This window comes from Stenotrophomonas sp. 10L48, assembly GCF_056395105.1.
On record NZ_JBFTIX010000006.1, the window covers coordinates 115,344 to 323,740 of the forward strand.

The following is a 208,397-nucleotide window of genomic DNA, read 5'->3' on the forward strand; positions in this document are numbered from 1 at the left end:
TCGTAACGCACGCTCAGGCTGTCCTTGCCGATCACGTCGATGTCGCACTGGTAGAACTCGCGGAAGCGGCCGCGCTGGGCGCGCTCGCCGCGGTACACGCGCTGCATCTGGTAACGGCGGAACGGGAAGGTCAGTTCGTGTTCGTGCTCGGCCACGTAACGCGCCAGCGGCACGGTCAGGTCGAAGCGCAGCGCCATCTCCGGCAGCGAACGATCGCCGGATTCAGCAGCGTTGGCCAGCGCGCCGGTGGACTGCACGAAATACACCTGGCGCTCGGTTTCGCCGCCGGACTTGGTCAGCAGCACATCGGACAGCTCGAACACCGGCGTCTCCACCGGCAGGAACCCGAAGCGCTCGTAGTTGCGGCGGATGACGTCCAGCATGCGCTGGAACGCAATCTGCTCGCGCGGCAGCAGTTCAAGGGTGCCGGGCGGGGTACGGGGCTTGATCACGGGCGGAGCTCCTGCAGAATCGGGGACGTGGGAGGGGGCGACATTCTAGCGCCCCGCATCGCTCAGCCGCAGATAAGGGGTCCAACGGCCGCTTGAAGTATCATAAAGCCCTCCCCCGCCCGCGATACGCCCACGCAACATGTCCCGGCCTTCCGGCGCTCCGCCCGCCACCAACGACCCCGCCGCGCCGTCCTGCGCCACGCTGGACTGCCTGCACTGCTCGGTACGCCACCTGGCGGTGTGCTCTGCGCTGTCGCCCGATGAGGTGCAGGCGCTGGAACAGGTGACCGTGTCGCAGCAGCTGGCGATGGGCAGCACCCTCGCCCGCAGCGGCGAAGAGCGCCAGCATGTCTATACATTGACCGGTGGCGCGCTGCGGCTGGTGCGCACGCTTGCCGATGGCCGTCGCCAGATCAATGGCTTCGTGCTGCCTGGCGATTACCTGGGCCTGAGCGGCAGCGACCACCATCGCTACGACATCGAGGCCATCGCCGACAGCCGCGTGTGCCGCGTTGCCCTGCCGCAGATGAAGGGCCTGCGCGCCCGCTATCCGCACCTGGAGCGCAAGCTGCTGCAGCGCGCCTGCCAGGAGCTGGACGCCGCACAGGATGCCGCGCTGGCGCTGGCACGCCTGCAGCCGGCGGAAAAACTCGCTGATTTCCTGCTTCGCCTGGCCGCGCGCGAGGCCAAGCTGGGCGGAGATGGCCTGCGCGTCTCCCTGCCGATGGGCCGCGGCGACATCGCCGATCATCTGGGCCTGACGATGGAGACGGTCAGCCGCACCTTCACCAAGCTGCGCCAGCAGGGGTTGATCGCCCTGCCCCATCTGAACGTGGTTGAGATCCTCGACGAGGATGGCCTGCGCACGCTGGCCGGTGACGTGCAGGGCTGAGCGCCCGATCAGTATCGGCTTGCCGGCCAGCGGCCGGCACTACCCGTGATGCGCGCTTCTGGTAGTGCCGGCCGCTGGCCGGCAACCACGCAGGCGCCTCCATCAACGCAACAACACCTCACGCAATGCCGCGTAGTGCGCCGCCAATGGTTCGGCATGTGCCGGACGCTGCAGCAATGCATCCAAGGCCGGCGGCACCGCCACTGCTTCACCGATCAACGGTTCCACCACCGCCTCGAACTTGGCCGGGTGCGCGGTAGCAACCACCGCCCAGTCACCCTTGGCGCCACCGGCGCGCAGATCCTGCAGCACCTTCACCGCCGTGGCCGTATGCGGGCAGAACAGTTCACCGTCGCTGGCATGCGCGCTGGCGATGGTCGCGCGGATGGTCACGTCATCCACCGCGAAGGCGCGGAACGCCGCCCGCAGCTCGGCATCGTCGCCCTGGTACAGCCAGCGCAGCCGCTCGAAGTTGCTGGGCGCGCCGACATCCATGGCGTTGGCCACGGTCACAATGCTGGCCGCGGGCTGGTACGGATCGCCACTGAAATAGCGCGGCAGCACCGCGTTGGCGTTGGTGGCCAGCACGATCTGCCCGATCGGCACGCCCAGCGCGCGCGCCAGCACTGCCGCCATCGCATTGCCGAGGTTGCCGGTCGGCACCACCAGGTTCAAGCGCCGCTGATGCTGCGCATGATGGCTCAGCGCCGCGTGCGCGTAATAGCTCATCTGCGGCAGCAGCCGGCCCAGGCTGATGCTGTTGGCGGAGCTCAGCGGCACCTGTGCCTGCAGATCGCGGTCGGCCAGCGCCTGCTTCACCATCGCCTGGCAATCATCGAACGAACCGGCCACCCGCAGCGCCTGGATGTTGTCGCCAAAGCAGCCGAGCTGGTGCGCCTGTCGCGGCGACACCCGCCCATCGGGATACAGCACCACCACGCGTACACCGGGCTGCCGATGGAAGGCCGCCGCTACGGCTGCACCGGTGTCACCGGAGGTGGCCACGACGATGGTCAGATCGCGGCCCTTGCCGGTCTGCAGCCGCGACAGCACACCGGCGAGGAAGCGCGCGCCGATATCCTTGAACGCCGCCGTCGGCCCATGGAACAGCTCCAGCACATGGTCACCGCTGTTGCGCAGCGCGCGCAATGGCACGGGGAAATCGAAGGCCTCACCGCAGATCGATGGCAAGGCCTCGGCCAGCACATCGCCCGAGAAGAACGGCGCCAGCAGGTCAGCGGCGGTATCGGCCAGGCTCGTACCGGCCTGCAGCGCGCGCGGCGCCGGCAGCACCTCCGGTACGTACAGGCCACCATCGGGGGCGAGACCGGCAGCGATGGCCGCACTGAGTCCAACGGCCGGCGACTGGCCGCGGGTCGAAACGAATTGCATGAGGTCGATATCCGGTAGGGAGGAAGGATTCAGCACAAGCAGGCTCCGGGTGCATCCAGCGGCGAGATCCAGGCATCACTGTCGAAGCCGGCAGCGGCAAACGCCGCACGCACCGGCTGCGCTGCCGCGCGCGCCCGGTCGGCATCTTCAAACCAGGCAAAGACGCTGGGCCCAGCGCCGGAAATGCCCGCGCCCATCGCGCCGGCGGCCAGTGCAGCATCGCGTGCCGCGTCGAAGCCCACGATCAGGCCCGCCCGCCGCGGTTCCACCAGCACATCGCGCAGGCCGGCGCGCACCAGCGAGGCATCGCTGCGATGGCAACCGCTCAACACCAGCGCCAGGTGGGCACTCTGCGCGACGAATTCGCCCAGCGCATAGCTGCCCTGCAGCGCCTGTCGTGCCCGCCGGGTCTCCAGCACCGCATGCGGATGCACCAGCAGGCTGTGCCAGCTGGCCGGTACCGGAATCGGCACCAAGCGATCAGCCGTGCACAGCGCCACGCCGCCCAGCAGCAGCGGGCCGACGTTGTCACCATGGCGGCCACCGCTGGCCACGGCTTCGCCATCCAGTGCGAACGGATACAGCGCCTCGCGCGGCAGCGGCATGTCCAGCACTGCATTGGCTGCCACCAGCGCGGCCACGCAGGAGGCCGCCGATCCGCCCATGCCGGAGCCGAACGGAATGCCCTTGTCGATCTCGATGGCGAAACCGAAGCCCAGCCCCAGCGCTGCACGCAGTGCGATCAGCGCGGCCCCTGCTGTATTGCCTGGTGCATCCAGCGGCAGTTCGACCGCACTGCCACGGATCGCATCGATGCGCACCAATGGTTCGTCGATGCGGCGCACGCTCACCGTATCGCCGATACCGGCGATGGCGTGGCCGAGGATGTCGAAGCCGACCGCCACGTTGGCCACCGATGCGGGTGCGAAAGCGCGTGCGATCACAGCCGCGCTCCTTCGCCGGCCGCCACCCGCAGCAGATCGGCGAACACGCCGGCAGCGGTGACTTCCGGGCCCGCGCCCGGGCCCTGCACCACCAGCGGGTTGTCGCAGTAGCGGCGGGTACGGAACTGCACCACGTTGTCGGTCAGCCGCAGGTTGGCGAACGCGTGGTCGGCCGGCAGCTCCTGCAGCCCGACCGACGCGCCATCCGGCCCCAGCCGCGCGACATAGCGCAGCACCGCACCGCGCTGGCGGGCATCGTGCAGCCGGGCCAGCAGCGCCTCATCGGAGGCACCCAGGCGGGCCATGAAATCGCCCACGCTTCCTTCGCGCAGCAACGCCGGCACCAGGCTCTCCACCTGCACCTGCTCCAGGCTGAGCGCGTGACCGGCCTCGCGGGCCAGGATCACCAGCTTGCGCGCAACATCCACGCCGGACAGGTCGTCGCGCGGATCCGGCTCGGTGTAGCCCATCGAGCGCGCCTGCGCGACCAGTGCCGAGAACGGCTGGCTGCCGTCAAAACGATTGAACAGCCAGGCCAGCGTGCCGGAGAAGATGCCTTCGATCGCCAGCACTTCGTCTCCGGTATCCACCAAGTCACGCAGCGTGGTGATCACCGGCAGGCCGGCACCCACCGTGGCCTCGTAGCGGAAGCGCGCACCACTGGCCGCCGCCGCCGCGCGGATGCGCTGGTAGCGTGCCAGCGGACCGGCGCCAGCCTGCTTGTTCGGGGTCACCACATGGATGCCGGCGGCCAGCCAGCCTTCATAGCGCTCGGCAACCTCTGCACTGCCACTGCAGTCGATCACCACCGCATGCGGCAGATGCGCGGCCAGCAGGTGCTCGGTGAAGTGGTCCAGATCGCTGGCCTGGCCGGCGTCCTGCAGCGCCTGGCGCCAGTCTTCATGCAGGCCATCGGCCTCCAGGCGCATGCGCGAGCGTGACGCAAGCGCGCGCAGGCGCAGATCGACATTGGCCTTGGCCAGCAACTGCGGGCGCGCCGCCAGCAGCTGGTCCAGCAGCGCAGCGCCAACATTGCCCGGACCGATCACCCCCACCGCGAACGTCTGCGGCGACAGCCAGAACCCGGCATGCGCGGCACGCAGCGCGCGGGTCGCGTCGGCGCTTGCCACCGCCACCGAGATGTTGCGTTCGGAGGACCCCTGCGCGATCGCCAGGATGTTCACCTGCGCCCGGCCCAGCGATTCGAACAGCCGTGCAGCCACACCCGGCTGGCCTGCCATGCCATCGCCCACGGCGGCCAGCACGCTGACGCCCTCGCTGACCTGCACGCGCTGCACCTGGCCGGCGGCCAGCTCGTGCGAGAACGCCTGCACCACGGCATCGCGACCACGCGCCGCTTCGCCTGCGCGGACAACACAGCAGATCGAATGTTCGGAAGAGCCCTGCGAGATCATCACCACCGAGACCTGTGCCTGGCGCAGCGCGGCGAACACCCGTTCGGCGGTACCCGGCACGCCGATCAGGCCGGTGCCTTCCAGGTTCAGCAGGGCCAGATCCGTGCTCAGCGTCAGCCCTTTCACCGGGCCACGTGGCGAGCGCTCGGCGCTGATCCGCGTACCCGGATGGCTGGGCTGGAAGGTATTGCGGATGAAGATCGGCAGGCCCAGCCGGATCGCCGGTGACATCGTCTGCGGATGCACCACTTTCGCCCCGAAATAGGCCAGCTCGCAGGCCTCGTCGTAGCTCAGCGCGTGCAGCTGCACGGCCTCCGGCACCAGCCGCGGGTCGGCCGACAGCACGCCGTCGACGTCGGTCCAGATATGCAGTTCATCGGCGGCGAACAGTGCGGCGAAGATCGCGCCGGAGTAGTCACTGCCGTTGCGGCCCAGCGTGGTGACGCGGTCCTGGCGGTCGCGGGCGACGAAACCGGTGGCGACCACGCGCGACTGCGGGTGCCGCAGCCGCCACGCGGCAAGGCGGCCGGCACTGGCATCCCAGTCGACATCCACGCCCAGTTCGCCGTGGCCGACCACCAGCACATCGCGTGCATCCAGCACCGCGCAGTCCTCGCCCAGCGCGCGCAGGTGGGTACCAAGCAACTGTGCGGAGAACACTTCGCCCAGGCCCTGCACGCGGTCGAGCACCTCGCGTGGCAGTTCGCCGATCACCGCCAGCGCGGCCAGCACCTCGGCCAACTGGTCGAAGCGTGCATCGATCCAGTCCACGGTATCGCCCACCTGCTCACCCAGCAGCGCTACCGCGGCACCCCGATGCCGCGCGCGCAGCGCATGCCACGCCTCCTGCCAGCCGGCATCGCCCTGGGCTGCCAGGTGCGCCAGTTCAATCAGCGCATCGGTAACCCCCTTCATGGCCGAGACCACGCTGACCTGCAACGACTCGGGGCGGGCCAGCAGCAGGCCGGCGACATGGCGATAGCGCTCGGCGTCGGCCACCGAGGTGCCGCCGAACTTGTGCACGACAGTGGACGGCGCGGCCAATGCGGACGCGGCAGGCGAATGGGCGGGAGCGATGGAAGACATGCAGACCTCGGTTGGAGGCCCCGTCGCATGCAGGTGGTCGAGTTTCCCCGTCACCTGGATGGTGCGGGGCCGTTGTTTTCGGGAGTTACACGAAGACGACGGGCCGCACCAGGGCAGTGGTGGCGGTGGTGGTGGTAATGGTGGTGGTGATGGCGACCGGCGCAGTCGAACGGCCCGCGGTAGCGGGGGCGATCAGGCGGGCGTTGGCGGCATCAAGGACCATGGCCTACAGAAAACACCGCCGCGATGGCCGCTGTCAAGTGTTGCGGCGCAATATTTCCATGCAGCGATCATCGGCCAACGTGCCGGCATTTGGTTGCAACTGAGACCAACAGGTGATCGTCGCCCTCAATGCGTCGATTCAGCCGACATGTTCGGTGATTGCGCGCGGCGTGCGATGCGCATGCGCGCACAACAGCACCCCGCCCACCAGCAGCACGATCGCCAGCAGTTCCAGCAGGCTGGGCCAGCGCCGCTGCCAGGCGAAGGCGTACAGCAGCGCGAACAGGGTCTCGAACACGATCATCTGCCCGGTCAGGGTCAGCGGCAGCAGGCGACTGGCCCGGTTCCAGAACGCATTGCCGAGGATCGAGGCGACCACCGCCACGCTGGCGCTGATGGCCCAGAACCCACCCCATTGCGCAGCCGTATGCGCCTGGTTGTGTCCACTGAACGCCATCGGCACCAGCAGCAGCGACAACCCGCCGGTGGGGACGCCGGTCAGCAGTGACCAGTCGTGGCTGGAAAGGTCGGGCCGCCGCGACAGCCAGCGGCTGTTGCCGATGGAATACAGCGCCCACGAGAACAACGCACCGAACGCGCACAGCAGGCCGATCAGGCGTTGCCGCCAAGGCGTGCCCAGATGCTCGGACATCAGCGCCTCCCAGCCGACCATCGCTACGCCGAGCACGCACAGCGCCAGCGCCGGCAGCAGCTGCTTCAACGGCACCGCACCCTGCTCGCGCACGCCCACCAGGGTGACCACGACCGGAATCAGGCCGACAATCAACGAAGCAGCGGCGCCACCGGCCCACTGCACCGCCGTGGCCAACAGCAGGAAGTACACCAGGTTGCCGGCCAGGCTGAGCCACAACAGGCCGATCCACTCGGCGCGACCGAGCTTCGGCGCCAGCCGCTTCCAGCGCGGCAGCAGCAGGACCACGGCGATCAGGCCATAAACCAGATAGCGGCCGGCGGAAAGCTGCAGGGCATTGAACGTGCTCAACACGGCGGGCGCGAGGAAGACCACGCCCCACAGCGCACCGGCGGCGATGCCATTGGCGATGCCCAGGGCAATCGGGTTGTTGCGCATTGCAGGTTCACAGCAAGAACGGGCCGCGCAGTGTAAGCGGCCCCTTGCCGACCGGTCTTGACCGAGGCTACTGCCGGTTCGCTTCCGCAGTGTTGGGTGTGGCTCGCCGCCATGCCGCCGGCGTCTGCCCGCATTCGCGGCGCAGCGCACGGGTCAGTGCACTCTGCTCGGAATACCCTGCGGCCAGTGCGATATCGCTGATCGATGCCGGGCTGACCCGCAACTGGTGCTTGGCCCAGCGCAGGCGGCTGGCACTGAGCCACGCCTGCGGGCTGAGCCCGAACTCACTCCGGAACACCGCATGCAGGCGGCTTTCGCTGATGCCGACAAAGGCAGCCATGCGCGCTACCGACCATGCCTGCCCCGGTATCGCCTCGACCGCAGCGCACAGGCCCTGCAGGCGCGCACCACTACCGGCAGGCGCGAAGACCCGCAGCAGTTCCGGCAGCAGCGCTGGCACAGGCCGGCCCGTCTGCACCTGGGCAAGCCGCTGCCGCAGCGACAGCGGGAGATGCAGCCAGCGCTGCCGGCACAGGTGCTCCTGGGTCGCGTCATCGAGCACGCCCGGCCCGCAGTCGACAATCACGAAACCATTGGGGCCGTCGGCCATCTGGTCGTGCGCCTCGCCGGCCGCCACGAATGCGCCCTGCAGCAGGTCAAGACGGCCGCCCCTGCCCTCCATCTCGAACTGCAGCTCACCCTGCAGCGGCAGCACCCACTGCGCATAGCCGTGGCGATCCAGGCCGGTGGCCTGACCGTAGTGCCGTAGATGGAAGATGGCGCCCATCCGAGCAGTCTGCGCGTGTAACACTTGCCGTGCAAACCGCTGCTATAGTCGGCCCGTCATCCAACGCAGGGAGTGCAGGACATGACTTACAGGCACGCATCCATGGTACTGGCCGCCAGCCTCGCGCTGGTGCTCACCGCCACGGCTTCGGCACAGGAACGCATGCCACCGGCCCCGCACTGCATGGACGCTGTCGGCGTCCAGGAAGTGGAGCAGGCATCACCGCGCTCGATCGCGCTGCGTGCCGCCTCCGGCCAAGCCTATCGCATCGACTTCGCCGAGGATTGCCCCGGCGTCCGCGCAGCCACCACGTTGAAGCTGGAAGCACCCGCCGGCTGGGCCTGCGGTCGTCCCAGCGAGCGCGTTGTGGTCGATGGCCACAGCTGTGCCGTCAGTGCAGTCACCCCGGTCCAGGCCCGCGACTATGCCAGCGTGGCCCGCGACAGCGACAGCCTGCGCACGGCCACCCTGCCCGCCCTGACGATCCGCCAACGCAAGGACGTCCGTCGCGGCTTCGGCGGCTCGGCCTCGTACTGCTTCGCCACCCGCAATGTGCGCGGCTGGTCGTCCGACACGCAGGGCATGCTGGTGGAAACCAACCCGCTGCGTAGCGGCGGCCATCGCTTTTACCGTGTTGAACTGGGCAGCCACTGCCTCCAGCTGGACCGCTCGCCGGAATTGAGCTTCCAATCCGGCATGCAGAACGGCCTGATCTGCGGCAACCCCGGCGACCGCGTGGTTACGGCCGATTTCGCCAGCTTCGACGAGCGCAGCGACGCGGTGGCGCCGCTGCCCCGCTTCACCCGCCGCGGCGCCTGCACGATCCAGGCGGTCTACCCGGCCTCCAGCCAGGCGTCGAACTAGCCGTCGACGCCGAGGAAGGTGAACGGTGCGCTGGGTACGAAATGGCCCAGTGCATCGCCGGCGAAGGTATTGCGCTGGTCACGGCCGAGATCGAGCTTGAGCACCTTTCCGCCGAAATCGACCTTGGTCAGGTCGACCCAGAAGGTGTTGGGCGTCAGTGCCGACTCGAAGAAATACAGGCGCCGCTTGTGGTCGGCGACCGTACGCCAGCGGGTGGACGAGATGTTGGGCTCGCCCGGCGTGGTGATGCCGAACGGTACCGACACGTTGCGGATCACGCTGAACACACTGGCCAGCGCCTCCACCGGATCTTCCGCTTTCGGAATCGCGTTGATGTAGAAGGAGGCCCGCGCGAAGCGGTCGGCCGAACGGTTGGTGCCCGGCAGCATCACCGTGCCACCGATCTGCTGCCAGTAGCTGTTCAATGCCAGCTGCTGGTCGAAGACCGGCGAATTGGTCATCACCTGATAGCGCCGATCATGGTGGATCACCTGGCGCCCGCCGATGTATTCGACGATCGCGCTGTCACCCGTGGCGTCGGACAGCGACAGATGCAGCGTCGCCTGGCGGTCCTCGCCCGGCACCTTGTCGGTGACGATCGAGTACGGTTCGCGCTGCAGCGCAGTCACCGCCTCTTCCACCGTCGCGAAATTATCCAGCACGTACTGCGCCCACAACGAGATGGACAGGCCGGGCTTGCCGCTGCGCTGGGCCGGGTACTCCGACTCGACCAGCCACAGCAGGTTGGCGACCAGGCCCTTCTCGTTCATGCCATCGGTGGTGGAAATGTCATAGCCGGTGGCCACCACGCTGCCGTAGCGTGCAGTCCAGGCGATCGACCCAGGCCCCGCCTTTCCGGTGCGCGCAATGCCACGCGGCAACACGTAGAGATTGGTGGCCACGTCCACTTTCCAGTCCATCGAGCGGGCGGTGATGACATCGCCGTTGTCGCCCAGATACACCGCGCGCGTGCAGGCCATCGCCGGCATTGCCGCCGTCGCCAGTGCCGCCGCCAGCAACGCGCCGCCTTTCCATTTCATCCGTGCCATGTCGTCCTCCGTTCCCCGGGAAAGGTGATCTGAACCCCGCAACGGTGAGACGAACGTGAAGCCTCAGCGCAGCCAGCGATCATGCAGCCAGAAACCGGCAGCCATCGCTGGCACGAACCACAGGGCTTCGCGCGCGCCCACCGCCAACGCGGCCAGCGCGGGCCCCGGGCAATAGCCGACCCAGCCCCAGCCGATACCGAACAGCGCCGCACCCAGCAGCAACCGCGTGTCGACAGCCTGCGCCGCCGGCAGCTCGAAACGTTCGGCGCACCATGGCCGCTGCCGCCGCCGCAGCCAGAATTGACCCAGTGCGCTGACCAGCAGCGCCGACGCCAGCACCCAGGCCAGCGTGGGATCGAAGTCGCCAGCCACATCAAGGAACCCCAGCACGCGACGCGGATCGGTCATGCCGGCCAGCGCGAGGCCGGCACCGAACAGGCCGCCGGCCACACCTGCCGCCCACAACCTGCGGCTCATGCCAGGCCTCCGCCGTGACGTAGCAGGAACGTGGTGAGCATCGCGCAGGCCATGAACACCAGCACCGCCACCAGCGATCGCCGCGATCCACGGGCGAGGCCACAGACACCGTGGCCGCTGGTGCAGCCGTTGCCCAGCCGCGTACCCAGGCCCACCAGGACACCGGCAGCGATCAATTGCCAGGCCGGCAGCGCGTCGCGCAGCAAGGCGCGTGGTGGTTGTCCTGCACCCGCCTGCCAGCTCAACACCGCTGCCGCCGCCGACATCAGTCCGAGCAGGAAAGCCCAGCGCCAACCACGATCACCGCGCGGCGCGGCAGCGGCGCCGGCAGCGATACCGCTGATGCCCGCCACCCGACCGAGCGTGGCCAGCAGCAGCACCGCCGACGCACCGATCAGGCCGCCGCCTGCAATTGCCGCCCATGGCAGGTTCATGCCCTGCCCCTCTGCATCGCGCGCATCGGCTTGCCCTTCAATTTAGATTTCTCTAAATTAGATTTTCCTGAACTACCGAGTCAAGCCGTGCCCAGCATCACCACCGACAGTGCCGCGATGGCTACGCATGCCGCACAAGCGGCTGCCCTGCTGAAATCGCTGGCACACCCGGCGCGACTGCGCGTGTTGTGTCGCCTGGTGGAAGGCGAAGCACCGGTGCCGGAACTGCAGGCCCTGACTGGCCTGAGCGCATCGGCGCTGTCACAGCATCTGGCCGTGCTGCGCAATCTGGAGGTGGTGGCAACGCGGCGGCAGGCACAGGCACTGCACTATCGGCTGCTGGAGGGTCCGGCGCTGGGGGTGCTGCAGGCATTGCACGCGGCGTACTGCGCCCCGCAGCGTTAGCGGTCAGCCCGCGCTGAGTACCGGCCGCACGACCTCGGCCAACAGATCCACCGCCGTAAGCATGACGCTGTCACCGTTCACTGAGCGGGCGAATCCCGACCAGTCGCCTGCGGAAAGCTGGCGCAGCAGCGCGGCGTCGACCGGCAGCCCGCGCATTGCCCAGTACGGAAACTGGCGCTGGCCCAGCCGGCCACGCGCCAGCTCGACGATGTCGACATGGCTGCCGGCCTGCAGGATGCGCTCATAGACCGAATCGATGCCATCAGGCGGGCCTTCGATGTACTGCAGGAAGCGTTCGCCGTCATGCAGCAGCACACCCGTCACCCCTGCCATCTTGTTGAAGCGCGAGGCATCCTCGACCAGCGTCTGCAGACGTGCGGCAGACAGATCCGGCTTGGCCTGGCTGACATAGGCGATGGCACGCAGTGGCATGGAGCTTCCTTTGCAAGAGTGGTGCCACGGTAGCAGTTGCGGACGAGCCCGTCTCAGTTCGCTCACGCGCCAGCTGAAGAATTCAGGAAACCGCCGGACTGCGCAAATCGGATCGACGAGGCAGCAGCGCCTCGAACACCACGTGCCCTGCCTCGTTGCGCGCGCTCAACTGGCCACCATGCGCACGCACGAACTGGTCAACGATGTACAGCCCCAGCCCGAGCCCGTTGCTCTGGTGGAAGCTGGCCTTGAAGGGTTCGAACAGGCGCGGCAGCAACGCCTCATCGACATGGCCGGTGTTGCGTACGCGCAGCGCAACCACCCGTGCATCGCCACCATCGACCTGCACCTGCACCGTCGCGTCGGCGCCATGGGTGAGTGCGTTGCCGACCAGGTTGGCGACGATCTGCCCAAGGCGATCCATGTCGCCCTGCAGCGTCGAATCGCCACGGACGTCCAGCGCGATCCGATCGCTTCGATGGCCGGCACCGGCCTCGACCAGCACCGCACGCGTCACCTCGGCCAGGTCACAGACGCTGCTCTGCAGGCGCAGGCCACCGCTGCGGATCCGCGAGAAGTCCAGCAACTGCTCGACCATGCGTGCCATCCGCAGCGTGCTGGCCTCCAGGTAGCTCAGTGTCTGCTGCGCACCGGCATTGTCGTCCGGCAGTTCCAGCGACAGCTTGTCGGCACACAGCAGGATGGCCGACAGCGGCGTGCGCAGGTCGTGGGTGAGCACCGCCGCCATGGTCTCGTTGAGCTTCAACGCGCGCTCCAGCGCTTCGTTGCGCGCCTTCAGCAACTGCCGCTGCTGGTAGAGCTCGATGAACACATTGACCTTGCTGAGGATTACCTGCGGTGCCACCGGCTTGTGCAGGAAATCCACCGCGCCGGTCTCGTAGCCCTTGAACACCCGCAACGGATCATCCGGCGAGGCGGTCAGGAAGATGATCGGCACATCCCGACTGCGCTGCGAGCCACGCATCAGCTCGGCGAGCATGAAACCGTCGATCTCCGGCATGTGCACGTCCAGCAGCGCCAGCGCTACCTCATGCTCCAGCAGCAGCTCCAGCGCCTGCGCGCCAGAGTCCGCCAGCAACAGGTTGACGCCCTCGCGGCGCAGCAGCGCCTGCATGGCCACCAGGTTCTGCGGCACGTCGTCGACGATCAGCAGGTTGACCGGCGCCTGCGACTGGGCAGGGTCCGGCGGCAGCAGGTTCATGCAAACAACTCCTTCAGGCGGCGGCACATCAGTTCAAGGGGCAGCACGGCGTCGGCGCCGGCATGCTGCAGGGCAGAGGCCGGCATCATCGATGCCTCGGCCTCCTCGGGGCATTGCAACCAGGCCTGGCCGCCAGCGGCGCGCACGGCGGCCACGCCATCGCTGCCATCGCTGCTGGCACCGGTCAGCAGTATCGCCAGCACACCCGTGCCGAACGCGGCCGCGGCCGATTCGAACAGCGGATCGATGGCCGGCCGCGAGAACAGCACCGGTTCGTCCATCGACAAAGCGATGGCCTGCGTGTCCTCCACCAGCAGGTGGTAGTCCGGCGGCGCGAACGTCACCGTTCCGGCCTGCAGGGGCTGCTTGTCCTCCGCTTCGCGCAGGACCAACGTGCAGTACGGCGCCAGCACCTCGGCGATGCGGCTGGAACGGTCGCGCGGCAGGTGCAGCACCACCAGCACCGGCACCGGCAGGGTGGCCGGCAACGCACCCAGCACGATCTGCAGGGCGGCCACGCCACCGGCCGATGCGCCGATCACCACCACGTCAGGGTGGGACATTGCCGCCATCAGGCCACCTTCCGGTACAGGCGGTGCTCCCGCGAACAGGCTTCGAAGGCATCGTGATGGCGACCGAACTGCAGCGACTCCTTGCTGCCCAGGCCGAGGAAGCCGCGATGCACCAGGGCTTCGCGGAACAGGCCCACCGCCCGATCCTGCAGGTCGCGGTTGAAATAGATCAGCACGTTGCGGCAAGACACCAGGTGCACTTCCGAAAACACCGTGTCGGTGGCCAGGCTGTGGTCGGCAAACACCACGTTGCGGCGCAGCTGGCGGTCGAAGACCGCGCCGTCGTAAGCGGTGCTGTAATAGTCCGACAGTGAAGCGGTGCCGCCGGCGGCGAGGTAGTTCCGGCTGAACTGGGCCAGGCGGTCGATGCCGTAGGCGCCGGCCTCAGCCGTGGCCAGTGCCGCGGGGTTGATGTCGGTGGCGTAGACGATGCTGCGCTCAAGCAGGCCTTCCTCGTGCAGCAGGATCGCCAGCGACCACACTTCCTCGCCGGTACTGCAGCCGGCCACCCACAGCTTCACCGAGGGATAGGTGCGCAGCACCGGTACCACCTGTTCGCGCATCTGCCGGAAATACTCCGGGTCACGGAACATCTCCGAAACCTGCACGGTGAAGAACTGCATCGCCTGGGCGAACAGCTCCGGCTCGTGCAGCAGCCGATGCTGCAGATCCGACAGGCGCTCGCACTCGTAGCGCTGCATGGCCTGGCTGACGCGACGGCGCAGCGAGGACACCGCATAGCTGCGGAAGTCGTAGTGGTAGCGCTGGTACAGCGCTTCCAGCAGTACCTTCAGCTCCAGGTCGAACAGCGCCTGCTCGTTCATTGCCGCGAGCACCAGACCCGGCACAGCGACACCAGTTTGTCCACGTCGATGGGCTTGGCGATGTAGTCGTTGGCACCGGCCTGCAGGCAGCGTTCACGGTCATCGGGCATGGCCTTGGCGGTCAGCGCGATGATCGGCAGGTCCTGCAGGTGGCGCTGCGCGCGGATCTCGCGCATCGCCTGCAGGCCATCCTTCTCCGGCATCATGATGTCCATCAGCACCAGGTCCACCTCGCGCTGGGCCAGGCGGTCGACGGCCTCCTGGCCATTGCGGGCGATCTCCAGCGTCACCCCCAGCGGCTCCAGCACGCTGGACAGCGCGAAGATGTTGCGCACGTCGTCCTCGGCCAGCAGCACGGTGCGTCCATCGAGCACGGTGTCGCGGCGGCGCGCTTCGCGCAGCAGGCGCTGCTGGTCGCTGGGCAGGTTGGCCTCCACGCTGTGCAGGAACAGCGTCACCTCGTCGAGCAGGCGCTCGGGCGAGCGTGCACCCTTGATGATGATGCTCTTGGAGTAGCGGCGCAGGCGCTGCTCTTCTTCGCGGCTGAGGGCACGGCCGGTATAGACGATGACCGGCGGGAAGCCGACATCATCGTTGCCTGCCATGTGCTCGAGCAGGTCGTAGCCACTGCCGTCGGGCAGCGACAGGTCCATCACCATGCAGTCGAAGGTGACCGTGCTCAGCTGCTCCACCGCTGCGGCAAGCGTACCGACAGCAGCGATCTGCAGCTGATCGCGGCCCAGCAGCAGTTCCAGGTTGCGGCGCAGATCGTTGTCGTCCTCCACGATCAGCAGGCGCCGCACGTCGCGCTGGCTGGTCTGTTCAAGCTGTTCGATGGCAGCCACCAGGCGCTCGCGCGTGGTCGGCTTGATCGCAAAGCCGATCGCGCCCAGTTCGCGCGCCACCTGGCCGCGGTCCATGCCCGAGACCACATGCACCGGAATGTGCCGGGTGTCGGGGTTGCGCTTGAGCCGTTCAAGCACGGTCAGGCCCGAGACGTCGGGCAGGCCGATGTCCAGCAGGATGCCGTTGGGACGCAGGTCCGCCGCCAGCGCCAGCGCCTCTTCGGCCGTGGTGGCCACCACGCAGTCGAAATCAAGCTCGTGCGCCAGCGTCACCAGGGCTTCGGCGAAGACCGCATCGTCCTCCACTGCCAGGATCAAGCGTCCCGCATGGTGGCGGCGCCCACGGTCATCGGCCACCGCTGCCACCGGCGCGGCACTGGACCGCTGGGCAAGTGGGGCTGCTGCCACGGGGGTGGCGGGTACCGGCTGCACGGGCACCGGCGCTGCGGCGCCTGCGGCATTCTCGGCCATCGGCGCGCCCTGCAGCGGTAGTTCGAGAATGAAGCAGCTGCCGCGGCCCGGCTCGCTGTCCACTTGGATGTCACCGCCCATGCGCACCGCAAGATCACGCGAGATCGACAGGCCCAGGCCAGTGCCGCCGTAACGGCGGCGGGTGCTGCCATCGGCCTGGCGGAACGCTTCGAAGATCAGCTGCAGCTGGTCGCGTGCAATGCCGATGCCGCTGTCGGCCACTTCGAATCGGATCCGGCCATTGCCGCCGCTGCGAACGTGCAGGCTCACCTTGCCGTGCTCGGTGAACTTGACCGCATTGGCCAGCAGGTTCTTCAGGATCTGCTGCAGGCGCTGGTTGTCGGCCACCAGCTGGCTGGGGGCCAGGCCATCGGACTCGATCTGCAGCGTCAGGCCCTTCTGCCGCGCCATCGGCTCGAAGGTTTCGCGCAGTCGCTGCAGCACGCTGTCGACCACCACCACTTCGTCGGCCAGTTCGACGTGCCCCGCTTCGATGCGCGACAGGTCCAGGATGTCGTTGATCAGCGCCAGCAGGTCGTTGTTCGACGACAGGATGGCGCGGGCGTACTTGACCTGCTCGTCGCTGAGCGAGCCGTCCTTGTTGTCGGCCAGCAGCTTGGCCAGGATCAACGAACTGTTGAGCGGGGTGCGCAGCTCGTGCGACATGTTGGCCAGGAACTCGGACTTGTAGCGCGAGGTGGCGGCCAGTTCATTGCTGTTGCGCACCAGCTGCCCCTGCGCGACCAGCAGCGCCTGCTTCTGCGCCTCCAGCTCGTGGGTGCGCTCTTCCAGCTGCACGTTGCTCTGCTCCAGCTCGGCCTGCTGCTGTTCCAGATGCGTCTGCGACTGCATCAGGCTGCGGCTCTGCTCTTCCAGCTCCTCGTTGGCCACCCGCAGCTCTTCCTGCTGTGCCTGCAGTTCTTCGCCCTGGCGCTGCGACTCTTCCAGCAGCACCACCAGCTGTGCGCGCAGCATCGAGGTGCGCAGGGCCATGCCGATGGTCTCGGCGCAGCGCAGCAGCAGCTCGTCATCCAGCGCCCGCTGTTCGCCAACCGCCGCCCGGCCCAGCTCGAGCACGCCCACGATCGCGCCGTCGCTGCTGACCGGGGCAAGGATCCGTTCACGCACAGGCACGCGCCCCAGGCTGGTCTGCAGCTCCAGCGGCGCCGCTTCATCCCCCTGCAGATGCCGCGCCCGCTGGTCGCGGGCCACCTGCCCTGCCACCCCTTCCTGCAGGCCCAACGTGGCCGGGATGCCGTTCGGCAACGCCAACCCACCGGTCAGCTGCAGGCGTCCGCCTTCCAGCCGGTAGAGCGCACCGACATCGGCACCCAGCTGGGTTGCCAGCGTCGACACCGCCGCTTCGGCGATCTGTTCCGGCCCGAGCTCACCGCGCAGGCTGAGCGCCACCGCGTTCTCCGCCTCCTGCAGCCACAGCGCACGCATCGCCTCGCGTCGCGCCTGGATGGCGCGCGAGGCGATGAGTGCGATCATCAGGAAAGCCGCGCCACCGATCGACCGGTTGACGAACGAGAAGGATGAGTTGTTGCTGGCCGGCGCCACGTTGTAGCCCACCGCCAGCAGTACGCAGGCGCTGACAGCCACCACGAACGGCACCCGGGCGCTGCGCTGGAACACAGTGACGCCGATGGCCATGAAATAGGCCAGCCACACGGCATAGCCCAGGGGTACCACCAGTTCCAGCGCGGCCGTAGCCGCCACCAGTACCGCCGACGTCATCCAGATCCAGCGGTCACGCGTAGTCGCACCAGGACGCATGCAGGTCGGTTCCAGTTTGGAAAAGGGGACTGATGTTACTCCTTGTCGCATTCAGCCGCATACGACCAATGGCACGGGCGTCGCATGCACGTCCTCTTCACACTCCACTGCCTACGTTCTCGTGCCTGACAGAGGTAATACGCATTTCATCGTGGTCGCTGCCGCTTCGACGCCGTCCGTGTTGACGGACCCTTCCCGACAGCTGCGATTGCTGATCGACAGCGTGCGCGACCATGCGCTGTACCTGCTCGATCCCGATGGCATCGTCTGCAGCTGGAACCCCGGCGCCGAACGCATCAAGGGCTACCGATCGGAAGAAGTCATCGGCACCCACTTCGGCCGCTTCTACCTGCCCGCTGATCGCGATACGGGAGAGCCACAGCGCCTGCTGCGGCTGGCGGCGGAATGCGGACACCATGCCGCTGAGGGTTGGCGGGTGCGCCGAGATGGGTCTCCCTTCCGTGCCAGCGTGGTCATCGAGTCGGTGGTCGAGAACGGTGAGCTCGTGGGCTTCGTCAAGATCACCCGCGACATCACCGAACAGTGGCAGGCGCAACGGCTGCTGCGCGATGCGCAGCGGGCGCTGCGCCAGACCCAGCAGTTCGAGACGGTCGGCCAGCTCAGCCGCGGCCTTGCCCATGAGTTCAACAACCTGCTGACCACCATCGTCAATGCACTGGACCTGCTGTCGGCACGCATGGGCGATGACGAGCGTGCCAACACCCTGTTGACCACCGCGCAGGCGGCCAGCGATCGTGGCGCACTGCTGACCCGGCAGCTGCTGGCCTTCAGCACCGGGCAGACCCTGATCCGCGAAACGCTGGACATCAATGCGCGGATCCGCGACTGGTTGCCCGCCCTGCAGGCCACCTGCCCTGCCGGCGTCACCCTGGAAACCGCGCTGGCTGCGGGCCTGCCTGCCATACTCAGTGATACCGTGCAGCTGCAGACCGCGCTCGCCAACCTGGTCGGCAACGCTGCGGACGCTACGGTAGGTGGCGGCCGGGTATTGATCGCCACCGCGCTGGAGCACCGCATGGACCCCGACGCCGACACATCCCGGCAACGGACCTATGTGACGTTGAGCGTCTGCGATGAGGGACACGGCATGGCCCCGGACATCGCCGAACGCGCGACCGAGCCTTTCTTCACCACCAAGGACATCGGCAAGGGCAGCGGCCTGGGCCTGAGCCAGGTGTTCGGATTCACCACCCAGAGCGGCGGCTTCGTAGACGTGTCCACCACGCCCGGTGTTGGCACCACGGTCAGCCTGCTGCTACCCGCCACAGAGGAACCCAACCCATGACCGATGATCCGATCCGCGTACTGATGGTGGAGGACCAGACCGATCTGCGTGAGATGATCGGCCTGGCCCTGCGCGACTTCGGCATCGACGTGGCTACCACGGCCGATGCGCAGGAAGCGGTCGCGCTGCTGCAGGGCGATACGCGTTTCGACGTGGTGTTCAGTGACATCAGCATGCCCAACGGCATGTCGGGCATCGAGCTGAGCGAGCATGTTGCGCGCGACCAGCCGCAGGCGCGGATGATCCTTTCCTCCGGCTACGCACGCTCGCAGTTGCCGCCGCTGCCCGAGCAGGTGGAATTCCTGCCCAAGCCTTACCGCCTGCGGCAGCTGGTGGAGCTGCTCAGGCAGGCCTGAGCCGTTGCCGCCCTGCCAGGCATGGCCTGGCACTACTGGGTAGCGACCGCCGCGCCCCTGCCAGGCATGGCCTGGCACTACTGGGTGGCGACCGCCGCGGCCCCGCCAGGCATGGCCTGGCGTTGCCCAGTCCTCAATAGCGACCCACCAGGTTCAGGTACCAGCCGCGGTGGGTGTAGTCGAACTTCGTCAGGTCGTCACTGAAGTCGGTGAAGTTGTAGCCCACGCCAACCCGGAAGTTGCGGCCGACGTCGCGGTCCACGCCGGCCAGCCAACCCTGCCGGCGACCGCCATCACGCACGTCCAGCAGGCGGTACTCCAGCAGGCCGTGCCATTGGTAGTACAAGTCATAGCGCAGCTGTGCTGCACCGAAGTTCGTGGCTGAATCGAACCACGGACCGGTGCCCCGGCCATAGCGGACCTCGCCTTCGCGTCGGGCCAGCTTGGCCGCCACTTCCCAGCGCTGGTCGATGCGGTACACGCCTTCCAGCGACAACACCTGGGTACGCTGGTCGTAGTCCACGCCGTTGACCTGGCCCATCGTCGACAGGTCGTACAGATAGCTGTAGCGGCCGAACAGCGCCCAGCGGTCATTGTCCCAGGGGCGGTAGGCGAAGCCGAGATTGCCCTCGATGAAGCGGGCGCCGGCCACCGGGTTGATCGCATCGTCGGTGTCGGCGTAGTTGAACCGCGCAGCGATCCGCCAGCTGTCATTGAGACGGTGGCTGAGGCGGTTGGTGCTGACCCATTGCGTGCGGCGCTCGGCACCGGTGTCGCGACGCCACTCCAGCTTGCTCTGCCACTCGGTACCCGGCGACGTGCGGCCGCCGGACAGGCTGACGGCCTTGCGGTCGACCTGGCCACTGCTCGCATCCAGCTTGCCGTCGCTGAGGGTGAAGCCCGCGTTCCAGCCCACCGCCGGATAGAAATCCATGCCGAAGGTGTTGGCCAGGCCGGATTCCTGGCCGGATTTGAGGAACTGGCTCTCGTTGAACACGTTGACCTGGTCGGATAGGCGCCAGCGCTGGCCCAGCGTCCAGCCATCCTGCGCATTCGGGCTGAACAGCGGGTCGTATTCACTGCGATCGGTGGACTGGGTGAACGCACCATAGAAGCTGTGCTGCGGGGTCAGCTTGTACTCGGCATTGACCTGCGCGGCACTGCCCCGATCACCATCGCTCACCTCCGCGCCGATCGTGGACAGGTTGGCGAAGGTGTAGGTACCACCGGCGACCACCGCATCATTGTCCGCGTAGCGGCCATGATCGTCATCGACGGTCAGCTGGCCGCCACCATAGATGTCCAGCGCGGTGCCGATGCGATGGGTGTAGCGCGCTGCCGCCAGCACACCAGCATTGCTGCCGATGCCGCGGTCTTCCTGCACCCGGCGCAGCTCGGCCGACACGCGGTCGTTGTCACCGATCCGCCATTCGGCGGTGGCCTGGGCCTGGATCAACGATTCATTGCCACGCCGTGCTTCGCTGTAACGCGCATACAGGCTGAAATCGTCGGTCACGTAGCCCAGCAGTTCGGCGCCCTGTTCGCGCACGCGCTGGCCGGTGTCGAAGCGACCCACCGAATAGCCTCCCTCGACCTGCCGCCACCAGGCGCCGGCACTCCAGTCGCGCTGGGTCCAGCCCAGCTCGCGCAGGTTCACCCGTGCCTCCACCGCGGTCGCCTCGCCTTCGCGCGGCCCCTCGGGGTTGAGGCGGGTGAAGCTCAGACCACCATTGTCGGAGAAGAACACCGGCGCACTGGTCGCCTCGCTGCGGCTGTGCTCGACCTTCAGGTAGGTACCACGCCCGGCCTGCAGGGTCAGGTCCGCACCGCGCAGCGAATAGTCCTGCCCAGCGCGCTGTTCGTCCACATAGGTGGCCCCCACCGCCACGTGATCACCGAACCAGTGCTTGCCACGCACACCAGCGGTGATGTCGTCATTGTCGAAGCCGGTCGGCACCCATTCGTAGTCGACAATCAGGCGCTGCTCGTAGCCGTCCAGCGGCACGTCGCGGCTGATCCGGCGCAGGTTCTCGCGGCTGACCTGGGCCAGCGGCCGGGTCAGCAGGATGCGCCCCTGCAACGCATCGATCTCGTAGTCGGCACCGCGCACCAGCGACACCCGCTGTTCGACACGGCCGGTGGTGCGGTCACGGATCTCCAGCACCACCTGGTCCGAGCCGCGCAGGATGCTGGCGTGGCGCAGGTAATACAGGCTGCCGCCGGTGCCGATGAACTCGCTGTGGCCCGGCGCGGTCTCGGCCTGCGATCCGAACAGACGCAGTTCGGTCTGCGCATCGCCCCACGCATTGGCGCCGCGTGAGCGCCACGACAGCGCCGCACCGTACAGCGAACGCACGTACTGGGCGTACTCGGTGCCGCTCAGCCCCGTGTTGTAGTTGCCCCACAGCGCCTGGTTCTTGTCCCAGTCCATGCGCAGGTAGAAGCGGCCCATGCTGTCGACGTCGCGCTGGGTCAGCGAATCGTCGCCATAGGTGGGGTAATACAGGTCCGGGTCCAGGCTGCGGAACAGGTCCTGCGGATCGGCCGTGGTGAAACCGGTGAACAGCTCGTCCAGCGGCCGGTTCTGGGTATCGGCCTGCGCCGTCAACAGATAGCGGCCACGGGTCTTGGCCTTCAAATAGAACGCCAGGCGCCCGTCGCTGAGCACATCGTCACCGCGCTCGCCACGGGCGACATCGCGGCCCGCACCACTGGCCTTGTTCTGGTACACCGTGACATCGGCCAGGCCCACACCGAACAGATAGCTGCCGCTGACATCCACCTCCAGCGTGCGTGCGATCGCCGGCGCGTCGGGCCGCTCGACCCGCACGTCGAACACGTGGTGACCGATCGGCATCAGGTATTCAGCGGCGAATTTGCGGTCCTGGTCCAGCGGATAGCTTTCGCCATTGATCTTCAGTGCCGCGCCAAGCGGCAGGTCACGGCCCCGCAGGCGCACGCGCGAGCCGTACACCGGGATGTTCTGCTGGCGAAGACCGTTGCTGTCGAACACCTGCTCCAGCAGCGACAACGAAGCGGCCTGGTTGGCATCGACGGCCGTGCCGCGCCGATCTTCCAGCGCGTCACGCAGCTGCTGGTTGCCACGCTCCACTTCGGCCAGCGTCACCAGCTGCATGGACTGCGCCGAGGTCTCATCGACATTGCCCTCGGCATCGTACGCGCGCAGCACATAGACCAGGCGGTCGCCACGACGCAGCGGCGTGGACGCCGGCAGCGCACCGTCCCAACTGCCCTGCCCGACCGCAGCCACAGGCAGTTCAAAGGTCGCCAGGGGCGCGACCCGGTCACTGTCGCTGCCGCGGTAGAGGCTGACCTCCAGACGTTTGATGAACGCGGTGTAGTTGCCACGCACGAAGAATTCGACCGGACGCACGATGCGGCCCTGGTCGAACGCCACCATGCCCGGCGCCGAGATCGACAGCTCGGGCTGGCCCATGGCCGGGTCTTCGGTGGCCCAGATCGCGCCACCTTCCGGCAGGCGGATCATGAATTCACCGCGGACGGTCGCCTTGCCCGGCTCGTCCAGCGCCACGCTTACGCGCCGGTCCGGCTGCAGCACCTGCGATGACGAGCGCGTCGACGTGCCTTCGGTCACCGGCTCATCGAAGCTGCGCGAGCGCAGGGTGAACAGCAGGTCGCCCTCGGCGCTGCACTGGTTGCCCTCGCAGTGGATGGGCGCGCCATCGATGGACGCGTCGTTGGCCGGCGGCGGCGCGGCCTGCGCCGTTGCTGCCAGACCCAGCAGCAGTGACTGGTACAACGCAGCGCGGTGCAGGCGGGCGGGACGCCGGACGACAGAGTGATGGGCGCTCATCGGCGGGCCTCCTGTTGGTGGGCCGCCGCGCGGGTGGCGGCGGTCTCCTCGTTGCGCACGCGCAGGCGTTGCTGCACGGCAGGGCTGAGCTGCACGCGCAGCGCTTCGAACACGGCATTGGCACGGCGCAGGCCCAACGCCTGGTTGTAGGCGTGGCTGCCACGCACATCGGTATGGCCGACCAGGCTGACCTGGCCGCCCCCCATCTGCTCCAGGCGCGCGGCGATGGCAGCCAGCAGCGGCTTGAACTCCTCGCGGATCACCGCCTTGTCGGTGTCAAACAGCACGTTGCCGAGCAGCGCGCCGCCGGCATCAACGCCAGCGACCAGCGAGTGCGGATCGCGCACGTCGGTACGCAGCTGCACCGTCAGGCCAGCGCGCGAACCTTCAGCCACTTCGGCCTGCAGCGCATCACGCACGGCCACCGCACGGGCGAAGGCCAATGCCTGGCTTTCGCCGTTGGCGGCAATCACCACGTCACCGCCCTGGTAGCGATTGACCACCTCGGCCATCTTCGCCAGCACCGGACGATAGCTGGCACGCAGCTCGCTGCTGCCCGGGGCGAACAACACTTCGCCCAACGCCAGTTCGGCGCGCTCGGCGGCGGCCTGCGGCGACGGCGGCAGGCGCACGCCGAAGCTGAAGCGGGTCGGCACGCCCTGGGTAACCCGACGCAGCAACGGATTCTCGGTGGTCAGTCCGGAACCCGCCGGTACCGTTGCCGGGTCCAGCTTGACGATGAAGTTGCGGCCCAACCGCGCATCGCCACCGTGCACATCGGCCAGGTGGTAACGACCGAACGGATCGGTTTCGATCAGCAGGCCCTCCACGGTGGCCAGGCGCACGCCGGGAATGCCCTGCTCCTGGATGCCGCTGTTGCGGATCACGTAGGCCACTTCATAGCCCTCGGCCACCCGCGCGATCTCGCGATGCACGGCCGGCTCGGCTGCGGTCAGGCCCTTGGCCGCCTCGCCACTGTGCTGCACGGTTGCCACACCCTGCGCATCCAGCTGCAGGCGATGGCCCTGGGCGCTTTCCAGCACGAAATCATCGGTGAAGGACAGTTCGCGCAGGCGCTGGCGGATCACCACCTGATGGCTATCGACCGTGTCCGACGTAGACGCCAGGCCGTGTACCACGCCCACCTGCACGCCATGCAGCAGGGGCGCGCTGGCATCGGCCAACGGCTGCGGTCCATCGCCACGATCCAGCGTTGTCGAACCCGGCACGTACGCGGCAGGCGCGAAACCGCCCTGTACGCGAACACCGGTGAGTTCCGCACTGTCCTGCCATCCGTCGCCGTCGCGGTCATCGAACACGGTGCCGAACACCAAGCTGTCTTCCAGCAGCGGGTCGGCATCCATGCGTACTTCAGCGGTCGCCACATTCGACAGCGGCGTGCCATCGTCAGCGGTGGCCACGGCCTGGTTGATGTGGTTGCCGGCACGCACGCCCGCGCCCACCCGCAACAGGTAGGTGATGGTGGCACTGCGGCCCACGGCGATGTCGACCGCGCCGATGCGCAGCGGGGTCTGGCTACCGCCCAGCGAGAACGCACCGTCGTCGTCGGCCACGCGCATCGAGCCATCCACATAGCTGAAGCCCGGCGGCGGCGTATCGACCACCACGCCGTCGCGCCAATGGCTGCTGCCGACGTTCTCGACCACCAGCTGGTAGCGCACCAGGTCGCCCACCTTTACCAACCGCGGGTTGGCGGTCTTGGTGATGCGCAGCGCGAAATCCGAGATCACCTTGTGCCGCGTTTCGCAGGTGGTGCACTCCGGCGGTGGCGATCCATCCGGATACTGGCCGCGCAGGCGGTTGAGCACCTCCGTGCGCGCCTCCTGGTTGACGATGGCCTGGTAGACGAATTCATGCTGCCCCACCGGCGTACCGGCCGGCAGGGTGCAGACGATGTCGGTACCCTGCTGCACGCAGCCTGCCGGCAGCGTGTCCACGCTCAGGCCCGTATCGGGCGTATCCAGCAGCTGCAACGGCTGGCGCAGCGAGGCGCGCTCGACCGTGGCCCGCAGGGTGTAGCGCAACCGGTCACCCGGACGCACTTCACTGCCACTTGCAGGGCCGGACAGTTTTTCCAGCACCACGCGCGGCTCAGCCAGCACGTGCTCGGTGCTGCAGGTTCCCGTGCAGGTGGGGGTATCGCCGCCACTGCCCAGCACCGCGTTGCGGACGCTGCCACTGGCCTGCGCGTTGACCTGCGCGCGGTAGCCCAGCGTGTAGGTGCCGGGTGCGGTACCTGCCGGCAGCGTGCATACCAGCGGATTGCTGGCATTGCAGGTGAAGGCGCCCGGCTGGGTCACCGACTGCAGGTCCAGGCCTGCGCCCAGGGTATCGGTCAGGGTGAACACATCGGTGGTCTGCGAGTTGGCGACCACCACCTCGACGCTGTAGTCCACCGCATCGCCGATATTGACCGGCGATGCCGTGCTGGAGGACTTGCGGTAGGTGACCGTCGCCGCCAGCACCGGGGTGGTGGTGGTGCAGTCGGTGGCACAGGTGTTGGTACCGGTGCCGCTGCCAAGCACGGCGTTGCTGACGCTGCCCTTGGCCTGCGCGTTCACCGTCGCGGTGTAGTTCACCGTGTAGGTGCCAGGTGCGGTGGCGGCCGGCAACGTGCACACCAGCGGGTTGGCGGCATTGCAGGTGAAGCCCGTGGTGGCGGTGACTGAACCGAAGTCCAGGCCCTGCCCCAGGGTGTCGGTCAGGGTGAATACAGCGGTCGTGCGCGAGCGGCTGACCACAGCGGTCAGGGTGTAGGCGATGCTGTCACCCACCTTGACCGAGCCGACCGCGGCCGAGGTCTTGCGATAGTCGATCTGGCTGCCAGCCACCGGGGTGGTGGTATCGCAGTTGACGGTGCAGCTCGGGTTGTCGCCACCGCTGCCGAGCACCGCGTTGGTCACCTGGCCGGTGGCCTGGGCATTGACCACTGCGGTGTACGACAGGCTGTAGCTGCCTGGCGCAGTGCCGGCCGGCAACGTGCAAACCAGCGGGTTGGCCGCGTTGCAGGTGTAGGCGCCGGCACTGGTCACGCTGCCGAAATCCAGGCCGCTGCCCAGCGTATCGGTCAGCGTCACCACGTCGGTGGTGCGCGAGTTGGTCACCACCGTGGTCAAGGTGTAGGCCAGGCTGTCACCCACCGACACGGGGCCGGCACTGTTCACCGACTTGGCATAGCTCACGCCCGGCGTCGCCACCGGCGTGGTGGTATCGCAGTTGGTCGTGCACGAGGGCGTGTCGGTGCCGGTGCCGAGCACGGCATTGCGTACCGTGCCACTGGCCTGCGCATTGACCGTAGCGGTATAGCTCAGGCTGTAGGTGCCCGGCACCGTCCCTGCAGGCAGCGTGCACACCAGCGGGTTGGCCGCATTGCAGGTGAAGATGCCCGCGCTGGTAACGCTGCTGAAGTCCAGGCCGCTGCCCAGCGTATCGGTCAGGGTGACCACATCGGTGGTGCGAGAACGCGCAACGGTCACGCTCAGCGTATAGCCGATGCTGTCGCCCACCCGCACCGGTCCACCGGTGGAGGCCAGCTTGGCGTAGCTCACCTGCGGGCTGGCCAGTGGCGTGGTGGTATCACAGCTGCCGACGCACGACGGATTGTCCGGGCCGCTCGGCACTACGGCATTGCGCACCTGGCCAACCGCCTGTGCGTTGACGATGCCGGTATAGGAGAACGCGTAGCTGCCGGGCACGGTGCCGGCGGGCAGCGTGCACACCAGCGGATTGCCGGGCACGCAGATGAAGCCGCCGGCATTGGTCATGCTGCCGAAGTCCAGGCCAGTGCCCAGGGTATCGGTCAATGTGACGGCAGCGGTGGTGCGCGCATCGGCCACGACCACGCTCACCGTGTAGGCAACGCTGTCGCCCACCGCGACCGGGCCGGCCGTGGCGCTGGCCTTGGACACCGAGATGCGCGGCGCCGCCACCGGCGTGGTGGTGGTGCAGTTGCTGCTGCAGGTGGGAGTGTCGGTGCCGGTGCCCACCACCGTGTTGATCACCTGGCCGCTGGCCTGCGCGTTGACGGTGGCCGCATAGGTCAGGCTGTAGGTGCTCGGCACGGTGCCCGCTGGCAGCGTGCACACCAGCGGATTGGCGGCATTGCAGGTAAAGGCGCCGGCATTGGTCACGCTGGCGAAATCCAGACCGGTGCCGAGGGTATCGGTCAGGGTCAGCACGTCGCGGCTGTTGCCGTCGGCAATGGTGACATCCACGGTGTAGCTCACCGTCGCCCCCACCGCCACCGGACCGGTGGTGTTGGAGCGTTTCGCGTAGCTCACCCGTGTAACCGGAACGGTCACATCGCTGCGGGTGCAATGGTTGGCATCGGTACAGGCCTCGCCCGGTGCGGGCGGATTGCCACCATTGAACGGATCGTAGCCACCGCCGACGCTGGCGTGGTTGCGCAACAGGCCGCTTGCCGATGCGGACACGGTCACCGGCAGGGTGAAGCTGCTGCTGTCACCGGCGGTGCCGGCTGCCGACAGTACCTGGCTGCTGGTGCAGCTCACCGCCTGGCCGCTCGCCGTACAGCTCCAGCTGCCACTGCTGAGGGTACCGGTCCAGTTCGGCACGATCCCTGCCGGCAACTGGTCGCGCACGGTGATGACACCCGCCGGCACGTTCGGCGGATTGCCGGTCGGCACGTTGGTGGTGTTGCTGATCGTCAGCGTGTACTGGGTGCCGGCCTGGCCGTAGTTCCAGATGCCGCCGGTGGCATTGTTGCTCTTCACCACCTTCAGCGCGGGTGCGGTGATGGTGATCAGGTGGTCTTCCACTTCGCCGTCGTCGGCCACGCCGGTCGGCTGCTGGATCTGCGCCGCATTGGTCGCATAGCGCAGGCGCACGTAACTGCTGCCTGCGCTTACCTGCGCGGGCACGGTCCAGCTCAGGTTGGCCCCGCCACCACTGCATGCAGCGATGTTGCTGCGCTCGCCCGGGTCGAATGTGCCGTTGCGATTGAAATCGATCCAGCCGGCCACGCTGCCGCTGCCCACGCACGCCACCGGTTGGCTGATCTGGGTACCGGCCTGCATCACCGTCAGCACATAGCTCGCCGGCCAGGCGTTCTCTTCGTTGGGATTGCCCGAAGGGAAGTTGTCGTCACCCTTCGCATCGGCGCTGTAGCTGCTCTTCTGCTCGGTATCCGGACCCATCGTGCCGAGGAAATCGGTCAGCGGCGGTGCCAGGCCACCCGGCGTATAGCCTGCGGTGTTGATGTTGGTGGGGGTGGCGTTGACCGGCAGGCCATCCGGGCGGAACTGCAGATCGTCCACCACATGCATGGCGTCGCCATAGCTCTGCGGCGCATCACCGAAGTCGGCGTACGGCACCAGCAGGCCGATGGCGATGGCGGTGGTGCCGCCACCGCGCATCGAGAAGCCCATGTTCACCGCGAGGTTGCCCGGCGCGTGCGCGGCGTTGTCGAAATTGAGGAAGGTGACCGCAGCGGTGTTGTTGTCGTTGCCCGGCCCGAAGCGGATCACGCTGTTGCCGCCGCTGCTGGACTTGGTCACGTTGTAGGCACCTGCGCTGAGGTTCTTGCGCATCTCCACCACGTTCCAGGTACCCAGTGCACTGGCTTCGACGAATTCGCCACTGTTGTTGATCGACTCGGCGTCGGCCATCACCACGCCGCGCAGGCGATACGGCGCGCCGCCCAGGGTCGAGACGCAGTTGATTTCGAACGAGGAGGTGCCCGTGCTGCGCGAGATGCCCGCGATCAGCTGATTCGCGCCGCCAGTGCCACCGACGTTGTACAGGTCGTCCAGGCTGTCGCCGCTGAAGTTGCCCGGGCGATAGCTCTGCAGGAGTCCGCCGCCACTGATGTTGGCCAGACTGCAGCTGACACTGAGGTTGATGCCCGCGGCCACCGGCATCGAGATCGACGAGGTATCACCATTGTTGAGCGTGACCCCGGCAGTGCCCAGGTCCGTGCCGCCACCCCAGGTCAGCCACAGCACCGTGTTGCGGTACGGGCTGGTGCCGCCGGTCGCGTAGGCCGCAGCCCAGGCCGACGATGGCAGCACCACCGACAGCAGCAGCAACAGCAGGCCGGCGGCCAGCCATCGCCCGGTCCGGCCGGGATGTGCACTTTTTTCAGGATGAACGGATTCACCGCCCGCGCTGATGCGCGACGTCGTCGACTGCCACATGTTGGTTTTTCCCCGTCATCAGCCCCACAGGGGAGCCGCTGTTCAGTGGGTACCGGGGAGGGTTCTGCCGGACCCGGAGACGCGTACGAATGCGTGTCTGCCGGTTCCGTGGCGACTACAACCGTCCCTGGACCCTGTTGGTCAGGTTCGCAAAACTGTGACGAAGATAACACAATACAAACAATTGTGTGATGTGCGTCACGTTTATGTTTGCCAAATCTGGCGCCGGCCCCACGAACACAGTTGTAGCAACCGACCCCCGGGGCCTCGTGCACGGATCCGGCAGCCGCACCGCCCTTTCCGGCAATTCGTCACGCATTTTCGGAGCCGGAGCGACGCGTCCGGCGTGGGGCGCACACAGAAAAACCGCCGGGCCATGGGCTACCGGCGGGAGCTGAAGTGGAAGGGGGATCGCGCCGCGCTTGGCGGCAGCCAGGCTTCTACCAGGGGACGAAGAGCAGGATCAGCACGATCACCAGCAACACGGCGGCGACGGTCAGCAGCACGTTGCGCTGGCGCCAGGAAGGCTTGGGGGTGCCGGGGGTATTCATGGGGGCGCTCCTAGGCAACCGATGGGGACGGCACCAGACTGCCGAGTCCGCTTGCAGCAGCGCGTGCACAGGATGTGCAGCGGGAGTGCAGAGCCCTGCCCTTTCCCGCTCAGGTTGTACGGCAGGCCATGAACAGCAGCTCCGGCGTGGAGGCGTCTTCGCTGGCGACGAAGCCGAGGTCGCGGTACAGCGCCACGGCCGCCTGATTGTCCCTATAGACCTTCAACGTCAGCTGCATCGCAGCGGTGCGGCGAACGGCTTCGGCGCACAGCGCCGTCATCAACACCCGGCCAAGACCACGGCCGCGTGCCTGCGGCGACACGATGATGCGCCCGAGGTGCGTGCTGCCAAGTGTTGTCTGCCAATACTGGCCGAAGCCCAGGCAGGTGCCGTCGGCATCCTGCAGTGTCCAGCCTGGACGCGAAGGCAACGCCAATGCAGCGGCGAAGGCTTCGGCAGGCAAGGGGAAGGGAACGCCGGGACCTGCCCAGCGCAGGGTCGCCTCAGGTGAGTCGAGCCAGCCGGCAACAACGGCAAACTGCGAAGGCTGGACAGGCTGCAGGACGTAATCCATGGCGCCGGCGCTGTTGCGGGCGCGCGTCGATGCGCCCGACGTGGATGGTGACCCCGGCCCGATTCGAACGGGCGACCTTCCCCTTAGGAGGGGGATTTCATCGCTAGTTCAATCAAAGGCTTACGAAGTGGATGGGACCAGCTTGGGGCCATTTTACTATCAGACCCCGCGCCGTAGGTCCCGCAGTGCTGCCCTTACTCGCGTCTTCTGTGGGTCCTTCGCCCTGGGCTTCGTCGCCGGCGGACGGATTGGCGCCAGCGCTTCCTTGACCCGCTCGAGATCGTTCGTCACGGCCTCGGCGAGTCGCCGGGCCTGTTGCTGTTGCTCTCGGGTCGGCGGCAGGCCGGGCAGCGGTTCAAGCGGTTCTGCTGGCGTGGCATCCAGCATCCGGGCCACGGCCGCGCGAAGGCGCATCTCCGGGTAGAGCCTTGCCGCGCACCACCGTTCGGCATAGCGCTTTCCCTGAGCGATGCTGGCGGCCGGGGCTTCCTTGATCTGCCACATCTTCCTGGCATCCAGACGCACGCGCACAGCACCATCCTTGCCGCATCTGACGTTGGCGATCTGTCGACCGCCCCACCACAACACCCAGCTCTCCCCCATCTGGACCCAGCCTGACGGGATCGGGGCGGTGCGGAAACCTTGGTAGCCGTGCGAGGGAAGCATGCCCGGAAGGATACGGCCGGCGGTCGCAAAGGCTGCGACAAGGGATCGTTCACCGACTGAACTGTTCGGGATCACGCGCCGGGCACGGCCGTCCGGGCTACGCTCCGGCCATGTGCGGCCGATTCGTCCAGCTCCCCGTTGTCGACTTTGGCCAGCCGGGCCTGGCTGACCTTGCCCCCGGCCTGGCGGAGATCCAGCCCAGCTTCAACCTCGCGCCCACGCAGCGAGCGTCGGTGATTCTGGACCGCGGCGAAGGCCGGCAGGTCACCCGCCTGGCGTGGGGCCTGCTGCCGTTCTGGGCGAAGGCCAAGGGCCTGCAGGGCTCGACCATCAACGCCCGGATCGAGACGGTGGCCACCAAACCGGCCTTCCGATCGGCGTTCAAGAAGCGCCGGTGTGTGATCCCCATGGCCGGCTACTACGAGTGGTCGGTGAGCCCAGAGGACGGGAAGAAAGATCCATGGTTCATCCACGCTACCGGGCCGCTGCTGGCCGCCGGCCTGTGGGAGGACACCAGCCCGCTCCTGCCCGACGGCAACCTCGGCACCTTCACCATCATCACCGGCGACAGCAGCGGCGTATCGGCCGACATCCACGACCGCATGCCGGTGTGGCTGCAGGCCAGCCAGATCGATGAGTGGATGGCCGCCAGCCCGGACGATGCCATGGCCATGCTGCTGGCCAGCGAGACCCCGGCCATGGAGGCCTACCGCGTCAGCCGCGCGGTGAACACGCCGCGGAACAACCGCGAGGATCTGCTGCAGGCCGTGGCCTGAGACTCAGGTCGCTACAGGAACGCCAGCACTTCATCCGGTCGCACCAAGCCGACCGCGCCCTCTGTGTGCAGCCCTTCAACGAAAATCAGTTCGGTCATCGCAGCCACAGCGGAAAACTCGGACGCTAGGCTCGGCGGAGCGGCGGTGTCCTCCCTGGCAGCCCAAAGCTGGATTTTCAGCGTATTGAACGCGCCCGCTTTTGCCAGCTTGATCGGGTTGCGCCCCAATCCGTTGCCCGCGGGATTGTAGGCGCCACCGTAGGCCGAATTGATGTGGGGGGCGAAGGCCGGGAGGGTATATGTGAAATCGAGATCCACGACCGGCAAGACCCCGACCACAGCGCTCACCTTGCCCAGGTTGTTGCTCGCCCACACGAGCCCGACCACCGCTCCCATTGACTGGGCCAGAAGCGCCACCTTCGTGACGCCTGGAAACAGCCCAGTGGCGTAGGCATAGGCGCTGTTCATTCGTGCTTGGGACACCGAATTGCCCCAGGTATTTGCGCCCCCGAGCTGCGGCGCGATGACCGTCAGCCCGCTGTTCACCAGCGCCTCCAGCAGCGCAGCGCGTTGCGGAATGGCGAGCAGCTCTGTACCAGTCGCGTCGTTTGCAGCGTGGCAATAGATCAGAACCTGGCCATAGCGAGCCCCCCTTGGGTTCCCCGCAAGCACCACGTCGTACTCGGAAGCCGCGTATCTGCCAAGCCCACAGTTGGAGATCATGAGCTGCGCACCGTCATATATGGGCGATCAGCAGGAAGCGAATAGAGTGTCGAAGTGCCCGATCCGATGCTCTGAAACTCGATTGCGACCGAGTGGGTACTGCCCGGGGTCAGCCCGGAAACAGGCACACAGCGCGAGCCCGTGGTGAAGCCGCCAACCGAGGCGCAGATGATCTGCCCAACCACTGCACCGTCCAGCTTGATCATGAAGTAGGGGTAGTTCGAAGTTGACGCAGCGCTGTTGTCGAAGGTGCCGCCGAACTCGATAGAGACGACGCTTTCCCCGGCGGTGAACGTCGCAGATAGGCCTGGAATATCCCCGGTTGCACCTGGTGCGCGCACCACGTTTGACGAGATCGTGGCGAGCGCAAGCACCTTCCCGCCTGGCATCAGCACCCACGCCGATGCACTCGAGCGGTACAGCTCGCCAGTATCCGTCGACTCGTAGATGGTGCCGGCCGGCACAGCGCTGTATGCCGGCCGCGAAAGGTAGCCGCCAGAAAGGACGGGGGGCGCCGCGTGCAGGTACTGATTTGCGATCTGGTCGCCGGTTTCGAACTCGGCTAGCGCGGTCGCTGCGCCGGAGGCAATCACGGCTTTGACAGGGATGCGGTCGGTCATGGGGTCACCGGGATGTTGGATGCCGCCCCGCTCGCAAGGAAGAACGGCAGCTCATTGGCTCCGGTCAGCGGGATGTAGCTTGCGCCGGTCTGGAGAATGAAAGGGAATTTCGGGGCGCCACTCGAGGCCGAAATGATCGGGCGCCGCGGATCGGTGTTGTCCACCGTGACGTTTGTGCCCGGGCGGACCTCCTGCACGGCGGTGTCGGCCTTCCCGAGCGAAGTCAGGACCTCAGCGGCAAGCGACAGCGTCGGCAGGCCAGCTGCCGCCGTCCCGTTGGCCACATTGATCTGCGTGGCGGTGCCGGTGATTGTCGCCGGCCGGCTGCCGGTCTTCCGGCCCTTCGCATCGAAGGTCGTCGCCAACAGGACGCCGGAGCCGCTGTCGGGCACGTCGGCCAGGCCGATGGCTGGGTCGCCGGCTTCACCAGCGGGATTACTGATCGTGATCCCCGCGCCCTGCTGGAGCGTGCGGGTCGACCATTCGCCGTCGCTGCGGCGCACCGCGAAGCCAGAAGTGGCCAACGCTGCCAGCTTCTGGATGTTCAGCGGCACTTCGCGGATCAGGCGCCAGATCGTGGATGCAATGCTGTTTGGGCCACTTGGGTTCGTACCAGCCAAGCCTTCACGGGTGAGCAGCCGACCCTGCTCATCAAGCAGGTTGACGCCGAGCTGCGCGCCCTTCGTCGCCTCCGGGTCGACCTCAACGAAGCCGCGGGGATTCTGGTGGAGCGGGACGCGGCGCTTGGCCATTACCGCCCCAGTGCGCGGATCTCGCCCATGCGCGTGTTGCAGTCCTGCAGGGCGAGCAGGTTGGCGTTGTAGGCGCTGACCACCGCCTCGACGGTGCGCGAGTTGGCACGCGTGGCCGTACACGGCTGGGTGAGCCGATCATCGACCGGAACCAGCTTCTCCACGGTCACATAGACCTTCTCCGGCATGGCCGGCTTCTCGGGTTTGTGCGCGCAGGCGGCCAGCAGCAGCGAGGCGATCAGAGCAAGGGAATGGCATCGCACAATGGCTGCTCCAGTTGCGCCCGGCATCCGGGCTGGGTCTTGGCGGCCTGCAGCGCCTTCTCGGCGGCACTGGCCCGGCGCTGACTCTCGGCCGCTGCTGCTTGGGCGCGATCTGCAGCGGCAGCGGCGGCCGCCTTCTGACGAGCCGCCTCATCAATCGATGCCTGGGTCTGGCGGTTCACGTCCTGCAGCAGCTGGCCGCAGGCATTGGCCGCGCGTAGGTTCTCGGCAGCCTCAGCGCGGGCCGCGTCCGTCTGCTTGGCTGCGCCGGCCAGCTCGGACTGATTCTTTTCCGCCTGCCGATCCTTGCCATGGTTGCAGCCTGCGACGAACAGGCCTCCGGCAAGCGCCACCCACAGGCCAGCGCGGATCAGGCCCACGTAGGGGCGGATCGGGTCAGGGATCAGCACAGCGGCTTCCTCCGCGACAACACGCGGGCGATGACGCCCAGCGCGCCGAGTGCACGGATGCTCCACTTCGCCGGGTCGGGCAGCTCATCCATCCAGCCCATGGCCGCGATCGCGTCGTAGATGTCCGGGAACAGGGTGATCAGTCCGAACACCCACACCGATGCCAGTTTCCAGGCCTTGCGCCAGTTGTCGATCAGCTGCAGCTTCACTTCAGCCCCCTGAGCTGCTTCAGCTCGCGGATGTCCTGCTTGTTCTGCTCGACCTGCACGGCCTGCTTGGCCAGTTCGAGCTTCAGCGCCGGCACGTCCGCCAGCTGCGTGTTGAAGGTCTGCAGCTGCTGCTGCACGGTGGCCATCTGCTGGTTTGTGACCTGCTGCTGGGTCAGTACCGCCTGCATCGAACTGATCAGCCAGTAGCCGCCGGCGACCATGAAGCTGGCGAAGGCGCCCACGATCCATTTTTCGACCGGGCCAAGCGAAATACGGGTGCGGCCGTCCTGGCTCGGCTGGGCTTCCATGGTCATGCGGCCCCGCCTACCTTGCCGCCAGCCTTCTGGAACACCGAGCGGAGCTTTTCCAGGCTCTGCTCGTGCTGGCCATAGCCGGCGCCAGGCAGGCTGGCCCACTCCTTCGAGCAGAGCGCCACAGCGCGATCAAACTGGCCAGCCTTGACCGCGTCCAGCGCGCGCCGCCCCCGGATCAGTTCAATGCACGCCTTGTCCTGGCTCAGCGGGCCGAAGTTGGGCAGGCCCAGCTGCTTCTGCAGCACACCCCACGTCCGCGACAGGAACTGGTACCGGCCTGCCGCGGTGGACGCCAGCTTCGGGTTCAGCCGGACCAGCTTGGCCGGGTGCTTGCTGAGGTCGGTGAACAGGCCGCCGCCAACCAGCACGTCATAGCCGTGGTTCTTCGTGGGCTGGCGCCCGTTATCGGTCCCCTCGGACCAGGCCAGCATGTCCAAGAACGCCACGACGTTCCGGCCGCCGGCCTCCTGTGCTGTGATTTGCGCCATACCGCCGCCCCCGTGTGTGTTGGGGCCATGCTGCCGGGCTGGGCCGGGGCTTCAACGGACGGGTGCAACTACATGTTGTGGCAGCGACTGCCGGCCATAACTACCGAGAGTGCCCTGCCCATTCACTATAGCCCCGGGCAAAATCGGCGGTGTTCCTGTCCCTTCTGAAGCGGCAGATGCTCCGATATGATGGCGTCATGGACAGGAAGCCGCTCCGCCTCATAGTTGAAGACGAAATCGACGGAAAGCCGATTTCTCTTGATTGCGTTCCATTGAGCCTCTTGCGAGAGTTCGCCAAGGAAGCCGAGCAGTTTTTGCGCGGCTCCGAAGCCGAATCTGCCGATGATGAGATTGTGGTCAAGGTGGAAACGGGATCACTCGCCGTTGAGGAGATCCACCCCAGCCAAGACAGCGCATATCGCGATGTTGTTTTGCTGGAGGCGTCGAACGACGTCGCAAACATCGATCAGGTGCGTGCAAGCATCGTGCTCAAATGGCAGCGCAAGGCTCAGGCCAAGAGTACTCGCAGATACGGGATAACCGACGGGGTGAGTGTCGTGTGGGTGAATCACAACACATCTTATTTCGCCAGTGACCACAGCATGTGGCTGCCCGTTACCAGAAAGATAGTTGGCGAAATTCAGGATATGGGGGGCGCCAGAAAGGCGAACATTCATATCGCGACCAGGAACGGGATTCTTGTCGTTGCTGCCGATCAAAAGATCCTCGCCGAGGAAAAGGACAACCGTCTCTACAAGAAGGTCCTGATCTCAATCGCAGCCGAGGAGAACACCGCTACCGGTGAGCTGAGACACCCGCGCCTCATCAGATTCGAGAGCTATGCACCAAGCAGCCAGTCTGAGTCGATGGAGAGAATGAAGAGTGTGGGTTCAGACGTTTGGAAGGACGTTGACGCAGTTGACTGGGTTAGGAGGAATCGCGAAGGATGAGTACTCGCAAAGGACTGCTGATTGACACTTCCGCACTGATCGCTTTCGTACAGCCGCTAGACGTGCATCACGACCAAGCTACGGCCTACATCGAAGCAGCCATCAGGGATGACGTGCCCCTGTACATATCGTCGCTCACTTTGGCGGAATTCTGTGGCCGCCAAGATCTTTCAAACATTGACACTGACACTTTCATTCCAGTTGGGTTTGAGGCTCCGGAAGGAGTCCTTTCCGCAAAATTCGATAGCCAGCTCAAACGCGACACTGGCGACGATCGTGTGGCGTTGAAGGTCGATGTGATGCTAATTGCTCATGCTGAGCGACTTGGCGTAAGCGGGATTCTGACCTGCGACTCCGCGTCGTTAGCGAAGTACTGCACCCGGCTCAATGCAGCGGGACTGTGCCAAGTGCTTCCGATCGTGACGAGTGAACCTTTCGTTCCCGCTAAAGTTCACGACCCTTCAATTCGAAGCCTCTTCCATTCAAGCGGCTCTAGCCATTAGGAACAGCCATGACCGACTGGAAGAACACCGAATACGGCATCCCGAAGACCTGGAAGGAAATCGAGGAGGAGCGTATCGACGCTGAGCTGGCGAAGAAGAGTGCAAGCCCGGCCGGCATTCTCTCCCTAATCGCGTTGATGACAGTCCTCCTAGCCGGATGCGTCATCGGCCTTCTGTGGATGATCCTGCGCTGATATCAGCAGCTACCTGATCTGCCAGCTCGGCCACTTCCGGGTCACGACTCCGTTCCGCAATACCGCGCAGCACCTGAAGCTGCGAGATCAGCTCGCCAGTAGGCTTTTCTGAGGTTCGCGCCAGCCAATTTACGTACTTCGGTGAGGTCATGAACCTTGCGGTGGCGTTGGCGATCCCCGATCCAAGCAATGAACCGCTCAGAGTTAGGAAAGCCGCTCCTGCGTTCCCCATCGCCAGTGCCGTACCAGCGCCGGCGCCGGTGGTCGCAATCTGACCGATCAGCGCCTCACGCCCAGCCGTTCCAGATGGATTGGCGAACACCTTCGAACCCTCCCGGATACGAGAAGTGGCCTTGGCGATCGTCTCCATGTTCCTGGTGAACTCCGGGCCATAGCTGCCGAACAGCACCTTGCGCGCCTCCGGGCTGGTGTTCGCCCAGTTCGTCAGGAAGGTGTTCATCGAGAACACGCTGTTCTCGCTGTCCTGCTGACCGGGAACGGCGCGACCCATGCGCCGGATGAAGGCCGAGGTGACCATCTTCTTTTCGTTCTCGGGCAGCGTCTGCATGATCGACCGGATGCGCGTCGGGCCATCTTTCGCGCCGCTGACGGCAGCCAAGTACGCCGCCTCTCCATCCTTCTTGCCGATGATGTTGTCGATGTTCTCCAGCTGGTCAACGTAGCGCGAGTGGTACTGGTTGGCGCTCGTCAGTGCCTCCGCCGCCTTCGGGTTGCCGGTGGCTTTCACGGCCTCCTCCATGTCCCTGCTCAGCGCCGCATACACCGGGCGCCACATGCTGCGTGGCACGTCGCTGCCGAAGTTGGCGTTGTCGATCTCGCGACCGACCAGCGACCGCAGCTTCTGCAGCGCTTCATACGGGAGCCGGTTGTCGGTCATGTTGCCCAAGGTGGTCATGACGTTCTGCTCGATCTGGTCCGCCGTCGGAACCGGCTCCATCACCGTCATTCCGAGCGACTTGCGGCGGGCATTCTCCATCTCGACCGATCGCGCCTGCGCCTGCAGATAGTTGCGGTAGGCATCGGCCTGCTCTTGCATGCCGGGCTGGGTAAGCAGTGCCTGCACGCCCTGCGTGTCATCGATCAGCCCACCCTCAATGCTGCCAAGGCGCGCATTCTGGAACAGGCGCGAGGTAGATGGCGCGCCAGGGATAGCCTGATTCAGCTCCCTCAGAGCCGCCTGCACATTGGAAATATCCACGCGCGAGTCCTGCGGGATCAGCTCATCCAGAGCCTGATAGAGCGCATTGCTTTCGGCACGTGATGCTTCCTTGAACCCACCCGGCCCTGCGATTCCCTGCCGAATCGCGAGGCCTGCCATTTCAGGGTCCACGGCCTGACCACCCGGAGCCAGCGAGGATGCGATCTCATCGATGCGGTTGCCGAACTGGCCAGCTTGCCGCTGCGCGAATCGATCGATCACACCAGCAGAGCCGGGAATGCTACCCAGCAGCGTTTCGGTTGCCTGCAGGACGCGATTGCCCGTGGCCTGGCCCATGCTCGGTTGCACGCCCGCCTCAGCAAATTCGCCGAGCGTCTGCCGGACCTGTTCGGGGTCACTGCCACGCAGGGCACGGCGCGTCAGGTTTTGGGCACCGGCGGACAGCGCGCCGCTTGTCGGCAGCCTCGGGATTGCGCCTGGAGCGAGACCGCCGGCCAGGCTGGCAAGGATCTGCGCGCCAGCACCACCACCGGCCTCGCGCGTGCCGCTGGCTGCAGCAGAGCCGCCGAGGGTGCTGGCGACCTGCAGCGCAGGCTGTGCGGTGAGGAAAGCCCCTGCCCTCTCTCCCAGTGTGGGAGCGAGAGACGCCACGGGCCGGCCGGCGGTCAGCGCCGCACCACCGCCCAGCGTGAGGCCGGTACCGGTCAGAGCTTCGCCAACGTCGCCGAGCACGCGATCGCCAGCAGTCTGCGCCTTGGGCAGCCCGAGCGTGTCGCCAAGCGCTGCAGCGTTGTCGCGGAAGCTGTCCACGGGCCGGCCGGTGACCTTGGTCTCCAGCGCGCCGAGGGCGTCGCCGCCGACAGCGCCAAGCAGGCTGCCGATGCCTTGCAGCACCGAGCGCGCACCGAACGCCAGATCGCGAGGAATGCCGGCCCTCCAGCCGTCGGCCTGCCGGCCATCTGCCGTGCTGTCGACGGTGGCCTCCACCCCGGAGAAATCCGGAGGCAACGCCTGGACCGTGCCAAGCGTAGGGACGTCCTGGTACTCCGTCCAAGGCCCCACCTCCTCCGCAGGCTGCGGAACGCGCGGACTGGGCTTGGCCTGCAGCTGCTGATACTCCTCCCAGGGCAAAGGGCCAGCCATCAGATCTTCTCCCACGCATTACGATCGGCGGGGTTCCCGCCGCGGAAGCGGTAGCCATTGCGCACGGCGCCAGGTGCTGGGCCGCCAGTTGCTGGAAGGCCCGGACCGCGCGGAGCTGCCGGCGGAGGTGCATCACCCAACGTGCCAGATGCATCGGCACTCATCCCCTGCAACTCCTGCACAAAGTCCTTCAGCTGCTTCAGCGTCCGCGCATTGACCCCCGGCGCATTGGACAGCGACGGGTACTGCAGCGCAGCGATCCTCGCCTCCAAATCCGACTGCGAGCCGACGCCGGGAACCCGGGTCATGGCGAGCATCGAGTTCTGGATCGCGCCAACCGCCGCGTCCAGCTCTTGGCCGGCCTCGGTATTTCGAACCAGGTACTGATCAACCGGCCCGGTGTCCACGAACGCGCCGCCCAGGTTGCCGAGGGCTGACTCGATTCGGGCGAGACCACGATTGACGTTACCAAGCTGTGCAGTCTTGGTCGCATTGGCCTGCTGCGCCTTCATTTCCGCAGCGCTGGGAGGCTTGGCAGATCCACGCGGCGGATCACCGAGCGTTCCGCCATTACGCTGATCAGCGTACTTGGCCGCATCCAACCCCATGGCCTGCCGGGTACGCGCTGCGGTCGCATAGCTGGACGCGGCAGATGCATTGCGCTGACCGATCGACGCCTCACCAAGCGGCGTGACATTGAGGTTCTGGTTCGGCTGGGCGTAGGGGTTGAACGCAACATCGCCGGAGATCTTTGTCATCTCCAGCGGCTTCGTGGTGAGGCCAAGTGAGGCAGCGCCCGCCCCCCCAAGATCGCCGCTGGTGGCGCGATCGTAGACGGCTTGGCGCATGATCGCGTCTTGACCATCACCGAGCGTTTTCAGGCTCACTTCTGGGTTAGACAGCAACGCTGCGGTGAGAAACTCGTTCCGCGCGCCGAGATCGCCACCCAGCACTCGGCCAAGCAAATCTGGGTCATCGATGACCTGCCGCTTAGCCACGTTCTGCTCGCCGAGCACCGCCTTCGAGCGCGCCTGCCGGGCCTCCTGCAGCGCCTGCTCGACCTGGTACTGCCGGCCAAGCTGGTTGGTGTAGGTGTCCTGGGTGCTACCGAACAGCGCGCTGCCGAGCGCCTGCCCGGCCTGGTATGGATTGGCCATCAGGCAGTCCCCATGGTGAGCGGGTCGTAGGTCCCGTAGTAGTTGGCGCCGAGGCGCGGCGCAGCAGCGGCGAACCCGCCACCACCGCCGGCGGCCATTGCGCCACCCGCAGAAGTGGCCAGGCCGGCAAGCAGATCAACCTCCGGCCGGCGACGGATGCCGCGCAGGCGCAACTGGTCGATCAGCTGCTGCCCGCGGCTCTCACGTGCGGCCATGTCGATGTCGGTCGCCAGCTTGCCGTAGCCGAAGGCCTCGCCCTGGCGCTGCAGCTGCGGTGCATCGATACGCGACAGCAGCCCGGCAGTGGTCGCCGCCGCGTTGTCGGCACCGGTGCGCGCTGCGCCCGCATCGGCTTGGAAGGTGGCACTGCCGATCGGCGACTCCAGGCCCGCCACCGCCTGCTTGCGGCCTCGCTGCAGCGTCTGCATGTACTGGCCGAGCCGTTCATTGCGCGCAGCGTCTGCCGTGCTGGTTTCCAGCTGCGCGATCTCGTCATTCACCCGGCGATCGGTGTCCTGCTGCCGGCGCGACTGATTCAGCAGGCCTTGGGCCGTGGCCTCGTCCTGCTTCTTGATGACCCGATCGTTCTCCGACTGCTGCGCCAACGTGCCGGCGGCCATCAGTGCAATGGGGATGATTGCCTGTCCCATGATTTATCCGCCGTATGCGGCACCGCCGCCGTAGAGGTTGAAGTTCGCATCCCGGTTCGCCTGACGTCGTGCCGCTTCCTCACGGCGAGACTTCACGAAGCCGCCGATGGTGGCGAACTGGTCGCCCAGCTGGTCCGCCGATGCCTGAGACCGGGCGTTCTCGAAGTTGGAGCGCAGCCCTGCCGCTGCCTGCGATGCCGCAGTGGTCGAGTCGAGCCCGGAGGTTGCGAGCTGGATCAGGCGCGCACGCGCGTCCTGGTCCGCCGCCTCCAGCTGTGCGCCAGCGCCCTGCGCTCGGCCCTCGACGTTGAGCAGACCCCGGTTGTACTCGTCGCCAAGGCGCCGGTTCTGGTCCACGTTGACGCTGCCGCCGGACAGGCCGCCGCGTGCCAGCGCGAACTTCAGCTCGCGGGTCGCATCAGTGTTCTGCCGATTCAAGTCGTCCGTAAGGCGCGACCGCGTAGCCGACACGAAGTCGGCGATATCGCGGGTACGGCGCGGGTTGTCGAATACCTGATTGATCCGGCCCTGCGACTCGCGGATCCGCTCCTGGCGTTCCATCTCCATGCGCGCGGCGATATCCGCCGCCGACTCGCCCTGCTTCGCCGTCTTGGTCAGGCCCAGCGGGTCGAGGAACTTCCCCGCGCCCGACTTCTGGACCAGGCCCGTCGGGTCTGCCCAGTTGCCCTTGCCGATATTGCCGCCGCCGGCCATCAGCCCGCCTCCTTGGTGCGTGCGAACAGGACCGCATCGGCGCCATTGGCGCAGTAGCGGCTCAGGGTTGCCTCACGGCGGTAGCCGAGCGAGCGCTCGTACCATTCGAAGGTCTTGTCGCGGCCGGCCAGGCCGTAGAGCTGCAGGCGGTGCACCTCGGGGCGCGCCAGCATCCGGTCGTTGAGCTTCCGCGTGACGCGGGTGATGTGCCACCAGTGTTTATCCCAGCCGTCCATGGTCCCGAGCTGCCAACCCTCCCATACGCCAGGGCGGACCTGCCAGAATCCACCGGCCACCACCGGCGTGTAGTCGGCCAGGATGACGAACTTCGGGCCATGCACAGCAGCCATTTTCAGAATGGCCTGCTCCGGGTCGTACTCGGTCAGCCCCGTCATGGCCAGATCCTGCTCGATCTCGTCCGGGCGCATGTTCCGCGCCAAGTAGACCAGCTCCTCGATCATCACCTGGTTGTGGACAGTGATGGTCATGGCCCATTCCCGAAATCGAAGAAGCTCAGGGACGCCTGCGTCAGCGCCCACTTCTGCCCCGGCGCGAAGTCGACGCGCAGGCTGAAGGTTGGCGCCGACAGCGGGAACGGGATCACGCCGCCGGGCAGTGTGTCCGCATCGACCGTGTACGGCTCGGTGAACGCAGCGACATTGCGCTGGTCGTAGCCGATGCTGATGCTGGGCGTGCCCTGGCTCACGATGTCGAAACCCTCCATCATCTTGGTGACGCTCGGCGTCCCGAAGTCCAGCCACGGCCACCAGACCGTGCCACCGAACGGGATCGACTCGCCGCCAACGTCGTCGCCCAAGGCAAAATCGCTGACTGCGCTGATTTCATCCCCGTGCCGGATATAGAGATCATTCCCCAGTTGCGCGAAGGCATCCACGGAGAATGGGAACAGGTAGCGGCTCCAGGCGCCCTGCTTGCCCGAGCGCATCGTGTAGACGAACACCGTCGACTGCATCACGCACCTCCGAAGCCGAACTGGAGCCGGCCACCCGTAGACATGCAGAGCGTGGCCAGGCCGCCGCAGGGGGGATTGGCACTCAGCAGGTACTCGGTCTGGTATCGGTCACGCTGCTGGCGGTAGTAGAGCGCCCCAGCGCGCAGGTAGCCGAGAATCACGTCGGAATTGCTGGTCTGGGTCGGCCGCTTGTCGTCCAGCGTCAGGCGCGGGTTGATCATCCCCGCAAAGGACGTGAACACCATCCCAGGCACCGAACTGTCATACCACCACAGCCACGCCAGGCCCGACTGCACGAACGCGATGGCCGGCTGCATGTTCTGGTCGAAGGCCAGCGCCACCGATGTGATGCCCGGCCGGATGAACGCCGGTTGCTCGTTCCCGCCGTCCGGCCCCAGGTACACCACGTCGCCGTCCACGCGAACACGCCACAGCTTCACCCGCAGGCCCTGCGACGCATCGTTCAGCGCCACGCCGCCCATCTCGAAGTCGATCAGCGGCTGTAGCGTCGAGTTGACCCGCTCGACGTTCGGCGCGGGTACCGGGGTGGTGGAGAGGCCGCCAGCGGGGATCATGGGGTGTAGCGCCCCCAGCTCATGCGTACGGTGAAAGTTGCGACCGTCTGGCTGTTCTTGGGCAGCTTCGGAGTCAGCCCCCATGCCCATACACCGAACATCCTCTGAGCGCCGGATGGGTCACCCGTAGCAAAGAAGCACCCGACTCCACCCACAACGTTCGCGTCATTCAATCCGCAGTCGAAACGGAAGGAGCGCGAGTAGCTGCCCGTGACATAGGTGAGCGCGGCAAGCGCGCCAGCCGGAACGGGATTTGTGATCGACGAGTTCTGGGCAGGAAGCGTGTCCGCAACGTTTGGGCTCGTACTGCTTTCACCAGTCGTACGTGGGCCAATTTCATAGCCCACATTACGGTACCAGCAGTCGTCATAGGCAGCAGCCGTCAGGGGGCGCGCAATCCAGCTATAGCTGACGGAGGCAATCGTGATGGTGCCAGTCGCGTCGGCCAGCGTGGGGTAGAGCCGGAGCTCGTAGGTAACATCTAGCACCTCATCCGAAAGAATGGTGATAGTCGTAGGGCTACCGCCGCCGTCCAGAATGAGCGCCCTGCTGAACAACGAGCCCGTCCCCGCCGGGGCCACGCCGACCTCGGCGAGCGTTCCCGCAGCAGCCCCTGCGGCGAATCGAACGGTTCGGCGACGCCACCCGTAGAAGGTGCCGGTTCGATTGACGCCCTCGGCTACGTCCTGCTGGGTGTTGCTCGCCGCCACCTGGGCCACCAATGCGGTATCGGTGAAGGCCGGGGCCGTGTTCCCCGAGCCAACACGACAGAACGTGTAGACATAGGTGGAGCCAGTGGTACCGAAGAAGTCCAGCCCCGCATTCGTGATCAGGTTCGGGAACCAGTCGGCGGCAACGCGACGGGTGCCTGGGATCTCATCGCCATTTGCATCAACGCGATGGGCCTCGATCTTGAACCAGCCGGCATACCCTGAGTGGGCCGTCAGTACGTTTTCGCTCATGTCAGAGTGCCTCCTACGACACTGGAAGACAGCCCGACCGCCTCGGGCGCCATATTGGTGGTTATCAGTGTTTGCTTCAGCGTGCCGGCTTCAACGGCGGACAACAGCTGGACACCTTCTGGGCCCATGGCATAGGTCCGGAGAATGTCGCGCAGCGTGCCGGATTCCACGGCGCTGGCCAGCGCCAGACTCTCCGTGGTGCTGAAGGTCTGCAGCAGGCTGCGAAGGGTTCCGCTCTCCACCGCCGACGCCAACGCAACCGCCTCAGTCGGGACCTCGTAAGCATGGAAAATGTTCCGCAGCGTCGCGTCCACTACATCGGACGCAAGGCCTACGGCATCGATACCGCCGTCGACGGGATAGAGGCGGGTCGTCAGGTACTTGAAGAATCCATCGCTGCCGGTGCGGTCCTCAGTCAGCTCGGCCGTGTCACCGAGCGCGTCCGTGGCACGCACCGTCCAGAGGGCATCGCCACCGTTGGCGATCTCCCCCGTGACCAAACCGCTGCCATCCATCGACAGGCCGGCGGGCAACTCGCCATCCACGATCTCGATCTGATACGGGGGCAACCCCCCGGCGATGACGTAGGCGTAGTTGATCGTGTCGCCACAGCCGCTTGCGGGCAGCCGGCCGTACACGCCAAGCACCGGCGGCGGGTAATTCGGGAAGGCCAGCATGTACTGGCCGGCGCCAGGGTAGTAGGTCGCCAGCGGCGGCGTGTTGTTGCGGTCGGCGTACAGCATCGCCTGCTGTATCAACACATCGATGGGGGCGCCGATGTCGCCGGCGGCCAGGTTCTCGGCTGCGTTGGCGATGCCAACCGAGCGAACGCCCTGTTGCGAGAGGTAGACCAGATCGTTGGCCACCGGTGCAGCGGCCTTCTGCCAGATCGAGCCGATGCCATCCATCTGGTCCAGGATCGCCATCGATGCCGGATCCGGGTCCACCTGCCAGTTCTGGAAGCTGCTCGCATTGAGCGCGACCAGATTGGCGCGGTACTGCTGCAGCACCGCCATGTTGTTCGCGTTGGCCTGCTGCAAGCCGGTAGGCAGGTAGCCGGCATCATCGACCGTCGACCAGTCCAGAGGGTTGGCCGTGGCGCTGAAGCGCACGATGTCCTTGTCAGCAGCGAACACCTTGCTGGCGACGATGGCCACCACCTTGCTGTTCGGGCACTTTTCGTCCTCTACCCGGCGCGAGATCGCCTTCCAGTTGATCGTGCCGTCTTGGACCATCGCGCCGATTTCGGTCGGCCAGACGGGCTCAGTCGCCCCGCTCACGTAGCGAGGCGCAGCGGTCCAGGTCACGCGGCTGGTTGTGACCGCCTCCCAGATCACCTCGTTGTCGACCACCTGCTGGCCGAGGATGCCCGGCCACGCCGGCTCGCTGCTGCCCGAAGTCCCAGATTCGGTCTGGACGGCCTTGTAGACCAGGCCTTCTGGCAGTCCTGCAACCGCACCGGTGATGACCAGGTTGTCGCCGAAGATCTCGTGATCGTGGTCGGCTACCGAGGTCAGGTGAATCGCCGCCTTTGCGTAGGCCGCCGAAGCCGGCGCTGTGCTGGTAACCGTGGACGCATGCCAAGCGCCGCGCGATCCGCTATCGACCACGTTGCCCTTGTCGGTCTGCAGCAGGGTGTTCAGCGCGTCATACCAGCGGATTTCGGTCCAGCCGGCGGTTGCGCCTGCTACCGATGCGCCCTGGTCGATCATGGACGTTGCGGTCAGCGTTCCGCCAGGCGGTGCAACCAGCATCGTGTTGTTGAGCGCTACGCCATCGGGCTTGTCGCCCGGCAGCTGCACGCACTTGGGGCTTCCATAGCCGTGCGTGGTCGAAAGCGAGGCGTCGCCGGAGAACGTCCAGCCCACAGCCCCTTCTTCGAAGTAGCCGTTGGCGACCTGCGGATTGTTCGGCGCCGGCTGCGTGATCGGCTGCACTAGATCCCCGGGCAGGTAGAGCTTGCCGGCCTGCCAGAACGGTGCGGCCATTACTCAATCTCCCTGTTGAGGTTGCGCCATGGGCTGCTGCCACCGCCAACGCTTCCATAGCGCTCGGTCACGTCAGGCGGGAGCTGATTGCCCGACTGCTCGCCTGGAACCGGCGTGGGATTGGCCACATCGCTGTCTTCGAACACGGTTGCGCCCGGCGAAGTTGGCCAGGTCGGCTCGATCGCACCGGACCGCGGCGCAGGGCCGAACACGTCGGTGACCGTGTAGTAGTAGCCGTTGTCGACCGTGGGCACGACCTTGTCCCCGACAGCGCGCGCGATGTTGCGCACCCATACGGCGAACTGCTCGGTGCCGCTGTCCAGCTGGTAGGCGATGCCGTTCGGGTCAGTCGGAGTGACCAGCGCGCCGGGCAGATAGACCTTGCCCGGCTCCCACGTCGTGCCGCGCTGCAGCCAGTAGTGGAACACGTCGCCATTGACGAATTCGGGGACCACGTACAGGTAGCCGAGGTATGGCCCGGCGAAGTGGATTTCTTTGATCGGCAGATCGGCCGTGCTCGGGTGTTTCAGCACCTCGCACTCCACGCTGGGCGTGCTGGCCGGGATGGTCTGCGGCTCGTGACTGAAGACGATCAGCTTGCCGTCGTATGCGCACATTCCCTTGGTGGCGCCAGTCGGCAAGGTGGCCTTGTTCTTGGTGCCGGGGCGCGACCGCGAGACACCGGCCTGATCTACATAGCCGTTCACTAGATCGTAGAGCGTGCTCGGGTCCGCCCCGCCCTTCACCCGCAGACGGTTGATACCGCCCTTGGCCGCGTTGAGGGTGACGATACGGCCGGTCACGGGAACGGCACCTCAGGGCGCGGCGGGACATACACGCCCTGCCCCGTCGGCGGACCTGGGATGTACCGCGCCGTGGCATGCGTGCCGGCCACCAGGTTGGAGATCATCACCTCCAGCTGCTGGATGTAGGTCTGCGCGTCCGGCTGCCGATAGTGTTGCTTGCCGTTGGCCAGCGCCAGCAGGAACACGATCTCGCTGTCGATCGTGGTTTTGTCCGCGTCCTCGGTGAACCGGTTGAGGTCGAACTTGCCCTTGATGACCAGATTGCCCAGCGTCTCGTCGGGCGCCGGCCAGATCTCAATGCAGTTGCGGAATTCGTAGCGCTGCGGAAGGCCCGTCAGCTCGCTGGTGGTGTAGCTGCGCGGGTTGATGCCCTGGTGCATCTCGGCCCAGACGCCGTCGCGCTCGCGGCCTACCCATGTCACCTGCCGCGGGTCGAGCGTCGCCGGGCAGTTCTGCGGCCCGTTCTTCTCGTCGTTGTCGGGGTAGTCGTACAGGCGCTGGCCAGCCGTCAGCGGCCAGGAAAACCAGCGCTCGTTGCGGAACTCACCAGTGGGCCGGCGAAACAGCGCCTTCTGCGCGCTCTGCAGAAGATCGTTCAGCAGCTCCTTCATGCCCGGCGGCGGATTGTTCGCCTGCGCGGCGAAGCCCAGCCGGATCATCAGCCGCTTGCGCAGCTCTGCCAGCGTGGCATTGCCGTCGGTGCTGGAACAGGCGCACTGGATGCCGTCGGTGATGCTCATGGGAGCCCTCTTGTGGAGACGGGCCGGGTTTCCCCAGCCCGTCGGGTTACCGCGTGGTGCTGTCGATCAGCCGCCCAGGGTGCCGGCGCCAGCCTGCGCGGCGTCGTACAGCGCCTGCAGTTCGGCCTTCGGCGCGTTGCCCTTGTGCTCGATGCCCAGGCGGGTCAGCTCCTCGCGCAGCTCGGCATGCGTCAGCTCGGGCTGGTCGTCGTCGGCATCGTCCTCGTGCGCCGGACGGCTCAGGCTGGTGGCGGCAGTCGGGCGCGGCGGCAGACGGCTCTCAATCACAGCCTCGGACTGCTTGACGAAGGTGTCCTTGCCCAGATCCATCTTCAGCTCCGACGCCACGTCACGGGCACCGCGCGGGAAGACTTGGTCCACCACCGAGCGATACTTGTCGCTGTACTTCGTGTACAGGCGCTGCAGCTCTTGGGTGGCGTTGTTGGGCAGTTCGAACGCGAAGTAGTCGTCATCGACCACGACCACGTTGTCCTCGCCGTGGATCAGCTCCAGGATCGGCAGCTCGTGCTTCGGGAACGAGTCGGAGATCGTGACGTACTCGCTGCGCTGGATCGTCGCCTGGACTACCGGGACGATGATGGTGTCCTTGCTCATGTTCCCTCCTCGGGAATAGGTGAGCGGCCCCATGAAGAGGCCGCAAAAGGTCAGCCAGCCGCCATGTAGACGGTGCCTGCAGCGGACAACTTGATCCACTGCGGAAGGTTCTGGACCTCGGTCTGCCCGTTGGCAGCCAGAGTGGCCAGCGTGGTGTAGGTGCCGGTCTCGGTATCGGAGCCCTGCAACGTTGCCGCGGTGTCGGCGAAGTTCGAGAAGGTGGCGCTGCCGCCGCGCAGGAACGGGCTGTTGCCGGTCTTGAAGGCGGTGTTGGTGATCGGGGTGGACTTCATGGGGTTGGCTCCTGTAGCCGGATGGATTTCCCATGAGCGCCCGGCCGAAGCCGGGACACTCGGATCAGGCCAGGCCCGATCAGGCGATGGACAGCACGGCGTGCACGTTGCGCTTCTTCGCGGTCATGCCGTACTTGTTGGTCTGGGCGTAGTAGGTCACGTAGCGGTCCGGCAGCTTTTCCGGCTTGCGCTTCTTCATCCAGTGGCCCTTCAGCGGGCGGAACTTGATGAAGTTGCGGTTGAGCAGGTAGCAGCGCTTGGTCCACGGGTAGGTGATCGCGCCCAGGCGAGCGTCCAGCAGTTCGAAGGTCGGGTCCCAGATCAGCTCGATGCCCTTGTAGAACACGCGGGTGATCGAGGGGTCCATGCCGGTGCCGCCCTGCTGGTTGACGATGATCTGACGGTCAACCTTCGTGGTGGTCTCGTCCTTGTAGGCGTTGAGGAAGGCCTGGCCGCAGCGGATGTCGGTCGGCATGGCACCGCCGTAGCGGATACAGGCATCCCACATGGCATCCAGCGCGGCCACGATGCCACCAGAGGCGATGGCCATGCTGGCGTTGTTGCGCCAGTAGGTGCTGGTGCTGGCGTTGATGCCGCCGACGATGTCGCCGGTGCCCGGAGTGGTCGAAACGATGTGGTCCAGGCCAGGCACAGCCTTGGCCGACTGGGAGCCGTTCTGCAGGGTTTCCAGCGCCAGGCCTTCCTGCAGGCCATTTTTCATGGCGGTCCAGCTCGACTGCAGCAGGTTGACCAGCTGCTCCTTCTCGGAAGAGGAGGGGACGGCCACGCCGGCGTCATCGATGTTGATGCCGGCCGCGATCAGGCGGTCTTCATCGAACCAGAAGCCCTCGTGGTTGCTGTAGTACTGGAACTTGGCGAAGCGGTTCGGGTCGCGCTCGTTGTAGGTGACCTGGTCGGCACCGCTGTAGTTCTGGTAGTTGCTGTCGTTCGAGATGACCAGCTTCTCGTTGAAGATGCCGTTCCCGAAGTAGGACACCTCCTTGCTGCTGACGAACAGGTCCAGGGTGGTGTGAGCGATGTTGATCTGGTCGATCGGGTCGTTGGTCGCGTAGGACTCGAGCGAGTAGTTCGCGCCCTGCGCGATCTGCGCGGTGGTGAACGGCATGAGGGTGTCCTCGAAGGGGAATGGGGTTGTTGCGTTCCATCCACGTTCGAGGGGGGCGAGGCCTCTTACTGCCCTACCGGGCGCGACTCCGGCGTACTGCATGCGTGGCGCGGTTGTCAGCCGCAGGGCCAGATTGCCCGTGTTGCGGGATGCGTCAACGGATACAAGAAACCCCGCCGGAGCGGGGTCTTGTTGCAGCCGATCTGCAGCCGTGTCAGCCCTGGTTGGCCTGTTCGATGCCGTACTCCAGCGCGTCCAGCGGGCTCTTGAAGGCCGTCGGATCCATCGCCGGGCGCGGGCCGCTCGGGCGCATCGGGCCGGGGCGCGGGGTAGCTGGCTGGGCCGGTGCTGCCGGGGGCGCTGCTACTGCCACCGGTGCCTGGATGCGGGCATAGGCCAGCGCAGTCCGCTGCGCCCACTCGCTCGGGTGGAACTGCTCGCGGATCTGGCGAACAGCCTCACTCAGCTGCGGGCGCTTGGCCGCATAGCTGGGGTCCTCCTGCGCCATCTCGGCGTCGAATCGCTTCAGCCAATCGATCCCCCGCTGCTCGGCCTGCTCGGCGGCTTGCTGCGTTTCCTGCTGGTGGCGCTGGACGGTGCCCGTGTACTCGGCACGATCACGCTGGCCGGCGATTTCGATGGCGCGGGCGCGCGGCAGGTCGCCGGCTTCAACCTCGGCGGCAAGGTCCTTGTGATTCGCCAGCGGGTCATGCATGCCCGGAACCTCGCGGCCGAGCATCTTGGCAAGCGGCGCGATCTCCTTGGTGATCATGTCGAAGGCATCGGATGCAGCTTTCAGGTCCCCGCTGGCAGCCCTGGCGATCAGGCCGCCGTAATCCAGGAGCATCCCGTACTGGTCGGAGTTCATCCCCGTTTCCACGACCATCTGGACCATGTCCTCACCGACCTTGGACCGCTGGACGAGCTCGGGCAGCTTGCCCACGTCATCGATGCCGGCCGCCTTCAGCGCGTCGCGGATCGGGGCCAGTTCCTTGACCTCGCTGGCCAGCGTGCGGAAGCGCTCGGCGGTCTTGTCCTTCAGGCCCAGCGAGGCGATCTCCGCCTCGGTCTCTGCGTCCGGCTGGGGCTGCGCATCGGCAGCTGCAGGCGGCTGGCCATCGGCGGGCGGCGCGCCTTCCTGCGGCTGGGCCGGGGGCTGACCGTCAGCGGGCGGCGCAGCGTTCGGGTCGTCTGCCGGCGGCGTGCCAGCATCGGCCGGCGGCATCGTATCGGCCGGGGTCGGCTCGACGGCTGGTGCCTCCTCAGCATCAGCAGCGGCGATGCCTGCGTCCAGCGCAGACAGTGCATCGGTCGTCAGGTCGGTCGGGGTGGTGTCCGGCTCGGTCGCCGGGGTGTCTGCGTCGACGTTCATCAGTTACTCCAGGTTGCGAATACCCGCCAGATGGCGAGCGAGAGGGGGTGGTGGCGCATCAGAAGCTATCCGGCTTGGCCACGGCGCGGGTCAGCGCCATCAGGCCCTGCTGCAAATGGTTCTTGCCGATGGCGATCCAGCGATAGGGCTCTGCATCGCCAGTGCCATGCTCAGCGGTGATACGGACCTGGTTGTCTCCCAGCTTCTTGATCAGTTCGCCAAGTTCGACGCCCTTGGCCTTGATCTCGTTCATCAGGTCAATCTCGACCTGGTCCAGTTCGCGATAACCGGTGATCTTGCGGTGCTGGTTTTCCATGTGTTGCTCCTATCAGGCTTGGATGGGATCGGCGGCAGGCTCGCCGCCAGGAGGTGCTGCGGGAACGGGCGGCTGCTGGCCACCCTGCGGAGGCGGCGCACTGCCGGGCACGGCCTGAGCCGGGGCGGCCTGCTGGCTGCCGTCGTTCTGGGGAATGAGCTGGTCGATGTCGAAGCGCTCGCCGCTGCGCTCTGCGGTCAGACGCATCAGCTGCTCCAGCGAGTCGGCGATGCTGTCGGGCGAGGCGCCGCGCAGCTGGCCAATCTGGGTGATGCCGGTCTGCAGCAGCGGTAGCAGGTTGGCCCAAGACTGCCGCTCCAGCGCGGTGTTCGGCTTGCCCGACGAACCGGCGCGGATCTCGATGCGCACGAACTCGGCCAGGTCGTCCGGCCCCATGTACGGCGGCCAGAACGCGGTCGGCCCGGCGATGAAGCGCACGTCCTCGTCGCTCAGGTACACGCGGGCGATCTGGCAGGTGTATTCGGCCAGCTCGCTGAGCACCGATTCCATGTTGTCGCGCCGGCTGCTGCTGCGCGCCTGGAAGCCCTGCTGCTGGATGTCCGCCTCGGTGGCGGTCTTGGCCGTGTTGATCGAGCCAGTCAGCGCTTCCTGCACGCCCCAGATGCGCTCCAGTTCGGCGAGGATGCGCGTGCGGTCGTACAGCGATGGATCCATCTGCGCATAGGTGATCGGCACCAGCAGGGTGCGCAGGTCGGCGTTCGGCTGGGTCGCCTTGATGGCCACCATCTCGCCGGTATCGGCCTTCGCCAGCTTCTTGGCCTCCTCCTCATCCATCGCACCAGCGTGGAACGCTGTCTTCGGCTTGATGCGCCGGCGGTGCTCCGTCTCGGCCGAGCCGATGCGGTTGTACTCGTCCATCAACTTGGTCGAGCGGCTGACCAGGCTCTGCGGGTGGCGCTGGCCGTCCACCTCCGACGTGCAGATCACGAAATACGGGTAGAACCGGGTCGTGGCCGGCGGGTTGAACGCAGGCTTGACCCAGAACGGAACACCGGTGATCGCGGTCAGAACGGTGTTGCTCTCCGCATCCCAGATCTCGATGCGGCGCACAAAGCACCCGTTGGCGCCGCCGTCGGCATTGGCGGTGTAGGCGTCGGCCTCCTCAGCCGTGGCCGAGTCGCCGGTGAGGCCCACGCTCTCGTTCTTGCCCATGCAGGGCTTGCGCGGCGCATAGCGGGCTGCCTTGCGCAGGATGTTCTCGGCGTTGCCGTCCTTGTCGAACTGCGCGAGGTACGGGCCGTGCTCAGCCAGCGCATCCTCGTAGGATGGGTAGGAAATCTCGGCGTTCCAGGGCGCATCGACGTGATTGGCGATGGTGAAGCCCGGCGCCACCTGGAAGTTCTCTCCCGCCACGTTGTCGATCGCGTAGCCACGGGCCACGACGCGCTCGGCCCCATTCTGGATGGCGGCTAGCTGTCGCTCCAGATCGGCGACCTTGGCCTCCTCGTTGTTGCCGAATACGCCCTTGACCGTATCCCATGCCTGGGCGCCGAAGCCGGCTGTGCCGTCTTCCAGCTCCTGCTGCAGCGCCTTGGCCCGCGCGATGTTCTGCTGCAGGTCGTTGATCGCCGTCTGCGTCTCGGGCGAGATCTCGGTGCGCTCCTGCCACGTCGCCTTCAGCACGCCCGGGCCGATGGTCAGCGAGGACCGGACCCACGGACGGCCGCGGCGCTTCAGCTGCGCGTCCTTCCACATCTGAGTTCCCACAGCCTCCAGCGTCTCGGCGAACTGCTTCATCTCCCGCGAGCGCTTGGCGTACTGCTTGCGCAGCTTCAGCACTTCGTCGCCGACCAGCTTCTCCACCGCACCGGTGGCCAGATAGCTCTCCTGCGCCTGCTGGCCCTGCTGGAACGCCTCTTCCGGGGTGATCCCCTGCGCGGTCATCTGCACGGCGATCTGCCGACCCACCTCAATGGCGTCCTGCTCGGCCTGCTGCTGGATGCCAGCCATGACCTGCTCGTCGGACTCGATGATGTCCCGCAGCTGCTCGGGCGTCGGCATGCGATGCGCCGGGCCGGGCGACACGTCGAAGTCCGGATTGCGGGCGTAAAGGAACGCCTCCTGGATATCGATGTAGGTACCGATCAGGTTCGCGTCGACCAGGAACCCGGAATCCCCTCGCGCCTGGCGCCGGTCCTTTACGTACTGCTGCCGGGCGTCCTTGTCGAACTCGCGGGCCTGCTCGAAGCGCTCCATCCAGCGCCTTACGTCAGCCTGCATGCGGCTGATCTGCTTGGCGCGCGCCGGATCGGGATCAGCGGCGGCCGCGATCCCGGTTTCGAGTGCTGCGATGGGTTGGTCTGCCATGGTCGGGCCGGTGTGCGAACTGCCCCCAAGGTGCCCGGTCTGCCAGAGGCATCAACGGTAGTAGCGTTCCCGCTTTTCCTCGTCGCCGCGGTCTTCCCGCTCCCTCGCTGCGTACCAGGGATCGGTGAACGGCTTGGGCGGCTTGCGCTTGGCCACGGCCGGTTTGGACGCTGGCACCATGTCGGCGATACCACGGCCCAGCAGGCCGCACACGTCCACGCCATCATCGAACCGTGCGCGCGGGAAGTTGACCAGCAGGTCTATCAGCCGCTTCACCAGTGGATTGCCACGCGGGAAGCGCACCCTGCCCTCCTTCACCAGCGCCCGGAACGCCTGGACCTTGGCCACCTTGTCGCCAATGTGCGGCAGGTACTCGTAGTTGGCGAACATGCTGTCCTCCTTCTGCAGGAGGCGCCGCACTGGCTTGACCGCGTTTTCCTGGCCACCGACCTCGCCGAACCACCACAGCGGCTTGTGCTGCCTGATCAAGGACAGCTGGGCCGCGACGCTCTTGTCCAGTTCGACCTGCTGCGCCCACCAGTCCACGATCCACAGCACGCTCAGGCCGTCGGGCCGGGAGCTGCCATCATCCAGCCCCACCACACCATGCTCGGTGTAGTCCGGTTCGGACTTCTTCTCCAGGTCCCGCTCTGTGACCGCGAAGTCGCTCGCGCCGTACTTCTTCAGCCGCGCCGGCAGCTCCTCCGGGTCATACCAGAGGTCATCGAAGTCACTCAGGTTGAACTGGTTGCCCGACTCGGCCTTGGGCCGGCCCTGATACAGACTGGCCCAGGTGCGGGCCTTGGCCTTGTACTGCGCCCAGTGCTCGGGCGAGAACCACTCGGGCCACAGGTACTCGCCGATCTTGCGGCCGAGCGGGTCGTCGGCGCGGTCAGCCTGCGCGGGGATGCACAGAACCTCCCACACTTGGCCATCGCGGCACTGGATCGGGCCGGACTCGCCGTCCCAGTCCTCAGGCAGGATCGAACCGGCCAGGTCTTCGGGGTGCCATCGGGTCTGGATGAGAATGATCGACGCGCCAGGCTTCAAGCGGGTCAGCAGGTCGTCGTCGTAGGCAGCGCGGGTGCTCGCCTGAATCGTCGGACTGTCAGCCTCAGCACGGCCGGCTACCGGGTCATCGATGATGAGGGCATCGGCACGGGCAGAGGTCACGCCGCCCAGGATGCCGGCGGCCAGCAGCCCCGAGTCGTTGGTCAGCTCCCACTCGTCCACCGCGGCGCTGCCATCGCGCAGCATGGTTGGCCGCTCCCAGATCGAGGCGTACTCGGGACTGGAACAAATGGCGCGACACCGCTTGGACGATCGATAGGCCGGCTTGGCCGCGTAGCTCGTGCTGATCACCTTGAAGCCCGGCCACTTGCCCATGGCCCAAGGTGGCGCAACGACACCTGCATAGGTGGACTTGGCCGAGCCTGGCGGCATGAACACCATCAGCCGCCCCATGGGCTTGCGCAGGCATTCCTCCACCTTGTCCAGCAGCAGCTCGTGGTGCTGGGCCAGCGGCAGGCGCTCGGCATCGCCGCACACCCAGCTGCTGGGGTCATCATCCACCGGGGCGCCAGGGATCGGGATCGACAGCGCGAAGGCTTTCAGAGATTCGCGGGAGCGGCGGCGGCGCAGTAGCTCAGCAGCAGCTGCAGCAGGGCTGAGCTTGGCGCGGCCATCAGCCACCGGCGGCGCCCTTGCCTGCCGCAATGGCCAGCAGCTCGGCCTCCGTCATCTCGGTGGCCTTGCGCAGGTCCACGCCGCCTGAGTGCTCGATCTCGCGCCGGTTCGTGTATGCCCCGCCGGTCTCCTTCGCCGCCTGCTCCAGCAGCTGAGCCGCCAGCGCCATGTTCTTCATGCTCTCGGCCTTGGTGGCCATGCGATCGAGGGCTCGCAGCCGGAAAGCTCGATTGGCGATAGGAATGTTGACCGTCTCCTCCTTGAACCTGGCCCGGGACTCGTGGAACAGGGTCACCCACTTGGCGCCAAGGTCGCGCCCGGCGAACTTCGTGGGGTCGTGGCTCTCGGCCTGTTGGCGACTGATCTCCGTGTTGAACTGCGTTCTGACGGCCTCAACCACCTGAGAAGGCGTGTCGAAGCAGGCCAGAGACTGGACGATGAAGGCTTTGATGTCGGAACTCAGCGCTGCCATTGCGGCTCACCTGTCATAAGGGGTCGCAGATCAGGAGGCGCGCTGGAGGCACGTCCCACAGGCGTGAGCCACGTCCGCAACGGCCACTTCGGGCTTGCTGCTGGCGGCTTCCACCATCTGCTGTACTTGGGCACTTGGGCCATACCGACGGACGACGCCCACGAACTCCTCAACGTCGTGGCCGCGCATCTCCAGCGCTGGCAGGCCGTCCTTGCCGAACTTGGGCGCCCCGTACGAATCCTTGGCCTGGGCGATGTGGTACAGCTCGTGTTCGATCAGGGCGCAGAACTCGGCGTCGCTGCACTGGCTGCAGTAGTCGGCCGCCAAGGTGATGACGAACGACGGCACCCGGCCGAACCAGTCGACCATCTGCCGTTCCATCCGGCCACGCTTCCAGCCTCCGGCCATGAACATGACCTGCTCGGCCTGGCCGATGACCGCCTTGCCCTGCTTGGTGAAGGCCGTTTCGGCCCACAGCACGCCTATGTCGGCGTCCTGCAGGTGGTAGTGATCCGGGTTGGTCAGCGCGCCATCCTCGGACAGGATCTGCTCGCATACCCACGCCCATACCGCCTCGGACGGGACGAACCGCGCCCACGGGTGTTCGAAGTCCACCGACAGCAACTCCCCTGGCGGCATTGGCCTGTTGACCGTGCTGGCCTTGGGCTGCTTACCCGCCATTGGCAGCCTCTGCGACCCTCAGCCGCTCCAACACCTTGGGCAGGCGCTGGATCAGATCCTCGACCACGGCAATGTCATCTGCAAGGAATGCGTCGCGGGCGGCCTTCTCTGCCGCTTCCCGCTCCATCTGCTCTCCGACAGTCTTGGCGATGTACCGCACTCCAGCGATGATCTGCCGATCACGTGCAGGGCTGAAACCAGTCCAGCGACGGATTACCTCGTCCACATCTCCACCAGCGCGAACACAATCGGCAGCGTCCTTGGTCAGGCGCTCTTTCTCGGCATTGGTGAGCAGGTCATCCACGATCCACCTCCGCCTGCAACCGCACCTGCCCCTGCCGGGTGATGCCGAAGCGCTCGCCCTGCTCCTGCGCGTAGCCGTGGCTCACCAGCGAGTCCAGCAGCGAGTCGCCGCCGCGGTGGTGGTCGCGCCACTCCTGGCGGGTCAGGCTGAACTGGGCGGCCAGGTGCTGCAGGCCCTGCGTGATCGGGTCCAGAGTCACGGCAGGGCCTCCTCGGTCCCACGGGCGATGAGTGGCACGGATCGGGGTTGCAGCCCCTCTCCGCCGCCGCAACGCGGCAACCCGTTCCCTCGGTGCTGGCTGTTGCCCACCTGCCAGCTGGGGCTACCGATTTCTCCCTCGGTAGACGGGCGCATGTAAGCGGTCACGCGGCACGCTCGGGCAGGCCGAACAGGTCCAGCTGCACAGGCATGGCGCGTTTCGGCGCCGGCGCGGTGGCGATGCCCAAGTGCTCGAAGATGTCCTCCAGCACGTTCGCTGCGGCCTCGGCCGTCACGCGCGGGAACCGGTACATGCCCACCAACCACGGCCAGTACGGAGAGCGCTCGCCCTTGCGGGCCATCTCCACGGCCACCGGCTTGTCCTCTTGCAAGACGAACGCCTGCGAGGTCTCCGGGTTGATGAGCAGGTAGCTGGCTACCGTGCATGCGCGTTGGTTCTCTGCGATTCGTGGAAGGATCAGTTCAAGGGCGCTCGCCGGGTTGATCGGGTCGACCACGCAAACCGCGCGTGGCTTCCAGACCTGCCGGAACGGAACACCCTCAGTTGTACCGGTGCGGCGCGGAGCATCAACGGACGCGGCCATCTTTCGACCTCCGGTGCGGGGTTGGGTTACCTGGCTCATTGGCTTGCCTTCCTGCGGTTGATCTCGCGGCGCATCAGCTGCGCCTCGGTCTTGAACGCGCGGGCCTCGTGTAGCACCTCGCGCATGTCGTAGCCCTTCCGGTGCAGGCTGAAGATCTCGGCGGCCAGAGCGTGGTCGAGGCGTGCAACCACCTCCAGCTCCGGCGTGGTGTACTGGCTGAAGGTCGGGCTCACGCTGCCCTCCTCGACTCGGGCGTTATGCCCGCCACGGTGACGGCCACACCCAGCGCAGCCCACGCGTGCGACTTGACGCCATAGGTTGCCCCCGGGGCCTTCTTGGTTCCTTGCGGGCCAAGCAGGTCCAGCAGCGCCTGACGGATGTTGGCGTCCTTGGCCTTGGTGCTGCCGCACAAGTGCAGCTTGACGTCTCGGCGATAGACCAGCCTCACGGCGTCCGGGTGCCGCCACACCTGCTGGAAGCGCCCGACCCACACGCAAGTCTCGAATACCTCCCGGCCTACGGCCATGCCGTAGCTGGCGATCATCTCAATTGCCAGCTGGTCCTCGCTGTAGCGGTTCCAGCCGGYCACTATGGCCAGCAGCTCATGGTTCGGAATCACACCAGATTCCAGAACACTGCCGCCCTGTAGCAGGCACCACCCGCTTTCCTCGGTGCCGGGATCGATGGCCATGATCCTCATGCCGCACTCCTCTGACCCAGCCGCTGCAGAGTCACGTTCAGGGCGGCCAGCTCGTCCATCTTCATGATGGTCCACATGCGTTTCTGCCCGTGGATCCCATTGAAGCTGCCCTGGTGGCAGTCCTTGCAGAGCGCCACGGTGGTGTAGTGCTGGCCCTGGTTGATGTGGTGGGCGTCGGACGGTGCCGGCGCATCGCACACACTGCAGGGCAGATGCTTCACGGCCTCCAGGTGCGCGCGCTCGGCCGCGGTGAAGGCCTTGGCGTTCTTGGTCCTCATCGACGACGCTCCCCGTGCCGTTTCGTGGCCGCGCATCGGTCGAGAGCAACGATTACGCCCAACCTGATCCGGGCAACGTCTTTCGAACGGCAAAGGAAGCAGAGCTGCGCCAGAACGTAGTCCAGTGAGCTGCCCATCACGCAACCCTCCTGCTTGGCGGCGCGAACTGCGCCAGTTTTTCCACTGAGCTGTCCGACCAGCGCACCCGGTCCGAGAACTCGGCGTGGATGAAGGTCAGGAAGTCGCCCATCTTTCGGCGGCTGTACTTGCTGGTCTGGGCGCCGAGCATCACCACGCCGCCGCGCAGGCCGGGGGCCCATTCGGTCTCCTCCTCGAACGCAGCGGTCAGCACGTCCTTCCAGTCGTAGGGCGTGGCCTGCCTGGTGCTGCCGTCGCGGCGGGTGATCACCAGCGGCACCTGCTTGGCGATGTCGCTCAGCGCCGGCCACATCGCCGCGTTCTGGTCGAGCGTCCGCTTCGGCTCGTCCAGGGTGATCTGTACCGGGCCGCCCTTGATCCAGTCGTTGATGCCGCTCACGACGTTGGACAGCACCTGCGGCCAGTTCCGGTTCCCCTGCGGGTCGATCAGGAAGGTGCGCTTCATGCCTTCTTCCTCCAGCGCATGCAGCGGTTGCAGTAGACGTTGCCGCCACCGCAGTGACTGCACTTCGGCTCCTCAAAGTGGAACTCGGTGCAGTCGCCGCAGAAGTCGGTCCAGCACCACACCAGCCAGTACCAAGTCCCCTCGACGCAGCGGGGGAACCAGAGGAACTGGCGCTTGTACTCAGGCCGAGGCGATCCCCACTTCATCCCTCCACCTCCGGCGGAGCGGGCAGCGGCTGCCAGTGGGTGGGCGCTTCGGTAATCGAAGTACCGCCGCCGACAGTTCTCCACTCGCCCTCGTAGCGGCTATCCCAGAAAACCATGTACTGGTTCTGGCGTTCCGGGCACCACACCAAGATCGAGCGCGTCGTCTTCGGCGCCGACTCAATCGGCTGCCACTGCGGGGCGCGGGTTGCGTGGCCATAGCCCGTGTCGAACCCGAAGCGAATCAGCTGCCCGATAACCCGCAGCTCAAACTCGTAGCTCTCCAAGTCTTCGCCGTCGCGGACGTTACCGGCCTCCTGATGGTGGCCCCACTCATTGAGGCAGCTGGCCAGCAGTTCGCGGGCCTTCAATTCGATCTCGCTCATTCGTCACCTCCTTGGCGCCCACGGCGGCTACCGAGTCGCGGCGCAAGCTGGCGCGTCGGCTTCCTCGGTTCGGGCGGGGCTTCGTTGAACTCGTAGGCGGGGCCGTCCCAATCGACGGCGCGCTGGTACTGGTACTGGTTGCGCAGGGCAACGACGGTGCCGGTCTGGATGTTTCGGCCCTTGCCAACGATCACCTCGACCAGGCCCGGCCGGTCGTTCGGGTTGTAGACGTCGGGGCGGTGCACGAACAGGATCACGTCCGCCACTTCCTCGATGCCGCCGGAGCCGCGGATGTGCTTCACCTCGGGGCGCTTTGCCTCGGCGCCGGCGCGGTTGAGCTGCGCAAGCACCACCACCGGGCACTTCAGGAACTTGGCCAAGCCCTTCAGGTCGCGCAGTGCCTGCCCACGCTCCAGTGCCTCGTCCTGCTTCCCAGGTAGCGTCATCTCGTGCAGGTGATCCAGCACCACCAAACGCAGCGGCTTGCGAGCGTGCGCGCGTTTGGCGCGGGCCACGATCTGCGGTGCGCTCAGCTGCGGGTCGTCGTCCAGCAGAATTGAGGCGCCCATCATGTCGCTGATGGCGGCAGTGGCGCGGGACCAGTACAGGTCGGCGTCCTCGTTCCCGTCCGAGCCCTCCTGCCCGATGATCCACTGCAGCGGGATCTCGCCCAGCGCGGCGACGTCGCGGGCGGCCACGTCGGTGTCGTTCATCTCCATGGAGAACACCGCCACCGCATCGCCGCGCAGGCCGGTGAACCTGGCCAGCTGGAACCCGAGCAGCGACTTGCCCATGTTGGAGCGCGCCGCCAGCACGATGACCTGGCCGTCCTGCAGACCGCCGATTGCCTTGTTCACGTCGGCCCACGGCGTGGGCATGCCGATGGGCTTGCCGTCGCGGTGCCGGGCCAGCAGCTCGTCGGAGAACCGCTTCATCACCTCCCGGTAGGGCCGCAGTCCCGTGGAGCGCACCGGCGCGATGCTGTTGAGGCGAGAAGCCATGTGCGCGGCCAGTTCCTCGGCCGAATGCCCCCGACGGTTGTAGGCCGCCTGCAGCGCCTTCTGGCAGATGTCGATGAACTGCCGCTTGTGCGAGTGCTCAACGATCACCTCGCCGTAGCTGACGACGTTGGCCGAGGTGTAGGCGCTGCCGGCCAGCTCCAGCGCCAGCGTCACCAAGTCGTCGGCACCGGCCTCCACGTTGGCGTAGATCCACTCGCCGACGGTCACGGCATCGGCGGGCTTGTTGGCCCCGCACAGGGCCACGATCGCCGCATAGATGGCCTGGTGCTGGTGGGAGTAGAAATCCTGCTCGCTCAGCCAGTCCTGCACGTTCGCCAGCTCGGCGTTGTGCAGCATCAGGCCGGCCAGCACTGCTGCCTCAGCGTCGAGGTTGTGGGGCGCGCTGTCGCCCATGGGATCCATGACGGCGTTCATCGGCGCAGCTCCAGGTAGTTCCCTTCGATGACCTTGGCGAAGTTCTTTGGCCTGACCAGCCACTCCAGCGTGCAGGCGAAGGCCCGGCCATCGCGGTCAGTGCGTTCGCCCATCAGGAACGGCATCTCGCGCACCGAAGCGAAGAACTCCCGCCACCAGTCCAGGTTCTGCCGTTCCGGCGCCCCCTTCCAACGGGCGCGCAGCAGCTCCTTCCGGTCCTCTTCCCACACCCGGACCTGCGCCAGCTCCGGGAGCACCTCGTGGTACAGGTCGATGATTTCCATGTGCGGGCAGTTCGGCACTGCCGGCTTCTTCGGGCGGTTACCGAGCAGGTCCTGCCCTTCTTCGGCATCGTTGTCGGCGTGGTCGTCAGTCGCGGCATCGCCGCCGGCTGTCGACAAATCCACGCCAGTGGATTCCTTTCCCTGTTCCCTTCCTTTCCCTTCCTTTCCCTTCCTTTCAGGTGATGAGTCCTCACTGAGCGTTCCGTGAGCGCTCAAACCATCACCCCAAACGATGTGTATCACCTTGATTTTGCTGGCTGTCGGACGGTTTACCCGCTGGTGCTCGTCAAACTTCACCACTCGGCCGTAGCGCTTTCCGTCAGCACCCGCGCCAAGCTCGATATAGCCAACGTTTGAGAGCTGATTGAGCATTTCCTGCGTGCTCAGTGAGTACTCACGGAGCGGCAAGCACTCGGCTTTGACCAAAGCAGGATTGGCGTTGAAGTACCCCTCGTCATCGGCGTGGTTGAGCAGCGCCGCCGCGAGCATGTGCGTGATCTCCGGAAGCGCACTGAGGTCCTCGTGCTTCCAGAATTCAGGCTTGATTGTTCGGATGCGGGCCACTACGCAGCTCCCAAGAGGTCAGGCTGCGGCGTAGCCGTGCGCCGGGCTTCCGCCCTGGCCTGCTCGGCCGCGCATCGGGACAGGTGCGCGACGATCTGCTCGCGCGTCATGGGCGGGCTGGACTCGGCCAGCAGCACGCACTCTTCAAGCCGCTTCAGGTACTCATCACGATTCATGGAGACCTCCTGCTGGATGAGCTGGTCACGCCGCTCTACTGCCGCACCTACCGTCGGGAAGACCCCGGCATAGACGCGCCCGCCATCGGCGCACGGGATTCGCACAACGAACCCCCGTGGATGCAGGTGGACACAACGCTCGCCAGTGGCACCTCTCATCCTCTGGTGGCGGTTGCGGGAGTTCTGAGCGCTGGTAACGCAGCGAAGGTTGGAGCGCTGGTTGTTGAGGGTGTCGCCGTCGATGTGATCGACACACATGCCCTGCTCCGCTCCAGCGATCAGCCGGTGCAGGTAGATCCGCCGCCCGGCTTCAGTTCGGTACGCGTAGACGTGCCGGCCGCGATGCGTGCTGGCGCTCCACTTCTTCCCACCATGCTTGGCGTGGTCCACGTCATCGAGAACGCATACCAGGTCGCGCGAAAGCTGCAGGCGCTTCATGGCCAGCGGACCCCCAGCTTGTTGAGCGTGCTGGTCAGGCCGGCCAGCTGCTGCTGCAGCTCGGCCAGTGCCTCGGCCGTGGCTGCCTCGGGGGAGATCAGGTAGCGCTCGATCAGGTAATGAACCGGCGACACGTCGCGCGTCTCGGCGATATAGCGCTCCAGGTCATCGATCGACAGGCCGCGCGGTTTGCCGCCGCTGTCGCAGCCGGCGAGCTTCTCGCTGAGCTTGGACGGGGCCATATCGAGCCGGCCGGCGATGGTGGTAACGCCGGCTCCGCTGTAGACCTGGGAGGCGATATGCTCCCGCAGCGTCTTGCTGCGAGTCAGGCCGTCTTCGAAGGTGATTTGCAGACTTTTCATGCACTTATCCGGTTGGTGGGAATGCAGGGGTCAACGTGTTCCCCTGCGTTCCCCTGACTGGTCCTGAAAATGGCCGCTCCCCAAAACTAGAGCGGCCAGTGGTGAATTCAGAGGTGAAGCGGTCGAGCGGTGTCGTGGAGCTGGTGCCAGTTGCAGGCCGGCTGTTCGTGCTGAGGCGCTACGGCGATCGGGTGAAAGTCACCCAGGTGGAGCGGAAGACCCCGCCCGCTCCCGGCAGCGGCACCGTGGTGCCCTTCCCTGCCCGGGGTCGGTGAGGTGGTCATGTCAGGGACGACGCCGGCGAGCGGCCTTGCGCTCGGTGGTCACGGCGAGATCAACGAGTGCCTTGCCAACCTCATAGGTCGGCTGCATCAGGCCGCGGCGAATCCGGTTGATGGTGGACTGCCGGGCACCCACAGCAGAGCCAATGCTCTGCTCGGTCAGCCCAGCGGCGCGGAGACGTTCGATGGCGAGTGAGGGGTTCATGGCCAAGGAAAATATCCCATTCGGGATACGCATGGAATCCCCAAATGCATTTTGTCCGACGAACGGTATGCGGGATCATTCCTGTATGCATGACGACGACCTGCCCCGCCGCAATATTCAGTTCCTGATTGACCGCCACCAGGCAAACGCCACTGAAGTTGGCGTCAAGTCTGGGGCGGGCCAGTCATGGGTCAGTCGATACCTGAACAACAAGATCGACAAGGCAAATCCCGAGAAAATTGGCTTAGTCGCTAAGTTCTTCAACGTCTCAGCAAGTGACGTCATGTGGACTGACCTGTCCGCTTCGGCCGACGCTTCGCCGTCTCAGCCCGTGGGATCGGAGCGCGAGATAGTTGCAGCCGCAGTGAAGTTGGTGAGCGAAATGGAGGCCATGGCGCCTGAGCCGCTCCCCAAGGAGACCTATGCGGATCGCCTGTACGTGGCCATGAAGGTGGTCCAAGAGGAAGGTGCCGCTGGGATCATGGACGACAGCAACGTGATCGTTGCCCTACGTCGCTTCGCTGCCGAGCTTCGTAAAACAGGGTGAGGACAGCATGGCGATCAGCGACGAGCGACTGAAGGAACTAGCAGGAGAGATGGCTGAGGCCATGGGGATGAAGCCGCGTAAGCCTTCTGCCCCAACCATCGTGAGGCGCGGCCAAGTCGTCCCATTTCAGAGATCGGGCATGGATGGAGCTACCCGCGACATCGTCTATGCGCGGATTAGGGATTTGGCCCGCATGTACTGGCTGGCTTGGTTGATCCGCCAGGAAACTGCACACGTCCGCGGGGTCATCGAGTGTTTGACCGACGACGAGCTGCTGGACTTGAAAGACAAAATGGAGCGAGCCAGGGAGTGCCGCGTTGAGGGCATCGGGTTCGATGAAGCAGGACTGGTCAGGGAGCAAAGACTATGATCGCGGTACTTCTAACACTCGCACTTTCCACCTCAGCAATCTCCGATCGGTGGGTTGAAGTGGGCGCCACTGTCGTTGGCGGGAGCGTCTATGTGGACAAGTCGACCGTTGTGAAGTCTGAGGACGGAACCACCGTGTGGGTGAAGTTCGTCGGAGGCGGCGAGCGGGTTTTGGGGTCTCCACTGGCAGCTGAAGCCATGGCCCGCGTGTCATTCTCTTGCTCTCAAATGACCTACTCGGTCCATGACGTTATACGTCGCGATGGTGCTGGCCGGCCGCTTCCTTCGCAGGCTGCGGACAAGGTCGGTGATCGTACGGTCGTACCAGATACGATCTACGAAGCCCTCTGGAACGCCACCTGCCGTTGAGTAGGTAGATGTTCTACCTACCGTTCGTCGGCTAATGCATAAAAATATCCCGTTCGGGATTGCGCAAGTATCCCGTTTTGCATATCGTTCTCCCAACGCCGCAGCACACCCACTCCCGGGAGCGGCTTGGAGACGAAGATGGGTCTGCACACTGCAACCGACATCGCCCGGAACGCCCAGCGGAGCTTTGATGGCCTGCTGCCGGCGGACACCGAGGTAGACAGCACTGCGCTGGAATCGCTCCGCGCTCTGCCGGCCATGCTCGAGGACGTGCTGGGCTACCAGGGCCCGACCTTCTGGGCCAAGGCCGCTCGCCTTCTGGACAGCCACAAGGATGCCGAGCTGGCCGAACTGTTCCGCAGCACGCGGGACCGGATCGTCAACGAGAAGGTTGAGGACACCGCTGGCGACGAGTCGATTTCCGCGAACGGCGCGATCGACCTGCTGCTGAAGAGGTACGCGGCATGACCGCCGCCCACCGCTACGCGCTGCGCCACACGGTCGCCTATGCGCTCGCTTTTTGCTTCGGCGTGACTGCCTGCTTGCTGGCGCAGGCGGTGCTGTCGTGAGCCGGGCCGATGCCGAGGTGGTCTTGGACACACTGATCTCGTTCGCAGCGCGTGATCTGGCAGCAGATGACCCGCGCCGCGACTTGATCACGGCCGGGCACGAAGTGGCCGCCATGTTCAACGAACTGCGCGCCGCGGCCTACGCCTCCCTGGTTGCGCGCGACTTGGCCGACCAGATGGCCGCAGACGAACGGCTGGACCGCGCTCTGGCCGCGTGCGAACCGGAGGGTCCGCATGAACCCGTTTGACCGACTGGATGCAGCCTTCGCCGCGCAGTTTGGCGCGCTGCCGCCCATCACCCCGCCGGTGTCGCTGGCCGATGCCGAAGCCCAACACGAGGCCGTGAACGGCCTATTTGCTGAGGAATCGAACGATGAGCAGTAAGCACACGCCTGGGCCGTGGGCCTATCAAGAGGACAGCGATGCCTACACGCACATCGTCCGCGGACCCAACAACCGGTTCATCTGTCAGCTCAATCAATCCACTTCCGCCGAAATCGAGGCCAACGCCCGCCTGATCGCCGCTGCGCCGGAGCTGCTGGAGGCATGCCAGACGTTCGCCGAATGGCTGCGTCGCGAGGAAGGTGTTGGCGACCTTGAAGCGCCTTGGCGCGGCAAGCGCGATACGCCGGAAGGTGAGGCGGCTTGGCGTGAGTGGTACTACGAAAACCTTCGCCTGTGCGGCTTGGCCCAAGAGCAGGCCCGCGCCGCCATCGCCAAGGCCACGGGCGCAATCGGTGCGCAGCAGCGAACGCAACCGTCCAACCATCCGCCATGCCCCGGTTGCTTCGACACCGAGTGCAACGGCGAGTGCATGGAGAACTTGTGATGCGCCTCCTGACCCTCCTCGGCTGCCGCAACCGCACCGACCTCGCCGCCTGCCTCGCCAGCTACGGCCTGCTGGGCTACCTCGCCTGGCTGATGGTCTGGCCCGCCTGAATTCCCCCGCCCTTACGGGCCCCGCGCCGGCCCGGATTCCACGACGCCGGCATTTTTCCCCGAGACCAAGGAATTGCCATGTCAGCACCCACTTTCCAGATTCCACAGGACGTCATCCAGCCGATCATCCAGGCCAACATCACGGCGGCCATTGCGCAGGCGTTGGGCGGTAGTGCGAATGTCCTGGAGAAGGCCATCAGCACGATTCTCTCCACACAGGTGGACGGCGAAGGAAAGCCGAGCAGCTACAGCCACCACTCCCATAGGAGCTGGCTTGACTGGGCCGTTGGTGACGCCATCCGCAAAGCCGCGCGCGCAGCTATCGAGGAGCAGATCGGCACGCTGCAGGCGGCGCTCAAGGAGCAGATGGTTGCCCAGCTCACGAAGAAGAACTCGCCTCTGATCAAGCAGATCGCGGAGGGCCTGGCAGCAGGCGCATTCAGCCCCGAGGCAATCAAGTGGCGTCTGACGATCAGTCCCGAAAGTCGCGACTGATCCACACCAGGCACCCGCCCGGCGGCGGCTCCGAGAGCCGGGCACCTATTCCACCTACCAGCAGAGCAGCCATGAGCAACCTCGTTCTCTCGCAAACCAAGAGCCTCGCCACGTCCCTGAACATGGGCGCCGCCGACGCGCAGGAGCTTGTCGCCGTACTGAAGGCCACCGCCTTCAAGGGCCAGGTCTCCGACGCGCAGATGACGGCCCTGCTGGTGGTGGCGAACCAGTACGGACTGAACCCGTGGACCAAGGAAATCTACGCGTTCCCGGACAAGAACAACGGCATCGTGCCGGTGGTCGGCGTCGACGGCTGGTCGCGCATCATCAACTCGCACGCTCAGTTCGACGGCATGGACTTCGAGCAGGACGAGCAGAGCTGCACGTGCTCGATCTACCGCAAGGACCGTAGCCGCCCGGTGCGCGTGACCGAGTACATGGCCGAGTGCCGCCGCTCCAACGCTGGCCCGTGGCAGTCCCATCCGCGCCGCATGTTGCGCCACAAGGCGATGATCCAGTGCGCGCGCTTGGCGTTTGGCTTCGTGGGCATCTACGAGCAGGACGAGGCTGAGCGCATCATCGAAGGCGAGGTTGTACGCGCCGAGCGCGCGCCGGCCAGCCGCACCCGTCAGCTGCCCGCCGAGCCGGAGGACACGCCCGAGCGCCAGGCGCTGTACGCGGGCCTGCAGGAGATTGCGAAGGCCGGTCTGGACGCCTATGCCGACGCGTGGGGCAAGCTGAGCCCCGAGCAGCGCAAGATGATCGGCCAGTCGGGCCACGAGACGCTGAAGGCTGAGGCGGAGCGCGCCGAGGCTGAGGAGGTCGCCCCGTGAAGCTGATCCACTGCGACCAGGGCAGCGACGCATGGCACAACGCCCGCGCCGGCGTCATCACCGCCAGCATGTTCTCCACCGCGCGCTCGCGTGTTGGCGAGCTGACCGACCAGCAGCGCACCTACGTGGATTCGGTGCTGGCCGGCATGGCGCCCAAGGCGGCTGCTGAGGCCTCCGGCTACAAGGCCGTGCCGAAGTCGGCGGTGATCGAGAAGGCGCTGGCCGGCGAGCCCATCGGCGATTTCAGCGAAGCGTCGAAGAACTACGCCTTCCGTCTGGCCGTCGAGCGCATCAGCGGTCAGCCGCTGGACGAAGGTTTCGAGACCTACGCCATGCGCCGCGGACACGAACTGGAGCCGTTTGCCCGCGCCGAGCATGAGGTGCAGTCCGGCCTGCTGGTGAAGCGCGCCGGGTTCGTCCTGAGCGACTGCGGCAACTACGGCTGCTCGGCGGACGGTTTCATCGGCGATGCCGGCGGCAGCGAATACAAGTGCTTCATCAACCCGGAGAAGCTGCGCGCCTTCCACATCGATGACGATGCGAGCGAGGTGTTCGAGCAGGCGCAGGGTTGCATGTGGCTGACGGACCGCGAGTGGTGGCACATCGGCCTGTACTGCCCCGCCCTGGTCTCGGCGAACCGCCAGCTGTGGTGGCGCCGCTTCGACCGCGACGAGGCGTTCATCGCCAAGATGCGCGCCGACCTGGATCAGTTCCGGCAGATGGTCGACGGGTTCGAGCAGTCCCTGCGCGCTGGTGATCGCCACCAGGAGGCAGCGTAATGGACGTGACGATCTACCCCAGCCACGCCAAATGCCTGCGCCGTGCCGGCCTCGCGCGCGCCCAGTTGTACGCACACGTGATCGAGGGCAAGCGCTACACCACCGCGCAGGTGGCGGAGATCCTGGGCATCTCCAACGACGCCGCCTACGAGCGGATCAAGCGCCGGGCCCACCCGCTCACGTGGGCAAGTCTGATGAAGGTTGGCCGGCCATGAAGACCTGCACGAAATGCGCCGCCCGGCTGCCGCTGCGGTTCTTCCCGCTGGTGAACGGCAAGGCCACGGCCGACTGCGCGCCGTGCCGGAACACCGACCGCCGCCTGCGCGATCCGCTGAAACCCCTGCGCGCCGATCCGCTGCAGGTCGAACTGAACCACCTCACCCACAGCTGGCAGCGCCGCACTCGTTGGCCGCTTCTGGCGCATCAGGAGACGCAACGATGAAGAACGGAGATATGCCTACAGCCCCGATGCTCAATGAGCATGGCTGCCCCCAGCATTACTCATCGATTCTGGTCCAACAGGGGCAGGTCACTGGCCTGACCAAGCGCGAACTGATCGCGGCAATGGCTATGCAGCGGTTCTTGGCAAACAAGGCCCATGCAACTCACTTCATGCCTGAGCACGACGCACGCTACTGCATCCAGATTGCCGACGCGCTTCTGGCCGAACTGGAGCAGAGCGCATGACCAGCATCCACGTACGGCCGACCTTCGACCTGGCCACGCAGGCCGAGAAGAACCGCCAGCGGCAGGAGATCGCCGACGACGTGGCGCAGTTCCTGCGCTCCGGCGGCAAGGTCCAGAAGCTAGGCAACAGCCCCATCGACCGATCCACCACCACCCGCCGCGAGGTGGTCGAGGGTGGCCACCGCAGCCGCACGAAGCAGGGAGCACGCGCATGACCACCGACAAGTCCCTTTCGGGCGGTGCACTGGACACTCTCATCGCCCTTGTGGAGAACGGACCTCTCTGGGATGGCGACCTGCCAAGCAAGTCCGGTCGGTACGAGCTGCTGGAGTTGGGCATGGCAGTGCGGATCGTGGTCAACGGCGAGGACGGCTATCAGGCAGCGACCATAGAAGGCGCACGCGCTTATTGCCTCCACTTTGGCGAAGAGCGAATCAGCGATGCCAAAGCCGCTCGAATCGCAAGGCGCTCTGTCATCAACGCCATTCATCGGAGCAAGAAGCCATGACCACCGACAAGACCCCCGCCACCCTGGCTGTTGATGTGCTGGCGGTGCTTCGTAGCCAGCTTTCATGGATTGGTCCGTGCCGTCCAGACGGCGACGAAATTGACTGCGAGCGCTGGGACCGAATCGAAGCTGCCATCGCCGCAGTCGCCAAGCTTATCGAGGCTGCGGACCGACTGGAGCGCAAAGCGATTGAACAGGCGCGCGTCACCTCATCTGTCTTCAATTCCGATCTTGCAAGCCTGCGCGTTGGCCTCGCCCGCGTCAAAGGAGAATCAGCATGAGCAACGACAAGACCCTGGCAACCGTGAAGCACGGCGGATGCGTGCAGTTGCCCTCCTCGGAGCGTGCGCGGTTTGAGGCGTGGGCCGAAGGAAACAACTACGAAATGGAGTGGACCGGCCTTCGCTACGTCGAAGAGGCTACCCACGACGCGTGGCTGGCATGGCAAGCCGCACTTTCCGCCCAGCCCAAGTACTTCACTGACGCCTACGAGCTGGGGCTGCGAGACGGGAAATCCCTCTCCGCCCAGCCCGCCCCGGGTGGTCAGGGGGACGAAATCAAGGTCAGCCGTAGCCTGCTGGATCGAGTCCACGAATCGCTCGGCAACTTCACTATGGATCATGGCTGGTCCCAAAGCGACATGGACGTAGCAGATGATCTTGCCGCAGCACTCGCCGCCCGCCAGCCGGTTCGAATCTACGGCGGCTGCGCCCAGCCTGAGGGTGAGCTGGTTACTGACGCTATGGTCGATGCCGCGTGCAAGGTTATGCATCACGGGTACGAGCACGAAAGCCGTAAAGCGTACCGCGAAGCATGCCAGAAGGATGCGCGCCAGGCACTGCAAGCCGCCCTCGCCGCCCGCCAGCCGGTGGGGGAGCCGGTGGCATGGATGACGCACCACGACGAACCGATGCTGTATCCGACGTTCGCGGAAGCCGCCGCGTACTGCGATGACGACGAACCTCCGATTCCGCTCTACGCCGCCCCGTTCGCGCAGGCCGTGGACCTTGGTCTGCAGCTGGATCGCTACGACGCCGGGCTGCTGGGTGACGGCGGCGGCGGCGATGTTGGCTGGTGGCAGGACTACATCCGCACCGAGCTGGATCGCGCCCATGAGTTCTACCAGGACCAGGCAGACAGCCAGGCGGTGGGCAAATGAGCCGCCAGCTCGAAACCCAGCTGCGTCTGATCGCCGCTCAGGCGCAGTCGCTGGCGGACAAGGCCAGCACGGGAAGCTACTGGAGCGGCGAAATGACGGATGGCCTCCGCGTGATCCGTGAGGCACTGGACAGCGCCGGCCGGGAAGTCAGTGCACAACGTTCGGGAGATCGGTGATGGCTGACCAGCTGCTCACCGCTGCAATGGTCCACGTGTTCGCCATGGCCGGGTTCCTGGCAGGACTGGCCACCCTGTGGGCGATCAGCCGCGCATACCGCACCGCGCGCGCAGGGCTGCGCTGGTGCTGGCGGAGGTGCGCTCATGGCTGAACCTACCGACCACCGCGAGATCGGGCGGCAGCTGGCCAGCATGTCCGGGGTGGATCTGTCTGAGGCTCGGCCGGCAACCGTGCGCACATGGGAGGCCCGTGGGCTGGCCCTGCAGGCGCTGGCGCGCGGCGACATGGCCGAGGCGCAGCGGGTGATGGCACACGCCACCGGGGGCGCCCGATGAACTACTACAGCGAATGGGATCCCTACGCCGCGCAGTGGATCCGCAACCTCATCGATGCCGGGCTGATCCCGCCAGGCCATGTCGACACCAGGAGCATCACCGATGTTCAACCCTCAGACCTCGCCGGATACCGGCAGTGCCACTTCTTCGCCGGCATCGCCGGTTGGTCCCTTGCAGCTCGACTTGCTGGGTGGCCCGACGACCGCGAGCTGTGGACCGGCAGCGCCCCGTGCCAGCCGTTCTCTGTCGCGGGTAAGGGAAAAGCCCAGGATGACGATCGGCACCTGTGGCCCCACTTCCTTCGCCTCATCCGTGCCCGACGGCCCGCTGTCGTCATGGGAGAGCAGGTTGCGGCGGCGGTTGGCAAGAACTGGCTCGACGGAGTGTCTGCTGACCTGGAAGGAATCGACTACGCCTGCAGGGCGGTGGTTGTCCCGGCTTGTGCCGTCGACGCGCCCCACCGACGGGACCGCCTCTGGTTTGTGGCCCACGCCGGCGGCCAGGGACTGGCGCAGCGAATCGGCGACACCCGAGTTCCATGCAAAGTGGGCGGCAAATCCGAAGGGAAAGACGCTTCCAATGATGATCGCGCTGATGCACGCGCTCTGGCCCACGCCGACTGCATCGCTGGCGGACAAGGGCGTTCGGTCGACGGAGGGTGCGATCAGGGAAGCGGCGAGAAGCCATGGACCGGACCTGGCCGCGGTGAGTGCAGCGGCGGTAATGTGGCCGACAGCAACGGCAACGGATGCGAACCGCGGGATCCTTCCTCCGCGCCCACACGACACTGGAGTGCCGCTGAATCAGTCGGTAGCCCTGGCGCTTGGGATCAAGCCGGATGGATCATCGGACACGACGGGAAAGCCCGGCGGTTTGAACCCAGCATTCGTCTGCTGGCTCATGGGGTTCCCGGCCGCGTGGGACGCCTGCGCGCCTACGGCAACGCCATCGTCCCGCAAGTCGCGGCCGAAGTGATCGGCGCCTACATGGACTGCTATCCGGATCCAGACGAGCAGCTGCGCGCTGCGCTGGCCGCGAACTGAAGGAGGACCCGATGGGAGCTGCTGAAAAGCTGGACATCGTCGGAAAGGACTGGCTGACCGTGGACGAGGCCGCGCACTACTGCGGGGTGTCCCGAAGCCAGTTCGATTCGAACATCGCCGACTACGGCATCGAACCCCGAAATTTCATGGGCAGAAAGCTCTACGAGAAAGCTGCCCTCTACTCTGCAATCTACGGCTCCAGACAATGGTCAAGGTCACAATCTTCTGGCGGGACGGCGCCGCGTACCTCAACTGGCGGGAAGGCGGCAAGCGAAGCCGTGTCGCCATTGGTCGCGTCGGCCCACGCGAAGCTGAGGGCGTACGAGCAGCGAAAGAAGCGGAACTGACCCATGGCGTGCGTATCCTTCCCCGGCTACCCACTGTCAGGGACTTCCTGGAGGCGTACCTGGATTGGTACAAGGCCGAGCACCCGACCACGCACGGCAAGGCCAAGAGCGAGGTTCGGTTGTTCATTGCCCGGTTCGGCCATCGCCCCATCGATACCCTGCGGCCGATGGAAATGGAGTCCTACAAGACGGACCGCCTGACCAAAGATAAGGTGGCCCCGGAGACCGTAGGCAAGGAAGTGCGCAGGCTGCAGGCGGCATTTCGTCGTGGCGTGAAGTGGAAGGAACTGGATTTCAACCCGCTGGAGGAAACCCAGGCACCGCGCGGCGTCCGTAGCGTCGCCGTGCGGTTCTACGACCGGGGGGCGATGCGCAAGCTCTACCGAGCAAACCCAAGCCGGGCGCCCCTGTGGCTGTTCATGGCCCACACGGGGCTGCGCCGTGGCGAGCTGGTTGGGCTGGGCAAGGATTCAGTGACCGGGCGGAAGCTCAGGGTCGAGAGCGATCCAGACGAAGATGGCGAGGGACGCACCAAGTCGGGCAAGTGGCGCGAGGTGCCGCTGAACCGGTATGCGCGCTGGGCGCTGCGCCACCTACCCGATCCGCTGGTCGCCGTGCACAAGGACACGGTATCCGACTGGTTCGCCTCGGATGCCAAGCGTGCGGGAATCGGCGGCAGCCTGCACCGGCTACGGCACACCTTCTGCGCCCATATGGTCATCGCTGGGGTGCCGTTGCGAAGGGTGCAGATCTTGGCGGGCCACGCCGATTACGCCACGACCGAGAAGTTCTACGCCCATCTGACGCCTGAAGGCGACGATGGCGCTGTGGCGAAGCTCAGGTACTGAGCGGGACCGCTGGGACCACTGGGACCAAATCCTGTGGATATGCGGGAAACAGTGGGAATTGCACGCCACTGTGCTGACCTAAGTCATTGATTATGGTGACCCCGGCCCGATTCGAACGGGCGACCTTCCCCTTAGGAGGGGGACGCTCTATCCAGCTGAGCTACGGGGCCATGCAGCCGCCAAGTTTACAGGCAAGCCGCCCTGCCCTCCAAGCTTTCATCTGCCACACCATTGCCACTGGCGCGGCGCACCATGGCCAGTCCGGGCGCTCTGCTACCATCGGCGGCTCAGTTCGTCGCGCCCCCACCTGCCCGCGACGGCACCAAACACAACGTAACGAAACACAGGAGTCTGCATGTCTTCCGAGCTGCTCAAGTCCCTTGGTCTGGACGCGATCAACGCTGGCACCTACCTGGGCAACGGGGAGTGGTCGAGCGCTACCGGCGGTGAACTGATCACCCCGATCAATCCGACCACGGGCGAGCCGATCGCGCAGGTCCGCGCCACCACCGAAGCCGAGTACGAAACCGTCATCGCGCGCGCCCAGGAAGCCTTCAAGGTCTGGCGCACCACGCCGGCCCCGCGTCGCGGTGAAGCAGTGCGCCTGTGCGGCGAAGCGCTGCGCAAGCACAAGGATGCGCTGGGTTCGCTGGTCGCGCTGGAAATGGGCAAGAGCAAGCCTGAAGGCGACGGTGAAGTGCAGGAGATGATCGACATCGCCGACTTCGCCGTGGGCCAGAGCCGCATGCTGTACGGCTACACCATGCATTCCGAACGCCCCGGCCACCGCATGTACGAGCAGTACCAGCCGCTCGGCCTGGTCGGCATCATCAGCGCGTTCAATTTCCCGGTGGCGGTGTGGGCATGGAACTCGTTCCTGGCCACGATCTGCGGCGACATCTGCCTGTGGAAGCCGTCCAACAAGACGCCGCTGACCGCCATCGCCTCGATGCGCATCTGCAATGAAGCGCTGCGCGATGCCGGTTTCCCGGACCTGTTCTTCCTGATCAACGACGCCGGCACCGCGCTGTCGGAAAAGATGGTGGCCGACAAGCGCGTGCCGCTGATCAGCTTCACCGGCTCGACCCAGGTCGGCCGCACGGTCGCCGAGAAGGTCGCCCACCGCCTTGGCCGCTGCCTGCTGGAACTGGGCGGCAACAACGCGATCATCCTCGACGAAACCGCCGACCTGAAGCTGGCGATTCCCGGCATCGTGTTCGGTGCGGTCGGCACCGCCGGCCAGCGCTGCACCACCACCCGCCGCCTGATCGTGCACGAATCCATCCATGACGACGTGCTGGCCACGCTGGTCAAGGCGTACAAGCAGGTGGAAGGCAAGATCGGCGATCCGACCGACCCGGCCAACCTGATGGGCCCGCTCAACAGCGACGGCGCCGTGCAGCAGTTCCTGGCGTCCATCGAAAAGGCCAAGGCCAGCGGCGGCACCATCGAAACCGGCGGCACGCGCATCGACCGCGCAGGCAACTTCGTGCTGCCGGCCATCGTCACCGGCCTGAAGAACAGCGATGAAGTGGTGCAGCACGAGACCTTCGCGCCGATCCTGTACGTGATGAAGTACAGCACGCTGGACGAAGCCATCGACATGCAGAACGGCGTGCCGCAGGGCCTGTCCTCGTCGATCTTCACCACCAACCTGAAGACCGCCGAGCGCTTCCTGTCGGCGGCCGGTTCGGACTGCGGCATCGCCAACGTCAACATCGGCACCTCGGGCGCGGAAATCGGTGGCGCCTTCGGTGGCGAGAAGGACACCGGCGGTGGTCGCGAGTCCGGTTCGGATGCATGGAAGGTCTACATGCGCCGCCAGACCAACACCATCAACTATTCGGATTCGCTGCCGCTGGCCCAGGGCATCAAGTTCGACCTGTGATGGCGGAGAGCGCCTCCCCGCGCGACGGCCGGCCGGTGATCGATTTCACCGGCCGCCGGGTGCTGATCGCCGGTGGCAGCAAGGGCATCGGCCGCGAACTGGCGCTGGCCTTCGCCCGCGCCGGTGCGCAGGTCTCGGCCTGCGCCCGCGGCCAGGCCGGACTTGACGCCCTGCAGGCCGATGCGCAGGCCCAGAGCACGCAGCTGCACACCTTCGCCACCGATCTGGGCGACCTCGGCCGCATCGGCGCCTGGCTGCAGGCCGCTGCCGACGCGCTCGGCGGCATCGATGTGCTGGTCAACAACGCCACCGGCTACGGCATGGCCGATGACGAAGACGGCTGGGCCGCCAGCCTGCAGATCGATCTGATGGCGGCGGTCCGCGCCTCGCGCCTTGCGCTGCCGTGGCTGCGCGCCTCGTCCGACGCCTGCATCCTCAACCTGTCCTCGATCGCCGCGCAGCAACCGCGTCCCGGCGGCGCACCGTATGCGGCGGCCAAGGCCGCGCTGTCGCACTACACGACGTCGCAGGCCCTGGCGCTGGCGCCGGACCGGATCCGGGTCAACGCCATCGCACCGGGCTCGATCGAATTTGCCGATGGCCTCTGGGATCGACGTCGTGTCGAAGATCCCGCCCTGTACCACGGCACCCTGGCGAAGATTCCGTTCGGCCGCTTCGGGCAGCCGCGCGAGATCGCCGATGCCGCGCTGTTCCTGTGCTCGCCGCTGGCGCGCTGGATCACCGGCCACGTGCTCAATGTCGATGGCGGCCAGGTGCTGATGGGCTAGCCGATCCCTCGGTAGCTACCAACCTTGGTTGGCGCCGCATTCGTCGACCAAGGTCGGCGCCTGCCAAAGCCACCCCGCGCTCGGCTCCGATGGTTGCCAACCTTGCCTGGCAGCCTTGCATTGGCCGGACCATGGGATTGCCGGGGCAGACGCACTATCATGTCGGCACTGCCACGGAGGACTCGATGAGCGTGCCACCCCGACAGAGCAACGCCCTGGCCGTGGTCAGCCTGATCGCGGGCATCTGCAGTTGGACCGTGCTGCCGGGTGTCGCTGCCCTTGTTGCCATCATCACCGGGCACCTGGCCCGCGCCGAGATCCGCCGCCGCGCCGGCGAACAGGACGGCGATGGCATGGCCCTGGCCGGGTTGATCATGGGTTGGCTCAACATCCTCGCTGCGGTGGGCCTGGTGGCCATCCTGATCTTCGCGATGGTGGCCGCCGGCGCCGACGCCAAACCTGGACTGCGCTGGTGAAAGCACGATGACCTCCGCCGACAGCACTGAACGCTTCAGCAGCCGCGTCGCGGACTATGTCCGCTACCGCCCGGACTATCCGCCTGCCCTGATGGACTGGCTGCATGGCCCCATGGCCGTGGCAACCAGCGCGCGTGTCGCTGACATCGGCGCCGGCACCGGCATCTCCAGCCGGCAGTTCCTGGCCGCCGGCCATCCACTGGTCGCCGTCGAACCCAACGCGGCGATGCGCGCCGCCGCCGAGCACTGGCTGGCGCCGCAGTATCCGCAGTTCTCCGCCGTCGATGGCCGCGCCGAGGCCACCGGGCTGGCCGATGCCAGCGTTGATCTGGTCGGCGCCGCGCAGGCCTTCCACTGGTTCGACACCGTGGCCGTGCGCGCCGAGTGGCAGCGCATCCTGCGCCCGGGCGGCCTGGCGCTGATCTACTGGAATTCGCGCCTGCTCGATGCCAGCCCGTTCCTGGTCGGCTACGAACAACTGCTGCTGGACTACGGCACCGACTACACCGCCGTGGCCGAACGCTACCAGGACGATGCCACCATGCAGGCCTGGTTCGGCTCCGGCCTGCGCGGCATGGTGCAGCTGCCGAACGTGCAGCACCTGGACCTGGACGCCCTGCGCGGGCGCCTGCTGTCTTCTTCCTACGCGCCGCAGCCCGGCCATCCGCGCCACGCGCCGATGCTGGCTGCGCTGCAGGACCTGTTCGCCGCCCACGCGGTCGACGGCCAGGTCGCTTTTGAATATCGAACCCGAGCCTTCCTCGGCACGCTGGACTGAAACCAACGCATGTATTCGCTTGCCCGCCCCTTCCTGTTCTCGCTCGACGCCGAACGCGCCCACGGTCTCGGCCTGTCCGCTCTGGACCTGGCCTATCGCACCGGCACCACGCCGCTGGTGGCCGCACGCATCGCGCCGATGCCCAGCACGGTGTTCGGGCTGACGTTCCCCAATCCGGTCGGCCTTGCTGCCGGCCTGGACAAGAATGGCGAGCACATCGATGCACTGTTCGCGCTGGGCTTCGGCTTCGTGGAGATCGGCACGATCACGCCGCGACCGCAGGCCGGCAACCCCAAGCCACGCCTGTTCCGGCTGCCGGCGCACAACGCGATCATCAACCGCATGGGCTTCAACAACGCCGGCGTGGATGCGCTGGTGCGCAACGTCGAACGCGCGCGCAACCGGCGCGGCCTGCTCGGCATCAACATCGGCAAGAACAAGGACACCCCCAACGAACAGGCGGCCGATGACTACATCGCCTGCATGGACAAGGTGTACCCGCTGGCCGACTACATCACCGTCAACATTTCCTCGCCCAACACGGCCGGCCTGCGCGAGCTGCAGGAAGAGACCGCGCTGCGGCAGCTGGTCAGCCAGCTGCGTGAGCGCCAGGAATCGCTGGCCGCGCAGCATGGCCGACGCGTGCCAATGCTGGTGAAGGTGGCCCCGGACCTCAGCGAGCGCGACATCGACGCGGCCGCGCGCGTACTTGGCGAACTGCAGGTGGACGGCGTGATCGCCACCAACACCACCATCGACCACAGCCGGGTTGCCGGCGATCCGCTGGCCAATGAAGCCGGCGGGCTGTCCGGCGCACCGGTGCTGGAACAGTCCACCCTGGTACTGCGCCGCCTGCGTGCACGCCTGCCCGAATCAGTGCCGCTGGTCGGTGTCGGCGGCATCCTGTCCGGTGCCGACGCCGTGGCCAAGATGGCCGCCGGTGCGGCGCTGGTGCAGTGCTACAGCGGCCTGATCTTCAAGGGCCCGGCATTGGTCGCCGACTGCGTGGAGGCGATCCGTCGCCGACGCGAGGCGCCCAGCCGCGGCGCGGTGGCACCCCTGTGAGCACGCCCATGGACGACACCAACAACGCTGCAGCACCGCTGCGCTGGACCCTCACCCACAACGCGCCACTGCAGGCCCTGAACACGTTCCACGTGCAGGCCAGCGCAGCGCAGTTGCTAGAACTGCACGACGCCGCGCTGCTGCCGGAGGTTCTGGCGTTGCCGGAAGTGGCCAATGGCCCGCTGCTGGTGCTCGGCAGCGGCAGCAATGTGCTGATCGCAGAGGACCTGCCCGGCACCGTGCTGGTGTTCGGCAACCGCGAAATCAGCTTCCTCGAACACCGTGCTGACCACGCCGTGATCCGCGCTGGAGCCGGCGTGTCCTGGCACGGGCTGGTGATGTGGTCGCTGCAGGAAGGCCTGTCCGGCCTGGAAAACCTGGCCCTGATTCCCGGCACCGCCGGCGCATCGCCGATCCAGAACATCGGCGCCTATGGCGCGCAGGTCGGCGAGTTCATCCAGACCGTAGAGGCCTGGGACTGCCAGGAAAAAACCTGGGTACGGCTGGACAACGAACAGTGTGGCTTCGCCTACCGCGACAGCGTGTTCAAGCAGCAGCCGGACCGCTACCTGATCACCGCCATTGAACTGAAACTGCCGCTGCTGCACGACCTGCGCATGGGCTACGCCGGCATCCGCGAAGAACTGCAGGCGCAGGGCGTGGAACTGCCGAGCGCGGTGGACGTGGCCAATGCGGTGATCGCGATCCGTCGCCGCAAGCTGCCCGACCCCGACGTACTGGGCAACGCAGGCAGCTTCTTCAAGAACCCGGTGCTGCCGCTGGAACAGGTGGAGGTGCTGCTGCAGCACTTCCCCGAGCTGCCGGTGTTCCCGGCGGACCGTGATGACCGCCGCAAGGTCTCGGCGGCCTGGATGATCGAATCCTGTGGCTGGAAGGGCTTCCGCGAAGGTGATGCCGGCGTTGCGCCCAGCCACGCGCTGGTGCTGGTCAACCACGGCAACGCCACCGGCACTGAACTGCTGGCGCTGGCACGGCGGATCTCCGCCTCGGTACTGGAGAAGTTCGGCGTGCCGATCGAACCGGAGCCCCGCCTGCTCGGCGCACAGTGGTGAGCACACCCGCCCTACCCGCCAGCGCCACCCCATTGCGGGCGGCGCTGCTGATGCTCGGCAGCACCATGGCGTTTGGACTGATGGCGGTGGCGATCCGCTACGCCACCCGCTACGTGCCGACCCAGGAAGTGGCGTTCTTCCGCAATGCCTTCGGCCTGCTCGCCCTGCTGCCGATGCTGCTGCGCCCAGGCCATGCCCCGTTGAAGACCCAGCAGCTGCCGCGCTATTTCCTGCGCAGCGCGATCGGCCTGGGCTCGATGCTGTGCGCGTTCTGGGCGTTGGGCCACCTGCCCCTGGCACAGGCCGTTTCGCTGTCCTACTCCACCCCGTTGTTCGTCACCATCGCGGCGGTGCTGTGGCTGGGCGAAACGGTACGCGTACGGCGCTGGGCAGCGGTGGTGGTCGGCTTCATCGGCGTGCTGGTGATCGTGCGGCCGGGCACGGCCGGCTTCACGTCCGGCAGCCTGATCGCCGTGGCCGCCGCCGTGCTCAGCTCGCTGGTGGCGATCCAGATCAAGCAGCTCACCCGTATCGACAGCGCCGACACCGTGGTGCTCTACACCTACGTGTTCTGGGTACCGCTGTCGCTGATACCGGCCTTGTTCGTATGGGTGTGGCCCACCGGCATCGCCTGGGTCTGGTTGCTGGCCACCGGCGTGCTGGGCACCATCGGCCAGTTGCTGTGGACACGCGCACTGCGCCTGGGCGAAGTCTCCGCGCTGACCCCGATCAGCTTCCTGCAACTGCCGCTGGTGACCTTGTGTGGCTGGCTGTTGTTCGCAGAGACGGTGGATCGCTGGACCATCATCGGCGCGGGCATCATCCTCGCCGCCAACGCCTACATCGCCCATCGCGAAGCAGTGCTTTCACGGCGTGCAGCGAGCGTCGCCGCGAGCGCAGCGGCCAAGCCGGCAGAGTAAGGGTTCCGGCCGGGCTGCGCCCGGCACCCGCGGTAGTGCCGGCCGCTGGCCGGCAACCTCAACAGCAACAGCAACAGCAACAGCGGGCATTCCGTGGGATGGCGGGGTGGGTCCGGTTGCGGGGGACGCCGTAAATCCGTCCATGGAGGCTCGGTCGCGCCATCCATGGCGCTCACGCCCCCGCAACCGGACCCACCCCGCCTTCGACAGTTTTCCGCGATCTGTCGTAGATCCACGCCATGCGTGGATGAATCTCCATCGAAATCGAATATTTCGACAATTGATCAAATGATCGAAGAGCATCCACGCATGGCGTGGATCTACGCGTCGACCAAGGTCGACACCCACCAACAGCAGCGGGGAATTGTCGAAGGCGGGGCGGTGTCGGATTGCGGGGTGTCCGCGGCATGGATGCCGCGGCCAAGCCCCCATGGATGGGTTTACGGCGTCCCCGCAATCCGACACCGCCCCGCCAAACCCACAGATAGTGCAGAGCCGGCTGTTGCTGTTGCTTCGGCTGTTGCTGTTGAGGTTGCCGGCCAGCGGCCGGCACTACCGCGGGTGCCGGGCGCAGCCCGGCCGGACCCCCTACAGCACCTGGTACGCGCGCTCGGCCGCATCGAACACATTGCCCGGCGCGAACTGCTCGCCCAGGTAATGCAGCGCTTGCCGGTGCTGCTGCAACGAGCGCTGCGCCGCGCCGGGGCCCAGCAGCATCTGCTCGAATTCGATCAGATCCTGCAGGATGCGCCAGTGCCGATACCACGCAATCCAGCGCGGATCGCCCAGGTCGCTGCCATAGCCTTCGGCGAAGCCGAGTGGATGCTCGCGCCCCCAGCGACCACCCACTGCGGCGCCGACAAACATCAGGTCGCGCTCGCGCGGGGCCAGTGCCAGTCCGTCCCAGTCAATCAGGTGCAGTACATCATCCTGCCCCATCAGCAGGTTGCCCGCGTGCAGGTCGGTGTGGCACAGGCGCAGCGCCGGTGCCTCACCCTGCAATTGGCGATGCAGCGCTTCGGCACGCTGGTGAAGTTCGGCGATGCGCGGCCGCTGCTGCTGCCACAGCGCCAGGAACGCACTGCCGGATCGATCCTGCGCCTGCGCCAGCGTCGAGGGATCGCGCAACCATGTCCCCACCGTGTCGACCGCTGCGGTTTCAAGCCGCAACGTCGGCAGGGCCTGGCGCAACGCTGGCGGAATCTCGGCCTCATGCAGGCGACGCAGCACTTCGCCCAGCTGGCGCCATTGCGCACGGCTCAGCGGTGCCTCGAAGCCCGACTGCCCTTCGATGTAGGGGAACAGCGTGAACTGCAGGCCCCAGCGCTGCACCGATGCGCCACCGGTCAATGCCGGCCACGGCGCAACAATCTCTTCGATGCCCAAGGTGCCACGCAGCCAATGCAGGCTGTCCCACACCGCGGGTGCCACCTGGAAGTTGCGGCACTTCAACCACCAATGGTCGTGGCGGGCATCGATGCGGAACACGCACGCATTGGCGTCGGCGCCCACCGGACGCGGCACCACCGCCGTCGCGTTGATGTCGTAGGACTGCTGCAGGACTTCAACGATCTGCTGCGCCGAAGCGAATGACATGGATGCAGGCGTGCTTTGGTGACGACACCTACTATCGCAGATGGCCTTGCATCCGCACAGGCAAACTGGTCACAACATCGCTCTCCTGCGACAAAAGAACTAGCCGGCGATGCGTCGCATGACCGCTTCCAACGGACCGCGCGCGAACTGCCACGACCACAACCAGGCCGCCGCGGTCGCCAGCATCACGAACAACAACGCGGCCATCAGCACCCACGACAGGCTGGCACTGCCATCAAGCAGTCCAAGCGATTCCAGCACACCCATGCCGATCAGGATGTGCGCCACGTACAGGCTCAGCGTCATCCGTCCGGCCGCAGTGAACGGTTCCAGCCAATCGCCAGGATGCAGCCGCACCAGCCACAGGCATGCCGCGATCAGTGCACACGCCGCGCCTGCGCCGGTCAGCAGATAGGCCGGACCGGGCGGCATCGGCTGCGTCGCCAGCCACACCTGCCACGGCGTGCCGTGGCCCCACTGCTGCAACACCTGGCCGGCCCCCATCAGCAGCAGGCCAAGCAGCAGCAAGGCACGCTGCACCCGGGGTTGCGACAGCGGCAGCCGCGCCAGCAGTATGCCCAGCAGGAAAAAGCACAGCCACGGCAACACCGGATGGAAGCCATTGAACAGCAGGTTGCGCATCGCACCCGGCCCTTGCCACAGCCCCTCGTAAGCCAGCGTCTGCCAGTTCCAGCCCTGGCTGTAGTCCCAGCGCAGCAGGGCCCAGAACGCGACCATCGCCAGAGCCACCATGCTGCCCAGCAGAACACGGGGCGACGCGCGCAGCCACAGCACCGCCAGCGCGAAGTACACCGCGTAGTAATGCAGGATATCGGCAGGAAACACGGTCAGGTTGAGCAGGCCGAGCACGGCCAGGAACACGGCCCGCCGCCAGGTCTGCACGCTTGCCTGCCACCACGCCAGTCGCTGCGTGGCCAGCATCAGGCCCACCCCGGCCAGCGTCACGAAGGTCGCCGAAGCCTTGCCTTCCAGCAGGTGGAAGAATCCAGCAAGCCAGCCGCCGCCGTCGGTCTCGACGGCCATCGCCAGGCGGAAGTTGACCAGCACCATGCCGGCCAGAGCGAGGTAGCGCGCCAGGTCCAGCCCATGCAGCCGCCGATCGTCAGTGCTCACGCACGCGCCCCGAGCAGTGCTGCCAGCAGAGCGGGATCAAGCACGTCGATATCGGCATCGCTCGCCTCACCCAATCCCTGCCGCAGCGCAGCGCTCTCGATCGCATCCAGCAGCACCTGCGCCTGCAGCGCGGGCGCCAGCACGGGCCGGCGGCGCTCACGACGTGCGACCTCCTGCAAAGCCTCGGCAAGACCGCGCTGCAACTGCGCGCGGTTGCCAGCGAATGCCGCCGCCACCGCCGGATTGCGCGCGCTCTCGGCCAGCACTTCCACGCTCAACAGCGCCCATTCCGGCTGCCGGCACAGGGTGTGGAAGTCCCGCAGGAACCCCTGCACCTGCGCACGTTCGCCATTGCATCCCGCCAACCGCTGCAGCAACGGCTGCAGTTCGTCCTGTTCGGCCTCGGCCGTCGCCAGGATCAGCGCCTCCTTGCCGGGAAAGTGGTTGTAGAGATTGCCCAGGCTCACCCCGGCCGCCTGAGCGATGTCGCGCATGCTGGTCTGGTGGAAGCCCTTGGACAGAAAGCACTGCAGGGCCGCCTGCAGGATCTGCGAAGCGCGTTGCTCATTGCGGTCGGTGCGGTTCATGCGGCAAACAATGAACGAACGTTCGTCCATTTGAAAGCCGAATCCAAGCCGTCGGCCAGTCACCATTCAGGCCGTCGCGCTTGACCTCAACCGCTGTTGAGGACCGATCCTGCCCCGCCCTGCTGCAACTGCGGACCCTGCATGCACCTAGAAGAACTCGTCCAGCAGGCGGTAGAACGCGAGTCGGCGTTCATCGGCACCGATGCCATAGCGGGCCAGCAAGGGCGCAACCCAGCGGGTGTCGTCATAGTTGTGGACCAGGCTGCGTGCGGCCAACGCCAGGTCCTGGCAACGATCAGCCACACCCAGCCGGCCGCAATCGATGAAACCGCTGAAGCGGCCGTCGACCGCCATCAGATTCGGCAGGCATGCATCGCCGTGCGCTACCACCAGATCCTCATCCGCCGGACACGTTGCGATCAGCTCGGCATGCACCTGCTCGGCGCTCTGGCCCAGGCGCTCATCGTCGAAATCATCCGCATCGATCAACCCTGCGGCAACGCGCGCAGCGACCTCCGGCAGGCGCGATGCAAGACGATGATCGAACGGACAACCGGCAACCGGCAGCGCATGCAGGGCGCGCAGCGCGTCAGCCAGCAGCACGACCACCTGGGCGGGCGCCAGCGTCGGCGACGATGCCAGGTCATGGCCGGGCAACGCGCTCATCAGCAGCCAACGCCGGCCGCCCTCCTCCGCTGTGTCCAACACCGTAGGCACAGGCTGTCCCTGTGCCCGCAGCCAACGCAGACGCAGGATTTCGCCCTCCAGTTCGCTGAAGGCATCGATCACTTCCGATTTCAGGAACGCATCCGGCAACCCTTGACGTCGCACCCGCGCCACATCGGCGCGCGACACGCCGATGCCCTGCATCTCGATATCTGCATCGCGCAGCACGCTGCGCCATTGCGACGGCAAGGGCATTACATCGCCATCGCTCGATCCTGCTTCCATCCCCACCGCTCCGGCCCCGGTCACAGCCTGGATTCTCACCGAAGCGGACACCTGACAGCAAAGGACACTGCATGAAACTCATGGTCATCGGCGCCAGCAAAGGTCTTGGCCGCGCCTTCGTGGAAGGCCTCTGCCGGCCCGGCGATACCGTCATCGGCGTATCGCGCACACGCCCCACGCAGCTGGACTGCAGCGAGGGCGTCGACCTGCACTGGATAGAAGCAGACCTGAGCCAGCCAGCACGGGCCGCCGCCAGCATCGCGGCGCAGGCGCCGCCGGATCTCGATGTGCTCATCCATAACCTTGGCATCTGGGAGGAGACCGCATTCAGTGACGACTACGATTTCCTCAACGAAAGTGACAGCGCGCTGGCGCAGCTGGTGGACGTCAACATCACCGCCACCCTGCTGCTGCTCAAGCAGCTGCTGCCGCGCGTGCTCGGCGGGCGCCGCCCGCAACTTGTGTTGACCGGCTCGACCTCGGCACTGCCACGCAGTGGCCGCCCCGAGGTGGCCTTCGGCGCGTCCAAGTTCGCGCTCAACGGCATTGCCGATGCCCTGCGCGAAGGCTTCCGCCAGCAGCGGCTGGCCGTGACGACGCTGCAGCTGGGCTACCTCAATACCGAAGATGCACTGTCGGTGCCGCTGCAGCAGGCGGCCGCACGCGGCAATGGCGAGTACGTGCCGGTGCACGACGTGGTGTCGATGGTGCGCGCCCTGCTGCAGCTGTCACCGTCCAGCTTCGTGCGCGAGCTGGTGCTGCCCGCGATCGCCGATCCGCGTTACTAGACCAGCGCTCAGCACACACTGGCAGCCCCGGTTTGGCCGTACACGCGGCCGTGGTTTACTCTGCGTCTACTGGCAGTTGGCCGCACACAGGACCGGCTATGGCTATCGATGCGCTATCGAGGCTCTCGACCCGGGTTCTGGACAGCGCCCTGCCCAGCCTGCCGCTGTACCTGCTGCAGGCCACTGCGGTGATCGGCATGATCGGCGTGTTCCTGATCGCCACCCGCCGCGGCGGCCATGCCATGGAAGGACGCCGCGTCTACATCGGCGCGATCCTCGGCCTGATCTACCTGTTCAATTCATGGTTCGTGGCCGGCTACGCGCAGGGCGTGGTCAAACTCAACCTCGGCATCGACATCCTGCTGATCAGCGGTCTGCTGGGCGGCTGGCGCGGCGGCGTGACCTGCCTGCTGGCCAGCCTGCTGGCGCGCTACCAGTTCTCCGGCACGCAGTATTTCCTGCCCGCCAGCCTGGAAGCGGCGCTGCAGGTGCTGGCAGGCATCTGGCTGCGCGGGCGGATATACCCGCGCATGCTCACCCACTTCTCGCTGCGGTTGATCCTGCAGGCCTGGGCGGTGCGCATCGCAGTGACCTTGATCGGGCTGGTGTTGGGCGTGGCGATCATCGGCAGCGCGCAGCTGCCCCTGCTGGAACTGGCCACCCAGCGCGTGCTGGCCCTGCCGGTGTCACTGCTGGTGCTGGTGGCCGTATTCGCGCTGGTCTACAACGATGCGCAGATCGATGCCCAGCGCCAACGCGAACATGCGTGGATGCGCATCGACCCGGTGAGCGGCCTGCCCAACCTGCGCGCCCTCGACGAGCGTCTGCAGCGTCATTGGCGCAGCAGCGACGACCGCGGCAACGCGTGCCTGATCGTGACCGAGATGGGCAACCTGCAGGACCTGCTGCTGCGCTATGGCCCGCTCAATGACAGTGGCCTGTGGAACCCGCACAACGCCGAGGCCGTGCGCCGCACCCTGCTGCATGCGCGACCGACCGATGCGATGGAGATCTATCAGTTCGGTGACAGCGCGCTGGCGATCCTGCTGCTGGATGCTAGCCTTGCCGATCTCCGCGCGGATACCGAACTGCCTGCGTTGGCCGACCGCCTGTCCACGGTGATCGGCGATGACTGGCCGGGCTTCCGCCCGGTGTTCCGCTGCGCGGTGGTCGAGCTGCAGCAGCCCACGCAGGACGACAGCTCCATCCCGTTCCGCGCGGTCACCCTGGCCTTGAACGCGATCGAGTCCGGTGTGGTGTTCTTCGATGATCCGATCCAGCGCGACAGCGAAGTGGATGCCCTGATCGAGACCGCGCTGGACCACTGGCTGCAGCACGCCGATGCACCACTGTACTACCAGCCCAAGTTCCGCCTGCAGGACCGCCACCTGGTCGGCGCCGAGGCGCTGCTGCGGATGCGCGATGGCGATGGCCACCTGATTGCACCGATGCGGGTGGTTTCGCTGCTGCGCCGTCGCGGACGCCTGGCCGAACTGGAATGGGCCACGCTGCAGGCAGCCACCGCCTTCCTTGGCCACTGCAGGGATGATGGGCATACGCTGACGATCGCAGTGAACGTGTCCGCCGAATCGCTGCGCCAACCCGGTTTCGGCGCACGCCTGTGCACCTTGCTGGAGCAGCAGCGCATACCCGGCGCGATGCTGCGGCTGGAGATCGTCGAATGGACCGAAATCGTCGAGCGCGACGTCGTCGATGCCAACGTCGTCGTTCTGCTGGCCGCTGGCATGAGCCTGTCACTGGACGACTTCGGCGCCGGCTATTCGACCCTGATCCTGCTGTCGCAGCTGTCGGTGGCCGAGGTCAAGATCGAGCGGGCATTGATCGCCACGCTCTCCGATGCCAAGTCGCAGTCCATCGTCCGCTTCATCGTGGAAGTAGCCCACCGCTGCGGTGCCATCGTCGTTGCCGAAGGCACCGAGACCCCGGCGCAGGAGCAGCTGCTGCGTGCGCTGGGGGTGGATGTGGGCCAGGGCTATCTGTATGCACGGGCCCTGCCACCGGAGCAGTTCCGGCAGCTGGCCTGAGCGGCCTTCAGGCCAGCCGCATCGACAGCTCCACATCGTCGGCGAAGGGCACGGACAGATAGCCTGCATTGCCCGAGCGCATGCGCTGCTGGTAGCGCGGGCTGTCGTCGGCGTTGTCGGCGATCACCACTGCGCCCGGGCGCAGCCGCTCGTGCAGCAGCTCCAGCACATCGTCGTACAGCACCTTGGCACCATCGAGCAGCACCAGATCGATCGTATCGGGCAGGTCCACCGCCAGGGTCTCCAGTGCGTCGCCCACGCGGATCTCGACCAGATCGTCCAGGCCTGCTTCACGCAGGTGGCCGGCGGCACGGCGCGCCTTCTCCGGTTCGAACTCGGTGGTGATCAGGCGGCCGCCGCCGTTGTCACGCAACGCCGCAGCCAGATGGATGCTGGAGATGCCGAACGACGTACCGAACTCAACGATGCTGCGCGCGCCACTGCTGCGCGCCAGCAGGTACAGCAGGCGGCCGGTTTCCGGCGACACCGGCAGCCACAGGTCCTTCAGCAGCTCGCCATACAGGCGCCGGTATTCGGTGCGGCTGCCCAGCAGGCGCTGCCGTTCTTCGGGGGAGACGGAGGTCAAGGCCGGGCTGAGCGCGCTGTCGGCTTCGGTAAACAGGCGTGCCAGCAGGGGCGCGACCGGGGTTGAGATCAGGGTGGACATGGCGGGTGTTCCTTTCGATGACGGCGTTAGAATGCGAATGATTCGTCGCAATCAAGAATACGGACGATCCCCGGTTCCGCCTATTCGCATTGGAAAAGCCTCATGTCCGAACGTCGTCCGCCGCAGATTTCCTCGAGAAAACAGCCTCGCCAGTCACGATCGAACGACCTGGTCGCGGCCATTCTCGAAGCCGCTGCTCAGGTTCTGAAGCACGAAGGCGCCCCCCGGTTCACCACCGCGCGGGTGGCCGAACGCGCTGGCGTCAGCGTCGGCTCGCTGTACCAGTACTTTCCCAACAAGGCGGCGATCCTGTTCCGCCTGCAGCGCGACGAGTGGCAGCAGACCGGCGCGATGCTGCGCGACATCCTGCAGGACACACGACAACCGCACCTGCAGCGCCTGCGCACGTTGGTGCATGCCTTCATCGTGTCGGAATGCGAAGAAGCGCAGACCCGTGGCGCGTTGAACGATGCCGCGCCGCTGTACCGCGATGCGCCGGAAGCGCAGGAAGCACGCAGCGAGACCGACGAAGCGATGCTCGTGTTCATGGCCGAGCTGCTGCCGCAGGCCTCGGCGGGCACGCGCCAGCTGGCGGTGGATCTGATCGATACCACGCTGGGTGCCACCGGTCGCGAATTTTCCAGTGAACCGCGCACTGCCGCCGAGATGCGCGTCTATGCCGATGCGGTCGCGGATATGTTCTGCGCCTATCTCAGGCAGCTGGGCGCGCACTGACGTGCAGCCGCCGGCTTACACCGCGTAGAAGCCCAGGAACATCGCCACCGCCGACTCGGCCACGCGCGTGCGTTCGGCCTGTCCCAGCGGCGCCTGGCCCATCGTCACCTGCGGCCAGAACGCGAAGCTCTTCACCAGGCCCTGCAGCTGATGGCCGGCGAATTCCGGATCGACCTGGCGCAGCCGCCCATCGGCAATCGCCGCACGGATCCACGCGCTGACGCCGCTCTCCTTCTCGCCCATGCGGCAGACGATCGCCTGCGCACGCTCGGGCGAATGGATGATCTCGGCCATGGCCACCCGTGCCAGGTCGATGAAGTTGGCATCACCCAGCAGGTCCAGCTTCTGCCGCAGCAGCTGCAGCAGTTGCACATCCAGCGGCTGGTCGGCGCGGTACGGCAGCTCGACGCTGGCCACGCTGCTCTGCCACAGCTCTTCCAGGATCAGCGCGAACAGTTCTTCCTTGCTCGGGAAGTGGTTGTAGACGGTGCGCTTGGAGACACCAGCCACCGCCGCGATGCGGTCCATGCTGGTCGCCTCGTAGCCGGCCGAACGGAACTCTTCCACCGCCGCGCGGACGATGGCCTCGCGCTTGCGGTCGGTAAGGCGTTGCGGGGTACGGGGCATGGCGGAACCAGACAGCTGAACGGATGCCACCATTTTACACCCAGCAGTGTACTTTCTGAAATCCGGAAACTACACTGTGCAGTGTACCCTGCGGACGTCACCCATGAAGCGCCTGCTCCTTGTCCTCCTGCTCGGAATCCTCGCCGTGACCGCTTATACCTTCTGCAAATCCTGGTCCCTCCCCGACTTCCCCGAATCGCCGCAGTACCGCGAAGGCAAGTTCCGCAATGCCCTGCCGAAACCGGCAATGGGCCTGCGTGATGGCCTGGAGATCTGGTGGACCTTCCTGTTCAACAAGCCCAAGGGCACCGTGCCCGACCACCCCATCCCGGTGCAGGCGCTGGACCGCGGCACCCTGGACGCGGCGCCCGACCGCAGCCTGTTCCGGCTGGGGCATTCGACGATCCTGCTGAAGCTGCGCGGCCAGTACTGGCTGACCGATCCGGTGTTCTCCGAACGCGCCTCACCGGTGCAATGGATGGGCCCGGCGCGCTTCCATGCGCCGCCGATCAGCATCGACGAACTGCCGCCGATCGCCGGTGTCATCCTCTCGCACAACCACTACGACCACCTCGACTACGCGGCAGTAATGAAGCTGGCCGGCAAGACCGCGCGCTTCATCGCACCGCTGGGTGTGGGCGACCAGCTGATTGCCTGGGGCGTGGATGCAGCCAAGGTCGAGCAACTGGACTGGTGGCAGTCCACCGAAGCCTCTGGCCTGCGCCTGACCGCAACCCCCGGCCAGCATTTCTCCGGCCGCGGCCTGGGTGACAGCGATCGCAGCCTGTGGGCGTCGTGGGTGATCCAGGACGGCAACTTCCGTATCTTCTTCAGCGGCGACACCGGCTACTTCGACGGCTTCAAGGCCATCGGCGAGAAGTACGGTCCGTTCGACCTGACGATGATCGAAACCGGTGCCTACGATCAACGGTGGGCATTCGTGCACATGCAGCCCGAACAGACCCTGCAGGCGCACCTGGACCTGCGTGGCAAGTGGCTGCTGCCGATCCACAACGGCACCTTCGACCTGGCCCTGCACGAGTGGCAGCAACCGTTCGAACGCATCTGCGCATTGGCTGCCGCAAAGAACGTGCCGGTGGCCACGCCGATGATGGGCGAGGCACTGGACATGCAATCACCGACCGCTGGTACGCGCTGGTGGGAGCGTGTGCAACTGTAACGGCCTGTCGCGCAGCGACCCTCAGCCGGGATGCTGAACCAGCCGTTCCTGTTCCTTCGCCACATTGATCTGCAGCGCCGCAGCAGCGAGCTCCGCCAGCTCGCTGCTGACCTTCTGGCTGCCGCGCGCCTGCATCCACGAAAGAATATCGGCCAGATGCCAGATCGACGCGCTGCCTTCGTGCACCGGTGCCGGAAACGTCTGCGGGTGCGCGAGCAGCAACTTGCGCATGTTCTGTCGTGACATGCCCAGCAGATCAGCGACATCCGTCAGCCCAACCAGATCGGGACTGACTTCGATCAGCTCTGCATCGGGTACGGCTTGTCGTACATCTGCAAGCGCGGAAAGTACGGCCTCCCGGGCGCTGGCCGCCTGACGGCAGAATTCAAGCGCCAACCTGCCCGGCCTGCCAATGCCCAGCAGCGCATCATCACAGCCGGCATCGGCAAGGCGTTGCTCAAGCGAGCCAGCATCGGTACCTGTATCCGGCAGACGGTATTTGAGAATGAAGGTGAATTCCATCATCGATGTGTCCTTGGGAGGATGGCGACTGCGTCATCGCTCACGGCTGCAGTTCTCGACAACGCGACACAAGGCCCGCGCATGGTTCAAGGCATTCCGGGGCGTGCTCCATACGCTCACCACGCAGAATTCCCCGCATCGGCAGTCCTTGTCGTTGTAGGGACAGTACATTCGTCCCCAGGCATGACTGCCGCCGATCCGCAGCCACCATCCACGCGACTCGGCGAAACGGAGGGCAGCTTCAATGTCTTTGTCCGGATGGCGCGAACGGGGCATTCCTTTCCCTCGGAGTCTGGATGCGATCGCAAGGGTTGTCAAGTGACAACCCTTGGTGGTGCGATCAGTCGCTTCGACCCTACAGCCTCTCCGCCATGGGTCCAGAGCCATCCGCGTCAGTGATCCGGCTGCACCTGTTCCTGCAGGTGAACTCCCAACCCTGCCTCACCCTCGGCCAACTCAGGCCGCAGGCTCAGTGCAGGGATCAGATAATCACCACCGTTCTGCCGCCGGTAGGCAATCACCGGATCGCCTGCCAACCCATCCAGCCGCGCGCCCAGCCCCTCCAGCACGCCAGGCAAGGACGCCTCATCGATACGGCTGCTGCGGTAGATCACATGCGCGGGCAGCACGTCAAAGCCGGGATAGAACAGGATGCCGTGCTGGATCGGGAACAGCACATCGTCGATCGGCCCATTGATGCCGCGCGGACCGTAATGCGACTCCCAACCACCGGTGGTGACCACCAGCATCGCGCGCTTGCCGGACATCGCGCCCTCGCCATAGCGGTCGCCCCAATGCCGGTCGGAATGTTCGCCCACGCCATAGGCAAAACCATAGGCATACACGCGATCCACCCAACCCTTCAGGATGGCCGGCATCGAGAACCACCACAGCGGGAACTGCAGGATCACCGCGTCGGCCCAGCGCAGTTTTTCCTGCTCGGCGGCGATGTCGGCGCTCTGCCGGCCCGTCCTGAAGGCGTCGCGCGAATCCAGTGACGCGTGGAACGGCACCGAAGGATCCCGCCCGGGATGATCGTCGGCATCGATCTGCGCCTTCCATTGCATGGCATGCAGGTCGGACACCTGCACGGTGTGGCCGCCGCGTTGCAGGTGCTCGACGGTGAAGGCCTTCAGGGTGCCATTGAGCGAGGTGGGTTCGGGGTGGGCGTAGACAAGCAGAACGTTCATGGTGGTACCAGGGAGGGAATGCCGGCCATGTTGGGCGCCGCCACGCTATAGTTGAAATGAATTCCTACAATCCCCGGCATTGCCATGGACAATACCCTGCGTCGCATCGACCTCAACCTGCTGGTAACCCTGCAGGCCTTGCTGGAAGAGCAGAACGTCACCCGCGCGGCCGAACGCCTGCATCTGGCCCAGCCCACGGTCAGCGTGCAGCTGGCGCGCCTGCGCCACCTGTTCGATGATCCGCTGCTGCTGCCGGGGCCACGCGGCATGCGTGCCACCGCACGTGCCGATGCGCTGCGCGAACCATTGGCCGACGCACTGGCTGCACTGCAGCGTGCAGTCGCACCGGTGCAGGCGTTCGATCCGGCCCAGGCCACGCAGACCTGGCGGATCATGGCGTCGGACTTCGGCGAAACCACGATCGTCCTGCCGGCATTGGCCGACCTGCGCGTGCGCGCACCCGGCACGCGCCTGGCCGTGGTCAGCCTGGCGCCGGCGCAGATGGTGGCGCAGAGCGAACGCGGCGAGATCGATCTCGCCCTCCACATCACCTCCGACGCGCCTGCCTCCCTGCACCATCGTCCGCTGTTCCAGGAACGCTACGTACTGGCCGGGCGTCGCGACCATCCAAGACTGAAGCGGCGGCCGACGCTCAAGCAGTTCTGCGCGCTGGACCACGTGATCGTGTCACCGGATGGCGGCGGTTTCCATGGCGGCACCGACAGTGCGTTGGCGCATGTAGGCGCGCGTCGCAACGTGGTGCTGTCGGTGCCGCACTTCCTGTTCCTGCGCAGCGTGCTGCTGCGCACGGACCTGGTGGCGATGATGCCCTCGCGCCTGGTCGCGCAGGACCCGGCCTTGAAGGCGGTTGCCGCGCCCATTGATGTGCCTGGGTTCGAGATGGTGATGCTCTGGCACGAACGCGTGCATCGCGATCCGGCACATCGCTGGCTGCGCGAGCGTATCTGCGCGCATTCATGAAACCTCGTGCCAGGACCCGCCCGGGAAATATTGCGACGCGTCATGTAACCGGTTACATCCCTTGCTAGCGTAGGCCCGCCCGTTCCCGGGCCCTGCCGATGTGAGGCCTTCGCAATGACGTTGTGCGCTGACCGCTGGACCGCTCCCCGCCTGCCGAACCGGCGCCTTGCCGCGGCCCTGCTGCTCGGCCTGTCACTGGCCGCCACCGCCACCGCACAGAACCTGCCACCGCGCGCGCAATGGCAGGCCAGCGCGTCGTCGCAGCAGGTTCCGGCGATGGCGATCAGCCACCTGATCGACAACGATCCGAAGACGGTGACCGGCGGTGCGTTCAGCCCCGGCCACTGGTTCCAGGTCGATCTCGGCAAGCCTGCGATGCTGGCCGGTGCACGCCTCACCTGGGATGTCTCCAACCCCGAGGGCTATTCGCTGCAGACCTCGCTCGACGGCAAGCAGTGGCAGAGCGCCTACGTCATGGGCGATTCGCTGGGTGGCATCGAGACCCTGTACTTCGCGCCGCGACAGGCCCGCTACCTGCGCCTGGCCAGCCCGCAGCGCACTTCCGACTGGGGCGTATCCATCTTCGAAATGGAACCGCTCGACACCACGCTCAGCGCACGGGTGACCGGGCTGGACGCCACCCAGTCTGCTGCGCTGTGGCAGGGCGGCGGCACGGTTGCCATCCCCGCAGGCAAAGGCGGCATCCACACGCTCGACATCACCCTGCCCCGTGCGCAGCCCAGCACCGGGCTGGCGGTGGACTGGGCCAACGTGCACGGCGCTGCACGCCTGCAGGCGCAGGACACACAGGGCCGCTGGCACGAACTGGCGCGCGACGCGCAGGCGGCGACCCGGCAGCAGAGCTGGCTGGCGGCCGACGCGCCACTGGACATCCAGGCACTGCGGCTGACCGTGGAAGGCGATGCACCCCAGGTCAAACGCATCCGCCTGCTCGGCCCGAAGGCGGTGATGACGCCGATGAAGCGGTACCAGATCGCCGCCAGTGGCGCGCAGCGCGCGTTGTTCCCTGCCTCGCTGCACATGCAGCAGACCTACTGGACCGCAGTCGGCGTGCATGCGGGCCGGCAGAAATCGATCTTCGACGAATACGGCAACATCGAAGCCTACAAGGGCGCACCGCTGGTGCAGCCGATCTGGCGCAGTGCCGATGGCCGCGCGACCGGTGCCGCCGAACAACCGGTGCAGCACGCACTGCGCGATGGCTGGAAGCCGATGCCGTCTGCCACGTGGTCACCGCAGCCCGGGCTGGAACTGCGCAGCGAAGCCTTTGCCATCGAGCGCGACGGGCAACCGGTCACCTTCGTGCGCCATCGCCTGCGCAACACCGGCAGTGCGGCCATCGAAGGCACGCTGACCCTCGCAGTGCGACCGATGCAGATGAATCCGCCGTGGCAGAACGGCGGCCTGTCGCCGATCCGCCAGGTGGCCGTCGAAGGCAACAGCGTGCGCGTCAATGGCCGCACGCTGCTGCAGTCACTCAGCGCAGTGGATGCCGCTGGCACCGCCCCCTTCGGCAACGAAGGTGACACCGAGATCACCACGGCCATCGCCAGCGGAAAACTGCCTGCCGCACAGCAGTCCAGCGATGCCGCAGGCCTGGCAGCGGCGGCGTTGAGCTACCGCGTCACCCTGGCCCCCGGTGCCAGCGACGCGGTGGTGGTGGCCTTCCCGCTCGGTACCGCCACCGCCGATGCCAATGGCGTGCTGCCGGAAGCACCGGCCCTCAACCTCGCCTCGCTGCCGCGCGACGGCGACAAGGCGTTCGACACGCTGGCCAGCCGCGCCTCCGCTGATTGGCAGGCGCGGCTGGGCCAGGTCGGCCTGCGCCTGCCCGACCCTTCGCTGGTGGACATGCTGCGCGCGCAGGCCGCCTACATGCTGATCAACCAGACCGGCCCGGCCATGCAGCCCGGTCCGCGCAACTACAACCGCTCCTTCATCCGCGATGGCATGGCCACCTCGGCCGTGCTGCTGCGCATGGGCGAAGCCAAGGTGGCACGCGACTACCTGGCCTGGTACAGCGAACACGGCGTGCACGGCAATGGCCTGGTGTCGCCCATCCTCAACGACGATGGCAGCGTCAATACCGGCTTCGGCTCGGACATCGAGTACGACAGCCAGGGCCAGTACATCACCCTCGTTGCCGACGTCGCCCGGCTCGATGGCGGGCCGGAAAGCGTACGTGCCTACCTGCCCAAGGTGAAGGCCGCGCTGCGCTTCCTGCAGGAACTGCGCGAACGCACGCTGGTGCCGGGCTACATGGCCGACCAGCCATCGCCGGAGCGCTTCGCCGGCATCCTTGCGCCGTCGATCAGCCACGAAGGCTACCCCTCACCCACCCACAGCTACTGGGACGACTACTGGGGCCTGAAGGGCTGGCATGACGGCGCGTGGTTGGCTGAATCGCTGGGCGACCACGAAACCGCCACGTGGGCGCGCGAACAGTACAAGGCGCTGTATGACGCACTGCACGCCTCGATCCGCGCGACGATGGCGTGGAAGGGCATCGACTTCATTCCGTCATCGGCCGACCTCGGCGATGGCGACCCGACCGGTGTATCGATCGCGCTGGATCCCACCGGTGCGCAGAGCGTGCTGCCGGCCGAGGCCCTGCGCACCACCTTCTCCCGCTACCTGGACGATGTGCGCAAGCGCAACCAGCCTGGTGCGCTGTATGCCTACACGCCGTATGAAATCCGCAACGTGCTGAGCTACGTGCACCTGGGCCAGCCCGAAGCGGCCGACGAGCTGCTGCAGGGCCTGCTGCACGATCGCAGGCCGCTGGAATGGCAGGTGCTGGCCGAGGTCGTGCACTCGCGGTTGCGCTTCCCGCGCTATCTGGGCGACATGCCGCACACCTGGATCGGCGCCGAATACGGCCGCACCCTGTTCGGGATGCTGATGCGCGAGGATGACGACGCGTTGTCGCTGCTGCCGGGCACGCCCCCTTCCTGGGTCGCTGGCGAGGGCCTGGCCGTGGACCACCTGCCCACTGCCTATGGAACCCTGCAGATGCAGGCGCGGCAGCGCAACGGCAACCTGACCGTGTCGCTCGGCAAGGGGCTGCGCAAGGGCACGCCGGTGCGCGTATGGTGGCCCAGCCGTACCCTGCCCAAGGACGTGCGCGTGGATGGGCGATCGGTACGGAACTTCGACAAGGATGGCGTGCTGCTCGATGGCCCGTTCCGCATCCTGGAGGCACGTTGGCAGTAATGCCGATGCAGGAACCGAAGTGATCGAACTTCTACTCGATGGCAGCCCTGTCGCCGCCGCTACCGACGATCAGCTGGCCAGCGCACTGGCGCTGGCCGCATCCATGCCCCAGTTCGAACTATGGGCATCGGTGCCCGACGGTCCATCGCTGTGCATGCTGCGCAATGCCGAGCATGCATGGCTGATGTACCTGCGCGAGCCCGGCGACGGCGGCTTCCACTCCTGCGGAAAGGAACACCGCGCCGGCAACGCTTATTTCCGGCTCGACAATGGCCAGGTGGATGGCTATCCCCTGGCGTGGTGCATCGGCATCGAGGCGTGCTTCGCCGCGATCAGTTTCTTTCACGGCAATGGAGGCGCCCGCCTGGAACACATCGATTGGCAGCCCTGACCCCGGTAGAGGCCGACCTTGGTCGGCATGCCCCGCCTCGCATTCCGGTGGGTGCCAACCGTTGGTTGGCACGCCCTCTGGTAGATGCCGACCTTGGTCGGCACGCCTTCCGTCGAGCAAGCTCGACGCCTACCAAGCGGCATCGCTAGAACCCTGGCAACCCCGGCGGATTGGTCTGCGACTGCGGCACCGCTTCTTCGGCCACATTCCAGCGTGCCAGCACCTTCGCGTAGGTACCGCTGCTGATCTGGGTGTTCAATGCCTGGGTCACCGCATCGGCCAGGCCACTGCCCTTGCGGGTGGTCACCGAAATCGCCGCTGCGTCCGGCCAGCCACCCGGGAACAGGCCGACCCGGCGCACCTTGCCATCGCGCGCCGAATAGGCGCCGGTGGCATTCGGCTCGAACGACACGTCGGCGCGGCCGGTGATCACTGCCAACCGCCCGATCACCGCATCATCGAAGTACTGGTACTCCACCGGTTTCAGGCCTGCGGCGATGTTCTGCTTGTCCCATTGGCGCAGGATCTGGTCCTGGTTGGTGCTGGCCCCCACCACCACTTTCAGCCCCGCAATGTCGGCCGGTGCGGCGATCTTCTGGATCGGGCCATCGGTGCGGGTGTAGATGCCCAGCAGGTCGAAACGATAGCTGGAGAAATCGAACTTCTTCTTGCGTTCTTCAGTGACCGTCACGTTCGACAGCACCGCATCGTACTTGCCCGATTCCAGCCCCAGTGGCCAGTCGGCCCAGGCCACCGGCACCACCACCAGCTTCAGGCCCAGGCCATCGGCGATCAACCGCGCGATGTCCGGCTCCACGCCCACCACTTCCTTGCTGTCGGCACCGTAGTCGGCCAACGGCAACTGGCCGGGATGGGTGGCGATGGTGAATGCGCCCGGGGTGACGAAGCGATAGCCGGCCGGAATCAGCGCCTGCGCCTTCGGATCGGGCGTGCCCTTCAGTATCTGCGCGTTGCTGGCCGCCAGCGAGGTCGCCGCAACGGGCACGCCGTCGGGGCCCTGGCGCACGCGCGAATAGACGATGCCGGCAATGCCGATGACCAGTACACCGACGATCAACAGGGTGCTGCGGGCGGGGCGTCGCTGCGATGCTGGGCTCATGGCGGTTCTCGAAATGGGGTTACAGGGTCTTGGCCAGGAAATCGGCGGTGCGTTGCTGGCGCGGGTGTTCAAACAGCGCGTCCGGCGTGCCCTGCTCGATCACCCGGCCCTGGTCCATCATCACCACGTGGTCGGCCACGCGGCGGGCGAAGCCCAGTTCGTGGGTGACGATCACCAGCGTGGTGCCGGAACTGGCCAGTTCCTCGATCACGCTCAGCACCTCCGACACCAGCTCCGGGTCCAGCGCCGAGGTCGGCTCGTCGAACAGCAGTACCTTCGGCTGCAGGGCCAGCGCGCGGGCGATGGCCACACGCTGCTGCTGGCCGCCAGACAGCTGGCGCGGGAAGGCATCGGCCTTGTCGGCCAGCCCCACCCGCTCCAGCAGGGTGCGTGCCTGCTGCTCGGCCTGGGCGCGCGAAATGCCGCGCACCGCGATGGGCGCTTCGATGATGTTCTCCAGTGCGGTCATGTGCGGGAACAGGTTGAAGCCCTGGAACACCATGCCGACTTCCGCGCGGCGACGGCGGATCTCACCTTCCGGCAGCTCGTACAGGGTGTCGCCGTCGCGGCGGTAACCGATCAGCTGGCCGCCCACGGTGACGAAGCCGCTGTCAGCACGCTCCAGGTGATTGATCAGCCGCAGCAGCGTGGACTTGCCCGCACCGGACGGACCAATCAGTACGGTCACGCTGCCGGCCCTCAGTTCCAGATGCACGTCATCAAGCACCGTCTGCTCGCCGAAGGCCTTGCCCACTCCCTGCAGGGACACAGCCGCGCCCGTTCCGGCCTCGATCGGCACGGCAAATGCCGCGCGGCTGGGCACGCGTGCAGCGGTCGCCGCCGCCCGCGGAGCTGCAGACGATACCCGCGACACGTTGCGCTCATGCTGCAGCTGGCCGCGGGCAAAGCGCTGCTCCACCCGCCGTTGCAGCAGCGACAGCACCGTCAGGATCACCAGGTACCAGACCGTGGCCACCATCAGCAGCGGCACCACCTCCAGGTTGCGCCGGTAGATCACTTGCACGGTGTAGAACAGCTCCGGCAACGCCAGCACGTAGACCACCGAGGTGCTCTTGGCCAGGCCGATCACATCATTGAACGCTGCAGGCAGGATCGAACGCATCGCCTGCGGCAGGATGATGCGGCGCACCTGGCGCCCACGCGGCAGGCCCAACGCTGCGGCCGCCTCGTACTGGCCGTGGTCGACCGACAGGATGCCACCACGGATCACCTCGGCCGAGAACGCCGCCTGGTTCAAGGTGAGGCCGAGCACGGCGGCAGTGAACACGCCGATCAGCTGCGTGGTCGGGTACGAGAACAGGCTGATGCCGGTGAAGGGAACGCCCAGTTCGATGGTGCTGTACAGGTAGCCCAGGTTGTTCAGCAGCAGCAACAGCACCAGCAGCGGAATCGAACGAAACAGCCACACGTAGCCCCACGACACTGCCGACAACAGCGGTGAACCGGAGACCCGGGCCAAGGCCAGCAAGGTGCCCAGCGCGAAGCCGAGGCCGGTACCGAGTGCGGTCAGCAGCAGCGTTCGCCCCAACCCTTCCAGTACCGGCCGGGCAAAGAACCACTCGGCGAACGTGCCCCAGCCCCAGCGCGGATTGCCCAGCACCGACTGCAGGCCGATCAGGATCAGCGCGAGTGCCAACACCGTGCCGATCACCTGCAACGGATGCCGCGCCGGCACGATCTTCAGCGCCGTGGCCGGCTGGCGGACAATGCCCTCGATGGCAGTGGAAGGCGTACTCATGCCGCCGCTCCATGCAGTGCGAGGGCGGCTGCGTCGCCCGCCTGTGGCTGTGGCACCAGGTGTTTTTCGAACGGCAGATGCGCGATGGTTTCCGGGTCCGCATGCAGATCGAACAACGCGGTGTAGCCGTGGCTGAGGTACAGGCCGACCGCCTCGGGCTGGCGGAAGCCGGTGGTCAGGAACACGCGCCGATAGCCCTGCCGTGCAGCCTGGTCTTCCAGTTCCTGCAGCACGCGCCGGGCGATGCCCTGCCGACGCAGGCCAGGCAGCGTCCAGATGCGTTTGAACTCGGCGGTGTCCTCATCGCGATGCGGCATGAACGCGCCGCCGGAAATCGCCACGCCGTCGCGCAGCAGCAGCACGAATGCACCGACCGGGGCAGCGAAGGCTTCGGCCGGATAGCGCTGCAGTTCCTCGCGCGCACTGCCACCGATACGCCGGCGCACGTCCGCATAGCGGTGGTCGTACTCCTGCTCCAGGCCATCGAACAACGGGCGCGCCAGCGGGTCGTCCACCGAGGTGTACAGGAACCGATCGTTGTCGTACCGCACGCTCATGCCACGTCCTCCACCAGATAGTGCTCGGCCAGACGCGCCCACAGGCTGGCCGCCGGGGCGATGGCCGCGTCGTTGAACACATAGCGCGGGCTGTGCAGCGGTGCGCTGTCGCCGTTGCCGACGAACACGAAACTGCCCGGCCGCGCCTGCAGCAGGAAGGCGAAGTCCTCGCTGGCGGTACGCGGCGCGAAGGCCTCCACCACCTGCCCTGCACCGAACCCCTGTATCGCCACCTCGCGGATGTAGGCTGTCTGCTCGGGGTGGTTGATCACGCTGGGGAAGCCACGCGGGAATTCGATCTCGGCACGCGCACCGAAGGCAGCGGCGGTCTGCTCGGCAATGTCGGTGACCCGCCGGCGCAGCGTATCGCGCACCTCCGGCAGGTAGGCGCGCACGGTCAGCTTCAGCTCCACCACATCGGGGATGACATTGGCCGCCTTCCCACCATGGATCGAACCGACGGTGACCACGCCCATCTGCCGCGGATCGACGTTGCGCGACACCACGCTCTGCAGCGCGGTAATGATGTGCGCGGCAGCCAGGATCGGATCGACGCTGCCCTGCGGCTCGGCGCCGTGGCCGCCCTTGCCGATCACCCGCAGACGCGCCCAGTCCACCGAGGCCATCGCCGGTCCGTCGACGAAGCCGAAGTGCCCCACCGGCACGCCCGGCCAGTTGTGCAGGCCATAGATGGCATCGACCGGGAAGCGTTCGAACAGGCCATCGGCGATCATCTTCGAAGCACCCGAGCCGGTTTCCTCGGCCGGCTGGAACACCAGCTGCAAGGTGCCATCGAAACGCCCGTGGTGCGCAAGGTAGTGGGCAGCCGAGAGCAGGATGGCGGTGTGTCCATCGTGGCCGCAGGCGTGCATCAGGCCTTCGCGCTGGCTGGCATAGGCCAGCCCGGATTCTTCATGGATCGGCAGCGCATCGATGTCGGCGCGCAGACCCAACCGGCGACGGCCCTGCCCGCGCTGCAGCGTACCGACCACGCCGGTGCCACCGATGCCGGTGCTGACCGCGTAGCCCCATTGCTGCAGCAGCTCGGCCACGCGGGCGCTGGTGCGGTGCTCTTCGAAGGCCAGTTCCGGGTGCTGGTGCAGGTCGTGGCGGATCGCGATGGCCTGTTCGGCACGTGCCGCGATCTCGGGCAACACACCCGCCACAGGCTCGCGCCGGGCTTCCGGGACCAGTAGCGCCGGGCCATGCCCGGCGGGGGTCCCATCCAACAACGGCCGATGCAGGACATTCATCGCCTTATCCCACCTTCCGCGCCGGCTCGGCGTCGGTGCTGTAACGGCTTGCCTTGCGTGGCAGGCCCAGGTGGTCGCGCAGGGTCTGTCCTTCCAGCGCACTGCGGTGGTAACCGCGTGCTTCCAGCAGGGGCAGCACCAGCGTTACGAAATCATCCAGGCCTTCGCGCTGCGCGGCGAAGCCGAGGATGAAGCCATCGCTGGCGCCGGCGTCGAACCAGCGGATCAGTTCGTCGGCCACATGTTCCGGCGTGCCGATGAAGTTCGGCCGCGGGCTCACCGCCTGCAGTGCCACCTGGCGCAGGCTCAGGCCCTGCTCGCGCGCGTCCTGCTTGATGCGGTCGGTGGTGGAGCGGAAGGAATTGGCGCCGATGTCACCCAGCTCCGGGAACGGTGCATCCGGGTCGTACTGGCTGAAATCATGGTGGTCGAAGAAGCGGCCGAGATACGCCAGGGCATCGTCCAGCCCGGCCAGCGCGGCAATCGCCTGGTACTTGGCCTCGGCGTCTTCCGCCGTACGGCCAACGATCGGGCCGATGCCCGGGAAGATCTTGACGTCACCGGCGCTGCGGCCATGGGCGATCGCCGAGTTCTTCACCTTTTGGGTAAACGCGCGGGTCTCCTCCAGCGACGGCGCGTGGGTGAATACTGCATCGGCGTACTTGCCGGCCAGCGCAATGCCATCGTCCGACGATCCGGCCTGGAAGATCACCGGCTGCCCCTGCGGCGAGCGCTGGATGTTGAGCGGGCCTTCCACCTGGAAGAAGCGGCCCTTGTGGTCGAGGCGGCGGAACTTCTCCGGCGCGAAGAACGTGCCGCTGTCGCGGTCACGCACGAACGCATCGTCATCCCACGAATCCCACAGGCCCTGCACCACCTCCAGGTACTCATCGGCAATCTGGTAACGCAGCGCGTGTTCCGGATGCGGACGCCCGTAGTTTCGTCCCGAGCCTTCCAGCGGCGAGGTCACCACGTTCCACCCTGCACGGCCACCGCTGAGCAGATCCAGCGAGGCGAACTGGCGCGCCACGGTGAACGGATCGCTGTACGAGGTGGAGAGCGTGCCGGCCAAGCCGATCTTCTTCGTCGCCGTCGCCAGCGCCGACAGCAGCGAGATCGGCTCGAAGCGGTTGAGGAAATGCGGGATCGACTTCTCGTTGATGTACAGCCCGTCGGCAACGAAGCCGAAGGCAATGCCGTTGTCCTCGGCGGTACGCGCGATGTCGATGTAGTAGCCCAGGTTGACGCTGGCATCGGGCACGTTGGACGGGTGCTTCCACGCATGCATGTGGCTGCCGGGGCCCTGCAGCATGATGCCGAAGGGGATGGGACGCGGGGTCGTGCTCATGGAGTGGCTCCAGCAGTCAGGCCACCGCCGCGCGGGGCGCGGGCGACAGCAGTTCAAGGGACGTCAGGCGTGCGTCGAGGTCGGCCACCGGCGCGTCGAGGATGAATTCACCGACGCCGAAGCGGCGGTGCAGCGCATCCAGCTCGCTGCGTACATGCTGCCCATCGCCAGAGAGCACGCTGGGGCGTGTCTCTTCGATGCGGAAATCAGCAACCCCCACCTGCCGCGCGTATTCGGCAGCGGCCTCGGGACTGGGCAGGTTCACCGTCTGCCCTGGGGCCAGGTGCAGCTTGTAGACACGCAACGCGCCAATGTGGCGGGCGGCGGCCTCGCTGGTGGGCGCGGCGAAGGCCACAGTCGCCAGCAGCGGTGCATGCGCGGACACCGCGCGATAAGCCTCGAAGGCGGCCTCGATGTGCTTCGGGTCGCCATCGAAGTGCGCGGCATACACGAAGCGCCAGCCAAGTTCCGCAGCCTGCCGCGCGCTCTGCGGGCTTGCACCCAGCAGGAAGCGCTCCGGCGCCGTCTGCGGAATCGGCCGCGCCTGCGCATCAGCCTGCGTATCAGACAGATATCCTTCCAGGTCGCGCAGCTGCTGGTCGAAATCGGCGAATGCCGGGCGACCGGCGGCCAGTGCGGCAGTCGATGCCGGCAGACCACCCRGCGCCTTGCCCACGCCAAGATCCACGCGTCCGGGCGCAAGGGCGGCCAGCAGATTGAAATTCTCGGCCACCTTGTAGGGGGCGTAGTGGCGCAGCATCACCCCGCCACTGCCGATGCGGATGCGCCGGGTCTGCGCCAGCACCCACGCCGCCAGCACTTCCGGTGCCGGGCTGGCCAGCGTCGGCGCGGCATGGTGTTCGGCAAACCAGTAGCGGTGGTAACCCAGTTGCTCGGCGCGCTGCGCCAGTTGCAGGCTGTTGCGCAGCGCCTGTTCGGGCGTGCTGCCGTCGGCCACCGGGCTCTTGTCCAACACGCTGGTGAGGTAGCTCATCGTCACGTCCTCGCTCAGGGATGGGCCACGGGAATGCCGAGCAGGCCATTCAGTGCCGCCAGGATCGGCTCGGCACCGGAGATGTACTGGCGCTGCTGGTACTCACCACTGGCGTGCTCGTTGACCACCCCCTGCGGCAGCACCAGCTTCGGCAGCGACTGGTCCTGCTCACCGATCTCGGCGATCACCTCGCGGCGCGGCCGGCTGAAGCCGATGCGGCGCACATCCAGCTGTGCGTCCAGGCCCTCGATGCTCGACAGCGCACCTTCCAGCAGCAGGCTGTGCCGGCAGAAGAAGCGTTGGCCGGGCAGCTGGCCGTCCTCGAACTCGCGGTCCAGCAGGAACAGGATGGGTTTGTGGGTTGCGTCTACAGCCACGGGATCGTCCTCGTAGGGGCCGGCAATACACTGCCGCTTCGATATCGATGCTAGAGAAGGACGGCCCGATGCCAGCGCCGGAACTCGACAATCCACGGTCGGATCCGGCCATGCAGATGCAGGTTGGCAATAAGCAGACTGCCGGCCGTTATGGGCACGGGCGGCATCACGCCGCTTGCGCAGGTGCGCGCCAGCCCAGCGCCGGCGCGATGTCCTCGATCACCGTGCTGAGGATGCGCCGGTAGTCCTGCTCGGGCAGCTCATAGGGCAGTTCCACCCGCAGCTCGTCCACCTGCTGCAGTAGCGGATCGGCCTGCAACCGCGCGATGATCTGCGCCGTGCTGCCGACCACGTCGGGTGCGAACATCGTGCGTCGCGGTCCCTGCGGCGCCAACGTACGCGCATGCCGCTGCGCATTGAAGGCCTCGATCCGCTGCCGCGTGGCCGCATCCACACCCTCGGTGGGCACCAGCACCCGCCCCACCGCCACCCGGCGCAGACTGCCCACTGGCAATGCCGCACGATAGGCCTGCAGGTGCTGCAGCTGGGCGCCAAAGAAGTCATCACTCAGCTCGGCACGGTTGACGTTGCCCAACAGCAGATGCAGCCCCTGCTCACCCGCAGAACGCGCCGACTGCAGGGAGCCAGCGCCATACCAGACCCGGTCCACCAACCCCGGCGCATGTGGCTGCAGACGCGGGCGATAGCGCGTGGCGGCGTTGCCGACTTCGGCATCGGCGGCGCCCAACGGTTCACCACGCAGCGCTTCCAGCAACCGCGCCACCCGGCCATGGGAAAAGTCGATGCGCGCAGGGTCGCTGTCGTACAGCAAAGGCCCTACCAGCTCCCCGTGCGGCGGCGCGCCAGTACTGACGCCTACCTGCAGCCGGCCACCTGCCAGCGCATCCAGCAATGACAGGTCCTCAGCCAGGCGGAACGGTGTTTCGTAGCCCAGCTGGATGACCGCACTGCCCAGTTCGATGCGCGTGGTGTGCTGGCTGGCCGCCGCCAGGAACACCGCTGCCGAGCTGATGCCTGGCTCCAGGTGCCGATGGCGCACCCACGCGCCGTCATAGCCCAGCTGTTCGGCAAACGCGATCAGCGCCAACGTCGCGTCCAGGCCTGCGCGTGGTTGTTCCGGCAGATAGCTTCCCGGCGTGAGGAACGCCAGGTGCCGCAGCTGCACCGCCACGTCCTAGGCGATCCTGCGCAGCGGCGCAGGCAGCACCGCCGCCAAGGGTGCTACATGTCCAGCAGCACGCTCGGCCGCCAGTTGGATGCGCGCCTGCAGTGCAGCGCTGTTGATCCGGTCGCCGTCGAAGTCGGCCGGCGTGGCATAAACCCCGATCGGCAGCGTATGCGCCTGCAGGAAGCTGAAGAGTGGACGCAGCTGATGGTCGATCACCAGCGCGTGGCGCTCACTTCCACCGGTAGCCGCCAGCAGCACTGGCGTATCCACCAGCGCGTCCAGCCCGATGAAGTCGATCAGGTGCTTGAACAGGCCCGGATAGGACCCGCGATACACCGGCGTGGCCGCCACCAGCAGCTGCGCCGACTCAATCGTGGCCAGCGCGCGTTCCACCTGCGGCTCCACTTCACTACGCTGCAGCGCCTGCCCCAGCGAGCGCGCGATCGGCGCCAGCTCGACCAGCTCCACGCTGATGTTGACCCGCTCGCGCAGTTCTTCCAGCAGATGCCGCACCAGCAGCAACGTGCGCGACGTCGCCGAACTGGTCGGCGACCCCACCAATGCAACCACCTTCAATGCAGAAGACATGACCCCTCCTCGGTAGCGCCGGGCCATGCCCGGCGACGTTTCACATGAACCTCAGAACCGGTAATTGACGCGCCCGTACCAGAACGTCCCGACGTTGCTCAGCACATCACCGCTGTCCCAGGTGGTCTCGATGCTGGCCACATCGGTGGCGCTGCGTGCGTACGCGGGCACTTTGCGGGTGCGCTTGTCGAACAGATTGTTGATGCCCAGCGCCGCGCTCCAGCCCGCGCCCAGCTCGACGCCACCGGACAGGTTGGTCACCAGCACCGGCGGCTGCTTGTACTCCACGCCGTTGTTCAGGCGCTTGATCGGGCCGTAGTAAGTGAAGTCCACGTTCGAACGCCAGCGCCCGTTCTGCCAACCCAGCCCCGCCACCTGCGTGTACGACGGCGTGCGGAAGCGCAGCGCGTACTCGCTCGACTTGGTCAGCAGGTTGATGTTCGGCAGCCCCTGCAACGCCTGCGGAATCGCACTCACTTTCTGGATGGTGGTGCGGCCCACGTTGGCCGCGTAGCTCCAGCGCAGCTTGCCCCACTGCGTTTCCTGGTTCGCCTCCAGGGTCAGCTCCACGCCGCGCGTGCGGGTGTCGCCCACGTTGGTGAAGTAGCTGGCATAGAACGCATCACCGGGCAGGATGCTGATGCCGGCCGTGCCCAGCAGCGCATCGATGGTGTTCTTCTGCGCGGCGGTCAGCACGGTGCCACTGTTGTCGGTCACCCGCGCCGGGTCCTGCGCGTTGTAGCCGATCTGGCTGGACTGGCCCAGCTGGCCACGGATGTCGATCTGGTACGCATCCACCGCCAGATGGAAGGCCGGACTCGGGTCCCAGGTCACGCCGAGGCTGTAGTTGGTGGCCTTCTCCGGCTTCAGTGGCGTAGCGCCCAGCGCCACTGCTGCCGGCGAAGCGACCTGCGCCACCAGCGTGGTACCGCACGGGCAGCTGCCGGTGGCCTGGTAGAACTGCGCGCCCAGGCTCGGCGCGTGGAAGCCATTGCTGACCGTGGCACGTACGCCCAGCGCATCGGTGACGTCGAAGCGCGTGGTCAACCGACCGGTCGACACCGTGCCGAAGTCCGAGTGGTCTTCCCAGCGCGCGGCGGCGTCCAGGTACCAGCGCGACGTGATGTTGGTCGCTGCACCGGCGTACACCGCCTTGCTGTTGCGGGTGGCCTTCACCGCATCGGCAGTGGAGTAGCCAACAAAGGCAGCCGCACCAAAGCCAGTGTACGACTCCCACTGCCCTGCCCCGCGTTCGTACTGTTCGTGCTGGTACTCGGCACCGGCGCTCACTTCCAGTGGCGATGCGAAGGCCGCCACCTCGAAGCCGCGACGCAGATCAAGGTTGGCGATGCCCTGCTGGTAATCCAGCTTGCCGTCATAGAAGTCGGTCGGCGAGCCCGGGTACGGCAGCGAGTAGTTCACCGAATTGCGGGTGTAGGTGCGCACCGTGTTGCGGTTGCCGGTCAGGCTGAAGTCGTAGTCCCACCCCGCAACCTGGCCCTTCACCCCAGCCGTGCCGGTGTACTGCTTCTCCTTGGTTTCCAGCACCGGCAGGAAGCCATCGGGAAACACGCTCAGCACGCCCGGCGCCTTGTAGGTGGTGAAGATCGTTGCCGGCAGGCGGAAGTTCTGGATCGCCTGCGCGGTGCGGTCGCTGGCGGTCGCATTGGCGTAGAACTGGGCGTTCTCGCCCAGGCCATGGCCCACGTTCACCGCGAAGGCCTTGAGCGCATACGACGGCGAGCTGAGGATGATGTTGGCCTCGGCATCGCGCCCGGCCTCGGCCGGGTTCGGCGTCGCTCCAGCCGGCAAGCGGTTGTTTGGACGCAGCGCCACCAGGTTGCCGTTGCCATCCACGGCGGGATAACTCAGGTAGCCGTCGATGTAGCGCCGCGTACGGATCGCATGGTGCTGGCGCGTGCTCTCGCCGGACAGGTTGATGAAGCCATCCTCACCCCACGGCAGGCCGATGTTGGAGCGCACGCTGGTGCGGCTGCCGTCGCCATCGGTGCTCTGCCCGCTCTCCACCGACACATCGCCACCGTGCGCCTGCGATTTCAGGATCACGTTGATCACTCCGGTGATCGCGTCCGAACCATAGATGGCCGAAGCACCGTCGCGCAGCACCTCCACATGGTCGATGGCCGACACCGGAATCAGCGCCAGATCGGCCCAGGCGTGGCCGGGATAGCCGCCACCGTTGGCGCCACTGACATACGCGCTGGCGTTGCGGCGCTTGCCGTTCACCAGCACCAGCGTGTAACCCGGCGACAGGTTGCGCAGCTGGTAACCGCGGATCAGGCTTTCCTGGTCGCTCTGGTAACCGCCGATCTGGCTGAGCGATGGCAGGCTGCGCTGCAGCGCTTCCAGCAGGTTGGCCTGGCCGGTAGCGGCCAGGTCCTCGGCGGAAATCACGTCGATCGGTGTCGAGCTGTTCTTCACCGTGCGCGTGCTGGTGCGTGAACCGGTCACCACCACCGCATCCAGCGTGGACGCAGCAAGGTTGGCAGAAGTAGCAGTGGCCGCCGACGGTGCATCGGCCTCAGCCGCATACGCCGGGGCAGCGGCAAGAGTGGCGGCAATCAGCAGGGAGAGCGTGGACAGCGCAGGAATGTGGGCAGCAGGCATGGGGGCTCGTGGGGGTGGGCCGGAGACACGCCTCCATTCAAGAGCCCACGCCCAACACGTAACAGCGGATATCGCGTCATGTGACCGTCACATCGCGCCAGCCACATGACCGCTGGTAATGACCTTACGCAGCCTGCACACACCGGGTCGGATCCCTTTCCAAAGGAAAGGGCTCTGACCCCATACACGCGAATCCGCAGGGTCAGAGCCCTTCCTGCGGAAAGGATCTGACCCCGGTCTCCATATACCCTGCGGGCATCACCTCATGCCCGCGCGCCACTCAGCGGCACGTGCCTGCGTCGGTAGCATCAAGCCATGCCCACCCTGTCTGCCGATCCGACCGCGCCCACCGTCGCCATCGTGGCCTGCCACGGCCAGGGCCTGTTCGAATTCGGCTGCGCGGTCGGCCTGTTCGCACCCATCCGCCCTGAACTGGGCGTGGCCTGGTACCGCACCCAGCTCTGCGCTGGCGAGCCCGGTGCACTGCGCATGCTCGGCAGCGCGCAGGTGCAACTGCCCTACGATCTGAGCGCTGTCGACGACGCCGACATCATCGTCATTCCCGGTTGGCGCGAACCCAGCGAGCGCCCGCCGCAGGCGTTGCTTGATGCCCTCACCCGCGCCCACGCGCGCGGCGCACGCATCACGTCCATCTGCTCCGGTGCATTCGTGCTCGCCTGGGCCGGTTTGCTCGATGGCCGCCAAGCCACCACCCACTGGCGCCTCACCGAAACGCTGGCGCGCGAATTTCCGCGCATCCACGTGCGCGACGATGTGCTGTACGTGGACGCCGGCAGCATCATCACCTCGGCCGGCTCGGCTACCGGCATGGACATGATGCTGCACATGGTGCGCAAGGATTACGGCGCGCGCGTGGCCAATCTGGTGGCCGAACGGCTGGTGCTGGCACCCTGGCGCGATGCCGAACGCAGCCAGCGGGTCAGCCGCGCGATCCCGCTGGGCGAGCCCACGCGGCTGGCGAAACTGATGGAATGGATGCGCCGCAACCTGCGCGAGCCGCATTCGTTGGGCAGCCTGGCCGAACAGGCCGCACTCAGCCAGCGCACCCTGCAGCGGCAGTTCCTCGAAGCCACCGGCCTGTCGCCCATCGATTGGCTCATCCGCGAACGCGTGGCCTACGCACGCGAACTGCTGGAAACCACCGACCGTCCGCTGCAATGGGTGGCCGAACAGGCGGGGTTCGGATCGCAGGAATCGTTCCGCCGGCACTTCCGCGGCATGGTCGACGCCAGCCCTATCGAATACCGCAACCAGCACCGCAGTGGCCTCAGCGCCGACCGGCTGGTGGGTTGCTGACAGCACCTCCGTCTTTCCACGCAGCCACCCAACCGGCAAGATGCAGGCACGCCCTGGCCTGCCGATGGAACGGTAATGACTGCTACCCCGTACAGGAACTACCGCTTCGGTATCGGCGTCTCGCTGGTCCTGGCCAGCCTGCTCGCCGCGCTTGGCCTGATCGCGGTCTGCACCCCGAATCTCGGCTGGGGCGTGGTGGCGTTGATCACCCTTGCGCTGTGGATCGGGGTGCCGCTGCTGGTGCTGCTCCTGCTGGCCTGGGGCCGCTACATGGTGCGCGAGCGCGGGCACGTGCCGGGCCGGGTGCATGCCCTGATGTTCGTGCCCACTGTCCTCACCCTGCTCATCTATCCGCTGGGTGATTCACTGCGCGGGCGCTTGGATACCGCCACCGGTGGCTCGCGTGCGGCCATCGCAGAAGCGCACATCAACCTCAGTGGCCATGCACTGTGGCTGGACACCTCACCCTATGCCGCCACCTACTCCGGCGCGGGACCGGACCAGCCCATGCAAGGCGACACCCCCGAGCACTTCGTTGCCTTCCACCGCTATCCGAACGCGCAATCCGATGCAGACAGCGCCTTCCCCTACGACAACGCTCGGCTGAAGCCCGGGATCGAGCGCTACCGCTATGGCGCGCCTTCCGAAGGCACTGCAAGCACCCTGCCCCTGCGTCGCCAGTCCTATCCGGATACCACAGCGCTCACCCGCGTGTGGGGCACATCGGGCGGGCCAGGCATCGTGCACCTCTACTACCACTATGCAGACCACGTCGAGGTTGCCCCCGCGCTGGCGCGTCTGGCCGGCGCTACCGAATACGAGCTCGAGCGCAGCCGCGTGGAAGGGCTGGTGCAGTTCAAGACGCACAACTACGGCGCCGCGCCGATCGTGCGCCTGGAAATCAATGGCGCGACGCTGGACATCGGCGACGACGCCATCGCGCCCATTCCTGCGCCCCCCGCCGCGTGCACGGCGTCCAACCACACCACCGGCGTCGCGCTGTTGAATTTCGACCAGCCGTTGCAGGCTCGCTGGCAGACTGCCGCCGCACCGCAGGTATGGCATCGCGCACGCGTGCAGGTTCCTGCATTCCGCCAGCCACAGCCACTGGATGGCCAATCCACCCTGCAGCGCGTGCTGCTCTATGTTCTGCCCGACGGCACGATGGCAGCAGAGCGTTACGTGGAAGTGCTCGCGGGCAATTCCCGGCGTGGCATCAAGGCCACCGGCCTGCCTGCCAATGCGGCGGCACACGCGACGTGTGGCAGCGCCTACGCCACTTACGGCGAAGACGCACCAGCGCCGCTGGCGGACTGATCATCCGGACTGTCCCTTGCAGCGTCAGACGCGTGCGCGTGCGTTGCCCGCATGTATCCGCCAGCACTGCGCCACGAATCCAACCGCAAACACCACCGCGCACCCCAGCAACGTCTGCAGGATCACCGGCGCCAACGGTGCAGGCGCAATCGGGTGCGCCACCGGCAAGCGTGTCAGCGTTTCATTCACGCCTGGCACCAGCGACAGCAGGAAGCTGAAAGACAGCGCGAACGTGGACAGATAGGGTGCCAATCGCCCAAGGAACCGCAACCGAGCCGCCAACACCCCACCGAACGCAATCAGCAGAATCACCACACCAAACGCGTGGCCAGGATTGAGGCCCCCGGTGCTGGAGACGGTGAACGAGGTCACCACCGACAGCACCAACCCCAGCAGATAGAGCTTGCCGGCGCGTGTAGCCGGATCAATGGCCCGATACCGGATGAAACCGAACAGGCCGGCAGCGATGAGAACCAGGCTGATCGCGGTGTGCACGATGCCCAAGGAAGAAAGCGGATGACTCATGGCGACCTCTGCTGGAGTTTTGAACCTACTAGTAGGTAGGCTTCATGGGCAAAAAGAAGGCCCGCTCCACGCAGGCCTTCGTCGAAACATTCAGACCGCCGGCACCAGCCGGGCAATCGACAACCGTGCGAGCGCCGCGAACGTCGCCGCATCACCAAACCCACGCGCGGCCAGCATCGCGCCGTGCACCGAGGCCATGAACGCCTTGGCCTCATCGGCAGGCGTGCCCTGCAGCCTCAGCTGCCCCTGCGCCGCACCCTTTTCCAGCGTGATCGTCAGCCAGCCGCTCAGATCCTCGAAATGCCCGCGCACTTCATCGGCAATCTCGTCGGGGATCATCGGCGCTTCGGCCGCCAGCATCGCGCAGATGCAGAACGACGAGGTGCCACCGGCAATGCAGCTGGACCAGTAATCCACGTAGGCGTTGAGCGCCAACAAAGGATCGCCCAGCTGCCGGTCCAGCAGCGCCAGGCCTTCCCGTGCCTCTGCCCGGTACAGCTCCACCACCGTCCGCACCAGATCCGCCTTGCTGGGGAAATGGTGGTGGATGCTGGCCTTGCTGATGTTCACCCGCGCGGACACGTCGGCATAGCTGAAACCGTTGTAGCCACCAGCTTCCAGCAGCGAACGGGCGTGGGCCAGGATCTCGTGGGCCTTGGGGGACAGTGACTCTTTCATGGGTGCAAACCTACTAGTAGGTAGACACCCTGTCAACCGACTCGTTCGCCGGGCATGGCCCGGCGCCTGACACGGGCTTCCCTGGTAGCGCCGGGCCATGCCCGGCGAGCGCAGCGGTCAGTGCGAAGACACATACAGCGCATCGGCCGGCGCCGGCGGCAACGCAAAACTTCGCCGCATGCGCGCCACCTCGGCCGCCGGCGGCAACCCGAACAAGCGCTTGAACTCCCGATTGAACTGCGACGGGCTGGCGTACCCCACCRCCGACGATGCCGCTTCAGCCGTCATGCCCTGCCGCAGCATCAGCAGCCGCGCCTGGTGCAGCCGCGTGGACTTCACGTACTGCATCGGCGAGGTACCGGTAATGCTGCGGAAGTGATCATGGAACGTGGCCACGCTCATCTCCGCCTGCGCTGCCAGCGCATCCACATCCAGCGCCGTCGAATAGGCCGCGTGGATATGCCGCAGCACCTTGCCGATGCGGCCGAAGCGCCCGCGCATCGCCAGCGCCTCGCGCAGCGCCCCACCCTGTGCGCCGGTCAGCACCCGGAAATACAGCTCGCGCACCAGCGAGGGCCCCAGCACGTCGGCCTCCAATGGATCGGCCAGCGCTTCCAGCAATCGCAGCACCGTGGCCTGCATCGCAGGCTGCATCGGGCTGGACATCATGCTTCTTGCCGGCGCTTCGGTGCTGGCGGTGCGCTCGCCCAGTTCCATCAGCAGATCTGCGGCCAGCTGCAGATCAAGATGCAGGTAGATCGCCAGCAGCGGCGCCTCGGCCGTGGCCTCGGTTTCCATGGTGAAGGGCACCGGCACCGACACCGCCAGGTAGTGCTGCGCGTCGTACTGGTAGACCTGCCCGCCCAGATAGCCACGCTTCACGCCCTGGCAGACGATCACGATGCCGGGGTCGTACAGCACCGGCGTGCGCGCCAAGGGACGGTTGGAGCGCAGCAGCCGCACCCCAGGCACCGCCGTCAGCGTGTAGCCCTCGTCCACGGCCAGCGCCTGCAGCAGGCCGACCATGCGCGCCTGTGCGGGATGTTGCAGCGGATCATCGGCCGACCGCATCGGGCGCCCCAGAGGAATAGGCAAGAAAGCCCGAAGCTTAGGCCTGGGCGGCCGCGCACTCAATCACTAACGTGCAACTCCCCAGCCACGAGCCCTCAGCCATGACCGAATCCCGCCTCCTCCTCATCACCGGCGTCAGCAGCGGCTTCGGCCGGGCCCTGGCCCAGCAGGCCCTGCTGGCCGGCCATCGCGTGGTCGGCACCGTGCGCAGCGAATCGGCCCGCCAGCAATTTGCAGCCCTCGCACCCGGTCGCGCCTTCGGCCGCCTGCTGGACGTCACCGACGCCGCAGCCATCGATGCACTGGTGGCCACCGTCGAAGCCGACATCGGCGCCATCGACGTGCTGGTCAACAACGCCGGCTACGGCCACGAAGGCATCCTCGAAGAATCGACGCTGGACGAACTGCGCCATCAGTTCGAAGTGAACGTGTTCGGTCCCGCCGCGCTGATCAAAGCCGTGCTGCCGCACATGCGCGCGCGCCGCCGCGGTCACATCCTCAACATCACCTCCATGGGCGGCTTCATCACCTTACCGGGCATCGCCTGGTACTGCGGCAGCAAGTTTGCGCTGGAAGGCATCAGCGAGGTGCTGGGCAAGGAAGTGGCGCCGTTCGGCATCCATGTGACCGCGATCGCGCCGGGCTCGTTCCGCACCGATTGGGCTGGCCGTTCGATGGTGCGGGCCTCGCGCAGCATCGGCGACTACGACGCGCTGTTCGACCCGATCCGCAGCGCACGCGAGGAAAAGAGCGGCCATCAGCTGGGCGACCCGATCAAGGCCGCGCAAGCCATGCTGCAGGTGATCGACACCCCCAACCCACCCACGCATCTGCTGTTGGGCAGCGACGCCCTGCACTTGGTACGCGGCAAGCTGGCTGCCATGACAGAACGCATCGATGCCTGGGAGCGCCTCAGCCGCTCCACCGACAACGCGGCGTTGCGGTAGCGCCGGGCCATGCCCGGCGAGCGAAGCGGCCACTGCAGCGCGAGACGCCGGGCATGGCCCGGCGCTACCTACGCCCCGCTGCCTCAATCGTCCTGCACCAGCTTGAACTCGCGTAGCAGCCCACCAATCTGGGTCTTGTCCAGCTTGTTCATCAGCAGGTTGCGCAGGAACGCCGGCCCCGGAATGTCCAGTTCCTTGCCATCGCGAAGACGCCCGGTCGCTGCCAGCAGCGTGCGCACGTCGTAGGTGGAATTGAACACCTCCGGCACGCCGCGCTCGATGCCCAGCAGCGTGTACACCGCTTCCATCGGCGTGCGCACCGAATACTCGGTGGTGAAGATGCAGTCGCGCTGCTTCGATTCGGCGAACTGGCCGATGAAGGCGAAGTTCACCGCGCCCTCCGGCACCACGTCCGGGCGATCACCGGCCTGGCGCGGCATGAAGAACGCGGTGATGTACGGCATCATCACCGGCACTGTCTTCGCCCCGGTCGCCGCCAGCTCGTCGATCTCCTCCACCGGCACACCCAGGTGGTACAGCCATTCGCGGGTGATCTCCTCGCCGGTGCAGTCCTGCATCGGCTTGTTCACGTAATCGCCCGGCGTATCCACGAACAGCGAATACACCCACACCACGATCTGGTCCTTCGGCTGGTTCTTGAAGTGCGGCTGGCGGTTCACCGTCCAGCTCATCAGCCAGCGCGAGTCGCGCACGCTCACGATGCCGCCGGTCACCACCTTGCCGCTGAACGGATCGCGCTTGGCAATCTTCTCGATGTACGCCGGAATGCGCGCGTCCAACGTGGTTACCGTCGCCGATTCCCACTTGGTTTCCGGTATATGCGCACCGAATACATCCGGGCGTCCGAACGCCGCATCCTTGGCCGCGATCCGCCGCCACAGGTCCCACGCCGGTGCCGGGCCTTCATTCAAGCGTGCAGCGGTGCGGTGGTCGCCGTTGTCGGAATTCTCGGTCAGCGAGCCGATCGTCATGAACACCAGATCGTCCGCGCCCAGGTCCACGCCACCGGCCTGGCCGTCCCGTGTCCAGTGGATGCGCGTGGCCTGCTTGCGGCCCTCCTGCAGGTCGAAGTCAACATCGGTCACTTCAGTGCCGTACTGGAACCGCACGCCGCGCTCCTGCAGCCACTTCACCAGCGGCAGCACCAGCGATTCGTACTGGTTGTACTTGGTGAACTTCAGCGCCGAAAAATCCGGCAGCCCGCCGATATGGTGGATGAAACGGTGCAGGTACAGCTTCATCTCCAGCGCCGAATGCCACTCCTCGAACGCGAACATCGTGCGCCAGTACAGCCAGAAATTGCTGTCGAGGAAATCGCGGCCAAGCACTTCGTTGATGCGCTTGTTCTCCATCTCCTGCCGGGTGGCCAGAAACAGCGCGATCACGTCCTTCTGCGCCTGCTCGCTCAGGGTAAACAAGCCATCGGTATGCGCATCTTCGCCGCGATTGATCGTGGCACGCTGCAGCGAATAGTTAGGGTCGTCCTTGTTCAACCAGTAGAACTCGTCCAGCACACTGGCATCGTCGATTTCCAACGACGGAATCGAGCGGAACAGATCCCACAGGCACTCGAAGTGGTCTTCCATCTCGCGGCCGCCGCGGATCACGAAACCCTTCTCCGGCACCTTCAGGCCATCCAGCGCGCCACCGGCAATCTGCTGCTGTTCCAGGATGGTGATGCGCTCGCCGGGCATGCGCCCATCGCGCACCAGGAACGCCGCACCGGCCAGCGAAGCGAGGCCCGAACCCACGAACCAGGCCGTCTTGTTGTCCACGCCCGCTGGCTTGCGCGGGCGCGCGAAGGCCTCGTAGTTGCCACTGCTGTAGTACATGCGTGTCTCCTTCCTGGATGGGGTAGCCCCCACTCTAGCGCCGAACCGATGTACCGCATCCTGCAGAGAGACTGCGACGCAGTGACGCAGGTGCTTCCCGTCCCAGCGTTGCAAGCGGCCTCATCCGCGGTCAGCAGTCGCCTCGGTAGTGAACCAGCGCTGGAACCCGTCAATGGCGTCCGGCATCAGCGCGCTGGCGCGCTCACGCACAATAGACTCGGCGTGGCGAATGGCACTCACTGCATCCGGCTGCGCGCACAACGCCATCGCCACATCCGACGCGTCCAGCATCGCCAGGTTCACGCCCACGCCCACCGGCGGCATCAGATGGGCAGCATCGCCGATCAGCGTCACGCCGTTGCGCGGTGTCCAACGGAAATCCGCCGGCAGGCTGTAGATCGGCCGCCGCACGAAGTCGGTGCACGCCTCCAGCAGCCGCCGCAGGTTCGGTGCCCAGCCGGTGTAGCTGCCTGTCACCAGCGCGCGCATGCCTTGTTGCGCGATCTGCGCATCAAGCCAATCAGAAGGCCGCTTCAGCGCCGCGTACACGCAGAATCGATCGCCGCTGTTGCGCTGCACGAACAGCGCCTCCTCACCGCCAAAGCAGAACAGGCTGCCCTGCCCCACCATGCCCGCGATATCCGCCGCAGGCTGCGCGATCCATCCTTCAAAGAAAGTAATGCCGGTCGGCAGCGGCTGGCACGCACTCAACGCAGCGCGGACTTTCGACCACGCACCATCGGCACCAATCACGATGTCCACCTCGGCCTGCACACCATTGGCGAAGCGCAGGCTGTGGCGGCCGGCATCTGCAGGTTCCATCTCGCTCAGGCAATGGCCCCACTGCACCGCGTCGGCCGGCAGCGCATCCAGCAGCAGCTGGCGCAGGTCGCCACGGTCGATCTCCGGCTTGTCCATGCTTCCCTCCGGCCCGAACCCACCCGCGGTAATCGCCCCGGACCACGGATCCCCCATCCGCGCCTCCTGGCCCTCATGGCGCGCCACCGCCCGGAACGCCTCCAGCAGACCAGCGCGCTGCAGCGCCACCTGGCCGGAATCCTCATGCAGGTCCAGCGTGCCGCCCTGGGTGCGCTGCTGCCCGGACGACTCGCCCTCGTACACGCTCACGCGGTGGCCACCGCGATGCAGGATGAGCGCAGCGGTCAGGCCGGCGGGGCCTCCACCGATGATGGCAATACGTGGAGGGTGCGGCATGAGGCGGCCTGCTGGTCGGTTGATATATCAACCGTAGAACGTTCGAGTTGACACGTCAACCAACCACGGGCAACGTGAGCGCATGACCTCACCCACCATCACCCCTGACGAGTGGGCCGCTTGGCGCGGCTTCCGGCGCATGGCCGAGATCACCTCCGGCCGCATCGTCCACGACATCACCCGCAGCACCGGGCTTTCCAGTGCCGACTTTGTCGTGCTGATGGAACTGAGCAAGGCCAAGGACCGCTGCCGCCGCCAGCGCGACCTGCAGGACTACCTGGAATGGGACAAGACCCGGCTCTCGCACCAGCTCACCCGCATGGCCGGCCGTGGCCTGATCGAGCGCGACACCGACAGTGACAACGTGGTGGTGATCCGCATGACCGCAGAAGGCCGCACCCAGCTGAGCGCAGCGCGGCCGGTGCACGTCGCCAGCGTGCGCCGGAATTTCCTCGACCACCTCTCAGCCGATGACCTGGCCGCGCTGCAGCAGATCACCGACAAAATGCATGCAGCACTGCAGGACGCAGAGAACTGAGACGCCGTCAATCGCCCGCGGCGACCTGGTAGTGCCGGCCGCTGGCCGGCARCYGCAATCACCCCACACTCCCAGGCTGCCGGCCARCGRCCGGCACTACCCMRACCGACAATCCACGCCGCKKCATYGACCGGTAGTGCCGGCCGCTGGCCGGCARCTGCAATCACCCAACTCACCCAGGCTGCCGGCCAGCGGCCGGCACCCCAACTCGACCAGGTTGCCGGCCAGCGGCCGGCACTACCACGACCGTGCGTTCACGGCGGCGGAGTTGACATGCAGGCATTTACCTGCCTATTGTGACCCCACGGACGGCACCCCGCCGCCCACCGTGGAGCCGCAGTCATGGTGGATATCGCACACAGAGTCGGCATCAAAGCCCCATCGGCCCAGGTCTACCAGGCCCTGGCCACCCCCGAAGGCATCGCCGCCTGGTGGGCCGAGGACACCACCGGCGACCGCCACCCCGGCGGCACCGTCACCGCCCGCTTCACCGCCAACGGCCAGGAAATCGGCGCCATGCAGATGAAGCTGCTGCAGCTGCAGCCGAACGAGCGGGTGCTGTGGGAATTCATCGACGGCCCACCGGAATGGATCGGCACCACCGCGCGCTTCGCCCTGCACCAGGACGGCGACTACTGCATCGTGCTGTTCAGCCATGAAGGCTGGAAGGAGCGCGTGGAGTTCATGCACCACTGCAGCACCAAGTGGGCCATCTTCCTGATGAGCCTGAAATCCCTGCTGGAAACCGGGCGCGGTCAGCCCAGCCCACACGACGTCAAGATCGACAACTGGAACTGAAAGCCCCCATGGATGCAGACAAGGTGTTCAAGGCACTGGCCGACCCCACGCGCCGCACGTTGTTGGACCTGCTCTGCGAGCGCAACGGGCAGACGCTGGGACAGCTCTGCGAGCACCTGCAGATGGCCCGGCAATCGGTTACCCAGCACCTGGGCCTGCTGGAAGACGCCAACCTGATCAGCACCGTCAGGCGTGGCCGCGAGAAGCTGCACTTCATCAACCCGGTGCCACTGCACGACGTCTATACGCGCTGGGTAAGCAAGTTCGAGCAGCAGCGCCTGAGCCTGCTGCATGACCTCAAACAGGAACTGGAAGGACAATGACGATGAGCGCTGAATCCACCCGTTTCATCCACGTGATCTATATCGCCTCCACGCCGCAGAAGGTGTTCGAAGCCATCACCCGGCCGGAGATTGCCCGCACCTACTGGGGGCACGAAAACGTATCGGACTGGAAACCCGGCTCGCGCTGGCAGCACGTGCGCGCCAACGACGAGCGCAAGGTCGAACTGGTGGGCGAAGTGGTGGAAAACACCCCACCCTCGCGACTGGTGATCACCTGGGCCGCCGCCTCGCAGGCGGACAACCCGAAGGCCTACAGCCGGGTGACGTTCGAGATCGTGCCGTATGAGGACATGGTCAAGCTGACGGTGACCCATGACGAGCTGGAACCGGGCAGCGGCATGGATACCGGCATCCGCCAGGGCTGGCCGATCGTGCTGTCGAGCCTGAAATCGCTTCTGGAAACCGGCAAAGGCCTGGACGTATTCGCCAAGCCACAGTAGTGCCAGCCCATGGCTGGCAATCCGCCCACGGCCCAAGCCAACCCGTGAAGGCGCCTTGATCCCGCTGAACGACGCATGCAACGCGTGCTGGCCGCTCATCCGCAAAGTACGCGTTACGTCACGTCAACACGGCATCATTGCGTTGCAGTTTCAATACCCTTCCACAGGTTCCTCTTGCAGCCCTCTTCCCCTTCGGCCGGTGAACCGGCCCCGTCGTCGCCGGCCTTCATTGAAGTTGTTGTTGTGCGGGCCGGTACCCACCTGTTTGCCATCGATGTCGAAGCCGCGATTGAAATCCGCGGCCCGGAAACCTTTGATCGCCACGGCAGTGGCGCGCGCCCGCACCTCACCGTGCGCGGCCACGCACTGCCGGTGGTCGACCTGCGCCAGGCCAGCGGCTTGAGCGGGTTTGCCCATGGCTGCCCGGCCATGCTGCTGATGCAGAACGGCACGGAGACCTTTGCCTTGGCCGTAGACGAGGTGCGGGACATCGAAAGCGTGCCACGCCACAACGTGCGGCCCGCCGCGGACACCCCGTTCGGGTTCTGCGGCCATCACGTCATGCTGGATGCGCTGGGCGAGATTCCCCTGATCGATCCCAGCCGGCTTCGATAACGCCGAACCAGCGCGCCAACCTCCCGATAACACCGGACCCCACACCGATCTCCCGGTAGCGCCGGGCCATGCCCGGCGGGCAGCCGGCCAGCTACCGCGCCGTCCAGCCGCCATCCACCGGCAGCGCCGTGCCCGTGATCTGAGCCGCGGCGTCCGAGGCCAGGAAGACCACCATTTCCCCTAGCTGCTCGGGTGTCACGAACTGCAACGAGGGCTGTTTCTCGGCCAGCAGCGCGCGAGCGGCGGACTCCTGGTCCGTTCCCTCGCGCTCCGCCAATGCGGTGATCTGCTGCTCGACCAGCGCCGTTCGCACCCACCCCGGGCAGATGGCATTGGCGGTGATGCCGGTACCCGCGTTCTCCAATGCCGTTACCTTGGTGAACCCCACCACGCCGTGCTTCGCTGCCACATAGGCAGACTTGTTCACTGATCCGACCAGCCCATGCACCGACGCGATGTTGATGATGCGACCGGATCCCTGCTGCTTCATGTAAGGCAAGGCCGCCGCCGTTGCATGGAACACCGCCGAGAGATTCAGCGCCAGGATCGCATCCCACTTCTCGACGGGAAACTCCTCGATCGACGCGGTGTGCTGGATGCCCGCGTTGTTCACCAGAATGTCGATGCGCCCCATCTTCGCCACGGCGTGGTCGATCATGTCCCGAACTGCGTCGCCGCGAGACAGGTCGGCGCCGTCGTGCGCCACCCGCACACCGAACTCGGATTCCAGGCTGGAGCGGATTCTCTCGATCTCCGCCGCATCGCCAAAGCCATTCAACACGATGTCGGCGCCTTGCCGCGCCAGCGCCGTGGCAATGCCAAGACCGATACCGCTGGTAGAGCCGGTAACCACCGCAACTTTTCCATTGAACATGGGCGAGCTTCCATCGGGCGTAGACAGCCAGTGTAGCTTCCACGCCACGCATGGAGGTCATGTCAGCCCCAGCGCGAAAACCCGCGCCTGCATCATGCGGTACGAACGGGTGCCGGCGGCCCGCCGTACGTTCCCACGCCGCCATCATTCAGGAAATGGCGGGATCCACACGCGCGTCATAGCTGCGCTGATAGTCCTGAATTCGTTCCATGTTCTTGACGGTCCAGTCGAACAGGATCGAGAACGGCTCCTGCAATGATCGACCAAGCGGCGTCAACGCATACTCCACGCCGAGCACCCTGCCCTCCAGAACCCTGCGCGTCACCATGCCGTTGCGCTCCAGTTTTCGCAGCGTCTGCGTCAGCACGCGCTGGGTGACGCCATCAAGGCGGCGTTTGATCGCATTGAAGCGACGCGGCTCGTGCAACACCGCCAGCACCATCATCGACCATTTGTCGGCGATCTGGTCGAGGATCACGCGACTCGGACAATCGGCGCGGTAGATCGGGTCAGTCTCATCCATCGGTATCCTCCGGCATCCCTGGGATGCTTCAGGTGCGTAATTGACGCTAGGTATCCAAAGAATACCATCAGGCCAACAACATACCCGCCCCAGGAAAATCCAGATGACAGCAACGGAATTCAGCAAGCTTCACATCTCCAGCGCGAACGGCGTCGCCACGATCACGATCGACAACCCGCCGGTAAACGTTCTCGACGTTCCGCTGATGAGCGAGATACGCCGCTTTCTACTCTCCGTTCGCGATGATCAAAACACGCGCGTGCTGGTTTTCCAGAGTGCAGACCCAGAGTTCTTCATTGCCCATGTCGACATGACATTGATCGACGAGCCGCACGCGTTCGACGATGTTGCCCGCGAAGCTCCAGAAGGCCTCAACCCGTTCCAGGCGTTCGGCGAGCTGCTGCGAGAGCAGCCGCAGGTCACGATCGTCAAGCTGGCCGGATTGGCGCGCGGCGGAGGCGCCGAATTCATTTCAGCGGCCGACATGGCATTTGCCGCAGAAGGCCAAGCGGGACTTGCCCAGTGCGAGGCGTTGATGGGCATTACGCCCGGGGGCGGCGCCACTCAGTATCTATCTACCCGGATGACGCGCGGTCGCACACTTGAAGTGATCCTGGGCGCCGATGTCATCAGTGCGACAACCGCGGAGCGTTATGGGTGGATCAACCGGGCGTTGCCTGCGGCGGAGCTCGACGATTTCGTCGATCGACTGGCGCGCAACATCGCTGCGTTACCTGAGGGCGTCATCGTCGCGGCCAAGAAGGCAGTGCCGATGGCAGACCTGCGTGAGGGCTTTCGTCGCGAGCATGACGCATGGGCAGGACTGTTCGCGCGCCCTGCGGCCGAAAATCTCATTCGGGGCGGGCTCAAGGCGGGCGCGCAAACCAAGGACGGCGAGAGGAATCTGGAGACGCTGCTTCGCCAGTTGGAAGTGTAGCGGCGCCACGTAGGCCCTGGAGGGAGGCTTGCTTGCGAAAACGGGTAAAGAACGTGGCATCTCGCCAGTCCGGCGGGACAACGAACGCGGAGTAACCGGAGCGCGCTCCCACTCCCACGGACTTGAAAGCCGGCCCCTCGCTTCGCTGCCGTCGCATACGGCCCAAACGCAAGGGTAGAATTGGCCATCCTCTGTCGTATTAGGCCCTGCCATGGAAACATCTCTCGTCGAGGTCAACGGCGCTGCCCAAGCGCTAAGGGAGTTCGCCGAAGCCCGTGACTGGGCGCAGTTCCATTCCCCGAAGAACCTTGTCATGGCCCTCTCCGGTGAAGTTGGAGAGCTGAACGAGATTTTCCAGTGGATGACAGAGGCCGATTCGTTCAAGGCGGCATCCTCGGAAGCCACCGCCAACGCCGTACGCGATGAAATCGCCGATGTGGCGCTCTACCTCATCCGGCTGTCGGACGTGCTCGGAATCGATCTGAATGCCGCTGTCAGCAACAAGCTGGCCACGAATGCTGCCAAGTACCCGGTCGATCTCTCACGGGGCGTCAGCACCAAGTACAACAAGCTGTCGCAGCCATGATCGTCTACCAGGCAGACAAGGACGCCTTCCTTCGTCACTGCAACGATGAGGAAATCGAAGAGATCATCCTCGCCAGCTATATGGCGGCGACCAAGGGCCATGTCGGCGAATCCGAAATCCGCTCCTGGCGCGAATCACTGAGATACGTCGCTCGTGCGCTGAACCACCCCTCCATTCCCGGGGACATCGGCGTGGCAGTTGAATTCATCCTGCCTCAGTCACGGAAGCGCATTGACGTTGTCCTGTCGGGCCACGCCGAGGACGGCTCGCCCCACGTCATCATCATCGAGCTCAAACAATGGTCGTCCATCAAGCAATCCAATCGAGACGCCATGATCGAGCTGCGCCCCGGAGACTTGCGGGTCCATCCCAGCTATCAGGCCTGGTCCTATTCGGCGTTCCTTGAAGGCTTCAACGAAGCGGTCCATAAAGGAACGCTCCAGCTTCACCCCTGCGCCTATCTGCACAACTATGTGTCGGACGGCGTGATCGACTCACCGCATTACAAGCCCTACATCCAACGTGCACCACTCTTCCTGAAGGGAGCGGGCGACCTTGAAGGGCTGCGCGCTTTCATCAGTCAGTACACAAGCAAGGGCAATGGCATCCCGGTGCTGGCCAAGCTGGACAGCGCCCCTATCCGCCCGTCCAAGACGCTCGCAGACGAGTTGTATGGATTGCTCTCGGGGAACAGTGCGTTCACCTTGCTTGACGAACAGAAGCACGTGTTCGAAGCCGCCAAGGCGGCCTGTGCCCAGGCACACGCAGACCGGAAACCCCGTGTCGTCATCGTTGAGGGCGGCCCGGGTACGGGCAAGTCCGTGGTTGCGGTCAATCTTCTGGCCGCAGTGCGCGAGGGCTTGAACGTCAAGTACGTCTCGAAGAATGCCGCGCCACGTGAGGTCTACAAAAGCGCCCTCAGCAAGTCGAAGGTTAACGATCGCCTCCACCACTTCTTCGGTGGGTCCGGAGCGTACGTCAACACCCCCGAGAACGAATTTGACCTGCTGATCGTCGACGAGGCGCACCGGCTCACCGAGCAGGGCGGGTTCTACGGAAACGAGGGCAAAAACCAGATCATGGAACTGATCAACGCTGCCCTGTGCAGCGTGTTCTTCATTGATGAAGACCAACGTGTCACGTTGAAGGATATCGGCACCAAGGAGGCCATTCGGGATTTCGCAATCGCCCGCGGCGCGACGGTGGAGGAGTATGCCCTCTCCTCGCAGTTCCGCTGTGCAGGCTCCGATGGATACCTGGCATGGTTGGATGACGTGCTGCAGATCCGCCCAACGGCGAACCCTACACTGGACCAGATCAGCTACGACTTCCAGGTGTTCGATGACCCGTCTGCTCTGCATGCTGCCATCGAAGCCAAGAATGCCGGCAACCGCGCGCGCGTGGTGGCCGGGTACTGCTGGCCTTGGAACAGTAAGAAGAACAGCAAGGAGATGGACATTGTCATCGGCAACTACCGACGGCAATGGAACCTCAACGAGGACGGAAGTCTCTGGATCATCTCTCCAGAATCAATTGACCAAGTGGGCTGCATCCATACTTGCCAAGGGTTGGAGGTCGACTACATCGGCGTGATCATCGGGCCGGACCTCGTCATGGAGGACGGCGCCCTCATGACCGTACCTCGAGCGCGCGATAGGCACGACAAGACGATGAAGGGTTACGTGAAGCTATCCCAGTCCCATCCCTCCCACGCTGCCGAACTGGCCGATACCATCATCAAGAACACTTACCGTACCTTGATGACCCGCGGAATGAAGGGGTGCTACGTCTACGCGACCGATCCGCAGGTTGCCGCCTACTTCAGGGCCCGACTCCAGCATGCCGCAGCAGTTGAACAGGCTGCGGAGATGGAGGCCTGAGCGCCTCCAGCTCACAGGTCATTCGGGGCATGTCCCGCGCAATGCGCGCGTGATCCTTCATAACGAAAAGCGCGCTGAGCCGGCAGCCTTACTTCAACCGCTCAACCAACCGCTGCCCCACCTCCAACGCCGAAGCCGGGTTCTGCCCGGTAATCAGCTCACGATCCACCACCACATGCCCCGTCCACGGCGTGGCATTGCTGCTGAATTTCGCACCCGCCCGCTGCAACGCGGTCTGCGGGTAGAACTTCATCTCGCCGCCGCCCAGCAGCGGCTTGGCCTGCTCTTCTTCCTGGTTGCTGATCACCGTCATCTGGTAGCCGCTGTAGATCCACTTCGGCGTGGCCGGCATCGCACCCGCTTCCAGCTTCGCCACGAAGCCCTCAGCATCCGGCAGCGTGGACAGCAGCGCGATCGGCCCGTGGCAGACCAGCGCGGTGGTCTTGTTGCGCTGGTGGAAGTCGACCAGCAGCCGGCCCAGTGCCGGGCTCTTCAGCAGGTCCTGCATCGGCGCGTGGCCACCGGGAATGTAGACCGCATCGAAACGCGCGTAACCCTGCTGCTCGATGCGCGCCAGGCTGACCACCGGCGAAGCCGTCGGCGAGGTCAGCGCCAGCTTCTCCAGCAGGTCCTTGTGCAGCGTCAGCTGCGCGGCGTCGTTGCCGAAGTACGCCGGCGTCACCGAGGACGCATCCACCGTCGGTGCCCGCCCCTGCGGCGTGGCGAAGGTCACCTCGTGGCCCGCGTCCAGCAGCAGCTTGACCGGCTGCATCAGCTCGTTGAGATAGAAGCCGGTGGACAGCACCTTGCCATCCTTCAGGTCCAGGTGGTTTTCGTCGGACAGCACCACCAGCACGTTGGCAGCATGCGCGCCGCTGGCGGCCAGGGTCAGGGCCAGCGCTGCGGCCAGCCGGGTCATCAGGTTCATGGGGAGCTCCTATTGGGGAATGGCGGCCACTTTATTCATCGCCCCAGCGGCGATAAATTGGCCCCATCGCAAAACATCTGTTCCCCGGAGAGCAAAATGAGCCGCAAGTTCGACTACCTGGGCGATGTGGAGGTGTTCCTGGCGGTGGTCGAGCACGGCTCGTTCACGGCTGGCGCGGTCGCGCTGTCCACCACGCCCTCGGTGCTGAGCCGCGCGGTCACCCGCCTGGAAGCGCGGCTGGGCCGGCAGCTGCTGCAGCGGACCACCCGCCGCGTGGGCCTGACCGACGCCGGGCGGCTCTACCGGGAACAGGTGCGTACCGCCTTCGGCCTGCTGGACGACGCCGAGCGCGACGTATTGGCCCAGGACGGTGCGCTGGCCGGCCGCGTGCGCCTGAGCGTGCCCACCACCTATGGCCACTACCGGCTGCCGGCCGTGCTGGCGCGCTTTGCGCAGCAGTACCCGCAGGTGCAGGTGGAACTGAACATCACCAACCGCAACGTGGACCTGGTGGCCGAAGGCTTCGACCTGGCCGTCCGCCTGGGCCAGCTGCCGGACAGCGGGCTGGTGGCGCGCAAGCTGGAAGACGCGCCGCTGCTGCTGGTGGCCGCGCCGGGCTACCTGCAGCGCCGCAGCACGCCGCAGACGCTGGACGACCTGCAGCAGCACCTGTGCCTGCCCTTCGTGATGCCGCGCACCGGGCGGTTGGCGCCGTGGATCTTCCGCGACGGCGGGCGCGACGTGGACTGGCTGCCGCGTTCGTCCATCGAGACATCCGACGATGTGCTGGGCGTGGTGTCGTTGGCCGAACAGGGCATCGGCATCTGCCAGAGCTATGAGTTCATCGTGCGCGAGCGATTGCAGCGTGGGCAGCTGGTGGAGGTGCTGCCGCAGCTGCGGGGGAGATCGCGACCGTTCTCGGTGATCTATGCACCGCATCGGCGCCAGTCGGCGGCGGCACGAGCGATGATTGAGTTGCTGGTGGGGCATGCGGCGGTGGCTGAGGACGGCGTCGGCTAAGGATGCGATGCCTACTTGCGATGTCGGGTTTGAACCGATTTTCGGACCACGCGGCAAATCAGGCGGCGTGGCCACCCGATGCGGACTAAGAACTGTTGCAAAGAAGGCCATCGCACTATTCGCTTGCGGCATGGGCGATTGCGCCACTTTGATTCGCAATCAGTAGAGCATCTGCACGAATGCGTCTTGTGGCGTCGCGTGCTGCACGAAGGGCGCGTGCAACAATAGATATTCGCTCTCGAATTCCGCGATTTCTTCGCGAATTTTGATTTGCATTCGGAGTGACGGCGTAAACACCATGGCGCGCCACCGACAACGGGTGGCCGGGTCTGCAAACCCGAAGAATGCGACGTCTGTTGTTTACGCTTGCCCGTCGGCACCGTCCTTAACCGGTGCCGGCGGGCAATCCGTCGGCCTTTATGGCGGGCGGTGCGTGGGAGTCCTCGGGCTCACCGGCTTATGACGTCGCTTCATCCGGTTTGCAGCCACGCATCGTCCGCCACCCCGCCTACGCGGTGGCGCTGTTAAGCACAGCCAAGGAAACCGACGCCATGAGCGAATCCGAAACCTTCTCCTCGTACGCCGCTGTTGAGCCCATCAACGACGACACGCCACTGCCGGACCTGAGCACCTTCTTGGGCATTCTCAAGCGCATGCGCGGATGCGAGGGGGCTGATGGGCTGCCCTGGCCGGAGAACGATGTGTCACCCGGCCGCCGCGTGAGCCTGGCAAGAACCGAGCGCGCGTTGGTAGGGCTGCTGACGGTGCTTGAGGTGCTGCACTCGGCCGACCGCTGCCGGGTGGCAGCGGAACCAGAGCGGCATCTGGATGAGGGGGTGGTTGATGGGCTGTTTCTGGCTTGCCGGGGGTTGGCTGAGTGGGCTTGTCGGGAGGTTAGGCCGGGCGAATGATTAACATGGAAATTGCCCTACTGCACACGTCTTGGAGCATCGACGAGCTCTGTCCTCATCCGAGGAAAGCACTCAATTCTGCACATAAGCGGCGATTTCAGCCTTTCCCTGGATGGCCCCATCGAAATGCTCTGCCATCACCCCAGAGAATAGATTAACAATCTCGCTTGGATTGAATTCAGGCGAGTGCTCAAACAAAACAGCATCATGCATAGGAATCTTCAAAGCAACCCTTTTATCAAGGCTCATTTTTATAAGCGCCTTCTTAAATATAAGAGATGCGGTTCCCTGAACAACTTGACTCACCGCAGAACGCTTTTCCTTTTCACTCAACGGGAGCGTAGACGAACGCCGAAGAAAGTTCCCAAATGCGGTACCAACCCTTCCAGATTTGTGGAACTCGGTGTGGATCTCCGACTTCCATTGTTCGAATCTGACAAATTTCTTAAAGAACTCCTTAGCTTTATCTCGGGCGGCACCATATCCCACTGCGGCGTCTATTAGATTTCTTCTCCTCATTCCATATGCATAGGATAAGAACAGCCTCTTTCCTTGCTTACGAAACGCCGGATCACCAAAAATCTCAATTGCTACCAGCTCATAGACATCCCCCTGCCTGTACAAAGCCAGCATGTTCTCGTCACCCGACAACGCAGCCATTATTCCGGCCTCAAACTGGCCAAAATCAACATAGGATAGGCACTTTCCCGCTGCAGGAGAGATGACATCCCGGAATCGCCTTGAGAGATTCTGAAGCGACGGATCTTTGTAATAAATTCTAGATGTGATGGAGCCAAAACCATCAACAACCGGATAGACCCGATCTTGACTCAGCGAAATTGCGCTCAGAACCGTCCTACTTGCAGCGATCTTGCGCAACTCGATCAATTTTTCTGAAAAACCGTTCGCCATAGGAACGAAATTCAGAACGTACTCCAGCCCAACACCCGAAAAATCGTACCCCTGAGGCTCAAGATACTCGATAACCTCCTCGTCCGTAGGCACTTCAAGAGGTAGATCATAAGTGGCAGAAAACTCCTTGAGCGCCATGTAATAAGAGAAATCGATGCCCTGCCTATGCACTTTAAGAACAGGTTTATTTAGAGAGATTCCGTCAGCAGCAGAGCGGATAAGATAGTTAATTACCGGCCGTTCAATCTGACAGTACCTGTCCCACTCCCCATGCTCTTTAGCCTCCGCCTCAACATGGGCAGAGTACTTAAGCAGCGCAACGGCAACTTTCGAGAATATCTCATCATCGAAATCAGAATTCTTGAATGATATATTCCGATACCGACCTAGAACCTCTTCCTCTTCGTATCCAAGCTCTAGCAACTGGGTAGACACGTCGATCCTGTCGCGAGCCTCTCTATCGCTACGTATCCCTGATGTCGATATCCGCAACTCATCCACGTCCGTCACTACCGAGGGAAGCCTACCCGCCGCTGCAAATATCGCCGGCGCCAGCAGCCAATAGTCATGGCAAATTATTTCGAAATTTACTTCCGCCACATCCCTTGCGGAAACCTCACTTAAAACACCATCCAAGTAAAGGTAAAATTTTTCGCCACCCCGTCCCGAAAAATCGTTAATGAAGAGCAACACAGCCTTATTGTTAATCATAAGGATTTAATTCCTCATACAAGCGAAGAATCGGAGTCCGCTCGCGCTCCAACAGGGGTACATTATTAATAAAATGATTCCTGGCACGACCTACTGTCCCTCTTAGCTTCGGACCCAGCTCAGGAACTAAAGGCTTAATTATCTCTCTATCCAACTCACTAATGGAGAGGAGATAGTTCCTCTGATGGTAGTAGGGCCAAGTGGCCTTAAATTTATCAATACACCCCTGAAGTAACCCAACCTCCCCCATACATCTAAGATATATAAATATCGCGGGAACTTCAGACCTAAGTATATCCTCCTTAACTCTCTCCTCCGCCAACTTCACTAGCACAGGAGAATTGCGCCCGACCCGAGCAAACACCATCCACAGGTGGAAGTTCTGCCAAGAGTGAATCGCAAGCTCATTGTCACAAAGATATTGTTCAACCCTATTCAACTCTTCGTCATTCAGCCCTAAAGAGATAAGCAATCTACAGTATTGATCTGTAGACGCGGCATGCTCCTCCAATGAATCAATTAGCAAGGACTTAAGCTGGGATGACATGTCACCCTGCACGTCGAAGATCCCCGCCTCAACCAGGCGAATCAACCTATTGACGGCAAATCTAAACTGTCTGGACTGGGTCTGCTTCGATTCAATGCAATCGGAAAGCATCTGAAATACATACTTAACTGATCGAATGATTAAGCGACGACTTTTTGAGCGCCACATGTTGTCAATGGCGACACTTCTGTCGTCACCATTAGGGAAGAATTCATCTATATCAGCCTGCGAGCTTTCTGACGTAAGGATCTTTGTTTTCGACGAGTTTATATTCATCCCGACAGATCTAAGCTCACCAATGAGAATAGCCGCGGCCCGCCTGGCACCCCGCGTGGTATTACATATTATTCTAATATCATCAACGTACCTGTAGTAGTCGAATCCTCGCCTCACCATACTTTGATCGACAGAGTCGAGAACAACATTTGCAATGAAGGACGACGCGTCCCTATTCTGCGGCAATCCGTGCCGCTCATTGAAGCACCAGCGAACCATCAGCTCGCAGAGGGTGTTGATTGCGTTCCGAATAAGTACTTTTTCGGGACCACTAGCCTTTACACTAGGTAGCAATCGCTCAAAAGCCGAACGAATACTATCTATCGATATGTTTTCAAAGTAATTAATTAGATCAGTTGAAAAGAGCGCCTGGCCATTCCCTAGCGCGGTTTTTGTTACCCCTTCAAACGTCTTCCAGAGTTCAATCCTGCCTTTGAACAGATCTTTATCCGTGCGCCTCCTTCTGTCATACCTGTGACCAAGAACACGGTGCGAAAGCAGCGGGTCATAGTATGGAATTAGGAAGGAGCAAATCGCCTGATATATAAATCGATCATAGAAATCCGTCTCCAAGGCATATCTAACACCCAAGCCTTTCTTTGGGATGTCGCAGACATTGCTTTGCGATGGAACGTAGCGTCCATTGCCGCCCAGCAGAACCTCGGAAAGAACTTCCCTCAGAGAAGATTTATTTGAGAACAGATCTCGGTGCTGGAGCGCGTCTTCGAACCAATCATCTCTCATGTCCCTATGTAGATGCTGCAGAACGCTATCGACGTCTATCGGGAATGCAAGCAGGTCGATTGTCCTGCCTTCATCACTTTGTTCCATACCCCTCCCCTTAAACAGAACTAATCGCTTGCGTAGAGCTGAACTTCTTTACTGGGCTCATCCTAGGAGCTTTTGCTCACCTAGATCAACACTGCAACCATCATGCTTCGGCACGCCGGCCTATTTGGCGAAATATCTCCATGAACTAGCGGCACTTCTCAATCGTTGAGTTTCGCCACCCTCCACGACGGGGCGTGGCGTCGACTAGGACCGACGCCAAAAAGGTCTATAGATGAAACAACCCGAGAAGAAAGGTTCTTCTCCTATCGGACGGGAGAAGAACCCAAAAAAAAGGGCGCCTCTCGGCGCCCTCGTTCTTTCAACTCATTCCCACTCAATGGTCGCCGGCGGCTTCCCCGAGATGTCATAAACAACCCTCGACACCCCCCGCAACTCATTGATGATCCGGTTGCTAACCGTACCCAGGAACTCATACGGCAGATGCGCCCAATGCGCGGTCATGAAGTCGATCGTCTCCACGGCGCGCAGCGCAATCACCCACTCATAAGCCCGCGCATCACCCACCACGCCCACCGACTTCACCGGCAGGAACACGGCAAACGCCTGGCTGGTCTTGTCGTACAGGTCGGCCTTGCGCAGCTCGTCGATGAAGATCGCATCGGCCTTGGCCAGCAGCTCAGCGTACTCACGCTTCACTTCGCCCAGGATACGCACGCCCAGGCCCGGGCCCGGGAACGGATGGCGGTAGACCATGGTGCGCGGCAGGCCCAGCTCAACGCCCAGGCGGCGCACTTCGTCCTTGAACAGCTCGCGCAGCGGCTCCACCAGGCCCAGCTTCATGTGCTCCGGCAGGCCGCCCACGTTGTGGTGGCTCTTGATCACATGCGCCTTGCCGGTCTTGCTGCCGGCCGACTCGATCACGTCCGGGTAGATGGTGCCCTGCGCCAGCCACTTGGCGTTCTTCAGCTTGTTCGACTCTTCGTCGAAGATCTCAACGAACAGGTTGCCGATGATCTTGCGCTTGGCTTCCGGGTCGCTCACGCCTTCCAGCGCGCTGAAGTAGCGGTCGGCGGCATTCACGCGCACCACCTTCACGCCCATGTGCTCGGCGAACATCGCCATCACCTGGTCGCCTTCCTGCCAGCGCAGCAGGCCGGTATCCACGAACACGCAGGTCAGCTTCTCGCCGATGGCCTTGTGCAGCAGCGCGGCCACCACGGACGAATCGACGCCGCCGGACAGGCCCAGGATCACTTCGTCATCGCCCACCTGTTCGCGCACGCGGGCGATCTGGTCGTCGATGATGTTGGCGGCGGTCCACAGGGTCTGGCAGCCGCACACGTCCACCACGAAGCGGCGCAGCAGCGCCTGGCCCTGCAGGGTGTGGGTCACTTCCGGATGGAACTGCACGCCGTACCAACGCTTTTCTTCGTTGGCCATGGCGGCCACCGGAATGCGGTCGGTGGTGGCGGTGATGGTGAAGCCCGGCGGTGCAACGGAGACGTGGTCGCCGTGGCTCATCCAGACATTCAGCTTCGGCTCGCCGCCGTGGTCGCTCAGGCCCTTGAACAGTGCATCCGGGTTGATCACGTTTACTTCGGCGTGGCCGAACTCGCGCTGGTCAGCGGCTTCCGTGGCACCGCCCAGCTGCGCGGCCAGGGTCTGCATGCCGTAGCAGATGCCGAAGATCGGCAGGCCGCTGTCGAACACTTCCTGCGGCGCGGCGGGGGCGCCCGGCAGCGTGGTCGATTCCGGGCCACCGGACAGGATGATGCCCTTGGCGCCAAAGCCGGCAATCTCCGCCGGGTTGTGGTCCCACGCCCAGATTTCGCAGTAGACGCCCAGCTCGCGGATGCGGCGGGCAATCAGCTGCGTGTACTGCGCGCCGAAATCGAGGATGAGGATCTTGTCGTTATGGATGTTGGTCATGGTGCCGTTCCAGTGGTGTTCTTCGCTGCGCCTGAAGCTTCAAGGCTCTGCGTCAACGAGGCGATAAGTGCCTCGCGTTGTTGAATATGTGAGGCATCTGCCTCGTCCCAGCGCAGCATCAGCAGCGCGTGCGGCGCACCGGCCGGATCTTCGACCATGCGTGGCAGCTCGACCGCTTCCTGCACTTCCGAGCCTTCCATCCAGCGCCGTTCGATTGCCACTGCCTGATGGCGCGGCTCGGTGGGCGTGCCCCAGTAGATGCGCTTGGCATTCATGGCCGCCGTATCCAGCGGGCCCAGCACGGGCTCCAGCACCGGGTCGGCAGGCCCATCGAGCGAAAGCGTCCGGCACTGCAGTGTTACCTGCAGCGGGCGCGCGCCGGTGCCGTGCAGCATCCAACGCTCCTCGCCCAGCGGCTGCACGCGCCATCCGGTGGGTAGCGAAAATGCCGTTGAACACGCCTGCACGTCCCGCAATTGCGAAACCGCCGCGCCCGGAGACCCGGAGCGCGGCGGCGGTTCGGACAACGAGCAGCCTGCCATCAGCAGGCTGCTCGTGACCGCAAGGACGGTGCGGAATCGCATCAGGAGCGGTAGTTCGGCGGCTCTTTGGTGATCGTCACGTCGTGGACGTGGCTCTCACGCTGGCCGGCGCCGCTGATCTTCACGAACTTGGGCTTGCTGCGCATGTCCTCGACGGTGGCGCAACCCACGTAGCCCATGGTGGCGCGCAGGCCGCCCATCAGCTGGTGGATGATGCCGCCCACCGGGCCGCGGTAAGGCACGCGGCCTTCAATGCCTTCGGGCACCAGCTTGTCGGCGGTGGCGGCGTCCTGGAAGTAGCGGTCCTTGGACCCCTTCTCCATCGCAGCCAGCGAGCCCATGCCGCGGTAGCTCTTGTACGAACGGCCCTGGAACAGCTCGGTTTCGCCCGGCGATTCCTCGGTACCGGCCAGCAGGCCACCAATCATGATGGTGGAGGCACCGGCGGCCAGTGCCTTGCCGATGTCGCCGGAGTAGCGGATGCCACCGTCGGCGATCAGCGGGATGCGGTCCTGCAGCGCTTCGGCCACCAGGTCGATCGCGGTGATCTGCGGCACGCCCACGCCTGCCACCACGCGGGTGGTGCAGATCGAGCCCGGGCCGATGCCGACCTTCACTGCGTCCGCGCCGCTGTCCAGCAGCGCCAGCGCGGCTTCACCGGTGCAGATGTTGCCGCCGATGACCTGCACGTTCGGGAAGTTCTTCTTGACCCAGCTGACGCGGTCCAGCACGCCCTGCGAATGGCCGTGCGCGGTATCGACCACGATCACGTCCACGCCGGCAGCCACCAGCGCTTCCACGCGGCGATCAGTATCGCCGCCGACGCCGACGGCCGCGCCGACCAGCAGGCGGGTGGCGATGTCCTTGGCAGCGTTCGGGAAGTCGGTGTTCTTCTGGATGTCCTTGACGGTGATCAGGCCACGCAGGGCGAAATCATCGTTGACCACCAGCACCTTTTCGATGCGGTTGCGGTGCAGCAGCTGCAGCACTTCATCAGACGCGGCGCCTTCCTTGACCGTGATCAGGCGATCCTTCTTGGTCATGATGTGGCGGACCGGATCGTCCAGCTCGGTCTCGAAGCGCATGTCGCGATGGGTCACGATGCCGGCCAGCAGGCCGTCGCTGCCCACCACCGGCACGCCGGAGATGTTGTGCGCCTGGGTCAGGGCCAGCACGTCGCGGATGGTGGTTTCCGGGCCGACGGTGATCGGGTCGCGGATGACACCGGCCTCGAACTTCTTGACCTTGGCCACTTCCGCGGCCTGCTGCTCCACGCTCAGGTTCTTGTGGATGATGCCCATGCCACCCAGCTGTGCCATGGCGATGGCCAAGCGTGCTTCGGTGACGGTATCCATGGCGGCGGACAGGATCGGAAGCTTGAGCTTCAGGTCGCGCGTCAACCGCGTTTCGAGGTTGACGTCCTTGGGCAGGATGGTCGAATGAGCGGGGACGAGCGAGACGTCGTCGTAAGTGAGTGCTTCAGCCTGGATGCGCAGCATCGGCATACCCGAGATGTGGGGAAGCGCGACATTTTACCCTGTTTTGGCGACCAAGAACAGTAATTTTGGTAACCGGAAATAGGTAATCCTGCGACACAGTGTCGCGCGGGCGGGGATCTGTTCAGGGCACCTACCGAAGCGGGTAGTGCCGGCCGCTGGCCGGCAACCTCATGAACCTTCGGATGGCATACCGGGCACCCGGCACCGGGGTGATCCAGCTCGCCCGCTGCGCTGCGGCTTCAAACCCGACATCGCCCACCAACCGGCCGTCATCCAAGCGGTTGATGCCCACGTCGATCACCACCGCGCCCGGCTTCACCCACTCGCCCGGCACGATGTCCGGTCGGCCCACCGCCACCACCAGGATGTCGGCGTTGCGCACGGCCTGTTCCAGCACGTCCTTGGGGGTGAACTTGTGGCAGCTGGTCACGGTGCAGCCGGCAATCAGCAGCTCCAGACCCATCGGCCGGCCGACGTGGTTGCTGACGCCGACGATGGTGGCGTTGCGGCCGCGCACCGGCTGGTCGGTGTGTCCCAGCAGCGTGGTGATGCCACGCGGGGTGCACGGGCGCAGGCCGAACTCACGCAGGGCCAGGTGGCCGACGTTTTCCGGATGGAAGCCGTCCACGTCCTTGCGCGGGTCGATGCGCTGGATCAGCCGGCGCGCGTCGGGAATGCCCGGCAGCGGCAGCTGGATCAAAATGCCGTTGATCTTCGGGTCGGCGTTGAGCTGGTCGATCAGGTCGAGCAGCTCGGCCTCGGTGGTGCCGGCCGGCAGATCGTAGTCATAGGCCTCGATGCCGACCTTCTCGGCCGCGCGGCGCTTGTTGCGCACGTACACGGTCGAGGCCGGGTCGCCCCCCACCAGCACCACGGCCAGGCCAGGGCGGCTGCCACCGGCGGCGACACGGGCGTCGACCCGCACCTTCAGGCTGTCGAGCAGGTCCTCGGCGATACGGCGGCCATCGAGGATGCGGGCAGGAAGCTGGGGGGCGGAGTCGGTCATCGGGTGCGGGCGTGGGGCGGCGGGGACGCTATTGTCCCCGATTCACGCCCCCTCGCCCACCGGGAATGCGGGCCGCCGCCGCTTCGGTAGTGCCGGCCGCTGGCCGGCAACCTCATGAACGCAGGACGCACCGTGCAGTTGCCGGCCAGCGGCCGGCACCACCAAGGCTTCAGATCATTCCTCTTCTTCTTCCGGCACTTCATCCGCATTGAGCGTGCGTGCCTTGCGCTTCGGCGCGGTAAACGGCGTCGGCGTCGGCACACCCGGCAGCGCGCTGCCGAACACCATGTGCGCGCCGGCCCTCAGGCTGCCACCGGCCATTTCCAGCTCGAAGCGCTCGGCATCGCGCTCGCGGATCTGCTCGGCAATCTCGCGCGCATCGTCTTCGTCCGCGCCCAGCTCCACCAGTGCCGCCTGCCCGAACAGCAGTGCCGACTCGAAGGTTTCGCGGATCTGGAAGTCCACGCCAGCATGGATCAGCCGCAGCGAATGTTCGCGGTCGAACGAGCGCACCAGCAGCTTGGCCTGCGGGAATTGATGAGCAACCAGTTCGACGATGCGGTCGGCATCCTCGGCATTGTTCACACACACCGCAATCGCCCGTGCACTGCCCGCGCCAGAGGCATGCAGCACGTCCAGCCGGGTGCCGTCGCCGTAATAGATCTTGAAACCAAAGCGCTCGGCGTTGTGGATCATCTCCACATCGTTGTCGATGATGGTCACGTCCACGTCGCGGGCCAGCAGCGACTGGCTGGCCACCTGGCCGAAGCGGCCGAAGCCGATCAGCAGCACGCTGCCGGACAGGCCATCGGCGGTATCCACGCCTTCCAGGCTGACGGTCGGCGTCGGCGCCACGCGCTTGTAGACCAGCACCACCAGCGGCGTCAGCGCCATCGACAGCACCACCACGGCGGTGAAGTTGGCATTGATGTCCAGGCTGATCACCCCGGCACTGGCTGCGGCGGAGAACAGCACGAAGGCGAACTCGCCGCCCTGCGCCATCAGCACGCCACGGTCCAGCGCCTGCGCATGGTCACTGCCCATCAGGCGCGCAACCACGTAGATGCACAACGCCTTGGCCGCCATCAGCGCCACCACCAGACCGAGGATCATCGGCCAGTTGCCGGCCACCACGCCCAGGTCCAGCGCCATGCCCACGCTGAGGAAGAACAGGCCCAGCAGGATGCCGCGGAACGGTTCGATGTCTGCTTCGATCTGGTGGCGGAAGGTCGATTCGCTCAGCAGCACGCCGGCCAGGAACGCGCCCATCGCCATCGACAACCCGGACAGCTGCATCAGCAGCGCCGCGCCCAGCACCACCAGCAGTGCGGCGGCGGTCATCACTTCGCGCGCCTTCGATTCGGCCAGCACGCGGAACAGCGGATTGAGCAGGAAGCGGCCCACCAGCACCAGGCCGACGATGGCGCCCACGCCGATCGCCACCGACATCCAGCGCGAACCTTCGCCATCGGCACTGCCCGCAGCCGGAGCCATCCACGCGACCAGCGCCAGCAACGGCACGATCAGCAGGTCTTCGAACAGCAGGATCGAGACGATCTTCTGCCCCGACGGCAGCGCGATGTCACCGCGCTCGGCCAGCAGCTGCATCACCACTGCGGTGGAGGTGAGCACGAAACCGGTGGCGCCGATGAAGGCGATCTGCCACGGCAGCCCGAACAGCTTGGCGATGCTGGTCAGCACCAGCGCGCAGGTGACGATCTGCAGCGTGCCCAGCCCGAAGATTTCCTTGCGCAGGCTCCACAGGTGCGAGGGCCGCATTTCCAGGCCGATGACGAACAGGAACATGACCACGCCGAGTTCGGCGGTATGCAGGATCGCCTGCGGGTCGGAGAACCAGCCCAGCCCGAACGGGCCGATCGCCAGGCCGGCGGCGAAGTAGCCCAGCACCGAGCCCAGGCCGAGCCGACGGAACAGCGGCACCATCACCACCGCTGCGCCCAACAGGGCGACGACCTTGACCAGCTCGCTGGTCGCTGCTTCTACCGCCATGCGGTGGGTTCCCCGGAAATCGAAATCGGCCTCAACGATAGAGCAACACCGATGACGGCAATAGCACGTGTGTTGCGTTTTATTGTCTTGGAGATGGAACGATAGCGGGAGTGGCCCTAGGCATCATCCCGAAACCGTGCGCGCCCCTCGGTGGGCGCCAACCCGATTCGGTAGGCGCCAACCTTGGTTGGCACAAGCGCCGACCAAGGTCGGCATCTACCAGGGCCCCGCCCCCGCCCCGCCCTCACCCGCCCCGACAGAACGCGGCGTAATCGATATACCCCGGGAACGGCACGCCCGGCGCGCACACCGCGCACTGCGGGTCCGGCCCGATGCGGGTCTCGCGGAAGCGCATGCCCAGCGCGTCAAAGCGCAGCAGGCGGCCCACCAACGGTTCGCCGATGCCCAGCAGCAGCTTCAGCACCTCGGTGGCCTGCAGCACACCTGCCAGGCCGGGCAGCACGCCCAGCACGCCGGCCTCGGAACAGTTCGGCGCGAACTCCGACGGCGGCGGCTCCGGGAACAGGCAGCGGTAGCACGGCGCCACGCCGCGCTGGCGGCCGGCATCGAACACGCTCACCTGGCCATCGAAGCGCTCGATGGCGGCGTAGACCATCGGCGTGGCGTGCTTGATGCAGGCGTCGTTGAGCAGGTAGCGCAACGGGAAGTTGTCCGAACCATCCAGCACCACGTCAACGTCCTGCAGCAGGCGGTCCACGTTCTCCGAGGTGACCCGCTCGGGCACGGCCTCGACCTCGATGGACGGGTTCAACGCCAGCAGCCGCTCACGTGCCGAATCAACCTTCAGCTGGCCGACGCTGGCCTCGGTATGCACGATCTGCCGGTGCAGGTTGCTGCGCTCGACACGGTCGTGGTCGGCAAAACGCAGGTGGCCTACCCCGGCGGCCGCCAGGTAGAAGCCAGCCGGCGCGCCCAGGCCACCCGCGCCCAGCACCAGCACCCGAGCCTGCTGCAGGCGGCGCTGCCCAGCCTCGCCCACCTGCGGCAGCAGCAGGTGGCGAGAATAGCGGTCATAGAAATCGCGGTCGGCGGCGCTGGTCAGTGGCTGCACCAACGGCAGCGCCAGCTCGCGCCAGGCCACGGTGCCGCCGGCAACGGAGGTCACGTTCGTGTAGCCCGCATCCAGCAGCGCCTGCGCTGCATCGGAAGAGCGCTTGCCGCTCTGGCAGATCAGCAGGATTTCCTGTTCCGGTAGCGGCAGGTGCGCGGCCGGGTCGGCCAGAAGTTCAGCCTTGGCCACGCCACGCGCGCCCTCGGCCATGCCGCCGGCCCGCTCGTGCGCCTCGCGCACGTCGATCAGCACCGCACCATGGGCCACGCGCGCGCGCGCCCGCTCGGGGGAAAGCTCTGGAATGCTCATGGCGTCCATTGTAGAGCCGGGCCCCATGTTGACGGAGCCGACGGCGCGTAGGACCCTCTGGCCGGTGAAACCATCGATCAATCCCGTACAGACCGAGCACCTGGTGCTCCGGCCGTTCTCATGCGCCGACGGCCCCGAGGTCTTCGCCGGCATCACGCCAACGCTGACCCGCTTCATGGCATTCGATCCGCCGGACTCTTTTGCGGCATTCGAAAAGATCGGCCAGGAATGGCTGCGCCTGATCGAGGAAGGCGCGGAATACACGTTCGTGATCCGGCATCTGCAGGACGGACGCTTTGTGGGCATCGCCGCCGTGCACCGCGCTACCGAGGGCGAACCCGAGCTTGGCATCTGGATAAGCGAGCGCGAGCACGGACAGGGCTACGGCCGCGAGGCAGTGCGCGCCGTCGTCCACTGGTGCGCGGAACGGCTCGCTGCGGTCGCCTATCGCTACCCGGTGGCGGTGGACAACGTGGCCAGCCGGCGGATTGCCGAAGCACTGGGCGGCCAGGTGGTCGGCACCGAGCAGAGCGCGAAGTTTGCGTCGGTGATCTATCGGATTCCGGTGCCGGGGCTGCCTGGCTGAGGTTGCCGGCCAGCGGCCGGCACTACCGACAGGATCGCCACAACGAGAAAGGCGGCCCTGCGGCCGCCTCTCGTGAATCACTTGCCCTTGACGTGCTTCATCAAGCGCCGCTTGGCCTTGACCTGCCGTTCGGTCAGCACGTTCTTCTTGCCTTCGTACGGGTTGGCACCCTCGCGGAAGATGAACTGCACCGGCGTACCGATCAGCTTGAAGCGCTTGCGGAAGAAATTCTCCAGGTAGCGCTTGTACGACTCCTGCAGTTCCTTCAGGCGGGTGCCGTGCACGATGAAGGTCGGCGGGTTGGCGCCGGCCGGGTGCACGTAACGCAGCTTGGAGACGTGGCCGCGGATGGTCGGCGGCGGGTTGGTCTCGTAGGCCACTTCCAGCGCCTTGTTCACTTCGCTGGTGGTGAAGGTCTTGTTCGCCGATTCGTGCGCGCGATGCACCGCACGGAACAGCTCACGCAGGCCCGAGCCATGCTTGGCCGAGATGCGCACCGATTCAGCCCACGGCACGAAGCCCAGGCGCAGCGACAGCATCGTTTCCGCCTGCTCACGCTGGTAGTCGGTCAGGCCGTCCCACTTGTTGATCGCGATCACCAGCGCGCGGCCGGCATCCAGCACGGCGCCGAGCACGGTGGCGTCCTGGTCGGTCACGCCTTCGGTGGCGTCGAGCATCAGCACGGCCACCTGGCACTGCTCGATCGACTGCATGGTCTTGACCACCGAGAACTTCTCGACGACTTCGTCCACGCGCGAACGGCGACGCAGGCCGGCGGTGTCGATCAGGCGGTACTCGCGGCCATCGCGCTCCAGGTCCACCGAGATCGAATCGCGGGTGGTTCCCGGAACGTCCGAAGCGATCATACGCTCTTCGCCGAGGATGCGGTTGACCAGGGTCGACTTGCCCACGTTGGGGCGACCGACGAAGGCGATGCGGATGCGGTTCGGATCGTTGTCCAGCTCTTCGCCGCTGCCCTCTTCCGGCAGGCGCTGGATGACCTCGTCAAGCAGGTCGTCCAGGCCCTGGCGATGGGCAGCCGACAAGGTCAGCATCTCGCTGAAGCCGTAGCGGGCGAACTCCGAACGCACGGTGTCTTCGTCGGTGCCGTCGATCTTGTTGATCAGCAGCAGCGTCGGGCGCGACAGCTTGCGCAACCAGGCCAGGATCTCATCGTCCATCGCCGAGGTGCCCTCGCGGGCATCGACGACGAACAGGATCAGGTCAGCTTCGCCAGCGGCAGCGCGGGCCTGGCGCGTGGTAGCACCAGCCAGGCCTTCTTCTTCCTCTGCGATGCCGCCGGTATCGACGACGAGGAAATGGTTGTCCTCGTCAAGCCGGCAGACGCCATAGTTGCGGTCCCGGGTGACGCCGGGCTGGTCATGGACCAGGGCGTCACGTGTACGGGTCAGTGCATTGAATATGGTCGACTTGCCGACATTCGGCCGTCCAACCAGGGCGACCAAAGGCAGCATCGCGATTACTCCGTATTAATTTGCCAACCGGAATGCGGTCAGCTTGCCATCAACGTTCTGCACCAGCAGCACTCCATCGACGACGATTGGCTGGGCCAGAAGCGCATCACCGCCGCTTTTCGCCCGCGCCGCCATCGCGCCATCGGAGGCCTGCAGCCAATGCAGGTATCCCTTGTAGTCACCGACCACCACGTAGTCGCCGTGCAGCGCCGGACCGGTCAGCGAGCGCCGGGCCAGTGCGGTCTGCGACCACATCGCCGCGCCGCTGGCCTTGTCCAGGCCGAACACGCCGCCCTTGTTGTCGGTAACGAAAACATTGCCCGAAGACACCGCCACACCGCCGGCACCGCCGTGGTCACGCGCCCACATCGGGCGACCAGTCGGGCCTTCGATGGCCATGGTCTGGTTCTTGAAGCTGCTCACGAACAGCGTGTTGCCGTCGAGCACCGGGGCGCCATCGACGTCGGCCATGCGGTCCAGCTCGGTACGGCCTTCGCCGGTACCCACGTTCTGGTCCCACAGCGTGCGGCCGTCCTGCATGGCCAGCGCAGCAACGCTGCCCTCGTCCTTGCCGATGAACAGCACGCCCGGACCCGCCACCACCGCCGCGTTGCCACGCACGGTCAGCGCCGGCAGCTCGCTGGGGTTGAACCACTTCTGGGTGCCGTTGCCGGCATCGAACGCGGTGACGCGACCATCATTGCTGCGCACGAAGACCATGCCCTGGGCAATGGCCGGTGCGGCGATGACTTCGTTGGGCACGCGTGCGCGCCACTTCTCGCTGCCATCGTTGATGTCCAGCGCGATCACCTGGCCATCGAGGGTACCGATGACCACCAGGTTCTCGCCGACGCCCGGACCACCGGACAGCCGCAGCTTGGCCTTCTTCTTTTCCTTCTTCGGCTCCCAGGTCCAGACCTTCTTGCCGGTCTGCAGGTCGATGGCGTGCACGCCACCGGTGATCGCCGCGGCGAACACATGGCCATTGGCCACTGCCGGGCCCTGGCGTACGCCGATGCGGCGCTCGCCCTTGCCCAGGTTGACCGACCAGGCCTTGTTGACCTTCAGGGTCGGCTCGAACTTCACCAGTTCCGCCGGCTCCTGTGCCTTCTTCGCTGCTGCGTCCTTGCCGGCGAACCAGCCCTTCATGGTGCTGCAACCGGACAGCGCCATGCCAAGCAGGAGTACGGTGGCGACGCGCGTGATCATGACCTTCTGACTCATCAAACCGACTCCGCAGGGGCGGCGACGGTGCCGCCGGCGTCCATAACCTTGGTTTCCAGCAGTCGCCGCTGCGGCGCTGCCACGTCCAGCGTCTTCAGCGCCTTCTCATACTGTTCGCGGGCCGCGTCACGCTTGCCCTGCGCCATCAGCGCATCGCCATGGATTTCCAGGCTGCTGCTGTCGGTGGCGCTGCCCAGCAGCTTGATCGCTTCATCGCCCTTGCCGGTAGCCACCAGCAAGCGTGCCACGCGCTGGTCGACCACGCGCTGCAGGTCGCCTTCGACCTTCACCGCGCGCAGGGTGGCCAGCGCCTCTTCATTCTTGCCGGCATCGACCTGGGCCTTGGCCAGCTGCAGCGCAGCCAGGTCGCCGTAGATGCTGGACGGGCCAGCCTCCAGCGCCTTGACCGCCTTCGCAGCGTCGTCGAGCTTGTTCTGCTGCAGGCCCACCAGGGCCTTCTGGTACTCGACATTGGCCGAAGCCAGCTTGCCGCCCTGATCCTTCTGGTACCACTGCCAGCCGGCAATGGCACCGATGGCGATGACTACGCCACCGAGGATGCTGGCACCATTCTTCCGCAGCCAGCTGCGGACGCGTTCACTTTGTTCGTGCTCGTCGAGCAGGTCGTCGATCGCCATGCGTACTCTCGCCCCGCCCATCGGGAGGGACCATTGGGATTATCGAAGGTGGTGAAACCGCGCCTCAGTGTGAAACCGGGACAACGGAGCCTTCAGAGGATACCTGAAAGCGTGCCACGTTGGCTCGCTGATAGGGCGTCAGATCGACGATAGCGCCATTCTGCTGAACCTGGACCGCCGAGGCGTTGCCCAGGGTGACCCGGGCCACCTGGCCGGGGGTGAAGCTGCGGGTCTCGCCCGCCTTGATCAACGCCTTCTCTACGCTGCCGCCATCCGGACCGGCGATATCGACCCAGCTGTCGCCACTGAACTGCATGTCCAGGTTGGCAGCAGCGGCCGGCGCAGCGCGTGGCACCGGGGCCAGCGAGGCAACGTAGGGGGTAGCAGTCGGCTTGGTGACAGGTGCGGCCGCCACTTCGGCGGGTGCCGCGGCGGCGGACCCGGGACCGGCCGGGGTAACCGGTACGGCGGCCGGGATCACATCCAGCGAGGCAGTGTTCGGCGAAGGTGCGGTGCCATCGAAGTGACCACGGGTGGCGAACCAGACCGGGACCGCCAGCACGGCGGTAATACCGACATACAGCGCACGGCGGCCGAGATTCTCGGCGATCCGGCGCGCACGCGGGGTATGGGTGTGGCTGACCAGCGTCGGCGGAACCACCGGTCCAACCTGGGCCTGTTCCAGCAGTTCGCTGACGTCGACGCCGAGCAGGCGGGCATAGCTGCGCAGCTGGCCGCGCACGAACACCGGCGCCCCCAGCTTCTCCCACTGCTCCTGCTCGAGCGACCTCACCACTTGAACCGGCATGCGCAGGCGCTGGCCGACGTCTTCAAGGGTCAGTCCGGCGGCCTCACGGGCCTGGCGCAGGCGGGTGCCGCAGCCGGCCACAGTCTCGAGATCGCTCACAGTCTGGTCATCAATCACAATGCATCAACCCTGGAGTTAGGAGCCCGCGTCCTGCGGAAATTCCTGTCGAATCCGCTGAAGATAGCGATCAGATGCTGCCTGATCACCCAGCCGCGCCTCGATTTGAGACGCAAGTTGTAACACGGAACGCGTGGCCGGTGCAGCCGCAATCCTACGTTCGGCGAAGGCCCGAGCTTCCATGAACTGGCCGCGACGGAAGCTCAGCTGGGCCATCGCCTCCAGCGCGACCGGGTTGCCAGGCACCTGGGACAGGGCGGCACGCAGGTTGCGTTCGGCGCGATCAAGCTGCCCGGCATCCAACGCACAGCTGCCGCCGTTGGCCTGCGCCTCGGCCGGCGTGGTGTAGCTGCGCGCCTGCAGCGCACGATCGAACCAGGCCAGCGACTCGGCAGCCTGTCCGTTCTGGCACAGCCAGGCACCATAATTGTTGAGCACGTCCCCCCGCTGCGGCGCCAGTTCGGCGGCCCTGCGGAAACCTTCCCCGGCCTGTCGGGTGCGGCCACGCTGATCATCGATGCCGGCCAGCAGCACCAGTGCATCGGGGTCGGCAGGCGCCAGCTTGATCGCATCGCGCGTCTTGCGCTCGGCCGCATCGAGGTTGCCGCTCTGCATGTCGCGGGCGGCCAAGGCGAGCAGATCCGCGGCGCGGACCTGCCGGCGAACACCTTCGGGGTCGCGGACCGAATAGACCGTCGCCTGGCTGGGGCCCAGCTTGGCCTTGGGTTGCGACTTGCAAGCGGTGACCGAGAGGGCCAGCACGGCTGCAAGCAGCGCCAGCCAGAAGCGGTCAGGCCGCGGCATCGCTCCCCTTCCCCGCCTGCAGCGTCTTGTTGAACTCGGCCTGGCGGCGCGTGCGATCCATCACCTGGCCCTTGAGCTGGCCACAGGCGGCGTCGATATCGTCGCCACGGGTGCGGCGCACCATGGTCAGCACGTTGCTGTCGAGCAGGATCTTCTGGAAGGCGCGGATATGCGCTTCTTCGGAACGCTCGTAGCGGGTACCCGGGAACGGGTTGAACGGGATCAGGTTAACCTTGCCCGAGTCCCTGGCCTGCACCGCGTTGTCGAACTGGTGCATCAGCCGCGCCAACTGGCGGGCGTGCTCGGGCTGGTCGTTGATGCCCTTCATCAGGGTGTATTCGAAGGTGACCGATTCGCGGCGCTTGTTGGCGCGCAGGTAGCGTGCGCACGAAGCCATCAGCTCGGCGATCGGGTACTTCTTGTTGAGCGGCACGAGGGTCTCGCGCAGCTCGTCGTTCGGCGCATGCAGCGACACCGCCAGCGACACGTCGCTTTCGGTGGACAGGCGGTCGATCTGCGGCACCAGGCCGGAGGTCGACAGGGTCACGCGCTTGTTGGCCAGGCCGTAGCCCAGATCGTCGCGCATCACGCTCATGGCACGCACGACGTTGTCGAAATTCATCAACGGCTCGCCCATGCCCATCATCACCACGTTGGTGAGGCGGCGCATCTGGTGCGGCACGTTGCCCAGGTGGCGCGCCGCGATCCACACCTGGCCGATGATCTCGGCGGTGGTCAGGTTGCGGTTGAAGCCCTGGGTGGCGGTGGAGCAGAACGTGCAGTTCAGGCCACAACCGACCTGCGAGGACACGCACAGCGTGCCGCGGGTCTTGTCGGGGATGTACACGGTCTCGATGGCGTTCTTGCCATCCACGCCCATCGCCAGCAGCCACTTGTGGGTGCCGTCGGCGGAGGGCTTGTCGAAGATGATGTTCGGGACGAGGACCTCGGCATGCTCCTGCAGCTTGGCGCGCAGAACCTTGCCGAGGTCGGTCATCTCATCGAACTCGGTGACGTAGCGATGGTGGATCCACTTCATCACCTGATGGGCGCGGAATTTCTTCTCGCCGAGAACCTCGACGAAAAACTTCTCCAGGCCCGCGCGATCGAGGTCGAGCAGGTTCTGCTTGCCAGCCGTGGGTGCCGACTTCGGCAGCGGCTGGATGGCGATTTTCTGTACGACCTCGTTCACGGCATTACTCTCAGCGCGAGACGACTTCGGTGGCGGCGAAGAAGTACGCGATTTCAATCGCGGCATTCTCGACCGAGTCCGAGCCGTGGGCGGCATTGGCATCGATGGATTCGGCGAAGTCGGCGCGGATGGTGCCCGCAGCGGCTTCCTTCGGGTTGGTGGCGCCCAGCAGGTCGCGGTGTGCCAGGACGGCGTTCTCGCCTTCCAGGGCCTGGATCATCACCGGGCCGGAGATCATGAACTCGACCAGTGCGTTGAAGAACGGACGCTCGCGGTGCACGGCGTAGAAGCCTTCGGCTTCACGGCGCGACAGCTGCTTGTACTTGGCGGCCACGACCTTCAGGCCGGCCTTTTCGAAGCGGGCGTAGATTTCGCCGATGACGTTCTTGGCAACGGCGTCCGGCTTGATGATCGAAAGGGTGCGCTCCAGCGCCATGGGATGTCTCCAATGGAATCGGGCCGCTGATGGCCCGAAGGGTAACAAAAAAAAAGCCGCGTCGAAACGCGGGCTTAGCCTGATAAACGTGCACGGATTGTAAAAGATAAAGCGGCAGGGTGGTAGTGCCGGCCGCTGGCCGGCATTGGCCGCCATTCAACCTCGGGGCTGCCGGCCAGCGGCCGACACTACCCCCATTCACCCACCTGAGCGGATTCTGACCAGCCCGAGCATTTTTGCTGCACTGCAAAATGCCATACGGTACCGTCTGGTTCTAGTATCAAACAATCGTTTGATTAAGGTCCGCCCGCCCGATGGCCAAGCCCGCCCACTTCTCGACCAAGGACCGGATCCTCGGCGCCGCCGAGGAGCTGTTCGCCCAGCACGGCTTTGCCGGCACCTCGCTGCGCCAGGTCACCAGCCAGGCCGACGTCAACATCGCTGCGGTCAACTACCACTTCGGCTCCAAGGAAAACCTGGTCAACGAGGTGTTCCGCCGCCGCATGGACGAGATGACCGGCGCCCGCCTGGCCCAGCTCGAGCGTGCCCGCAACGAACACCCCGGCCAACTGCGGCCGGTGCTCGCCGCCTTCGTCGAGCCGGCCCTGGCGCTGGCCCAGGACCGTCAGAACGGCGGTGCCTTCGTCCGCGTGATCGCCCGTGCCTACGCTGAAAAGAACGACAACCTGCGCAAGTTCCTGTCCGACCACTACGGCCACGTGCTGCGTGAGTTCGGCAAGGCGATCGCCACCTGCGTGCCCGGCCTGAGCAAGGAAGAGCTCTATTGGCGCCTGGATTTCCTCGCTGGCTCGCTGACCTATGCCATGGCCGATTTCGGGCTGATCAAGCGACCTGCCGGTGTCACCGAAACGGCGCATCGTGCCCATGCCGCCCATGAACTGATCCATTTCGCCGAGGCCGGATTCCGTGCCGCCGCCCGCAGCGGCAGCGCCCTGCCCGCCTCCATTGATTCCACCCAGTAACTGCTGACCAACAAAGGCCCTACACCATGTCCAATTCCCTGCTAGTCCGCCGCGCCGCCGTGCTGGGTGCCGGCGTCATGGGTGCCCAGATCGCCGCCCACCTCACCAATGCCGGCGTCGACACCGTGCTGTTCGACCTGCCTGCCAAGGAAGGTCCGGCCGATGGCATCGTGCTGAAGTCGATCGCCAACCTCGGCAAGCTGAGCCCGGCGCCGCTGGCCAGCAAGTCGCTGGCCGAAGCCATCACCCCGGCCAACTACGAGACCGGCCTGGAACAGCTGAAGGACTGCGACCTGATCATCGAGGCGATCGCCGAGCGCATGGACTGGAAGCAGGACCTGTACAAGAAGATCGCCCCGTTCGTGGCCGACCACGCCGTGCTGGCCTCCAACACCTCGGGCCTGGGCATCAACAAGCTGGCCGACGTGCTGCCCGAACAGCTGCGCCACCGCTTCTGCGGCGTGCATTTCTTCAACCCGCCGCGCTACATGCACCTGGCCGAGCTGATCCCGGCCACCACCACCGACGCCAGCGTGCTGGAAGGCCTGGAAGCGTTCCTGGTCACCACCCTGGGCAAGGGCGTGGTGTACGCCAAGGACACCCCGAACTTCATCGGCAACCGCATCGGCGTGTTCTCGATCCTGTCCACCATCCACCACACCCAGGAATTCGGCCTGGGCTTCGACGAAGTGGACGGCCTGACCGGCCCGCTGGTCGGCCGCCCGAAGTCCGCCACCTACCGCACCTCCGACGTGGTCGGCCTGGACACCATGGCCCACGTCATCAAGACCATGGGCGATACCCTGCCCAACGACCCGTGGCATGAGTTCTTCAAGTCGCCGAAGTGGCTGGATGCGCTGATTGCCAAGGGCGCACTGGGCCAGAAGACCGGCGCCGGCATCTTCCGCAAGGTCGGCAAGGACATCGTGGTGCTGGACCTGGAAAAGCAGGACTACCGTCCGGCTGACCGCGCCGCCGCACCGGAAGTGGTCGAGATCCTGAAGATCAAGAACCCGGCCGAGAAGTTCGCCAAGCTGCGCGAGAGCCAGCACCCGCAGGCGCACTTCCTGTGGGCGACCTTCCGCGACCTGTTCCACTACAGCGCCTACCACCTGGCCGACATCGCCGAGACCGCGCGCGACGTCGATCTGGCCATCCGCTGGGGCTACGGCTGGTCGCTGGGCCCGTTCGAAACCTGGCAGGCTGCCGGCTGGAAGCAGGTGGCGCAGTGGATTGCCGATGACATCGTCGCCGGCAAGAGCATGAGCAACGCCCCGCTGCCGGACTGGGTGTTCGATGGCCGCGATGGCGTGCATGCCGCCGAGGGCAGCTACAGCCCGTCGCGCAACGCCAAGCTGCCGCGTTCGTCGCTGCCGGTATACCAGCGCCAGCGCTTCCCCGATCCGCTGCTGGGCGAGAAGTTCGCGCCGGGCGAGACCGTGTTCGAGAATGACGGCCTGCGCATGTGGCACGACGGCGATGGCATCGCCGTGGTCAGCTTCAAGACCAAGATGAACACCGTGTCCGACCACGTGCTGGATGGCCTGCAGGAATGCGTCACCCGCGCCGAGAAGGATTTCCAGGGCCTGGTGATCTGGCAGCAGAAGGAGCCCTTCTCCGCCGGTGCCGACCTGGCTGGCGCCCTCGGCCTGCTGCAGGCCGGCAAGGTCGACCAGTTCGAAGAAATGGTGCACAACTTCCAGCGCACAAGCCAGCGCATCAAGTACTCGCTGGTGCCGGTGGTGGCTGCGGTGCGTGGCCTGGCCCTGGGTGGCGGCTGCGAGTTCCAGATGCACAGCGCCAAGACCGTGGCCTTCCTGGAAAGCTACATCGGCCTGGTCGAGGCCGGCGTCGGCCTGCTGCCGGCAGGCGGCGGCCTGAAGGAACTGGCCGTGCGCGCATCGCAGGCCGCCGGCCCGGGCGGTGACGTGTTCGCCGAACTGAAGAAGACCTTCGAGACCGTGGCGATGGCCAAGGTGTCCAACTCGGCGGTCAACGCCCAGGAACTGGGCCTGCTGCGCAGCACCGACAAGGTGGTGTTCAACAGCTACGAGGCCCTGTACATCGCCAAGGCCGAAGCACGCGCCCTGGCCGAAGCGGGCTACCGTCCGCCGCTGCCGGCACGCCGCATCCAAGTGGCCGGCGACGTCGGCATCGCCACCTTCAAGATGATGCTGGTCAACATGCTGGAAGGCCGCTTCATCAGCCCGTACGACTACGAGATCGCCGAGCGCATCGCCACCGTGCTGTGCGGCGGCAAGGTCGACCGCGGCACCCTGGTCGACGAAGAGTGGCTGCTGACCCTGGAGCGCAAGCACTTCGTCGAACTGGCCCAGCAGGAAAAGACCCAGGCCCGCATCGCGCACATGCTGAAGACCGGCAAGCCGCTGCGGAACTGACGGAAGACATCGGTAGTGCCGGCCACTGGCCGGCAACCTCTTCCAACCCCTATTCAAGAGATCACTGCAATGACCAAGCAAATCCAGGACGCCTACATCGTCGCCGCCACCCGCACCCCGGTTGGCAAGGCGCCCAAGGGCATGTTCCGCAACACCCGCCCCGACGACATGCTCGCCCACGTGCTGCGCAGCGTCGTGGCGCAGGCGCCGGGCGTGGACGTCAACCGCATCGATGACGCGATCATCGGCTGCGCGATGCCCGAAGCCGAGCAGGGCATGAACGTAGCCCGCATCGGCGTGCTGCTGGCCGGCCTGCCGAACACCATCGCCGCGCAGACCGTGAACCGCTTCTGCTCCTCCGGCCTGCAGGCCGTGGCGCAGGCGGCCGACGCGATCCGCCTTGGCAACGCCGACCTGATGCTGGCCGGCGGCACCGAATCGATGTCGATGGTGCCGATGATGGGCAACAAGATCGCGATGGCCCCGAGCGTGTTCGACAACGACCACGTCGCCATCGCCTACGGCATGGGCATCACCGCCGAGAAGGTCGCTGAAGAGTGGAAGGTCTCGCGCGAAGAACAGGACGCGTTCGCCCTGGCCTCGCACCAGAAGGCCATGGCCGCCATCCAGAACGGCGACTTCAAGGACGAGATCAGCCCGTACGAGATCGTCTCGCACCAGCCCGATCTGGCCGACGGCAAGCGCATCATCACCCGCAACAAGGTGGCCGACACCGACGAAGGCCCGCGTCCGGATTCCTCCGCTGAAGGCCTGGCCAAGCTGCGCCCGGTGTTCCGCAACGGCCAGTTCGGCGGCACCGTCACTGCCGGCAACTCCTCGCAGATGAGCGATGGCGCCGGCGCAGTGCTGCTGGCGTCGGAACAGGCGATCAAGGATTACGGCCTGACCCCGCTGGCCCGCTTCGTCAGCTTCTCGGTGGCTGGTGTGCGCCCGGAAGTGATGGGCATCGGCCCGATCGCCGCGATTCCGAAGGCACTGAAGCAGGCCGGCCTGAGCCAGGACCAGCTGGACTGGATCGAGCTCAACGAAGCCTTCGCCGCGCAGTCGCTGGCCGTGATCCGCGACTGCGGCCTGGACCCGAGCAAGGTCAACCCGCTGGGCGGCGCGATCGCGCTGGGCCATCCGCTGGGTGCGACCGGCGCGATCCGTACCGCGACCCTGCTGCACGGCCTGCGCCGTCGCCAGCAGAAGTACGGCATGGTGACGATGTGCATCGGCACCGGCATGGGTGCAGCGGGCATTTTCGAGGCACTGTAAGGTTCAAGGCGTTGCCTCGTTGGGCTTCAAGGCGTGGGCCGGGTTGGCAGGGCTGCCCGGGACACGCCGTGAACCCATCCATGGGGGCTCGATGGCGCCATCCATGGCGCCAACGGTCCCGAGCAGCCCTGCCAACCCGGCCCTTCCAGCCTCCCCGCGGCGGAAGGATGAGAAGAGGCAAGAGCAGTAGATCCACGCCATGCGTGGATGCTCCGGAAACGAAAAAAGGCAGCCATCGGCTGCCTTTTTCGTTTCTGCCCTGCTCTTGATTCCGCCCTTCCCGTCCGCGCCCGCAGGAAACCAGGCTGGCGGGATGGGTGGGCCTTTGCAGGACCGTTGGCGCCATGGGCCCGAGGCATGCCTCGGGCGGGTTGGGCAGGACGCCCAACCCCGGTCTTGCCGTGTGCGCAGGACAGCGCACACGAGCAAGGCGCCATCGAGCCCCCATGGGTGAGGGCGCTTTGCTTGCGAAGCACTGCTTCGCAAGCGCCCGAACGCACAGCCGTCAGCGGCTGGGCCGGACCGCGGAGCGGGGTTTACGGCGTGTCCTGCAGCGGCCTGCCTGCGCCTCCCCCAGCTATGCAGGAAGGCGCTGCCGGAGCGCTCGAAAAACCCTTACTCCGCCAGCATCGCCGCCAGCTTCTCGCGCGCCGGGCCGGCCAGCTTCGGGTTGTCCAGCGCGAAGCGGATCGTCGCCTCGACCAGCCCCAGGTGGGTGCCGCAGTCGAAACGGGTGCCCTCGAAACGATAGGCATCGACCTCGTCGGTCTTCAGCAGTTCGGCGATCGCATCGGTCAACTGGATCTCGCCACCGGCACCGGTGCGGGTCTGCTCGAGCAGCTCGAAAATCTTCGGGCTCAGCACATAGCGCCCCACCACTGCCAGGTCACTCGGTGCGTCTTCCGGCTTGGGCTTCTCCACGATCTGCGAGATACGCCCCTTGCGGCCGTCGAACGCCTCGGTGGCGACGATGCCGTAACTGGCCGTCTTGTCGTGGGGCACGTCCTCCACGGCGATGACGCTGGCACCACTGGCCTCGTTGAGGTCGGCCATCTGCTTCAGCGCACCCGCGCCGCGGTTCCAGATCAGATCGTCGGGCAGCAGCACGGCGAACGGCTCGTCACCGATGACCGCCTTGGCGCACAGCACCGCATGGCCCAGGCCCAGAGCCTCGGCTTGGGTGACGAAGATCGCGCGCACGCCTTCCGGCAGCACATGGCGGATCAATTCGAGCTGCTCGTGCTTGCCCGCGCGCTCGAGCTTCTGCTCCAGCTCGTAGGCCTTGTCGAAATAGTCGGCGACGGCGTGCTTGTAACGGTTGGTGATGAACACCAGGGTGTCACAGCCTGCTTCGATCGCCTCATCCACGGCGTACTGGATCAGCGGCCGATCGATGATCGGCAGCATCTCCTTCGGCACCGTCTTGGTCGCCGGAAGAAAACGCGTGCCCAGACCCGCTACCGGGAATACCGCCTTGCGAATGCGCTTGCTCATTGGTGCCTGTTGGCCTCACGTGCCGGAAAGGGCACAACCTTAGCGGATGAAATGTAAGCATCCTGTTCGATTGGCGAGAATTCCGGCATGGTCGCAAACAGGATTTCCTGGATCGTATCGATGTCGTACCGGGCAATGGCCTCGCGCAGCTTCGGCACGTTGCCCAGCACGATGTCCCGCGAGAACGAACGGACGCCGGCCTCGAGGATCTTCGGGTGCGCGGTCGGCCGGTAGTCCTCGTCGGAATAGAACAGCGTCTCGTGCAGCTTCTCGCCTTGGCGCAGGCCGGTATAGATGATCGGAATTTCCTTGTAGGGCTGCTTGCCCGCCAGCCGGATCATCTGCTCGGCCAACACCCGGATCGGCACAGGCTCGCCCATGTCCAGGGTGTAGATCGCGCCGTGCGACGCCGACGCGGCCGCCTGCAGGATCAGCTGGCACGCCTCGGGAATGGTCATGAAATAGCGGCTGACCTCCGGGTCTGTCACCGTGACCGGGCCGCCCTTGAGGATCTGCTCGCGGAACAGCGGCACCACGCTGCCGGCCGACGCCAGCACGTTGCCGAAACGCACGGTCACGAAACGGGTGTGCGTGGACTTCTGGTCCAGACTCTGGCAGATCATCTCCGCATAGCGCTTGCTGGCGCCCAGCGCATTGACCGGGTCCACCGCCTTGTCGGTCGAGATGAACACAAAGTGCTCGACGTGGGCTTCCAGGCAGGCGCGGGCCACGTTCTCGGTAGCCAGGATGTTGTTGCGCACGGCTTCACGCAGCTGACGCTCCAGCACCGGCACGTGCTTGTAGGCAGCCGCATGGAAGGCGGTGTCGACCGGGTGCAGCGACAGCGCGTGGCGGATCACCGCGGGATCGCCACAGTCACCGAGCACCGCTTCGATCTCGACATCGGGGAAGCTGCGGCGCAGCTCGCCCTCGATGGTCAACAGCAGCAGCTCACTGATCTCCAGCAGCACGATACGACCGGCACCATGGCGCGCGCACTGGCGGCACAACTCGGACCCGATCGAGCCACCGGCACCGGTCACCATCACCGTGCGCCCGCCCAACCAGCCACGGATGAGGTTCCAGTCCGGCATGATCGGCTTGCGGCCGAGCAGATCTTCGATCGCCACTTCCTTCAGCTGCCCCGGCAGCGACTGCCCCTGCAGAATGTCGCTGAGCTTGGGCACCGTGCGGAACGGAATGCCGGTGCTCTCGCAGATGGCCACCACGCGCTGCATGCCGACGGCATCGAGCGAAGGCATGGCAATCACCAGCAGCTTGGCTGCAGTCTCGCGGGCCACTGCTGGTGCATCGTCCAGCGTGCCCAGGATCGGCAGGCTCTGCAGCTTGGCCCCTCGCAGGTGCGGCGCATCATCGAGCAGGCCGACCGGCTCGAAATTGCCGGACCGGCGCAGGTCGCGCACCAGGGTCTCGGCGGCCTGTCCGGCGCCGAGAATCAGCACCCGGCGCGCGGTCGAATCGGACTGCAGCGACTGGTAGTCCTTCCACGCGCGGTACAACAGGCGCGGCGCGCCCAGCAGTGCCGACAGCGCGAACGGATAGATCACCAGCACCGACATCGGCACGCCGTTGAAGCGCTTCCAGGCCAGTACCAGAACAATGGCGATCAGGCCGATGAAGCTGGCCTTGAAGATGTTCAGCAGGTCGCTGACGCTGGCAAAGCGCCACAGCCCGCGATAGAGGCCGATACGCCAGAACACCAGTCCCTGCAGTGCCAGCACCAGCGTGGTGTCCACGTTCCACAAGGGCAATGCAGGAGCGTCGGCCAGAATCGAGTAACGACCTGCGTGCAGCAGCTGCCAACAGGCCCATACCATGAACAAGTCGTGGCAGACGATGGCCGTACGCGGCATCAGGCCGAGGATTCTGTCCCGCCAAGGTGAAGACATAGATCGAGTAATTCCTTATCGGTGGCGCAATCCATTGCGCAGGAGGAGCCACAGCAGGGTCAGCGCGGCAAACCACGCGACCGCTACGACAGCCTCCCACCTCGGCTGCAAATTGGTGCAGATATTGAACACTGTAATACTGAACAGGCCCAAAACAAAGTACATCCCTGTCACCTGGGCATGGCTGGCTCCTGCCTGCACCGCGCGCTGGTAGACATGCTGGGTGTGGGGTTCCATCCAGCGTTGCCCGGAAAGCATGCGCGCCAACAGCGTGAAGCCCGCGTCCACAAGAAATGCAGACAACGGCAGCAACAACAGGATCCAGTTGATGTCGGTGTGCACTGCCGCGACGGCCAGCACCACCGCCACCGCATAGCCGAGGGCGCCACTACCGACATCACCCATGAAGATCCGCGCCTGCGGGAAATTGAATGGCAGAAAACCCAGGCAGGCCAAGCCGAGAACAACGGCCACCAGCGAATAGGGCCAGGGCAGCACGGTGGCAAAGCCCAGCGCAACGATGACGGCCTGGCTGCTGGCAATCCCGTTGATGCCATCCATGAAGTTCCAGATGTTGATCAGCGAGGCGGTGAAGAACAGCACCAGCAGGCTCAACAGCCAGCTACCCCCGTGCATCTTGACCAGCCCTGCCAGCAAGACAGCGGCGAGGAAATGCACCAGCAAACGGCGCATGGCTGGCAGCGGCCGATGGTCATCCCACCAGCCGATGCCGGCAACCAGCAGCAGGCCAAGGCTGGCAACAGCCAGGCTGGGCGCGGCGTCCGGCCAGAAAAAAGCGGCCACGGCCGCAGCAACCAGCAGACTGATCACGATGGCGATGCCACCACCGCGAGGAGTTGCGACACTGTGGCTGCGGCGCTCGCCGGGCTGATCCAGCAGCTGCCTGCGCAGCGCATACACACGCGCCGCCCAGGTCAACCCCGCGCTGAGCAGGGCCAGGCCCAGCAGCGCGGCCATCACAAGCCACGGCATGGTTCAGAGCACCGCGTAATTCAACAGCGGCTTGACCGTGCCCCACTCCTTGCAGCTCGGGCATTGCCAGTGGTGGGTACGCGCGCCGAATCCGCAGCGTGTGCAGCGGTAGGCGGGATTGCGCACCAGCAACTGATCGGTGATGTGCTTGAGGTCGTGCAGGGTCGCGGTGGAATCTGCGCCCTCGGCCAGGGTGAGGTCGATCAGCGCCGATTCGCCACGCACCGATGGGCGATCCTTGAGCTGGCGGCCGAGGTAGGCGCGGGCAGGTGCAACACCCTCCTGCTCTTCCATCAGGCGGGTCAGCGCCAGCACCGGGGCGATGCCGCGGTAATGTTCGGTCATCTCGGACAGGAACGCGCGCGCGCCGCCCAGGTCGCCGACCTTGCGGTAGTTTTCCATCAGCGCCGGCAGCACTTCCGGCAGGTACTCCGGATCGTTGCGGGCGGCACGCTCGAAGGCACGCACGGCGGCCTCGGCGTTGCCTGCATCGGTTTCCAGGCGCCCCTCGATGATGCCGGCACGGACCGACATGGCATCAGCCTGGTAGGCGCGGGCGATGGCCGCCCTCGCCTCTTCCAGCTTGCCAGCGCCACGGAAGCGCTCGGCGAGCTCGCATTCGAACTGCCCGATCAGCTTGCCCATCGGCTCGCCGGTGACATCCTCGAAGCGGGTAGCGTTGTCGATCGCCTTTTCCCAGTCGCGCTCGGCCTGGTAGATGCCGATCAGGTGCTTGAGCGCCTGCGGTGCGCGCTGGTCCAGCTGCGCCAGTTCGGTGAACACGGTTTCGGCACGGTCCAGCAGGCCAGACTTCATGTAGTCCTCGCCCAGTGCCAGCAGCGCCTGCACGCGCTGCGCGTCGCTCAGGTCCTGGCGGTTGACCAGGCCCTGGTGCAGACGGATCGCGCGGTCCACTTCACCACGGCGACGGAACAGATGGCCCAGCGCGACCTGGGTCTCAAAGGTTTCCTTGTCCAGCTCGGCGATGTGCAGGAACAGTTCGATGGCCTTGTCCGGCTGCTCGTTGAGCAGGTAGTTCAGGCCACGGAAATAGGTGCTGGACAGGTGGCTGACCTGATTGTCACCGTGGCGTTGACCACCGCGGCGTCCGATCACCCAGCCGGCCAGAGCCGCCAACGGAAGACACAGGAAGAACCAGAACCACTCGGAAACGAATTCCATCGTCGATCAACGTCCATCAAAAGATTGGGAGGGGGCGACCGGCGCCGACGGCGCAGCCGCCGACTTGCTGGCACGTCGCAGCTGGCTGTAGAGCGGAATGACCACGCTCACCAGCACCAGGCCAGCGCCGACCACGACACCGATCAGCAGAGCGGCGATCAGCGCCACGCCGACGGACGTGTTCAATTGGGTAAACAGCAGGTTGATCGACATGGCCGTCATGTTGACCGCACCGATGATCAGACCAAGGATCAGAACCGCCAGCAGGACCAGCAGACGAAAAACTTTCATGCGACAGCTCCATTGGCAGGAGGCCGTAGCTTATCCGACTCGTGGTGGGATTCGCACGAAGTCGCGCGACGGATGGCTCAGGCCGGATCTGCGTCCAGCGGCAGCACACTGCTGACCCGCTCGCGCAATTCCTTGCCTGGCTTGAAATGAGGGACATGCTTGCCCGGCAGGGCAACCGATTCGCCGGTCTTCGGGTTGCGCCCCAGGCGCGGCGGACGGTAGTGCAGCGAAAAACTGCCAAAGCCGCGGATCTCGATGCGATCGCCGGCCGACAGTGAGCCCCCCATCATTTCCAGCAATGATTTGACCGCCAGATCGACATCATCGGCCTTCAGGTGCGCCTGCCGGCGCGCAAGGATTTCGATCAGTTCGGATTTGGTCATTACCGGCTCACATCAGGGGCATCTCAGCCTGAAACGGCCCGGGCAGTGCCCGGGCCGTCCAGGAAACAACGAACAGCGTAAGGCCGATATTACTCGGACTTGTTGCCGTTCAGCTGTGCACGCAGCAGCGCGCCCAGCTGGGTGGTGCCGCTGGAAGCCGAAGAGGACTGGTATTCCTCCAGCACTTCGCGCATTTCCGCGTCGTCCTTGGCCTTGATCGACAGCTGCAGGGTACGACCCTTGCGATCCATGCCCACGAACTTGGCTTCAACCTTGTCGCCGACCTTCAGGTGCTGGGTCGCGTCGTCAACACGCTCGTTGGCGATGTCGCGAGCTGCAACATAGCCTTCGATGCCGTCGGACAGCTCGATGATCGCGCCCTTGGCGTCGACTTCCTTCACCACGCCTTCGACCTTGGAGCCCTTCGGATTGGTCGCCATGTACTGGCCGAACGGATCCTGCTCCAGCTGCTTGACGCCCAGCGAAATGCGCTCGCGCTCCGGATCGACGGCCAGGACGACTGCGTCCAGGTTGTCGCCCTTCTTGAAGTTGCGAACGATGTCTTCGCCAGTGGTCGCCCAGCTGATGTCGGACAGGTGAACCAGGCCGTCGATGCCGCCGTCCAGGCCGATGAAGATGCCGAAGTCGGTGATCGACTTGATCTGGCCCGACACCTTGTCACCCTTCTTGTGGGTGGCAGCGAAGGTTTCCCACGGATTGGCGGCAACCTGCTTCATGCCCAGCGAGATGCGGCGACGCTCCTCGTCGACGTCCAGGACCATGACTTCAACTTCGTCACCGACCTGCACAACCTTGGACGGGTTGACGTTCTTGTTGGTCCAATCCATCTCGGAAACGTGCACCAGACCTTCGACGCCCGGCTCGATTTCGACGAATGCGCCGTAATCGGTGACGTTGGAGACCTTGCCGAACACGCGGCTGTTGGCCGGGTAACGACGGGCGATGTTATCCCACGGATCTTCGCCCAGCTGCTTCAGGCCCAGCGAAACGCGGTTGCGCTCGCGGTCGAACTTCAGCACGCGCACGTCCAGCTCGTCGCCGACATTGACGACTTCGGACGGATGGCGCACGCGCTTCCATGCCATGTCGGTGATGTGCAGCAGGCCGTCGATGCCGCCCAGGTCCACGAATGCGCCGTAATCGGTCAGGTTCTTGACGACACCCTTCAGGATCGCGCCTTCCTGCAGCTTGTCCATCAGCTGCTCGCGCTCTTCCGAGTGCTCGCTTTCGACGACAGCGCGGCGCGAGACCACGACGTTGTTGCGCTTGCGGTCAAGCTTGATGAGCTTGAATTCCAGCTCCTTGCCTTCCAGGTAGGCCGGATCGCGCACGGGGCGCACATCGACCAGGGAACCCGGCAGGAAGGCGCGGACATCCTTGATGTCCACGGTGAAACCACCCTTGACCTTGCCGCTGATGCGACCGGTGATGGTTTCGTTCTTTTCCAACGCTTCTTCCAGCTCGTCCCACACCATCGCGCGCTTGGCCTTCTCGCGCGACAGGACGGTTTCACCGAAGCCGTTCTCGATCGAGTCGAGGGCGACCTTGACGATGTCGCCTTCGGCAACATCGATTTCGCCAGCGTCGTTACGGAACTGTTCGATCGGCACGATGCCTTCCGACTTCAGCCCGGCGTTGATCACCACGACGTCGCCGCGGACTTCAACAACGGTACCGCTGACGATGGCGCCCGGCTTCAGCTTGGCCAGGTTGGCCTGGCTGGCTTCAAACAGTTCGGCAAATGATTCGGTCATTAGATTTACTCTGTTGGACACATGGGTCGGTTGGCTTCCCTTCAGGGAATGGCTACCGCCCGCCTGTTGGTCGACCCCGGAAATGCAGGTCGTGTGTGGAAGTAGGAAAACCGCCACGCATCATTGCGCGACGGAGCTTTTACAGCACTGCAGATGCGCGACCTCCACCGATGCTGCTGGCAGAGCTCCCGCGCGAACGGATCAGGCAGCCGGAACCGGAAGCAGATCCATCACTCTGGCAACGACATCTTCGATGCCGATGCCTGTGGTGTCGATGAGGACAGCATCGTCTGCCGGCTTCAGGGGCGCCACGGTACGCTGAGCATCACGGGCGTCGCGGGCCATGATCTCGCGCAGGAGGTCTTCAAAGTTAACAGAAACCCCCTTGTCTTTCAACTGCTTATGCCGGCGCTCGGCGCGCTCCTCGGCACTGGCGGTCAGGAAGACCTTGTAGGGGGCGTCCGGGAAGATCACCGTACCCATGTCGCGGCCGTCGGCAACCAGCCCCGGCTCCATCCTGAATGCGCGCTGGCGCTCCTTCAGGGCGGCCCGGACCTCGGGGATGGCGGCAATCGCCGACGCCAGCGCCCCGGTGGTCTCCAGCCGCAGCTCGTCGGTGGCGTCGGTGCCATTGACCAGGACCCGCATGCCATCGCCCTGCTCGACGAACTGGACATGCGTATCAAAGGTGCAGCGCACCAGCGCGGAAGCATCGGAGGTGTCGATGTCGGCCCAGCTGGCCGCCACGCCGACCGCGCGGTACAGAGCACCCGAATCCAGGTAGTGCCAGCCCAACCGGCGCGCCACGATGCGGCTGATGGTACCCTTGCCGGCCCCTGACGGGCCGTCGATGGTCAGGACGGGAACGAGTGGATTCATGGGGGTCCTTGCGCGTGTGAAGGGGGCATTCTAGCCCCTGCCGGACACCCCGCAACGGGCCTTTTGTGCAACCACTTGAAACCATGGGGAAAAGCCCGGTAGAATGGCGGGCTTGAACGAGCGTCCACTGCCGATTGTCTTTCGCATATCGCGGCCACGCTCCACCCGAACAACTACTGTTTACGCCGAGGTATGCCATGAAAGTTCTGTCCTCCCTGAAGTCGGCGAAGGCCCGTCACCGTGACTGCAAGGTCGTGCGTCGTCGTGGCAAGATCTTCGTCATCTGCAAGTCGAACCCGCGTTTCAAGGCGCGTCAGCGCTAAGCCCAACGGTCCTTGTGACCGCGGCTGGCCCCACGCGGGGCCGACCCGATGCAAAAAACCGCCTTCGGGCGGTTTTTTGTTTATGCGGTTTTTTCCTGCCGTTTTTGCTGTAATCGCTGTTCTTGACCACTGGGGAGTAGATCGAGATGACGCGTTACCTGTGCACCCTGGCCGTACTGGCCACCCTGGCTGCCGCCACCCCGGCGATGGCCGATACCCTGCTTGTTGACCGCGCCCGCGAAAAGCCGGCCGGCGCCCTGCCCGTCCGCGGCCAGAGCATGCAGCAGGTGCAGTCGCAGTTCGGCGCGCCGGCAGAACAGCTGCAGCCGCGCGGCGGGCAGAAACGGCAATGGCCGACCATCCACCGCTGGGTGTACCCGCAGTTCACCGTCTACTTCGAGAAGCAGAAGGTGATCGACGTGGTGGCAAACCAGGCGGATCCGAACGAAATCGGCCCCAAGCCGCCGATCYGTTGACCCCCATGCCCGCCACCGGCGGGCGCGTGTAGCGAGACCATGAACCAGACCCTTCGTTTTCCTGCCGAATGGGAAGCCCAGAGCGGCGTCCTGATTGCCTGGCCCACCGCCGACACCGACTGGGCCGACCGCCTGGGCCAGGTGGAAGAGACCTACATCGCCCTGGTTGCAGCGATCACCCGCTTCCAGCCGGTGCTGATCTGCGTGGCCGACGATGACGTGGAGACCTACGCCGAGATGCGGCTGCGCTCCAACCGCATCGACATGGACAAGGTCCACTTCACCACCGCCGCCTACGACGACACCTGGCTGCGTGATTCGGGCCCGATCACCCTGCGCCGTGCCGACGGCAGCTTCCAGCTGCTGGACTTCCGCTTCACCGGCTGGGGCGGCAAGTTCGACGCCACCCTGGATGACCAGCTGGTCGGCGCGCTCGACCAGGCCGGCGTGTTCAACGACGCGACGGTGCGCAGCATTCCGTTCGCGCTGGAGGGCGGCGGCATCGAGACCGATGGCGAAGGCACCCTGCTGACCACCTGGAAGTGCCTGCACGAGCGCCATCCCGACCGTGACCGCGACAGCCTGAGCGCCGACCTGGCCGACTGGCTGCAGCAGAAGCGCGTGCTGTGGCTGGATCATGGCTATCTGGAAGGCGACGACACCGACGCCCATATCGACACCCTCGCCCGCTTCGCCTCGGCCGACAGCATCGTCTACCAGGCCTGCGACGACGCCAGCGACTCGCATTACGCCGAGCTGCAGGCGATGGGCGCCGAGCTGGCCGCACTGCGCACGGCTGACGGAAAGCCGTACCGCCTGTTCCCGTTGCCGTGGGCACAGCCGGTGATCGATGAAGGCCGTCGCCTGGCTGCTTCGTATGCCAATTACCTGATCGTCAACGGCGCGGTGCTGATGCCGGCCTATGGCGACCCGGCCGATGACCTGGCCCGCGACGTGCTGGCACAGGCCCACCCTGGCCGCGAGATCGTGCAGGTGCCGTGCCGCTCGCTGATCTGGCAGAACGGCAGCCTGCACTGCATCACCATGCAGCTGCCGGCCGGGCTGTTGAAGGCATAAGCCACGCGGTAGCGCCGGGCCATGCCCGGCGAGCGCGGCGGCATCTGGAAAATCCGCCGGGCATGGCCCGGCGCTACCGGTTGCGTGCACCATTCAGCAGCCAACACGCTGTCGTGGCGCATCCGCGTTAACATGCGGGTTTTCCCCCGCAGGATCGCCCCGCATGAACTCGCGCAGCCCCCTTACCGTCGCCCTGATCCAGGAGCGCAACCACGGTGATGCCGCCGCCAACCTGGCGGTGATCGAAGCGCGTGTTGCCGACGCCGCGGCACAGGGCGCGAAGCTGGTGCTGCTGCAGGAACTGCACAACGGTCCCTACTTCTGCCAGCACGAATCGGTCGATGAATTCGACCTGGCCGAGCCGATTCCGGGACCAAGCACCGAGCGCCTGGGCGCGCTGGCCAAGAAGCATGGCGTGGTGCTGGTCGGCTCGCTGTTCGAGCGCCGCGCTGCCGGCCTGTACCACAACACCGCCGTGGTCTTCGAGAAGGACGGCACCTTGCTGGGCAAGTACCGCAAGATGCACATCCCGGATGACCCGGGCTTCTACGAGAAGTTCTACTTCACCCCGGGCGACATCGGCTTCAAGCCGATCGACACCTCGGTCGGCCGCCTCGGCGTGCTGGTGTGCTGGGACCAGTGGTACCCGGAAGCAGCGCGCCTGATGGCGCTGGCCGGTGCTGAGCTGCTGCTGTACCCCACCGCGATCGGCTGGGACCCGGACGATGCACAGGACGAGAAGACCCGCCAGCGCGACGCCTGGGTACTGAGCCACCGTGGCCATGCCGTAGCCAACGGCGTGCCGGTGCTCAGCTGCAACCGCGTCGGCCATGAGGCTTCGCCGCTGGGCGCCTCAGGCATCCAGTTCTGGGGCAACAGCCACGTGCTGGGCCCGCAGGGCGAGTTCCTGGCCGAAGCCGGCACCGAAGCGACCATCCTGATGTGCGAGGTCGACCTGCAGCGCAGCGAACACGTGCGCCGCATCTGGCCGTTCCTGCGTGATCGTCGCATCGACGCCTACGGCGACCTGCTCAAGCGCTACATCGACTGACCCGGAGCCCGCGCATGGCCGTACTCATCCGTGATGCCGGCCCTGCCGACATCGCTGCGATCACCGCGATCTACGCGGTGGAAGTGACCGACTTCGTCAACACCTATGAGTACGAGATCCCCGACCAGGCCGAGATGCTGCGCCGCATGCGCGACATCATCGACCGCGGCTTCCCCTACCTGGTGGCCGAGGTCGACGGCCAGGTTGCCGGCTATGCGTATGCCAACACCTACCGCACGCGCATCGCCTACCAGTGGACCGTTGAGAACTCGGTCTACGTCGATGCCCGTTTCCAGGGCCGTGGCGTCGGCACCAGCCTGCTGCAGGCACTGATCGATGCCTGCACCGCGCGCGGCCATCGACAGATGGTGGCGGTGATCGGCGAGCCGACCAACACGGCCTCCATCAAGCTGCACGAACGCTTCGGTTTCCAGCTGGTGGGCGTGTTCCGTGGCCTCGGCCGCAAGCACGGCCGCTGGCTGGACACCGTACAGATGCAGCGCGCGCTCGGCGATGGCGCCGATTCCGCTCCTTCCAATGAATGATTCCATGACCGAAATCCTTCCCGAAACCGGCGACGATCTGTTCGCCGGCCAGCCAGTGCGCGTCGTCGAGCGCGATGGCGTGCGCTACACCCTGCTGGGCACTGCCCACGTCTCCCATGCCAGCGTCGAGGCGGTGGAGAAAGCCATCGATAGCGGACGATTCGATGCGGTGGCCGTCGAGCTGGACCCGCAGCGCTTGCAGGCGCTGAGCGACCCGGACACGCTGGCCAAACTGGACCTGGTGGAAGTGATCCGCAAGGGCCGCGTCGCGTTGTTCGCGGCCAACCTCGCGTTGTCGGCCTACCAGCGCCGACTGGCCGAACAGCTCGGCATCGAGCCGGGCGCGGAACTCAAGCGTGCGGTGGACCTGGCGCGCGAGCGCAACCTGCCGGTGCACCTGATCGACCGCGAAGTCGGCCTGACATTCCGTCGTGCTTCGCAGCGACTGGGCTTCTTCGGCAAGCTGAAGCTGGTGGCCGGGCTTGGCGCCGGCCTGTTCTCGTCCGAGGATGTCGGCGAAGACGAGATCGAGAAGCTGAAGCAGGGCGACATGCTGGAATCGAGCTTCGGCGAGTTCGCCAGCGAGAACCCGGCGTTGTACGAAACCATCATCGGCGAGCGTGACCGCTACATGGCCACGCGCCTGCGCGAAGCGCATGATCCGCAGCAGCGTGAAGTGCTGGCGGTGGTCGGCGCCGGCCATCTGGCCGGCCTGGCGCGTTACCTGGAAACCGATACCGAGGCGCCTGCGCCGTTGCGCGAGCAGCTGGAAGCGGTGCCGAAGAAGCGCAACATCCCGTGGTTCACCCTGGCGATCCTCGCCATCGTGGCCACCGGCATCGGTGTCGGCTTCTATCGTGGTGGACTGGGCGTAGGCACCGAGCTGCTGGCGACCTGGGCGATGTATACCGGCGGCCTGGCTGGCCTGGGCTGCCTGGTGGCCGGCAGCCACCCGCTGAGCATCCTCACCGCGATCGTGGTGGCGCCGTTCAAGCCGTTCCGCCTGAGCATCCCCACCGGCGCATTCGCGGCACTGGTGGAAGCGCGCCTGCGCAAGCCGACCTACGAGGATTTCCTCAAGCTGCGTGACGATGCACAGTCGTTGAAGGGCTGGTACCGCAACCGGGTCACCCGCGTGGTGCTGACCTTCATGCTGACCAACCTGGGCAGCATGCTGGGCCTGTGGCTGACTGCAGGCAAGGTCTGGAGCAAGGTGGCGAGCTGATCGCTGCCCCGCCGGGCATGGCCCGGCGCTACCGGTAGGTGCCAACCTTGGTTGGCACGTCATTTACATCCACGGCGATGGTAGCGCCGGGCCATGCCCGGCGAAAAAAAGGGGAGACCGCCCCACTACGACCGGTCTCCCCCCACCACAACACGTTTCCGCCCCTACGGTCGAGCAAGCTCGACCGCTACACCTACACCGGGGTTCCCGCCACGACCTCGCGGCCGCGAGCGCGCTGGATCAGCCGCACCACCGCATTGCGCAGGTCATCAAGCACCGCGTAGATCGTCGGCAGGAACAGCAGGCTGACTACGGTAGAGAACGCCAGGCCACCGGCAATCGCACGCGCCATCGGCGAGTACTCCGGCCCGTTGCCGAACATCTGCGTATCGGTCAGCGAGATCGGCACCATCGCCAGGATCGCCGTGCCCATGGTCATCATGATCGGGCGCAGACGCTCGCGTGAGCCCTCCACCAGCGCCTGGGTACGGCCCATCCCGCCCCGGCGCAGATTGTTGATGTGCTCGATCATCACGATGCCGTTGTTCACCACCACGCCCATCAGCACTAGGATGCCGATGAAGGACATGATCCCGAACGAGGTGCCGGTGATCCAGAACAGCCAGAACACGCCGAAGATCGAGAACAGCACGCCGCTCATGATCGCCGCCGGGAACAGCAGCGATTCGAACACTGCGGCCATCACCACGTAGATCATCACCAGCGCGATCAGCAGGTTGAACACCATCTGCTGCATCGCCTCGTTGTCATCGCCGTAGTCGCCGCCATCGAAGGTGAAGCCGTAGCCGGCCGGGAAGTTCATCGGCTTGAGCACTGCTTCCATGGCCTTGCGGGCGTCCGGCGCGGTGATCTTCTCGGCCAGGTTGGCCTTGATGGTCAACGTGGTCTGGCGGTTGGTGCGGCCGATCTGGGTCGCCGAGGAACCCACGTCGACACTGACCAGGCTCAACAGCGGTACGCTGCGGCCATCGCCGGTGCGCACGCTGAATCCGGCCAGGTCTTCAGGGCTGCTCTGTTCGGCACCGGCGAAGCGCACCCATACCGGCACTTCGTTGTCACCACGACGGAACTCGCGCATCGGCGCACCACGCAGGGCCAGGCCAACGAAACTGGCAACCTGCTCGGCATTGAATCCGAACGCCGCTGCACGCTCGCGGTCGACGTGCACTTTCAGCTCGCCGCCCTTCTCGCCGTTGTCGATGCGCACATCGCGCAGCTCGGCGCGCTGCGCCAGCAGCGGCAGCACTTCCTGGCCGATCTCCTGCAGCATCGCGCTGGAGTCGCCGACCAGCTGCACCTGCACGCCCTGGTTGCCGCCACCGCCACCATCACCGCCCTGGTTGCCGACGAAGTAGTCGGTACGCGCGGATTTCGGCAGTCCTTTGCGCAGTTCTTCCTGCAGCGCCTTGATGTCCTTGGCGTACTTCTCGTCCAGGGTGACCACGGTCGAACTGCCTTCCTGTTCGCTGTACCAGGAATAGACCTGCTGCACGTGCAGGCGCTCGCGGTTCTGCTCGATCCAGCCTTCGACACGGGCCACTTCCTCGGACATCTGCCGGTAGGTGTAGGCGCCCTTCCACATGTAGCCGATGAAGATGTCCTTGCCACCATCGCCACCGAACATGTCGATCTTGGTCAGCTTCATCGGCACCAGGCTGACCAGCACCACCAGCAGGATGCCCAGCAGGCTCCAGCCGCGATGGCGCAGTGACCAGTCCAGCAGCTGCGCGTAGCGGCGCTGCAGGCGCGCGATCACGCCGGTCTGCGAGTGCACCAGCTTCGGCGTGGCCATGCGTGCGGACAGCATCGGGATCAGGCTGACCGCCACCAGCCACGAGGCCAGCAGCGAGACCGAGATGGTGATCGCGATCTGCGCCATGAAGATGCTGATGTTGTTGGTTTCACCAAACAGGTTGGGCACGAACACGATGCAGTGGCACAAGGTGCCGGCGCTGAGCGCGATGGCAACGTTGCGGGTGCCGATGATCGAGGCCAGGCGTGGCTGGTCCGGCAGCCGCTCACGTTCCTGGTAGATGCTCTCGACCACCACCACTGCATTGTCGACCAGCATGCCCACGGCCAGCAGCAGGCCCATCATGGTCAGGATGTTGAGCGTGACGCCGGCGAAATACATGAAGCCCAGGGTGATGGTGAAGCAGATCGGAATGGCCAGGGTCACCATCAACGTGGACGGCCAGTGGCGCAGGAAGAAGAACAGCACCGTCACCGACAGGATCAGGCCGACACCGCCGGCCTCGGCCAGCTCCAGCAGGGACGAGGTCACCGCCTTGCCCTGGTTGTCGATCACCTTGATCTGCACGTCGCGCATCGATGCCTGCGCGCGGATCGCTTCAACCTCGGCAAGCGCGCCGCGCGAGACGTCCACCAGGTTGGCGCTGCGTTCCTTGTAGATGTCCAGGCCGACGGCAGGATTGCCATCCAGGCGGCGGCCATAGCTCATCCGCGCCGGCTTCAGCCGCACATCGGCAATGTCACCCAGGCGCAGTCCCTTGGCATTGATCACCAGGTCACGCATTTCCTGCAGGTCGGTGATCTCGCCCACCGGCTGCACGCGCACGCGCTGGCCGTTGTCGTCGATCTGCCCGGCCGAGATCGAGAAATTCAGCGTGCGCAGGCGATCGCTCAGCTCGTTGATGCTCAGGCCGTGGGCGTTCAGACGGTTCGGATCGATCGCGATCTCCACCTCGTTCGGTGGCGCGCCGGTGATCTCGACCCGGGCCACGCCCGGAATCCGCTCGATACGCCGCTTGAATTCGCGGTCGAGCATGTCATAGGCGGTGGTCAGGTCGGTGGTACTGGCCAGGCGCACCTTCAGCACCGGCTGGTCGCTGCTGGACCACTTGAACACGTTGTAGCGCTGCACATCGTCAGGCAGGTCGCTGCGGATAGCGTCGATGCGCTCGCGCGCGTCCGAAGCGGCGATGGCGATATCACGATCCCAGTCGCTGAACTCGATGAAGATCGACGCAGCTTCGGAGGTCGCCGACGACCGCATGCGCTTGATGCCGGTCATCGTCGCCAACGACTCCTCCACCGGCCGGATGATGGTCCGCTCGACTTCTTCCGGGGTGGAGCCGGTATAGGGAATCTGCACGAACAGGAACGGTGCGGAGATGTCCGGCAGCGCTTCCAGTGGCAGCCGGAACGAGGCGATCAGGCCGACCACCACCAGCGACACGAAACACATGATGGTGGTGACCGGGCGGCGGATGGAGAACTCGGCAACGCTCATGCCGGTTCCTCCGCACCCGACGCACTGCCCTCGGCACCGTGCAGGCCCTCACCGGCATGCTTGCGACCGCGTTCGCGGTAGTAGGCATCGCCGCGGCGGTCCATCAGGTCGTACACCACCGGGATCACCAGCAGGGTCAACAGGGTCGACACCAGCAGGCCACCGATCACGGTGATAGCCATCGGTGCGCGCACTTCGGCGCCCTCGCCCATCGCCACCGCCAGCGGCAGGAAGCCGAACAGCGTGCACAGGGTGGTCATGATGATCGGCCGCAGGCGCGAACGCGCACCTTCCACCAGTGCCTCGTGCTTGGCAACGCCGGCCTCGCGCAGCTGGTTGACCTTGTCGATCAGGATGATCGCGTTCTTTGTGACCAGGCCGACCAGCAGGATCAGGCCGATGAACACCACCACCGAGATCGGCTTGCCGGTCAGCATCAGCGCCAGGATCGCGCCGACCAGCGCCAGCGGGATGGTGAACAGGATCACGAACGGATGCAGCAGCGATTCGAACTGCGAGGCCATCACCAGGTAGACCAGGAAGATCGCCAGGCCGAAGGCGAAGATCAGCGACTTCGCCGCCTGTGCCAGTTCCTCGCCCTGGCCGCCGATGTGCAGGCCCACGCCAGCGCCCAGCGGCTGTTCGGACACCATCTGCTGTACTTCGCGCATGGCCGCGCCCAGGTCGATATCGCGCAGATTGGCCGAGACCACGGCCACCCGGGTCTGGTCGGCACGATGGATCTCGCTGGGGCCGGTGGTGGCCACCACGTCGGCAACCGCATCCAGGGTGACCGGACGGGTGCTGCCGGGATTGACGATCAACCGGCGGATGCTCTCCACGCTGGCACGATCGGTTTCCTGCGCGCGCACCAGCACGTCGATCTTGCGGTCGCGGAAGCTGTAGCGGGTGGCGACATCGCCGCGCACCTTCTTCACCACCACATCGGCGATCTGCCGCGTGGTCAGGCCCAGTGCACCGGCTCGCTCCTGGTCGAAGCGGATCTGGATTTCCGGGAAGCCCTCTTCCACGGTGGATTTGACGTCCGCGTAGTGCGCATTGCCGCGCAGCAGCGCCGCCAGGCGCTGGCCTGCCACTTCCAGGGTCGCCATGTCCTGCCCACGCAGTTCGATTTCCAGCGGCGTGGAGAAGCTGAACAATGCCGGCCGCGCGAAGTCGACCTGCGCACCCGGGTGCTGGCCCATGGTGTCGCGCAGGCGCTCGGTGATCTCCGCTTCGGTCTGCGGGTTGCCGCCGCCTTCCATCACGATGGTCAGCTTGCCGATGTTCTCGCCACTCTCGGTCGGGCTGGCATCCAGGCGGGTACCGCTGCCGCTGACACCGTACAGCGATGCCACGCCTTCGCCCTTGCCATGCGCCAACTGCAGCTCACGCACCAGCGCATCGGTCTGCTTCAGCGGCGTGCCGGCCGGCAGCTTGACCGTCATTTCGAAACGGTCCTGCGCCAGCTGCGGGATCAGGTCGGCGCCGAGCATCGGCACCAGCGCCATCGTGCCGACAAACGCTAGCGCAGCCAGGCTCAGCACCTTGCCAGGGTGGGCCAACGCACCCGGCAGCAGCCGCAGGTAGCCACGTTCGGCACCGGCGTACGGCTTCATGGCGATGTCGCTGGCCTTGCGCATCACCGGGCCGACCACTGCAGCCACGCCACGGCAGAGGCGCACCACCAGCCATGCCAGCGCGTAGAAACTCCAGCGCATCGTCGCCATCACACCACGACGGCCGAGTGCTACCGGCTTCTGCCAGCGGCTCTGCGGTTGCCACGGCTCGGCTGCGGCTTCTTCCGGGAAGGCCAGCGGCGGCCGGCCCTTCAGCGAGCTCAGCATCGGGATCAGGGTCATCGACACCAGCAGCGAAATCGCGATGGCGATGGCCACGGTCAACGCCTGGTCACGGAACAGCTGGCCGGCGATGCCGTCGACGAACACCAGGGGCAGGAACACCGCGATGGTGGTCAGGGTCGAGGCGACCACGGCCATGCTCACTTCGCGGGTACCGGCGATCGCCGCCTGCAGGATGCCCAGGCCGCGTTCGCGCGCCTTGGCGATGCTCTCCAGCACCACGATGGAGTCATCCACCACCAGGCCGGTGGCCAGTGCCAGGCCGCCCAGCGACATCACGTTCAAGCTCAGGCCAAGCTGGCCCATGAAGAAGAACGTGGCGATGATCGAGACCGGCAACGACAGGCTGATCACGAACGTGCTCCAGCCGTCGCGCAGGAACAGGAAGATGATCAGGATCGCCAGCAGGCCACCGATCACCGCGTCCTTCTTGACGTCGGCGATGGCGTGCTCGATGAAGCGCGACTGGTCTTCGATCGTGGTCAGTTCGGCATCGGCCGGGAACGTTGCCTTGATCTGCTCCAGACGCTTGCGCAGCGCTTCGGCGGTGGCCACGGTATTGGCGTCGCCTTCCTTGTAGATCGCCAGTTCGACCGATTCCTTGCCGCCCAGGCGGATGACCGCTTCGCGTTCCTTGTAGCCCTGGCGCACGGTGGCCACATCCTTCAGGCGCACCGGCACGCCGTTGGCGACCACGCTGGAGGCGCCGCCTGAGGAAGCGCTCTGTGCAGCGGAAGCGGCGGCGACGGCTGCAGCCGAGCCCGTAGAGGCAGCGATGTTGAACATCTGCTGCAGCGCCGAGTCGGCCGCGCTGCCGTTGGCGGACTGGGTGGTGACCAGCAGGTTGCGGATTTCTTCCAGGTCGGCGAACTGGTTGACGGTGCGCACCAGGAAGCGCTGCGAGCCCTCCTCCAGGCGGCCGCCGGAAATGTTGATGTTCTCTTCCTTCAACCGCTTGATGACGGTGTCGATCGGCAGGTTGAGCTGGGCCAGTTTCTGCTGGTCGATGTCGACCTGGATCTCGTCTTCCAGGCCACCGCCAACCTTCACCGCCGCCACGCCGGTAACCGGCTCCAGCTTCTTCTTCAGGTCTTCGTCGGCATAGCGACGCAGGCCGGTCAGTTCGCGGATCGCTTCTTCGTCGGTCGCAGGCGCGGCCTTGGTCGACAGCACCAGGCGCATGATCGGCTCGGTGGACGGATTGAAGCGCAGCAGCACCGGCGCCTTGGCTTCCAGGGGCAGGTTCAGCGCTTCCATCTTGTCGCGCACTTCCAGGCTGGCCTGGTCCATGTTGGTGCCCCAGGCGAACTCGAGCACCACATCACTCTGGCCGGTACGCGAGACCGACTTCAGCTTGCGCAGGTTCTTGACCACGCCCACGGCTTCTTCGACCGGCTGGGTGATCAGGGTTTCCATTTCCGTCGGCGCCGCACCGGTGTACTCGGTGCGCACGGTCAGCGTCGGATAGCTCAGGTCGGGCAGCAGGTTGACCTTGAGATTGCCCAGTGCGATCAGGCCGAACAGCAACAGGGTGACCGTGCACATGGCGATGGTGACGCGGCGGCGGGTGGCGAACTCCACCAGGCCGCCACGCATGCCTGCGGCGGCGCCATCGCTCCCGGGCGAGGCACCGTGATCGTGGCCGGGCGCGGTCATTGCGTGCTCCCGGCCTTCTCTGCCGGCTTGGCCGAGGCGGTTACGGTCTTCGCCTTGGCCTTCGGATCGGCGATCACCTGCACCGCGGTGCCGTCGCGCAGGGCGACCTTGCCGGCGGTGACGATCTGGTCACCCGCCGCCAGTCCCTCACGGATTTCCACCCACGGTCCTTCGGCGTAGCCAAGCTTGACCGGCACCCGCGCGACCTTGCCCTCGCGCACGCGGAACACTGCCGGCTCACCATCGTCCAGCAGTGCCAGGCGCGGCACCACCAGTGCATCGGCACGCTGGTCGTAGTCGATGCGGATGCGGCCRAACATGCCCGGCTGCAGCGACTGCGCGGCACCGTCGAAAGCACTGACCACACGGAAGGTGCCGCTGCCCGAATCCACTACCGGTGCGATGCGGTCGACGACGCCAGTGAAGGTCTGGCCCGGCAGCGCATCGGCCGACAGCGTGACCGGCTGGCCCGCACGCAAGGTCGCCAGCTCGCGCTCGGGCACGTTGAGGGTGGCTTCCAGCCGCGAGTTGTCGACAATGCGGAAGATCGGCGTGTTGATCTGCACGAAGTTGCCGGTCTTGATCGATCGCGAGGCGATCACGCCGGAAATCGGTGCGACCACGGTGGTGTAGGACAGTTCCAGCGTGGCCAGGCGGTACTGCGCGCGCACGTTTTCCAGGTCGTAGCGCAGCTGGTCGACATCGGCAGCGCTGACCATCTGCTGGCCGACCAGCTTCTGTGCGCGCTGGTAGTTGTTCTCCAGCTTGCGCATCTGCGCCTCGCTCTGGGCAACGGCCAGGCGTGCGCGGTCCGGATCCAGCCGCACCAGAGGCTGCCCGGCGCTGACCCGCTGCCCTTCCTCGACCAGTACCGCCAGCGCAACGCCCGAGGTCTTGGCGACCACCTGCGATTCGGCGCGCGGCTCCAGTGCCGCCGTTCCGGTGTAGCTGGCGGCCACCGCGCGATGGCTGGCCACGGCCACTTCCACCGGCACCGCGTCGACCTTCTTCTCGTCCTTGGTCTCGGCCGCCTTGGCCTCGTTGTTGGGCCCAGCGGCGCAACCGCTCAGCAGCAGGGATGTGGAGAGCAGCAGCGCGGCAGCGCAGAGTCCGCTGCGGGGGCCGGGCAGGAAGGTTTGGTGCGACATCGTCAGATCCCTGGAGGATGCGTGGGCAGGTGTGGTAGCAAAGTAATGCACCACTTCACGGCAACACCATATCCCAAAGGTCATGGTGTCTTCACGCCGCCGGTCGGGCCGACCCCATTTCAGCTAGATGAAACCTGAGGCTATACTCGGGTCGTTCCGTACCCCACGCCGGAACGACCAGACCCGAATCCCCGGAAAAGACACCATGCGCCCGCAGCCGCTCGCCGCTTGTCTCGCTCTGGCCGTCCTCCTGCCCCTCGGGGCCGCCGCACAGCCCGCACCTGCTCCTGCAGCACCACCCGCCCCGGCACCGGCTCCGGCCCCTGTGCCGGCGGCTGCCACGCCCACCGGCAGTTTCGACAATGGCCGTGTGCTGGCCTACACCTGCCAGGGTTGCCACGGCATCACCGGTTACAAGAACGCCTACCCCAGTTACCGGGTACCGAAGATCGGTGGCCAGACCCAGCAGTACCTGACCCAGGCCCTGACCGAGTACCGCCAGGGCAAGCGCCGGCATCCGACGATGCAGGCGCAGTCGATGAGTTTCAGCGAACAGGAGATCGCCGATCTCGCTGTTTACCTGTCCACCGTCAAGTAAGGCCCGCCCATGTCGAAAGCCGCGCATCCACTGCGTCACGCCATCGCCCTGTCCGTCGCCCTGCTGCTGGCGGCCTGCTCGCAGTCACAGGTGGAGAACAGCGAGAAATCCGCCGGCGATCCCGGCCACGCCAGCGGCGAGCACGGATCGTCTTCCTCCGCGGGCCTGCCTGCCGGGCGTGAAGCCGCCGGCGAGGCCCGCGCCAAGGTCAAGAGCAAGGCCACCAGCCAGAGCTGCATCGATTGCCACGGTGCCGACGGCAATGCGCCGATCGATCCGACCTATCCGAAGCTGGGTGGTCAATACGGCGATTACCTGGCGCATGCGCTGCAGGCCTACCGTGCCGGTGATCGCCAGCATGCGCTGATGACACCGCAGGCGAAGGACCTGAGCGATCAGGACATCGCCGATCTGGCCGCGTATTTCGGCAGCCGGCCGAGCCAGCTGCGGGATCTGCACGGGGTCAAATGACCGCCGGCCCGCCCCGGTGGGTGCGGACCGTTGGCCGGTGGGTGCGCACCGTTGGTTGGTGGGTGCGGACCGTTGGTCCGCACGTATCCGGATATCCACGCATGGCGTGGATTTACTGAATCCGGCCGGCGATCAGCCTTCCAGCTCTTCCCAGCGTGCGTACGCGGCATCCAGTTCAGCCTGCACCTTGGCCAGCTGCTGGGTGTGCGCGGTCACTTCGGCGCTGCTGCGCGTGTAGAACGACGGATCGTTCATTGCCGAGGTAAGCCCTTCGACATCGCCTTCCAGCTTTTCGATGGTCTTCGGCAGCTGTTCCAGCTCACGCGCTTCCTTGTAGGCGAGCTTGCGCTTGGGCGCTGCCGGTTCCGCAGCAGCCGCCGGGGCAGCGACCACCGGCTTGGCGGCACCAACCACCGCAGGCGCAGCGGCCACGCTGGCCGCGTAACGCTGCCAGTCGCTGTAGCCGCCCACGTACTCGCCGATCACGCCATCGCCTTCCATCACCAGCGTGGAGGTCACCACGTTGTCGATGAAGTCACGATCATGGCTGACCAGCAGCAACGTGCCGTTGTATTCGCCCAGCAGCTCTTCCAGCAGCTCCAGGGTTTCCACGTCCAGATCGTTGGTCGGTTCGTCCATCACCAGCAGGTTGGACGGCTGCGCGAACAGCTTGGCCAGCAGCAGGCGGTTGCGCTCGCCACCGGACAGGCGGGTGATCGGCGCGCGCGCGCGCTCGGGGGTGAACATGAAGTCCTGAAGGTAGGCGTGCACGTGCTTGCGCTTGCCGTTGAACTCGAGGAAATCGCGGCCTTCGGCCACGTTCTCGATCGCGCTCCAGTCTTCGCGCAGCACTGCACGGTACTGGTCGAAGTACGCAACCTGCAGGTTGGTGCCGGCGTTGACCTCACCCTTCTGCGGCTGCAGTTCGCCCAGCAGCAGCTTCAACAGCGTGGTCTTGCCACTGCCGTTGGGGCCGATCAGGCCGATGCGGTCGCCACGCAGGATGGTGGTGGAGAAATCACGGACCATCGTGCGATCGCCGAACGCGAACGAAATGTCCTTGATGTCGATGACCTTCTTGCCCGAGCTTACGCCCTGGGCCGCTTCCATCTTGACGTTGCCGCTGAGGTCGCGGCGGGCGGATCGCTCGTTGCGCATCGCCTTCAAGCGGCGTACGCGGCCTTCGTCGCGGGTGCGGCGTGCCTTGATGCCCTGGCGGATCCACACTTCTTCCTGCGCCAGCAGCTTGTCGAACCGTGCGTTTTCCTGGGCCTGCGCGTTGAGGCGTTCTTCGCGACGGCGCTCGTAGTTGGCCCAGTCGCCCGGCCAGCTGGTGACCTGGCCGCGGTCGATCTCGACGATGCGGGTGGCCAGCGCACGCAGGAAGCGGCGGTCATGGGTGACGAACACCACGCTGCCGTTCCAGTTCTTGAGGAACATTTCGAGCCAGTCGATGGCTTCGATGTCGAGGTGGTTGGTCGGTTCGTCCAGCAGCAGCAGGTCGGGGCTGGAGACCAGCGCGCGGCCGAGCAGCACGCGGCGCTTCATGCCGCCGGACAGGCGCGCAAACTCCGCGTCGCCATCGAGGTCGAGCTTGGTCAGGGTCTCGCTGACGCGCTGGTCCAAGCCCCAGCCGTTGGCGGCATCGATCTTGGCCTGGACGTTGCCCAGCGCTTCGCCATCGAACACGTCGGCGTGGCTGAGGTGATGGAATTCGGCGAGCCATTGGCCCAGTTCGCCCAGGCCATCGGCGACGACGTCGAACACGCTGCCAGCGGCGCCGTGCGGCACCTCCTGCTCCAGGCGAGTCACGCGCACGCCCTGCTGCACGCGCACTTCACCGTCATCGGGCTTGTGGTCGCCGGACAGCAGCTTGAGCAGGGTCGATTTGCCGGCGCCGTTGCGGCCGATCAGGGCGATACGCTCGCCCGGCTCGATCGACAGTTCGGCTTTTTCCAGCAACAGCGGGCCGCCGACGCTGAAGTCGACGTTTTGCAGAGTAATCAAAGGCATCCGGCCATTGTAGCGGGTTGCGGGGCCTGGCCGGGCGGCGCCCGGCACCCGCAGAGGCAACGTCAACCGCCGAGGCAACAGCCAAAGCCGGCTTCCTGTGGGATGGCGGGGTGGGTCCGGTTGCGGGGGACGCTGCAAGTACGTCCATGTAAGCTCGGTCGCGCCATCCATGGCGCTCACGCCGTGCGGTGCAGGGCCGGCAATGGCGTTTCAAGGATGCGCAGGCGGCCGAGGGCCAAGGGTTCTTCCAGGGCGTGGCGCGAGAGGCAGGCCAGGCCGAGGCCGGCGATGGCGGCTTGCTTGATGGCTTCGGTATTGCCCAGCTGCAGGGTCTGGGCGAAGCCGCGCAGATGCGGCAGCAATGCCTGTTCGACAGCCTCGCGGGTGCCTGAGCCGGGTTCGCGCAACAGCCAGCGCGCTGCGCGCAGTTCATCCAGGGACCAGCGCGGGGGCGCATCCGCAGCCGCCACGATCACCAGCGGGTCCTGCTGCCAGGCGGTCACCTGCAGCCCGCGTTCGTGGCACGGGCCTTCGATCAGTCCTGCATCCACGTCCAGCCGTTGAACGGCCGCCACCACGCCTGCGCTGTTGTCGATGCGCAGATCGACCTCGGCCTGCGGTGCCTGCCGCAGCAGATCGGCGATACGCGGCGGCAGCAGGTAGTTGCCGATGGTGGTGCTGGCCGCCAACACCAGCCGCAGCGGCGCGCCTTGGGACGGGTCACCGCCCGCCGCCAATTGCCGCTCCAGATCGGCGGCATTGACCAACAGCGCGCGCGCCGGCTCCAGCAAGGCCCGGCCGTGGCCGTTCAACGCCAGGCGACGGCCGATGCGGTCGAACAGCGGCGTGCCGAAGTGCGCTTCCAGCTCCTGCAGGGCGGCGCTGCTGGCGGACTGGGAAAGCGCGATGGCCTGGCCTGCGGCGGTGGTGCTGCCCTGGTCAGCGATGGCAACGAAGACCTGCAGCTGGCGGAGCGTCAGGCGCATGGCCATTACCTGTGTTATGGGTAGTTTTCACCGATATTATTCGTTTTACGGGTCAATCGCATGGATGCAGGCTGTACGCCTCTCTCCCGCATCCCACCCGCCATGAACGCGCCTGCCCTGTCCCCCTGGTCCCTGCCCGCCCTGCGCCAGCGCTGGCAACTGCGCCTGCCCGGCCTGCTGCTGGTCGGCCTGGTGGCGGCGGCGTCGCTGTACCTGGCCGAGCTGCCCTGGCTGCAGGCGCATGGCCTGAGTGCGCTGACCGTCGCCATCGTCGCCGGCATCGTGGTCGGCAACACCTTGTACCCGCGACTGGCCCCCGCCAGCGCGGCGGGCGTGGGCTTCTCCAAGCATTGGCTGCTGCGTGCGGGCATCGTGCTGTACGGCCTGCGGCTGACCTTCCAGGACATCGGCCACGTCGGCGTCGCCGGCGTGCTGATGGACGTGCTGGTGGTGGCGAGCACCTTCGGCCTGGCGTGCTGGCTGGGTGTACGGGTGTTCAGGATGGAGCGCGAGGCCGCCATGCTGATCGGTGCCGGCAGCGCGATCTGCGGTGCGGCGGCGGTGATGGCCGCAGAGCCGGTGGTGCGCGGCCGTGCTGCGCAGGTGACGGTGGCGGTATCGACGGTGGTGGTGTTCGGCACGCTGGCCATGTTCCTGTACCCGGCGCTGTATGCGCTGGTGCAGTCGCACGGCTGGCTGGCGATGGACGCGCGGCAGTACGGCCTGTACACCGGCGCCACCGTGCATGAAGTGGCACAGGTGGTGGCTGCCGGACGTGCCGTGGGCGAGTCAGCCGCCGATACCGCGGTCATCACCAAGATGGTGCGGGTGATGCTGCTGGCACCGTTCCTGATCGTACTTTCCTTGTGGCTGGCCCGTGGTGGCAAGGCAGCGGCGGACGGTGGCAAGACCCGGATCGTGGTGCCGTGGTTCGCGTTCGGTTTCGTGGCGGTTGCCGGGCTCAACTCGCTGCATCTGCTGCCGGTGGGTGTGCAGGCCGGGCTGGTGCAGCTGGATACCGTGCTGCTGGCCATGGCGATGGCCGCGCTGGGCCTGACCACCCATGTGTCTGCGCTGCGCCAGGCCGGGTTGAAGCCGCTGCTGCTGGCATCGATCCTGTTCGCCTGGTTGCTGCTGGGTGGCCTGGCGATCCACCAGGGTGTGCTGGCGGTGCTGGGCTGAGGGCAACGTGGATCGTTAGACTTGAGGCATGCCAGTCTCCCCCGCCCTGCTGCAGATCCCGCTGCGCCTGCTGGATGATCGATATGGGCGGGGCAATGTCGATGAAGCCGAAGACACGCTGGTCGAGATCGTTCAAGCGGTGATGGGCGTGCAGGCGACCTGTTCGTTCGACGTCGACACGCGGCACGCCAACCCGTGGTTCCACCAGCTGCTGCTGGAGCCCCGGGTCGCTGGAAAACCGGCCACCCCGGAGCAGTTGCAGGCGATGGCTGCGCGGCTGGTGGTCATCGGGCTGGGTTGAGGGAACGTTCGGCCAAGGTGCCGACCAAGGTCGCCCGCTACCGGGCGCCCCCACAATCGTGAACGACGGCGGGACCGGGCGCGCGCGCAGGTACAATGCGCCATGACTGATTTCTCGACCCTGCCGCTGAGCCCGGCCCTGCAGCCCGGCCTGGATGCCCTCGGCTACACCACCCTCACGCCGATCCAGGCGCAGAGCCTGCCCGCCATCCTTGATGGCCGCGATGTGATCGCCCAGGCCCCGACCGGCAGCGGCAAGACCGCCGCCTTCGGTCTTGGCCTGCTGCAGTCCATCGACCCCAGCCTGATCCGCGTACAGGCGCTGGTGCTGTGCCCCACCCGCGAGCTGGCCGACCAGGTGGCCAAGCAGATCCGCAAGCTGGCCACCGGCATCCCCAACCTGAAGCTGTTGCTGCTGACCGGCGGCACGCCGCTGGGCCCGCAGCTGGCGTCGCTGGAAAGCCACGACCCGCACGTGGTGGTCGGCACGCCCGGCCGCGTGCAGGAACTGGCGCGCAAGCGCGCACTGAATCTGGGCGCCGTGCGCACCCTGGTGCTGGATGAAGCCGACCGCATGCTCGATATGGGCTTCGAGGAACCCATCCGTGAGATCGCCGGCCGTACCCACCGCGATCGCCAGAGCCTGCTGTTCTCGGCCACCTTCCCCGACACCATCCGCGCCATGGCCCGCGACCTGCTGCGCGATGCCGTGGAAGTGACCGTGGAAGGCGCCGACCAGGCCCCGGCCATCCGCCACCTGTTCTGCGAAGTCGAACCGGCACACCGGCAGAAGGCACTGGCCGGCCTGCTGCTGAAGTACACGCCCGAATCGGCCGTGGTGTTCTGCAACACCCGCAAGGACGTGGACGAAGTGGCCAACTCGCTGCAGCAGTTCGGCTTCTCCGCGCTCGCCCTGCATGGCGACATGGAACAGCGCGACCGCGAGGAAGTGCTGCTGCGCCTGGCCAACCGCAGCTGCAACGTGCTGGTTGCCAGCGACGTCGCCGCACGCGGGCTGGATGTGGAAGAACTGGCCGCGGTGATCAACTACGAGCTTCCGACCGACGTCGAGAGCTACCAGCACCGTGTCGGCCGTACCGGTCGTGCCGGCGCCAGTGGCTTGGCGATCAGCCTGGTGGCGGGCCGCGAAAAGAACCGCGCCGACGCCATCGAAGCACAGCGCGGCGAGCCGCTGGATTGGCAGAAGACGCCGCTGGCGACGTCGCGCCCGGCCGAGCTGCCGCAGGCGGCGATGCGCACCCTGCGCATCGATGGCGGCAAGACCGACAAGCTGCGCGCAGGCGACATCCTCGGCGCCCTCACCGGCGATGCCGGCCTGTCGGCCAAGTTCATCGGCAAGATCGCGATCTTCCCGACCCGTTCCTACGTGGCGATCGCCCGCGAGCAGGTCAACAAGGCGGTGGCGAAGCTGGAAGCGGGCAAGATCAAGGGCCGTCGTTTCCGCGTGCGGATGATGTAATTGAAGGAGCGCTGCCGATCACGGTTGGCAGCGAGGTGACCTGGTAGTGGCCAACCTTGGTTGGCCCATCCATGCGGTGCCAACCAAGGTTGGCAACTACCGGTTCGCCGCGATTCGCTCGGGCAGGTGCCACCTTGGTTGGCACCTGCGCAATCAGAACACCAGTTCGGTGTGCAGCGGCAGATCCGCTTCCCAGCGGCCACGGCCGCCCAGGCCGTCCAGTTCGACCAGCACGCCGGCGCCGACCACGTCCACGCCCAGGCGGCGCACCAGCGACAACGCAGCAACCAGCGTACCGCCGGTTGCCAGCACGTCGTCGATGATCGCTACGCGCGCACCTGCGGGCAGCGCGTCGGCATGCACTTCAATGCAGTCGCTGCGGTATTCCAGCGTGTATTCCTCGCGCAGCACCTTGCCCGGCAGCTTGCCCGGCTTGCGCACCGGAACGAAACCCACGCCCAGTTCCAGCGCCATGGCCGCACCGAGGATGAAGCCGCGCGATTCGATGCCGACCACCGCGTCCAGCTTCTGATCGCGCCAGCGATCGGCCATCGCCACGATCGCGCCACGGAAGTCCTCGCTGTGAGCGAGCAGCGGCATGATGTCCTTGAACAGGATGCCCGGCTTCGGGAAATCAGCGATGTCGCGCAGGCGTGAGGCCCAGGCGGGGACGGCCACGGTGGCGTCGGTCATTGCAGCTACCAGCTTGTATGGCGGCATAGGGTAACCGGTTCGCCCGTGCCCTGCCCGTTCCCGGCACCACTGCGCCGCTGCGTTCCACCGATGGCGCCGTGGGGCATCACGCCAAAATCGCACACGCGTGCGATAATCGCCCTAACCGGTCATTCACCCAGCCTGCGTCATAAGCAGGCCGACGCCTGCCCGCCGTCACTGCCCGCAGCCGCCCGGGATGCCGTTGGCCCCCGCCACGCCTGGCGCGCGCGGGGCTTTCCCCGCCTCCGCGCGGGTTTTTCGCAATGAGGTTCATGCAACGTGGACGAGACGACGAGAGTTCCGGCCCTGTGCCGTGTGCTGGTGGTCCTGCTCGGCATCCTGGTGACCCTGTTCGGCCTGGCTCTGCTGGTCGGCGGTGTACGCCTGGTGCAGCTGGGGGGCAGTTGGTATTTCCTGCTGATGGGTGCGGTGTCGGCGGTAGCCGGCGTGCTGCTGGCGATGCGCCGGCCGAACGGTGCGCTGCTGTACGGCCTGGCCTTCCTGGCCACGCTGTTGTGGGCGCTGGTGGATGCCGGCTGGAATTTCTGGCCGCTGGTATCGCGGCTGGTGATGCCGGCGGTGCTGGCCCTTCTGGTCGCCCTGGCGTGGCCGGTGCTGCGCCGCAGCCGAGGCCAGGTTGCCGGTCGCGGCGCCTATGGCGTAGCCGCCGTGCTGCTGGTTGGCCTGCTGGGCACTGCGGTGTCGGCGTTCCAGCCGCGCCCGGTACAGACCGCGCAGGGCACGACGCCGCCGGTGGTGCCGGTGGCCAAGGGTGCTGAGCAGCACGACTGGATGCACTGGGGCAACACCACCGCCGGCACCCGCTTTGCCGCGCTGGACCAGATCACCCCGGCCAACGTGAAGGAACTGCAGGTTGCCTGGACGGCGCGCACCGGCGATGTGCCGGAAAGCAACGGTTTCGGTGCCGAGGACCAGAACACCCCGCTGCAGATCGGCGACACCCTGTTCCTGTGCACCCCGCACAATCAGGTAATCGCCATCGATGCCGATTCCGGCAAGCAGCGCTGGGCCTTCGACCCCAAGGCCACCGCGCCGAACTGGCAACGCTGCCGCGGTCTGGGCTATTTCGACGCAACCAGCGCACCGTCTGCTGCAGATGCAGCCGCTCCGGCACCTGCGCCGCTGCCGGCCGCCGAAACGGCCAGCACGGGCCCGGCGCTGTGCGAGAAGCGCATCCTGATGACCTCCATCGATGCGCGCCTGTTCGCGCTGGATGCGAAGACCGGCGCGCTGTGCCCGGACTTCGGCAGCAACGGCGTGGTCGACCTGAAGGCCGGCATGGGCGAGATCAAGCCGGGCTTCTACACCCTCACCGCCGCACCGTTGGTAGCCGGCGAACTGATCGTGGTCGGTGGCCGCGTGGCCGACAACATCGAAGTGGGTGAGCCGTCCGGCGTGGTGCGTGCCTACAACGTGCGCACCGGCGCACTGGCCTGGGTCTGGGATCTTTCCAGGGAAACCCCGGACGTGCCGCTGGATCCGTCGATCCACTACACGCGCGCCACGCCGAACGTGTGGACCTCGATGGCCTACGACCCGCAGCTGGGCCTGGTCTACCTGCCCACCGGCAACACCACGCCTGACCAGTGGGCCGGCGAGCGCACCCCGCAGGATGACAAGTACAGTTCGGCGGTGGTTGCGCTGGACGTGGCCACCGGCAAGGAGCGCTGGGTCTACCAGACCGTGCACCACGATCTGTGGGACTACGACCTGCCCGCGCAGCCGACCCTGACCGACGTGCCCGACGGCAAGGGCGGCACGCTGCCGGCCCTGCTGCAGATCACCAAGGCCGGGCAGATCTTCATGCTCAATCGCCAGACCGGCGTGCCGATCAGCGAAGTGCGCAACATACCCGCGCCGCAGGGCAATGCGCAGGGCGAACGCTATGCCGCCACCCAGCCGCTGTCGGTGGGCCTGCCGCAGATCGGCGCGCAGACGCTGACCGAGTCGGACATGTGGGGCGCCACCCCGATCGACCAGATGCTGTGCCGCATCCAGTTCAAGCAGTTCCGCTACGACGGCATGTACACGCCGCCGGGCGAAGACCTCGCGCTGCAATGGCCCGGTTCGCTGGGTGGCATGAACTGGGGCAGCGCCTCGGTCGACCCCACCACCGGCTACCTGTTCGTCAATGACATGCGCCTGGGCCTGTGGACCAAGCTGATCCCGCGCGCGCAGATGACCAGCGGCGACGGTGGCGTGGAAATGGGTGCGGCCTCGCAGACCGGTACGCCGTACGGCTCGCTGCGCGACCGCTTCCTGTCCAAGCTGGGCATTCCCTGCCAGAAACCGCCGTTCGGCACGATGTCGGCGATCAACCTGGCCACCCGCCAGCTGGTCTGGCAGGTGCCGGTGGGCACGGTGAAGGACACCGGGCCGATGGGCATCAAGATGGGCCTGCCGATTCCGATCGGCATGCCGACCCTGGGCGGTTCGCTGGCCACGCAGTCCGGCCTGCTGTTCTTCGCCGGTACGCAGGATTACTACCTTCGCGCCTATGACAGCCGCACCGGCGAGGAAGTGTGGAAGGCCCGCATGCCGGTTGGCAGCCAGGGCACGCCGATGACCTACGTCTCGCCGAAGACCGGTCGCCAGTACGTGGTGATTTCCGCCGGTGGCGCACGCCAGTCACCGGACCGTGGCGACTACGTGATCGCCTACGCGCTGCCCGAGCGCAAGTGACCGGCGCCATGCGGCGCAGCCTCGCAGGCTGCGCCGCGTGGGTACCGGTTGCTGGTTCGAGCCCTTACCATGCGAGGTCGAACCCGATGAAAGCTGCTGCCATGCCTGCCGTTCCTCCCAGCCGTCGACCCAAGCGCCCCCCTGCCCCACCGCAGGATCGTGGCCTGGCCCATGAGCTGATGCAGCAGATCCAGGACAACCAGGGCGATCCGGACTTCATGACGTCGCTCGGCCGCGGCCTGGCCGTGCTGAGCGTGTTCTCGCAGCACCCGCGCGAAGTGACGATGTCGCAGATCAGCAGCGATACCGGCATTTCCCGCGCAGCGGTACGGCGCGTGCTGTACACGCTGGAAAAGCTCGGCTACGTGGGTGAACAGGGCCGCGGCTTCGTGCTGCTGCCGCGCGTGCTGGGCATGGGCGGCGCCTATGTCGCGTCGTCGTCGATGACCGCTGCTGCACAACCGGTGCTGGATGCCCTGCGCGATGCCGTGCACGAATCCTGCTCGCTGGGCGTGCTCGATGGCGATGACATCCTGTACGTGGCGCGCGCGGAAACCGTACGCATCATGTCGATCGGCCTGCGCGCAGGCAGCCGCTTGCCGGCCTACTGCACCTCGATGGGCCGCGTGCTGCTGGCCTCGTTGCCGCGCGACACGCTGGAAGGCTACCTGGAACGCAACCCGTTGCGGCCGCGCACTGAACGCACGGTCACCCGCATGGAAGACTTCCTCGACCTGCTGGAAAAGGTGCGCCGCGAAGGCGCGTCGCTGGTCGACCAGGAACTGGAGATCGGCCTGCGCTCGATCGCCGTGCCAGTGCGTTCGCGCAGCGGCGATGTCGTGGCCGCGCTGAACATCGGCACCCAGGCGGGCCGTATCGGCCTGGGCGTGATGCAGACCCAGCTGTTGCCGCGCCTGCGCGAAGCCGCACAGCGGCTGGGCACGTTGTTGAATTGAGGTGCAGCCGCCGGGCATGGCCCGGCGCTTCCGGGACTGCGCTCTGGTAGCGCCGGGCCATGCCCGGCGGATGTTCGGCGTCAGCGCTCTGCGGCCTGCTCTTCCAGGATCGGCTTGGCCAGCGCGAACGCGTGGTTGGCCGCGGGCACGCCACAGTAGATCGCGGCCTGCAGCAGCGCTTCCTTGATCTCCTCCGGCGTCACGCCGTTGTTGCGGGCGGCACGGATATGCAGCTTGAACTCCTCGTCGTGGCCCAGCGCCACCATCATCACGATGGTCAGCAGCGAGCGCGTATGCCGCGGCAGGCCCTCGCGCGTCCACACCGTGCCCCACGCCGTGCGCGTGATGAATTCCTGGAATTCGGTGGTGAACTCGGTGCGCGCCTGCAGCGAGCGTTCGACGTGTGCCTCACCCAGTACCTGGCGGCGCACCGCAAGGCCGGCTTCGTAGCGTTCCTGTTCGTCCATCGTGGTCTACCTGTTGTGCGGGATCAGTGCTGCGCCGAAAGATGCGCGGCCAGTGCGGAGGTGAACGCCTGCGGCGATTCCAGGTTGCAGATGTGGCGGCCCGGCACGGCGGCATGGTGGCCATGGGTCACGCCGTCGGCGATTGCCTGCAGCTCGGCCGGAGCGCACACCGGGTCGTCATCTCCGGCAATGGCCAGCAGCGGCACGCCAATGCGGCCCAGCGCATCACGGAAGTCGGCCGTGCCCACGGCGTTGCAGCAGCCGGCATAGCCAGCCACGCTGGTGGCGAGGAAGCGCTGCAGGATGTCTTCCACCTGGCTGGCATGGGTCTGCGCGAAAGCGGCGGTGAACCAGCGTTCGCGGGTGCCATCGACCAGCGGCAACAGGCCATCATGCTGGACCTGGGCGATGCGCGCCTGCCAGCCGTCCAGCGTGCCGATCTTCGCTGCGGTGGCAGCCACCGTGAGCGTGCGCAGGCGATTGCCAGCATGCACGCCCAGCCACTGCCCGGTCAGGCCACCGATCGACAGCCCGCAGAAATGGCTGCGCGCGATGCCGAGGTGGTCCCACAGGGCCAGCACATCAGCGCCCAGTTCGGCCACGCTGTACAGCCCTGGCGGCGTGCTGGACTGGCCATGGCCGCGACGGTCATAGCGCAGGATGCGGTACTGCGAGGCGAGTGCATCCACCTGCGGCTGCCACATGCCCAGGTCGGTACCCAGCGAATTGCAGAAGGTCAGCCACTGCCCGTCGGCGCGGCCCTCGGTCTGGTAGTGCAGGCGATGCTGCGGAAGGTCGAGGAATGGCATGCGTGCTCCAACGTTGAACGTAGGATCAGCCGCGCGCGAGCACGCGGTCGATCCAGGTATCGGCCATGCCGCGCCAGCTGTCTGCGGCGAACAGGGCATCCAGTTGTGCGGCGGAAAGCTGCGCGGTGACTTCGGGCATCTGCCCCAGCACCACGCGCAGGTGCTGCGATTGCGCAAGCGCCTGCCTGGCCGCTTGTTCCACCAAGGCATGTGCGGCCGGCTTGCCGATGCGCTCGCCCAGCGTGACCGCAACGGCTTCGGCGTAAAGCAGGCCGCCATGACTGTCCAGGTGCTGGCGCATGCGCTCTCGGTCCAGCTGCAGGCCCTGCACCACCACATCCACCTGGGCCAGGCTGCCCGCACACAGGCGCACGATCTCCGGCACGGTGTCCCATTCGGCGTGCCATTGGCCTGCTGCGCGCTCGTGCGGCTGCGGCATGGCAGTGAACAGCGTGGACAGCAGGCCCGGTACGCGCGTGGCGGCGGCAATGGCGGCCACGCAGCCCACCGGATTGCGCTTGTGCGGCATTGCCGAGGAACCGCCCTTGCCCTCGCCCGCGGGCTCGAAGGCTTCGGCCACCTCGGACTGCATCAGCAGCACGATGTCGGTGGCGATCTTGCCGAGACTGCAGGTCAGCAGTGCGAACACGCTGCCGAACTCGGCAATGCGGTCACGCGCGGTGTGCCAGGGCAATGCCGGCAGCGGCAACTGCAGCTCGGCAGCCAGGGCCTCGGCCACGTCCAGCCCGCGCGTCTGCAGCGAGGCCAGGGTGCCAGCGGCACCGCCGAACTGCAGCACCAGCGTGTCTGCGGCCAACGCATCCAGCCTGCGCTGGCTGCGCTGCAGGGCGTCGAGCCAACCGGCCGCCTTCAGGCCGAAGGTCACCGGCACGGCTTGTTGCAGCAGCGTGCGTCCGGGCAGCCCGGTGCCGCGCTCGGCCTCGGCCAGCCGCGCCAGCGCCATGCACAGCACGCGCAGGCGCGCCTGCACCTGGCTGACTGCCGCGCGCAGCTGCAGCACCGCGCCGGTATCGATGATGTCCTGGCTGGTGGCGCCCCAGTGCACCCAGCGCGCGGCCTCGGCATCGTTCGCCTTGACCTGCGCGGTGAGTGCCTTGACCAGTGGAATGGCCGGATTGCCAGCCAGTGCGGTGGCTGCCGACAGCGCCGGCAACGAATACAGATCGGCGCTGCAGGCCGCTTCGATCGGTGCAAGCGCAGCTGCGGGAATCACCCCGCACTGCACCTGCGCGCGCGCCAGAGCGCGTTCGACATCGAGCATCGCCTGCAGGCGTGCTTCATCGCGGAACACGGCGTCGACGGAGGGGTCGCCGAACAGACCGCCCAGCAGCGTTGGGAAGTGGCTCATTGGTGCAGTCCATCCTGGGTAATCACAGCTTACCCGCGCCCGCCGCACGCGGGTGTGGAGTGGCCGGAAGGCGCGTCGGGCGCGCCGCAATCAGTATGCGAAGAACACCGTCTCGTCCGGGCCCTGCATGCGCACGTCCCAGTGGTACAGGCCCTTGCCCTGCGCCTGTGCGACCAGGGTGTGGCGGCGTTCGGCCGGCACCAGCGCGAGGATGCCGTCCTCGGCGTTGCTGGCTTCGTCACTGAAGTAGATGCGTGCACGGGTGGCCTGCAGCAGGCCGCGCATGAACACCAGCACCACCAGGTGCGGCGCCTGCGGCTCGCCACGCAGGCCCGGCACGCGGCCCGGCTTGACGGTGGTGAAGGCGAAGCGGCCCTGGTCGTCGGTGGGCACGCGGCCCCAGCCGTCGAAGGCCGGGTCGTGGTCGTCACGGCGCGGGTCTTCGCCATGGGCATAGATGCCCTGCGCGTCGGCCTGCCAGATTTCCAGCACGGCATCGGACACCGGCACGCCATTGCCATCGAACACCTGGCCCTGCACTTCCACGCGCTCACCCTGCGCGGTGGCCGGGGCGATGTCGGTGCGGTACAGCGGTTCCAGGCCCAGGCGGTAGTACGGGCCCACGGTCTGCCATGGAGTGGATTGGAAACTCATGGTGTTACTCCCAGACGGTCATCTTGCGACCGCGCAGCACGATGTCGAAACGGTAGCCCAGCGCGAATTCGTTGGCGGTGTTTTCCCAATCGAACGAGGACACCATGCGCTCCCGCGCCTTGGCGTCGTCCACGCAGTTGTAGATCGGATCGAACGCCAGCAGCGGATCATTGGGGAAATACATCTGCGTGACCAGGCGCTGGCCGATGCCTTCGCCATGCAGCGAGAAGTGGATGTGTGCCGGGCGCCAGGCGTTGTAGTGATTGCGCCACGGGTACGCGCCCGGTTTGATGGTGGTGAAGCGGTAGCGGCCTTCGCTGTCGGTCAGCACCTGGCCGGTGCCCTTGAAGTTCGGATCCAGCGGCGCGTCGTGCTGGTCGCCCTTGTGCAGGTAACGGCCGGCGGCGTTGCACTGCCACACCTCCACCACGGTGTTGCGCACCGGGCGACCATTCTCGTCCAGCACACGGCCGCTGACGATGATGCGCTCGCCCTGCGGCTGGCCGGGGAAGCCGGCGGTCAGATCGGCGGCATGCTCACCGAGGGTGATGCGGTTGATGCTCGGGCCGGTCACTTCCGAGAGCGTCACCGGGATCGCGATCGGGTCGGTTCCCGGGCCGCGCAGCGCGGTGGAGGCGTAGGGCAGGTGGATGCGCGGCGGCTGGCTGCCGGGGTACGGCTTGCGGTAGCCGCGCAGTGGGGTGGGATCGCTCATGGCGTACTCCTGTTGGCGAGCGGCCCGGAAGCCGCAGCTGTCTTGAGATTACGGAATCAGGGGATGGTTCACACGCGCTCGATGGCCAGGGCCACGCCCTGCCCCACGCCGATGCACATCGTGGCCAGGCCACGGCGGCCACCGCTGGCCTCCAGCTGGCGCAGCAGGGTCAGCGCCAGGCGCGCGCCGCTCATGCCCAGCGGGTGGCCCAGCGCGATGGCACCACCGTTGGGGTTCACGTGCGCGGCATCGTCGGCCAGGCCCAGCTGGCGCATGCAGGCCAGCCCCTGCGAGGCGAAGGCCTCGTTCAGTTCGATGGCATCGAAGTCGGCGATGGCCAGGCCCAGCCGTGCCATCAGCTTCTGGCTGGCCGGCACCGGGCCCATGCCCATGATCGCCGGCTCCACGCCGGCACTGGCAAAGCCGAGGATGCGCGCGCGCGGGGTCAGGCCCAGCGCCTGCACCTGCGCACCGGAGGCCAGCAGCAGCGCGGCGGCACCATCGTTGATGCCCGAGGCGTTGCCGGCGGTCACCGTGCCCGGCTGGCGGAACAGCGGCTTCAGCTTGGCCAGTGCTTCGGCGGTGGTATCGCCGCGCGGGTGTTCATCGCGCTCGACGGTCACGGTTTCGCCGCGTTTGCGGCCCGGTACGTCCACCGCCACGATCTCGCCGTCGAAGAAGCCGTGCGCCTGCGCGGCGGCCGTTCGCTGCTGGCTGCGCAGGGCGAACGCATCCTGGTCCTCGCGGCTGACGCCGTAGCGCTCAGCCACGTTCTCGGCGGTCTGGCCCATGGTCTCCACGCCGTGCAGTTCACGCAGGCGCGGGTTGATGAAACGCCAGCCCATGGTGGTGTCTTCGATCTGCTGGTCACGGGCAAACGGCGAGGTTGCCTTGCCCATCACGAACGGCGCGCGCGACATCGATTCGACGCCGCCGGCAATGGCCAGGCCGAGCTCGCCGGCAGCAATGCCACGGGCCACGGTGCCGATCGCATCCAGGCCCGAACCGCACAGGCGGTTGATCGTGCTGCCGGGCACGCTCACCGGCAGGCCGGCCAGCAGCAGGCTCATGCGGGCGACGTTGCGGTTGTCCTCACCGGCCTGGTTGGCACAGCCCAGGTAGACGTCCTCCACCAGCGCCGGGTCCAGCTGCGGGTGGCGCGCCAGCAGTGCCTTCAGCGGAATCGCGCCGAGGTCGTCGGCGCGCACACCGGACAACGCGCCGCCGTAGCGGCCGATCGGGGTGCGGATGCCATCGACGATATAGGTCTCGTGCAGCGGCATTTCAGACTCCCCCGGCCAGTGCCAACGGCAGGCCGGTCAGTTCACGCAGTTGATCGATGTCCACGCCCTCGACCATTTCCAGCACGGTCGCGCCGTCGGCGCCGAGGTCGAACACCGCCACATCGGTATACACGCGCGACACGCAGCGCAGGCCGGTCAGCGGATAGCTGCATTCGGCCACCAACTTGCTTTCACCCTGCTTGGTGAACAGGTCCATCATCACGAACACCTGCTTGGCCCCGATGGCCAGGTCCATTGCACCGCCCACGGCGGGAATCGCGTCGGAGGCGCCGGTGCTCCAGTTGGCCAGGTCACCGTGTGCCGAGACCTGGAAGGCGCCGAGCACGCAGATGTCGAGGTGGCCGCCACGCATCATCGCGAACGAATCGGCGTGGTGGAAATAGCAGCCACCGGTCAGCAGGGTAACCGGCTGCTTGCCGGCATTGATCAGGTCCGGGTCTTCCTGGCCGGGCGCCGGTGCCGGGCCCATGCCCAGCAGGCCGTTTTCCGACTGCAGCAGTATCTCCTTGTCCGCCGGCAGGAAGTTGGCCACCGTGGTCGGCAGGCCGATGCCCAGGTTGACGTAGGCCCCTTCGGGAATATCGCGCGCCACGCGCGCGGCCATCTGTTCGCGGCTGAGCTTGTTCATGCCTGCACTCCTTCTACGACCACCGGCACCACGCGCTGCACGAAGATGCCGGGGGTCACCACGGCCTCCGGGTCCAGTTCGCCCAGCGGCACCACCTCACGCACCTGCACGATGGTGCAACGTGCGGCCATCGCCATCAGCGGGCCGAAGTTGCGTGCAGTCCGGCGATACACCAGGTTGCCCCAGCGATCGCCGCGCTCGGCCTTGATCAGCGCGAAATCGGCATGCAGCGGGTACTCGAGCACGTAGTGGCGACCGTCGATCTCGCGCGTTTCCTTTCCCTGGGCCAGCTCCGTGCCATAGCCGGTGGGCGTGAAGACCGCGCCCAGCCCGGAACCTGCCGCATGGATGCGCGCGGCCAGGTTGCCCTGCGGCACCAGCTCCAGTTCGATCTCGCCGGCGCGGTAGGCCGCGTCGAAGTGCTGCGAATCGGCCTGGCGCGGGAAGGAGCAGACGATGCGGCGAACGCGCTTGTGCTTGATCAGCGCAGCCAGGCCGGTATCGCCGTTGCCTGCATTGTTGTTGATGATGGTCAGCTCGCGCGCACCCTGTGCAATGAGCGCATCGATCAGCTCGTCGGGCATGCCGGCAGTGCCAAAGCCGCCGATCATCACGGTCGCGCCATCATGGATATCGGCCACCGCTGCTTCCACGCTGGCTACGCTCTTGTCGATCACTGCATTGCTCCTTGCCCTGCCTGCCGGCGGTCATCACCGCCACGCTGCAGGGCCACTGCGAAGGGAAAACACGACCCGGACATGGTCGCCATGGCACGCCGCCCGGTCAATGCGATATTCGGCCATTCGATTCGATAATCGCACATTGAGTGATGTGCTCCGGCCATCGGTTCAACGCCGGTTCTGACCCACGCCCACGCGCAGGCCGAGGCACGCCCATGCCGCCAGCAGCAGCGGCGCAGCGCACAGCACGTACAACGAGGACGGCTGCCAGCCACCATCGACCAGAACACCCACCGTGAGTGGCGAGAGGATCGCACCGACCCGGCCGATGCCGATGGCCCAGCCCAGGCCGGTGGTCCGCACTTCGGCGGCGAACACCACCGGCGCGGCCGCATACAGGCCGGCCATCGCTGCGAACAGTGCCGCACCGATCACGAAGGCCAGCGGGAAGGCCACGCCCAGCTGCGTGCTGAAGGCCGCAAAGCCCAGCATCGAGACCATCGCCAGCAGCAGCGCGCCGGCCGTCAGCCTGGACAGCGACCAGCGCGAGGCCAGCCAGCCGAACAGGCTGCCGCCAACGATGCCGCCCAGGTTCAACAGCACGCCACCGGTGATGCCCTGCTGCGCCGACACGCCGGCCGAGACCAGCAGCTTCGGCGTCCAGCTCAGCACGAAATAAAACGCGAACATGTGCAGGAAGAACGCCAGCGCGATCAGCAGCGCGACGCGGCGCAGGTCACCCACGAACAGCGCGGCATAACCCTGGCGCTGGCCGTCGCGCACCGGCGCTGGCGGCAGCGCCTGCAGCTCTGGCATGCGCATGCGCGAGAGCAGCGCGTTCAAGCGTGGCAAGGCATTGGCCGGGCGACGCGCGACCAGGAAATCCAGCGATTCGGGCAGGCATTTGAGCACCAGCGGAATGCACAGCAGCGATGCGGCTGCGCCGACCAGGAACACGCTGTGCCAGGCCCAGTGCTCCAGCATCCACGCAGCCAGCAGACCGCCAGCGGTCGCACCGATCGGGTAGCCGGTGGCCTGCAGCGCGACTGCGGTGCTGCGCCACTTGGCGTTGGCGTACTCGGCGGTGATCACCCCCACACCGGCCAGCATGCCGCCGATGCCGATGCCGGTGTACACGCGCAGCGCACCCAGCTGCCAGGCGTCGGCGGCCAGCGCGGACAGCGCCATGCCACTGGTGAGGATCAGCAGGCAGCAGACGATCATCGGCCGCCGCCCCCAGCGGTCGGCCAGCGGTGCCAGCAGGAACGAACCCAGCGCCATGCCGACCAGCCCGGCACTGAGCATCAGCCCCAGTACCTTGCCCGACAGCGCCCAGTCCGCCGAAACATGCGGCGCGGTGAAGGCCATGACCATCACATCGAAGCCATCAAGCATGTTCAACAGCACGCAGATGGCGATGGCGGTCCACTGGAAGGGACTCATCCGTTCAAGGACAAGCGACGGTGCGGCGGCGGAGGCGTGGCTCATGGTGCGGTTTCCTGCAACAGCGTGGTGCGGTGGAACGTCCGGCGGGGAAGGTCTCAGTGACCGGCCTGGCTGGATGCATGGATGACCTGCAGGACGTCCTGGAGGCGCTCAACCTCGACCTGGCCTGGCGCCGACGGGGTGCCGATCATGCCGAAGGTCAGGGCCTGGCCGAAGGTTTCGCCGGCCAGGCGCGAAACCACGCCGGTGCCGCCCATCGACATGGTCAGCAGCGGCTTGTCGCTCTGCTGGCGCACCTGCCAGGTGGCATCGAGCAAGGCCAGCACATCGCCAGCGTCGCGCGGCATCACCGCGATCTTCAGCACGTCCGCGCCAAGGGCCTGCTGCTTGAGCAGGCGTGCGACGATTTCCTCGCGCGGTGGCGTGGCGTGGAAGTCATGGCTGGACATCACCACTTTCACGCCAGCCTTGTGGGCCTGCGCCACCAGCGCCTGCACCACCTTCGGATCGCGGAACATCTCCACGTCGATCAGCTGGGCGACACCACCGCGCAGCAGCGCGGCGTAGAGCTTGCCGTAGTCGGCATCGCTGATCGGCTTGGCGCCCCCTTCGGCCTTCGTGCGGAAGGTCACGATGGCCGGCTTGCCCCCAAGCGTGGCCTGGATGCGCTTGCCCAGCGCGACCAGCGCCTTGCCATCGGTGGCGATGTCCAGGTAGTCGATGCGCCACTCGGCGATGTCGGTGGATCTGCTGGCGGCGATGGCCGCGGCCTGCTGCAGAGCGACATCCGCGGTGGCACCGGTAATCGGTACGATGGTGCGCGGGCTGCCCTCGCCGATGCGTAGTTGGCCGACCTGCAGCACCGCCGGTGGCGGCGCGGCCAGGGCCAGCAAGGGGGAGGAGGCGAGCACGCCGGCGAGGACAACGGAAGCGAGCGGAGTTTTCATCGCAGTCACCACAGCATGGAAGTAGCGCGCGGCCATCAGAAGGTCACCTTGGCCTGGACACCCACGGCCCAGGCGTTGTCGGTACCGCTGTAATTGAACGTGCCCGGGTTGACGATGTACTGCACGTCCGGGCGGATCATCAGCCAAGGGTTCACCTGGAAGCTGTAGGACAGCTCGAACAACTCCTCGGCCTGGCTGAGGTTGTACAGCGGCGAATCGGTGGGCACGCCCCCGGCGGCCAACGTGGCGCGCCGCGCATCGACCAGGCGGTCGTTGATGTCAGCGCCGACGTAGCCCAGCGCGATGCTGTCCTGCGCACGCGCGCCGATGCCCTGGTAGACGCCGCCCAGCGCGTACCAGCGCTTGATCTGCGCGGTATCGGTGTCGGACACCATGTACTGCGCGAAGGCGGTCAGGCCGCGGCTCGGGTCGGCCGATTCCTGGGTCAGGCGCTGTTCGGCCAGCACGTAGGCGCCGTGCCGGCCGGTGGTCGGCGAGGTATCGAGGCCGCGCTTGTCCACGCGCGACGTGTCGTAGTAGCCACCGAACTTGTAGACGCCGGCGTAGCGGCTGCCCTTGGCCGGCGTCCAGGTCACCTCCACTGGAAACAGCGAGCCGGTGGTGCCCGAAACGAACGGACGGAACGCGTTGCGTTCGATGTTGCCGCCCAGGTTCGGGTTGACCTGGAACCAGCCCGTGCGCACGTTCACCGCCGGGCTGATCTGCTGGGCGAACTCACCGCCCCAGCGTGCCATCGGATAGTTGTACCAGCCGCTGTTGCCGGACATCGCCAGCGGGTGGGCGCAGAATGCGGCGTTGACGAAGTGGGTCAGCAGGCTGTGCAGGCCGAACTGGTTGCCCATCGCGTAGTACCCCAGCTTGTAGTACGACCGGCCCGCATTGAAGGTCTGGTCGTAGCTCAGCTCGGTCAGCCGCGTGTACTGGCCGCCATACGCCTCCTGGATCGGGAAGCGGTTGCCGACGAAGTCCACCGAGGTGCTGCGGCCACGACGATCGTTGAGGGTGAAGTGGAACGCACCGCCGTCCCAGCCGGCCAGCGTGCCCATGTCCAGGTCCACRCCCACCCGCACCTGCTGCGCATAGCGCGCGCCGGTTTCGCCGTAGCCACCATCGACCACGCCCATGGCCTCGCCCACGTAGTCGCCGCGGAAGGCAACGCCGCGCTCGAACAGATCGGTGCGGCTACCGCCCCAGTCGCCGGTAAGCGTCTTGCCTTCGTAGCGGTTGCTGGACTGCGCGCTGGCCACGGCTGGCAGCAGCAGGGCGGCCAGCAGGCCCAGGGAAACAGGTTTCGCAGGATTCATGATCGCGGTCTCGTGGAGGTGATCAGCGCAGCGACAGCGGCGCACTCAGCGGGGAGGTGGCGCCCTGCGCCGAGGTAACCGTGGCGGTCAGGCTGCCGGCAGCGGCAGCGTCGGTCCCTGCACCGAGCGGGAAGGTGAAGCTGCCCTGCCCCTGCGCGTCGGTACGTGCTTCCACACTGCCCAGCACCCACTCGGCCTCGCTGCCGGTGGCGGCGCGGTTGCCGAACACTTCCACCTGGTAGCGGGTATCAGGCACGCCCTGGAAACGACCGGTCAGCAGGCGCTGCGCACCCTTGCCCTGCACTGCGGTCAGCTGCGGTGCGGCCTGGCCGAGGTTCGGCAGTGGCTGGCAGCCAGCCTGGCCGGCAGCGGTGCAGATGCGCGCACGCTTGGACGCATCGTTGTCCACGCCACGGCCACGGGAGCCGACGAAGCTGGCGTGCTCCAGGCCCGGCACACCGAACACGATGGCGCCACGCGGCTGGCCCTTGACGCAGGCGCCGCCGGCTTCGCAGCGCTCGATCAGCAGGCCGTTGCCGTAGATGCGGTTGCCGGTGAAGCGGTTCGGCGCGCTGACCGGCTGCGGGCGCACGCCGATGCCCATGCCATTGCCGGTGATGGTGTTGCTGTCGACCACGTTGCCGCTGCCGGTGATGCTCAGGCCCAGCGAATTGCCGGTGAAGGTGTTTGCCGCGATGTAGTTGCGGTTGCCCCAGTTGATCTGCAGGCCATCGGAGTAATCGACGAAGCGGTTGTGGACCACGCTGTTGTCGTTGCCCCACAGGATCTCGATGCCCTGCGAGGGTTCCGGGTTGGCCCTGGTGGATTGGAACAGGTTGTCGGCCACCAGGTTCCAGGCCGCGCCGCGGGTCAACTCCAGGCCGTCGCCGTTATCGAGGAATACGTTGCGCACGATGCGGTTGTGCACGGTGGTGGCGGCGGTGGACTGGCCCTTGCCGTCATCACCGGTGAGCATGATGCCGGCACCGCCCTTGTTGGCGACGATGCGGTTGTCATGGATCTCGTTGTGGCTGGAGCGGTTGACCAGCACGCCGATGCAGAAATTGCGGATCTCCAGGCCGGCCAGCTCCACGCCCTGGGTATCGCGCAGGACCAGGCCCGGCAGCGTGGTGGTGCGCACGTTGGTGCCGGACTGGCCCGGCTCGGCGCCTGGGCAGGCATCGGTACCGGTGCCGGTCACGTAGGCCGAGCCATCGATGGCGACGTACTGGCCATCGCGTTCCCAGGACGTGCCGATGATCTGCACCGGTCCCTTGATCTCCGGCAGCGGCGTGGCCGGCGTGATGACGTAAGGCGCAGCGCCAACGGCCGCGATCTCGATGCGGTAGCGACCCGGCGCCGCATTGGCAGTGGTGATCGCCCAGCGCAGCGAGCCGGCGTTGGCGTCGTCGGCGTAGCGGTCCACGCGCAGCACCTGCAGTGCTTCGCGCGGCGGTTCGGCCTGGTAGGCCAGCGCCAGCGACGGCAGCACGGCAAGCAGGGACAGGGAAACAATGGACAGACGACGGCGCATGCGATCACTCCGCGCAGAGGAAGGAAAATCCGGCGGCCTTCCCCCTGCACCTGGCATCAGCACCGGACCGGCTGCTGCCCTCGCCCCGCCAGGGGTGGATCGCTTGGACTGCTATGAAACTGCGGAAATGAAAGTAGGTTTATCGCACCGCACCATTCAAGTGCGGTAATCGACTGCGTGTGCGAATATCGCACTGAATGGGTACTACCATCGTTGTAGGCGAGGTGTTTGCAGGGCTTGCAGCCCTGCACCTGCCTGGAGCCAGAGCAACGTCGAGGTCAAGGGAGGCTCTGGTTTTCTGCTGGCTGGGCGGGGCGGTGCGGGTGGGCAGGACACGCCGTCAACCCATCCTTGGGGGCTCGTAGGCGCCATCCATGGCGCCTGCGGTCCTGCCCACCCACACCGCTCCACCCCTCGACAATTTCCGGATGACGGCTGGTCCATCCACGCTTCGCGTGGATCACATCTGGTTGAAATCGAATATTTCGAATTGAAATCAAAAGCATCCGCGCATGGCGTGGCTCTACTGGCCACCAGGGGTTTACGGTGTCCCCGCAAACCCACAGTGCCCGGCCATCCCACAGGATCCCCGCTGTGGCTGTTGCTCCGGCCTCGGCGGGTGCAGGGCGCAGCCCTGCAAAAGAAAACCCTACGAACTGCAGGACAGCATCGAACAGCCTGCGCGGTCGTCAGCCCACGCCGGCCGCTTGCCGGCGTAATGCTCCAGCCCCGGGCGTTCGGTGTACGGATCACGCAGTACGTCCTGCAGCGCATGCACACCGCCCAGGTCGCCCTGCTCGGCGCGGTCGATCGCTTCCTGTGCCAGCCAGTTGCGCAGCACATACAGTGGATTGGCCGCGCCCATCTTCGCGACACGCTCGGCTGCCGGCAGCGAATCGGCACACAGCCGCGCCGCGTACTCCTGCAACCACTGCTGCAGAGGTTCCTGCACCGCGTGCTGGCGCTCGGCGTCGTAGAAGACTTCGGCCAATACGCTTGCATCGGGTGCGTTGGCATCGATGCGCATCAACGCACGCCATGCCAGGGTCATGTCCATGCCGCCGTCCTGCATCAGCTGCTGCCAGCGCTGGTAAAGCTGCAGATCGGCATCGTCGGCCGCGGCCAGCCCCAGCTTGGCCGCAACATCGCGGCGGGTGCAGGCGACAAAGGTCGCCTGGTAAGCGGCCAGCCCTGCCTGCAGCGGCTGCACGTCGGCGAACAACGGCGACAGCGCCTGCGCAAGCCGGTTGAGATTCCAGTACGCCACCTGCGGCTGGGTGCCGAAACGATAGCGGCGTCCCTGCGCATCGGTGGTGTTCGGGGTCCAGTCCGGGTCGAAGTCTTCGACCCAGCCATAGGGGCCATAGTCCAGCGTCACGCCGAGCACGGAAAGGTTGTCGGTGTTCATCACCCCATGCACGAAGCCCACGCGCATCCAGTGCGCGATCATCTCTGCGGTGCGCACGGCGATCTGTGCGAACCAGTCGCCATACAGCGCTTCGCCCTGCCCCGTCAGTTCCGGGAAATCGCGGGCGATGCACGCCTCGACCAGTTGCTTCAGCAGTGCGGTCTCGCCACGTGAAGCAGGCAGTTCAAACGAACCAAAGCGCAGGAACGAGGGCGATACCCGGCAGACGATCGCGCCGGGCTCCGCACGCGGATGACCGTCGTAGAACATGTCGCGCACCACGTCTTCGCCGGTGCCGACCAGCGACAGGGCGCGCGTGGTCGGCACACCCAGGTGATGCATGCCCTCGCTGCACAGGAATTCACGGATCGACGAGCGCAGCACCGCACGGCCGTCGGCGCCGCGCGAATACGGCGTCGGCCCGGCACCCTTCAGCTGAAGCTCCCAGTGCCGGCCATCGGGGGCGATCACCTCGCCCAGCGAGATGGCGCGGCCATCACCGAGCTGACCGGCCCAATGGCCGAACTGATGGCCCCCATAGTTGGCCGCCCACGGCTGCATGCCCGCGTACAACGCGTTGCCGCCGAACACCTCGGCGAAGCCTTCGTCATCGACCTGCGCAGGATCGAACCCCAGCATCCCGGCAACCTCCGGCGACCACGCCAGCAGCACCGGCGCTGCGACAGGCGTCGGCATTACCGACGACCAGGCCGCACCCAGCACTTCGCGCCGGCGCGGACCGGACTCGGGATCGCCCGGCAGCAGATTCAGCAGGCGGTTGTCGAACTGGGGGGCAGTGGTATCCATGGGCAAAGCATGGGGGCGGCGACGGCCATCCTCAATCGCCGCGCAAGGCCTGCAATGCCCCGCCGTGCGCCTCGGCGCGCCGGTAGGCCGGACGCTCACCGATGCGCTTGAGGAAGCCACGCAACGCCGGCTTGTCGTCCAGCCCGCCGCCGCGTGCGGCCGCCGCCTGGATCGGGAAGCTCATCTGGATGTCCGCAGCGGTGAAGCGTTCGCCTGCAAACCACGGGCTTTCGGCCAGGCGCCGTTCCATCCAGTCCAGATGCAGGCGTCGCTGCGGGCCGATGAAACCGCGCTCGGCCTTGTCGGCGATGCTGCGGGCGATCGGCCGCGCGAAGAATGGCATCGGCGCGCTGCGGATGCGGCTGATCACCAGGGTCAGCAGCATCGGCGGCATGGCCGAACCTTCGGCATAGTGCAGCCAGTAGCGGTAATCGATGCGCTCTTTGCCTTCGGCCGGTACCGGCGACGGCGACAGCTGGCGATGCACGTCGTAGCGGTCAACCAGGTAGTCGAGGATGGCGCCGGATTCGGCCAGGATGAGGTCGCCATCCTGCAGCACCGGCGCCTTGCCCAGCGGATGCACCTGGCGCAGTTCCGGCGGCGCCAGCAGGGTCTTCGGGTCGCGCGGGTAGCGGCGCAGTTCGTAGTCCAGCCCCAGCTCTTCCAGCATCCACAGCACGCGAAGCGAACGGGAATTTTCCAGATGATGGACGATGCGCATGGGCGGCTTCCGCAGAAAGGTGCCCGATGGTAGCGCGGCCTGGTGCATGCAGGTGTCTGCTACCCTGCCCGGCCGAGGAAGGCCTGCCAGCATGGACACCCCGCCGTTCGATGCACTGCTTGGTTACCTCGGGCAATCCGAGGACCACAACTGGACGCAGTACATCTGCGAGCACGTTGCCAAGGGCGTCCTGCGCAGATTCGAAGCGCACGATTGGCAGCGCCTGCAGAAGATGATCGCAGCGCAACCCGCGTTCTGGCAGCAACGCTGCACCGACGCGCTGGGTGAATGCATGAGGCCCGAAGCCTTGCCGCTGCTGTTCAGTCAGCTCCATTCCAGCGATGACGACAGCCGGATACTGGCGGCCTACCACCTGCAATGGATGGAAGTGCCGGTGGGTCCTGAGGTGGTTGATGTCCTGCGCGAGATCCTGTCGCGCATTCCGGCAGCCGAACGCGCCGAGTACCAGGAAATAACCCAGCTGCTGGAGCGGGCGCTGGCTGCGGGTTGAACCCGTCGTGCGACGCAAACGAAAAACGCCGGGAGCTTTCGCTCCCGGCGTTCTGGCTACCAAACGGTAGCAGACGGATTAGACCGCCTGCACCTGGTCAGCCTGCATACCCTTCTGGCCCTGGACGGCGACGAAGGTAACCTTCTGGCCTTCCTGCAGGGTCTTGAAGCCGGTGCCCTGGATCGCGCGGAAATGCACGAACAGGTCCGGGCCGCTTTCCGGGGTGATGAAGCCGAAGCCCTTGGCGTCGTTGAACCACTTGACAGTGCCGGTCTGACGATCAGACATATTTACTAACTCCTGAAACACATGTTGAAAAAAATCGCAGCCACCGGGTATCGGGGCCGAGACTGAGTTGCAGGCGTTGGTAAAGCGGATCGATGAGCGGATCGTGAGATCAACTGCACCAGGCCACGATTCACGGTGACCCTAGCAAACACAGTGGGCCAGACGATACGCGTGTTTTGAGCAAAAAGCGATAGCCATGATATTCAGCGTCAAACGGCCCGCCCCTAGACAGGGCAAGGGGTTGCACCAGATCGAGGCTAAACCCGGGTCCCCATTCAGGTTTTTCCTACCCTACACTGGGTAAATGACTGAAGCTGAAACCCGAGCTGAACCCCTGCTCCCCCGCATCTGGGTGGACGCAGACGCGTGCCCTGTTGTCATCCGCGACATCCTGTTCCGCGCAGCTGAACGGGTCGGCGTGGAGCTGACCCTGGTCGCCAACCAGTGGATCCGCACCCCGCCTTCGCGCTGGCTGCGCTCCATCCAGGTTCCGCAGGGACTGGATGTGGCTGACAGCGCCATTGTCGAGCGGGTGGCCGCCGGCGACCTGGTGGTCACCCAGGACATCCCCTTGGCGGCCCTAGTGCTGGAGAAGAAGGGCGTGGCCCTGAACCCGCGCGGCCAGCTGTACACCCCCAACAACATGGCCGAGCGGCTGTCGATGCGCAATTTCATGGAAGAACTGCGTGGCGCTGGCGTCCAGACCGGCGGGCCACCGCCCCTCGGCGCGCGTGACCGCCAGTTGTTCGCTGCCGAGCTGGACCGCTGGCTGGCGCGACGCCCGGGCAGGTGAATCCGGCTGTGCGTCAGCCGGGAACGCACAAGGTGCGCGTGCTGCGGAAGCTGCGTCGCTGGCCGGTCAACGGATCATCGAAGGCCAACGCCTGCGCCAGCAGCTGCAACGGCGGCTCGGCCACACCCTCTGGCCGCACGTGCAGCTGCGGATAGAGCTCGTCCCCCAGGATCGGCGCCCCGAGCGCGGCCATATGGACGCGCAGCTGATGCTTGCGCCCGGATTCGGGCGCAAGCCGGTAGCGCCAGACCGGACCGTGCGCCTCAATGACCTCGACACGGGTCAGCGCATTCGGCTCGCCGGGAACTTCAGCCATACGGAAGAACGGTTCCCCCGGCTGCAGCCGGCTATGCCGCTCCAGCGGAAACCGCAGGTCCGGCATGGCCGGCGCCAGCGCCTCGTAGGTCTTCTCGATGCGGCGCTCACGAAACAGCCTCTGGTACGCGTCGCGCGTTTGCGGCTGGGTGGAAAACAGCACCAGGCCGGCCGTCAGCCGGTCCAGCCGGTGCAATGGCACCAGGTCGGCGTTGCCGGTGCGCTCGACCAGGCGCGCCAGCAGGGTCTGGCGCACAAATGCGCCGGCCGGCGCAGTCGGCAGGAAGTGCGGCTTGTCGGCCACCAGCAGGTGCGCGTCGTGATGAAGGATGTTCTCTTCGAAGGGAATCACCGGCTCATCGGCCACTTCACGGAAGTAGCGTATCTCCAGTCCCACCTGCCACGGCATGTCCGGTGCCAGCGCCCTGCCCTGTGCGTCCTGTATCCGCCCGCGTGCGAAGCGACTCTCCCATTGCAGCCGGTCGATGCGCGGGAAGCGCGCGCACAGGCCGTCCAGCAGGGAATTCCAGTCACCGGGCGGCAGCTGCAGTCGGCTGGGCGTGGTCATGGCGCGATCGGGGCGCCATCGCTCTGCAGACGGCGCGGACGTGAAAGGGACATACGACAGGACACGCCAGAAGCATCAGGGCGGCCAGCGTGCCACCGATCAGGCCCTGCCGACACCCCCATACCGGACACCCCCGGGGCAAACCTCTATCATTGACGGTCTTTACCCCTCTGGATCTTCATGGCCCTCACCGCCACCATCCGCAAGGCCGAACTGCAGATCAGCGACATGGATCGCGGCTACTACGCGACCCACAACCTGACCCTGGCCCAGCATCCGTCCGAAACCGACGAACGCCTGATGGTGCGCCTGCTCGCCTTCGCGCTGAACGCTGGCGACCGCCTGGAATTCGGTCGCGGCCTGAGCACCGACGACGAGCCGGACCTGTGGGAACACGACTACACCGGCGACATCCTGCAGTGGATCGACCTCGGCCATCCGGACGAGTCGCGCATCCGCAAGGCCAGCAACCGCAGCCGGCAGGTGCAGGTGGTCAACTACGGCGGCAATGCATCGGACATCTGGTGGCAGAAGCAGGGCAAGGGCCTGGCCCGCTTCGACAACCTGTCGGTGGTCGATCTGGACGGCGGCTTCGTCGATCTGTGGGGCCAGCAGATCCAGCGTGCGATGCGCTGGAGCGTGCTGATCCAGGACGCCGAAGTTCAGCTGCTCAACGATCAGATGCAGCTGGACGTGATCCCCAACTGGCGAAAGCGCGCCAAGGCATGAGCACGATCCGCTGCGACGTGCTGGTGATCGGTGCCGGCGCTGCCGGGCTGATGACCGCGATCACGGCGGGCCAGCGAGGCCGGCATGTGCAGGTGATCGACCACGCCAACAAGATCGGCAAGAAGATCCTGATGTCCGGCGGTGGCCGCTGCAACTTCACCAACACCGGCACCACCCCGGCCAACTTCCTGTCGGCCAATCCGCATTTCTGCAAGTCGGCACTGGCGCGTTACTCGCCCTACCACTTCATCGAGATGGTCGAGCGCCACGGCATCGCCTATCACGAGAAGGAACTGGGCCAGCTGTTCTGCGATGTCTCGTCCAAGCAGATCGTGAAGATGCTGGTGGACGAATGCCAGCAGGCCGGCGTGCAGATCCGCACGCAGTGCAGCGTGGAGCGCATCGAGCACGGCACTGACGGCTTCCGCGTGCACACCACGCACGGCCTGTTCCATTGCGCCTCGCTGGTGGTCGCCACCGGCGGCCTGTCCATTCCCAGCCTGGGTGCAACCGGATTCGGCTATGAGATCGCGCGCCAGTTCGGCCACCAGGTGCTGCCCACCCGCGCCGGCCTGGTGCCGTTGACCCTCAGCGGCACCCACCAGGAGCGCCTGGCCGAGCTCAGCGGCGTCGCCCTGCCGGTCGAGGCCAGCAGCAACGGCACCCGCTTCCGCAACTTCATGCTGCTGACCCATCGTGGCGTCAGTGGCCCGGCCATCCTGCAGATTTCCTCGTTCTGGCAGCCCGGCGACGCGCTGTCGCTGGATCTGCTGCCCGGCCAGGATGCCGCCGAATGGCTGCGCCAGATGAAACGCGAACGCCCCGCCGCGGAACTGCGCACGGTGCTGGGCGATGTGCTGCCCAAGCGGCTGGCGCAGCGCCTGTGCGAGCACTGGCTGCCCGACCGCCCGGTACGCCAGCTGGACGAGCCGGACCTGCGCAAGGCCGCACAGGTGCTTTCAGCGTTTCCACTGGTGGCCAGCGGCACCGAGGGCTACCGCACCGCCGAAGTCACCCTGGGCGGCGTCGATACCAACGAGGTCTCTTCCTCGACGCTGGAATCCAAGCGCGTACCCGGCCTGCATTTCGTCGGCGAGGTGCTGGACGTGACCGGCTGGCTGGGCGGCTACAACTTCCAGTGGGCCTGGGCCAGCGGGCACGCGGCCGGCGGCGTGGTGTGAACCGCATCGCCGTTCCATGCACGCAACCGTTGCGCGCATGGACGCGCCGCCACGCATCGTGTATCTAGATTTGCAGATTGGGGAGCAGTGCATGCAGAACGCGAACGACATCACCATCCGCCTGCTGATCGTCGATGACAGCGGCGAGAACGCCGAAGCCATCGTCAGCACCCTGCGCAACAGCGGCATCGCCGTGCGCCCATGGCGCCCGCAGGACTCGGCCGAGCTGTCGCAGGTGCTGGCCAGCCAGGCGATCGACCTGGTGCTGGCTGCGCCCTCGCAGAGCATTCCGCTGCCACTGGTGGCCCAGCACATCGCCGCCAGCGGCAAGGACATCCCGCTGGTGCTGCTGGCCGAACGCATCGACGAGGACGAACTGGTACAGGCCAGCAGCAACGGGGTTCGCGCCCTCGCCCTGCGCCAGCGCGCCGAACACCTGCTGGCGGTGGTCCGCGACCAGTGGGTCGACCTGCAGGCGCGGCGCGGCCTGCGCCGGATCGAAGCGCAGATGCGCGAGACCGAGCGTCGCTGCGACGCGCTGATCGCCTCTTCGCGCGAGCCGATTGCCTATGTCCACGAAGGCATGCATATCCGCGCCAACGATGCCTACCTGGAAATGTTCGGTTACGAGGATTTCGAGGAGGTCGAAGGCATCTCGCTGCTGGACATGGTTGCCGCCCAGCACGTGGATGATTTCAAGCAGCTGCTGAAGTCACTCAGCCGCGGCGAAGCGCCTCCGCCGCAGTATCAGCTGGACGCCCGCCACCAGGACGGCAGCGCCTTCCCAGCGACGATGGAATTCACCGCAGCCACCTACGAGGGCGAATCCTGCCTGCAGGTGGTGTTCCGCCGGCGCATGGAATTCGACCCGGAGCTGGCGCGCGAGGTCGAGGACCTGCGCCAGCGCGACCAGGTCACCGGCCTGCTCAACCGCCCCACCTTCATGCTGCAGGTCGAGGACGCGGTTGCCCAGGCCGGGCGCAGCGAAGGCCAGTTCGGCCTGCTGATGGTCGAACCGGACCACTACGCGCGCCTGCTCCCGGATATCGGACTGGCCTCGGCCGACGCCCTGATCGGCGCCCTCGCCGCCCTGCTGGCCGACGTCGTTGGCGACGATGCGCAGCTGGCCCGTTTCGGCGAACACAGTTTCGCCGTACTGCAGTCCGGCCCCTATGCGCAGACCGTGGCACTGGCCGAGCGCATCCGCGAAGCCTACGCCGCACACGTCTTCAGCATCGGCGCGCGCTCGGCCACGGTGACCGTCAGCATTGGCGGGGTGCAGGTGGGCGAGAAGATCGCCAGCATCGGCCAGGTGCTGGCGCGCGCCAGCGAATGCACGCAGGCCGCAGCCGCCCTCGGCAATACCTGCCGCATCTTCGACCCGGCCGCTGTTGATCGCGTGGAGGAAGAGCGCGTGCAGCGCTGGGTCGCACGTATCCGCGAAGCCCTGGCAGGCGATGGCTTCCAGTTGCATTACCAGCCAGTGCTGAACCTGCAGGGCGAGTCGCTGGAGCTGTATGAAGCCTACCTGCGACTGGAACACAACGGAGAGCTGCTGAGCCCGACCGCCTTCCTCGGCATTGCCGAAGAACATGGCCTGCTGGCGGACATCAACCGCTGGGTCGTGTCGCAGGCAATCGCGGTGCTGGGCGCGCGTGCCCGCGAGGGTCATCCCACCCAGGTGCTGGTGAAGGTCACGCCGGAATCGTTCGATGATCCGAAGATGATCGCCACGCTGCGCCAGCAGCTGCAGGCGCACGGCGTGCCGGGCGAACGCCTGTGGCTGCATGCACCGGAATCGAAGGTGTTCACCCACCTGCGCAGTGCCCAGCAGTTCCTGGCGGAAGTGGCACCGCTCGGCTGCCGGATCGGCCTGGAGCAGTTCGGCTCGGGCCTGGACTCGTTCCAGCTGCTGGCCCACTTCCAGCCGCAGTTCCTCAAGCTTGATCGCGGCTTCACCAGCGACCTGGCCGCCACCCGCGAGAACATCGACCGGGTCAGCCAGATAACCGCACGCGCGCAGGAAGCGGGCATCCGCACCATCGCCGAGTTCGTCAGCGACGCCAACTCGATGACACTGCTGTTCAGTGCCGGCGTGGACTACGTGCAGGGCGATTTCGTCGGCCCGGCAGCGCCGGCGATGAACTTCGAGTTCGGCTGACACCTCACCGGTAGCGCCGGGCCATGCCCGGCGGGTGGCCCGCAGACCGCTGCGCTCGCCGGGCATGGCCCGGCGCTACCCATAAAGAAGGCCGGCTTGCGCCGGCCTTTTCCGTTGATCAGGTCAGATCGACCAGGTTGTCGATCTTCACGTCCGGGTTGACGTCGGCTTCGTAGTCGACGCCTTCGACACCGAAACCGAACAGGCGCAGGAAATCGGCCTTGTAGCCGGCCAGGTCGCTGATCTCGTACAGGTTCTCGTTGGTCACCTGCGGCCACAGCGCCAGCACCTTGCCCTGCACGTCAGCGGCCATTTCCTTGTAGTCGGCGCGCAGGCGGCCTTCCTCATCGATCAGCGCAACGGTATGGCCATCGCCATCGACCAGGTCGTGGCGCAGGCGATCGACCGCCACGCCATCGGCCTTGGCGCCGTACAGGATGTCGTACAGCACGTCGAGCTGCTCGATGCAGCCTTCGTGGGTGCCCTTTTCCTTCATCACCTTGAACAGCAGCGACAGGTACAGCGGCATGGTCGGAATGGCCGAGCTGGCCTGGGTCACCACCGCCTTCAACACCGACACGCGCGCATCGCCGCCGATCCTGGCCAGCTTCTCGCGCAGCCCCAGCACCTTGTCGTCCAGATCCTTCTTGGCAGCACCGATGGAGCCGTTCCAGTAGATCGCCTGGGTGATCTCTTCGCCCACATAGGTGAAGGCCGTGGTGGTGCAGCCGTTGGCCAGCACGCCGGCATCGGCCAGCGCGTCGATCCACATCTGCCAGTCCTCGCCGCCCATCACCGCGACGGTGCCGGCGATTTCTTCCGGGGTGGCCGGCTGCAGGTGGGTTTCGGTCAGCACTTCCTTGTCGGTATCCAGGCCACGCAGGGTGATCGGCTCGCCGATCGGCTTCAGCGTGGAGCTGATGATCTCGCCCGTCTTGGGATGCTTGCGGCGCGGTGCAGCCAGGCTGTAGACCACCTGGTCGACCTGGCCGAGATCGGCCAAGATCATCTCGATGGTCTTGGCCTTCACCTCATCGGAGAACGCATCGCCGTTGATGCTCTTGGCATACAGACCCGCTTCGTCGGCGTACTTGTGGAACGCCGCCGAGTTGTACCAGCCCGCCGTGCCCGGCTTGGTTTCACTGCCCGGGCGCTCGAAGAAGATGCCCAGGGTTGCCGCGCCACTGCCGAAGGCGGCAGTGATGCGCGCGGCCAGGCCGTAGCCGGTCGAGGCGCCGATCACCAGCACGCGCTTGGGGCCGTTCTGGATCGGCGGGCGCGCACGGATGTAGTCGATCTGCTGCTTGACGGCGGCGTCGCAGCCGGTCGGGTGGGTGGTGACGCAGATGAAGCCGCGGACGCGCGGTTTGATGACCATGAAGACCTCGGGTTGGCAGGTGCGGCGCGCGGGGCGCTCAGCAGGAATACGTGGCGCGCGCGTGCGCGCGAACCGCAGGATCGTAGTGCGCGGGGGAAGATTGCACAACCGACGGCGGCGTAGGGTGGAGTTTGTTCTGCAGGGTTGCACCCTGCACCCGCAGAGGCAACGTCAACGGCAGAAGCTGGGTTCCTGTGGGTTGGCGGGGTGGGTCCGGTTGAGGGGGACGCTGCAAGTACGTCCATGTAAGCTCGGTCGCCGCATCCATGCGGCTCACGCCCCCTCAACCGGACCCAC

The 208,397-nt window shown here is 66.0% G+C and carries 211 protein-coding genes, 2 tRNA genes and 2 pseudogenes (1 of these 215 only partly in view); 81 read left to right on the top strand and 134 right to left on the bottom strand.

Annotated features, from left to right (window positions below):
* Nucleotides 1–452: the 5' end (the start) of a histidine--tRNA ligase gene (gene hisS, locus AC1DCU_RS12005; RefSeq protein ID WP_025874842.1), read on the bottom strand. The gene continues 946 nt to the left of window position 1, outside the view; the window shows 452 of its 1,398 coding nt (coding positions 1–452); its start codon is at nucleotides 450–452; the stop codon falls past the left edge of the window.
* Between the two features lie 139 nt (nucleotides 453–591).
* Between hisS and AC1DCU_RS12010 the strand changes: the two genes are divergently transcribed.
* Nucleotides 592–1,344 carry a Crp/Fnr family transcriptional regulator gene (locus AC1DCU_RS12010; RefSeq protein ID WP_033830968.1) on the top strand — a complete coding sequence of 251 codons (753 nt, stop codon included), beginning with the start codon at nucleotides 592–594 and terminating at the stop codon, nucleotides 1,342–1,344.
* 102 nt (nucleotides 1,345–1,446) lie between these two features.
* Here AC1DCU_RS12010 and thrC read toward each other — a convergent pair whose 3' ends face one another.
* The 6 genes from thrC to AC1DCU_RS12040 all read right to left on the bottom strand — a co-directional run bounded on the left by thrC (nucleotide 1,447) and on the right by AC1DCU_RS12040 (nucleotide 8,280).
* Nucleotides 1,447–2,736, bottom strand: a complete 1,290-nt coding sequence (gene thrC, locus AC1DCU_RS12015) for a threonine synthase (protein ID WP_442251205.1) — start codon at nucleotides 2,734–2,736, stop codon at nucleotides 1,447–1,449.
* A gap of 29 nt (nucleotides 2,737–2,765) precedes the next feature.
* Nucleotides 2,766–3,680 carry a homoserine kinase gene (locus AC1DCU_RS12020; RefSeq protein ID WP_032976078.1) on the bottom strand — a complete coding sequence of 305 codons (915 nt, stop codon included), beginning with the start codon at nucleotides 3,678–3,680 and terminating at the stop codon, nucleotides 2,766–2,768.
* Nucleotides 3,677–6,181, bottom strand: a complete 2,505-nt coding sequence (gene thrA, locus AC1DCU_RS12025; protein ID WP_442251206.1) for a bifunctional aspartate kinase/homoserine dehydrogenase I — start codon at nucleotides 6,179–6,181, stop codon at nucleotides 3,677–3,679. The genes AC1DCU_RS12020 and thrA overlap by 4 nt, the downstream gene beginning before the upstream one ends.
* A gap of 85 nt (nucleotides 6,182–6,266) precedes the next feature.
* Entirely contained in the window at nucleotides 6,267–6,404 is a 138-nt protein-coding gene (locus tag AC1DCU_RS12030) for a hypothetical protein (protein ID WP_200867501.1), read from the bottom strand.
* Between the two features lie 138 nt (nucleotides 6,405–6,542).
* Nucleotides 6,543–7,493, bottom strand: a complete 951-nt coding sequence (locus AC1DCU_RS12035; protein ID WP_442251207.1) for a DMT family transporter — start codon at nucleotides 7,491–7,493, stop codon at nucleotides 6,543–6,545.
* 67 nt (nucleotides 7,494–7,560) lie between these two features.
* Nucleotides 7,561–8,280, bottom strand: coding sequence for a helix-turn-helix domain-containing protein (locus AC1DCU_RS12040; protein ID WP_032976082.1), 720 nt, complete (start codon nucleotides 8,278–8,280; stop codon nucleotides 7,561–7,563).
* An 81-nt stretch (nucleotides 8,281–8,361) separates the two neighbouring features.
* Between AC1DCU_RS12040 and AC1DCU_RS12045 the strand changes: the two genes are divergently transcribed.
* Complete coding sequence (locus AC1DCU_RS12045; RefSeq protein WP_032976084.1) at nucleotides 8,362–9,144, top strand: DUF6491 family protein; 783 nt, start codon at nucleotides 8,362–8,364, stop codon at nucleotides 9,142–9,144.
* Here the strand turns inward: AC1DCU_RS12045 and AC1DCU_RS12050 are convergent.
* The 3 genes from AC1DCU_RS12050 to AC1DCU_RS12060 form a co-directional block, all read right to left on the bottom strand.
* A complete protein-coding gene (locus AC1DCU_RS12050) occupies nucleotides 9,141–10,193 on the bottom strand; it encodes a linear amide C-N hydrolase (RefSeq protein WP_032976085.1) in 1,053 nt (350 codons plus the stop codon). The two genes, AC1DCU_RS12045 and AC1DCU_RS12050, sit on opposite strands and share 4 nt — an antisense overlap.
* Before the next feature lie 63 nt (nucleotides 10,194–10,256).
* Nucleotides 10,257–10,670, bottom strand: a complete 414-nt coding sequence (locus AC1DCU_RS12055; protein WP_442251208.1) for a DUF6691 family protein — start codon at nucleotides 10,668–10,670, stop codon at nucleotides 10,257–10,259.
* Entirely contained in the window at nucleotides 10,667–11,104 is a 438-nt protein-coding gene (locus tag AC1DCU_RS12060) for a YeeE/YedE family protein (RefSeq protein WP_025874862.1), read from the bottom strand. The genes AC1DCU_RS12055 and AC1DCU_RS12060 overlap by 4 nt, the downstream gene beginning before the upstream one ends.
* Before the next feature lie 117 nt (nucleotides 11,105–11,221).
* Here AC1DCU_RS12060 and AC1DCU_RS12065 point away from each other — a divergent pair, with 117 nt between their 5' ends.
* Nucleotides 11,222–11,509, top strand: a complete 288-nt coding sequence (locus AC1DCU_RS12065) for an ArsR/SmtB family transcription factor (protein ID WP_032951781.1) — start codon at nucleotides 11,222–11,224, stop codon at nucleotides 11,507–11,509.
* A 3-nt stretch (nucleotides 11,510–11,512) separates the two neighbouring features.
* On the opposite strand, the gene AC1DCU_RS12070 is transcribed toward AC1DCU_RS12065, so the two are convergent.
* The 5 genes from AC1DCU_RS12070 to AC1DCU_RS12090 form a co-directional block, all read right to left on the bottom strand.
* Complete coding sequence (locus AC1DCU_RS12070; RefSeq protein WP_477744817.1) at nucleotides 11,513–11,941, bottom strand: BLUF domain-containing protein; 429 nt, start codon at nucleotides 11,939–11,941, stop codon at nucleotides 11,513–11,515.
* 82 nt (nucleotides 11,942–12,023) lie between these two features.
* Complete coding sequence (locus tag AC1DCU_RS12075) at nucleotides 12,024–13,163, bottom strand: hybrid sensor histidine kinase/response regulator (protein ID WP_025874868.1); 1,140 nt, start codon at nucleotides 13,161–13,163, stop codon at nucleotides 12,024–12,026.
* Nucleotides 13,160–13,735 carry a chemotaxis protein CheB gene (locus tag AC1DCU_RS12080; RefSeq protein ID WP_025874869.1) on the bottom strand — a complete coding sequence of 192 codons (576 nt, stop codon included), beginning with the start codon at nucleotides 13,733–13,735 and terminating at the stop codon, nucleotides 13,160–13,162. Before AC1DCU_RS12080 ends, AC1DCU_RS12075 begins: the two co-directional genes overlap by 4 nt.
* Complete coding sequence (locus AC1DCU_RS12085; protein ID WP_032951761.1) at nucleotides 13,735–14,559, bottom strand: CheR family methyltransferase; 825 nt, start codon at nucleotides 14,557–14,559, stop codon at nucleotides 13,735–13,737. Before AC1DCU_RS12085 ends, AC1DCU_RS12080 begins: the two co-directional genes overlap by 1 nt.
* Nucleotides 14,556–17,654 carry a response regulator gene (locus tag AC1DCU_RS12090; RefSeq protein ID WP_333622226.1) on the bottom strand — a complete coding sequence of 1,033 codons (3,099 nt, stop codon included), beginning with the start codon at nucleotides 17,652–17,654 and terminating at the stop codon, nucleotides 14,556–14,558. Before AC1DCU_RS12090 ends, AC1DCU_RS12085 begins: the two co-directional genes overlap by 4 nt.
* A gap of 151 nt (nucleotides 17,655–17,805) precedes the next feature.
* On the opposite strand from AC1DCU_RS12090, the gene AC1DCU_RS12095 reads away from it, so the two are divergent.
* On the top strand, nucleotides 17,806–18,960 hold the full coding sequence (locus tag AC1DCU_RS12095; RefSeq protein ID WP_425518190.1) for a two-component system sensor histidine kinase NtrB: 1,155 nt from the start codon (nucleotides 17,806–17,808) through the stop codon (nucleotides 18,958–18,960).
* Nucleotides 18,957–19,316 (top strand): response regulator, encoded by a 360-nt coding sequence (locus AC1DCU_RS12100; protein WP_025874874.1) that lies wholly within the window; start codon nucleotides 18,957–18,959, stop codon nucleotides 19,314–19,316. Before AC1DCU_RS12095 ends, AC1DCU_RS12100 begins: the two co-directional genes overlap by 4 nt.
* A 133-nt stretch (nucleotides 19,317–19,449) precedes the next feature.
* Here the strand turns inward: AC1DCU_RS12100 and AC1DCU_RS12105 are convergent, their stop codons facing one another.
* The 5 genes from AC1DCU_RS12105 to AC1DCU_RS12125 form a co-directional block, all read right to left on the bottom strand.
* On the bottom strand, nucleotides 19,450–23,151 hold the full coding sequence (locus AC1DCU_RS12105; protein WP_442251210.1) for a TonB-dependent receptor: 3,702 nt from the start codon (nucleotides 23,149–23,151) through the stop codon (nucleotides 19,450–19,452).
* Complete coding sequence (locus AC1DCU_RS12110; RefSeq protein WP_478013527.1) at nucleotides 23,148–29,327, bottom strand: CshA/CshB family fibrillar adhesin-related protein; 6,180 nt, start codon at nucleotides 29,325–29,327, stop codon at nucleotides 23,148–23,150. The genes AC1DCU_RS12105 and AC1DCU_RS12110 overlap by 4 nt, the downstream gene beginning before the upstream one ends.
* A 660-nt stretch (nucleotides 29,328–29,987) precedes the next feature.
* Nucleotides 29,988–30,452 carry a GNAT family N-acetyltransferase gene (locus tag AC1DCU_RS12115; RefSeq protein WP_088100675.1) on the bottom strand — a complete coding sequence of 155 codons (465 nt, stop codon included), beginning with the start codon at nucleotides 30,450–30,452 and terminating at the stop codon, nucleotides 29,988–29,990.
* A gap of 45 nt (nucleotides 30,453–30,497) precedes the next feature.
* Nucleotides 30,498–30,602: transfer RNA gene (locus tag AC1DCU_RS12120), tRNA-Ser, on the bottom strand.
* A gap of 9 nt (nucleotides 30,603–30,611) precedes the next feature.
* A complete protein-coding gene (locus tag AC1DCU_RS12125; RefSeq protein ID WP_442251212.1) occupies nucleotides 30,612–31,118 on the bottom strand; it encodes a hypothetical protein in 507 nt (168 codons plus the stop codon).
* Nucleotides 31,119–31,228: 110 nt separating this feature from the next.
* Here AC1DCU_RS12125 and AC1DCU_RS12130 point away from each other — a divergent pair, with 110 nt between their 5' ends.
* The gene (locus tag AC1DCU_RS12130) at nucleotides 31,229–31,894 is read left to right on the top strand and encodes an SOS response-associated peptidase (RefSeq protein ID WP_478013528.1); all 666 of its coding nucleotides are present in this window, start codon (nucleotides 31,229–31,231) and stop codon (nucleotides 31,892–31,894) included.
* A gap of 11 nt (nucleotides 31,895–31,905) precedes the next feature.
* Here the strand turns inward: AC1DCU_RS12130 and AC1DCU_RS12135 are convergent, their stop codons facing one another.
* Genes AC1DCU_RS12135 through AC1DCU_RS12170 form a run of 8 tightly spaced genes read right to left on the bottom strand, consistent with a single transcriptional unit; the run spans nucleotide 31,906 to nucleotide 35,672 of the window.
* Entirely contained in the window at nucleotides 31,906–32,616 is a 711-nt protein-coding gene (locus AC1DCU_RS12135) for a hypothetical protein (protein WP_442251214.1), read from the bottom strand.
* Complete coding sequence (locus AC1DCU_RS12140) at nucleotides 32,613–33,236, bottom strand: hypothetical protein (RefSeq protein ID WP_442251215.1); 624 nt, start codon at nucleotides 33,234–33,236, stop codon at nucleotides 32,613–32,615. The genes AC1DCU_RS12135 and AC1DCU_RS12140 overlap by 4 nt, the downstream gene beginning before the upstream one ends.
* Nucleotides 33,233–33,988 (bottom strand): hypothetical protein, encoded by a 756-nt coding sequence (locus tag AC1DCU_RS12145; RefSeq protein ID WP_442251216.1) that lies wholly within the window; start codon nucleotides 33,986–33,988, stop codon nucleotides 33,233–33,235. The genes AC1DCU_RS12140 and AC1DCU_RS12145 overlap by 4 nt, the downstream gene beginning before the upstream one ends.
* Nucleotides 33,988–34,251, bottom strand: coding sequence for an Rz1-like lysis system protein LysC (lysC, locus tag AC1DCU_RS12150; RefSeq protein ID WP_313116207.1), 264 nt, complete (start codon nucleotides 34,249–34,251; stop codon nucleotides 33,988–33,990). Before lysC ends, AC1DCU_RS12145 begins: the two co-directional genes overlap by 1 nt.
* The gene (locus AC1DCU_RS12155) at nucleotides 34,227–34,631 is read right to left on the bottom strand and encodes a hypothetical protein (RefSeq protein ID WP_442251217.1); all 405 of its coding nucleotides are present in this window, start codon (nucleotides 34,629–34,631) and stop codon (nucleotides 34,227–34,229) included. Before AC1DCU_RS12155 ends, lysC begins: the two co-directional genes overlap by 25 nt.
* A gap of 23 nt (nucleotides 34,632–34,654) precedes the next feature.
* Complete coding sequence (locus AC1DCU_RS12160; RefSeq protein WP_442251218.1) at nucleotides 34,655–34,870, bottom strand: DUF7940 domain-containing protein; 216 nt, start codon at nucleotides 34,868–34,870, stop codon at nucleotides 34,655–34,657.
* Nucleotides 34,867–35,184 carry a hypothetical protein gene (locus AC1DCU_RS12165; RefSeq protein ID WP_313249547.1) on the bottom strand — a complete coding sequence of 106 codons (318 nt, stop codon included), beginning with the start codon at nucleotides 35,182–35,184 and terminating at the stop codon, nucleotides 34,867–34,869. The genes AC1DCU_RS12160 and AC1DCU_RS12165 overlap by 4 nt, the downstream gene beginning before the upstream one ends.
* The gene (locus AC1DCU_RS12170) at nucleotides 35,181–35,672 is read right to left on the bottom strand and encodes a glycoside hydrolase family 24 protein (protein WP_442251219.1); all 492 of its coding nucleotides are present in this window, start codon (nucleotides 35,670–35,672) and stop codon (nucleotides 35,181–35,183) included. The genes AC1DCU_RS12165 and AC1DCU_RS12170 overlap by 4 nt, the downstream gene beginning before the upstream one ends.
* Before the next feature lie 176 nt (nucleotides 35,673–35,848).
* On the opposite strand from AC1DCU_RS12170, the gene AC1DCU_RS12175 reads away from it, so the two are divergent.
* From AC1DCU_RS12175 to AC1DCU_RS12185, 3 genes are read left to right on the top strand one after another with little or no spacing between them, the layout of a single operon-like run.
* Nucleotides 35,849–36,622 carry a hypothetical protein gene (locus AC1DCU_RS12175; RefSeq protein ID WP_442251220.1) on the top strand — a complete coding sequence of 258 codons (774 nt, stop codon included), beginning with the start codon at nucleotides 35,849–35,851 and terminating at the stop codon, nucleotides 36,620–36,622.
* Complete coding sequence (locus AC1DCU_RS12180; RefSeq protein ID WP_442251221.1) at nucleotides 36,619–37,125, top strand: hypothetical protein; 507 nt, start codon at nucleotides 36,619–36,621, stop codon at nucleotides 37,123–37,125. Before AC1DCU_RS12175 ends, AC1DCU_RS12180 begins: the two co-directional genes overlap by 4 nt.
* Nucleotides 37,126–37,133: 8 nt before the next feature.
* Entirely contained in the window at nucleotides 37,134–37,319 is a 186-nt protein-coding gene (locus tag AC1DCU_RS12185) for a hypothetical protein (protein WP_442251222.1), read from the top strand.
* Here AC1DCU_RS12185 and AC1DCU_RS12190 read toward each other — a convergent pair.
* The 33 genes from AC1DCU_RS12190 to AC1DCU_RS12350 all read right to left on the bottom strand — a co-directional run bounded on the left by AC1DCU_RS12190 (nucleotide 37,288) and on the right by AC1DCU_RS12350 (nucleotide 64,120).
* Nucleotides 37,288–39,486, bottom strand: a complete 2,199-nt coding sequence (locus tag AC1DCU_RS12190) for a hypothetical protein (protein ID WP_442251223.1) — start codon at nucleotides 39,484–39,486, stop codon at nucleotides 37,288–37,290. The genes AC1DCU_RS12185 and AC1DCU_RS12190 overlap by 32 nt on opposite strands.
* 155 nt (nucleotides 39,487–39,641) lie before the next feature.
* Entirely contained in the window at nucleotides 39,642–40,799 is a 1,158-nt protein-coding gene (locus tag AC1DCU_RS12195) for a hypothetical protein (protein WP_442251224.1), read from the bottom strand.
* A complete protein-coding gene (locus AC1DCU_RS12200; RefSeq protein ID WP_442251225.1) occupies nucleotides 40,799–41,449 on the bottom strand; it encodes a hypothetical protein in 651 nt (216 codons plus the stop codon). Before AC1DCU_RS12200 ends, AC1DCU_RS12195 begins: the two co-directional genes overlap by 1 nt.
* A 3-nt stretch (nucleotides 41,450–41,452) precedes the next feature.
* Entirely contained in the window at nucleotides 41,453–42,163 is a 711-nt protein-coding gene (locus AC1DCU_RS12205) for a hypothetical protein (RefSeq protein WP_442251226.1), read from the bottom strand.
* Nucleotides 42,163–42,651 (bottom strand): hypothetical protein, encoded by a 489-nt coding sequence (locus AC1DCU_RS12210; RefSeq protein ID WP_442251227.1) that lies wholly within the window; start codon nucleotides 42,649–42,651, stop codon nucleotides 42,163–42,165. Before AC1DCU_RS12210 ends, AC1DCU_RS12205 begins: the two co-directional genes overlap by 1 nt.
* Nucleotides 42,648–43,136 (bottom strand): hypothetical protein, encoded by a 489-nt coding sequence (locus AC1DCU_RS12215; protein ID WP_442251228.1) that lies wholly within the window; start codon nucleotides 43,134–43,136, stop codon nucleotides 42,648–42,650. The genes AC1DCU_RS12210 and AC1DCU_RS12215 overlap by 4 nt, the downstream gene beginning before the upstream one ends.
* Nucleotides 43,136–43,711 (bottom strand): hypothetical protein, encoded by a 576-nt coding sequence (locus tag AC1DCU_RS12220; RefSeq protein ID WP_442251229.1) that lies wholly within the window; start codon nucleotides 43,709–43,711, stop codon nucleotides 43,136–43,138. Before AC1DCU_RS12220 ends, AC1DCU_RS12215 begins: the two co-directional genes overlap by 1 nt.
* Entirely contained in the window at nucleotides 43,708–44,673 is a 966-nt protein-coding gene (locus AC1DCU_RS12225) for a hypothetical protein (RefSeq protein ID WP_442251230.1), read from the bottom strand. Before AC1DCU_RS12225 ends, AC1DCU_RS12220 begins: the two co-directional genes overlap by 4 nt.
* A complete protein-coding gene (locus AC1DCU_RS12230) occupies nucleotides 44,670–46,661 on the bottom strand; it encodes a hypothetical protein (RefSeq protein WP_442251231.1) in 1,992 nt (663 codons plus the stop codon). The genes AC1DCU_RS12225 and AC1DCU_RS12230 overlap by 4 nt, the downstream gene beginning before the upstream one ends.
* Nucleotides 46,661–47,464 (bottom strand): hypothetical protein, encoded by an 804-nt coding sequence (locus AC1DCU_RS12235; protein ID WP_442251232.1) that lies wholly within the window; start codon nucleotides 47,462–47,464, stop codon nucleotides 46,661–46,663. Before AC1DCU_RS12235 ends, AC1DCU_RS12230 begins: the two co-directional genes overlap by 1 nt.
* On the bottom strand, nucleotides 47,461–48,207 hold the full coding sequence (locus AC1DCU_RS12240) for a phage adaptor protein (RefSeq protein ID WP_442251233.1): 747 nt from the start codon (nucleotides 48,205–48,207) through the stop codon (nucleotides 47,461–47,463). Before AC1DCU_RS12240 ends, AC1DCU_RS12235 begins: the two co-directional genes overlap by 4 nt.
* A gap of 66 nt (nucleotides 48,208–48,273) precedes the next feature.
* Nucleotides 48,274–48,822 carry a hypothetical protein gene (locus AC1DCU_RS12245; RefSeq protein ID WP_442251234.1) on the bottom strand — a complete coding sequence of 183 codons (549 nt, stop codon included), beginning with the start codon at nucleotides 48,820–48,822 and terminating at the stop codon, nucleotides 48,274–48,276.
* Between the two features lie 50 nt (nucleotides 48,823–48,872).
* A complete protein-coding gene (locus tag AC1DCU_RS12250) occupies nucleotides 48,873–49,115 on the bottom strand; it encodes a hypothetical protein (RefSeq protein WP_100449760.1) in 243 nt (80 codons plus the stop codon).
* Nucleotides 49,116–49,194: 79 nt separating this feature from the next.
* Nucleotides 49,195–50,241: a phage major capsid protein gene (locus tag AC1DCU_RS12255; protein WP_478013529.1), complete on the bottom strand. Its 1,047-nt coding sequence runs from the start codon at nucleotides 50,239–50,241 to the stop codon at nucleotides 49,195–49,197.
* A gap of 214 nt (nucleotides 50,242–50,455) precedes the next feature.
* Nucleotides 50,456–51,613 carry a hypothetical protein gene (locus tag AC1DCU_RS12260; protein WP_442251236.1) on the bottom strand — a complete coding sequence of 386 codons (1,158 nt, stop codon included), beginning with the start codon at nucleotides 51,611–51,613 and terminating at the stop codon, nucleotides 50,456–50,458.
* A 58-nt stretch (nucleotides 51,614–51,671) separates the two neighbouring features.
* Nucleotides 51,672–51,929 (bottom strand): Acb2/Tad1 domain-containing protein, encoded by a 258-nt coding sequence (locus tag AC1DCU_RS12265; protein ID WP_442251237.1) that lies wholly within the window; start codon nucleotides 51,927–51,929, stop codon nucleotides 51,672–51,674.
* 12 nt (nucleotides 51,930–51,941) lie between these two features.
* Nucleotides 51,942–54,257, bottom strand: coding sequence for a hypothetical protein (locus AC1DCU_RS12270; RefSeq protein ID WP_442251238.1), 2,316 nt, complete (start codon nucleotides 54,255–54,257; stop codon nucleotides 51,942–51,944).
* A gap of 51 nt (nucleotides 54,258–54,308) precedes the next feature.
* Entirely contained in the window at nucleotides 54,309–55,829 is a 1,521-nt protein-coding gene (locus AC1DCU_RS12275) for a hypothetical protein (RefSeq protein ID WP_442251239.1), read from the bottom strand.
* A gap of 112 nt (nucleotides 55,830–55,941) precedes the next feature.
* Nucleotides 55,942–56,415, bottom strand: coding sequence for a DUF2280 domain-containing protein (locus tag AC1DCU_RS12280; RefSeq protein ID WP_442251240.1), 474 nt, complete (start codon nucleotides 56,413–56,415; stop codon nucleotides 55,942–55,944).
* 30 nt (nucleotides 56,416–56,445) lie between these two features.
* Nucleotides 56,446–57,030, bottom strand: coding sequence for a putative metallopeptidase (locus tag AC1DCU_RS12285; protein ID WP_442251241.1), 585 nt, complete (start codon nucleotides 57,028–57,030; stop codon nucleotides 56,446–56,448).
* A gap of 55 nt (nucleotides 57,031–57,085) precedes the next feature.
* On the bottom strand, nucleotides 57,086–57,400 hold the full coding sequence (locus AC1DCU_RS12290) for a hypothetical protein (RefSeq protein ID WP_442251242.1): 315 nt from the start codon (nucleotides 57,398–57,400) through the stop codon (nucleotides 57,086–57,088).
* On the bottom strand, nucleotides 57,393–57,599 hold the full coding sequence (locus AC1DCU_RS12295; RefSeq protein ID WP_442251243.1) for a hypothetical protein: 207 nt from the start codon (nucleotides 57,597–57,599) through the stop codon (nucleotides 57,393–57,395). Before AC1DCU_RS12295 ends, AC1DCU_RS12290 begins: the two co-directional genes overlap by 8 nt.
* A 163-nt stretch (nucleotides 57,600–57,762) precedes the next feature.
* Nucleotides 57,763–58,242 carry a hypothetical protein gene (locus tag AC1DCU_RS12300; RefSeq protein ID WP_442251244.1) on the bottom strand — a complete coding sequence of 160 codons (480 nt, stop codon included), beginning with the start codon at nucleotides 58,240–58,242 and terminating at the stop codon, nucleotides 57,763–57,765.
* Entirely contained in the window at nucleotides 58,239–58,436 is a 198-nt protein-coding gene (locus tag AC1DCU_RS12305) for a hypothetical protein (RefSeq protein ID WP_442251245.1), read from the bottom strand. Before AC1DCU_RS12305 ends, AC1DCU_RS12300 begins: the two co-directional genes overlap by 4 nt.
* The gene (locus AC1DCU_RS12310) at nucleotides 58,433–58,903 is read right to left on the bottom strand and encodes a hypothetical protein (protein ID WP_478014178.1); all 471 of its coding nucleotides are present in this window, start codon (nucleotides 58,901–58,903) and stop codon (nucleotides 58,433–58,435) included. The genes AC1DCU_RS12305 and AC1DCU_RS12310 overlap by 4 nt, the downstream gene beginning before the upstream one ends.
* A complete protein-coding gene (locus AC1DCU_RS12315; protein ID WP_313114954.1) occupies nucleotides 58,900–59,181 on the bottom strand; it encodes a hypothetical protein in 282 nt (93 codons plus the stop codon). The genes AC1DCU_RS12310 and AC1DCU_RS12315 overlap by 4 nt, the downstream gene beginning before the upstream one ends.
* Before the next feature lie 136 nt (nucleotides 59,182–59,317).
* Entirely contained in the window at nucleotides 59,318–59,785 is a 468-nt protein-coding gene (locus tag AC1DCU_RS12320; RefSeq protein WP_442251247.1) for a recombination protein NinB, read from the bottom strand.
* 202 nt (nucleotides 59,786–59,987) lie between these two features.
* Nucleotides 59,988–60,374 carry a DUF551 domain-containing protein gene (locus AC1DCU_RS12325; RefSeq protein WP_442251248.1) on the bottom strand — a complete coding sequence of 129 codons (387 nt, stop codon included), beginning with the start codon at nucleotides 60,372–60,374 and terminating at the stop codon, nucleotides 59,988–59,990.
* Nucleotides 60,371–61,810, bottom strand: a complete 1,440-nt coding sequence (locus tag AC1DCU_RS12330) for a replicative DNA helicase (RefSeq protein WP_442251249.1) — start codon at nucleotides 61,808–61,810, stop codon at nucleotides 60,371–60,373. The genes AC1DCU_RS12325 and AC1DCU_RS12330 overlap by 4 nt, the downstream gene beginning before the upstream one ends.
* Nucleotides 61,807–62,658 carry a hypothetical protein gene (locus AC1DCU_RS12335; protein ID WP_442251250.1) on the bottom strand — a complete coding sequence of 284 codons (852 nt, stop codon included), beginning with the start codon at nucleotides 62,656–62,658 and terminating at the stop codon, nucleotides 61,807–61,809. Before AC1DCU_RS12335 ends, AC1DCU_RS12330 begins: the two co-directional genes overlap by 4 nt.
* On the bottom strand, nucleotides 62,658–63,272 hold the full coding sequence (locus tag AC1DCU_RS12340; RefSeq protein WP_442251251.1) for an HNH endonuclease signature motif containing protein: 615 nt from the start codon (nucleotides 63,270–63,272) through the stop codon (nucleotides 62,658–62,660). The genes AC1DCU_RS12335 and AC1DCU_RS12340 overlap by 1 nt, the downstream gene beginning before the upstream one ends.
* Entirely contained in the window at nucleotides 63,269–63,634 is a 366-nt protein-coding gene (locus tag AC1DCU_RS12345; RefSeq protein WP_478013530.1) for a hypothetical protein, read from the bottom strand. The genes AC1DCU_RS12340 and AC1DCU_RS12345 overlap by 4 nt, the downstream gene beginning before the upstream one ends.
* A gap of 285 nt (nucleotides 63,635–63,919) precedes the next feature.
* A complete protein-coding gene (locus AC1DCU_RS12350) occupies nucleotides 63,920–64,120 on the bottom strand; it encodes a hypothetical protein (protein ID WP_442251253.1) in 201 nt (66 codons plus the stop codon).
* Here AC1DCU_RS12350 and AC1DCU_RS12355 point away from each other — a divergent pair.
* From AC1DCU_RS12355 to AC1DCU_RS12465, 23 genes are all read left to right on the top strand, one after another.
* Entirely contained in the window at nucleotides 64,119–64,667 is a 549-nt protein-coding gene (locus tag AC1DCU_RS12355; protein ID WP_442251254.1) for a hypothetical protein, read from the top strand. The two genes, AC1DCU_RS12350 and AC1DCU_RS12355, sit on opposite strands and share 2 nt — an antisense overlap.
* Nucleotides 64,668–64,674: 7 nt before the next feature.
* Entirely contained in the window at nucleotides 64,675–65,037 is a 363-nt protein-coding gene (locus AC1DCU_RS12360; RefSeq protein WP_442251255.1) for a hypothetical protein, read from the top strand.
* Entirely contained in the window at nucleotides 65,034–65,405 is a 372-nt protein-coding gene (locus AC1DCU_RS12365; protein ID WP_442251256.1) for a surface-adhesin E family protein, read from the top strand. Before AC1DCU_RS12360 ends, AC1DCU_RS12365 begins: the two co-directional genes overlap by 4 nt.
* A 138-nt stretch (nucleotides 65,406–65,543) precedes the next feature.
* Nucleotides 65,544–65,873 (top strand): hypothetical protein, encoded by a 330-nt coding sequence (locus AC1DCU_RS12370; RefSeq protein WP_442251257.1) that lies wholly within the window; start codon nucleotides 65,544–65,546, stop codon nucleotides 65,871–65,873.
* A 97-nt stretch (nucleotides 65,874–65,970) separates the two neighbouring features.
* Nucleotides 65,971–66,222 carry a hypothetical protein gene (locus tag AC1DCU_RS12375; RefSeq protein ID WP_442251258.1) on the top strand — a complete coding sequence of 84 codons (252 nt, stop codon included), beginning with the start codon at nucleotides 65,971–65,973 and terminating at the stop codon, nucleotides 66,220–66,222.
* On the top strand, nucleotides 66,209–66,358 hold the full coding sequence (locus AC1DCU_RS12380) for a hypothetical protein (protein ID WP_313251119.1): 150 nt from the start codon (nucleotides 66,209–66,211) through the stop codon (nucleotides 66,356–66,358). Before AC1DCU_RS12375 ends, AC1DCU_RS12380 begins: the two co-directional genes overlap by 14 nt.
* Complete coding sequence (locus tag AC1DCU_RS12385) at nucleotides 66,348–66,803, top strand: hypothetical protein (protein ID WP_442251259.1); 456 nt, start codon at nucleotides 66,348–66,350, stop codon at nucleotides 66,801–66,803. Before AC1DCU_RS12380 ends, AC1DCU_RS12385 begins: the two co-directional genes overlap by 11 nt.
* A 188-nt stretch (nucleotides 66,804–66,991) precedes the next feature.
* The gene (locus AC1DCU_RS12390; RefSeq protein WP_442251260.1) at nucleotides 66,992–67,408 is read left to right on the top strand and encodes a hypothetical protein; all 417 of its coding nucleotides are present in this window, start codon (nucleotides 66,992–66,994) and stop codon (nucleotides 67,406–67,408) included.
* A 71-nt stretch (nucleotides 67,409–67,479) separates the two neighbouring features.
* On the top strand, nucleotides 67,480–68,241 hold the full coding sequence (bet, locus tag AC1DCU_RS12395; RefSeq protein WP_442251261.1) for a phage recombination protein Bet: 762 nt from the start codon (nucleotides 67,480–67,482) through the stop codon (nucleotides 68,239–68,241).
* Nucleotides 68,238–69,020 carry a lambda exonuclease family protein gene (locus AC1DCU_RS12400; protein WP_442251262.1) on the top strand — a complete coding sequence of 261 codons (783 nt, stop codon included), beginning with the start codon at nucleotides 68,238–68,240 and terminating at the stop codon, nucleotides 69,018–69,020. The genes bet and AC1DCU_RS12400 overlap by 4 nt, the downstream gene beginning before the upstream one ends.
* Nucleotides 69,020–69,235 carry a hypothetical protein gene (locus AC1DCU_RS12405; protein ID WP_442251263.1) on the top strand — a complete coding sequence of 72 codons (216 nt, stop codon included), beginning with the start codon at nucleotides 69,020–69,022 and terminating at the stop codon, nucleotides 69,233–69,235. Before AC1DCU_RS12400 ends, AC1DCU_RS12405 begins: the two co-directional genes overlap by 1 nt.
* Complete coding sequence (locus tag AC1DCU_RS12410; protein ID WP_442251264.1) at nucleotides 69,232–69,462, top strand: hypothetical protein; 231 nt, start codon at nucleotides 69,232–69,234, stop codon at nucleotides 69,460–69,462. Before AC1DCU_RS12405 ends, AC1DCU_RS12410 begins: the two co-directional genes overlap by 4 nt.
* A complete protein-coding gene (locus AC1DCU_RS12415) occupies nucleotides 69,459–69,707 on the top strand; it encodes a hypothetical protein (protein WP_442251265.1) in 249 nt (82 codons plus the stop codon). The genes AC1DCU_RS12410 and AC1DCU_RS12415 overlap by 4 nt, the downstream gene beginning before the upstream one ends.
* Complete coding sequence (locus AC1DCU_RS12420; protein ID WP_442251266.1) at nucleotides 69,704–69,922, top strand: hypothetical protein; 219 nt, start codon at nucleotides 69,704–69,706, stop codon at nucleotides 69,920–69,922. Before AC1DCU_RS12415 ends, AC1DCU_RS12420 begins: the two co-directional genes overlap by 4 nt.
* On the top strand, nucleotides 69,919–70,215 hold the full coding sequence (locus AC1DCU_RS12425) for a hypothetical protein (RefSeq protein ID WP_442251267.1): 297 nt from the start codon (nucleotides 69,919–69,921) through the stop codon (nucleotides 70,213–70,215). The genes AC1DCU_RS12420 and AC1DCU_RS12425 overlap by 4 nt, the downstream gene beginning before the upstream one ends.
* The gene (locus tag AC1DCU_RS12430) at nucleotides 70,212–70,496 is read left to right on the top strand and encodes a hypothetical protein (protein ID WP_442251268.1); all 285 of its coding nucleotides are present in this window, start codon (nucleotides 70,212–70,214) and stop codon (nucleotides 70,494–70,496) included. The genes AC1DCU_RS12425 and AC1DCU_RS12430 overlap by 4 nt, the downstream gene beginning before the upstream one ends.
* Nucleotides 70,493–71,374 (top strand): hypothetical protein, encoded by an 882-nt coding sequence (locus AC1DCU_RS12435; protein ID WP_478013531.1) that lies wholly within the window; start codon nucleotides 70,493–70,495, stop codon nucleotides 71,372–71,374. Before AC1DCU_RS12430 ends, AC1DCU_RS12435 begins: the two co-directional genes overlap by 4 nt.
* Complete coding sequence (locus AC1DCU_RS12440) at nucleotides 71,371–71,550, top strand: hypothetical protein (RefSeq protein ID WP_442251270.1); 180 nt, start codon at nucleotides 71,371–71,373, stop codon at nucleotides 71,548–71,550. Before AC1DCU_RS12435 ends, AC1DCU_RS12440 begins: the two co-directional genes overlap by 4 nt.
* Nucleotides 71,550–71,702 (top strand): hypothetical protein, encoded by a 153-nt coding sequence (locus AC1DCU_RS12445; protein ID WP_442251271.1) that lies wholly within the window; start codon nucleotides 71,550–71,552, stop codon nucleotides 71,700–71,702. The genes AC1DCU_RS12440 and AC1DCU_RS12445 overlap by 1 nt, the downstream gene beginning before the upstream one ends.
* On the top strand, nucleotides 71,695–71,886 hold the full coding sequence (locus tag AC1DCU_RS12450) for a hypothetical protein (RefSeq protein WP_442251272.1): 192 nt from the start codon (nucleotides 71,695–71,697) through the stop codon (nucleotides 71,884–71,886). The genes AC1DCU_RS12445 and AC1DCU_RS12450 overlap by 8 nt, the downstream gene beginning before the upstream one ends.
* The gene (locus AC1DCU_RS12455; protein ID WP_442251273.1) at nucleotides 71,883–72,929 is read left to right on the top strand and encodes a DNA cytosine methyltransferase; all 1,047 of its coding nucleotides are present in this window, start codon (nucleotides 71,883–71,885) and stop codon (nucleotides 72,927–72,929) included. Before AC1DCU_RS12450 ends, AC1DCU_RS12455 begins: the two co-directional genes overlap by 4 nt.
* An 11-nt stretch (nucleotides 72,930–72,940) precedes the next feature.
* Nucleotides 72,941–73,276 carry a hypothetical protein gene (locus AC1DCU_RS12460; RefSeq protein ID WP_442251274.1) on the top strand — a complete coding sequence of 112 codons (336 nt, stop codon included), beginning with the start codon at nucleotides 72,941–72,943 and terminating at the stop codon, nucleotides 73,274–73,276.
* A gap of 8 nt (nucleotides 73,277–73,284) precedes the next feature.
* Complete coding sequence (locus tag AC1DCU_RS12465; protein WP_442251275.1) at nucleotides 73,285–74,124, top strand: tyrosine-type recombinase/integrase; 840 nt, start codon at nucleotides 73,285–73,287, stop codon at nucleotides 74,122–74,124.
* Nucleotides 74,125–74,217: 93 nt separating this feature from the next.
* Here AC1DCU_RS12465 and AC1DCU_RS12470 read toward each other — a convergent pair.
* Nucleotides 74,218–74,294, bottom strand: a tRNA-Arg gene (locus tag AC1DCU_RS12470).
* Nucleotides 74,295–74,479: 185 nt separating this feature from the next.
* Here AC1DCU_RS12470 and amaB point away from each other — a divergent pair.
* The 7 genes from amaB (at nucleotide 74,480) to AC1DCU_RS12505 (ending at nucleotide 81,112) form a co-directional block, all read left to right on the top strand.
* A complete protein-coding gene (gene amaB, locus AC1DCU_RS12475) occupies nucleotides 74,480–76,012 on the top strand; it encodes an L-piperidine-6-carboxylate dehydrogenase (RefSeq protein ID WP_025874884.1) in 1,533 nt (510 codons plus the stop codon).
* Complete coding sequence (locus AC1DCU_RS12480) at nucleotides 76,012–76,800, top strand: SDR family NAD(P)-dependent oxidoreductase (RefSeq protein WP_442251276.1); 789 nt, start codon at nucleotides 76,012–76,014, stop codon at nucleotides 76,798–76,800. Before amaB ends, AC1DCU_RS12480 begins: the two co-directional genes overlap by 1 nt.
* Nucleotides 76,801–76,985: 185 nt before the next feature.
* Nucleotides 76,986–77,276, top strand: a complete 291-nt coding sequence (locus tag AC1DCU_RS12485; protein WP_025874887.1) for a DUF4190 domain-containing protein — start codon at nucleotides 76,986–76,988, stop codon at nucleotides 77,274–77,276.
* A gap of 7 nt (nucleotides 77,277–77,283) precedes the next feature.
* Nucleotides 77,284–78,054, top strand: coding sequence for a class I SAM-dependent methyltransferase (locus tag AC1DCU_RS12490; protein ID WP_033830957.1), 771 nt, complete (start codon nucleotides 77,284–77,286; stop codon nucleotides 78,052–78,054).
* Nucleotides 78,055–78,063: 9 nt separating this feature from the next.
* Nucleotides 78,064–79,119: a quinone-dependent dihydroorotate dehydrogenase gene (locus AC1DCU_RS12495; protein WP_312964612.1), complete on the top strand. Its 1,056-nt coding sequence runs from the start codon at nucleotides 78,064–78,066 to the stop codon at nucleotides 79,117–79,119.
* An 8-nt stretch (nucleotides 79,120–79,127) separates the two neighbouring features.
* On the top strand, nucleotides 79,128–80,192 hold the full coding sequence (murB, locus tag AC1DCU_RS12500) for a UDP-N-acetylmuramate dehydrogenase (RefSeq protein ID WP_051584982.1): 1,065 nt from the start codon (nucleotides 79,128–79,130) through the stop codon (nucleotides 80,190–80,192).
* Between the two features lie 32 nt (nucleotides 80,193–80,224).
* Complete coding sequence (locus AC1DCU_RS12505; RefSeq protein ID WP_080148972.1) at nucleotides 80,225–81,112, top strand: DMT family transporter; 888 nt, start codon at nucleotides 80,225–80,227, stop codon at nucleotides 81,110–81,112.
* A gap of 588 nt (nucleotides 81,113–81,700) precedes the next feature.
* Here the strand turns inward: AC1DCU_RS12505 and AC1DCU_RS12510 are convergent.
* The 4 genes from AC1DCU_RS12510 to AC1DCU_RS12525 all read right to left on the bottom strand — a co-directional run bounded on the left by AC1DCU_RS12510 (nucleotide 81,701) and on the right by AC1DCU_RS12525 (nucleotide 85,380).
* Nucleotides 81,701–82,708: a phosphotransferase gene (locus AC1DCU_RS12510; RefSeq protein ID WP_442252013.1), complete on the bottom strand. Its 1,008-nt coding sequence runs from the start codon at nucleotides 82,706–82,708 to the stop codon at nucleotides 81,701–81,703.
* 99 nt (nucleotides 82,709–82,807) lie between these two features.
* Nucleotides 82,808–83,842 carry a DUF418 domain-containing protein gene (locus AC1DCU_RS12515; protein WP_442252012.1) on the bottom strand — a complete coding sequence of 345 codons (1,035 nt, stop codon included), beginning with the start codon at nucleotides 83,840–83,842 and terminating at the stop codon, nucleotides 82,808–82,810.
* Nucleotides 83,839–84,429, bottom strand: a complete 591-nt coding sequence (locus tag AC1DCU_RS12520; protein WP_025874897.1) for a TetR/AcrR family transcriptional regulator — start codon at nucleotides 84,427–84,429, stop codon at nucleotides 83,839–83,841. Before AC1DCU_RS12520 ends, AC1DCU_RS12515 begins: the two co-directional genes overlap by 4 nt.
* A 147-nt stretch (nucleotides 84,430–84,576) precedes the next feature.
* Nucleotides 84,577–85,380 (bottom strand): APH(3')-II family aminoglycoside O-phosphotransferase, encoded by an 804-nt coding sequence (locus AC1DCU_RS12525; RefSeq protein ID WP_313446137.1) that lies wholly within the window; start codon nucleotides 85,378–85,380, stop codon nucleotides 84,577–84,579.
* Nucleotides 85,381–85,451: 71 nt separating this feature from the next.
* On the opposite strand from AC1DCU_RS12525, the gene AC1DCU_RS12530 reads away from it, so the two are divergent.
* Nucleotides 85,452–86,168 carry an SDR family NAD(P)-dependent oxidoreductase gene (locus AC1DCU_RS12530; protein ID WP_134832440.1) on the top strand — a complete coding sequence of 239 codons (717 nt, stop codon included), beginning with the start codon at nucleotides 85,452–85,454 and terminating at the stop codon, nucleotides 86,166–86,168.
* 104 nt (nucleotides 86,169–86,272) lie between these two features.
* A complete protein-coding gene (locus AC1DCU_RS12535; protein WP_442252014.1) occupies nucleotides 86,273–88,213 on the top strand; it encodes an EAL domain-containing protein in 1,941 nt (646 codons plus the stop codon).
* 7 nt (nucleotides 88,214–88,220) lie between these two features.
* Here the strand turns inward: AC1DCU_RS12535 and AC1DCU_RS12540 are convergent, their stop codons facing one another.
* Complete coding sequence (locus AC1DCU_RS12540; protein WP_032951763.1) at nucleotides 88,221–88,880, bottom strand: O-methyltransferase; 660 nt, start codon at nucleotides 88,878–88,880, stop codon at nucleotides 88,221–88,223.
* Nucleotides 88,881–88,982: 102 nt separating this feature from the next.
* On the opposite strand from AC1DCU_RS12540, the gene AC1DCU_RS12545 reads away from it, so the two are divergent.
* The gene (locus tag AC1DCU_RS12545) at nucleotides 88,983–89,615 is read left to right on the top strand and encodes a TetR/AcrR family transcriptional regulator (RefSeq protein WP_025874904.1); all 633 of its coding nucleotides are present in this window, start codon (nucleotides 88,983–88,985) and stop codon (nucleotides 89,613–89,615) included.
* A gap of 15 nt (nucleotides 89,616–89,630) precedes the next feature.
* Here AC1DCU_RS12545 and AC1DCU_RS12550 read toward each other — a convergent pair whose 3' ends face one another.
* Nucleotides 89,631–90,242, bottom strand: a complete 612-nt coding sequence (locus tag AC1DCU_RS12550; protein ID WP_442252010.1) for a TetR/AcrR family transcriptional regulator — start codon at nucleotides 90,240–90,242, stop codon at nucleotides 89,631–89,633.
* 103 nt (nucleotides 90,243–90,345) lie between these two features.
* On the opposite strand from AC1DCU_RS12550, the gene AC1DCU_RS12555 reads away from it, so the two are divergent.
* Complete coding sequence (locus tag AC1DCU_RS12555) at nucleotides 90,346–91,422, top strand: MBL fold metallo-hydrolase (protein ID WP_442252009.1); 1,077 nt, start codon at nucleotides 90,346–90,348, stop codon at nucleotides 91,420–91,422.
* 21 nt (nucleotides 91,423–91,443) lie between these two features.
* On the opposite strand, the gene AC1DCU_RS12560 is transcribed toward AC1DCU_RS12555, so the two are convergent.
* Together AC1DCU_RS12560 and AC1DCU_RS12565 are read right to left on the bottom strand one after the other, a co-directional pair.
* Nucleotides 91,444–91,944: a helix-turn-helix transcriptional regulator gene (locus AC1DCU_RS12560; RefSeq protein ID WP_025874910.1), complete on the bottom strand. Its 501-nt coding sequence runs from the start codon at nucleotides 91,942–91,944 to the stop codon at nucleotides 91,444–91,446.
* A gap of 392 nt (nucleotides 91,945–92,336) precedes the next feature.
* Nucleotides 92,337–93,134, bottom strand: coding sequence for an NAD(P)H-dependent oxidoreductase (locus tag AC1DCU_RS12565; protein WP_442252008.1), 798 nt, complete (start codon nucleotides 93,132–93,134; stop codon nucleotides 92,337–92,339).
* 84 nt (nucleotides 93,135–93,218) lie between these two features.
* Between AC1DCU_RS12565 and AC1DCU_RS12570 the strand changes: the two genes are divergently transcribed.
* From AC1DCU_RS12570 to AC1DCU_RS12580, 3 genes are all read left to right on the top strand, one after another.
* Entirely contained in the window at nucleotides 93,219–94,115 is an 897-nt protein-coding gene (locus AC1DCU_RS12570; RefSeq protein WP_140226000.1) for a LysR family transcriptional regulator, read from the top strand.
* A gap of 114 nt (nucleotides 94,116–94,229) precedes the next feature.
* Complete coding sequence (locus AC1DCU_RS12575; RefSeq protein WP_442252007.1) at nucleotides 94,230–97,349, top strand: discoidin domain-containing protein; 3,120 nt, start codon at nucleotides 94,230–94,232, stop codon at nucleotides 97,347–97,349.
* A 19-nt stretch (nucleotides 97,350–97,368) separates the two neighbouring features.
* Nucleotides 97,369–97,740 carry a hypothetical protein gene (locus tag AC1DCU_RS12580; RefSeq protein WP_442252006.1) on the top strand — a complete coding sequence of 124 codons (372 nt, stop codon included), beginning with the start codon at nucleotides 97,369–97,371 and terminating at the stop codon, nucleotides 97,738–97,740.
* A 145-nt stretch (nucleotides 97,741–97,885) separates the two neighbouring features.
* Here AC1DCU_RS12580 and AC1DCU_RS12585 read toward each other — a convergent pair whose 3' ends face one another.
* The 10 genes from AC1DCU_RS12585 to AC1DCU_RS12630 all read right to left on the bottom strand — a co-directional run bounded on the left by AC1DCU_RS12585 (nucleotide 97,886) and on the right by AC1DCU_RS12630 (nucleotide 109,553).
* Entirely contained in the window at nucleotides 97,886–98,860 is a 975-nt protein-coding gene (locus AC1DCU_RS12585) for an ABC transporter substrate-binding protein (protein ID WP_280884451.1), read from the bottom strand.
* 19 nt (nucleotides 98,861–98,879) lie between these two features.
* Entirely contained in the window at nucleotides 98,880–100,619 is a 1,740-nt protein-coding gene (locus AC1DCU_RS12590) for an amino acid ABC transporter permease/ATP-binding protein (RefSeq protein WP_081323698.1), read from the bottom strand.
* A complete protein-coding gene (locus AC1DCU_RS12595) occupies nucleotides 100,616–101,176 on the bottom strand; it encodes a GNAT family N-acetyltransferase (RefSeq protein ID WP_117310215.1) in 561 nt (186 codons plus the stop codon). The genes AC1DCU_RS12590 and AC1DCU_RS12595 overlap by 4 nt, the downstream gene beginning before the upstream one ends.
* Nucleotides 101,173–102,330 (bottom strand): M20 aminoacylase family protein, encoded by a 1,158-nt coding sequence (locus AC1DCU_RS12600; protein ID WP_442252005.1) that lies wholly within the window; start codon nucleotides 102,328–102,330, stop codon nucleotides 101,173–101,175. The genes AC1DCU_RS12595 and AC1DCU_RS12600 overlap by 4 nt, the downstream gene beginning before the upstream one ends.
* 103 nt (nucleotides 102,331–102,433) lie before the next feature.
* A complete protein-coding gene (locus AC1DCU_RS12605; RefSeq protein ID WP_032976119.1) occupies nucleotides 102,434–103,777 on the bottom strand; it encodes an LLM class flavin-dependent oxidoreductase in 1,344 nt (447 codons plus the stop codon).
* Between the two features lie 16 nt (nucleotides 103,778–103,793).
* Nucleotides 103,794–104,771, bottom strand: coding sequence for an LLM class flavin-dependent oxidoreductase (locus AC1DCU_RS12610; protein WP_478014180.1), 978 nt, complete (start codon nucleotides 104,769–104,771; stop codon nucleotides 103,794–103,796).
* Nucleotides 104,772–104,785: 14 nt separating this feature from the next.
* Nucleotides 104,786–105,148: a DUF3088 family protein gene (locus AC1DCU_RS12615; protein ID WP_025874933.1), complete on the bottom strand. Its 363-nt coding sequence runs from the start codon at nucleotides 105,146–105,148 to the stop codon at nucleotides 104,786–104,788.
* A gap of 166 nt (nucleotides 105,149–105,314) precedes the next feature.
* Entirely contained in the window at nucleotides 105,315–106,340 is a 1,026-nt protein-coding gene (locus AC1DCU_RS12620) for an LLM class flavin-dependent oxidoreductase (RefSeq protein ID WP_442252003.1), read from the bottom strand.
* 3 nt (nucleotides 106,341–106,343) lie between these two features.
* Nucleotides 106,344–106,925: an FMN reductase gene (msuE, locus tag AC1DCU_RS12625; protein ID WP_442252002.1), complete on the bottom strand. Its 582-nt coding sequence runs from the start codon at nucleotides 106,923–106,925 to the stop codon at nucleotides 106,344–106,346.
* A 51-nt stretch (nucleotides 106,926–106,976) separates the two neighbouring features.
* Entirely contained in the window at nucleotides 106,977–109,553 is a 2,577-nt protein-coding gene (locus AC1DCU_RS12630) for a TonB-dependent receptor plug domain-containing protein (RefSeq protein WP_442252001.1), read from the bottom strand.
* A 315-nt stretch (nucleotides 109,554–109,868) separates the two neighbouring features.
* Here AC1DCU_RS12630 and AC1DCU_RS12635 point away from each other — a divergent pair, with 315 nt between their 5' ends.
* Nucleotides 109,869–110,870 carry a helix-turn-helix domain-containing protein gene (locus AC1DCU_RS12635; protein ID WP_080148995.1) on the top strand — a complete coding sequence of 334 codons (1,002 nt, stop codon included), beginning with the start codon at nucleotides 109,869–109,871 and terminating at the stop codon, nucleotides 110,868–110,870.
* Nucleotides 110,871–110,945: 75 nt separating this feature from the next.
* Nucleotides 110,946–112,187 (top strand): hypothetical protein, encoded by a 1,242-nt coding sequence (locus AC1DCU_RS12640; RefSeq protein ID WP_442252000.1) that lies wholly within the window; start codon nucleotides 110,946–110,948, stop codon nucleotides 112,185–112,187.
* Between the two features lie 24 nt (nucleotides 112,188–112,211).
* Here AC1DCU_RS12640 and AC1DCU_RS12645 read toward each other — a convergent pair whose 3' ends face one another.
* The 3 genes from AC1DCU_RS12645 to AC1DCU_RS12655 form a co-directional block, all read right to left on the bottom strand.
* Nucleotides 112,212–112,712, bottom strand: coding sequence for a hypothetical protein (locus AC1DCU_RS12645; RefSeq protein ID WP_442251999.1), 501 nt, complete (start codon nucleotides 112,710–112,712; stop codon nucleotides 112,212–112,214).
* A 90-nt stretch (nucleotides 112,713–112,802) separates the two neighbouring features.
* Nucleotides 112,803–113,390, bottom strand: coding sequence for a TetR/AcrR family transcriptional regulator (locus tag AC1DCU_RS12650; protein WP_033830933.1), 588 nt, complete (start codon nucleotides 113,388–113,390; stop codon nucleotides 112,803–112,805).
* A 117-nt stretch (nucleotides 113,391–113,507) separates the two neighbouring features.
* Nucleotides 113,508–114,461 (bottom strand): AraC family transcriptional regulator, encoded by a 954-nt coding sequence (locus AC1DCU_RS12655; protein ID WP_478014182.1) that lies wholly within the window; start codon nucleotides 114,459–114,461, stop codon nucleotides 113,508–113,510.
* 101 nt (nucleotides 114,462–114,562) lie between these two features.
* On the opposite strand from AC1DCU_RS12655, the gene AC1DCU_RS12660 reads away from it, so the two are divergent.
* On the top strand, nucleotides 114,563–115,408 hold the full coding sequence (locus tag AC1DCU_RS12660; protein ID WP_223482307.1) for an oxidoreductase: 846 nt from the start codon (nucleotides 114,563–114,565) through the stop codon (nucleotides 115,406–115,408).
* Between the two features lie 83 nt (nucleotides 115,409–115,491).
* Here AC1DCU_RS12660 and AC1DCU_RS12665 read toward each other — a convergent pair whose 3' ends face one another.
* Together AC1DCU_RS12665 and AC1DCU_RS12670 are read right to left on the bottom strand one after the other, a co-directional pair.
* Nucleotides 115,492–117,261, bottom strand: coding sequence for an oleate hydratase (locus AC1DCU_RS12665; RefSeq protein ID WP_442252405.1), 1,770 nt, complete (start codon nucleotides 117,259–117,261; stop codon nucleotides 115,492–115,494).
* A gap of 120 nt (nucleotides 117,262–117,381) precedes the next feature.
* Nucleotides 117,382–118,476, bottom strand: coding sequence for an FAD-dependent oxidoreductase (locus tag AC1DCU_RS12670; protein WP_442252404.1), 1,095 nt, complete (start codon nucleotides 118,474–118,476; stop codon nucleotides 117,382–117,384).
* 82 nt (nucleotides 118,477–118,558) lie between these two features.
* On the opposite strand from AC1DCU_RS12670, the gene AC1DCU_RS12675 reads away from it, so the two are divergent.
* The 5 genes from AC1DCU_RS12675 to AC1DCU_RS12695 all read left to right on the top strand — a co-directional run bounded on the left by AC1DCU_RS12675 (nucleotide 118,559) and on the right by AC1DCU_RS12695 (nucleotide 121,211).
* The gene (locus tag AC1DCU_RS12675) at nucleotides 118,559–119,014 is read left to right on the top strand and encodes a MarR family winged helix-turn-helix transcriptional regulator (RefSeq protein ID WP_442252403.1); all 456 of its coding nucleotides are present in this window, start codon (nucleotides 118,559–118,561) and stop codon (nucleotides 119,012–119,014) included.
* 342 nt (nucleotides 119,015–119,356) lie between these two features.
* Complete coding sequence (locus AC1DCU_RS12680; protein WP_154880122.1) at nucleotides 119,357–119,812, top strand: SRPBCC family protein; 456 nt, start codon at nucleotides 119,357–119,359, stop codon at nucleotides 119,810–119,812.
* An 8-nt stretch (nucleotides 119,813–119,820) separates the two neighbouring features.
* The gene (locus AC1DCU_RS12685; protein WP_032976138.1) at nucleotides 119,821–120,135 is read left to right on the top strand and encodes an ArsR/SmtB family transcription factor; all 315 of its coding nucleotides are present in this window, start codon (nucleotides 119,821–119,823) and stop codon (nucleotides 120,133–120,135) included.
* 2 nt (nucleotides 120,136–120,137) lie between these two features.
* A complete protein-coding gene (locus AC1DCU_RS12690; RefSeq protein ID WP_033830924.1) occupies nucleotides 120,138–120,596 on the top strand; it encodes an SRPBCC family protein in 459 nt (152 codons plus the stop codon).
* A gap of 75 nt (nucleotides 120,597–120,671) precedes the next feature.
* On the top strand, nucleotides 120,672–121,211 hold the full coding sequence (locus AC1DCU_RS12695) for a chemotaxis protein CheW (protein WP_442252347.1): 540 nt from the start codon (nucleotides 120,672–120,674) through the stop codon (nucleotides 121,209–121,211).
* A gap of 91 nt (nucleotides 121,212–121,302) precedes the next feature.
* On the opposite strand, the gene AC1DCU_RS12700 is transcribed toward AC1DCU_RS12695, so the two are convergent.
* Both AC1DCU_RS12700 and AC1DCU_RS12705 read right to left on the bottom strand, forming a co-directional pair.
* Nucleotides 121,303–122,085 (bottom strand): 3-hydroxybutyrate dehydrogenase, encoded by a 783-nt coding sequence (locus AC1DCU_RS12700; RefSeq protein ID WP_442252348.1) that lies wholly within the window; start codon nucleotides 122,083–122,085, stop codon nucleotides 121,303–121,305.
* Nucleotides 122,086–122,233: 148 nt separating this feature from the next.
* On the bottom strand, nucleotides 122,234–122,608 hold the full coding sequence (locus AC1DCU_RS12705) for a winged helix-turn-helix transcriptional regulator (protein WP_442252349.1): 375 nt from the start codon (nucleotides 122,606–122,608) through the stop codon (nucleotides 122,234–122,236).
* A gap of 103 nt (nucleotides 122,609–122,711) precedes the next feature.
* Here AC1DCU_RS12705 and AC1DCU_RS12710 point away from each other — a divergent pair, with 103 nt between their 5' ends.
* The 3 genes from AC1DCU_RS12710 (at nucleotide 122,712) to AC1DCU_RS12720 (ending at nucleotide 126,011) form a co-directional block, all read left to right on the top strand.
* Nucleotides 122,712–123,545 carry an enoyl-CoA hydratase/isomerase family protein gene (locus AC1DCU_RS12710; RefSeq protein WP_312963984.1) on the top strand — a complete coding sequence of 278 codons (834 nt, stop codon included), beginning with the start codon at nucleotides 122,712–122,714 and terminating at the stop codon, nucleotides 123,543–123,545.
* A gap of 211 nt (nucleotides 123,546–123,756) precedes the next feature.
* Nucleotides 123,757–124,131 (top strand): nucleotide pyrophosphohydrolase, encoded by a 375-nt coding sequence (locus tag AC1DCU_RS12715; protein ID WP_154880112.1) that lies wholly within the window; start codon nucleotides 123,757–123,759, stop codon nucleotides 124,129–124,131.
* Complete coding sequence (locus tag AC1DCU_RS12720) at nucleotides 124,128–126,011, top strand: DNA/RNA helicase domain-containing protein (protein WP_442252351.1); 1,884 nt, start codon at nucleotides 124,128–124,130, stop codon at nucleotides 126,009–126,011. The genes AC1DCU_RS12715 and AC1DCU_RS12720 overlap by 4 nt, the downstream gene beginning before the upstream one ends.
* Before the next feature lie 88 nt (nucleotides 126,012–126,099).
* Here the strand turns inward: AC1DCU_RS12720 and AC1DCU_RS12725 are convergent, their stop codons facing one another.
* Nucleotides 126,100–126,939 (bottom strand): type 1 glutamine amidotransferase domain-containing protein, encoded by an 840-nt coding sequence (locus tag AC1DCU_RS12725; RefSeq protein WP_442252352.1) that lies wholly within the window; start codon nucleotides 126,937–126,939, stop codon nucleotides 126,100–126,102.
* A gap of 96 nt (nucleotides 126,940–127,035) precedes the next feature.
* On the opposite strand from AC1DCU_RS12725, the gene AC1DCU_RS12730 reads away from it, so the two are divergent.
* Nucleotides 127,036–127,959 (top strand): LysR family transcriptional regulator, encoded by a 924-nt coding sequence (locus tag AC1DCU_RS12730; RefSeq protein WP_442252353.1) that lies wholly within the window; start codon nucleotides 127,036–127,038, stop codon nucleotides 127,957–127,959.
* A 551-nt stretch (nucleotides 127,960–128,510) separates the two neighbouring features.
* Nucleotides 128,511–128,870 carry a hypothetical protein gene (locus tag AC1DCU_RS12735; protein ID WP_442252354.1) on the top strand — a complete coding sequence of 120 codons (360 nt, stop codon included), beginning with the start codon at nucleotides 128,511–128,513 and terminating at the stop codon, nucleotides 128,868–128,870.
* Between the two features lie 72 nt (nucleotides 128,871–128,942).
* Here the strand turns inward: AC1DCU_RS12735 and AC1DCU_RS12740 are convergent, their stop codons facing one another.
* The 8 genes and pseudogenes from AC1DCU_RS12740 to moeB form a co-directional block, all read right to left on the bottom strand.
* Nucleotides 128,943–130,493: a DNA polymerase gene (locus AC1DCU_RS12740; protein ID WP_478013533.1), complete on the bottom strand. Its 1,551-nt coding sequence runs from the start codon at nucleotides 130,491–130,493 to the stop codon at nucleotides 128,943–128,945.
* Nucleotides 130,486–132,147 carry an RNA-directed DNA polymerase gene (locus tag AC1DCU_RS12745; protein ID WP_478013534.1) on the bottom strand — a complete coding sequence of 554 codons (1,662 nt, stop codon included), beginning with the start codon at nucleotides 132,145–132,147 and terminating at the stop codon, nucleotides 130,486–130,488. Before AC1DCU_RS12745 ends, AC1DCU_RS12740 begins: the two co-directional genes overlap by 8 nt.
* Before the next feature lie 324 nt (nucleotides 132,148–132,471).
* Entirely contained in the window at nucleotides 132,472–134,037 is a 1,566-nt protein-coding gene (guaA, locus tag AC1DCU_RS12750; RefSeq protein ID WP_046982889.1) for a glutamine-hydrolyzing GMP synthase, read from the bottom strand.
* A complete protein-coding gene (locus AC1DCU_RS12755) occupies nucleotides 134,034–134,621 on the bottom strand; it encodes a hypothetical protein (protein WP_442252396.1) in 588 nt (195 codons plus the stop codon). Before AC1DCU_RS12755 ends, guaA begins: the two co-directional genes overlap by 4 nt.
* Entirely contained in the window at nucleotides 134,621–136,078 is a 1,458-nt protein-coding gene (gene guaB, locus AC1DCU_RS12760; RefSeq protein ID WP_032976170.1) for an IMP dehydrogenase, read from the bottom strand. Before guaB ends, AC1DCU_RS12755 begins: the two co-directional genes overlap by 1 nt.
* A gap of 196 nt (nucleotides 136,079–136,274) precedes the next feature.
* A pseudogene (folD, locus tag AC1DCU_RS12765) lies at nucleotides 136,275–137,084 on the bottom strand (bifunctional methylenetetrahydrofolate dehydrogenase/methenyltetrahydrofolate cyclohydrolase FolD); the annotation flags it as partial.
* Between the two features lie 174 nt (nucleotides 137,085–137,258).
* Entirely contained in the window at nucleotides 137,259–139,094 is a 1,836-nt protein-coding gene (locus tag AC1DCU_RS12770; protein ID WP_059063917.1) for a monovalent cation:proton antiporter-2 (CPA2) family protein, read from the bottom strand.
* A gap of 244 nt (nucleotides 139,095–139,338) precedes the next feature.
* The gene (gene moeB, locus AC1DCU_RS12775; RefSeq protein ID WP_313446562.1) at nucleotides 139,339–140,475 is read right to left on the bottom strand and encodes a molybdopterin-synthase adenylyltransferase MoeB; all 1,137 of its coding nucleotides are present in this window, start codon (nucleotides 140,473–140,475) and stop codon (nucleotides 139,339–139,341) included.
* On the opposite strand from moeB, the gene AC1DCU_RS12780 reads away from it, so the two are divergent.
* Nucleotides 140,474–141,061, top strand: coding sequence for a GNAT family N-acetyltransferase (locus AC1DCU_RS12780; RefSeq protein WP_442252299.1), 588 nt, complete (start codon nucleotides 140,474–140,476; stop codon nucleotides 141,059–141,061). The genes moeB and AC1DCU_RS12780 overlap by 2 nt on opposite strands.
* Before the next feature lie 77 nt (nucleotides 141,062–141,138).
* On the opposite strand, the gene der is transcribed toward AC1DCU_RS12780, so the two are convergent.
* From der to ndk, 7 genes are all read right to left on the bottom strand, one after another.
* Nucleotides 141,139–142,536 carry a ribosome biogenesis GTPase Der gene (gene der, locus AC1DCU_RS12785; RefSeq protein WP_478013535.1) on the bottom strand — a complete coding sequence of 466 codons (1,398 nt, stop codon included), beginning with the start codon at nucleotides 142,534–142,536 and terminating at the stop codon, nucleotides 141,139–141,141.
* Between the two features lie 15 nt (nucleotides 142,537–142,551).
* The gene (bamB, locus tag AC1DCU_RS12790) at nucleotides 142,552–143,760 is read right to left on the bottom strand and encodes an outer membrane protein assembly factor BamB (RefSeq protein ID WP_088100629.1); all 1,209 of its coding nucleotides are present in this window, start codon (nucleotides 143,758–143,760) and stop codon (nucleotides 142,552–142,554) included.
* Nucleotides 143,760–144,398, bottom strand: a complete 639-nt coding sequence (locus tag AC1DCU_RS12795; protein ID WP_025874997.1) for a YfgM family protein — start codon at nucleotides 144,396–144,398, stop codon at nucleotides 143,760–143,762. Before AC1DCU_RS12795 ends, bamB begins: the two co-directional genes overlap by 1 nt.
* Before the next feature lie 64 nt (nucleotides 144,399–144,462).
* Nucleotides 144,463–145,323: a helix-turn-helix domain-containing protein gene (locus AC1DCU_RS12800; protein ID WP_431602223.1), complete on the bottom strand. Its 861-nt coding sequence runs from the start codon at nucleotides 145,321–145,323 to the stop codon at nucleotides 144,463–144,465.
* Between the two features lie 18 nt (nucleotides 145,324–145,341).
* Nucleotides 145,342–146,127, bottom strand: a complete 786-nt coding sequence (gene pilW / locus AC1DCU_RS12805; protein ID WP_032977559.1) for a type IV pilus biogenesis/stability protein PilW — start codon at nucleotides 146,125–146,127, stop codon at nucleotides 145,342–145,344.
* Nucleotides 146,114–147,319: a dual-specificity RNA methyltransferase RlmN gene (gene rlmN / locus AC1DCU_RS12810; protein WP_032977561.1), complete on the bottom strand. Its 1,206-nt coding sequence runs from the start codon at nucleotides 147,317–147,319 to the stop codon at nucleotides 146,114–146,116. Before rlmN ends, pilW begins: the two co-directional genes overlap by 14 nt.
* 10 nt (nucleotides 147,320–147,329) lie before the next feature.
* Complete coding sequence (ndk, locus tag AC1DCU_RS12815; protein ID WP_008265389.1) at nucleotides 147,330–147,755, bottom strand: nucleoside-diphosphate kinase; 426 nt, start codon at nucleotides 147,753–147,755, stop codon at nucleotides 147,330–147,332.
* 314 nt (nucleotides 147,756–148,069) lie between these two features.
* Here ndk and AC1DCU_RS12820 point away from each other — a divergent pair, with 314 nt between their 5' ends.
* The 3 genes from AC1DCU_RS12820 (at nucleotide 148,070) to AC1DCU_RS12830 (ending at nucleotide 152,415) form a co-directional block, all read left to right on the top strand.
* Nucleotides 148,070–148,738 (top strand): TetR/AcrR family transcriptional regulator, encoded by a 669-nt coding sequence (locus AC1DCU_RS12820; RefSeq protein WP_025875011.1) that lies wholly within the window; start codon nucleotides 148,070–148,072, stop codon nucleotides 148,736–148,738.
* 26 nt (nucleotides 148,739–148,764) lie between these two features.
* Nucleotides 148,765–151,137, top strand: a complete 2,373-nt coding sequence (locus AC1DCU_RS12825; protein WP_478014184.1) for a 3-hydroxyacyl-CoA dehydrogenase/enoyl-CoA hydratase family protein — start codon at nucleotides 148,765–148,767, stop codon at nucleotides 151,135–151,137.
* A 69-nt stretch (nucleotides 151,138–151,206) separates the two neighbouring features.
* A complete protein-coding gene (locus AC1DCU_RS12830; protein WP_032977565.1) occupies nucleotides 151,207–152,415 on the top strand; it encodes an acetyl-CoA C-acyltransferase in 1,209 nt (402 codons plus the stop codon).
* A 615-nt stretch (nucleotides 152,416–153,030) separates the two neighbouring features.
* Here the strand turns inward: AC1DCU_RS12830 and galU are convergent.
* The 8 genes from galU to cmk form a co-directional block, all read right to left on the bottom strand.
* Nucleotides 153,031–153,909 (bottom strand): UTP--glucose-1-phosphate uridylyltransferase GalU, encoded by an 879-nt coding sequence (gene galU / locus AC1DCU_RS12835; RefSeq protein ID WP_025875017.1) that lies wholly within the window; start codon nucleotides 153,907–153,909, stop codon nucleotides 153,031–153,033.
* Nucleotides 153,906–155,819, bottom strand: coding sequence for a polysaccharide biosynthesis protein (locus AC1DCU_RS12840; protein WP_032977567.1), 1,914 nt, complete (start codon nucleotides 155,817–155,819; stop codon nucleotides 153,906–153,908). The genes galU and AC1DCU_RS12840 overlap by 4 nt, the downstream gene beginning before the upstream one ends.
* A gap of 15 nt (nucleotides 155,820–155,834) precedes the next feature.
* Nucleotides 155,835–156,812, bottom strand: a complete 978-nt coding sequence (locus AC1DCU_RS12845; RefSeq protein ID WP_442252135.1) for an MraY family glycosyltransferase — start codon at nucleotides 156,810–156,812, stop codon at nucleotides 155,835–155,837.
* A gap of 3 nt (nucleotides 156,813–156,815) precedes the next feature.
* Nucleotides 156,816–157,994: a lipopolysaccharide assembly protein LapB gene (gene lapB / locus AC1DCU_RS12850; protein ID WP_032977571.1), complete on the bottom strand. Its 1,179-nt coding sequence runs from the start codon at nucleotides 157,992–157,994 to the stop codon at nucleotides 156,816–156,818.
* A 6-nt stretch (nucleotides 157,995–158,000) separates the two neighbouring features.
* A complete protein-coding gene (locus AC1DCU_RS12855; protein ID WP_442252134.1) occupies nucleotides 158,001–158,285 on the bottom strand; it encodes a hypothetical protein in 285 nt (94 codons plus the stop codon).
* A gap of 77 nt (nucleotides 158,286–158,362) precedes the next feature.
* Nucleotides 158,363–158,668: an integration host factor subunit beta gene (locus AC1DCU_RS12860; protein ID WP_005409286.1), complete on the bottom strand. Its 306-nt coding sequence runs from the start codon at nucleotides 158,666–158,668 to the stop codon at nucleotides 158,363–158,365.
* 89 nt (nucleotides 158,669–158,757) lie between these two features.
* Nucleotides 158,758–160,443 (bottom strand): 30S ribosomal protein S1, encoded by a 1,686-nt coding sequence (rpsA, locus tag AC1DCU_RS12865; protein WP_025875032.1) that lies wholly within the window; start codon nucleotides 160,441–160,443, stop codon nucleotides 158,758–158,760.
* A gap of 201 nt (nucleotides 160,444–160,644) precedes the next feature.
* Entirely contained in the window at nucleotides 160,645–161,322 is a 678-nt protein-coding gene (gene cmk / locus AC1DCU_RS12870) for a (d)CMP kinase (protein WP_025875034.1), read from the bottom strand.
* 197 nt (nucleotides 161,323–161,519) lie between these two features.
* Here cmk and ykgO point away from each other — a divergent pair, with 197 nt between their 5' ends.
* From ykgO to AC1DCU_RS12900, 6 genes are all read left to right on the top strand, one after another.
* On the top strand, nucleotides 161,520–161,645 hold the full coding sequence (ykgO, locus tag AC1DCU_RS12875; protein WP_005409283.1) for a type B 50S ribosomal protein L36: 126 nt from the start codon (nucleotides 161,520–161,522) through the stop codon (nucleotides 161,643–161,645).
* Between the two features lie 146 nt (nucleotides 161,646–161,791).
* Entirely contained in the window at nucleotides 161,792–162,121 is a 330-nt protein-coding gene (locus AC1DCU_RS12880; RefSeq protein ID WP_478014186.1) for a hypothetical protein, read from the top strand.
* 39 nt (nucleotides 162,122–162,160) lie between these two features.
* Nucleotides 162,161–163,198: an agmatine deiminase family protein gene (locus AC1DCU_RS12885; RefSeq protein WP_025875044.1), complete on the top strand. Its 1,038-nt coding sequence runs from the start codon at nucleotides 162,161–162,163 to the stop codon at nucleotides 163,196–163,198.
* Nucleotides 163,199–163,361: 163 nt separating this feature from the next.
* Nucleotides 163,362–164,249: a carbon-nitrogen hydrolase gene (locus AC1DCU_RS12890; RefSeq protein WP_442252133.1), complete on the top strand. Its 888-nt coding sequence runs from the start codon at nucleotides 163,362–163,364 to the stop codon at nucleotides 164,247–164,249.
* A gap of 14 nt (nucleotides 164,250–164,263) precedes the next feature.
* A complete protein-coding gene (locus tag AC1DCU_RS12895; RefSeq protein WP_025875048.1) occupies nucleotides 164,264–164,794 on the top strand; it encodes a GNAT family N-acetyltransferase in 531 nt (176 codons plus the stop codon).
* 4 nt (nucleotides 164,795–164,798) lie between these two features.
* Nucleotides 164,799–166,019 (top strand): TraB/GumN family protein, encoded by a 1,221-nt coding sequence (locus AC1DCU_RS12900; RefSeq protein WP_442252132.1) that lies wholly within the window; start codon nucleotides 164,799–164,801, stop codon nucleotides 166,017–166,019.
* 193 nt (nucleotides 166,020–166,212) lie between these two features.
* Here the strand turns inward: AC1DCU_RS12900 and AC1DCU_RS12905 are convergent, their stop codons facing one another.
* The 3 genes from AC1DCU_RS12905 to AC1DCU_RS12915 are packed head-to-tail and all read right to left on the bottom strand — an operon-like array spanning nucleotide 166,213 to nucleotide 173,959.
* Nucleotides 166,213–169,293 carry an efflux RND transporter permease subunit gene (locus AC1DCU_RS12905; protein WP_032977574.1) on the bottom strand — a complete coding sequence of 1,027 codons (3,081 nt, stop codon included), beginning with the start codon at nucleotides 169,291–169,293 and terminating at the stop codon, nucleotides 166,213–166,215.
* Nucleotides 169,290–172,811, bottom strand: a complete 3,522-nt coding sequence (locus AC1DCU_RS12910) for an efflux RND transporter permease subunit (protein WP_478013637.1) — start codon at nucleotides 172,809–172,811, stop codon at nucleotides 169,290–169,292. Before AC1DCU_RS12910 ends, AC1DCU_RS12905 begins: the two co-directional genes overlap by 4 nt.
* On the bottom strand, nucleotides 172,808–173,959 hold the full coding sequence (locus tag AC1DCU_RS12915; protein ID WP_025875055.1) for an efflux RND transporter periplasmic adaptor subunit: 1,152 nt from the start codon (nucleotides 173,957–173,959) through the stop codon (nucleotides 172,808–172,810). Before AC1DCU_RS12915 ends, AC1DCU_RS12910 begins: the two co-directional genes overlap by 4 nt.
* A 205-nt stretch (nucleotides 173,960–174,164) precedes the next feature.
* Between AC1DCU_RS12915 and AC1DCU_RS12920 the strand changes: the two genes are divergently transcribed.
* Both AC1DCU_RS12920 and AC1DCU_RS12925 read left to right on the top strand, forming a co-directional pair.
* Nucleotides 174,165–174,557 (top strand): c-type cytochrome, encoded by a 393-nt coding sequence (locus AC1DCU_RS12920; RefSeq protein WP_025875058.1) that lies wholly within the window; start codon nucleotides 174,165–174,167, stop codon nucleotides 174,555–174,557.
* Between the two features lie 9 nt (nucleotides 174,558–174,566).
* The gene (locus AC1DCU_RS12925; protein WP_032977578.1) at nucleotides 174,567–175,028 is read left to right on the top strand and encodes a c-type cytochrome; all 462 of its coding nucleotides are present in this window, start codon (nucleotides 174,567–174,569) and stop codon (nucleotides 175,026–175,028) included.
* 132 nt (nucleotides 175,029–175,160) lie between these two features.
* On the opposite strand, the gene AC1DCU_RS12930 is transcribed toward AC1DCU_RS12925, so the two are convergent.
* Together AC1DCU_RS12930 and AC1DCU_RS12935 are read right to left on the bottom strand one after the other, a co-directional pair.
* Nucleotides 175,161–177,041: an ATP-binding cassette domain-containing protein gene (locus tag AC1DCU_RS12930; protein ID WP_442252129.1), complete on the bottom strand. Its 1,881-nt coding sequence runs from the start codon at nucleotides 177,039–177,041 to the stop codon at nucleotides 175,161–175,163.
* A gap of 182 nt (nucleotides 177,042–177,223) precedes the next feature.
* A pseudogene (locus tag AC1DCU_RS12935) lies at nucleotides 177,224–178,027 on the bottom strand (LysR substrate-binding domain-containing protein); the annotation flags it as partial.
* Nucleotides 178,028–178,129: 102 nt separating this feature from the next.
* Here AC1DCU_RS12935 and AC1DCU_RS12940 point away from each other — a divergent pair.
* The 3 genes from AC1DCU_RS12940 (at nucleotide 178,130) to dbpA (ending at nucleotide 180,989) form a co-directional block, all read left to right on the top strand.
* Nucleotides 178,130–179,209 carry a YeiH family protein gene (locus tag AC1DCU_RS12940; RefSeq protein WP_478013636.1) on the top strand — a complete coding sequence of 360 codons (1,080 nt, stop codon included), beginning with the start codon at nucleotides 178,130–178,132 and terminating at the stop codon, nucleotides 179,207–179,209.
* Between the two features lie 28 nt (nucleotides 179,210–179,237).
* A complete protein-coding gene (locus tag AC1DCU_RS12945) occupies nucleotides 179,238–179,510 on the top strand; it encodes a hypothetical protein (RefSeq protein ID WP_025875070.1) in 273 nt (90 codons plus the stop codon).
* Between the two features lie 102 nt (nucleotides 179,511–179,612).
* Nucleotides 179,613–180,989 carry an ATP-dependent RNA helicase DbpA gene (dbpA, locus tag AC1DCU_RS12950; protein ID WP_025875072.1) on the top strand — a complete coding sequence of 459 codons (1,377 nt, stop codon included), beginning with the start codon at nucleotides 179,613–179,615 and terminating at the stop codon, nucleotides 180,987–180,989.
* Nucleotides 180,990–181,142: 153 nt separating this feature from the next.
* Here the strand turns inward: dbpA and AC1DCU_RS12955 are convergent, their stop codons facing one another.
* Nucleotides 181,143–181,682: an adenine phosphoribosyltransferase gene (locus AC1DCU_RS12955; protein WP_032951771.1), complete on the bottom strand. Its 540-nt coding sequence runs from the start codon at nucleotides 181,680–181,682 to the stop codon at nucleotides 181,143–181,145.
* Between the two features lie 300 nt (nucleotides 181,683–181,982).
* Here AC1DCU_RS12955 and AC1DCU_RS12960 point away from each other — a divergent pair, with 300 nt between their 5' ends.
* On the top strand, nucleotides 181,983–184,406 hold the full coding sequence (locus AC1DCU_RS12960; protein WP_442252375.1) for a membrane-bound PQQ-dependent dehydrogenase, glucose/quinate/shikimate family: 2,424 nt from the start codon (nucleotides 181,983–181,985) through the stop codon (nucleotides 184,404–184,406).
* Nucleotides 184,407–184,507: 101 nt separating this feature from the next.
* The gene (locus AC1DCU_RS12965) at nucleotides 184,508–185,362 is read left to right on the top strand and encodes an IclR family transcriptional regulator domain-containing protein (RefSeq protein WP_313114872.1); all 855 of its coding nucleotides are present in this window, start codon (nucleotides 184,508–184,510) and stop codon (nucleotides 185,360–185,362) included.
* 80 nt (nucleotides 185,363–185,442) lie between these two features.
* Here the strand turns inward: AC1DCU_RS12965 and pcaC are convergent, their stop codons facing one another.
* The 14 genes from pcaC to AC1DCU_RS13035 form a co-directional block, all read right to left on the bottom strand.
* Nucleotides 185,443–185,829 carry a 4-carboxymuconolactone decarboxylase gene (gene pcaC / locus AC1DCU_RS12970; RefSeq protein ID WP_025875079.1) on the bottom strand — a complete coding sequence of 129 codons (387 nt, stop codon included), beginning with the start codon at nucleotides 185,827–185,829 and terminating at the stop codon, nucleotides 185,443–185,445.
* A gap of 23 nt (nucleotides 185,830–185,852) precedes the next feature.
* Nucleotides 185,853–186,638, bottom strand: coding sequence for a 3-oxoadipate enol-lactonase (pcaD, locus tag AC1DCU_RS12975; protein ID WP_313114874.1), 786 nt, complete (start codon nucleotides 186,636–186,638; stop codon nucleotides 185,853–185,855).
* 25 nt (nucleotides 186,639–186,663) lie between these two features.
* Entirely contained in the window at nucleotides 186,664–188,007 is a 1,344-nt protein-coding gene (locus tag AC1DCU_RS12980; RefSeq protein ID WP_478013635.1) for a 3-carboxy-cis,cis-muconate cycloisomerase, read from the bottom strand.
* 90 nt (nucleotides 188,008–188,097) lie between these two features.
* Nucleotides 188,098–188,661, bottom strand: coding sequence for a protocatechuate 3,4-dioxygenase subunit alpha (pcaG, locus tag AC1DCU_RS12985; protein WP_025875085.1), 564 nt, complete (start codon nucleotides 188,659–188,661; stop codon nucleotides 188,098–188,100).
* Between the two features lie 4 nt (nucleotides 188,662–188,665).
* Nucleotides 188,666–189,376, bottom strand: a complete 711-nt coding sequence (pcaH, locus tag AC1DCU_RS12990) for a protocatechuate 3,4-dioxygenase subunit beta (protein WP_032977592.1) — start codon at nucleotides 189,374–189,376, stop codon at nucleotides 188,666–188,668.
* Nucleotides 189,377–189,444: 68 nt separating this feature from the next.
* Entirely contained in the window at nucleotides 189,445–190,659 is a 1,215-nt protein-coding gene (gene pcaF / locus AC1DCU_RS12995; RefSeq protein WP_428700788.1) for a 3-oxoadipyl-CoA thiolase, read from the bottom strand.
* Nucleotide 190,660: 1 nt separating this feature from the next.
* A complete protein-coding gene (locus AC1DCU_RS13000; protein ID WP_442252159.1) occupies nucleotides 190,661–191,308 on the bottom strand; it encodes a 3-oxoacid CoA-transferase subunit B in 648 nt (215 codons plus the stop codon).
* Nucleotides 191,305–191,985, bottom strand: coding sequence for a 3-oxoacid CoA-transferase subunit A (locus AC1DCU_RS13005; RefSeq protein WP_442252158.1), 681 nt, complete (start codon nucleotides 191,983–191,985; stop codon nucleotides 191,305–191,307). The genes AC1DCU_RS13000 and AC1DCU_RS13005 overlap by 4 nt, the downstream gene beginning before the upstream one ends.
* 171 nt (nucleotides 191,986–192,156) lie before the next feature.
* Entirely contained in the window at nucleotides 192,157–193,476 is a 1,320-nt protein-coding gene (locus AC1DCU_RS13010) for an MFS transporter (protein WP_080149067.1), read from the bottom strand.
* Between the two features lie 53 nt (nucleotides 193,477–193,529).
* Nucleotides 193,530–194,381: a type I 3-dehydroquinate dehydratase gene (aroD, locus tag AC1DCU_RS13015; RefSeq protein ID WP_033832107.1), complete on the bottom strand. Its 852-nt coding sequence runs from the start codon at nucleotides 194,379–194,381 to the stop codon at nucleotides 193,530–193,532.
* A 35-nt stretch (nucleotides 194,382–194,416) separates the two neighbouring features.
* A complete protein-coding gene (locus AC1DCU_RS13020) occupies nucleotides 194,417–195,706 on the bottom strand; it encodes a carbohydrate porin (protein ID WP_442252157.1) in 1,290 nt (429 codons plus the stop codon).
* 22 nt (nucleotides 195,707–195,728) lie between these two features.
* Complete coding sequence (locus tag AC1DCU_RS13025) at nucleotides 195,729–197,240, bottom strand: right-handed parallel beta-helix repeat-containing protein (RefSeq protein ID WP_442252156.1); 1,512 nt, start codon at nucleotides 197,238–197,240, stop codon at nucleotides 195,729–195,731.
* A 649-nt stretch (nucleotides 197,241–197,889) separates the two neighbouring features.
* A complete protein-coding gene (locus tag AC1DCU_RS13030; protein ID WP_313115387.1) occupies nucleotides 197,890–199,455 on the bottom strand; it encodes a protein adenylyltransferase SelO in 1,566 nt (521 codons plus the stop codon).
* Between the two features lie 31 nt (nucleotides 199,456–199,486).
* Complete coding sequence (locus AC1DCU_RS13035) at nucleotides 199,487–200,176, bottom strand: glutathione S-transferase (protein WP_025875105.1); 690 nt, start codon at nucleotides 200,174–200,176, stop codon at nucleotides 199,487–199,489.
* Here AC1DCU_RS13035 and AC1DCU_RS13040 point away from each other — a divergent pair.
* Nucleotides 200,175–200,687: a hypothetical protein gene (locus AC1DCU_RS13040; protein WP_478013634.1), complete on the top strand. Its 513-nt coding sequence runs from the start codon at nucleotides 200,175–200,177 to the stop codon at nucleotides 200,685–200,687. The two genes, AC1DCU_RS13035 and AC1DCU_RS13040, sit on opposite strands and share 2 nt — an antisense overlap.
* Nucleotides 200,688–200,765: 78 nt before the next feature.
* Here the strand turns inward: AC1DCU_RS13040 and AC1DCU_RS13045 are convergent, their stop codons facing one another.
* Nucleotides 200,766–200,975, bottom strand: coding sequence for a cold-shock protein (locus AC1DCU_RS13045; RefSeq protein ID WP_025875108.1), 210 nt, complete (start codon nucleotides 200,973–200,975; stop codon nucleotides 200,766–200,768).
* Between the two features lie 304 nt (nucleotides 200,976–201,279).
* Here AC1DCU_RS13045 and AC1DCU_RS13050 point away from each other — a divergent pair, with 304 nt between their 5' ends.
* The gene (locus AC1DCU_RS13050; RefSeq protein WP_127563463.1) at nucleotides 201,280–201,768 is read left to right on the top strand and encodes a YaiI/YqxD family protein; all 489 of its coding nucleotides are present in this window, start codon (nucleotides 201,280–201,282) and stop codon (nucleotides 201,766–201,768) included.
* A 13-nt stretch (nucleotides 201,769–201,781) separates the two neighbouring features.
* Here AC1DCU_RS13050 and AC1DCU_RS13055 read toward each other — a convergent pair whose 3' ends face one another.
* A complete protein-coding gene (locus tag AC1DCU_RS13055; protein ID WP_313115391.1) occupies nucleotides 201,782–202,651 on the bottom strand; it encodes a pseudouridine synthase in 870 nt (289 codons plus the stop codon).
* A 180-nt stretch (nucleotides 202,652–202,831) separates the two neighbouring features.
* Here AC1DCU_RS13055 and AC1DCU_RS13060 point away from each other — a divergent pair, with 180 nt between their 5' ends.
* The 3 genes from AC1DCU_RS13060 (at nucleotide 202,832) to AC1DCU_RS13070 (ending at nucleotide 206,722) form a co-directional block, all read left to right on the top strand.
* Nucleotides 202,832–203,380, top strand: coding sequence for a YaeQ family protein (locus AC1DCU_RS13060; protein WP_025875114.1), 549 nt, complete (start codon nucleotides 202,832–202,834; stop codon nucleotides 203,378–203,380).
* Complete coding sequence (locus AC1DCU_RS13065) at nucleotides 203,377–204,561, top strand: BaiN/RdsA family NAD(P)/FAD-dependent oxidoreductase (protein ID WP_032977610.1); 1,185 nt, start codon at nucleotides 203,377–203,379, stop codon at nucleotides 204,559–204,561. Before AC1DCU_RS13060 ends, AC1DCU_RS13065 begins: the two co-directional genes overlap by 4 nt.
* Before the next feature lie 91 nt (nucleotides 204,562–204,652).
* Entirely contained in the window at nucleotides 204,653–206,722 is a 2,070-nt protein-coding gene (locus AC1DCU_RS13070; RefSeq protein ID WP_032977927.1) for an EAL domain-containing response regulator, read from the top strand.
* Nucleotides 206,723–206,840: 118 nt separating this feature from the next.
* Here AC1DCU_RS13070 and fabV read toward each other — a convergent pair whose 3' ends face one another.
* Nucleotides 206,841–208,100: an enoyl-ACP reductase FabV gene (gene fabV, locus AC1DCU_RS13075; protein ID WP_442252154.1), complete on the bottom strand. Its 1,260-nt coding sequence runs from the start codon at nucleotides 208,098–208,100 to the stop codon at nucleotides 206,841–206,843.
* Nucleotides 208,101–208,397 lie beyond the last annotated feature (297 nt).

Coding starts and splice junctions, on each gene's coding strand:
- AC1DCU_RS12570 (WP_140226000.1), top strand. CDS start 93,219: ATGGACAATACCCTGCGTCGCATCGACCTCAACCTGCTGGTAACCCTG.
- AC1DCU_RS12540 (WP_032951763.1), bottom strand. CDS start 88,880: ATGTCCACCCTGATCTCAACCCCGGTCGCGCCCCTGCTGGCACGCCTG.
- AC1DCU_RS12605 (WP_032976119.1), bottom strand. CDS start 103,777: ATGAGCACGACCCCGCGTCCCATCCCCTTCGGCATCATGCTGCAGGGC.
- AC1DCU_RS12425 (WP_442251267.1), top strand. CDS start 69,919: ATGACCACCGACAAGTCCCTTTCGGGCGGTGCACTGGACACTCTCATC.
- AC1DCU_RS12055 (WP_442251208.1), bottom strand. CDS start 10,670: ATGAGCCGCAGGTTGTGGGCGGCAGGTGTGGCCGGCGGCCTGTTCGGT.
- AC1DCU_RS12495 (WP_312964612.1), top strand. CDS start 78,064: ATGTATTCGCTTGCCCGCCCCTTCCTGTTCTCGCTCGACGCCGAACGC.
- AC1DCU_RS12030 (WP_200867501.1), bottom strand. CDS start 6,404: ATGGTCCTTGATGCCGCCAACGCCCGCCTGATCGCCCCCGCTACCGCG.
- AC1DCU_RS12710 (WP_312963984.1), top strand. CDS start 122,712: ATGACAGCAACGGAATTCAGCAAGCTTCACATCTCCAGCGCGAACGGC.
- AC1DCU_RS12280 (WP_442251240.1), bottom strand. CDS start 56,415: ATGGCAGCGCTGAGTTCCGACATCAAAGCCTTCATCGTCCAGTCTCTG.
- AC1DCU_RS12370 (WP_442251257.1), top strand. CDS start 65,544: ATGGGTCTGCACACTGCAACCGACATCGCCCGGAACGCCCAGCGGAGC.
- AC1DCU_RS12930 (WP_442252129.1), bottom strand. CDS start 177,041: ATGCCTTTGATTACTCTGCAAAACGTCGACTTCAGCGTCGGCGGCCCG.
- AC1DCU_RS12100 (WP_025874874.1), top strand. CDS start 18,957: ATGACCGATGATCCGATCCGCGTACTGATGGTGGAGGACCAGACCGAT.
- AC1DCU_RS13060 (WP_025875114.1), top strand. CDS start 202,832: ATGGCCCTCACCGCCACCATCCGCAAGGCCGAACTGCAGATCAGCGAC.
- AC1DCU_RS12325 (WP_442251248.1), bottom strand. CDS start 60,374: ATGAGCGAGATCGAATTGAAGGCCCGCGAACTGCTGGCCAGCTGCCTC.
- AC1DCU_RS12415 (WP_442251265.1), top strand. CDS start 69,459: ATGAAGAACGGAGATATGCCTACAGCCCCGATGCTCAATGAGCATGGC.
- AC1DCU_RS12650 (WP_033830933.1), bottom strand. CDS start 113,390: ATGAAAGAGTCACTGTCCCCCAAGGCCCACGAGATCCTGGCCCACGCC.
- AC1DCU_RS12685 (WP_032976138.1), top strand. CDS start 119,821: ATGGATGCAGACAAGGTGTTCAAGGCACTGGCCGACCCCACGCGCCGC.
- AC1DCU_RS12380 (WP_313251119.1), top strand. CDS start 66,209: ATGAACCCGTTTGACCGACTGGATGCAGCCTTCGCCGCGCAGTTTGGC.
- AC1DCU_RS12550 (WP_442252010.1), bottom strand. CDS start 90,242: ATGCCCCGTACCCCGCAACGCCTTACCGACCGCAAGCGCGAGGCCATC.
- AC1DCU_RS12925 (WP_032977578.1), top strand. CDS start 174,567: ATGTCGAAAGCCGCGCATCCACTGCGTCACGCCATCGCCCTGTCCGTC.
- AC1DCU_RS12240 (WP_442251233.1), bottom strand. CDS start 48,207: ATGAGCATCACCGACGGCATCCAGTGCGCCTGTTCCAGCACCGACGGC.
- AC1DCU_RS12965 (WP_313114872.1), top strand. CDS start 184,508: ATGCCTGCCGTTCCTCCCAGCCGTCGACCCAAGCGCCCCCCTGCCCCA.
- AC1DCU_RS12075 (WP_025874868.1), bottom strand. CDS start 13,163: ATGAACCTGCTGCCGCCGGACCCTGCCCAGTCGCAGGCGCCGGTCAAC.
- AC1DCU_RS12300 (WP_442251244.1), bottom strand. CDS start 58,242: ATGAGCCAGGTAACCCAACCCCGCACCGGAGGTCGAAAGATGGCCGCG.
- AC1DCU_RS12705 (WP_442252349.1), bottom strand. CDS start 122,608: ATGGATGAGACTGACCCGATCTACCGCGCCGATTGTCCGAGTCGCGTG.
- AC1DCU_RS12565 (WP_442252008.1), bottom strand. CDS start 93,134: ATGAACGTTCTGCTTGTCTACGCCCACCCCGAACCCACCTCGCTCAAT.
- AC1DCU_RS12130 (WP_478013528.1), top strand. CDS start 31,229: ATGTGCGGCCGATTCGTCCAGCTCCCCGTTGTCGACTTTGGCCAGCCG.
- AC1DCU_RS12215 (WP_442251228.1), bottom strand. CDS start 43,136: ATGCAGTCGACGGTGTTCGTCTACACGATGCGCTCGGGCAAGCAGGGC.
- AC1DCU_RS12895 (WP_025875048.1), top strand. CDS start 164,264: ATGGCCGTACTCATCCGTGATGCCGGCCCTGCCGACATCGCTGCGATC.
- AC1DCU_RS12525 (WP_313446137.1), bottom strand. CDS start 85,380: ATGGAAGCAGGATCGAGCGATGGCGATGTAATGCCCTTGCCGTCGCAA.
- AC1DCU_RS12740 (WP_478013533.1), bottom strand. CDS start 130,493: ATGATTAACAATAAGGCTGTGTTGCTCTTCATTAACGATTTTTCGGGA.
- AC1DCU_RS12730 (WP_442252353.1), top strand. CDS start 127,036: ATGAGCCGCAAGTTCGACTACCTGGGCGATGTGGAGGTGTTCCTGGCG.
- AC1DCU_RS13035 (WP_025875105.1), bottom strand. CDS start 200,176: ATGCGCATCGTCCATCATCTGGAAAATTCCCGTTCGCTTCGCGTGCTG.
- der (WP_478013535.1), bottom strand. CDS start 142,536: ATGCTGCCTTTGGTCGCCCTGGTTGGACGGCCGAATGTCGGCAAGTCG.
- AC1DCU_RS12855 (WP_442252134.1), bottom strand. CDS start 158,285: ATGAAAGTTTTTCGTCTGCTGGTCCTGCTGGCGGTTCTGATCCTTGGT.
- AC1DCU_RS12365 (WP_442251256.1), top strand. CDS start 65,034: ATGATCGCGGTACTTCTAACACTCGCACTTTCCACCTCAGCAATCTCC.
- pilW (WP_032977559.1), bottom strand. CDS start 146,127: ATGCCGCGGCCTGACCGCTTCTGGCTGGCGCTGCTTGCAGCCGTGCTG.
- AC1DCU_RS12045 (WP_032976084.1), top strand. CDS start 8,362: ATGACTTACAGGCACGCATCCATGGTACTGGCCGCCAGCCTCGCGCTG.
- bet (WP_442251261.1), top strand. CDS start 67,480: ATGAGCAACCTCGTTCTCTCGCAAACCAAGAGCCTCGCCACGTCCCTG.
- AC1DCU_RS12205 (WP_442251226.1), bottom strand. CDS start 42,163: ATGGCCGGCGGCGGCAATATCGGCAAGGGCAACTGGGCAGACCCGACG.
- AC1DCU_RS13030 (WP_313115387.1), bottom strand. CDS start 199,455: ATGGATACCACTGCCCCCCAGTTCGACAACCGCCTGCTGAATCTGCTG.
- AC1DCU_RS12230 (WP_442251231.1), bottom strand. CDS start 46,661: ATGGCCGCACCGTTCTGGCAGGCCGGCAAGCTCTACCTGCCCGGGGAT.
- pcaG (WP_025875085.1), bottom strand. CDS start 188,661: ATGAGTTTCCAATCCACTCCATGGCAGACCGTGGGCCCGTACTACCGC.
- AC1DCU_RS12265 (WP_442251237.1), bottom strand. CDS start 51,929: ATGGAAAACCAGCACCGCAAGATCACCGGTTATCGCGAACTGGACCAG.
- AC1DCU_RS12735 (WP_442252354.1), top strand. CDS start 128,511: ATGAGCGAATCCGAAACCTTCTCCTCGTACGCCGCTGTTGAGCCCATC.
- AC1DCU_RS12170 (WP_442251219.1), bottom strand. CDS start 35,672: ATGGCGCAAATCACAGCACAGGAGGCCGGCGGCCGGAACGTCGTGGCG.
- AC1DCU_RS12900 (WP_442252132.1), top strand. CDS start 164,799: ATGACCGAAATCCTTCCCGAAACCGGCGACGATCTGTTCGCCGGCCAG.
- AC1DCU_RS12355 (WP_442251254.1), top strand. CDS start 64,119: ATGGCCAAGGAAAATATCCCATTCGGGATACGCATGGAATCCCCAAAT.
- AC1DCU_RS13070 (WP_032977927.1), top strand. CDS start 204,653: ATGCAGAACGCGAACGACATCACCATCCGCCTGCTGATCGTCGATGAC.
- AC1DCU_RS12820 (WP_025875011.1), top strand. CDS start 148,070: ATGGCCAAGCCCGCCCACTTCTCGACCAAGGACCGGATCCTCGGCGCC.
- AC1DCU_RS12145 (WP_442251216.1), bottom strand. CDS start 33,988: ATGGCCAAGCGCCGCGTCCCGCTCCACCAGAATCCCCGCGGCTTCGTT.
- AC1DCU_RS12320 (WP_442251247.1), bottom strand. CDS start 59,785: ATGAAGCGCACCTTCCTGATCGACCCGCAGGGGAACCGGAACTGGCCG.
- AC1DCU_RS12385 (WP_442251259.1), top strand. CDS start 66,348: ATGAGCAGTAAGCACACGCCTGGGCCGTGGGCCTATCAAGAGGACAGC.
- AC1DCU_RS12090 (WP_333622226.1), bottom strand. CDS start 17,654: ATGCGTCCTGGTGCGACTACGCGTGACCGCTGGATCTGGATGACGTCG.
- AC1DCU_RS12595 (WP_117310215.1), bottom strand. CDS start 101,176: ATGAGCGTGCGGTACGACAACGATCGGTTCCTGTACACCTCGGTGGAC.
- dbpA (WP_025875072.1), top strand. CDS start 179,613: ATGACTGATTTCTCGACCCTGCCGCTGAGCCCGGCCCTGCAGCCCGGC.
- AC1DCU_RS12490 (WP_033830957.1), top strand. CDS start 77,284: ATGACCTCCGCCGACAGCACTGAACGCTTCAGCAGCCGCGTCGCGGAC.
- AC1DCU_RS12635 (WP_080148995.1), top strand. CDS start 109,869: ATGCCCACCCTGTCTGCCGATCCGACCGCGCCCACCGTCGCCATCGTG.
- AC1DCU_RS12255 (WP_478013529.1), bottom strand. CDS start 50,241: ATGCCGTTCACCACCGCGCAGATCGCGCAGGGCGCGAACTACTCGCTC.
- fabV (WP_442252154.1), bottom strand. CDS start 208,100: ATGGTCATCAAACCGCGCGTCCGCGGCTTCATCTGCGTCACCACCCAC.
- AC1DCU_RS12910 (WP_478013637.1), bottom strand. CDS start 172,811: ATGACCGCGCCCGGCCACGATCACGGTGCCTCGCCCGGGAGCGATGGC.
- AC1DCU_RS12485 (WP_025874887.1), top strand. CDS start 76,986: ATGAGCGTGCCACCCCGACAGAGCAACGCCCTGGCCGTGGTCAGCCTG.
- AC1DCU_RS12640 (WP_442252000.1), top strand. CDS start 110,946: ATGACTGCTACCCCGTACAGGAACTACCGCTTCGGTATCGGCGTCTCG.
- AC1DCU_RS12560 (WP_025874910.1), bottom strand. CDS start 91,944: ATGGAATTCACCTTCATTCTCAAATACCGTCTGCCGGATACAGGTACC.
- AC1DCU_RS13065 (WP_032977610.1), top strand. CDS start 203,377: ATGAGCACGATCCGCTGCGACGTGCTGGTGATCGGTGCCGGCGCTGCC.
- AC1DCU_RS12225 (WP_442251230.1), bottom strand. CDS start 44,673: ATGAGCGAAAACGTACTGACGGCCCACTCAGGGTATGCCGGCTGGTTC.
- AC1DCU_RS12720 (WP_442252351.1), top strand. CDS start 124,128: ATGATCGTCTACCAGGCAGACAAGGACGCCTTCCTTCGTCACTGCAAC.
- AC1DCU_RS12745 (WP_478013534.1), bottom strand. CDS start 132,147: ATGGAACAAAGTGATGAAGGCAGGACAATCGACCTGCTTGCATTCCCG.
- AC1DCU_RS12110 (WP_478013527.1), bottom strand. CDS start 29,327: ATGTGGCAGTCGACGACGTCGCGCATCAGCGCGGGCGGTGAATCCGTT.
- AC1DCU_RS12700 (WP_442252348.1), bottom strand. CDS start 122,085: ATGTTCAATGGAAAAGTTGCGGTGGTTACCGGCTCTACCAGCGGTATC.
- AC1DCU_RS13055 (WP_313115391.1), bottom strand. CDS start 202,651: ATGACCACGCCCAGCCGACTGCAGCTGCCGCCCGGTGACTGGAATTCC.
- AC1DCU_RS12410 (WP_442251264.1), top strand. CDS start 69,232: ATGAAGACCTGCACGAAATGCGCCGCCCGGCTGCCGCTGCGGTTCTTC.
- AC1DCU_RS12250 (WP_100449760.1), bottom strand. CDS start 49,115: ATGAAGTCCACCCCGATCACCAACACCGCCTTCAAGACCGGCAACAGC.
- AC1DCU_RS12340 (WP_442251251.1), bottom strand. CDS start 63,272: ATGAAGCGCCTGCAGCTTTCGCGCGACCTGGTATGCGTTCTCGATGAC.
- msuE (WP_442252002.1), bottom strand. CDS start 106,925: ATGTCTTCTGCATTGAAGGTGGTTGCATTGGTGGGGTCGCCGACCAGT.
- guaB (WP_032976170.1), bottom strand. CDS start 136,078: ATGCTGCGCATCCAGGCTGAAGCACTCACTTACGACGACGTCTCGCTC.
- AC1DCU_RS12660 (WP_223482307.1), top strand. CDS start 114,563: ATGACCGAATCCCGCCTCCTCCTCATCACCGGCGTCAGCAGCGGCTTC.
- aroD (WP_033832107.1), bottom strand. CDS start 194,381: ATGAAAACTCCGCTCGCTTCCGTTGTCCTCGCCGGCGTGCTCGCCTCC.
- AC1DCU_RS12260 (WP_442251236.1), bottom strand. CDS start 51,613: ATGAACGTCGACGCAGACACCCCGGCGACCGAGCCGGACACCACCCCG.
- AC1DCU_RS12695 (WP_442252347.1), top strand. CDS start 120,672: ATGCAACGCGTGCTGGCCGCTCATCCGCAAAGTACGCGTTACGTCACG.
- AC1DCU_RS12245 (WP_442251234.1), bottom strand. CDS start 48,822: ATGAGCAAGGACACCATCATCGTCCCGGTAGTCCAGGCGACGATCCAG.
- AC1DCU_RS12545 (WP_025874904.1), top strand. CDS start 88,983: ATGTCCGAACGTCGTCCGCCGCAGATTTCCTCGAGAAAACAGCCTCGC.
- AC1DCU_RS12435 (WP_478013531.1), top strand. CDS start 70,493: ATGAGCAACGACAAGACCCTGGCAACCGTGAAGCACGGCGGATGCGTG.
- AC1DCU_RS12420 (WP_442251266.1), top strand. CDS start 69,704: ATGACCAGCATCCACGTACGGCCGACCTTCGACCTGGCCACGCAGGCC.
- AC1DCU_RS12885 (WP_025875044.1), top strand. CDS start 162,161: ATGAACCAGACCCTTCGTTTTCCTGCCGAATGGGAAGCCCAGAGCGGC.
- AC1DCU_RS12345 (WP_478013530.1), bottom strand. CDS start 63,634: ATGAAAAGTCTGCAAATCACCTTCGAAGACGGCCTGACTCGCAGCAAG.
- AC1DCU_RS13010 (WP_080149067.1), bottom strand. CDS start 193,476: ATGAGCCACGCCTCCGCCGCCGCACCGTCGCTTGTCCTTGAACGGATG.
- AC1DCU_RS12135 (WP_442251214.1), bottom strand. CDS start 32,616: ATGATCTCCAACTGTGGGCTTGGCAGATACGCGGCTTCCGAGTACGAC.
- AC1DCU_RS12140 (WP_442251215.1), bottom strand. CDS start 33,236: ATGACCGACCGCATCCCTGTCAAAGCCGTGATTGCCTCCGGCGCAGCG.
- AC1DCU_RS12780 (WP_442252299.1), top strand. CDS start 140,474: ATGGCGTCCATTGTAGAGCCGGGCCCCATGTTGACGGAGCCGACGGCG.
- AC1DCU_RS12210 (WP_442251227.1), bottom strand. CDS start 42,651: ATGACCATCACTGTCCACAACCAGGTGATGATCGAGGAGCTGGTCTAC.
- AC1DCU_RS12185 (WP_442251222.1), top strand. CDS start 37,134: ATGACCGACTGGAAGAACACCGAATACGGCATCCCGAAGACCTGGAAG.
- rpsA (WP_025875032.1), bottom strand. CDS start 160,443: ATGACCGAATCATTTGCCGAACTGTTTGAAGCCAGCCAGGCCAACCTG.
- AC1DCU_RS12630 (WP_442252001.1), bottom strand. CDS start 109,553: ATGCCTGCTGCCCACATTCCTGCGCTGTCCACGCTCTCCCTGCTGATT.
- cmk (WP_025875034.1), bottom strand. CDS start 161,322: ATGAATCCACTCGTTCCCGTCCTGACCATCGACGGCCCGTCAGGGGCC.
- AC1DCU_RS12510 (WP_442252013.1), bottom strand. CDS start 82,708: ATGTCATTCGCTTCGGCGCAGCAGATCGTTGAAGTCCTGCAGCAGTCC.
- pcaH (WP_032977592.1), bottom strand. CDS start 189,376: ATGAGCGATCCCACCCCACTGCGCGGCTACCGCAAGCCGTACCCCGGC.
- thrC (WP_442251205.1), bottom strand. CDS start 2,736: ATGCAATTCGTTTCGACCCGCGGCCAGTCGCCGGCCGTTGGACTCAGT.
- pcaC (WP_025875079.1), bottom strand. CDS start 185,829: ATGGACGAACAGGAACGCTACGAAGCCGGCCTTGCGGTGCGCCGCCAG.
- AC1DCU_RS12460 (WP_442251274.1), top strand. CDS start 72,941: ATGGGAGCTGCTGAAAAGCTGGACATCGTCGGAAAGGACTGGCTGACC.
- bamB (WP_088100629.1), bottom strand. CDS start 143,760: ATGAGTCAGAAGGTCATGATCACGCGCGTCGCCACCGTACTCCTGCTT.
- AC1DCU_RS13050 (WP_127563463.1), top strand. CDS start 201,280: ATGACTGAAGCTGAAACCCGAGCTGAACCCCTGCTCCCCCGCATCTGG.
- AC1DCU_RS13045 (WP_025875108.1), bottom strand. CDS start 200,975: ATGTCTGATCGTCAGACCGGCACTGTCAAGTGGTTCAACGACGCCAAG.
- AC1DCU_RS12680 (WP_154880122.1), top strand. CDS start 119,357: ATGGTGGATATCGCACACAGAGTCGGCATCAAAGCCCCATCGGCCCAG.
- AC1DCU_RS12945 (WP_025875070.1), top strand. CDS start 179,238: ATGCCAGTCTCCCCCGCCCTGCTGCAGATCCCGCTGCGCCTGCTGGAT.
- thrA (WP_442251206.1), bottom strand. CDS start 6,181: ATGTCTTCCATCGCTCCCGCCCATTCGCCTGCCGCGTCCGCATTGGCC.
- AC1DCU_RS12645 (WP_442251999.1), bottom strand. CDS start 112,712: ATGAGTCATCCGCTTTCTTCCTTGGGCATCGTGCACACCGCGATCAGC.
- AC1DCU_RS12980 (WP_478013635.1), bottom strand. CDS start 188,007: ATGAGCCACTTCCCAACGCTGCTGGGCGGTCTGTTCGGCGACCCCTCC.
- AC1DCU_RS12845 (WP_442252135.1), bottom strand. CDS start 156,812: ATGCCGTGGCTTGTGATGGCCGCGCTGCTGGGCCTGGCCCTGCTCAGC.
- AC1DCU_RS12195 (WP_442251224.1), bottom strand. CDS start 40,799: ATGGCCAATCCATACCAGGCCGGGCAGGCGCTCGGCAGCGCGCTGTTC.
- AC1DCU_RS12920 (WP_025875058.1), top strand. CDS start 174,165: ATGCGCCCGCAGCCGCTCGCCGCTTGTCTCGCTCTGGCCGTCCTCCTG.
- ndk (WP_008265389.1), bottom strand. CDS start 147,755: ATGGCGCTGGAGCGCACCCTTTCGATCATCAAGCCGGACGCCGTTGCC.
- AC1DCU_RS12905 (WP_032977574.1), bottom strand. CDS start 169,293: ATGAGCGTTGCCGAGTTCTCCATCCGCCGCCCGGTCACCACCATCATG.
- AC1DCU_RS12690 (WP_033830924.1), top strand. CDS start 120,138: ATGAGCGCTGAATCCACCCGTTTCATCCACGTGATCTATATCGCCTCC.
- AC1DCU_RS12890 (WP_442252133.1), top strand. CDS start 163,362: ATGAACTCGCGCAGCCCCCTTACCGTCGCCCTGATCCAGGAGCGCAAC.
- AC1DCU_RS12480 (WP_442251276.1), top strand. CDS start 76,012: ATGGCGGAGAGCGCCTCCCCGCGCGACGGCCGGCCGGTGATCGATTTC.
- AC1DCU_RS12825 (WP_478014184.1), top strand. CDS start 148,765: ATGTCCAATTCCCTGCTAGTCCGCCGCGCCGCCGTGCTGGGTGCCGGC.
- AC1DCU_RS13040 (WP_478013634.1), top strand. CDS start 200,175: ATGGGCGGCTTCCGCAGAAAGGTGCCCGATGGTAGCGCGGCCTGGTGC.
- AC1DCU_RS12590 (WP_081323698.1), bottom strand. CDS start 100,619: ATGAGTACGCCTTCCACTGCCATCGAGGGCATTGTCCGCCAGCCGGCC.
- AC1DCU_RS12445 (WP_442251271.1), top strand. CDS start 71,550: ATGGCTGACCAGCTGCTCACCGCTGCAATGGTCCACGTGTTCGCCATG.
- AC1DCU_RS12085 (WP_032951761.1), bottom strand. CDS start 14,559: ATGAACGAGCAGGCGCTGTTCGACCTGGAGCTGAAGGTACTGCTGGAA.
- AC1DCU_RS12725 (WP_442252352.1), bottom strand. CDS start 126,939: ATGAACCTGATGACCCGGCTGGCCGCAGCGCTGGCCCTGACCCTGGCC.
- AC1DCU_RS12555 (WP_442252009.1), top strand. CDS start 90,346: ATGAAGCGCCTGCTCCTTGTCCTCCTGCTCGGAATCCTCGCCGTGACC.
- AC1DCU_RS12955 (WP_032951771.1), bottom strand. CDS start 181,682: ATGACCGACGCCACCGTGGCCGTCCCCGCCTGGGCCTCACGCCTGCGC.
- AC1DCU_RS12105 (WP_442251210.1), bottom strand. CDS start 23,151: ATGAGCGCCCATCACTCTGTCGTCCGGCGTCCCGCCCGCCTGCACCGC.
- AC1DCU_RS12670 (WP_442252404.1), bottom strand. CDS start 118,476: ATGCCGCACCCTCCACGTATTGCCATCATCGGTGGAGGCCCCGCCGGC.
- AC1DCU_RS12080 (WP_025874869.1), bottom strand. CDS start 13,735: ATGGCGGCAATGTCCCACCCTGACGTGGTGGTGATCGGCGCATCGGCC.
- ykgO (WP_005409283.1), top strand. CDS start 161,520: ATGAAAGTTCTGTCCTCCCTGAAGTCGGCGAAGGCCCGTCACCGTGAC.
- AC1DCU_RS12530 (WP_134832440.1), top strand. CDS start 85,452: ATGAAACTCATGGTCATCGGCGCCAGCAAAGGTCTTGGCCGCGCCTTC.
- murB (WP_051584982.1), top strand. CDS start 79,128: ATGGACGACACCAACAACGCTGCAGCACCGCTGCGCTGGACCCTCACC.
- AC1DCU_RS12715 (WP_154880112.1), top strand. CDS start 123,757: ATGGAAACATCTCTCGTCGAGGTCAACGGCGCTGCCCAAGCGCTAAGG.
- AC1DCU_RS12520 (WP_025874897.1), bottom strand. CDS start 84,429: ATGAACCGCACCGACCGCAATGAGCAACGCGCTTCGCAGATCCTGCAG.
- AC1DCU_RS12840 (WP_032977567.1), bottom strand. CDS start 155,819: ATGTCTTCACCTTGGCGGGACAGAATCCTCGGCCTGATGCCGCGTACG.
- AC1DCU_RS12440 (WP_442251270.1), top strand. CDS start 71,371: ATGAGCCGCCAGCTCGAAACCCAGCTGCGTCTGATCGCCGCTCAGGCG.
- AC1DCU_RS12940 (WP_478013636.1), top strand. CDS start 178,130: ATGAACGCGCCTGCCCTGTCCCCCTGGTCCCTGCCCGCCCTGCGCCAG.
- lapB (WP_032977571.1), bottom strand. CDS start 157,994: ATGGAATTCGTTTCCGAGTGGTTCTGGTTCTTCCTGTGTCTTCCGTTG.
- AC1DCU_RS12065 (WP_032951781.1), top strand. CDS start 11,222: ATGGCTACGCATGCCGCACAAGCGGCTGCCCTGCTGAAATCGCTGGCA.
- AC1DCU_RS12860 (WP_005409286.1), bottom strand. CDS start 158,668: ATGACCAAATCCGAACTGATCGAAATCCTTGCGCGCCGGCAGGCGCAC.
- AC1DCU_RS12315 (WP_313114954.1), bottom strand. CDS start 59,181: ATGAGGACCAAGAACGCCAAGGCCTTCACCGCGGCCGAGCGCGCGCAC.
- AC1DCU_RS12405 (WP_442251263.1), top strand. CDS start 69,020: ATGGACGTGACGATCTACCCCAGCCACGCCAAATGCCTGCGCCGTGCC.
- guaA (WP_046982889.1), bottom strand. CDS start 134,037: ATGACCAACATCCATAACGACAAGATCCTCATCCTCGATTTCGGCGCG.
- AC1DCU_RS12060 (WP_025874862.1), bottom strand. CDS start 11,104: ATGAACCTGCCATGGGCGGCAATTGCAGGCGGCGGCCTGATCGGTGCG.
- AC1DCU_RS12450 (WP_442251272.1), top strand. CDS start 71,695: ATGGCTGAACCTACCGACCACCGCGAGATCGGGCGGCAGCTGGCCAGC.
- AC1DCU_RS12125 (WP_442251212.1), bottom strand. CDS start 31,118: ATGCTTCCCTCGCACGGCTACCAAGGTTTCCGCACCGCCCCGATCCCG.
- pcaD (WP_313114874.1), bottom strand. CDS start 186,638: ATGCCATTCCTCGACCTTCCGCAGCATCGCCTGCACTACCAGACCGAG.
- AC1DCU_RS12390 (WP_442251260.1), top strand. CDS start 66,992: ATGTCAGCACCCACTTTCCAGATTCCACAGGACGTCATCCAGCCGATC.
- AC1DCU_RS12330 (WP_442251249.1), bottom strand. CDS start 61,810: ATGAACGCCGTCATGGATCCCATGGGCGACAGCGCGCCCCACAACCTC.
- AC1DCU_RS12350 (WP_442251253.1), bottom strand. CDS start 64,120: ATGAACCCCTCACTCGCCATCGAACGTCTCCGCGCCGCTGGGCTGACC.
- AC1DCU_RS12455 (WP_442251273.1), top strand. CDS start 71,883: ATGAACTACTACAGCGAATGGGATCCCTACGCCGCGCAGTGGATCCGC.
- pcaF (WP_428700788.1), bottom strand. CDS start 190,659: ATGCCGCTGCACGAGACCTATATCGTCGATGGCATCCGCACCCCGATC.
- amaB (WP_025874884.1), top strand. CDS start 74,480: ATGTCTTCCGAGCTGCTCAAGTCCCTTGGTCTGGACGCGATCAACGCT.
- AC1DCU_RS12675 (WP_442252403.1), top strand. CDS start 118,559: ATGACCTCACCCACCATCACCCCTGACGAGTGGGCCGCTTGGCGCGGC.
- AC1DCU_RS12795 (WP_025874997.1), bottom strand. CDS start 144,398: ATGGCGATCGACGACCTGCTCGACGAGCACGAACAAAGTGAACGCGTC.
- AC1DCU_RS12070 (WP_477744817.1), bottom strand. CDS start 11,941: ATGCCACTGCGTGCCATCGCCTATGTCAGCCAGGCCAAGCCGGATCTG.
- AC1DCU_RS12830 (WP_032977565.1), top strand. CDS start 151,207: ATGACCAAGCAAATCCAGGACGCCTACATCGTCGCCGCCACCCGCACC.
- AC1DCU_RS12010 (WP_033830968.1), top strand. CDS start 592: ATGTCCCGGCCTTCCGGCGCTCCGCCCGCCACCAACGACCCCGCCGCG.
- AC1DCU_RS12220 (WP_442251229.1), bottom strand. CDS start 43,711: ATGATCCCCGCTGGCGGCCTCTCCACCACCCCGGTACCCGCGCCGAAC.
- AC1DCU_RS12770 (WP_059063917.1), bottom strand. CDS start 139,094: ATGGCGGTAGAAGCAGCGACCAGCGAGCTGGTCAAGGTCGTCGCCCTG.
- AC1DCU_RS12270 (WP_442251238.1), bottom strand. CDS start 54,257: ATGGCAGACCAACCCATCGCAGCACTCGAAACCGGGATCGCGGCCGCC.
- AC1DCU_RS12755 (WP_442252396.1), bottom strand. CDS start 134,621: ATGCGATTCCGCACCGTCCTTGCGGTCACGAGCAGCCTGCTGATGGCA.
- AC1DCU_RS12035 (WP_442251207.1), bottom strand. CDS start 7,493: ATGCGCAACAACCCGATTGCCCTGGGCATCGCCAATGGCATCGCCGCC.
- AC1DCU_RS12040 (WP_032976082.1), bottom strand. CDS start 8,280: ATGGGCGCCATCTTCCATCTACGGCACTACGGTCAGGCCACCGGCCTG.
- AC1DCU_RS12165 (WP_313249547.1), bottom strand. CDS start 35,184: ATGACCATGGAAGCCCAGCCGAGCCAGGACGGCCGCACCCGTATTTCG.
- AC1DCU_RS12585 (WP_280884451.1), bottom strand. CDS start 98,860: ATGAGCCCAGCATCGCAGCGACGCCCCGCCCGCAGCACCCTGTTGATC.
- AC1DCU_RS12665 (WP_442252405.1), bottom strand. CDS start 117,261: ATGTACTACAGCAGTGGCAACTACGAGGCCTTCGCGCGCCCGCGCAAG.
- AC1DCU_RS13000 (WP_442252159.1), bottom strand. CDS start 191,308: ATGAACAAGCTCAGCCGCGAACAGATGGCCGCGCGCGTGGCGCGCGAT.
- AC1DCU_RS12360 (WP_442251255.1), top strand. CDS start 64,675: ATGGCGATCAGCGACGAGCGACTGAAGGAACTAGCAGGAGAGATGGCT.
- AC1DCU_RS12575 (WP_442252007.1), top strand. CDS start 94,230: ATGACGTTGTGCGCTGACCGCTGGACCGCTCCCCGCCTGCCGAACCGG.
- AC1DCU_RS12200 (WP_442251225.1), bottom strand. CDS start 41,449: ATGGGACAGGCAATCATCCCCATTGCACTGATGGCCGCCGGCACGTTG.
- AC1DCU_RS13025 (WP_442252156.1), bottom strand. CDS start 197,240: ATGCGCCGTCGTCTGTCCATTGTTTCCCTGTCCCTGCTTGCCGTGCTG.
- AC1DCU_RS12050 (WP_032976085.1), bottom strand. CDS start 10,193: ATGGCACGGATGAAATGGAAAGGCGGCGCGTTGCTGGCGGCGGCACTG.
- AC1DCU_RS12115 (WP_088100675.1), bottom strand. CDS start 30,452: ATGGATTACGTCCTGCAGCCTGTCCAGCCTTCGCAGTTTGCCGTTGTT.
- AC1DCU_RS12180 (WP_442251221.1), top strand. CDS start 36,619: ATGAGTACTCGCAAAGGACTGCTGATTGACACTTCCGCACTGATCGCT.
- moeB (WP_313446562.1), bottom strand. CDS start 140,475: ATGAGCATTCCAGAGCTTTCCCCCGAGCGGGCGCGCGCGCGCGTGGCC.
- galU (WP_025875017.1), bottom strand. CDS start 153,909: ATGAGCAAGCGCATTCGCAAGGCGGTATTCCCGGTAGCGGGTCTGGGC.
- AC1DCU_RS12430 (WP_442251268.1), top strand. CDS start 70,212: ATGACCACCGACAAGACCCCCGCCACCCTGGCTGTTGATGTGCTGGCG.
- AC1DCU_RS12175 (WP_442251220.1), top strand. CDS start 35,849: ATGCTCCGATATGATGGCGTCATGGACAGGAAGCCGCTCCGCCTCATA.